The sequence below is a fragment of the Micromonospora sp. C51 genome, from assembly GCF_018070435.1.
Taxonomy (GTDB): Bacteria; Actinomycetota; Actinomycetes; order Mycobacteriales; family Micromonosporaceae; genus Micromonospora; species Micromonospora sediminimaris.
The window spans coordinates 1-230,686 of the sequence record NZ_JAGPXQ010000003.1; the positions used below are offsets into that span (position 1 = coordinate 1).

Annotated in this window: 207 protein-coding genes, 1 pseudogene and 1 riboswitch (1 of these 209 cut by a window edge); of the genes and pseudogenes, 107 read left to right on the top strand and 101 right to left on the bottom strand. The window is 71.6% G+C overall.

Annotated elements, in window-relative coordinates; all coding sequences use genetic code 11:
- Window positions 1-65 precede the first annotated feature (65 nt).
- Together KBX50_RS05330 and KBX50_RS05335 are read right to left on the bottom strand one after the other, a co-directional pair.
- On the bottom strand, window positions 66-362 hold the full coding sequence (locus KBX50_RS05330; protein ID WP_210935163.1) for a hypothetical protein: 297 nt from the start codon (window positions 360-362) through the stop codon (window positions 66-68).
- 7 nt (window positions 363-369) lie between these two features.
- Window positions 370-1,116, bottom strand: coding sequence for an NADPH-dependent FMN reductase (locus tag KBX50_RS05335; RefSeq protein ID WP_210935164.1), 747 nt, complete (start codon window positions 1,114-1,116; stop codon window positions 370-372).
- A gap of 103 nt (window positions 1,117-1,219) precedes the next feature.
- Between KBX50_RS05335 and KBX50_RS05340 the strand changes: the two genes are divergently transcribed.
- A complete protein-coding gene (locus KBX50_RS05340; RefSeq protein ID WP_247673212.1) occupies window positions 1,220-2,068 on the top strand; it encodes a helix-turn-helix transcriptional regulator in 849 nt (282 codons plus the stop codon).
- Between the two features lie 364 nt (window positions 2,069-2,432).
- On the opposite strand, the gene pdxT is transcribed toward KBX50_RS05340, so the two are convergent.
- From pdxT to pgsA, 6 genes are all read right to left on the bottom strand, one after another.
- Window positions 2,433-3,038: a pyridoxal 5'-phosphate synthase glutaminase subunit PdxT gene (gene pdxT, locus KBX50_RS05345; RefSeq protein ID WP_210935166.1), complete on the bottom strand. Its 606-nt coding sequence runs from the start codon at window positions 3,036-3,038 to the stop codon at window positions 2,433-2,435.
- A gap of 1 nt (window position 3,039) precedes the next feature.
- Complete coding sequence (pdxS, locus tag KBX50_RS05350) at window positions 3,040-3,954, bottom strand: pyridoxal 5'-phosphate synthase lyase subunit PdxS (RefSeq protein WP_210935167.1); 915 nt, start codon at window positions 3,952-3,954, stop codon at window positions 3,040-3,042.
- Between the two features lie 145 nt (window positions 3,955-4,099).
- Entirely contained in the window at window positions 4,100-4,597 is a 498-nt protein-coding gene (locus KBX50_RS05355; RefSeq protein ID WP_210935168.1) for a hypothetical protein, read from the bottom strand.
- 35 nt (window positions 4,598-4,632) lie between these two features.
- Window positions 4,633-5,793 (bottom strand): glycosyltransferase family 4 protein, encoded by a 1,161-nt coding sequence (locus KBX50_RS05360; RefSeq protein ID WP_210935169.1) that lies wholly within the window; start codon window positions 5,791-5,793, stop codon window positions 4,633-4,635.
- A 13-nt stretch (window positions 5,794-5,806) separates the two neighbouring features.
- Window positions 5,807-6,685, bottom strand: a complete 879-nt coding sequence (locus KBX50_RS05365; protein ID WP_210935170.1) for a phosphatidylinositol mannoside acyltransferase — start codon at window positions 6,683-6,685, stop codon at window positions 5,807-5,809.
- 25 nt (window positions 6,686-6,710) lie between these two features.
- Window positions 6,711-7,343, bottom strand: a complete 633-nt coding sequence (gene pgsA, locus KBX50_RS05370; RefSeq protein ID WP_210935171.1) for a phosphatidylinositol phosphate synthase — start codon at window positions 7,341-7,343, stop codon at window positions 6,711-6,713.
- A gap of 276 nt (window positions 7,344-7,619) precedes the next feature.
- Between pgsA and KBX50_RS05375 the strand changes: the two genes are divergently transcribed.
- The gene (locus tag KBX50_RS05375; RefSeq protein ID WP_210935173.1) at window positions 7,620-9,770 is read left to right on the top strand and encodes an elongation factor G-like protein EF-G2; all 2,151 of its coding nucleotides are present in this window, start codon (window positions 7,620-7,622) and stop codon (window positions 9,768-9,770) included.
- 33 nt (window positions 9,771-9,803) lie between these two features.
- Here KBX50_RS05375 and KBX50_RS05380 read toward each other — a convergent pair whose 3' ends face one another.
- From KBX50_RS05380 to thrS, 3 genes are all read right to left on the bottom strand, one after another.
- Window positions 9,804-10,859, bottom strand: coding sequence for an aldo/keto reductase (locus KBX50_RS05380; RefSeq protein WP_374224582.1), 1,056 nt, complete (start codon window positions 10,857-10,859; stop codon window positions 9,804-9,806).
- Between the two features lie 364 nt (window positions 10,860-11,223).
- A complete protein-coding gene (locus KBX50_RS05385; protein ID WP_210935572.1) occupies window positions 11,224-11,736 on the bottom strand; it encodes an HIT domain-containing protein in 513 nt (170 codons plus the stop codon).
- Window positions 11,737-11,798: 62 nt separating this feature from the next.
- Window positions 11,799-13,805 carry a threonine--tRNA ligase gene (gene thrS / locus KBX50_RS05390; RefSeq protein WP_210935178.1) on the bottom strand — a complete coding sequence of 669 codons (2,007 nt, stop codon included), beginning with the start codon at window positions 13,803-13,805 and terminating at the stop codon, window positions 11,799-11,801.
- A gap of 196 nt (window positions 13,806-14,001) precedes the next feature.
- Between thrS and KBX50_RS05395 the strand changes: the two genes are divergently transcribed.
- The 3 genes from KBX50_RS05395 to KBX50_RS05405 all read left to right on the top strand — a co-directional run bounded on the left by KBX50_RS05395 (window position 14,002) and on the right by KBX50_RS05405 (window position 17,095).
- Window positions 14,002-14,874, top strand: coding sequence for a DUF1775 domain-containing protein (locus tag KBX50_RS05395; protein WP_210935180.1), 873 nt, complete (start codon window positions 14,002-14,004; stop codon window positions 14,872-14,874).
- A 98-nt stretch (window positions 14,875-14,972) separates the two neighbouring features.
- The gene (locus KBX50_RS05400) at window positions 14,973-15,662 is read left to right on the top strand and encodes a response regulator transcription factor (protein WP_210935182.1); all 690 of its coding nucleotides are present in this window, start codon (window positions 14,973-14,975) and stop codon (window positions 15,660-15,662) included.
- A gap of 29 nt (window positions 15,663-15,691) precedes the next feature.
- On the top strand, window positions 15,692-17,095 hold the full coding sequence (locus KBX50_RS05405) for a HAMP domain-containing sensor histidine kinase (protein ID WP_210935184.1): 1,404 nt from the start codon (window positions 15,692-15,694) through the stop codon (window positions 17,093-17,095).
- Between the two features lie 250 nt (window positions 17,096-17,345).
- Here the strand turns inward: KBX50_RS05405 and KBX50_RS05410 are convergent, their stop codons facing one another.
- Together KBX50_RS05410 and KBX50_RS05415 are read right to left on the bottom strand one after the other, a co-directional pair.
- Window positions 17,346-18,371 (bottom strand): adenosine deaminase, encoded by a 1,026-nt coding sequence (locus KBX50_RS05410; RefSeq protein ID WP_210935186.1) that lies wholly within the window; start codon window positions 18,369-18,371, stop codon window positions 17,346-17,348.
- Complete coding sequence (locus KBX50_RS05415) at window positions 18,368-19,159, bottom strand: trans-aconitate 2-methyltransferase (protein ID WP_210935188.1); 792 nt, start codon at window positions 19,157-19,159, stop codon at window positions 18,368-18,370. Before KBX50_RS05415 ends, KBX50_RS05410 begins: the two co-directional genes overlap by 4 nt.
- A gap of 94 nt (window positions 19,160-19,253) precedes the next feature.
- Between KBX50_RS05415 and KBX50_RS05420 the strand changes: the two genes are divergently transcribed.
- On the top strand, window positions 19,254-20,237 hold the full coding sequence (locus tag KBX50_RS05420) for an aldo/keto reductase (protein ID WP_210935189.1): 984 nt from the start codon (window positions 19,254-19,256) through the stop codon (window positions 20,235-20,237).
- 92 nt (window positions 20,238-20,329) lie between these two features.
- Entirely contained in the window at window positions 20,330-20,524 is a 195-nt protein-coding gene (locus KBX50_RS05425; RefSeq protein ID WP_210935190.1) for a hypothetical protein, read from the top strand.
- 107 nt (window positions 20,525-20,631) lie between these two features.
- On the opposite strand, the gene KBX50_RS05430 is transcribed toward KBX50_RS05425, so the two are convergent.
- The 7 genes from KBX50_RS05430 to KBX50_RS05460 all read right to left on the bottom strand — a co-directional run bounded on the left by KBX50_RS05430 (window position 20,632) and on the right by KBX50_RS05460 (window position 24,919).
- The gene (locus tag KBX50_RS05430) at window positions 20,632-20,835 is read right to left on the bottom strand and encodes a cold-shock protein (RefSeq protein WP_011905669.1); all 204 of its coding nucleotides are present in this window, start codon (window positions 20,833-20,835) and stop codon (window positions 20,632-20,634) included.
- Window positions 20,836-21,123: 288 nt separating this feature from the next.
- Window positions 21,124-21,396, bottom strand: coding sequence for a DUF4235 domain-containing protein (locus tag KBX50_RS05435; protein WP_093404563.1), 273 nt, complete (start codon window positions 21,394-21,396; stop codon window positions 21,124-21,126).
- Window positions 21,393-21,707 (bottom strand): DUF3618 domain-containing protein, encoded by a 315-nt coding sequence (locus KBX50_RS05440; RefSeq protein ID WP_210935191.1) that lies wholly within the window; start codon window positions 21,705-21,707, stop codon window positions 21,393-21,395. The genes KBX50_RS05435 and KBX50_RS05440 overlap by 4 nt, the downstream gene beginning before the upstream one ends.
- On the bottom strand, window positions 21,704-22,156 hold the full coding sequence (locus KBX50_RS05445; protein ID WP_210935192.1) for a phage holin family protein: 453 nt from the start codon (window positions 22,154-22,156) through the stop codon (window positions 21,704-21,706). The genes KBX50_RS05440 and KBX50_RS05445 overlap by 4 nt, the downstream gene beginning before the upstream one ends.
- A 147-nt stretch (window positions 22,157-22,303) precedes the next feature.
- Window positions 22,304-23,518 (bottom strand): mechanosensitive ion channel family protein, encoded by a 1,215-nt coding sequence (locus KBX50_RS05450; protein ID WP_210935193.1) that lies wholly within the window; start codon window positions 23,516-23,518, stop codon window positions 22,304-22,306.
- Window positions 23,519-23,656: 138 nt separating this feature from the next.
- Window positions 23,657-24,478 (bottom strand): DUF1206 domain-containing protein, encoded by an 822-nt coding sequence (locus KBX50_RS05455; RefSeq protein ID WP_210935195.1) that lies wholly within the window; start codon window positions 24,476-24,478, stop codon window positions 23,657-23,659.
- A gap of 60 nt (window positions 24,479-24,538) precedes the next feature.
- Window positions 24,539-24,919 carry a hypothetical protein gene (locus tag KBX50_RS05460; RefSeq protein WP_093404575.1) on the bottom strand — a complete coding sequence of 127 codons (381 nt, stop codon included), beginning with the start codon at window positions 24,917-24,919 and terminating at the stop codon, window positions 24,539-24,541.
- A gap of 72 nt (window positions 24,920-24,991) precedes the next feature.
- Between KBX50_RS05460 and KBX50_RS05465 the strand changes: the two genes are divergently transcribed.
- Window positions 24,992-25,273, top strand: coding sequence for a GNAT family N-acetyltransferase (locus KBX50_RS05465; RefSeq protein ID WP_232511256.1), 282 nt, complete (start codon window positions 24,992-24,994; stop codon window positions 25,271-25,273).
- On the opposite strand, the gene KBX50_RS05470 is transcribed toward KBX50_RS05465, so the two are convergent.
- A complete protein-coding gene (locus KBX50_RS05470) occupies window positions 25,257-26,774 on the bottom strand; it encodes a glycoside hydrolase family 3 protein (RefSeq protein WP_210935197.1) in 1,518 nt (505 codons plus the stop codon). The genes KBX50_RS05465 and KBX50_RS05470 overlap by 17 nt on opposite strands.
- 133 nt (window positions 26,775-26,907) lie before the next feature.
- On the opposite strand from KBX50_RS05470, the gene KBX50_RS33230 reads away from it, so the two are divergent.
- The 4 genes from KBX50_RS33230 (at window position 26,908) to KBX50_RS05485 (ending at window position 30,365) form a co-directional block, all read left to right on the top strand.
- Entirely contained in the window at window positions 26,908-27,030 is a 123-nt protein-coding gene (locus tag KBX50_RS33230) for a hypothetical protein (RefSeq protein WP_275415498.1), read from the top strand.
- A gap of 76 nt (window positions 27,031-27,106) precedes the next feature.
- Complete coding sequence (locus tag KBX50_RS05475; protein ID WP_210935199.1) at window positions 27,107-28,057, top strand: TIGR03557 family F420-dependent LLM class oxidoreductase; 951 nt, start codon at window positions 27,107-27,109, stop codon at window positions 28,055-28,057.
- Window positions 28,058-28,104: 47 nt separating this feature from the next.
- A complete protein-coding gene (locus KBX50_RS05480; RefSeq protein ID WP_210935201.1) occupies window positions 28,105-29,736 on the top strand; it encodes a RecQ family ATP-dependent DNA helicase in 1,632 nt (543 codons plus the stop codon).
- Between the two features lie 125 nt (window positions 29,737-29,861).
- Window positions 29,862-30,365, top strand: a complete 504-nt coding sequence (locus tag KBX50_RS05485) for a hypothetical protein (RefSeq protein WP_210935573.1) — start codon at window positions 29,862-29,864, stop codon at window positions 30,363-30,365.
- Between the two features lie 123 nt (window positions 30,366-30,488).
- Here the strand turns inward: KBX50_RS05485 and KBX50_RS05490 are convergent, their stop codons facing one another.
- Both KBX50_RS05490 and KBX50_RS05495 read right to left on the bottom strand, forming a co-directional pair.
- The gene (locus tag KBX50_RS05490; RefSeq protein ID WP_307870853.1) at window positions 30,489-31,253 is read right to left on the bottom strand and encodes an ABC transporter permease; all 765 of its coding nucleotides are present in this window, start codon (window positions 31,251-31,253) and stop codon (window positions 30,489-30,491) included.
- Window positions 31,246-32,211 carry an ATP-binding cassette domain-containing protein gene (locus KBX50_RS05495; protein WP_210935202.1) on the bottom strand — a complete coding sequence of 322 codons (966 nt, stop codon included), beginning with the start codon at window positions 32,209-32,211 and terminating at the stop codon, window positions 31,246-31,248. The genes KBX50_RS05490 and KBX50_RS05495 overlap by 8 nt, the downstream gene beginning before the upstream one ends.
- Window positions 32,212-32,305: 94 nt before the next feature.
- On the opposite strand from KBX50_RS05495, the gene KBX50_RS05500 reads away from it, so the two are divergent.
- Entirely contained in the window at window positions 32,306-33,061 is a 756-nt protein-coding gene (locus KBX50_RS05500) for a TetR/AcrR family transcriptional regulator (protein ID WP_210935203.1), read from the top strand.
- Between the two features lie 6 nt (window positions 33,062-33,067).
- Here the strand turns inward: KBX50_RS05500 and KBX50_RS05505 are convergent, their stop codons facing one another.
- Genes KBX50_RS05505 through KBX50_RS05540 form a run of 8 tightly spaced genes read right to left on the bottom strand, consistent with a single transcriptional unit; the run spans window position 33,068 to window position 41,533 of the window.
- Complete coding sequence (locus KBX50_RS05505; protein ID WP_210935204.1) at window positions 33,068-34,051, bottom strand: DNA topoisomerase IB; 984 nt, start codon at window positions 34,049-34,051, stop codon at window positions 33,068-33,070.
- Window positions 34,035-34,988, bottom strand: a complete 954-nt coding sequence (locus KBX50_RS05510; RefSeq protein ID WP_210935205.1) for a glycosyltransferase family 9 protein — start codon at window positions 34,986-34,988, stop codon at window positions 34,035-34,037. The genes KBX50_RS05505 and KBX50_RS05510 overlap by 17 nt, the downstream gene beginning before the upstream one ends.
- Entirely contained in the window at window positions 34,985-35,680 is a 696-nt protein-coding gene (locus tag KBX50_RS05515; RefSeq protein ID WP_210935206.1) for an SDR family oxidoreductase, read from the bottom strand. Before KBX50_RS05515 ends, KBX50_RS05510 begins: the two co-directional genes overlap by 4 nt.
- Window positions 35,677-37,107 carry a PfkB family carbohydrate kinase gene (locus tag KBX50_RS05520; protein WP_210935208.1) on the bottom strand — a complete coding sequence of 477 codons (1,431 nt, stop codon included), beginning with the start codon at window positions 37,105-37,107 and terminating at the stop codon, window positions 35,677-35,679. The genes KBX50_RS05515 and KBX50_RS05520 overlap by 4 nt, the downstream gene beginning before the upstream one ends.
- 10 nt (window positions 37,108-37,117) lie before the next feature.
- Window positions 37,118-37,714, bottom strand: coding sequence for an SIS domain-containing protein (locus tag KBX50_RS05525; RefSeq protein WP_374224578.1), 597 nt, complete (start codon window positions 37,712-37,714; stop codon window positions 37,118-37,120).
- A complete protein-coding gene (locus tag KBX50_RS05530) occupies window positions 37,633-38,850 on the bottom strand; it encodes a glycosyltransferase (protein ID WP_210935210.1) in 1,218 nt (405 codons plus the stop codon). Before KBX50_RS05530 ends, KBX50_RS05525 begins: the two co-directional genes overlap by 82 nt.
- The gene (locus KBX50_RS05535) at window positions 38,841-39,812 is read right to left on the bottom strand and encodes a glycosyltransferase (protein WP_210935212.1); all 972 of its coding nucleotides are present in this window, start codon (window positions 39,810-39,812) and stop codon (window positions 38,841-38,843) included. The genes KBX50_RS05530 and KBX50_RS05535 overlap by 10 nt, the downstream gene beginning before the upstream one ends.
- On the bottom strand, window positions 39,809-41,533 hold the full coding sequence (locus tag KBX50_RS05540) for an HAD-IIIA family hydrolase (RefSeq protein ID WP_247673226.1): 1,725 nt from the start codon (window positions 41,531-41,533) through the stop codon (window positions 39,809-39,811). Before KBX50_RS05540 ends, KBX50_RS05535 begins: the two co-directional genes overlap by 4 nt.
- 356 nt (window positions 41,534-41,889) lie before the next feature.
- Here KBX50_RS05540 and KBX50_RS05545 point away from each other — a divergent pair, with 356 nt between their 5' ends.
- The gene (locus tag KBX50_RS05545) at window positions 41,890-42,657 is read left to right on the top strand and encodes a polyprenol monophosphomannose synthase (RefSeq protein ID WP_210935216.1); all 768 of its coding nucleotides are present in this window, start codon (window positions 41,890-41,892) and stop codon (window positions 42,655-42,657) included.
- A gap of 17 nt (window positions 42,658-42,674) precedes the next feature.
- Here the strand turns inward: KBX50_RS05545 and KBX50_RS05550 are convergent, their stop codons facing one another.
- Complete coding sequence (locus KBX50_RS05550; RefSeq protein WP_374224579.1) at window positions 42,675-44,288, bottom strand: phytoene desaturase family protein; 1,614 nt, start codon at window positions 44,286-44,288, stop codon at window positions 42,675-42,677.
- Between the two features lie 69 nt (window positions 44,289-44,357).
- Between KBX50_RS05550 and KBX50_RS05555 the strand changes: the two genes are divergently transcribed.
- A complete protein-coding gene (locus tag KBX50_RS05555; protein WP_210935218.1) occupies window positions 44,358-45,791 on the top strand; it encodes an aldehyde dehydrogenase in 1,434 nt (477 codons plus the stop codon).
- 118 nt (window positions 45,792-45,909) lie between these two features.
- On the opposite strand, the gene KBX50_RS05560 is transcribed toward KBX50_RS05555, so the two are convergent.
- A complete protein-coding gene (locus tag KBX50_RS05560; protein WP_210935220.1) occupies window positions 45,910-46,311 on the bottom strand; it encodes a ChaB family protein in 402 nt (133 codons plus the stop codon).
- 165 nt (window positions 46,312-46,476) lie between these two features.
- Between KBX50_RS05560 and KBX50_RS05565 the strand changes: the two genes are divergently transcribed.
- The 5 genes from KBX50_RS05565 to KBX50_RS05585 all read left to right on the top strand — a co-directional run bounded on the left by KBX50_RS05565 (window position 46,477) and on the right by KBX50_RS05585 (window position 49,206).
- A complete protein-coding gene (locus tag KBX50_RS05565) occupies window positions 46,477-47,454 on the top strand; it encodes a YihY/virulence factor BrkB family protein (protein WP_210935221.1) in 978 nt (325 codons plus the stop codon).
- Between the two features lie 45 nt (window positions 47,455-47,499).
- Complete coding sequence (locus KBX50_RS05570; protein ID WP_093404622.1) at window positions 47,500-47,916, top strand: DUF2795 domain-containing protein; 417 nt, start codon at window positions 47,500-47,502, stop codon at window positions 47,914-47,916.
- 48 nt (window positions 47,917-47,964) lie between these two features.
- Entirely contained in the window at window positions 47,965-48,426 is a 462-nt protein-coding gene (locus KBX50_RS05575) for an SRPBCC family protein (protein WP_210935222.1), read from the top strand.
- 139 nt (window positions 48,427-48,565) lie between these two features.
- A complete protein-coding gene (locus tag KBX50_RS05580; RefSeq protein WP_210935223.1) occupies window positions 48,566-48,823 on the top strand; it encodes a hypothetical protein in 258 nt (85 codons plus the stop codon).
- 95 nt (window positions 48,824-48,918) lie between these two features.
- Window positions 48,919-49,206 (top strand): hypothetical protein, encoded by a 288-nt coding sequence (locus KBX50_RS05585; RefSeq protein ID WP_247673185.1) that lies wholly within the window; start codon window positions 48,919-48,921, stop codon window positions 49,204-49,206.
- 52 nt (window positions 49,207-49,258) lie between these two features.
- Here the strand turns inward: KBX50_RS05585 and KBX50_RS05590 are convergent, their stop codons facing one another.
- The gene (locus tag KBX50_RS05590) at window positions 49,259-49,705 is read right to left on the bottom strand and encodes a hypothetical protein (RefSeq protein WP_210935224.1); all 447 of its coding nucleotides are present in this window, start codon (window positions 49,703-49,705) and stop codon (window positions 49,259-49,261) included.
- Between the two features lie 159 nt (window positions 49,706-49,864).
- Between KBX50_RS05590 and KBX50_RS05595 the strand changes: the two genes are divergently transcribed.
- Window positions 49,865-50,239 carry a DUF6401 family natural product biosynthesis protein gene (locus tag KBX50_RS05595; protein WP_210935225.1) on the top strand — a complete coding sequence of 125 codons (375 nt, stop codon included), beginning with the start codon at window positions 49,865-49,867 and terminating at the stop codon, window positions 50,237-50,239.
- Between the two features lie 69 nt (window positions 50,240-50,308).
- Here the strand turns inward: KBX50_RS05595 and KBX50_RS05600 are convergent, their stop codons facing one another.
- Entirely contained in the window at window positions 50,309-51,169 is an 861-nt protein-coding gene (locus KBX50_RS05600) for a hypothetical protein (RefSeq protein ID WP_210935227.1), read from the bottom strand.
- Between the two features lie 188 nt (window positions 51,170-51,357).
- Between KBX50_RS05600 and KBX50_RS05605 the strand changes: the two genes are divergently transcribed.
- Window positions 51,358-53,487 carry a SpoIIE family protein phosphatase gene (locus tag KBX50_RS05605; protein WP_210935229.1) on the top strand — a complete coding sequence of 710 codons (2,130 nt, stop codon included), beginning with the start codon at window positions 51,358-51,360 and terminating at the stop codon, window positions 53,485-53,487.
- 129 nt (window positions 53,488-53,616) lie between these two features.
- Entirely contained in the window at window positions 53,617-54,897 is a 1,281-nt protein-coding gene (locus tag KBX50_RS05610; protein ID WP_210935231.1) for a sodium:proton antiporter, read from the top strand.
- 35 nt (window positions 54,898-54,932) lie between these two features.
- Here the strand turns inward: KBX50_RS05610 and KBX50_RS05615 are convergent, their stop codons facing one another.
- Window positions 54,933-55,874: an NAD(P)/FAD-dependent oxidoreductase gene (locus KBX50_RS05615; RefSeq protein ID WP_210935576.1), complete on the bottom strand. Its 942-nt coding sequence runs from the start codon at window positions 55,872-55,874 to the stop codon at window positions 54,933-54,935.
- A 183-nt stretch (window positions 55,875-56,057) separates the two neighbouring features.
- Here KBX50_RS05615 and KBX50_RS05620 point away from each other — a divergent pair, with 183 nt between their 5' ends.
- Together KBX50_RS05620 and KBX50_RS05625 are read left to right on the top strand one after the other, a co-directional pair.
- Complete coding sequence (locus KBX50_RS05620) at window positions 56,058-57,455, top strand: glycoside hydrolase family 6 protein (protein WP_210935233.1); 1,398 nt, start codon at window positions 56,058-56,060, stop codon at window positions 57,453-57,455.
- Between the two features lie 184 nt (window positions 57,456-57,639).
- Window positions 57,640-58,227, top strand: coding sequence for a general stress protein (locus KBX50_RS05625; protein ID WP_210935235.1), 588 nt, complete (start codon window positions 57,640-57,642; stop codon window positions 58,225-58,227).
- Between the two features lie 52 nt (window positions 58,228-58,279).
- Here KBX50_RS05625 and KBX50_RS05630 read toward each other — a convergent pair whose 3' ends face one another.
- A complete protein-coding gene (locus tag KBX50_RS05630) occupies window positions 58,280-58,801 on the bottom strand; it encodes a GNAT family N-acetyltransferase (RefSeq protein ID WP_210935237.1) in 522 nt (173 codons plus the stop codon).
- Between the two features lie 173 nt (window positions 58,802-58,974).
- Here KBX50_RS05630 and KBX50_RS05635 point away from each other — a divergent pair, with 173 nt between their 5' ends.
- Both KBX50_RS05635 and KBX50_RS05640 read left to right on the top strand, forming a co-directional pair.
- Entirely contained in the window at window positions 58,975-59,469 is a 495-nt protein-coding gene (locus tag KBX50_RS05635) for a MarR family winged helix-turn-helix transcriptional regulator (protein ID WP_210935245.1), read from the top strand.
- A 10-nt stretch (window positions 59,470-59,479) separates the two neighbouring features.
- Window positions 59,480-60,466 carry a pirin family protein gene (locus KBX50_RS05640; protein ID WP_210935246.1) on the top strand — a complete coding sequence of 329 codons (987 nt, stop codon included), beginning with the start codon at window positions 59,480-59,482 and terminating at the stop codon, window positions 60,464-60,466.
- A gap of 50 nt (window positions 60,467-60,516) precedes the next feature.
- Here KBX50_RS05640 and KBX50_RS33235 read toward each other — a convergent pair whose 3' ends face one another.
- Window positions 60,517-60,645, bottom strand: a complete 129-nt coding sequence (locus KBX50_RS33235) for a hypothetical protein (RefSeq protein WP_275415497.1) — start codon at window positions 60,643-60,645, stop codon at window positions 60,517-60,519.
- 122 nt (window positions 60,646-60,767) lie between these two features.
- Here KBX50_RS33235 and KBX50_RS05645 point away from each other — a divergent pair, with 122 nt between their 5' ends.
- Window positions 60,768-62,357 carry a phospholipase D-like domain-containing protein gene (locus tag KBX50_RS05645; protein ID WP_210935578.1) on the top strand — a complete coding sequence of 530 codons (1,590 nt, stop codon included), beginning with the start codon at window positions 60,768-60,770 and terminating at the stop codon, window positions 62,355-62,357.
- Here KBX50_RS05645 and KBX50_RS05650 read toward each other — a convergent pair.
- Complete coding sequence (locus KBX50_RS05650) at window positions 62,306-63,040, bottom strand: acetoacetate decarboxylase family protein (RefSeq protein ID WP_210935247.1); 735 nt, start codon at window positions 63,038-63,040, stop codon at window positions 62,306-62,308. The genes KBX50_RS05645 and KBX50_RS05650 overlap by 52 nt on opposite strands.
- Before the next feature lie 392 nt (window positions 63,041-63,432).
- Here KBX50_RS05650 and KBX50_RS05655 point away from each other — a divergent pair, with 392 nt between their 5' ends.
- On the top strand, window positions 63,433-64,275 hold the full coding sequence (locus tag KBX50_RS05655; RefSeq protein ID WP_210935249.1) for a SigB/SigF/SigG family RNA polymerase sigma factor: 843 nt from the start codon (window positions 63,433-63,435) through the stop codon (window positions 64,273-64,275).
- Window positions 64,276-64,332: 57 nt separating this feature from the next.
- Here KBX50_RS05655 and KBX50_RS05660 read toward each other — a convergent pair whose 3' ends face one another.
- The 3 genes from KBX50_RS05660 to KBX50_RS05670 are packed head-to-tail and all read right to left on the bottom strand — an operon-like array spanning window position 64,333 to window position 67,109.
- Window positions 64,333-64,926: a GNAT family N-acetyltransferase gene (locus KBX50_RS05660; protein ID WP_307870854.1), complete on the bottom strand. Its 594-nt coding sequence runs from the start codon at window positions 64,924-64,926 to the stop codon at window positions 64,333-64,335.
- A complete protein-coding gene (locus KBX50_RS05665) occupies window positions 64,923-66,446 on the bottom strand; it encodes an APC family permease (RefSeq protein ID WP_210935251.1) in 1,524 nt (507 codons plus the stop codon). Before KBX50_RS05665 ends, KBX50_RS05660 begins: the two co-directional genes overlap by 4 nt.
- 36 nt (window positions 66,447-66,482) lie before the next feature.
- Window positions 66,483-67,109, bottom strand: coding sequence for a GPP34 family phosphoprotein (locus KBX50_RS05670; protein WP_210935252.1), 627 nt, complete (start codon window positions 67,107-67,109; stop codon window positions 66,483-66,485).
- Between the two features lie 141 nt (window positions 67,110-67,250).
- On the opposite strand from KBX50_RS05670, the gene KBX50_RS05675 reads away from it, so the two are divergent.
- From KBX50_RS05675 to hrpB, 3 genes are all read left to right on the top strand, one after another.
- Complete coding sequence (locus tag KBX50_RS05675) at window positions 67,251-68,093, top strand: helix-turn-helix transcriptional regulator (RefSeq protein WP_210935254.1); 843 nt, start codon at window positions 67,251-67,253, stop codon at window positions 68,091-68,093.
- Window positions 68,094-68,136: 43 nt separating this feature from the next.
- On the top strand, window positions 68,137-68,328 hold the full coding sequence (locus KBX50_RS05680; protein WP_210935257.1) for a DUF397 domain-containing protein: 192 nt from the start codon (window positions 68,137-68,139) through the stop codon (window positions 68,326-68,328).
- A gap of 1,051 nt (window positions 68,329-69,379) precedes the next feature.
- Complete coding sequence (hrpB, locus tag KBX50_RS05685) at window positions 69,380-71,887, top strand: ATP-dependent helicase HrpB (protein WP_247673233.1); 2,508 nt, start codon at window positions 69,380-69,382, stop codon at window positions 71,885-71,887.
- Window positions 71,888-71,891: 4 nt separating this feature from the next.
- On the opposite strand, the gene KBX50_RS05690 is transcribed toward hrpB, so the two are convergent.
- Complete coding sequence (locus tag KBX50_RS05690; RefSeq protein ID WP_210935259.1) at window positions 71,892-72,620, bottom strand: PP2C family serine/threonine-protein phosphatase; 729 nt, start codon at window positions 72,618-72,620, stop codon at window positions 71,892-71,894.
- Window positions 72,621-72,840: 220 nt separating this feature from the next.
- Between KBX50_RS05690 and KBX50_RS05695 the strand changes: the two genes are divergently transcribed.
- Window positions 72,841-75,450, top strand: a complete 2,610-nt coding sequence (locus KBX50_RS05695) for a glycoside hydrolase family 9 protein (RefSeq protein WP_210935261.1) — start codon at window positions 72,841-72,843, stop codon at window positions 75,448-75,450.
- A gap of 147 nt (window positions 75,451-75,597) precedes the next feature.
- Here the strand turns inward: KBX50_RS05695 and KBX50_RS05700 are convergent, their stop codons facing one another.
- From KBX50_RS05700 to KBX50_RS05715, 4 genes are all read right to left on the bottom strand, one after another.
- The gene (locus KBX50_RS05700; protein WP_210935263.1) at window positions 75,598-76,557 is read right to left on the bottom strand and encodes a TIGR03885 family FMN-dependent LLM class oxidoreductase; all 960 of its coding nucleotides are present in this window, start codon (window positions 76,555-76,557) and stop codon (window positions 75,598-75,600) included.
- A gap of 42 nt (window positions 76,558-76,599) precedes the next feature.
- Window positions 76,600-78,012: an NADP-dependent succinic semialdehyde dehydrogenase gene (locus KBX50_RS05705; protein ID WP_210935264.1), complete on the bottom strand. Its 1,413-nt coding sequence runs from the start codon at window positions 78,010-78,012 to the stop codon at window positions 76,600-76,602.
- Window positions 78,013-78,026: 14 nt separating this feature from the next.
- Window positions 78,027-78,290 (bottom strand): DUF6343 family protein, encoded by a 264-nt coding sequence (locus KBX50_RS05710; protein WP_210935265.1) that lies wholly within the window; start codon window positions 78,288-78,290, stop codon window positions 78,027-78,029.
- Between the two features lie 130 nt (window positions 78,291-78,420).
- Window positions 78,421-79,242 carry an NAD(P)H-binding protein gene (locus KBX50_RS05715; protein WP_247673188.1) on the bottom strand — a complete coding sequence of 274 codons (822 nt, stop codon included), beginning with the start codon at window positions 79,240-79,242 and terminating at the stop codon, window positions 78,421-78,423.
- Between the two features lie 162 nt (window positions 79,243-79,404).
- Between KBX50_RS05715 and KBX50_RS05720 the strand changes: the two genes are divergently transcribed.
- Both KBX50_RS05720 and KBX50_RS05725 read left to right on the top strand, forming a co-directional pair.
- Window positions 79,405-80,022, top strand: coding sequence for an antibiotic biosynthesis monooxygenase (locus KBX50_RS05720; RefSeq protein ID WP_210935266.1), 618 nt, complete (start codon window positions 79,405-79,407; stop codon window positions 80,020-80,022).
- A 135-nt stretch (window positions 80,023-80,157) separates the two neighbouring features.
- On the top strand, window positions 80,158-81,009 hold the full coding sequence (locus KBX50_RS05725) for a GDSL-type esterase/lipase family protein (RefSeq protein ID WP_210935267.1): 852 nt from the start codon (window positions 80,158-80,160) through the stop codon (window positions 81,007-81,009).
- Here the strand turns inward: KBX50_RS05725 and KBX50_RS05730 are convergent.
- Entirely contained in the window at window positions 80,997-81,761 is a 765-nt protein-coding gene (locus KBX50_RS05730; protein WP_210935268.1) for an EcsC family protein, read from the bottom strand. The genes KBX50_RS05725 and KBX50_RS05730 overlap by 13 nt on opposite strands.
- A gap of 193 nt (window positions 81,762-81,954) precedes the next feature.
- Between KBX50_RS05730 and KBX50_RS05735 the strand changes: the two genes are divergently transcribed.
- The 3 genes from KBX50_RS05735 to KBX50_RS05745 all read left to right on the top strand — a co-directional run bounded on the left by KBX50_RS05735 (window position 81,955) and on the right by KBX50_RS05745 (window position 84,257).
- A complete protein-coding gene (locus KBX50_RS05735) occupies window positions 81,955-82,878 on the top strand; it encodes a proteasome assembly chaperone family protein (RefSeq protein ID WP_093404686.1) in 924 nt (307 codons plus the stop codon).
- Window positions 82,879-82,980: 102 nt separating this feature from the next.
- Window positions 82,981-83,778, top strand: coding sequence for an exodeoxyribonuclease III (locus tag KBX50_RS05740; protein WP_210935270.1), 798 nt, complete (start codon window positions 82,981-82,983; stop codon window positions 83,776-83,778).
- Window positions 83,779-83,945: 167 nt separating this feature from the next.
- On the top strand, window positions 83,946-84,257 hold the full coding sequence (locus KBX50_RS05745; RefSeq protein ID WP_204012123.1) for an antibiotic biosynthesis monooxygenase: 312 nt from the start codon (window positions 83,946-83,948) through the stop codon (window positions 84,255-84,257).
- 46 nt (window positions 84,258-84,303) lie between these two features.
- On the opposite strand, the gene KBX50_RS05750 is transcribed toward KBX50_RS05745, so the two are convergent.
- Window positions 84,304-85,059, bottom strand: a complete 756-nt coding sequence (locus tag KBX50_RS05750; protein ID WP_210935272.1) for a class F sortase — start codon at window positions 85,057-85,059, stop codon at window positions 84,304-84,306.
- A 243-nt stretch (window positions 85,060-85,302) separates the two neighbouring features.
- Window positions 85,303-85,926 carry a hypothetical protein gene (locus tag KBX50_RS05755; RefSeq protein WP_210935274.1) on the bottom strand — a complete coding sequence of 208 codons (624 nt, stop codon included), beginning with the start codon at window positions 85,924-85,926 and terminating at the stop codon, window positions 85,303-85,305.
- 222 nt (window positions 85,927-86,148) lie between these two features.
- On the opposite strand from KBX50_RS05755, the gene trmB reads away from it, so the two are divergent.
- The 4 genes from trmB (at window position 86,149) to KBX50_RS05775 (ending at window position 91,361) form a co-directional block, all read left to right on the top strand.
- Window positions 86,149-86,772 (top strand): tRNA (guanosine(46)-N7)-methyltransferase TrmB, encoded by a 624-nt coding sequence (gene trmB, locus KBX50_RS05760; protein WP_247673237.1) that lies wholly within the window; start codon window positions 86,149-86,151, stop codon window positions 86,770-86,772.
- A 124-nt stretch (window positions 86,773-86,896) separates the two neighbouring features.
- On the top strand, window positions 86,897-89,401 hold the full coding sequence (locus tag KBX50_RS05765) for an RNA helicase (RefSeq protein ID WP_210935275.1): 2,505 nt from the start codon (window positions 86,897-86,899) through the stop codon (window positions 89,399-89,401).
- Between the two features lie 113 nt (window positions 89,402-89,514).
- Entirely contained in the window at window positions 89,515-90,165 is a 651-nt protein-coding gene (locus KBX50_RS05770) for a hypothetical protein (protein WP_210935276.1), read from the top strand.
- Between the two features lie 302 nt (window positions 90,166-90,467).
- Window positions 90,468-91,361, top strand: a complete 894-nt coding sequence (locus KBX50_RS05775; RefSeq protein ID WP_210935277.1) for a hypothetical protein — start codon at window positions 90,468-90,470, stop codon at window positions 91,359-91,361.
- A gap of 115 nt (window positions 91,362-91,476) precedes the next feature.
- Here the strand turns inward: KBX50_RS05775 and KBX50_RS05780 are convergent, their stop codons facing one another.
- Window positions 91,477-91,857, bottom strand: coding sequence for a cytidine deaminase (locus KBX50_RS05780; protein ID WP_210935278.1), 381 nt, complete (start codon window positions 91,855-91,857; stop codon window positions 91,477-91,479).
- Between the two features lie 400 nt (window positions 91,858-92,257).
- Here KBX50_RS05780 and hrpA point away from each other — a divergent pair, with 400 nt between their 5' ends.
- Window positions 92,258-96,319 carry an ATP-dependent RNA helicase HrpA gene (hrpA, locus tag KBX50_RS05785; RefSeq protein ID WP_210935279.1) on the top strand — a complete coding sequence of 1,354 codons (4,062 nt, stop codon included), beginning with the start codon at window positions 92,258-92,260 and terminating at the stop codon, window positions 96,317-96,319.
- Window positions 96,320-96,418: 99 nt separating this feature from the next.
- Complete coding sequence (locus tag KBX50_RS05790; protein WP_210935281.1) at window positions 96,419-96,766, top strand: hypothetical protein; 348 nt, start codon at window positions 96,419-96,421, stop codon at window positions 96,764-96,766.
- Between the two features lie 39 nt (window positions 96,767-96,805).
- On the opposite strand, the gene KBX50_RS05795 is transcribed toward KBX50_RS05790, so the two are convergent.
- A complete protein-coding gene (locus KBX50_RS05795) occupies window positions 96,806-97,738 on the bottom strand; it encodes a LysR family transcriptional regulator (RefSeq protein ID WP_210935283.1) in 933 nt (310 codons plus the stop codon).
- Window positions 97,739-97,815: 77 nt separating this feature from the next.
- On the opposite strand from KBX50_RS05795, the gene KBX50_RS05800 reads away from it, so the two are divergent.
- The 6 genes from KBX50_RS05800 to KBX50_RS05825 all read left to right on the top strand — a co-directional run bounded on the left by KBX50_RS05800 (window position 97,816) and on the right by KBX50_RS05825 (window position 104,886).
- On the top strand, window positions 97,816-98,508 hold the full coding sequence (locus tag KBX50_RS05800; RefSeq protein WP_281561933.1) for a succinate dehydrogenase cytochrome b subunit: 693 nt from the start codon (window positions 97,816-97,818) through the stop codon (window positions 98,506-98,508).
- A 2-nt stretch (window positions 98,509-98,510) separates the two neighbouring features.
- Window positions 98,511-100,448 carry a fumarate reductase/succinate dehydrogenase flavoprotein subunit gene (locus KBX50_RS05805; RefSeq protein ID WP_210935285.1) on the top strand — a complete coding sequence of 646 codons (1,938 nt, stop codon included), beginning with the start codon at window positions 98,511-98,513 and terminating at the stop codon, window positions 100,446-100,448.
- Window positions 100,445-101,206 (top strand): succinate dehydrogenase/fumarate reductase iron-sulfur subunit, encoded by a 762-nt coding sequence (locus tag KBX50_RS05810; RefSeq protein WP_210935287.1) that lies wholly within the window; start codon window positions 100,445-100,447, stop codon window positions 101,204-101,206. The genes KBX50_RS05805 and KBX50_RS05810 overlap by 4 nt, the downstream gene beginning before the upstream one ends.
- A 191-nt stretch (window positions 101,207-101,397) precedes the next feature.
- Window positions 101,398-102,579 (top strand): zinc-dependent alcohol dehydrogenase, encoded by a 1,182-nt coding sequence (locus KBX50_RS05815; protein WP_210935289.1) that lies wholly within the window; start codon window positions 101,398-101,400, stop codon window positions 102,577-102,579.
- 81 nt (window positions 102,580-102,660) lie between these two features.
- Window positions 102,661-103,683, top strand: coding sequence for a serine hydrolase (locus KBX50_RS05820; protein WP_307870855.1), 1,023 nt, complete (start codon window positions 102,661-102,663; stop codon window positions 103,681-103,683).
- A 51-nt stretch (window positions 103,684-103,734) separates the two neighbouring features.
- Complete coding sequence (locus KBX50_RS05825; protein WP_210935291.1) at window positions 103,735-104,886, top strand: MBL fold metallo-hydrolase; 1,152 nt, start codon at window positions 103,735-103,737, stop codon at window positions 104,884-104,886.
- 38 nt (window positions 104,887-104,924) lie between these two features.
- Here the strand turns inward: KBX50_RS05825 and KBX50_RS05830 are convergent, their stop codons facing one another.
- Window positions 104,925-106,436, bottom strand: coding sequence for a deoxyguanosinetriphosphate triphosphohydrolase family protein (locus tag KBX50_RS05830; RefSeq protein ID WP_210935293.1), 1,512 nt, complete (start codon window positions 106,434-106,436; stop codon window positions 104,925-104,927).
- Between the two features lie 62 nt (window positions 106,437-106,498).
- On the opposite strand from KBX50_RS05830, the pseudogene KBX50_RS05835 reads away from it, so the two are divergent.
- The 6 genes and pseudogenes from KBX50_RS05835 (at window position 106,499) to KBX50_RS05860 (ending at window position 114,235) form a co-directional block, all read left to right on the top strand.
- Window positions 106,499-108,870: pseudogene (locus KBX50_RS05835) on the top strand (Tex family protein).
- A 265-nt stretch (window positions 108,871-109,135) separates the two neighbouring features.
- A complete protein-coding gene (locus KBX50_RS05840) occupies window positions 109,136-109,570 on the top strand; it encodes a hypothetical protein (RefSeq protein ID WP_210935295.1) in 435 nt (144 codons plus the stop codon).
- 182 nt (window positions 109,571-109,752) lie between these two features.
- Window positions 109,753-110,406 carry a sugar transferase gene (locus KBX50_RS05845; protein ID WP_275415495.1) on the top strand — a complete coding sequence of 218 codons (654 nt, stop codon included), beginning with the start codon at window positions 109,753-109,755 and terminating at the stop codon, window positions 110,404-110,406.
- A complete protein-coding gene (locus tag KBX50_RS05850; RefSeq protein ID WP_210935297.1) occupies window positions 110,403-111,551 on the top strand; it encodes a DegT/DnrJ/EryC1/StrS aminotransferase family protein in 1,149 nt (382 codons plus the stop codon). Before KBX50_RS05845 ends, KBX50_RS05850 begins: the two co-directional genes overlap by 4 nt.
- Window positions 111,548-112,192, top strand: a complete 645-nt coding sequence (locus KBX50_RS05855; RefSeq protein WP_210935299.1) for an acetyltransferase — start codon at window positions 111,548-111,550, stop codon at window positions 112,190-112,192. The genes KBX50_RS05850 and KBX50_RS05855 overlap by 4 nt, the downstream gene beginning before the upstream one ends.
- Before the next feature lie 171 nt (window positions 112,193-112,363).
- Window positions 112,364-114,235: a nucleoside-diphosphate sugar epimerase/dehydratase gene (locus tag KBX50_RS05860; protein WP_210935301.1), complete on the top strand. Its 1,872-nt coding sequence runs from the start codon at window positions 112,364-112,366 to the stop codon at window positions 114,233-114,235.
- Between the two features lie 59 nt (window positions 114,236-114,294).
- On the opposite strand, the gene wecB is transcribed toward KBX50_RS05860, so the two are convergent.
- The gene (wecB, locus tag KBX50_RS05865; protein WP_210935303.1) at window positions 114,295-115,419 is read right to left on the bottom strand and encodes a non-hydrolyzing UDP-N-acetylglucosamine 2-epimerase; all 1,125 of its coding nucleotides are present in this window, start codon (window positions 115,417-115,419) and stop codon (window positions 114,295-114,297) included.
- A 228-nt stretch (window positions 115,420-115,647) separates the two neighbouring features.
- On the opposite strand from wecB, the gene KBX50_RS05870 reads away from it, so the two are divergent.
- The 5 genes from KBX50_RS05870 to KBX50_RS05890 all read left to right on the top strand — a co-directional run bounded on the left by KBX50_RS05870 (window position 115,648) and on the right by KBX50_RS05890 (window position 121,649).
- Window positions 115,648-116,697, top strand: a complete 1,050-nt coding sequence (locus KBX50_RS05870) for a polysaccharide biosynthesis protein (RefSeq protein WP_210935305.1) — start codon at window positions 115,648-115,650, stop codon at window positions 116,695-116,697.
- Window positions 116,694-117,995 (top strand): glycosyltransferase family 4 protein, encoded by a 1,302-nt coding sequence (locus tag KBX50_RS05875; protein WP_210935307.1) that lies wholly within the window; start codon window positions 116,694-116,696, stop codon window positions 117,993-117,995. Before KBX50_RS05870 ends, KBX50_RS05875 begins: the two co-directional genes overlap by 4 nt.
- Window positions 117,992-118,855: an SDR family oxidoreductase gene (locus KBX50_RS05880; RefSeq protein ID WP_210935309.1), complete on the top strand. Its 864-nt coding sequence runs from the start codon at window positions 117,992-117,994 to the stop codon at window positions 118,853-118,855. The genes KBX50_RS05875 and KBX50_RS05880 overlap by 4 nt, the downstream gene beginning before the upstream one ends.
- Window positions 118,849-120,255 (top strand): oligosaccharide repeat unit polymerase, encoded by a 1,407-nt coding sequence (locus tag KBX50_RS05885; RefSeq protein WP_210935311.1) that lies wholly within the window; start codon window positions 118,849-118,851, stop codon window positions 120,253-120,255. The genes KBX50_RS05880 and KBX50_RS05885 overlap by 7 nt, the downstream gene beginning before the upstream one ends.
- A 107-nt stretch (window positions 120,256-120,362) precedes the next feature.
- Window positions 120,363-121,649 carry a lipopolysaccharide biosynthesis protein gene (locus tag KBX50_RS05890; protein WP_210935313.1) on the top strand — a complete coding sequence of 429 codons (1,287 nt, stop codon included), beginning with the start codon at window positions 120,363-120,365 and terminating at the stop codon, window positions 121,647-121,649.
- A gap of 105 nt (window positions 121,650-121,754) precedes the next feature.
- Here the strand turns inward: KBX50_RS05890 and KBX50_RS05895 are convergent, their stop codons facing one another.
- Window positions 121,755-122,636, bottom strand: a complete 882-nt coding sequence (locus KBX50_RS05895) for a glycosyltransferase family A protein (RefSeq protein ID WP_307870871.1) — start codon at window positions 122,634-122,636, stop codon at window positions 121,755-121,757.
- Between the two features lie 184 nt (window positions 122,637-122,820).
- Complete coding sequence (locus tag KBX50_RS05900) at window positions 122,821-124,083, bottom strand: O-antigen ligase (RefSeq protein ID WP_210935317.1); 1,263 nt, start codon at window positions 124,081-124,083, stop codon at window positions 122,821-122,823.
- A gap of 305 nt (window positions 124,084-124,388) precedes the next feature.
- On the opposite strand from KBX50_RS05900, the gene KBX50_RS05905 reads away from it, so the two are divergent.
- The 3 genes from KBX50_RS05905 (at window position 124,389) to KBX50_RS05915 (ending at window position 129,177) form a co-directional block, all read left to right on the top strand.
- The gene (locus KBX50_RS05905; RefSeq protein WP_210935320.1) at window positions 124,389-127,502 is read left to right on the top strand and encodes a M14 family metallopeptidase; all 3,114 of its coding nucleotides are present in this window, start codon (window positions 124,389-124,391) and stop codon (window positions 127,500-127,502) included.
- Between the two features lie 94 nt (window positions 127,503-127,596).
- A complete protein-coding gene (locus KBX50_RS05910) occupies window positions 127,597-128,526 on the top strand; it encodes an NAD(+)/NADH kinase (protein WP_210935322.1) in 930 nt (309 codons plus the stop codon).
- Window positions 128,527-128,676: 150 nt separating this feature from the next.
- The gene (locus KBX50_RS05915; protein ID WP_210935324.1) at window positions 128,677-129,177 is read left to right on the top strand and encodes a hypothetical protein; all 501 of its coding nucleotides are present in this window, start codon (window positions 128,677-128,679) and stop codon (window positions 129,175-129,177) included.
- A gap of 87 nt (window positions 129,178-129,264) precedes the next feature.
- On the opposite strand, the gene pgm is transcribed toward KBX50_RS05915, so the two are convergent.
- Together pgm and glgC are read right to left on the bottom strand one after the other, a co-directional pair.
- Complete coding sequence (pgm, locus tag KBX50_RS05920; protein WP_210935326.1) at window positions 129,265-130,911, bottom strand: phosphoglucomutase (alpha-D-glucose-1,6-bisphosphate-dependent); 1,647 nt, start codon at window positions 130,909-130,911, stop codon at window positions 129,265-129,267.
- A 58-nt stretch (window positions 130,912-130,969) separates the two neighbouring features.
- Entirely contained in the window at window positions 130,970-132,202 is a 1,233-nt protein-coding gene (gene glgC / locus KBX50_RS05925) for a glucose-1-phosphate adenylyltransferase (RefSeq protein ID WP_210935329.1), read from the bottom strand.
- Window positions 132,203-132,297: 95 nt separating this feature from the next.
- Here glgC and glgA point away from each other — a divergent pair, with 95 nt between their 5' ends.
- From glgA to KBX50_RS05945, 4 genes are all read left to right on the top strand, one after another.
- A complete protein-coding gene (gene glgA, locus KBX50_RS05930; protein ID WP_247673189.1) occupies window positions 132,298-133,497 on the top strand; it encodes a glycogen synthase in 1,200 nt (399 codons plus the stop codon).
- 244 nt (window positions 133,498-133,741) lie between these two features.
- Complete coding sequence (locus tag KBX50_RS05935; RefSeq protein ID WP_210935330.1) at window positions 133,742-135,889, top strand: alpha-1,4-glucan--maltose-1-phosphate maltosyltransferase; 2,148 nt, start codon at window positions 133,742-133,744, stop codon at window positions 135,887-135,889.
- Window positions 135,877-137,979 (top strand): 1,4-alpha-glucan branching protein GlgB, encoded by a 2,103-nt coding sequence (glgB, locus tag KBX50_RS05940; protein ID WP_210935331.1) that lies wholly within the window; start codon window positions 135,877-135,879, stop codon window positions 137,977-137,979. The genes KBX50_RS05935 and glgB overlap by 13 nt, the downstream gene beginning before the upstream one ends.
- Window positions 137,980-138,441: 462 nt before the next feature.
- The gene (locus KBX50_RS05945) at window positions 138,442-138,978 is read left to right on the top strand and encodes a hypothetical protein (protein WP_210935332.1); all 537 of its coding nucleotides are present in this window, start codon (window positions 138,442-138,444) and stop codon (window positions 138,976-138,978) included.
- A 109-nt stretch (window positions 138,979-139,087) separates the two neighbouring features.
- Here KBX50_RS05945 and KBX50_RS05950 read toward each other — a convergent pair whose 3' ends face one another.
- Entirely contained in the window at window positions 139,088-140,128 is a 1,041-nt protein-coding gene (locus KBX50_RS05950; protein ID WP_210935333.1) for an App1 family protein, read from the bottom strand.
- A 75-nt stretch (window positions 140,129-140,203) separates the two neighbouring features.
- Between KBX50_RS05950 and KBX50_RS05955 the strand changes: the two genes are divergently transcribed.
- The 4 genes from KBX50_RS05955 to KBX50_RS05970 all read left to right on the top strand — a co-directional run bounded on the left by KBX50_RS05955 (window position 140,204) and on the right by KBX50_RS05970 (window position 144,535).
- Window positions 140,204-141,868 carry an ArnT family glycosyltransferase gene (locus tag KBX50_RS05955; RefSeq protein WP_374224580.1) on the top strand — a complete coding sequence of 555 codons (1,665 nt, stop codon included), beginning with the start codon at window positions 140,204-140,206 and terminating at the stop codon, window positions 141,866-141,868.
- A gap of 8 nt (window positions 141,869-141,876) precedes the next feature.
- Window positions 141,877-142,671 carry a peroxide stress protein YaaA gene (gene yaaA / locus KBX50_RS05960; protein WP_210935334.1) on the top strand — a complete coding sequence of 265 codons (795 nt, stop codon included), beginning with the start codon at window positions 141,877-141,879 and terminating at the stop codon, window positions 142,669-142,671.
- 98 nt (window positions 142,672-142,769) lie between these two features.
- The gene (locus KBX50_RS05965; protein ID WP_307870856.1) at window positions 142,770-143,489 is read left to right on the top strand and encodes a hypothetical protein; all 720 of its coding nucleotides are present in this window, start codon (window positions 142,770-142,772) and stop codon (window positions 143,487-143,489) included.
- A 74-nt stretch (window positions 143,490-143,563) separates the two neighbouring features.
- Window positions 143,564-144,535 (top strand): TAXI family TRAP transporter solute-binding subunit, encoded by a 972-nt coding sequence (locus tag KBX50_RS05970; protein WP_210935335.1) that lies wholly within the window; start codon window positions 143,564-143,566, stop codon window positions 144,533-144,535.
- A 34-nt stretch (window positions 144,536-144,569) separates the two neighbouring features.
- On the opposite strand, the gene KBX50_RS05975 is transcribed toward KBX50_RS05970, so the two are convergent.
- The 8 genes from KBX50_RS05975 to KBX50_RS06010 all read right to left on the bottom strand — a co-directional run bounded on the left by KBX50_RS05975 (window position 144,570) and on the right by KBX50_RS06010 (window position 153,584).
- Window positions 144,570-144,821, bottom strand: coding sequence for a helix-turn-helix transcriptional regulator (locus KBX50_RS05975; protein WP_210935337.1), 252 nt, complete (start codon window positions 144,819-144,821; stop codon window positions 144,570-144,572).
- 15 nt (window positions 144,822-144,836) lie between these two features.
- Window positions 144,837-145,688: an ABC transporter permease gene (locus KBX50_RS05980; RefSeq protein WP_210935339.1), complete on the bottom strand. Its 852-nt coding sequence runs from the start codon at window positions 145,686-145,688 to the stop codon at window positions 144,837-144,839.
- Window positions 145,685-146,656: an ABC transporter ATP-binding protein gene (locus KBX50_RS05985; RefSeq protein ID WP_374224581.1), complete on the bottom strand. Its 972-nt coding sequence runs from the start codon at window positions 146,654-146,656 to the stop codon at window positions 145,685-145,687. The genes KBX50_RS05980 and KBX50_RS05985 overlap by 4 nt, the downstream gene beginning before the upstream one ends.
- 93 nt (window positions 146,657-146,749) lie before the next feature.
- Window positions 146,750-148,204: a HAMP domain-containing sensor histidine kinase gene (locus KBX50_RS05990; protein WP_210935341.1), complete on the bottom strand. Its 1,455-nt coding sequence runs from the start codon at window positions 148,202-148,204 to the stop codon at window positions 146,750-146,752.
- A 10-nt stretch (window positions 148,205-148,214) separates the two neighbouring features.
- Window positions 148,215-148,871: a response regulator transcription factor gene (locus tag KBX50_RS05995; protein WP_093403157.1), complete on the bottom strand. Its 657-nt coding sequence runs from the start codon at window positions 148,869-148,871 to the stop codon at window positions 148,215-148,217.
- Window positions 148,872-148,975: 104 nt separating this feature from the next.
- Entirely contained in the window at window positions 148,976-149,287 is a 312-nt protein-coding gene (locus tag KBX50_RS06000) for a hypothetical protein (RefSeq protein ID WP_210935343.1), read from the bottom strand.
- Between the two features lie 115 nt (window positions 149,288-149,402).
- Window positions 149,403-151,157 carry a CDP-glycerol glycerophosphotransferase family protein gene (locus tag KBX50_RS06005; RefSeq protein WP_210935345.1) on the bottom strand — a complete coding sequence of 585 codons (1,755 nt, stop codon included), beginning with the start codon at window positions 151,155-151,157 and terminating at the stop codon, window positions 149,403-149,405.
- 186 nt (window positions 151,158-151,343) lie between these two features.
- Window positions 151,344-153,584, bottom strand: coding sequence for a DUF6077 domain-containing protein (locus tag KBX50_RS06010; protein ID WP_247673252.1), 2,241 nt, complete (start codon window positions 153,582-153,584; stop codon window positions 151,344-151,346).
- A gap of 188 nt (window positions 153,585-153,772) precedes the next feature.
- On the opposite strand from KBX50_RS06010, the gene KBX50_RS06015 reads away from it, so the two are divergent.
- Window positions 153,773-154,312, top strand: a complete 540-nt coding sequence (locus KBX50_RS06015; RefSeq protein WP_210935347.1) for an acyltransferase — start codon at window positions 153,773-153,775, stop codon at window positions 154,310-154,312.
- Between the two features lie 55 nt (window positions 154,313-154,367).
- Here the strand turns inward: KBX50_RS06015 and KBX50_RS06020 are convergent, their stop codons facing one another.
- Complete coding sequence (locus tag KBX50_RS06020; RefSeq protein WP_210935348.1) at window positions 154,368-155,651, bottom strand: nucleotide sugar dehydrogenase; 1,284 nt, start codon at window positions 155,649-155,651, stop codon at window positions 154,368-154,370.
- Between the two features lie 4 nt (window positions 155,652-155,655).
- Window positions 155,656-157,218, bottom strand: a complete 1,563-nt coding sequence (locus tag KBX50_RS06025; RefSeq protein ID WP_210935600.1) for a glycosyltransferase — start codon at window positions 157,216-157,218, stop codon at window positions 155,656-155,658.
- 385 nt (window positions 157,219-157,603) lie between these two features.
- Here KBX50_RS06025 and KBX50_RS06030 point away from each other — a divergent pair, with 385 nt between their 5' ends.
- Window positions 157,604-158,764: a hypothetical protein gene (locus KBX50_RS06030; protein ID WP_247673191.1), complete on the top strand. Its 1,161-nt coding sequence runs from the start codon at window positions 157,604-157,606 to the stop codon at window positions 158,762-158,764.
- Between the two features lie 22 nt (window positions 158,765-158,786).
- On the opposite strand, the gene KBX50_RS06035 is transcribed toward KBX50_RS06030, so the two are convergent.
- Window positions 158,787-160,631, bottom strand: a complete 1,845-nt coding sequence (locus KBX50_RS06035) for a hypothetical protein (protein ID WP_210935349.1) — start codon at window positions 160,629-160,631, stop codon at window positions 158,787-158,789.
- Window positions 160,632-161,012: 381 nt separating this feature from the next.
- Here KBX50_RS06035 and KBX50_RS06040 point away from each other — a divergent pair, with 381 nt between their 5' ends.
- Entirely contained in the window at window positions 161,013-162,383 is a 1,371-nt protein-coding gene (locus KBX50_RS06040; protein WP_247673192.1) for a glycosyltransferase, read from the top strand.
- Complete coding sequence (locus tag KBX50_RS06045; RefSeq protein ID WP_210935352.1) at window positions 162,380-164,530, top strand: glycosyltransferase; 2,151 nt, start codon at window positions 162,380-162,382, stop codon at window positions 164,528-164,530. Before KBX50_RS06040 ends, KBX50_RS06045 begins: the two co-directional genes overlap by 4 nt.
- A gap of 70 nt (window positions 164,531-164,600) precedes the next feature.
- Here KBX50_RS06045 and KBX50_RS06050 read toward each other — a convergent pair whose 3' ends face one another.
- The 3 genes from KBX50_RS06050 to KBX50_RS06060 form a co-directional block, all read right to left on the bottom strand.
- Entirely contained in the window at window positions 164,601-165,635 is a 1,035-nt protein-coding gene (locus KBX50_RS06050) for a Gfo/Idh/MocA family protein (protein WP_210935354.1), read from the bottom strand.
- Window positions 165,632-166,741 carry a DegT/DnrJ/EryC1/StrS aminotransferase family protein gene (locus tag KBX50_RS06055; protein WP_210935356.1) on the bottom strand — a complete coding sequence of 370 codons (1,110 nt, stop codon included), beginning with the start codon at window positions 166,739-166,741 and terminating at the stop codon, window positions 165,632-165,634. Before KBX50_RS06055 ends, KBX50_RS06050 begins: the two co-directional genes overlap by 4 nt.
- Window positions 166,742-166,877: 136 nt before the next feature.
- Complete coding sequence (locus tag KBX50_RS06060; protein WP_210935357.1) at window positions 166,878-167,504, bottom strand: TetR/AcrR family transcriptional regulator; 627 nt, start codon at window positions 167,502-167,504, stop codon at window positions 166,878-166,880.
- 180 nt (window positions 167,505-167,684) lie between these two features.
- On the opposite strand from KBX50_RS06060, the gene KBX50_RS06065 reads away from it, so the two are divergent.
- The 4 genes from KBX50_RS06065 (at window position 167,685) to KBX50_RS06080 (ending at window position 172,800) form a co-directional block, all read left to right on the top strand.
- Window positions 167,685-168,581, top strand: a complete 897-nt coding sequence (locus KBX50_RS06065) for an ABC transporter permease (RefSeq protein WP_210935358.1) — start codon at window positions 167,685-167,687, stop codon at window positions 168,579-168,581.
- A gap of 7 nt (window positions 168,582-168,588) precedes the next feature.
- On the top strand, window positions 168,589-169,389 hold the full coding sequence (locus tag KBX50_RS06070) for an ABC transporter ATP-binding protein (protein WP_210935359.1): 801 nt from the start codon (window positions 168,589-168,591) through the stop codon (window positions 169,387-169,389).
- 171 nt (window positions 169,390-169,560) lie between these two features.
- The gene (locus KBX50_RS06075; protein WP_210935360.1) at window positions 169,561-171,066 is read left to right on the top strand and encodes a bifunctional cytidylyltransferase/SDR family oxidoreductase; all 1,506 of its coding nucleotides are present in this window, start codon (window positions 169,561-169,563) and stop codon (window positions 171,064-171,066) included.
- 36 nt (window positions 171,067-171,102) lie between these two features.
- Window positions 171,103-172,800: a CDP-glycerol glycerophosphotransferase family protein gene (locus KBX50_RS06080; protein ID WP_210935361.1), complete on the top strand. Its 1,698-nt coding sequence runs from the start codon at window positions 171,103-171,105 to the stop codon at window positions 172,798-172,800.
- Between the two features lie 193 nt (window positions 172,801-172,993).
- Here the strand turns inward: KBX50_RS06080 and KBX50_RS06085 are convergent, their stop codons facing one another.
- A complete protein-coding gene (locus KBX50_RS06085; protein ID WP_210935363.1) occupies window positions 172,994-173,641 on the bottom strand; it encodes a DUF4360 domain-containing protein in 648 nt (215 codons plus the stop codon).
- 462 nt (window positions 173,642-174,103) lie between these two features.
- Here KBX50_RS06085 and KBX50_RS06090 point away from each other — a divergent pair, with 462 nt between their 5' ends.
- Window positions 174,104-174,754 (top strand): DUF4360 domain-containing protein, encoded by a 651-nt coding sequence (locus tag KBX50_RS06090; RefSeq protein ID WP_247673193.1) that lies wholly within the window; start codon window positions 174,104-174,106, stop codon window positions 174,752-174,754.
- An 80-nt stretch (window positions 174,755-174,834) separates the two neighbouring features.
- Here KBX50_RS06090 and KBX50_RS06095 read toward each other — a convergent pair whose 3' ends face one another.
- Window positions 174,835-175,170, bottom strand: a complete 336-nt coding sequence (locus KBX50_RS06095; protein ID WP_210935365.1) for a DUF952 domain-containing protein — start codon at window positions 175,168-175,170, stop codon at window positions 174,835-174,837.
- A 40-nt stretch (window positions 175,171-175,210) separates the two neighbouring features.
- Complete coding sequence (locus KBX50_RS06100; RefSeq protein WP_210935367.1) at window positions 175,211-176,020, bottom strand: class I SAM-dependent methyltransferase; 810 nt, start codon at window positions 176,018-176,020, stop codon at window positions 175,211-175,213.
- Window positions 176,021-176,295: 275 nt separating this feature from the next.
- Between KBX50_RS06100 and KBX50_RS06105 the strand changes: the two genes are divergently transcribed.
- A complete protein-coding gene (locus KBX50_RS06105; protein WP_307870872.1) occupies window positions 176,296-176,460 on the top strand; it encodes a DUF397 domain-containing protein in 165 nt (54 codons plus the stop codon).
- Between the two features lie 141 nt (window positions 176,461-176,601).
- Here the strand turns inward: KBX50_RS06105 and KBX50_RS06110 are convergent, their stop codons facing one another.
- The 4 genes from KBX50_RS06110 to KBX50_RS06125 all read right to left on the bottom strand — a co-directional run bounded on the left by KBX50_RS06110 (window position 176,602) and on the right by KBX50_RS06125 (window position 181,065).
- Window positions 176,602-177,465 carry a C39 family peptidase gene (locus KBX50_RS06110; RefSeq protein ID WP_210935369.1) on the bottom strand — a complete coding sequence of 288 codons (864 nt, stop codon included), beginning with the start codon at window positions 177,463-177,465 and terminating at the stop codon, window positions 176,602-176,604.
- Window positions 177,466-177,702: 237 nt separating this feature from the next.
- Window positions 177,703-177,843: riboswitch (cyclic di-AMP (ydaO/yuaA leader) on the bottom strand.
- A 278-nt stretch (window positions 177,844-178,121) separates the two neighbouring features.
- Entirely contained in the window at window positions 178,122-178,880 is a 759-nt protein-coding gene (locus KBX50_RS06115; RefSeq protein WP_210935371.1) for a hypothetical protein, read from the bottom strand.
- A 227-nt stretch (window positions 178,881-179,107) separates the two neighbouring features.
- Window positions 179,108-179,656 (bottom strand): hypothetical protein, encoded by a 549-nt coding sequence (locus KBX50_RS06120; protein WP_210935373.1) that lies wholly within the window; start codon window positions 179,654-179,656, stop codon window positions 179,108-179,110.
- 110 nt (window positions 179,657-179,766) lie between these two features.
- On the bottom strand, window positions 179,767-181,065 hold the full coding sequence (locus KBX50_RS06125; protein ID WP_247673194.1) for an acyltransferase: 1,299 nt from the start codon (window positions 181,063-181,065) through the stop codon (window positions 179,767-179,769).
- Between the two features lie 281 nt (window positions 181,066-181,346).
- Here KBX50_RS06125 and KBX50_RS06130 point away from each other — a divergent pair, with 281 nt between their 5' ends.
- Both KBX50_RS06130 and pseI read left to right on the top strand, forming a co-directional pair.
- Complete coding sequence (locus tag KBX50_RS06130) at window positions 181,347-182,471, top strand: glycosyltransferase (RefSeq protein ID WP_210935375.1); 1,125 nt, start codon at window positions 181,347-181,349, stop codon at window positions 182,469-182,471.
- On the top strand, window positions 182,462-183,514 hold the full coding sequence (gene pseI / locus KBX50_RS06135; RefSeq protein WP_210935605.1) for a pseudaminic acid synthase: 1,053 nt from the start codon (window positions 182,462-182,464) through the stop codon (window positions 183,512-183,514). The genes KBX50_RS06130 and pseI overlap by 10 nt, the downstream gene beginning before the upstream one ends.
- 13 nt (window positions 183,515-183,527) lie before the next feature.
- Here the strand turns inward: pseI and KBX50_RS06140 are convergent, their stop codons facing one another.
- Window positions 183,528-184,538: a Fic family protein gene (locus KBX50_RS06140; protein ID WP_210935377.1), complete on the bottom strand. Its 1,011-nt coding sequence runs from the start codon at window positions 184,536-184,538 to the stop codon at window positions 183,528-183,530.
- Between the two features lie 185 nt (window positions 184,539-184,723).
- Here KBX50_RS06140 and KBX50_RS06145 point away from each other — a divergent pair, with 185 nt between their 5' ends.
- Together KBX50_RS06145 and KBX50_RS06150 are read left to right on the top strand one after the other, a co-directional pair.
- Entirely contained in the window at window positions 184,724-185,830 is a 1,107-nt protein-coding gene (locus KBX50_RS06145) for a potassium channel family protein (protein ID WP_210935379.1), read from the top strand.
- Window positions 185,831-186,022: 192 nt separating this feature from the next.
- Window positions 186,023-186,970 carry a TerC family protein gene (locus tag KBX50_RS06150; protein ID WP_210935381.1) on the top strand — a complete coding sequence of 316 codons (948 nt, stop codon included), beginning with the start codon at window positions 186,023-186,025 and terminating at the stop codon, window positions 186,968-186,970.
- A 10-nt stretch (window positions 186,971-186,980) separates the two neighbouring features.
- On the opposite strand, the gene KBX50_RS06155 is transcribed toward KBX50_RS06150, so the two are convergent.
- Genes KBX50_RS06155 through KBX50_RS06170 form a run of 4 tightly spaced genes read right to left on the bottom strand, consistent with a single transcriptional unit; the run spans window position 186,981 to window position 189,795 of the window.
- On the bottom strand, window positions 186,981-187,541 hold the full coding sequence (locus KBX50_RS06155; RefSeq protein WP_210935382.1) for a hypothetical protein: 561 nt from the start codon (window positions 187,539-187,541) through the stop codon (window positions 186,981-186,983).
- Window positions 187,525-188,283 carry an SDR family NAD(P)-dependent oxidoreductase gene (locus KBX50_RS06160; RefSeq protein WP_210935383.1) on the bottom strand — a complete coding sequence of 253 codons (759 nt, stop codon included), beginning with the start codon at window positions 188,281-188,283 and terminating at the stop codon, window positions 187,525-187,527. Before KBX50_RS06160 ends, KBX50_RS06155 begins: the two co-directional genes overlap by 17 nt.
- Window positions 188,276-189,547: an AMP-binding protein gene (locus KBX50_RS06165; protein ID WP_210935384.1), complete on the bottom strand. Its 1,272-nt coding sequence runs from the start codon at window positions 189,545-189,547 to the stop codon at window positions 188,276-188,278. The genes KBX50_RS06160 and KBX50_RS06165 overlap by 8 nt, the downstream gene beginning before the upstream one ends.
- Entirely contained in the window at window positions 189,544-189,795 is a 252-nt protein-coding gene (locus tag KBX50_RS06170) for an acyl carrier protein (RefSeq protein ID WP_093403117.1), read from the bottom strand. The genes KBX50_RS06165 and KBX50_RS06170 overlap by 4 nt, the downstream gene beginning before the upstream one ends.
- Before the next feature lie 27 nt (window positions 189,796-189,822).
- On the opposite strand from KBX50_RS06170, the gene KBX50_RS06175 reads away from it, so the two are divergent.
- The gene (locus KBX50_RS06175) at window positions 189,823-190,383 is read left to right on the top strand and encodes a GNAT family N-acetyltransferase (RefSeq protein ID WP_307870858.1); all 561 of its coding nucleotides are present in this window, start codon (window positions 189,823-189,825) and stop codon (window positions 190,381-190,383) included.
- 66 nt (window positions 190,384-190,449) lie between these two features.
- On the opposite strand, the gene KBX50_RS06180 is transcribed toward KBX50_RS06175, so the two are convergent.
- Window positions 190,450-192,210: a glycosyltransferase family 39 protein gene (locus tag KBX50_RS06180; RefSeq protein ID WP_210935385.1), complete on the bottom strand. Its 1,761-nt coding sequence runs from the start codon at window positions 192,208-192,210 to the stop codon at window positions 190,450-190,452.
- A gap of 267 nt (window positions 192,211-192,477) precedes the next feature.
- Between KBX50_RS06180 and pseB the strand changes: the two genes are divergently transcribed.
- From pseB to KBX50_RS06210, 6 genes are read left to right on the top strand one after another with little or no spacing between them, the layout of a single operon-like run.
- Window positions 192,478-193,461, top strand: coding sequence for a UDP-N-acetylglucosamine 4,6-dehydratase (inverting) (pseB, locus tag KBX50_RS06185; protein WP_210935386.1), 984 nt, complete (start codon window positions 192,478-192,480; stop codon window positions 193,459-193,461).
- Window positions 193,458-194,618 carry a DegT/DnrJ/EryC1/StrS aminotransferase family protein gene (locus KBX50_RS06190; protein ID WP_210935388.1) on the top strand — a complete coding sequence of 387 codons (1,161 nt, stop codon included), beginning with the start codon at window positions 193,458-193,460 and terminating at the stop codon, window positions 194,616-194,618. Before pseB ends, KBX50_RS06190 begins: the two co-directional genes overlap by 4 nt.
- Window positions 194,619-194,629: 11 nt before the next feature.
- Entirely contained in the window at window positions 194,630-195,466 is an 837-nt protein-coding gene (locus KBX50_RS06195) for a hypothetical protein (protein WP_210935389.1), read from the top strand.
- On the top strand, window positions 195,463-197,265 hold the full coding sequence (locus KBX50_RS06200) for a class I SAM-dependent methyltransferase (protein ID WP_210935390.1): 1,803 nt from the start codon (window positions 195,463-195,465) through the stop codon (window positions 197,263-197,265). The genes KBX50_RS06195 and KBX50_RS06200 overlap by 4 nt, the downstream gene beginning before the upstream one ends.
- On the top strand, window positions 197,262-197,996 hold the full coding sequence (locus KBX50_RS06205; RefSeq protein ID WP_210935391.1) for a cytidylyltransferase domain-containing protein: 735 nt from the start codon (window positions 197,262-197,264) through the stop codon (window positions 197,994-197,996). The genes KBX50_RS06200 and KBX50_RS06205 overlap by 4 nt, the downstream gene beginning before the upstream one ends.
- Window positions 197,993-199,048, top strand: a complete 1,056-nt coding sequence (locus tag KBX50_RS06210; protein WP_210935607.1) for a PseG/SpsG family protein — start codon at window positions 197,993-197,995, stop codon at window positions 199,046-199,048. Before KBX50_RS06205 ends, KBX50_RS06210 begins: the two co-directional genes overlap by 4 nt.
- Here the strand turns inward: KBX50_RS06210 and KBX50_RS06215 are convergent.
- The 4 genes from KBX50_RS06215 to KBX50_RS06230 all read right to left on the bottom strand — a co-directional run bounded on the left by KBX50_RS06215 (window position 199,013) and on the right by KBX50_RS06230 (window position 202,507).
- Entirely contained in the window at window positions 199,013-199,780 is a 768-nt protein-coding gene (locus KBX50_RS06215; protein ID WP_210935392.1) for a GntR family transcriptional regulator, read from the bottom strand. The two genes, KBX50_RS06210 and KBX50_RS06215, sit on opposite strands and share 36 nt — an antisense overlap.
- The gene (trpA, locus tag KBX50_RS06220; protein ID WP_210935393.1) at window positions 199,665-200,603 is read right to left on the bottom strand and encodes a tryptophan synthase subunit alpha; all 939 of its coding nucleotides are present in this window, start codon (window positions 200,601-200,603) and stop codon (window positions 199,665-199,667) included. The genes KBX50_RS06215 and trpA overlap by 116 nt, the downstream gene beginning before the upstream one ends.
- Window positions 200,600-201,799, bottom strand: coding sequence for a tryptophan synthase subunit beta (gene trpB / locus KBX50_RS06225; RefSeq protein WP_210935394.1), 1,200 nt, complete (start codon window positions 201,797-201,799; stop codon window positions 200,600-200,602). Before trpB ends, trpA begins: the two co-directional genes overlap by 4 nt.
- A gap of 111 nt (window positions 201,800-201,910) precedes the next feature.
- Window positions 201,911-202,507, bottom strand: a complete 597-nt coding sequence (locus tag KBX50_RS06230) for a TetR/AcrR family transcriptional regulator (RefSeq protein ID WP_210935395.1) — start codon at window positions 202,505-202,507, stop codon at window positions 201,911-201,913.
- A gap of 69 nt (window positions 202,508-202,576) precedes the next feature.
- Here KBX50_RS06230 and KBX50_RS06235 point away from each other — a divergent pair, with 69 nt between their 5' ends.
- Window positions 202,577-202,975, top strand: a complete 399-nt coding sequence (locus KBX50_RS06235) for a nuclear transport factor 2 family protein (protein WP_210935396.1) — start codon at window positions 202,577-202,579, stop codon at window positions 202,973-202,975.
- Window positions 202,976-203,009: 34 nt separating this feature from the next.
- Entirely contained in the window at window positions 203,010-203,645 is a 636-nt protein-coding gene (locus KBX50_RS06240; protein ID WP_210935397.1) for an alpha-ketoglutarate-dependent dioxygenase AlkB, read from the top strand.
- 93 nt (window positions 203,646-203,738) lie between these two features.
- On the opposite strand, the gene KBX50_RS06245 is transcribed toward KBX50_RS06240, so the two are convergent.
- The 3 genes from KBX50_RS06245 to KBX50_RS06255 form a co-directional block, all read right to left on the bottom strand.
- A complete protein-coding gene (locus KBX50_RS06245; protein WP_210935398.1) occupies window positions 203,739-205,121 on the bottom strand; it encodes an RICIN domain-containing protein in 1,383 nt (460 codons plus the stop codon).
- A 214-nt stretch (window positions 205,122-205,335) separates the two neighbouring features.
- Window positions 205,336-207,819 carry a DNA topoisomerase (ATP-hydrolyzing) subunit A gene (locus tag KBX50_RS06250; RefSeq protein ID WP_210935399.1) on the bottom strand — a complete coding sequence of 828 codons (2,484 nt, stop codon included), beginning with the start codon at window positions 207,817-207,819 and terminating at the stop codon, window positions 205,336-205,338.
- A gap of 31 nt (window positions 207,820-207,850) precedes the next feature.
- Window positions 207,851-209,908 (bottom strand): type IIA DNA topoisomerase subunit B, encoded by a 2,058-nt coding sequence (locus KBX50_RS06255; RefSeq protein WP_247673196.1) that lies wholly within the window; start codon window positions 209,906-209,908, stop codon window positions 207,851-207,853.
- Between the two features lie 340 nt (window positions 209,909-210,248).
- Between KBX50_RS06255 and KBX50_RS06260 the strand changes: the two genes are divergently transcribed.
- Complete coding sequence (locus tag KBX50_RS06260) at window positions 210,249-211,505, top strand: hypothetical protein (protein WP_210935611.1); 1,257 nt, start codon at window positions 210,249-210,251, stop codon at window positions 211,503-211,505.
- Between the two features lie 122 nt (window positions 211,506-211,627).
- Window positions 211,628-212,482 (top strand): alpha/beta fold hydrolase, encoded by an 855-nt coding sequence (locus KBX50_RS06265; RefSeq protein ID WP_210935400.1) that lies wholly within the window; start codon window positions 211,628-211,630, stop codon window positions 212,480-212,482.
- Between the two features lie 34 nt (window positions 212,483-212,516).
- On the opposite strand, the gene KBX50_RS06270 is transcribed toward KBX50_RS06265, so the two are convergent.
- Window positions 212,517-213,050: a hypothetical protein gene (locus KBX50_RS06270; RefSeq protein WP_210935401.1), complete on the bottom strand. Its 534-nt coding sequence runs from the start codon at window positions 213,048-213,050 to the stop codon at window positions 212,517-212,519.
- A 12-nt stretch (window positions 213,051-213,062) separates the two neighbouring features.
- On the opposite strand from KBX50_RS06270, the gene KBX50_RS06275 reads away from it, so the two are divergent.
- The 3 genes from KBX50_RS06275 to KBX50_RS06285 all read left to right on the top strand — a co-directional run bounded on the left by KBX50_RS06275 (window position 213,063) and on the right by KBX50_RS06285 (window position 214,580).
- Window positions 213,063-213,266, top strand: a complete 204-nt coding sequence (locus KBX50_RS06275; RefSeq protein ID WP_210935402.1) for a hypothetical protein — start codon at window positions 213,063-213,065, stop codon at window positions 213,264-213,266.
- A 199-nt stretch (window positions 213,267-213,465) separates the two neighbouring features.
- Window positions 213,466-214,104: a hypothetical protein gene (locus tag KBX50_RS06280; RefSeq protein ID WP_210935403.1), complete on the top strand. Its 639-nt coding sequence runs from the start codon at window positions 213,466-213,468 to the stop codon at window positions 214,102-214,104.
- An 89-nt stretch (window positions 214,105-214,193) separates the two neighbouring features.
- Window positions 214,194-214,580 (top strand): hypothetical protein, encoded by a 387-nt coding sequence (locus tag KBX50_RS06285; RefSeq protein ID WP_210935404.1) that lies wholly within the window; start codon window positions 214,194-214,196, stop codon window positions 214,578-214,580.
- A gap of 19 nt (window positions 214,581-214,599) precedes the next feature.
- On the opposite strand, the gene KBX50_RS06290 is transcribed toward KBX50_RS06285, so the two are convergent.
- The gene (locus KBX50_RS06290) at window positions 214,600-215,493 is read right to left on the bottom strand and encodes a DUF72 domain-containing protein (protein WP_210935405.1); all 894 of its coding nucleotides are present in this window, start codon (window positions 215,491-215,493) and stop codon (window positions 214,600-214,602) included.
- Between the two features lie 246 nt (window positions 215,494-215,739).
- Between KBX50_RS06290 and KBX50_RS06295 the strand changes: the two genes are divergently transcribed.
- Together KBX50_RS06295 and KBX50_RS06300 are read left to right on the top strand one after the other, a co-directional pair.
- Entirely contained in the window at window positions 215,740-216,786 is a 1,047-nt protein-coding gene (locus tag KBX50_RS06295; protein ID WP_210935406.1) for an NAD(P)-dependent alcohol dehydrogenase, read from the top strand.
- Between the two features lie 46 nt (window positions 216,787-216,832).
- Window positions 216,833-217,348: a 2'-5' RNA ligase family protein gene (locus tag KBX50_RS06300; protein WP_210935407.1), complete on the top strand. Its 516-nt coding sequence runs from the start codon at window positions 216,833-216,835 to the stop codon at window positions 217,346-217,348.
- 86 nt (window positions 217,349-217,434) lie between these two features.
- On the opposite strand, the gene KBX50_RS06305 is transcribed toward KBX50_RS06300, so the two are convergent.
- The 4 genes from KBX50_RS06305 to KBX50_RS06320 are packed head-to-tail and all read right to left on the bottom strand — an operon-like array spanning window position 217,435 to window position 222,333.
- On the bottom strand, window positions 217,435-218,346 hold the full coding sequence (locus KBX50_RS06305) for a siderophore-interacting protein (RefSeq protein ID WP_210935408.1): 912 nt from the start codon (window positions 218,344-218,346) through the stop codon (window positions 217,435-217,437).
- Between the two features lie 28 nt (window positions 218,347-218,374).
- Window positions 218,375-220,471 (bottom strand): iron ABC transporter permease, encoded by a 2,097-nt coding sequence (locus tag KBX50_RS06310; RefSeq protein WP_210935613.1) that lies wholly within the window; start codon window positions 220,469-220,471, stop codon window positions 218,375-218,377.
- 5 nt (window positions 220,472-220,476) lie between these two features.
- Window positions 220,477-221,460, bottom strand: a complete 984-nt coding sequence (locus KBX50_RS06315; RefSeq protein ID WP_210935410.1) for an ABC transporter substrate-binding protein — start codon at window positions 221,458-221,460, stop codon at window positions 220,477-220,479.
- A gap of 39 nt (window positions 221,461-221,499) precedes the next feature.
- Window positions 221,500-222,333, bottom strand: a complete 834-nt coding sequence (locus KBX50_RS06320; RefSeq protein WP_210935411.1) for an ABC transporter ATP-binding protein — start codon at window positions 222,331-222,333, stop codon at window positions 221,500-221,502.
- A gap of 315 nt (window positions 222,334-222,648) precedes the next feature.
- Here KBX50_RS06320 and KBX50_RS06325 point away from each other — a divergent pair, with 315 nt between their 5' ends.
- Window positions 222,649-224,376, top strand: a complete 1,728-nt coding sequence (locus KBX50_RS06325) for a hypothetical protein (RefSeq protein WP_210935412.1) — start codon at window positions 222,649-222,651, stop codon at window positions 224,374-224,376.
- A 105-nt stretch (window positions 224,377-224,481) separates the two neighbouring features.
- Here the strand turns inward: KBX50_RS06325 and KBX50_RS32660 are convergent, their stop codons facing one another.
- Complete coding sequence (locus KBX50_RS32660) at window positions 224,482-225,138, bottom strand: hypothetical protein (protein ID WP_247673197.1); 657 nt, start codon at window positions 225,136-225,138, stop codon at window positions 224,482-224,484.
- Window positions 225,139-225,467: 329 nt separating this feature from the next.
- On the opposite strand from KBX50_RS32660, the gene KBX50_RS06335 reads away from it, so the two are divergent.
- From KBX50_RS06335 to KBX50_RS06350, 4 genes are all read left to right on the top strand, one after another.
- Window positions 225,468-226,436 carry a helix-turn-helix transcriptional regulator gene (locus KBX50_RS06335; RefSeq protein WP_210935413.1) on the top strand — a complete coding sequence of 323 codons (969 nt, stop codon included), beginning with the start codon at window positions 225,468-225,470 and terminating at the stop codon, window positions 226,434-226,436.
- 80 nt (window positions 226,437-226,516) lie between these two features.
- Window positions 226,517-229,318: an AAA family ATPase gene (locus KBX50_RS33240; protein WP_210935414.1), complete on the top strand. Its 2,802-nt coding sequence runs from the start codon at window positions 226,517-226,519 to the stop codon at window positions 229,316-229,318.
- Between the two features lie 193 nt (window positions 229,319-229,511).
- A complete protein-coding gene (locus tag KBX50_RS06345) occupies window positions 229,512-230,030 on the top strand; it encodes a hypothetical protein (RefSeq protein WP_307870860.1) in 519 nt (172 codons plus the stop codon).
- A gap of 24 nt (window positions 230,031-230,054) precedes the next feature.
- Window positions 230,055-230,582, top strand: coding sequence for a hypothetical protein (locus KBX50_RS06350; protein WP_210935417.1), 528 nt, complete (start codon window positions 230,055-230,057; stop codon window positions 230,580-230,582).
- Window positions 230,583-230,598: 16 nt separating this feature from the next.
- On the opposite strand, the gene KBX50_RS06355 is transcribed toward KBX50_RS06350, so the two are convergent.
- Window positions 230,599-230,686: the 3' end of an aromatic acid exporter family protein gene (locus KBX50_RS06355; protein ID WP_210935419.1), read on the bottom strand. The gene runs 1,136 nt beyond the window's last position; the window shows 88 of its 1,224 coding nt (coding positions 1,137-1,224); the start codon falls outside the window, past its right edge; the stop codon is at window positions 230,599-230,601.

Here is a 230,686-nt window from a genome sequence, read left to right on the forward strand (position 1 = left end):
GATCGTCACCCGCCGCACGTCAGCCGTCGGCCCACTCTCCCCCGGTCGGCACAAAGCGGACGAAGCTACTCACCCATGCCGTACGACCCCAGGACGGTGAACTCGGTCGTGCTGCGCTGCTCGCACCGCTCCTCCAGCCCGGCCCGGAAACGACCGAACGACTCCAACGACGGCAGTGGTCCGGGCAGATCCGGGCCCATGACGACGTCGACGAAGCTGAGCCCGTCGTCGAGCCGCAGGGTCAGGTAGCGGAATCCGGGCGCATCCAGCCGGGCCAGGTCGCGGTGCACCGCGTCGAGCAGGGTCAGATGCTCGTCGAGGCGGTCCGGTCGGACGCGGTACGTGATGAGAAGCGTCTCCATGGTCAGCTCACCGGCCACCAGCCGGGACCGCGTCCCGACCCGCTGTCTCGGCACCGGTCGCCGGGGCCACCGCCTCGCCGGCACCCGCCGGCAGGTCCGCCGCCTCGCCGGCCGGGGCAACCGCCTCCGCCGGATGACCGTCGCGGCGTCTCCGGACCGCAGCGAGGAGTTCGGTGAGCATCGCCGTGATCAGTTCCGCTCGGCCTTCGCCGGGCGCGATCCGACCGTCGGCGGTCGGGTCCGACCGATCCGCACCGGTCCAGTCGAAGTCCGTGAACAACCCCAGCTCGACATGGCTCGGTAGGACCTCCATGCCCACCTCGGCGAGAATCGGCCGCAGCTGCTCGGCCGCCCGCCCGCCCCCGCGTACGCCGTAGGTGAGCGCACCGGCCGGCTTGCCGCGCCACTCGGCGTCCAGATAGTCGATGGCGTTCTTGAGGACCGCCGGGACCGAGCTGTTGTACTCCGGGGTGACGAAGACGAACGCGTCGTACGCCGCCACCACCGTCGACCAGCGACGGGTGTGCTCGTGACGGTAGTCGCCGAACCTCGCCGGCACGGGTTCGTCGAGCATCGGCAGCCGCTGCTCGGCGAGATCGACCAGTTCGACGGTCACCTCACCCGCTCGCGCCGCCGGATGCCCGGCCGTCGTCTCGGCCACCCATCCCGCCACCGCCGGGCCGCGTCGCCCCGGGCGACTGCTGCCGACGACCAGGCCCACCTTGATCGGTACATGCTGTCGTGTGCTGTTCATGAGCCGATTTCACCGCCGTCGGGAGCACTCGGGGAGACCGGCGGGAGGGTAGCCCTGGCGGGGACATGCTCCCGGGCCACGGGCGCGGCAGACTGGACGGGTGATGGACGGCGAGTTGGGCGCGTTCCTCCGCAGCCGCCGGGAGGCGCTGCGGCCCGAGCAGGTGGGGCTACCCACCAACGGCCGGCGGCGTACGCCGGGCCTGCGGCGTGCGGAGTTGGCCACGTTGGCCCAGGTCAGCGTGGAATACCTGACCCGGCTCGAACAGGGTCGGGACACCCGTCCGTCGCCGGGCATCCTTGCCGCGCTGGCCGAGGCGCTGCGGCTCGACGACGCCGACCGGCGGCACCTTCAGCAACTCGCGTCGGTCGACCACCGCCGGCAACTGTGCGCGGGTGGGCGGCCGACCGTGTCGCGTACCGTCCGCCCACAGGTCCGGACGCTACTGGCGGCGCTACGGGACCGGCCGGCGTACCTGATCAACCGGATCGGCGACGTGCTGGCCTGGAACGGGCCGTTCGACAGGTTGGCCCGGCCGCTGGGCCTGCTCGATGACGAGCGGCCCAACCTCGTATGGTTCGTTCTCGCCGACGAACGCGCCCCGGAGCACTTTCCCGACTGGGCCGACCTCGCCGACCAGCAGGTCGCCGACCTGCACCGGTTGCGCGGGGGCGACCCCGCCGCCAACGCGTTCGCTGAACGGCTCGCCCGTACCGTCGGGGAACCCTTCCGGTCCCGGTGGCAGCGCCGGCCGGTCGCCGTGCAGCCGAGCGGGGTGCGCTGGCTGCGGCATCCGGAGGTGGGGCCACTGCGGCTGTCGTACGAGACCCTGGAACTCGCCGACGACCAGCAGCGGCTGGTGGTGCAGCAGCCCACCGACGCGGACAGCGCCGCGGCGCTGGACCGCCTCCTCGGCCGCCGCCCCGGCAGCCTCCGCTCCGTCGCCAGCTGAGGTGCTGAGGGCTGAGGGCTGAGACGCAACCACCCGCCCAACCGCCGCCCACCGCCGTCGCCCTCACCGCCACCGCCGTCGCCGTCGCCGCCGTCGCCGTCGCCGCCGTCGCCGTCGCCGTCGCCGTCGCCGAAGATCCGAGCAGTTTCGGGGATGCTGCTGCCTCGAAGCGAGTCGAGCCAGCAACATCCCCGATGTTGCTGCCTCGCGTGCCCGGCGGGCGGCGCGGGTCAGGTGGGCGGCGCGCAGTGTCAGGTGGGCGGCGCGCAGGGTCGGACGGCGCGGGTCAGGTAGGCGGCGCGCGTGGTCGGGCGGGCGGCGCGGGGCAGGTGGGCGACGCGCGTGGTCAGGTGGCGGCGCGGGGTCAGCGGGCGGCGCGGGTCAGGTCTACGAAGTAGGCGTGCAGGCGGGAATCGCCGGTGAGTTCCGGGTGGAACGAGGTGGCCAGCAGGTTGTGCTGGCGTACGGCGACGATCCTGCCGGCGGCCGGGCCGGCGGTAACCGTGCCGAGTACCTCCACGCCCTCGCCGACCCGCTCGACCCAGGGCGCGCGGATGAAGACCGCGTGCAGCGGCCCACCCGGTACGCCGGTGATCTCCACCGGTGCCTCGAAGGAGTCGACCTGCCGGCCGAACGCGTTGCGGCGGACGGTCATCGCGATGCCGTCGAAGCCGCGCTGATCCGGCCGGCCGTCGAGAACCTCGGTGGCCAACATGATCATCCCGGCGCAGGAGCCGTAGACCGGCATGCCGGCGGCGATCCGCTTGTCGATCGGGTCACGCAGCTCGAAGATGTCGACCAGCTTGCTGATCGTGGTGGACTCCCCGCCCGGAATGACCAGTCCGTCGACCGCGTCCAGTTCCGCCGGTCGGCGTACCGGACGGGCCTGCGCGCCCGCCGCGGTCAGGGCCGTGACGTGTTCGCGGACGTCGCCCTGGAGGGCGAGCACACCGATCACGGGTGCCGTCACGTCACCAGCCGCGTTCGGCGAGGCGGTGCGGCTGCGGGATGTCGTCGACGTTGATGCCGACCATCGCCTCGCCGAGGCCACGGGACACCTTGGCCAGCACGTCCGGGTCGTCGTGGAAGGTGGTCGCCTTGACGATCGCGGCGGCCCGCTGGGCCGGGTTGCCGGACTTGAAGATGCCGGAGCCGACGAAGACCCCTTCGGCGCCGAGCTGCATCATCATCGCCGCGTCGGCCGGGGTGGCGATGCCACCGGCGGTGAAGAGCACCACCGGCAGCTTGCCGGTCTCGGCGATCTCCTTGACCAGCTCGTACGGTGCCTGCAACTCCTTCGCCGCGACGAACAGCTCGTCGGCCGGCAGGGTGGTCAGGCGCCGGATCTCCTGGCGGATCTTCCGCATGTGGGTGGTGGCGTTGGAGACGTCGCCGGTGCCGGCCTCGCCCTTGGAGCGGATCATCGCGGCGCCCTCGGTGATCCGACGCAGCGCCTCGCCCAGGTTGGTCGCGCCGCAGACGAACGGCACGGTGAACGCCCACTTGTCGATGTGGTTGGCGTAGTCGGCCGGGGTGAGCACCTCGGACTCGTCGACGTAGTCCACCCCGAGGGACTGGAGGATCTGCGCCTCGACGAAGTGACCGATGCGGGCCTTGGCCATCACCGGGATGGAGACCGCGTTGATGATGCCGTCGATCATGTCGGGGTCGCTCATCCGGGACACCCCGCCCTGGGCACGGATGTCCGCGGGTACCCGCTCCAGCGCCATCACCGCGACCGCGCCAGCGTCCTCGGCGATCTTGGCCTGCTCGGGGGTGACCACATCCATGATCACACCACCCTTGAGCATCTCGGCCATGCCGCGCTTCACGCGCGCGGTGCCGACGACCGGGGTGGCGGTGTTCGGGGAAGTCGTCTCGGACACGTCGTCGCTCCTCAGGCGTCCTCGGGAGGTGGCAGCGCAGATGCTACGCCCGGGCCAACGCCACTCCGACAGCCAATCAGCCCCGTGGTGGCCTGCTGTGTGTCCGCCGTCACCCCGGGGCACCCGGCCGGCTGGGCGGAGCGGTTCAGCGGCTGGGCACGTCGGCGGCGGGGAGGGTCAGGGTCGGATCGTCGATGTCGAAGTAGCGCGGCCAGGTGTGCCGGCGTCCCATCCGTAACAGCCGCACCAGCGGCCGGCCGCGTGCCGACCGGGCGTCACGGACCAGGTCGGTGTGCACCTGGCGGGCCAGGGCGAGCCGCCGGCTGGCGGCGATCACCGCCTCACAGTCGGCGTCGGTGGGGTCGAGTTGCACCGACCGCAGCTGCCGGGTCAGGTCGTTCTCGGCCGCCTCCCGCTCCTCCGGCTGGGCGTCGAGGGCGATCCGCGCCGCCGCGTACAACTCGACGCCGTAGCGGCGCTCGGCCAGCACCGCCGCGGCGGCGGCCCGGCGCAGCAGGTGGGCGTCGAGGGCGCGGGCGGCGAGCTGGGCGCGGTCCTGGAGCCGCTCGACCCGGCCGGCGGTCCAGATCAGGTACACCGCGACCAGGGCGACGACCACCGTCGCGCCCACCACCCACCACATGCCCGGCATCGTAGTGCTGCTCCCGTTCCTCCCGATCAGGTCAACCCCACCCACTCCTGGTCGATCACCCGGCCGTCGGTGGCCTCGATCGCCGCTGCGTATACCTCCAGAACCCGACGGGCAACCACGGGCCAGTCGAAATTCGCCACCACCTGGTCACCGCAGGCGGTCAGCTCCGCCCGCTGAGCCGGGTCGTCGAGCAGCTGCGACAGCGTCGCACGCAGGGTCGCCGCGTCGCCGGTCGGGAACAGCCGGCCGGCCCGGCCGCCGTCGAGCACCCGGCGGAAGGCGTCCAGGTCGCTGGCCACGACTGTGGTGCCGGCCGCGAGCGCCTCGGTGAGGATCATGCCGAACGACTCGCCGCCGGTGTTCGGCGCGACGTAGAGGTGCGCACTGCGCAGCATCCGCGCCTTCTCCTCCTCGGAGACCAGGCCGAGGAAGGTGACCCGGTCCCGCAGGTCAGCCGGAAACCGGGCGAACAGGTCGTCCGGGTCGCCGGGGCCGGCGACCAGCAGGCGCAGGCCGGGACGCTGCCGGGCCAGCTCGACGAAGGCGTCGCGCAGGATCGGGAACCCCTTGCGCGACTCGGTGAAGCGGCCCAGGAAGCCGAGCGTGCCGCCGGTGCCCGGCCCGCACTCCCCCGGCCAGCCGGGCAGCGGCTCGACCCCGGCGAACTTGGCCACCGCCACCCCGTTGGGGATCTCCACCGCCCCGCCGTCCAGGTGCTCGACCTGCACCTTGCGTGCCAGGGCGCTCACCGCGATCCGCGCGGTGATCCGCTCCAGCACGATCTGGAGCACTCCCTGGGCGGCGGCGAGCATCCGGGAGCGGGTCATCGCGGTGTGGAAGGTGGCCACCACCGGCCCCCGGGCGGAGAGCACGGCGAGCATGGACAGGCTCAGCGCGAGCGGCTCGTGCACGTGCAGCACGTCGAAGTCGCCCCGGGTGATCCAGCGGCGTACCCGGGCGGTCGAGACCGGGCCGAACGCGATCCGGGCCACCGAGCCGTTGTACGGCAGCGGTACCGACCTGCCGGCCGACACCACGTACGGCGGCAGCGCCGAATCCTCGTCCGCCGGGGCGAGGACGCTCACCTCGTGCCCGAGCCCGAGCAACGCCTCCGCCAGGTCCATGACATGGTTCTGCACCCCGCCGGGTACGTCGAAGGAGTACGGGCAGACGATGCCGATCCGCATTGCGCCCGTCCCCTCAGTCCAGCCACATCCGTTGCAGCATGTGCCAGTCTTCCGGATGCCGGGCGATACCCGCCGCGAGACCGTCGGCGATCAGCTGGGTCAGCGACCGGACCCGCACGTCGAGGGTGCCCGCCTCGGGCCCCGGCACCGGCAGCGGGCCCACCAGCGAGGCGCACGCTGCATCCGGTTCGTACCACATCGACGCCACATACAGCGGGGCGCCGGTGCGCAGCGCGAGCAACGCCGGACCGGCCGGCATCCGGGTCCGGCCGCCGAAGAAGTCCACCTCCACGCCACGGGTGGAGAGATCCCGGTCGGCCAGCAGGGGTACCACCGTCCCGGCGGCCAGCCGGTCGGTGAGCACGTCGATCGCCGGCCGCGCACCGCCGTTGGTGGGCAGGATCTCCATGCCCAGCCCCTGCCGGAAAGCGACGAAGCGTTCGAAGATGCCCTCCGGCTTGAGCCGCTCGGCGACGGTGGACAGCGGCCAGCCGTTGGCGGCGACCCAGGCGCCGGCCGTGTCCCAGTTGCCGGCGTGCGGCAGCGCCACCACCGCGCCGCGCCCGGCGGCCACGTCCGCGGCGAGCACGTCGGCGCGGTCCAGCCGGAACCCGGCGAGGAGCTGCTCGCGGCTCAGCGCGGGCAGCCGGAACGCCTCCATCCAGTAGCGGGCGTACGAGCGCAGCCCCCGGCGGACCAGGTCGTCGAGTTCAGCCTCGGGCAGTTCCGGACCGACCACGCGGCGGAGGTTGGCCCGTAGCCGGGTGGCGCCCGGGCCCCGGCGGCGGTGGGCGCTGTCGGCCACGGCGTCGAACGCGGCGGCGGCGACGGGCCGGGGCAGCACGCGGACCAGCCGCCAGGCGGCGGCGAACCCCAACTCGGTGAGGTTCACCGGATGCTCCGCCCGGCTGTGCCGCTCACCCGTGGCCGCCCGGCACGTCGACCTGCTGGGCCTGCCGGTACACGTGTCGCATCCGCTGGCCGACGGTGAACAGGGAGACCGCCGCGAGCAGCCAGAGCGCGATCGGCAGCGCCACCGCCAGGCCGAGCCCGGCGAGCAGGCCGCCGACACCGACGATCAGCAGTCGCTCGGTACGCTCGGCGATGCCCACGTTGCAGGTCATCCCGAGCCCTTCGGCGCGGGCCTTGACGTACGACACGAGCCCGCCCGCGGCCAGGCAGATCAGCGCGGCGGCCACGCCCGCGTGGTTGCCCTCGGTGGCCAGGTAGAAGGCGACCGCGCCGAACACCGCGCTGTCGGCGACCCGGTCCATGCTGGAGTCGAGGAAGGCTCCGAACCGGGTCGACCCGCCGCTCATCCGGGCCATCGTCCCGTCGAGCAGGTCGGTGAGCGCGAAGACCGTCACGATCAGCGCACCGGCGACCAGATGGCCGCGGGCACCGAGGCCGAGCGCGCCGACGAGCACGCCCAGGGTGCCCGCGACGGTGACCGCGTTGGGAGTTACGCCCGCGCGCAGCAGGCTGCGGGCGATCGGCTCGACGACGCGGGTCATCCCCGCGCGGGCCGACACTTGGAAGATCTTCGCCATGGCGGTCCCACGATAACGGTCGGCCCTCGACCGGCGACACCGCCCGTCTGACCAGCCACGCTCAGCCGGCGCGGCGGCCCGCCCGGAGAGGGTTGTGTCGGCCCCTCATCGGGTGTGAGATCGAGCCAGAAGGGTGACCCGGCTCACCCCGCCGCCTGTTGACTGCCCGGTTCCCAGCGAATCACCGGAGGATATCGCCGCAGCACCCCGCCCGGGCCATCCCCGTCGCGTGCGGCGGTCGCCACCCACCACCACCGGATGAGGGAGGTGCGCCCGATGGCGCAGAGGAGTCAGGACAAGGGGGCCGTCGGCGTACCGGCGGTGACCGACCCCGCCAGGATCCGCAACGTGGTGCTCGTCGGGCATTCCGGGGCGGGCAAGACGACGCTCGTCGAGGCGCTGCTCGCGGCTTCCGGAACGATCGCCCGGGCCGGCTCGGTCACCGACGGCACCACCGTCTGCGATCACGATCCGGCGGCCGTACGCCAGCAGCGTTCGGTCGCCCTGGCCTGCGCGCCGCTGGTGCACGACGGGATCAAGGTCAACCTGCTGGACACGCCGGGCTATGCCGACTTCGTCGGTGAGCTGCGCGCCGGGCTGCGGGCCGCCGACGCCGCGCTTTTCGTGGTCTCCGCCGTCGACGGGATGGACGCGGCCACCGCGGCGCTCTGGGAGGAGTGCGCGGCGGTGGACATGCCCCGGGCGGTCGCGGTGGCCCGACTGGACCATCCGCGCGCCGACTTCGACGAGGCGGTGGCGCTGTGCCAGCGGGTCTTCGGCGACAACGTGCTCCCGCTCTACCTGCCGATGCTCGGTGACGACGGCGAATCCACAGTCGGCTTGCTGGGGCTGATCACGCGGCGGGTCTTCGACTACACGGGCGGGCTGCCGTCACAGGTACGCGAACCCGACCCGGAGCACCTGCCGGCCATCGTCGAGTCCCGCAACGAGCTGATCGAGGGGATCATCGCCGAGAGCGAGGACGAGACCCTGATGGACCGGTACCTCGAAGGTGAGGAGATCGACGCCGGCATCCTGGTGGAGGACCTGGAGAAGGCGGTCGCCCGCGGTCACTTCTATCCGGTGGTACCGGTCTGCGCGGCGACCGGGGTCGGCCTGGACGCGTTGCTGGAGGTGCTCACCGCCGGTTTTCCCGCCCCGCCGGAGCACGCGCTGCCCGCGGTCACCGGGGTGGACGGCGCCCCACGGCCGCCGCTGACCTGCAACCCGGACGGCCCGCTGGTGGCCGAGGTGGTCCGGACCACCATCGACCGGCATGTCGGGCGGGTCTGCGTGGTCCGGGTCTTCTCCGGCACGCTGCGTCCCGAGCAGACCGTGCACGTGTCGGGGCACGGCCTGGCCGAACGCGGGCACCCCGACCACGACGCCGATGAGCGGATCGCCCATCTCTACAGCCCGCTCGGCGCCACCCTCCGGGAGGTCGGCGTGGCGGTGGCCGGTGACATCTGCGCGATCACCAAGTCCGGCAGCGCGGAGACCGGCGACACCATCTCCGCCAAGGACAATCCGCTGCTGATCGCGCCGTGGGAGATGCCGGAGCCGTTGCTGCCGGTGGCGATCGTGGCGAAGTCCCGATCCGACGAGGACGCCCTGGCCCGCAACCTCGGCCGGCTGGTGGCCGGCGACCCGACGATGCGGCTGGAGCGCAACCCGGAGACCCACCAACTGGTGCTGTGGTGCATGGGCGAGGCGCACGCCGACGTGGTCCTCGACCGGCTGCGCGCGGGCGGGGTGGAGTTGGACACCGAGCCGGTGCGGGTGGCGCTGCGGGAGACGCTTACCGTGCCGGCCCGGGGGCACGGCCGGCACGTCAAGCAGTCCGGAGGCCATGGTCAGTACGCCGTCTGCGACATTGAGGTGGAACCGCTGCCGCGCGGTGGCGGCTTCGAGTTCGTCGACCGGGTGGTCGGCGGCGCGGTGCCGCACAACTACATCCCCTCGGTGGAGAAGGGGGTACGCGCCCAGATGGAACGCGGCCTGGTCGCCGGCCACCCGGTGATGGACCTGCGGGTCACCCTGGTCGACGGCAAGGCGCACAGCGTGGACTCCTCCGACGCGGCGTTCCAGACCGCCGGGGCGCTTGCCCTGCGCGACGCCGCCGACCGGGGGCAGCCGGCGCTGCTGGAGCCGGTCGACGAGGTGACGGTACGGGTACCCGACGTCAACGTGGGCGCGGTGATGGGCGACCTGTCCGGGCGACGCGGCCGGGTGCTCGGCACCGAACCGGACCCGGCCGCGGAGGGCCGCACCCTGGTACGCGCCGAGGTGCCCGCCACGGAGTTGCTGCGTTACGCCGTGGAGCTGCGGGCGATGACCTCGGGCGCCGGCACCTTCCGGCGCCACTTCGTCCGGTATGACCCGATGCCCGCGCATCTGGCCGACCAGATGCGCAAGGAGCACACCTGACCCGGTGTCCGGTCGAGCCAGCAGCGATTCTGGTCAGGGACGGGCGGTGGGAAGCATGGGGCTGGGCCAGTAGGGGCGGTCGGCCTCCCGCAGCGCGGCAGTCCGCACGGCGGCGAGCTGCCGTTCCACCTCGGCGAAGTGGTCGGGGGCGAGCGGGCCGAGAGCGAGCGCGGCGGCGTTCTCCTCGACCTGGGCGACGGTGCGGCAGCCCGGGATCGGGATGGCCCGCTCGCTGCGCGCCCAGATCCAGCCCAGCGCGCCCTGGGCCAGGGTGCGTCCGTCGGCGGTCAACGTGGCCCGGACCGCGTGCACCCGGCGCAGCCACTCCGGCGCCGGCCGCCCGCCCCGGAACCACTCCAGCCAACCCGAGGTCATCCCCCGCACGTCGTCGCGGGGCAGCACCGACTCGGGGCGGTACTTGCCGGTGAGCAGCCCCATGCCGAGCGGACCACGGTTGATGCTGGCCAGGTCGTACTTCTCGCAGACGGCGAGCAGGCCGGGTGCGTCCCGCAGCACCGACAGGCTGTGCTGCACGGCGGCGGCGTGCGGGCCATCGTGCCCGAAGGTCGCCGCCCGGTCGACCCGGTCGGTGCTCCAGCCGTACGCGCGGACCAGACCGTCGGTCACCAGGTCCTCCAACGCGCCGATCAGCTCGTGCGCCTGTGGCACGGGCAGGTCGGCCAGGTGCAGCTGGTAGAGGTCGATCCGGTCGGTCCCGAGGCGGCGCAGCGAGGCGCACACGGCCCGCCGCAGGTACGCCGGTGAGGCGTCGGGCCCGATGGCCTGCCGGGTCCGCTCGTCGAACGTGTATCCCCACTTGGTGGCGATCACCGCCGCGTCACGGCGGCCGGCCAGGGCCCGCCCGAGGACCCGTTCGCCGTGTCCCGCGCCGTAGCTGTCGGCGGTGTCGAAGAGGGTCACCCCGAGGTCGAGCGCGCGCCGGATCGCCCGCACCGACTCCTCGTCGTCAACGGCACCCCAGCCCAGTGGCATGCGCCCCTCGGCCCACGGGCCGGCGATCGCCCAGCAGCCCATGCCCAGGGCGCTGACCTCGATGCCGCTGCGGCCCAACGTCCGCGTCGACTCCACCACCGGCGCATCGTGCCATCTTTCGGACAGACGTTGACGAAGATCCAGCACGATCATCCGTACGGGGCCCGGTGTGCGTACGGATCACCCGACCGGCGGCGGATCCGGCGCGGTTCCGTCCGCTCCCGCGCCGTGCCCCGATCGACCTGCGAGCGGCCCGGGGAAGCCACCATTCGACGCGTCCCCCTTGCTCTGCTTACCGATACGCATCGACTGCACTGCGTAACCGCCGCGTGGGTTGAAGCAGAGCAAAGGGCGCGTACCAAGGGGGCAGCCGCCGACCGGTGACGCGAAGCGAAGCGCGGGCGGGGATGCGCCGCGGGAGAGGACGCGGAGGCGACGCGGCGTGGGAGGCGGCCCGAGGTCAGGAGGGCCAGGCGCGGGCGAGCAGGTCGCGGGTGTCGCCCAGCAGTTGTGGCAGGACCTTGGTACGCCCGATCACCGGCATGAAGTTGGCGTCACCACCCCATCGGGGCACCACGTGCTGGTGCAGGTGGGCGGCGATGCCGGCGCCGGCCACCCCACCCTGGTTCATGCCCAGGTTGAAACCGTGGGCACTGCTGACCTTGCGGACGACCCGCATGGCGGTCTGGGTGAACGACGCCAACTCGGCGGTCTCCGGCCCGTCCAGGTCGGTGTAGTCGGCCACGTGCCGGTACGGGCAGACCAGCAGATGCCCCGGGTTGTACGGGTACAGGTTGAGCACCACGAAGACGTGCCCGCCACGCGCCACCACGAGGCTCTCCTCCGGAGGCCGGGCCGGGGCCAGGCAGAACGGGCACCCCGAGGGTCGCTCGTAGCCACCCTCGGGCCGGTCCTCGCCGGAGATGTACGTCATCCGGTGGGGCGTCCAGAGCCGGTCCAGCCCGTCGGCCATGTCCCTGTCGGTGTGCTCCTCCGCCCCAGTCACACCGGCGATCCTACGGCCCCGCCCGGCCGTCACATCTCGGCGGAGGGGCCGGTGTTGGTGCGGGAGGTGACCACGTCGAGGACGTGGCTGACCGCCTCGGCCAGCGGCACCCCGTTGCGTTGGGAGCCGTCCCGGTAGCGGAAGGAGACGGTGCCGGCAGCCACGTCGTCGTCGCCGGCGATCACCATGAAGGGGATCTTCTGCTGCTGCGCGGTACGGATCTTCTTCTGCATCCGCTCGTCACCGGCGTCGACCTGGGCCCGGATGCCCTCGGCGCGCAACGCGGCGACGAAGCCGTGCAGATAGTCGGCGTGGTCGTCGCGGATCGGGATGCCGACCACCTGCACCGGGGCCAGCCAGGCCGGGAACGCCCCCGCGTAGTGCTCGGTGAGCACGCCGAAGAACCGCTCGATCGAACCGAAGAGGGCTCGGTGGATCATGACGGGCCGCTGCCGGGTGCCGTCGGCGGCCTGGTACTCCAGGCCGAACCGCTCCGGCTGGTTGAAGTCGACCTGGATGGTGGACATCTGCCAGGTCCGGCCGATGGCGTCCTTGGCCTGCACGGAGATCTTCGGGCCGTAGAAGGCCGCGCCACCCGGATCCGGCACCAGTTCCAGGCCGGAGGTCTCGGCGGCGGTGCGCAACGCCTCGGTGGCCTCGGCCCAGTCCGCGTCGGAGCCGATGAACTTCGGCGAGTCGTCGCGGGTGGACAGCTCCAGGTAGAAGTCGTCCAGGCCGTAGTCACGCAGCAGGTCCAGCACGAACGACAGCAGGGTGGTCAGCTCGCCGGGCATCTGCTCCCGGGTGCAGTAGATGTGCGAGTCGTCCTGGGTCAGACCGCGTACCCGGGTGAGGCCGTGCACCACACCCGACTTCTCGTAGCGGTAGACGGTGCCGAACTCGAACAGCCGCAGCGGCAGTTCGCGGTAGGACCGTCCGCGCGACCGGAAGATCAGGTTGTGCATCGGGCAGTTCATCGCCTTGAGGTAGTACTCCGCCCCCTCCAACTGCATGGGCGGGAACATCGTGTCCGCGTAGTACGGCAGGTGGCCCGAGGTCTGGAAGAGCTGCGCCTTGGTGATGTGCGGGCTGTTGACGAACTCGTATCCCGCCTCTTCGTGCCGGCGACGCGAGTAGTCCTCCAGCTCCCGGCGGATGATGCCGCCCTTGGGGTGGAAGACCGCGAGGCCCGAGCCGATCTCGTCGGGGAAGCTGAACAGGTCCAGGTCCGCGCCGAGCTTGCGGTGGTCGCGCCGGGCGGCCTCCTCCAGCAGCTTCAGGTACGCCTTCAACCCGTCGCGGGTCGGCCACGCGGTGCCGTACACCCGCTGCAACTGCGGGTTCTTCTCCGAGCCACGCCAGTACGCGGCGGCCGAGCGCATCAGCTTGAACGCGCCGATCAGCCGGGTGTTGGGCAGGTGCGGCCCCCGGCACAGATCCGACCAGCAGACCTTGTCCTCGTCGGCGGCGAGGTTGTCGTAGATGGTCAGCTCGCCGCCGCCGACCTCCATCACCTCGGAGGAATCCAGCCCTTCGCCCTTGACGTCGATCAGCTCCAGCTTGAACGGCTCGGCCGCCAGCTCGGTCTTCGCCTCGTCCAGGCTGTCGAAGCGGCGACGCCGGAACCGCTGCCCCGACTTGATGATCTCCTGCATCCGCTTTTCCAGCTTGGCCAGGTCGTCGGGCTGGAACGGCTTGTCCACCGCGAAGTCGTAGTAGAAGCCGTTGTCGATCGGCGGGCCGATACCGAGCTTCGCCTCGGGGAAGATGTCCTGCACCGCCTGGGCGAGCACGTGGGCCGTGGAGTGGCGCAGCACGTTCAGCCCGTCCGGGGAGTCCAGCGCGACCGGCTCGACCGTCGTCTCCTCGGCCGGTCGCCAGTCCAGGTCGCGCAGCACGCCGTGCGGGTCGCGGACCACCACGATCGCCCGGGGGCCGTTGGTGGGCAGCCCGGCCGCGGCCACCGCGTCGGCCGCCGTGGTCCCGGCGCCGACGACGACGGGGTCGGCCACGGCGGGGGTACGGGGTGCGGACACGGATGACTCCTCGCAGCAGACGTGACGGATGGTGCCGATGCCGGCGCACTGATGCTATCGGGCGCCCCGGGCGTCGCCGTCGTCGACACCGACAGCAGACGATTGCCGCCACCGTTGAACCTTTCCGGCCCGGGATCCGAACTACCAGGTGTGGCCGGAGCCGGTTCCGGCCGCGTGGACACGGATGGGAACCCAGATGGCGATGACGCACGGCCACAGCCGTCGACGCCGGGGCGTGCTGGTGGCCGCCCTGGCCACGGCCGTGGTGCTGCTCTGGCCCGCCACGGCGTGGGCCGACGGGGTGACGTTCACCCCGGCCGAGGCTCAGCAGGGCAACGCGGTGAAACTCGAATTCGTGGTGCCCGACGAACGGCCCGGTGTCCGGACCGAACGCATCGAGATCAAGATCCCGGAGAACCCGCCGATCGCCGAGGTGTACCCGCTGTCCGTCGAGGGCTGGGCACCGACGATCACCACCCGGAAGCTGGACCGGCCGGTGTCCGGCATGCACGGCCCGGCCACCGACGTGGTGACCGCCTCGCTGATCTGGTCGCGCGCGAAGGACCAGGCGGGCGAGGGGCCGGCCCGGCTGGTGTTCTCGATGGCCCCGCTGCCGCAGACCGAACGGCTGACCTTCGAGCTGGTGCAGACGTACGCCGACGGCCTCCAGGTGCGTTGGGGCGGCGGCCCCGGCCAACGGCCGTTGCCGGCGCTGACGCTGCTGCCGGGCGACCCGGCCTACCCGGGTGCGCACGGTGGGCACGGCGCGGCCCCCGGCGGCGCAGCGCCCGCCGAGGCTCCGCCCACCACGGCCGCCTCCGACGGTGGTCCGAACGCCAACAGCCTGCTCGCCGCCGGGCTGGTCGCCGGCCTCGGCGGCGGCGCGGTGGTGGGTTGGCTGATCAGCCGCCGACGGCGCGCGACGACCGAGGAGATCGACCGTTCGGTGCTCGACGAGGAGCGGCCCGGCGAGCAGCCGGCAGCCAGCGCCGAGGCGGACGACTCCGGTGCGGCCGGGACGCCCACGGGTGCCGGTTCCGAGACGGCCGAGGCGGGCGCCCGGCGGTGAACGGCGGGCGCGGGTGAACGTCATGGTCGCACCAGCTTGGCGGGTACCCGGGTGGGCCGCGATGACGCCACACTTGCCGCCCCGAGTACCGTGCTTGGGTGGCCACCGTCCTCCTGGTCGAAGACGATCACGTCGTACGCGGCGCGATGCTTCGTTCCCTCACCGACCGGGGTCACGCCGTACACGCGGTGGGCACCGCCCTGGACGCGCTGCGCCGGGTTGCCGCCGAGACACCGGACCTGGTGGTGCTCGACCTCGGCCTGCCGGATCTGGACGGCTCGGACGCGTTGCGGATGCTCCGGGGCATCACCGACGTGCCGATCATCATCGCCACCGCCCGCGACGACGAGCAGTCCGTGGTCAAGCTGCTCCGGGCCGGCGCGGACGACTACATGATCAAGCCGTTCACCGGCGCGCACCTGGACGCCCGAATCACCACCGTGCTGCGCCGCGCGGGCCGGGCCAGCCGCTCGGCCCAGCCGGCCGTGCACAGCGTCGGCGGGCTGAAGGTGGACGTCGGCGAGCGCAGCGCCCACCTCGACGGTACGGCGCTGGCGCTGACCCGCAAGGAATTCGACCTGCTGGCGTATCTCGCCGCCCGCCCTGGCCGGGTAGTGTCCCGGCGGGAGCTCTTGGAGGAGGTATGGCGGCAGCCATCGGTCGGCGAGGATCAGACCATCGACGTTCACCTGTACTGGCTACGGCGCAAAATGGGCGAGTCCGCGGCGAAGCCGCGCTACCTGCGCACCGTGCGGGGGGTGGGCTTCCGGCTGGTGGCGCCGGACTGAGAAGGGCGCTGGCCCTCTGGACGGCCGGCGTGGGCACGTTGCTGGCGCTTGCCTTCCTCGTGCCGCTCGGGCTGACCCTCGGCGGGCAGGCACGCGAGGAAGCGATCGCCGACGCGGCCCGGCGCAGCGCGCTGGTGACCGGGGCCCTGGCGATCAGCACCGACGCGGAGGTGGTCACCCGGGCGATCGAGGCCAGCGGCGGCGACCCGGCCACCCGGCCCGTCGTGCACGGGCTAGACGTGGACTCCTCCGCCGGACGGGCCGACGCGGCGCACCTGGCGCAGGCCCGGGAGCAGGGCCGTTCGTTGGTCGTCGATGTCGACGGCGGAGTGCTGCGGCTGGATCCGGTGGTGCTGGGCGAGCGGACCGCCGTGGTGGAGGTCTTCGTCCCGGATGCCGCGCTCGACGCCGGTGGCGGCCGGTGGCTGCTGCTCGCCGGGGTGGCCGTCGCGCTGGTGGGCGCCGCGATGCTGGTGGTGGACCGGCTCGCCGCCCGGGCGGCCGACGCGAGCCGGGCCCTGGTCAAGGCGTCGCTCGCCATCGGCGATGGCGACCTGGGCGTACGCGTCGAGCCGCACGGCCCGCGCGAGCTGGTCCAGGCCGGCCACGCGTTCAACCGGATGGCGGAACGGTTGGTGGCGGCGCGCACCGAGGAGCGGGAACTGGTGGCGGACCTGTCCCACCGGCTGCGTACCCCGTTGACCGTGCTGCGGCTGGACGCCGAGGCGCTGGAGTCCGACGACACGAGTGTCGGCGCGTTCAGTCAGGCCGAGCTGGACTACCGGCGCGGCATCCGACGCATCCGGCAGGCGATCGTGACCCTTGAGGGTGAGATCGACGTACTGATCAAGACCACCCGTAAGGCCGTGGCGACCGAGGCCGCGCCCCCGGCGATGTGCGACGTGAGCGAGGTCGTCCGGGACCGGATGGTGTTCTGGGCCGCCCTCGCCGGTGACCAGAACCGTCCGCACCGGGTCTCCGGCGCCCAGTTGCGGATACCCGCACCGGTTCCCCGCGCCGAGCTGGCTGCCGCCCTGGACGCCGTGATCGGCAACGTGTTCCGCTACACGCCGCAGGGCACCGCGTTCGAGGTGGCGGTGTCGCGCCGCGACGGATACGTGGCCATCCGGATCGACGATGCCGGTCCCGGTATCGCCAACCCGGACCGGGCGTTGCGACGCGGCGCCAGCGACCAGGGCTCCACCGGGTTGGGGCTGGACATCGCCAAGCGGGTGGCGTTGCAGGCCAACGGCTCGGTCAGCATCGACCGGGCGCACCTGGGCGGGGCGAGTGTGGTGATGCTGCTGGCCGACCCGGAGGCGACGCCGCGCCAGGTCAGCCGGTTCGGCCTGGTGGGGCGAATGGCTCGGGAGGGCCGGGATCAGAAGGCCCGTGGACGCCGCTGGCCCCGGCAGCGCCCGACGGACGGCTGACGGTCAGGCGCTCCGGACAGCGGGCCGATCGCCTCGGGCTGTGCGTCGGCACAAGTCTTTCTTAGATCCGAATTAACCAGGTTCCACCCGACCGGTCCGGCTGACAGGATCGCTGCGAACCGAGCAGTTCCACCGGCCTATCGCTCCCAGCGCATTCGGCCGGTGGAGCCGTGCGCGCGGCGGGAGACACGGTCCCCCCACACCTCCTCCCGCCGCGCGCCACCTGGCCGGTCAGCCCGGGGCGGCGGCGTCAGCCGCGCTGGTCGGCGAGGTAGGTGTCGATCTCGGCGAGGATCCGCTGCTTGCCGGTCCCGTCGAGGAAGGACGCGGTCACCGCGCTACGGGCCAGCGCGGCCACCCCGTCCGGGCCGATGTCGAGCAGCCGGGCCGCGACCGCGTACTCGTCGTCCAGGGTGGTGCCGAACATCGGCGGGTCGTCGGAGTTGATGGTCACCAGCACTCCCGCGTCGACCAGCCGGCGCAGCGGGTGCTCGTCGAGGTCGGCGACGGCCCGGGTACGCACGTTCGACGTCGGGCAGACCTCCAGCGCGATCTGCTGCTCGGCCAGGTACGCGAGCAGTCGCGGATCCTGCGCGGCGGAGATGCCGTGGCCGATGCGTTCGGCGCCCAGCTCGTGCAGCGCGTCCCAGATCGTCTGCGGGCCGGTGGTCTCCCCGGCGTGCGGCACCGACCGCAGCCCGGCCGCACGGGCCTGGTCGAAGTAGGGCTTGAACTGCGGCCTCGGCACACCGATCTCCGGGCCGCCGAGGCCGAAGCTGATCAACCCGTCGGGGCGCTCGTCGAGCGCGATCCGCAGGGTCTCCTCGGCGGCCGGCAGGCCCGCTTCGCCGGGAATGTCGAAGCACCAACGCAGCTCGATGCCGAAGTCGGCGGCGGCCCGCTTGCGGGCGTCCTCGATCGCCTCGCAGAACGCCGGCGCCGCGATGCCGCGCCGCACGTGGGAGTAGGGCGTCACGGTCAACTCGGCGTAGCGGACCTGCTGGCGGGCCAGTTCCCGGGCGACCTCGTGGGTGAGGATCCAGACGTCGTCCGGGTCGCGGATCAGGTCGACCACGCTGAGGTACAACTCGATGAAGTGGGCGAAGTCGCGGAAGACGAAGTATTCGGCCAGCAGTTGCGGGTCCGCCGGGACGGGGCTGCGTCCCTCGTGCCGGGCGGCCAGCTCGGCCACGATACGGGGCGAGGCGGAGCCGACGTGGTGCACGTGCAGCTCCACCTTGGGCAGTCCGGCGATGAAGGAACGCAGGTCGGTCACGAGTTCTCCTGGGCGGAACCGGTACGGGCGACGAGAAAGATCCGTCGGAACGGGAAGTACACCTGGCCGTGCCGCACCGGGTACGCCTCGCTCAGGCGTACCGCCAGCGCGGCCCGGAAGGCGGACCAGCCGGCCGGGTCCAGCGCCGCCCGGACCGGGCGCAGGGCGGTGCCCTCCAGCCAGGTCAGCACGGGATGGTCCGGGTCGGGACCGGCCGCCAGCAGGTGCACGTAGGTAGTCTCCCAGGCGTCGACGGTGCAGCCGGCGGCGACCAGCGACGCGGTGTAGTCGACCGGGTCGGCGACCGGCGTCTCGCGCAGCAGCGGGGTCAACGCCGCCCGCCACGGCGGGTGGCCGGCGACCTCCCGCAGCGCCCGGTGCGAGGGCGCGTCGAAATTTCCCGGCACCTGCACCGCCAGCCAGGCGCCGGCCGGCAGCGCGGTGGCCCAGCGGACGAGCAGGTCCCGATGGCCGGGGACCCACTGGAGCACCGCGTTGCTGAGCACCACGTCGGTGTCCGGGTCGGGACGCCAGTCGCGGACGTCAGCCACCTGGAAGCTGACCGGGACGTCAAGCGCAGTGGCCCGCGCGATCATCTCCGGCGAGGAGTCCAGGCCGACGACCCGGCTGTCCGGCCAGCGGGCGGCGAGCACGGCGGTGAGGGTGCCGGGACCGCAGCCGAGGTCGACCACCCGCCGGGGGTGGTCGGCGTCCACCCGGGCCAGCAGGTCGTGGAAGGGCCGGGACCGTTCGTCGCCGTAGCGCAGGTATGCCGTCGGATCCCACATGACCGCCCCACCCCCATCGCAAACCGTACGTCCGTCTTGTTTACCGTACGGCCCGGCCCGTGCCGGAGGCAAGCCGGGTCACTAGGCTCACCTCATGGAGCAACGCACGTTCCCCCGAATGGATCGCCAGGTCGGTGTGGTCGGGCTCGGCGCCTGGCAGCTCGGCGCCGACTGGGGCACGGTGACCGAGGACGACGCGATCGCGGTGCTGACCGCCGCCGTCGAGGCCGGGGTCACCTTCCTGGACACCGCCGACGTCTACGGCGACGGACGCAGCGAACAGCTGATCGGACGCTTCCTGGCGGCGCGCCCCGACGCCGGGCTGACGGTGGCGACCAAGATGGGCCGACGGGTGGCGCAGACGCCCGAGGCGTACACCCTGGACAACTTCCGCCGATGGACCGACCGGTCCCGGACCAATCTCGGCATGGACACGTTGGACCTGGTGCAGCTGCACTGCCCGCCGACGGCCGTCTTCGCCACCGACGAGGTCTTCGACGCCCTCGACACCCTGGTGGCCGAGAAGCGGATCGCCGCGTACGGCGTCAGCGTGGAGACCTGCGACGAGGCGCTCACCGCGATCGCCCGGCCCGGGGTGGCCAGCGTGCAGATCATTCTCAACGCATTGCGCCACAAGCCGCTCGAACGCGTACTGCCGGCCGCCTCGGCCGCCGGGGTCGGCATCATCGCCCGCGTCCCGCTGGCCAGTGGCCTGCTCTCCGGCCGGTACGACGAGCACACCACCTTCGCCGCCGACGACCACCGCAACTACAACCGGCACGGCGAGGCGTTCGACGTCGGCGAGACGTTCTCCGGGGTGGACTTCACCACCGGCCTGGCCGCCGTGCGACGGATCGCCCCGCTGGTGGGCGACGACCGCACGATGGCCCAGTTCGCCCTGCGCTGGGTGCTCGACCAACCGGGCGTCACCGTGGTCATTCCCGGCGCCCGCGACGCCACTCAGGCCCGCAGCAACGCCGTCGTGGCCGGCCAGCCGGCACTGTCCACCGAGGAACTGGCCGAGGTGGCGGCGGTCTACGACGACCTGATCCGACCCCAGGTGCACCACCGATGGTGAGCGGCGCGCCCGGCGGCGGCCCGTCCGGCGGCCCCACCGGTGCGCCCGGCGGCGCGCAGCCCGGTGGCGGGCCACAGCAGAGGGAGACCGCGATGAACGGTTGGCTCCGACTCACACTCGGTCTGCTGGCCGTGGTCGTGGGTGCGGTGTGGACGGTGCAGGGCCTCGGTTACGTCGAGGGCAGCGTGATGACCGGCCAACGGATCTGGGCGGTACTCGGTCCGTTGCTGATACTTGTCGGGTTGGCCCTGCTCTGGCTCGGCGTACGCGCCCGCGATCGCCGCTGAGACCAGCGCACCAATCATGCGGAAAGCCCCGCGTCCGGTCGGGACGCGGGGCTTCGCACTGATTCGGGGACTGCCTCGCCACTGGCCGGCGGTCGCCGACCGGTGCCTCAGAGGGGGCGGACCTGCTCGGCCTGCGGACCCTTCTGGCCCTGGGCGATTTCGAACTCCACCCGCTGGTTCTCCTCCAGCGTGCGGTAGCCGCTGGTCTGGATGGCCGAGAAGTGGACGAACACGTCAGCACCCCCGCCGTCGACGGTGATGAAGCCGAAGCCCTTGTCAGCGTTGAACCACTTCACGGTTCCCTGCGCCATGTGTATCTCCTTCTAAAACTGGCGGCCGAGCACACCGTGCGGCCGGTTGGCCGTTTCGAGCAGCGGTGCCTGAGGCGGCCCCCAATGAAGGAGACTTCTCTCAACCCACGCCATCTCTCAACAGCGTGGAACAGCTTAACCACGTACGCAAAAACTCTGCACAGCCTAACCGGCGAAATTCTCCGACATGTGACCTGACGGATGCGTGAGATCCGTCGGGCAGAGGCGGTGGGATAAGGCGAAAGGCCCCCTCACCGGCAACTGGTGAGAGGGCCTTGACGTGGACGTTCAGTCCGGCCAGCTACCGGTGATCCGGCGGACGCCGACCGCACCGCCCCGGTCGACGGCGGCCCGGACGACCGAGAAAATGGCCCCCTGCAAGGCAGCCGCCGCGAGGATCTCCCCCCAGCGGCGGTCCTCGTCGGTCGGGTTGGGCGCCTCACCGTCGCCAGCGGTCATCTTCCACACCTGGCGGAAGACCGCGCCCGCGATCGCACCGGCGGCGAAGCCCATCAGCACGCCGACCGGCTTGTAGGCGGCCCTGCCGATTCCCTTGCTCACGCACGCCTCCCTCGAATGATCATCAACACCACCGCGGCGGCGACGGCACCGGCCGCGAGCGCGATGAACGGAGCGGGCCCCTGCCGACCCGGTCCCTGCTGGTGGTGGAGACCGGCCTGGGCGCGTACCCGGGCGACGGTCACCGCAGCCTGCTCACGTACCCGCTCGCGTGCCTGGTCCGCCGAGGACTTCAGCCGCTTCTTCACGTCGGCCTTGGCGGCCAGCGCCTCCATCGTCTCGCCCAACTCGACGCGGGTGCGCCGGATCTCCTCCCGCAGGGCCTCCGTGTCACCCGTACCGTTGCCTGTCATGCCCGTCCCCTGTCCTTCACCGCGGCGCTGACCACGTCGACGTCGGCTCGCAGGCTGCGCACGGTCGCCTCGGGCACCGGCGGGACCGCGCGACTGACCCGGCGCTTGCCGATCAGCGCGAGCACTCCGGCGACCAGGAACAGGGCCACCGCCACGATCAGGGCGGCTGCCCACGCCGGCAGCACCAGGGCCAGCAGGAGGATCGCGGCGGTCACCAGTGCCCCCAGACCGAAGAAGGCGAGGGCGCCGCCACCGGCGAACAGCCCGGCACCGATGCCGGCCTGCTTACCCTTCTCGGTCAGCTCGGCGCGGGCCAGTGCGAGTTCGTCCCGAACCAGGCGCGAGACCTGCTCGGTCGCCCGCTGAACCAGTTCGGCGGTGGACGGCTCTGTCCCGTTGTGAGACATACGTCCGTTGTGGGACGTACGGGCATTCGCCACGTCAGCCATGCTGTCCCCCTCTCGTCATCACCGCGCTGTATGCCCGGAGTCGGCGCTCGCCAATCCTGTTCCCGAAAAAGGGGGCAGAAGCGTCGGGCAGCACGTCCCCGCGGAACGCTGCGCCAAACCTCCACATCCGAGTGGATAACGAGATGGTCAGCGGCGAGGTTCGGCGGGCTCCCGAGGTTCGGTGGGCTCGTCCGGGCCGACGAAGGCCTCGTTGCGGGCGTGGCCGTCATCGCTGCCACCGAAGAGCCGGGCGTCGTCGGGCATCTCGGCCTCGGCCCGACGCCGCGTCGCGTGGCGCGGCTGGATCCACTGCCACGCCAGGTCGCTTCCGCCGTCACCGACCTCCGTACGCAGTCGGGGCATCGCGGTGGGACGGTGATCGCGTACCCACGCCACCAGCTGTTCCCGCACGAGGCAGCGCAGGTCCCACAGCGCGCCCGCGTTGGCGGCACTCACCAGCGCGCGAACCTTGATCGTCCCGCCGGTCGCATCGGTGACCTGGAGGACACAGACCCGGCCGTCCCACAGCTCGGTGCTCTCGACCAGCCGGCGTAGCTCCTCCCGCATGGCCTGTACCGGGATCGACCAGTCGACCTCGAACTCGGCGGTGCCCAGGACCTTCGCCTCGGTACGGGTCCAGTTCTGGAACGGCTTGCTGGTGAAGTAGGAGGTGGGCAGGATCAACCGCCGGTCGTCCCAGATCTGCACCACCACGTAGCTGAGGGTCAACTCCTCGATCCGACCCCACTCCCCCTCGATCACCACCACGTCGTCGAGGCGTACCGCGTCGCTGAAGGCGAGTTGCAGGCCGGCGAAGACGTTGCCCAGCAGGCTCTGCGCGGCCAGGGCGGCGACGACACCGACCACACCGGCGCTGGTCAGTACGCCGGCACCGATCCCCCGCACGGCGGGGAAGGTCATCAGCATCACGCCGAGGGTGATGACGACGATCACCACGATGGTCACCCGACGCAGCATCACCACCTGGGTGCGTACCCGCCGGGCGTGCCGGTTGTCCGGCACGTCCACCCGGAACTGGGCGAGCGCGGTGTCCTCCACCACCACGAGCAGCGAGGCGACCAGCCAGGCCGCGGTGGCGATGACGGCGAGCACCAGCAGGTGCAGCAGTGCCTGACGCCAGCCGGTGCCGATCGCGTACCCGGTGCTGAACCGGACGGCGAACTGCACGGCGAGCACCGTGGCGGCGACCTGGAACGAGCGGTGCGCGTGCTGGGTCAACTCGGTCAGCAGCAGTGACTTGCGGCCCCAGCGACGGGTGAGGCGGTGCACCACCTCGACCACGGCAAGAGCGATCGCCGCCGCGGCGAGCGCGGCGACGACCGTCACGAGGTAGCTGTGCACGTGTTGCTTCTCCTTCCGGCCCGACGACGATCCCCGGTGGTGGTGTCCGGCGTGCGGGCAATCAAGATCCGGCAAAGGGGCAATGGTGCCTTGGATTGCCGGCCCCGGCCACCGCGGGGGCGGCCGGGGAGGAGAAGGTCATACCTTGCGGTAGCGGGACTGGAGGAAGCAGTAGACGCCGAAGGCGGCGATACCCAGCGCGATCAGGATGAGCAGGATGGTGCCGAACGACTGGTCACGCAGGGTCCGAAGCGCGGCGTCCAGACCACGGGCCTTCTCCGGGTCGTAGTTCACCGCCGCCAGTATGACCAGCAGGCCGGTGACGGCGAAGGCGACACCCCGGGAGGCGTAGCCGGCCATGCCGAGCCGCCGGGCGAGCTGCCGGGTCTTGGCGTTCATCTCGCCGGTCTTCAGCCGCTTCATGAACTTCTTCTTGAGGCCGTAGATCGTCATGCCGACACCGATGCCCGCGAGCACCAGGCCGGCGAGGCCGACCAGCCACCGGCCCCCGGTGGACTCCATCAGCCGGGCCGACAGGTCCTCCTGCTGGGAGGCGCTGTCGGAGTTGGCGTCGGAGAAGACCTTCCAGGCGGTCCAGGCCAGCCAGAGGTAGATCAGGGTGCGGGCGGCGGAGATGATCCGTTCCTTGAGCCGGTCGTTGCCCCGCTCGGTGTGGTGCCCGACGGCCGCCTCCAGGGCCTGCCAGATCGCCATGGCGAGCATGCCCACGGCGATGGCGATGACCAGGAACTGGCCCATGGGCTGCGCGGCGAGGGTACGCAACGCGCCGGACTGGTCGCCGTCGTCGGACGAGTTGCCGAACGCGATCTGCAGCGCCAGCCAGCCGAACAGCAGGTGCACGATCCCGTAGCCGATGAAACCGGCCCGGGCGAGGAGTTCCAGCCACCGGCTGTCGGCCGTACGGGCGGCGGTGGCTTCGGCATTCCGGGTAAGAGGCATGGCGCCTCAATCTCCGAACGCGAAGATTTCCAAACGTGCTGGCCGCCGCCCGGATCGCGGTCAGCCGCCGTTACGCGCGATGCGGACCTTCACCTCGCTGTCGGTGACGCTGTCCAGGGTGACCGCGAGACCACCGACGTCGGCCGCCTGCTGGCCGACCGTGAGGGAGAGCTGCTCGCCGCCCACCTCGATGGTGACCACGTCGTCCTGCGCCTCGACGAGACGGGCCTCGACGCCGAGGATGTTGGCTCGGGCGTCCACGCCCCGGTCGAAGGTCACCGTGCAGGCGTCCAGCCCGCAGTCGGTGCTGGCGCCCTCGGAGCTGCAACCGGCCAGCAGGGCCGCGCCGAGCGCGAGACCGGCCAGCAAGCCGGCGAGTCGGGTGGGGGTGCCACGGCGGGGGGTGAGCGGGGGCTTGCCGGCGGGGGATCGGTTCGTCACGCCGTCAAGCGTACGAGACGCCGGCGAACCGACCAGCCGGGCCGACCGGCGATGGACAATGCAGGGGTGAGCATGCTGGTCGAGGACAATCCCGCCAAACACCGCTACGAGATCCTGGTCGACGACGCGCTCGCCGGCTTCACCGCGTACCTGCCCCGCGAACAGGTGCTGATCTTCACGCACACCGAGGTCGACTCGGCCTTCCAGAACATGGGCGTCGGTTCGGCGTTGATGCGGGGCACCCTGGACCAGGTACGCGCGCAGCGGCAGCGGGTGGTGCCGCGGTGCCCGTTCATGGCCGCCTTCATCGAACGCCACCCGGAGTACGCCGACCTGGTCACCAGCCCGGACTGACGGCGCCGCCGGCGAGCAGCTCGGCCGCGGCCCGACCGGCGGCCCGGGTGGCGCCGTGGGTGGCGACGTGCACCGCGCCGGTGACCAGCGCGGGCACCCCGAGTTCGACGACCACCGCGTCGGGGCGGACGGCCAGCGCCCGGTCGACCGCGTCCCGCATCCAGGCGTGCCGGTGCAGGTCACGCACCACCAGCACCAGCGGCCGGCCGGTGGCGTCGGCGGCCAAGTCGGCCGGCACCGAGTTCTCGACGTACCGGACGCTCGTGGTGCCCGGCACGAGAGCGGCCAGCGGCGCCGCCACCCCCCAGGGGGTCTCCGACCCGATCGCGATGTTGTGCGGTGGCTGGAACTCGACCACGTGCGACGGGCCGGTCAGCGGCAACGAGGTGGCCGTGGCCCCGCACCTGGTGATCCGGACGGCCAGCCGGGCCGCCGCCAGCCCGACCGTCGAACCGGCCGTGGCGACCGGCGTCGCGGAACGGGCGGCACGCGCCGCCACCGTCCAGGCAGCGAGTTGGCCGACCCGCTTGGCCGCCTCGGCCAGCCGCTCCTCGGGCAGCTCACCGGCGACCACCGCGTCGACGATCGCGTCGCGCAGGTGCCGGGCCGTCTCCTCGTCGGCGTGCTCGCCGCCCACACAGATCGCGTCCGCCCCGGCGGCCAGGGCACGCACCGCCGCACCGGCGAAACCGTAGCGGTCGGCCACCGCGCCCATCTCCACCGCGTCGGTCACCACGACTCCGTCGAAGCCCATCTCCTCGCGCAGCAGGCCACCCAGGATGCGGTCGCTCAGCGTTGCCGGCAGGTCGGGATCCAGCGCGGGCACCAACAGGTGCCCGGTCATCACCGCCTGGACGCCCGCCGCCACGGCAGCCCGGAACGGGGCCAGTTCCACGGCGTGCAGCCGGGCCCGGTCGGCGTCGATGCGAGGCAGGTCGTGATGGGAGTCGACGCGGGTGTCACCGTGGCCGGGAAAGTGCTTCGCGCAGGCGGCGACGCCACCGGACTGCAGGCCGCGTACCCAGGCGGTGGTGTGCCGGGCGACAAGCGACGGCTCCGCACCGAACGAGCGGACACCGATCACCGGGTTGTCCGGGTTGGAGTTGACGTCGACGTCCGGCGCGTAGTTGAGGGTGATCCCGGCGGCGGCGAGTTCCACGCCGAGGTCGCGGGCCACCTGCTCGGTCAACGCCGGGTCGTCCACCGCGCCGAGCGCCAGGTTGCCCGGGCGGGAGCTGCCCCGGCCGGACTCGATCCGGGTGACGTCACCCGCTTCCTCGTCGATGGCGACGATCACGTCCGGCCGTTCCGCGCGCAGCGCCGCGGTCAGCTCGGCGACCTGCCTGGGATCGACGACATTACGGCTGAACAGCACCACCGAGCCGAGCCCGTCGCCGAGCCAGCGGCAGATCCAGGCAGGTGGGACGGTGCCGACGAAACCGGGTTGCAGGACCGCGGCCGCCAGAGCCGCCAGGTTTGCGTTGCGCTGCCGCTCGCTCATTCGGCGCTGTACCCCCGCGTGTTCCGCCGTGGACTCCCGCCGGCCGGCGGTGCAGACATGGTCACACCGCGCCACTCAATAGTCAATAAACCTTACAGTTGCCTTGGGAGCGCTGCACCGCGACAGTGCGGGTATGGACCCCGTGCTACTGGCCGACGCGACGAGCCCGGCCGACGTCCCCGGCGTACGCCTGCTCGGCCTGGTGGTCGGCGGCCTGCTGCTGCTCCTCGCCATCCGCGCGATGTTCCGCCGCTGACCGCCCGTCAGGTGTGACCGGCGCCCGCCGGGGTACCGCCTGCCCCACAGGCATCAGCAGGGCCGAAGGGACGACGATGAAGATCGGATACTTCCTGTCCACCGAGGAGTACGCGCCGGCCGAGCTGCTCGACCAGGCCCGGGCCGCCGAGCGGGCCGGCTTCGAGGCGCTGTGGATTTCCGATCACTACCATCCCTGGACGGACGCCCAGGGGCAGAGCCCCTCCGTCTGGTCGATGCTCGGCGCGCTGAGCCAGGTCTGCCGGCTGCCGGTCACCACCGCCGTCACCTGCCCGACCGTACGCATCCACCCGGCGGTGCTCGCCCAGGCCGCGGCGACAAGCGCGGTGCTGCACTCCGGCCGGTTCGTCCTCGGGGTGGGCTCCGGGGAGGCACTCAACGAGCACATCCTCGGCGGCCCGTGGCCGCAGGCCGGCGTCCGGCTGGAGATGCTGGAGGAGGCGGTCGAGGTGATGCGCAAGCTGTGGCACGGCGGCTTCGTCAACCATCACGGCCGGCACTACCAGGTGGAGCACGCCCGGATCTACACGCTGCCCGAGACTCCCCCGCCGATCTACGTCTCCGCGTTCGGTCCGAAGGCGGTGGACCTGGCCGCGCGGATCGGCGACGGGTTCGTCAACACCATGCCCGACGCCGACCTGGTGCGCCGGTTCCGGGACAACGGCGGGGGCGACAAGCCCTGCCAGGCCGGTTTCAAGGCCGCGTACGCGCCGACGGTCGAGGAGGGCATGCGACTGGCGTACGAGCGCTGGCCGACCGAGGCGATCCCCGGTGAGCTGCTCCAGGTCCTGCCCTCGCCCCGGCACTTCGAGCAGGCCGCCACGCTTGTGGATCCGGAGGCGATGCGTGCGGCGTTCGTCTGCGGCAACGACGCCGACGCCCACCTGGCGAAGATCGACGCGTACGCGAACGCGGGTTTCGACGAGGTCTACGTCGCCAACACCGGACCGAACTGGCCGGGGCTGCTCGACCTGTACCAGCGCGAGGTGCTTCCCCGGGTGCGCTGATCAACTCGGGTTTCGGCGCGGAAGCTCCCGGGTACCTGCGGCCTTCGATGAAGCTGACCACGCACTCGATGTCGTTGCGCCGCGCCGCGCGCAGCCTGTTCGGTTGGACCGCCCTGCGGCCCAACCAGTTGGCCGCGATGCGGGCCGTGATGCGCCGCCGCGACGCCCTGGTGGTGCTACCCACCGGCGCCGGCAAGTCGGCGATCTACCAGATCCCGGCCAGCCTGATCCCCGGCCCGACCGTGGTGATCTCACCACTGCTGGCGCTCCAGCAGGACCAGATCGCCGCGCTCAACGAGCGGCAGCGACCGGAACTGCGAGCGGTCCGGATCAGCTCGGACGAGACCGCGGCTCAGCAGGCCGAGGCGATCGCCGAGATCCGCGACGGGCGGGCCGAGTTTCTCTTCATCACTCCGGAACAGTTGGCCAACCCCGATCGGCTGGCCGAGGTCCGGGACCTCAAGCCGGCGCTGGTGGCGATCGACGAGGCGCACTGCATCTCCGCCTGGGGCCACGACTTCCGCCCGGACTACCTGGCCCTCGGGCAGCTCATCGACGGCATCGGCCGGCCACCGGTGGTCGCGCTGACCGCCACCGCCTCCCCACCGGTACGCGACGACATCGTCGACCGGCTGCGGCTGCGCAAGCCCGAAATCGTGGTGTCCGGCCTGGACCGGCCCAACCTCTTCTTCGAGGTGGCGCACTGCCCCACCGAGGACTACCGGTGGCGGCGGCTGATCGCCCTGCTGCGCGACGACAAGCGGCCCGGCATCATCTACGTGCCCACCCGTCGCGCCGCCGAGGAACTGTCCGCCCGGCTGACCGACGCGGGCTATCCCGCGCAGTACTACCACGGCGGGATGCCGGCCAACGCTCGTGCCCGGCTGCACGAGGCGTTCCTCGCCGACCAGGTGCCGATCATGGTGGCGACCTCGGCGTTCGGCATGGGCATCGACAAGCCCAACATCGCCTGGGTGGTGCACATGGCACTACCCGACTCGCCGGACAGCTACTTCCAGGAGATCGGCCGGGCCGGTCGCGACGGCGAGCCGGCCCGGGTCCTGTTGCTCTGGCAGGCCGAGGACGTCGGGCTGCAACGTTTCTTCAGCGGTGGCCTGCCCGACGCCACCGAGCTGCGCGATCTGGCCGCGTTGCTCCGCAAGGAGCCGACCACCCGCAAGGAACTACGCGAGGTGACCGGGCTCGGCCCGCGCAAGCTCGGGCAGTACCTCGCCCTGCTGGAACAGGTAGGTGCCGCCCAGCAGGCGGCGGGACAGCGCGTCGGCGCACCCCGTTACGCCCCCACTCCGGTCGACGCGGCGGCGGCCGCGGTGGCCGAGGCGGAACGGCAGCAGAGCCTGACCCGTTCGCGTACGGACATGATGCGCGCCTTCGCCGAGACCAGCGCCTGCCGGGGACAGACGTTGCTTGCCTACTTCGGCGAGCAGATGACCGAGATCTGCGGGCACTGCGACAACTGCCACGCCGGCACCAGCGTGGCCGACGACGGCTCGGTGGGACCGTTTCCGGTACACAGCCAGGTGCGGCACGCCGAGTGGGGTTCCGGCCTGGTGCTCAGCTACGAGGAGGATCGGATGACGGTCCTGTTCGACGAGGTCGGGTACAAGACGTTGTCGGTCAGCGTGGTGTCCGAACAGGGTCTGCTCACCCTGGACTAACCTGAGCCGGCCGCTGCCGGTGGCCGGAGCTGTCGGGCCCGGCCGGGTCGGGCGGAACGACCAGACCGGCCGCCACCGGCGGTACGGCTGACGAGGACGTGAACGACGAGCGGGAGGGGCGGGTCGTGATCGAAGAGCCGGCGTACACCGGTTTCGGTTTTTCCGACGAGGAGTGGGGGCTGCTGGTCGGCCTGCCACAGTCGGTGCTCACTGCGGCGAGCGCCGCCGAGTCCGACGGCACCAAGGCGACGATGGCCGAGGGGGCCGCCGGTCTGGAGACCATTTCCGGCGGGCGGGAATCAGCCAGTCCGCTGGTGGCCGCCGTGGCCGGCGAGATCGTCACCCGGGTCGGCGACCCCGAGGCCGGCGAGGAGCTGCCGGTCATCGAACCCGCGGACCCGCGCGGCTACGCCGAGGACGTGCTGGGCCGGGCCAAGGAGGCGTCGGCGCTGCTGGCGGCCAAGGTGGACGAGGGCGAGGCGGGCGCGTACCGGCACTGGCTGGTGGAGATCGCCGAGCAGGTCGTCGGCGCGGCCAGCACCGGCGGCGTACTCGGCCTGGGCGGCACCGAGGTCAGTCCCTCCGAGCGCCGCTTCCGCGACCGCCTGGCCCAGGTCCTCAACGACTGACCCCCTCCCCCGGACCTCACCCCCTCAGCCTCGTTGATCATGAGGTTAGCGGCGGTCTTGATCTCCGCCGGTGCCGCTAACCTCATGATCAACTGGGTGGGGGTGGGGAGAGGGGTGGGTGGGTTAGGCGATTCGGCGGGGGAAGAGGAGGGCGGAGAGGAGCATCGCGAGGGCCAGTAGGCCGAGGCACCAGGCGGCCGCCTGGGTCGGTGCCGTACCGACCGGGGTGTCCAGCAGGAGGCCGCGCAGCGACTCGATGACCGGGGTGACCGGTTGGTGCTCGGCGAAGCCACGCAGCCAGCTGGGCATGGTCTCGACCGGCACGAAGGCACTGCTGGGATATGGCAGGAACATCACCAGGAAGGTGTAGCCGTTGGCCGCCTCCGGGGTCCGCGCCAACAGGCCGAACGCCGCCGAGAGCCACGACACCGCCAGCAGGAACAGCAGCAGCACCCCGGCGGCGGCCAGCCAGCGCAGCGGCGCGACGGCCGGCCGGAACCCGATGGCCACGGCCACCCCCAGCACCAGCACCGTGGAGACCGTGTTGCGGGCCACGCTCGCCACCACGTGCCCGGCGAGGATCGAGGTGGCGCCCACATCCATCGTGCGGAGCCGTTCGATCATGCCGTTGGTCAGGTCGGTGGTGACGCTGACCGCCGTGCCGGCCGCCCCGAAGCCGGCACAGAGCAGCAGCACCCCGGGCACCACGTAGGTCACGTACGCCGAGCCGGTCTCGATCGCCCCGCCGAAGAGGTAGACGAAGAGCAGCATCAGGATCACCGGCAGCAGCAGCGAGGTGAGCAGCGCGTCGATGTTGCGCCGGGACAGCCGGACACAGCGGCCGACCATCACCACGGCGTGCATCGGCCGGACGGTCAGCTCAGACACGGGCCACCTCCCGCTCGGGGCTCGCCGGACGGCCGGTGAGCGTGAAGAAGACGTCATCGAGGGTCGCCTCCCGGACGGTGAACCGGACCACCCCGTGCCGGTCCGGATCGACCTCGTCGAGCAGGGCACGTACCTGGGGTGCGGTGCCGTCGGTGGCCACGGACAACGCCAGCCGGGCCGGCTCGCGGTGGGTGACCCGGTCACCCAACCGCCGCGCCGCAGCGGCAAGACCGGCGGCGTCGCGCCAGGTCAGCTCCAACCGTTGGGCACCGAACCGGCGTTTGAGGTCGACCGCTGTCCCCTCCGCGACGAGCCCGCCGTCGTGCAGCACCATGATCCGGTCAGCGAGCCGGTCGGCCTCCTCCAGGTACTGCGTGGTGAGCAACACCGTCACCCCGGCACCGGCCAACTCCCCGATCACCTCCCACAGCCCTTGCCGGCTCCGCGGGTCGAGGCCGGTGGTGGGCTCGTCCAGGAAGATCACCGACGGGGCGCCGACCAGGCTGGCCGCCAGGTCGAGGCGGCGCCGCATCCCGCCGGAGTACGTCACCACCCGCCGCCCGGCGGCGTCGGCCAGGTCGAAGCGGTCCAGCAGCGCCGCGGCGCGGGCGCGGGCCGCCGGTGCCCGCAGCCCGGCGAGCCGGGCCAGCATGATCAGGTTCTCCACGCCGGTCTGCCCGTCGTCGAGCGCCGCGTGCTGGCCGGCGAGGCTGATCGCCCGGCGCACCCGCCGCCGCTGACGCACCACGTCGTGGCCGGCCACCCGGGCGGTACCCGAATCCGGCCGGGTCAGCGTCGCCAGGATCCGCACCGTGGTGGTCTTGCCGGCCCCGTTCTGCCCCAGCAGGGCGTGCACTCCGCCGGTGGGCACCCGCAGGGTCAGCCCGTCCAGCACGACGTGATCTCCGAAGGACTTGCGCAGGTCGACCAGCTCGACCGCCGGCGGTCCATGCACCATGGTCACCCTCCCTAATCTGCGTACGGCATACGCGTTTCTGCGTAGACCATACGCAGAGGATATGCTGGCGGTCAACGCCGGCCTGGGAGGTGGAATGGGCGGAGACGTCGAGCTGCCCGAGAACGTCGCGCTCGCCTGGGGGCTGCGCGACCGCCCGAGCCGTGGTCCGAAGCGGAGCCTCAGCCTCGACCAGGTGGTTGCCGCCGGCATCCAGATCGCCCAGGCCGAAGGGCTGACGGCGGTGTCGATGAGCCGGGTGGCCGGCGAACTCGGCGTGGCGACGATGTCGCTGTACCGGTACGTGCCGACCAAGCACGATCTGCTCGACCTCATGGTGGACACCGCGTTCGGCCCGCCACCGCGCCCCCGTGGCGCCGATGAAGGCTGGCGGCCGGCCCTGGCCCGATGGGGTGAGGGCAACGTCGCCGCACTGCGCCGCCAGCCCTGGATGCGGCACGTGCCGATCAGTGGTCCACCGATCAATCCCAACCAGGTGCGCTGGCTGGAGTACGGGCTCGCCGCACTGCGCGGCACCGGGCTACGCGCCAGTGAGCGGATCTCCACGATCATGCTGGTCAGCGGGTACGCCCGCAGCTGGGCCACGCTCACCGCCGACATCGCCGAGGGCGCCGCCCGGACGGGGCAGACGCCGGAGCAGGTGGGCCTGCGCTACTGGCAGTACCTCGCCAGGGTCACCGCGCCCGGCCCGTACCCGGCGATCCACGAGTTGCTGGGCGAGGGCGACGAGTACGACGACGACACCGACCTCGAATGGCGGTTCGGGCTGGGCCGGATCCTCGACGGGGTGGCGGCGATGATCGAAACCCGTACCGCCGCCCCGTCGGAATGACAGCGGTCAGGACCGCGCCAGCAGGGTCAGCACCGCCCGCTCGGCCTGCTCCGCAGAGGCACCCTCGGTCACCGGAGCGACCACGCCGTCGTGGAACAGATCCACCACCCTCGGGTCCACGTACGAGGCGCGGGCCACCGTCGGTGTGTTGCCGAGCAGCTCCGCCACCTGTCGCATCACCGCTGCCACCGCCCGGCGTCGAGCGGTGACCGACCGGGCTGAGGTCACCGCGGCCAGTTCCGTCGCCGCCCGTACCGTCGCGTGCCAGGTGCGGAAATCCTTCGCGGTCATCTCGCCGCCGCTCGCCTCGCGGAGGTAGTCGTTGACCTCGTCGGCCCGTACGTCCCGCCACTGCCGGCCGTCCCAGTAACCGAACAACCGGTCGGCCGCCCGCCGCCGCCGGCGCAGATCTGTCAGCACCCGGCACAACTGCGGGTCGGAGATCAGCCGTACCTGCTCGATGCCGCCCTTGGCCGGGAACTCGAACAGCACACAACCCCGGCGCAGCCGGGCGTGTTCGGGGCGCAGGGTCGCCACCCCGAACGTCGGATCCTCGCCCGCCGCGTACTGGTCGCTGCCGACCCGGAAGGTGCCCATGTCGAGCAGCCGGGTCACCGTCGCCAGCACCCGCTCGCGGCGCAGCCCGCGTACCGCCAGGTCGTGGCCGACCCGCTCGCGCAGCAGCGGCAGCCGGCCGGCCACCTCCACCACGTGGTCGAACTTCGCCTCGTCCTGCCGCTGTCGCCACAGCGGGTGGTAGAGGTACTGCTTACGTCCGGCCGCGTCGACACCGATGGCCTGGATGTGCCCGTTCGGGTACGGCGAGATCCACACGTCCCGCCAGGCCGGTGGGATGACCAGGGCACGCAGCCGGGCCAACTCGTCGGGATCGCGTACCGGCTCGCCGCGCGGGTCCAGGAACGACCAGCCGCTGCCCCGTCGGCGTCGCCGGTACCCCGGCCGACCCGGATCGCTACGCCGCAACCGCACGATCCACCCGCACCGCCCGCTCCACCTCGTCGACGGCGGCCAGCACCTCGTCCACACCGAGGGCGACCATCGTGGGATGGTCGCCTACCCCGTCCCACGTCGGCCATGCCCGCGCGCCGACCCAGAGCGCCCGGTGCCGTCGGCGCTCCGGCGGCGGCCCCCAACGGGCCGGCGAAACCGGGCCGAACAGCACCACCGACGGGGTGCGGTAGCCGGTGGCCAGATGCGCCACCCCGGTGTCCCCGCTGACCACCAGGCGCGCCCCGGCGATCAGAGCGGCGAGCTGGGCCAGGTCCGTCCGGCCGGCCAGCACCGCAGCGGCAGACAACCCGGCCTGGTACGCGACGCGAGCCGCCACGGCCCGCTCCGAGGCGCTGCCGGTCAACACCACCCGGTGCCCCCGTCCGGTCAGCTCCCGGGCCAGGGTCGCGTACCGGCCGGGCGGCCAGCGCTTGGCCGGCTCCTTCGAACCGGGGTGCAGCACCGTGACACCGCCGGCCGCCCCGCTCGGCGCCGGGCGGCGCAGGTCCAGGTCGGTCGGGTCGGCCGCGATCCCGTACCCGCGCAGCAGCCGGCACCAGCGCGACACCTCGTGCTCGTCGTCGTCCCAGTCCGGTCCGTCGACGTGCGACGCCTCGGCGTTGGCGAAGGCGAGCAGCCGGCCAGGGCGGACGGCGGCCAGCAGCCGGTGCGACCGGGGGCCCCGGCCGTGCAGGTTGACCGCCACCTCCACCCGCCCGGCGGGCCGGTCCAGCCGGTCCAGGCCGGCGGTGGGCAGCACCCGGTCCACCCCGCCGACCAGCTCGACCAGCGGCCTCAGCCAGGCCGGCGCGGCGAGCACCAACTGCTGGTCCGGGTAGGCCACGCGCAACGCCCGCAACGCCGGGACCGCCGTGGCGAGATCACCGACGCCGAGGGCGCGCAGCGCCAGGATCACGGGTACGACGTCTCCTGGTCGGCGCAGACGACCATCTCGCGGATCGCGCAGCCGGCCGGCTGGGACAGGGCGAACATGATCGCGGCGGCGGTGTCGGCCGGATCGTTGAGGATCGCGTCCGCTCCCGGCCGGTACTGCGGGTCACGCTCGTCGAAGAAGGCCGTCCGCATCCCGCCCGGGATGAGCAGCGTGACACCGACCGTGCCGGCCAGTTCGGCGGCGAGCGCCCGGGTGAAGCCGACCACCCCGAACTTCGCCGCGCAGTACGCCGTCGCGTCGCTTACCGCCTTGATGCCGAGGGTGGAGGCGACCGTCACGACGGTGCCCCGGGACGCCGTCAGGAACGGCAGCGCGGCCCGGATCACCGCGACGGTCGCCAGCAGGTCGACGGCGACGATCCGGTCCCAGGTCTCACCGGGCACGTCGGCGAGCCGACCGGGCACGTCGATGCCGGCGGCGGTGACCACCGCGTCCAGCCCGCCCACGCGTTCGGCCAACTCGCGGGTGGCCGCCTCGGCGCTGCGGGTGTCGGCCAGGTCGCACTCCGCCCAGGGCACCCCGTCGGCCGGCGCCTGCCGGTCCAGCACCAGCGGACGACCACCGGCGGCAGCCACCGCCGCCACCACGGCCGCACCCAGTCCGCTGGAGCCGCCGGTGACCAGCACCGTCCGTCCGGTGGCCGGCGCGCTCACCGGACGACCTCCGTCCGGGTGACCGTCGCCGCGATCATCTCGGTGGTGGAGCGCCCGTCCAGGTAGGGCACCACCACCGTGTGACCGCCCCACCGGCGCAGGATCTCCGCCTCCGGCAGGCCGTCGCCGTCACCGCCGCCGGCGGCGTAGTCCCCACCCTTGACCCAGACGTCCGGGCGCAGCCAGGACAGCGCCGCTTCCGGTGTCGGCTCGTCGAAGATCATTACCGCGTCGACGCAGCTCAACGCGGCCAACAGGCGACTTCGGTCGTCCTGGCGCATCACCGGTCGGTCCGGCCCCTTGAGCCCGGCGACGCTGGCATCGGAGTTGAGGCACACGATCAGGCAGTCGCCGAGCTGCCGGGCGGCCTGCAACGTCGCCACGTGACCGGCGTGCAGCAGGTCGAAACAGCCACCGGTGGCGACGACCGTGCCTCCGGCGGCGCGGACCCGGGCGACCACTGCGGCGGATGCGGCCACCCCGACCCGGTCGCCGGCCACCGCGGCGTGCACCGCCTGCGGGGCGCGCCGCACCGGCGCCGGCAGCGCCGTAGCCACCCCGCCTTCCGCCACGTACGCCGATGCCTCCGCCACCGCCTCCTGCACCGCCTCGGAAACCAGCGCGCCACGGGCCAGGGCGAGGCCGGCGGCGACGGCGAACCGGTCGCCCGCGCCGCAGGTGTCCCCCTCGGCGGCGACCGGGGCGGGCACCATCAGCGGGGTCGACCCGGCGTGGCTGAGCAACGCGCCATCGGCACCGAGGGTCACCGCGACCGCTCCCGCCCGCCACCGCTGCCGCAGCCGCTGCGCTCCCTCGGCGGCGGTGGCCAGCCGGGTGCCGCCGACCGGCGCCTCCATCAGCTCCCGCACCTCCGCCTCGTTCGGGGTGACCAGGTTCGCCCCGGGTACCGCGGCGGGCCCACGCGGGTGCGGATCCCACACCAGCGGGGCGCGGATCGAGGCCAGGGCCGCGCGCAGCGCCGGCTGCCGCGCCACCGCCCGGCCGTAATCGCTCACCAGCACCACCGATGCCCGATCCAGAACGCGCAGCAGCGCCTCGCCCGGCTCGCCCAGCTCCCCCACCCCGCCGCCCCGGTCATGGCGCAGCAGCACCCGCCCCCCGGACCGCAACCGGATCTTCTCCGGGGTCGCGCCGGCCAGCCGCAGCGGATACACCTGCACCCCGGCGGCGGCGAGCAGCACGCTCAGCCGGGCACCACCGGCGTCGTCGGCCAACGCGGTCACCAGCACCACCTCGGCACCCTGTGCGGCGGCGAAGACGGCGGAGAGCCCGGCGCCACCGGGTCGGTCCACGTGCGCGATCTCGTCGAGCACGGGCACCGGCGAGTCCGGACAGAGCCGGTTGACCACACCCTCGACGTCCCGGTCGAGCAGGGTGTCGCCGACCACCACCACGGGTCCCGTCACGCTTGCCTCCTCAGGCCTGCACCGGCCGGACGGCACCGCCGTCCAGCACCACCTCGACACCGGCCCGCACCGCACCGGCCGCTGGCGCCGCCGGGGTCAGCTGATCCGCCATCGCCTGCTCGACGTACTCGCAGAGCAGGTGGCTGGAGACCAGATGCAGTTCCTGGACCACCTGGGTGTCCGGCGAGTCCACGGCGAGCACCTCATGACACGCCTCGGCGAGCGGGTTCGGTGCCGGCCCGGTGAACGCCCAGCAGCGCAGTCCCGCCTCCCGGCCGGTCCGGGCAGCGGCGAGCAGGTTGCCGCTGCCGCCGCTGGTGGAGAGCAACAGCAGCACGTCGTCGGGTCGGCCGTGCGCGCGGACCTGCCGGGCGAACACCTCCTCGTAGCCGTAGTCGTTGCCGATCGCGGTCAACGCCGACGTCTCCGCGTGCAGCGCGATGGCGGACAGCGGCTGACGGTCGTCGCGGAGCTTGCCGACCAGCTCGGCGGTCAGGTGTGCCAGGTGCGCGTCGAGCAGACTCATCAGGCCACCACCCGGGTCGGTCGGTGCACCGCGGCGACCTCGTCGTAGACCTCGGCGAGACGCTCCGCGGTGACCGCCCACGAGTAGTGTCGGCGAGCCCGGGCCCGGGCCGCGCCCGCGTACGCGAACCGGCGGATCCGGTCGTCGAGCAGTGACCGCAGCGCCTCCCCCAGCGCCCGTGGATCCCGCGCCGGCACCAGGTCCCCGGTGACGCCGTCGACCACCGTGTCCCGCAGGCCACCGACGGCGGTGGCCACCACCGGCACTCCGCACGCCATCGCCTCCAGCGGAGTCAGCCCGAACGGCTCGTACCAGGGCGCGGCGACCAGGATGTCCGCCGAGCGGTACCAGCGGCCCATCTCCTCCCGGGGCACCGCACCGACCAGCCGGACCCGGTCGGCGACGCCGCAACTGCCGGCGAGGGCCCGCAGCCGCCGGGCGTACGGGTCGGTCTCCAGCAGGCCGGCGGGTGGTCCGCCGACCACCACGCACTCGGCCTCGGGCACGTGCGCCATCGCCCGTACCACCGTCTGGAAGCCCTTGCGTTCCACCAACCGACCCACGGTGAGAATCCGGGCCCGCCCGGGCTCTCGCTCGGTGGCCGGGCCCAGCGGGGCGAAGGTGGCGAGGTTGACACCGGACGGGACGACGGTCATCGCCGACCGGGGCACCCCCATCCGGACCAGCTCACCGACCTCGTCGCGGCACTGGGCGATCACCCGGTCGACCGAACGGCCCAGCTGGCGCTCGTAGCCGATCCGCCGGGCCGGGCTGGTGTCCTGCACCCCCTGGTAGCGACGCTTCACCGTGCCCAGCGCGTGGTACGTCTGCACCACCGGCACCCCGGTCTGCCGGCCGGCCTCCAGCGCGGCGAGCCCACTCATCCAGAAGTGCGCGTGGATCACCTCGGGGGCCCAGTCCCCGCCCCGCCACCTGTCGATCAGCCAGGCGCCGAACGGGCGCATGTGCGGCAGCAGGGCGTCCTTCGCCACCGGCTCGGCCGGACCGGCCGGCACGTGCACCACGTCGTAGCCGTCCGGACTGCGTACGGTCACCGGTAGGTCCACCGCGTCGCGTCGGGTGTAGACCCGCACGTCGTGCCCGGCGGCGGCGAGCGCGGCGGAGAGTTCCGCGACGTGCGTGTTCTGGCCACCGGCGTCCTCGCCGCCCAGGATGGCGAGCGGGCTGGCGTGCTCCGAGATCATCGCTATCCGCATACTTCCTCCTCCAGCAGCCGGTCCCAGTCGGTGAGGAATCGGTCGAGGCCGTAACGTTCACGAGCGGCGGCGCGGGCCTCGGTGCCGGCCTGGCGCGCCCGCTGTGGTTCGGCGACGAAGCGGCCGGCGGCCGCCAGCAGGGTGTCGACCCTGGTGGAGAGGGCATTGGCGCCGGTTGGCACCGCCATCACCGCTTCGGTGGTGGCCAGCGCCACCACCGGCATGCCCATCGTCATCGCCTCGATCAGGCTCAGCCCCAGCGAGGTCCACCGGCACAGGTGCAGATACGCCCGGCGGCGCGCCAACTCGGCGTGCATCCGGTGCTGCGGCACATCGTCGTGGCTGGTCAACCGGTCGGCTGGCAGACCGAGGTGCTCGGCCAGCCCGGCGACCTTCATGCCGAAGACGTCCAGCGGGGCGATCTCGGCGAACCGGGGCAGCAGGTCGGTGCCGGTGACCCGCCAGCGGCGTACCGGCTCATTGATCACGACGGCCAGCCGGTCGAGTTCGCCGGTCCAGGCCGTCGTCGGCGGCACGATGCCGTGGTCGATGACCGTGGTGCGGGTGGTGCCGGTGTCCCAGAACAGCTCGTTGAAGGCGGTCACGTGGGCAACGAGCAGGTCGCCCCGGTCGGCCATCGGGTGGCGGCTGTTGGGGACCTGGCCGTCCTTCGGCGTGTTGTGCTCCACGTAGACGGCCGGCAGGTCCCGGCCGGGCCGTCGACCGAGCCACTGCTCGGCCAGGTCGATCTCCTCGGGGCGTTGCAGAATCACCACGTCGACGTCCGCGGTGCGCAGCTGCTCCGGGCTCACCTCCGCGGCGCTCTCCGGCCAGGTGTACGTCCGGGCGCGCCCCAGCCCGTACGGTCCCCGGTCCGGGGTGGCCGGGATCAGGTAGCGGTGCTTGCCGTGCACGAACGAGGTGGTCCAGGAACCGTGCACGTGCCAGAGCAGGATGTTCATCGGCCGCCCCCACCGCCGACGGTGGCCACCTCGGGTGCCGCCCGGGGCCCGGCCGGTCCGGCGGACACCCGGTCCGGTGCCACACCGAGCAGGCGCAGCGCGTCGAGCACGGCACCCGGCTCGATGTCGCTGAGGCAGGGATGCCCGGGTACCGGACATCGCGCGGCCCGGGTGTCGCGGCAGGCGGCGGTGGCGTCGCCGAGGCGTACCGTCGGCACCCGCCACGGTCCCCACTGTCCGAAGGAGACGGTGGGGGCGAAGAGGCTGACCACCGGCACGCCGTACGCGGCCGCCAGGTGCGCCGGCCCGGTGTTGCCGACCACCACCGCGCCGGCCGCGGCCACGATCCCGGCCAACTCGGCCAGGCCGGTGCGGCCACCGAGGTCCCGACCGTGCCGTCCGGCGACCCGCGCGGTGAGGTCCCGCTCCGGTGGACCGCCGGTCACCACCACCCGGTACCCGGCGGCGCTCAGCGCGTCGGCGATCCCTTCGGCCAGTTCCGGCGGGCAGCCGCGGGCCGGCGCCGCCGAGCCGGGATGCAGCACCACGTAACCCGGTTCGCCGGCCTCTGGTCGCGGTGGGACCGGCCGCAGTCGCAGGTGCGGTTCATCGCCCTCGCCGAGCAGGTAACCGGCAGCGGCGGCCAGGGAGAGGGCCCGCTCGGCCTCCGGCACGCCGACCGGCACCCGATGCCGCACGTCCAGCAGGCTGCCCGGATAGTCGTCGCTGATCGCCGAGATCCGGGCGACCCCGGCCATCCGCAGCAGCAGCGCCAAGGGCAACGGCGACTGGTGGAACGAGGTGAAGATGACCGCCTCGTCGGCGGCCACCGCCGCCAACCGGCTGACCAGGGTGGCCATCTCCTGCGGATCCACCGGCGCGGGAGCCGGGTCGATCCAGGGCAACCGGTGCTCGATCACCTCGTCGACGCCGGGCAGCAGGTCGGCGGCGGCCCGCCCCCGGGGCCCGCAGAGCAGCACCACCCGCTCGGCCCCGGCGGCGACCGCCCGGATGCCCGGTCCGGTCACCAGCACGTCCCCCGCCGAGTCCGACCGCACCACAAGCACCGTGCGACCGCCACCGGCGCGCCCCGCGCCGGCTCGCCGGACACCGGTGGCACCGGACCGGTGCTCCGCGCCCGACGTCGGCGCCGCCGGGCTCAGTGCCGCCTGCCGTCGAAGGATCTCGGTAACGGCCGTGGCCAGGTCGGCGGCCACCCACGGGGCCGCCGCCACCTCCTCGGGGCGGGTCACCGGCGTCGGAACCAGGACGCCGGCCGCACCGGCGGCCAGGGCCGCCGTCACGTCACGGCCGATGTCACCGATCAGGGCGCAGCGGGCAGGTACGGTGCCCAGCGCTCGGGCCGCGGCGTGCACCAGGCCCGGTCTCGGCTTGCGACACGCGCAGCCGTCCCCGTCGTCATGGGGACACACCTGCCAGGAGTCGAACGGGCCGAGCAGCGCCTCGATCCGGCGGTGCACCCGGCGCAACTCGCCCTCGGTGAACAGCCCCCGAGCCAACCCGGACTGGTTCGTCACCACGGCGAGCTTCAGTCCGGCCGCCCGCAGCCGGTCCAACGCCGCGCGGGCGCCCGGCATCGGGCGCACCTTGTCCGGATCCGAGTTGTACGGCACGTCCTCGACCAGGGTGCCGTCGCGGTCCAGCAGGACCGCGTCGAACAGGACCGGACGGGACACGGTCCGGCCGGCTTCGGCCAGCAACCCTGCTGACCTGCGCTGATCCGGCTCCCCATGGTCCTTTCGCACGGGCGGCGGGTTCCCTGCGCCCCGGTGAGTAAACGTCACCCGCGACGCGGCCGAGGACACCGCGCACCGGCGGCACCCGCACGGCCGCCCGCGGTTGGCCTTACCCGCGGTCCCCGAGAAGCTAACCCGGCCGCCTCGTTGGCCGAGGCCACGGGCGGGGTACCGGGGGGCCGGTGGCGGACAGGATGACCACCGCCGGCAGAGGGAACCGGACTGATCGCGGGGCACGGCGTCGGGGAGCCATTTCACCCCGGAAGGGACAAGTGGCTACGCTCACGGGTGACCCTGTCCGCAGACCGAGGATGTCCCCCATGATCGAACCCGTCCAGTTGCCCTCGCCGTGGCGGGACGTGCGCCTGACCGTCGTGGTCCCGACCTACAACGAGGCCGGCAACCTGCCCGTGCTGGTCGAGCGTCTCCTCGCGCTGCCACTGCCCGGCCTGAAGGTGCTGGTCGCCGACGACAACTCCCCCGACGGCACCGGTGAGGTCGCGGACAAGCTCGCCATAGAGCATCCGGAACGCGTGCAGGTCGTGCACCGACCGGGCAAGGAGGGTCTGGGCCGGGCGTACGTGGACGGGATCGGCCGGGCCCTCGACGGCGGCGCCGAATACGTGGCCCAGATGGACGCCGACCTGTCCCACCCGCCGGAGGCGTTGCCGGGCATGCTCGGCGCGCTGCTGTCCACTCAGGCCGGTGTGGTCATCGGGTCACGCTACGTGCCCGGCGGCGAGCTGGACGAGAACTGGCCGCTGTACCGGCGGGCACTCAGCGGCTGGGCGAACCTGTACGTGCACACGCTGCTGCGGGTACGGATCCGCGACCTCACCGCCGGTTTCAAGATCTGGCGGGCCGACGCGCTCCGCGACATCGGGCTGGAGCGGGTGCAGTCCAATGGCTACAGCTTCCAGGTCGAGATGCACTACCTGGCCACCAAGCTGGGGCACACCATCCTGGAGGTGCCGATCCGGTTCGAGGAGCGGCGCGACGGCGCCTCGAAGATGACCACCGCCACCAAGATCGAAAGTGCGCTGATGCCGTTCAAGCTCCGTACCCGGCACCGCAACATCGAGCCCTGACCGGTCGGCCCCGGCGGTCACTCGTAGACGGCCCGGTGCGCGGTGGCGATCGCCCGTTGGTACCACCCACCGGTGAGCGCCCGGTCGCGAGCCAGGGCGGCTCGGGCGGCGTTCGCGCCGGGTGCGCCGTGCACCCCGCCGCCCGGGTGTGCCGACGAGCTGGCCAGGAAGAGCCGGTCCACCGGAGTGTCGGCGCGGCCGAGTCCGGGTACCGGCCGCAGGAACAGCTGCTGGTAGGGGGCGGCGGTGCCGCCGCCCAGCGCGCCGCCGACCAGGCTCGGGTTGGCCTCCTCCAGCTCGGCCGGGCCGGCCACGTGCCGGCCCACCACCAGACTGCGGAACCCGGGGGCGGCGGCTTCCAGCACCGTCTCCATCCGCTCGACGTGCGCGACGATGTCGTCGGCCCGCCAGTGCCGACGAAACGGCAGGTGGGTGTACGACCAGAGCGACTCGGTGCCCGGCGGCGAGTGACTGGGATCCGCCACTGACATCTGCCCCACCAGCAGGAACGGATCCGGTGGCAGCTCGCCCCGGGCCAGGGTGGCGGCATAGCCGGTCAGCCCGTTGAGATCCGCACCCAGGTGCACGGTGCCGACGGTGGACAGGCGGCGGTTCGTCCAGGGCATCGGGGCGGACAGCGCCCAGTCCACCTTCAGCGTGGACCCGTCCCAGCGGAAGTGTTCCAGGTCGGCCACCAGTCGCGGGGGGAGCGCGGCGGGGCCGACGAGATCCAGGTACAGCGCGGGCGCGGGCACGTCGGCGAGCACCGCCCGACGGGCCCGCCAGTTGGTGCCGCCGACGGTGCGTACGCCCATCGCCCGGCCCCGGGCGACCAGGATCCGGTCCACCCGGGCGCCGTAGAGAATCCGGCCACCCCGCTCGGTCAACCGGGCCACCAGCGCGTCGGTGATCTTCTGCGCGCCGCCTGCCGGGACCGGCCAGCCGACCTGCTGGCCGAGCATGGCGAGCAGCCAGCCGTAGACGCCGGAGCCGGCCTCCTCGGTGGACAGGTCGGTGTGCAGGGCGCAACCGGCCAGCAATGCCGGCCCGCCGGCACCGGTGAAGAGTTCCGCACCGAGCCGGCTCGCCGGCAACACCAGCCGCCGGGCCAGCCGCAGCGAGCCGCCGATCCGCAGCCGACGCACCAGGTCGAGGCCGCCGCGTACCGGCGGGAACGGAGTGGTGATCAGCTCGATCATCGGCTCGGCGACCTGCTGCCACTGCGCGTACGCGGTCAGCCAACGCTCACCGTCGCCGGGAGCGAAGGACTCCAGTGACGCCGCCGTGACGGTCGGGTCGCGGTTGAGCACGGCGGCCCGGTCGTCGGGAAACAGGTGGGCCAGCACGTCAGGGGCGTGCCGCCAGCCGAGCCCGTACCGGGTCAGGTCGAGCCCGCGCAGCACCGGCGAGGCGTAACCGAGCGGGTAGAACGAGCTGAACAGGTCGCTGAGGTAGCCGGGCGCGGTCACCTCGGCCGAGCGGACCGCCCCGCCGGGCACCCCGGTGGCCTCCAGCACCAGCACGTCCCAACCCGCGTCGGCCAACAGGTTGGCGGCGACCAGGCCGTTGTGTCCGGCACCGACGACGACGGCGTCGGCCCGCTCGGCACCGAGGGAGCCTGGCGACATCATCCGAGGACGCTACCCCGAGTCGTTGCGGCGAAACGTTTGCCGGGGCCGGGCCCGGGCATGCAGCGCGCCATGTACACGGTCACGCAGCTCATCGGTGGGGTCTGGGGGGCCGGCGGGGAGGCCGGCGAGTTGACGGTGCACGATCCGGCTGACGGCCGGCCGGTGACCAGCGCCCCGGTCGCCACGACCGACGAAGTCGACAAGGCGGTGGCGGCGGCGCGCGGGATGGCGTCCGAGTGGGCGGCGACGGCCCCGGCGGAGCGGGCCGCGGCACTGCACCGGATCGCCGACGCGGTCGCCGACGTCGCCGACGATCTGGCGCAGGCGACCACTGCGGAGATGGGCAAGCCGCTCGCCGACGCCCGGGGCGGCGTCGATGTGGGCATCGCCACCCTGCGGCAGTACGCGGAACTCGCGCCGGCCCGGGGCGGCCGTACCCTGCACGGCGATCCCGCCGCGATCGATTTCATGACGCCGCAGCCGCGTGGCGTGGTGGCTGCCATCACGCCGTGGAACGACCCGGTCGCCGTGTCCTGCGGGCTGCTCGGTGCGGCCCTGGTCACTGGGAACGTGGTGCTGCACAAGCCCAGCGAGCGCACCCCGGCGACCGGGTGGCTGCTGGCCCGCGCCTTCGACACCGCCCTGCCGGCGGGGGTGCTGTCACTGCTCAGCGGCGGTCCGACGACCGGCGCGGCGTTGGCCGCCGCCGAGGTGGACATGGTGGCCCACGTGGGGTCCAGCGCCACCGGCCGGGCGATCGCCGAAGCCGCGGCCAGCACCGGGGCCAAGGTGCTGCTGGAGAACGGGGGCAGCGACCCGCTGATCGTCGACGCGGACGTCGACCCGAAGTGGGCCGCCGGTGAGGCCGCCCTGGGCGCCTTCGCCAACGCGGGCCAGATCTGCGTCGCGGTGGAGCGGATCTACGCCCACCGCGACATCGCCGAGGACTTCGTGGCCGCGCTGGTCGAGCGGGCCGCCGCACTGCGCGTCGGACCGGGGCGGGATCCGGACACCCAGCTCGGTCCGCTGGTCGACCGGCGCCATCGCGATCAGGTCCACGGGCAGGTGATCGCCGCGGTGGCCGACGGCGCCCGGCTGCGCATCGGCGGCACCCTGCCGGAGGGGCCGGGTGCCTTCTACCCGGCCACCGTGGTCGACCGCTGCCGGCACGACCTGGCGTTGATCCGGGAGGAGACGTTCGGCCCGGTCGCCGCCGTGGTGGTGGTCGACTCGTTCTCCGAGGCGCTGCGGTGCGCGGCCGACTCACCGTACGGGCTGGCGGCTACCGTGCTGACCGGGTCGATGAGCCACGCCCAGCGGGCCTGGCGGGAGCTTCCGGTGGGCACCGTGAAGGTGAACGCGGTCTTCGGCGGCGCGCCGGCCGGCGCCGCGCACCCACGCCGGGGCAGTGGTCAGGGCTTCGGCTACGGGCCGGAACTGCTTGACGAGTTCACCGCCACCAAGGCGGTACACATCCAGGCGCCCGGCGGCGGCCACTGGTGAACCGGCGTGCCGGACCGGACGTGCCGCAGGGCCCGGTCCGACGCGTACGCCGGCCGGGCCCTGCCGACGAACGGCGGGCTCAGCCCGCCGCGGCCGTCGCGGGTCGGCGAACGTCGGTTCAGCCGCCGCGGGCCTTGCGGGTCTGACGGTCGTTGGCCTTTTGAATGGCCTTGACCAGTTCCGGCTTGGTCATGCTCGACCGTCCCGCCACGTCCAGTTCGCGGGCCACCCCCATGAGGTGTTCCTTGGAGGCGTTCGCGTCCACCCCACCGGCGGTCGGCGCCCGTCGGGTCGGGCCACCGCCGGCGGCCTGCTCGTCGCTGGGGCCTTTGCGGCCCTTCGGCTCCCAGTGGTCGCCGACCTTCTCGAACTCGTGCTTGACGGCGGCGAACGCGGTGCGGTGCGCCCGCTCGCCCTCGCCGTAGGTCTCGACCGCGGAATCGTGTGTCTTCTCCCAGGTGCGCTGGGCCTTCTCCGGGGAGCGCCGCAGCGTGCTGGGCAGTACCTCGCGCCCGGGCATCTCGAACCTCCTCCGTGTGCGAGCGATTCGGATTGGCGTACCCCCGCGACGTCGCGGCAAACGTCGGCGGCGTTTGCCGCCGGAGCGGGCCGGGTACCGGCCGGACCAGCCACGGTGCCCACAGTGCCCCCCAGCCACGGTGCCCACAGTGCCCAGGGAGCGGTCATGACGACGACGAACCCCGACGCCCCGTCGACCGATCCGCCGGTGCCACGGCTGCCGGGGATCCGCCAGCTGCGCTGGCAGACCTGGCGTGGCGTGCTGGTCCGGGCCGGGCGCAACTACCTGCGGGACAACTGCACGGACTGGGCCGCCGCGCTCACCTACTACGGGGTGCTGGCGCTGTTCCCCTCCACCGTCGTGGTGGTGGCCCTGGTCGGTCTGGTCTCCGACGGTGAACGCACCGTCGACACCGTGCTCGATCTGGCCCGCGACGTGGGTGCCGGCTCGGTGGTGGCGAACGAGAGCTTCGTCGGCGTGGTCCGCGAGGTGGTGGACCAGAACAGCTCCGCCGGGGTGTTGCTCAGCTTCGGTCTGCTCGGCGCGCTCTGGTCGGCCTCGAACTTCATCGCCTCGTTCACCCGGGCCTCGAACGCGATCTACGGCGTCGACGAGGGACGGCCGGTATGGAAGCTGCGCCCATTGCAGATCGGACTGGCTGCCCTGTCACTGGTGCTGCTCGCCATCGTGGCCGCAGGTCTGATCGTCAGCGGCCCGGTCGCCGACGCGATCGGTGACCTGGTGGGGGCCGGCGGCGCGGCCCGCACCGCGTGGGCGGTGGCCAAGTGGCCGGCGCTGGCGTTGATCGCGATGCTGTTGATGTCCCTGCTGTTCTGGGTCGCGCCGAACGTGCGGCAGCCACGTTTCCGCTGGCTCACCCTGGGCGGAACGGTGGCCCTGACCACCTGGGCGCTCGGCTCCTTCGGCTTCGGGTTGTACGTGGCGAACTTCAACTCGTACGACACGACGTACGGCAGCCTCGGGGCGGTGATCGCGTTCCTGGTCTGGCTCTACCTGTCCAATTCCGCGCTGATGCTCGGCGTACAGATCAACGCCGAGCTCCAGCGGGGACGGCGGCTGCAGTCCGGTCGGGAGGACGCGGACGAGTCGGCGCTGCCACCACGGTCACCGGCCGGCGCGTGACCGCTTACCGGTTTACCACCCGTCCCCTCGGGTAGCGCAGAAGACATGGATCGCGGCAGCAGCAAGCACTCACCGAGGGTCGACGAGCAGATGAGCCAGGAGGTCAGCGGCCTTGTGCAGGGGCCGGGGACCGGCGGCTCGCGGGTCGACGAGTTCCGCGTCCCGGAGCCCGCGGGAGAGGACCAGCCGGAGCCGACCACGGCGCCGGCCGGCGACCTGCGCAGCGGCGCTCCCCAGGGCATGACCTCCGAGGACGTCGAGGCCCGCAGCCGGTTGGGGCGGTTCATCACGATGACCGCTCTGCCCGGGGACCGGGCCGCACTGCTCGCCAACGCACGGGCGAACGAGGCCCCCGACGACGTACTGGCCGCGTTGGAGCGCCTGCCCGAGAGCACCCGGTACCAGACGGTGTCCGAGGTGTGGGCAGCGCTCGGCCACACCAACGAGACGACGCGCTGGTAGGTGGACCGACAAGTCCGCAAGCCTCACCAAGTGCAGGGAAGGATGCTGATGAGTGGCGTAACGGAGCATGTCGACGTGGCCGTCCCGGTTCGGACGGCGTACGACCAGTGGACCCAGTTCGAGGAGTTTCCGCAGTTCATGGAGGGCGTGCAGGAGATCCGCCAGGTCTCCGACACGATGACCCATTGGACCGTCGAGATCGCCGGGGTGAAGCGGGAGTTCGACGCTGAGATCACCGAGCAGCTGCCCGACGAGCGGGTGGCGTGGCGGTCGACCGGCGGCACCCAGCATGCCGGGGTGGTCACCTTCCACCGGTTGGACGAGAACAGCAGCCGGGTCAGCCTCCAGTTGGAGTTCGATCCGCACGGTGTCATCGAGCAGGCCGGCGACAAGCTCGGCGTGGTCGACCGCCGGGCCAAGGGTGACCTGCAACGGTTCAAGGCGTTCATCGAGCGGCGCGGTCAGGAGACCGGTGCGTGGCGCGGGCAGGTCGAGCGTCCGCAGCCCTGATTCCGTGATGTGACCGTCGACGGCCGCCGGGTACTTCCGGCGGCCGTCGACGCATGCACCGGATGCCTCCCGGCGGCCGCACGATCACGCCGGGTCGGACGCGCCGTTTGCGACGCCGGGGCGGGGGTACCGCGATGGCATGACCGACGACAGGGCATGGCGCGACGAGGAACGACTGCCGCTGGAGGAACTGGACCGGGCCGTCGCCCGGTCCACGCTCGACGGGCAGGCCGACGACGTGACCGGCAACGACGCCGGGGAGGAAGCCGCCTTCGGGCACGGCCCCGAGGCGGCCGACCGGGGCGGCGAGGTGCCCGGCACCGGTCGTGAGCCCACCGACCCGGATCGCGCCTACCGCCCCTCCACCACCGGACGTACCGGCCCGGACACCCTCTGACACCGAATCCGGGTGCCTTCCTGATCCGTGGCAACGATCCGCGACGTACCCGGAGCGCCGCGACCGGCAGCGGAGACGCCTCGGCCGAACGGACGGTGAATTCGGACAGCTCAGGCAGAATCGGCCGTTCGGCTGACGGCAATGGCCGCGTCGCGCGCAAGACTTTCGGAATGCATCAGGGCTCCGGCTTCCTCTCCACGCGTCAGCGCCGCCTGGCATGGCTCGGCTTTCTCCTCGCCGCAGTGCAGGCACCCGTCTCCGCCAGGCTGGTCGACGACAGCTCGTGGCTGTTCAGCCTCTGCGTCGCGCTGATGGTGGCGACCGTGATCATCGCCGACGATGCCGCGCGGCGCCGCCCGGCGGACGCGCCTTCCTCCGAGTAGGGCTCCCCGACGTCATCGGCCGGGCGGGCGCGCCTCGGCCGCGGCCAGGGGTTCATGGTTCGCCGGCCGGGCGCGCCTCGTGGCCCGGACGCCCGGGCGTCCGGCGGCGCTCCTTCATCTCCGCCTCGTAGAGGTGCCGTCGGCCACCGACCAGTTGGTCGCGGGCCGACCGGTCCAGGGCCCGGAACACCGCGTGGTAGCCGTCGTCGAAGTCCTCGACGATCTGGAACGTCCACCTACCGGCGATGACGTTGCGGCCCACCAGTTCGTCGGCGATCCGGTCGGCGATGCCGGGGTGCCCGGCGTCGCGGAACATCCGTACCGCGTCGTCGAGCATCAGATCGGCGTGCCCGATGAGCTGGTGCAGCGAGTAGAGATGACCCCGGGCGCGTTCCACGCACTCCAGCGCCTCGCTGAGCTTGCCGAGGGCAGCCACCGTGTCGTCGCTCACTCCGGCCGGACGCCGGTGTTGCTCGTCGGGCCCGTCGGTGGTGTCCATCCGTACCTCCTGGTGCCGGTCGTGCCGCGGGGTCCGCTTCCCCGCCGTCCGCCGCGCCCGACTCGATCCCCTCGGGCACCTGCCGGCCACCGCCGTGGGCAGCGGGACCGTCCGAGCGGCCGAGGTCACGGCGCTGCGGGTTGGCTACATTCGTTCCCCATGCGCGTGCCGTCGAACCGGGTCGTCTCCCCCACCGCCGTCGACTGGGCCCGGTCCAGCCTGGTCACGCTCGCCAACGCCGTGGGGCTGGACGGGCTCGCCGCCGCCTCCGCCCTGCCGGGACTGCTCGCCGCCGTCGACCAGCACGCCGCCGCGGTGCGTGACAGCCTGCGCGGGGACCGACGGCCGTTGACCGCCGCGGCCCTCGCCGGTTACGCCGACGGTGTGCGGGTCGCCGCCGAGGAGTACGGCTGGCAACCGGCCGACGCCCCGGTCGACTGGGCGGAAGCGGACTGGGTGATGCTGCGCCTGCTCGCGGTCTGCGCGCTGACTGCCGCGCTGGACACGCCGGCCCCGCAGCCGCCACCGCTGTGAGGTGAGCCGGGTGCCCGCCGTGCGGCGGACACCCGGCTCAGCGCGACCGGCAATGCGACCGAGCCACCGTCACGGACGGAACTGCTGGGTCTCGTCGCCAGCGTTGCCGGACTGGTAGGTACCCCGTCCCCCGGCCATCGAGGACTCCGATCCCCGGGCGGCCGGCTGGCCGGCGCCAGTCCGGTCGGCCATCTGCCGCTGCATGTCACCCCGACCGGCCTCGGCACCCTGCCGCTGCTCCCGGATCGCCCGCGACTCCTCGGCCGCTCGGGTGAGCCAGCCTTCCCAGCGGTTCTGCATCGGTCGCACCAGACCACCACCGACGCCGATGATCAGGATGCCGGCCACCGTGGCAAGCACCGCGATCAGCACGGGCTGGGTGACGGTGGTGGCGATGCCCACCTGGTTGAGCGCCGCGATGACACCCAGGGCGATAATGAAGATCGCCGTCACGTCGGCCAGGAAGCGGCCGTACGACAGCCCGCCGAGCGCCCCGGTGACGATGTCCCGCACCGCGTTGGCGATCGCGGCGGCCACCACCACGATGACGATCGCGACGAACGCCCGGGGCAGCCACGCCACCACGCCCGCGATCAGATCGCTGATCGCGTTCGGCCCCCAGACCCCGAAGGCGAACTGCAGGGTGAACAGCAGCACCGCGTAGTACGCGAGCCTCGCCAGGATGTCACTGGCGTCGTACCGCGTCCGTTCCAGCGCACGCTTGATACCGCCCCGTTCGACCCACCGGTCGAACCCCACCCGTTCCAGGGCCGCGTCCACGATCTTGAGCACGGCTCTGGCGATGAGCCATCCGACCACGAGAATCGCGATGAACGCGATGGCCCGGGGCACGAACAGCAGCACCGACCTCCACATGTCGGCCACGGCGTCACCGATGTCGACCTGCCTGGCCGCGAGGGTTTCCGGCATGATGTCCCTCCTGTCGCATGGATTGCCCGGCGCGCTTACCCCTTCCCCCGGCCAGCACGCCGCTGCGGTCACCCCCTTTTTCTGGACAGACCGCACCGGAACGGCTCTGACCTGCCCTGACGTTCCGGTCCGGCGCGCCCGACCGATGATCGGGAACGCGGGTCGAGCGGGCGGACTAGGCTGCGTTCATGCCAGGAACGGTCGGGCGAGTACCCACGCCATCAGGCCCGCTGCCGGGCACGGCGGTGCCGGGCACGGCGACCGTCGCCGGCCACCCCCGATGGGGTGCCACGGCGCTCGGCCCGTACGAGTCGTGGGATCCCGCCGTCCGGGCGACGGTCGAGGTGGTGCTCGCCTCTCCGGCCCCGATGGCCCTGCACCTCGGCGCGGAGTTGCTGCTGCTGTACAACGACGCGTACGCCGACCTGATCGGCGACCGGCACCCGGACGCCATGGGCCGTCCCCCCGCCGAGGTCTTCGCCGAGGTCTGGCAGCGCCCCGGCGTCGGTGACGTCGTCGAGCAGACCTACCGCACCGGTGTTCCCGTCCTGGACCGGGAGATCCCGCTCCCGCTGCACGCTGCCGCCGTCGCCCTCGACCAGCCCGTCTACACCCGCGCCTGCTCGCCGGTGCGGGACAGCCACGGCCGGGTCGTCGGCGTGCTGTCCGTGGTGGCCGAGACCAGCCCGGCCACCCGCCAGTTGCAGGGCCTCAGCGACTTCGCCGCGGCGCTCGCCGGCACGCTCACCCTCGACGACGTGGCCCGGGTCGCGTTGCGCTACGCGATCACCTCGTTCGATGCCGACCGGGTCTCCTTCGCGGTGGACGACGGGGGCGGCGGCACCGGGTGGCGGATGGTCCGGCGGGTCCGTGGCGAGTTGGTCGACGAGGCGGACGAACGCCTTCCCCCGCTGTGGCGGCGCGGCGCGGCCGGCTGGTCGGCACCGGCGGTGGTCAGTGCCCGCACCGGCCAGGCCAGCTTCATCGACGACGGCCAGCCGCTGCACGAGATCGCGGCGGACCGGCACGACCAGAAGATCCGGGCCCTGGCGGCGGTACCGCTGCGGGCGTCCGTGGTGCGGGGAGCGCTGACCGTCGGCTACCGCTCGGCGCATCCGTGGTCGGCGGCGGAACGGGCACTGCTGGCAGCCTCGGCCGAGCTGGTCGGGCAGGCCACCGAGCGGGCGCGCCGCTTCGAGACCCAGCACGGCACCGCCCAGCTGCTGCAACGCAGCATGCTGCCGGAGAACCTGCCGGTCCTGCCCCGGCTGCGGATCGCCGCGCGGTACGACCCGGGAGTCGACGGCAACGCTGCGGGCGGGGACTTTTACGACGCGTTCGTGCTGCCCACCGGCGACCTGGGTGTGGTCCTCGGCGACGTGGCCGGCCACGACGTGCAGGCCGCCGCCCGAATGGGCCAGGTACGCGCCGCGCTCCGTGCGCTGGCGCTCAACGACCCCCGCCCGGATCAGGTGCTCGCCGGGCTCGATCGGCTGGTGGGCAGCCTCGGCACCGAGGCCGGCACGTACGAGTTGTTCGTCACCGTGGCGTTCGGCGTCATCGACGTCGGCCGGGAGGAACTGACCCTGGCCAGCGCCGGTCATCCGGCGCCGCTGGTGCGTCGCTGTGGGCCGACGGGTGAGCCGAGGGCCGAGTACGTCGACGTGCCCTCCGGTGCCCCGTTGGGGATCGGCTACCGGGCGGCGACACGTACCGTCGCGTTCTCGCCCGGCGACACGCTGCTGCTGTTCAGCGACGGCGTGGTGGAGCGACGCCGGCACGGGCTGTCGGACGGCCTGGAGCGCCTGGCGGAGTCGGTGGCCGGGGCCCCCAGCGGTGACCCGAGGTCGTTGTGCGCGGTGGCCTCCGCGGCCGTGCCCGGCACGACCGAGGACGACGTGGCGGTGCTCGCCGTCGAGTACGCGGTGCGGCCGAGCCGGTCGGCGCGGATGGAGGTACCCGCCGAGCCGACCGCGCCGAGCCGGGTACGGCACTGGATGACCGCTCAGCTCACCGAGTGGGAGGTCGCGGAGTCGGTGATCGGCGCGGCGGTGCTGTGCACCAGCGAGCTGACCACCAACGCGTTGCTGCACGCGGGGACGGCGGCCCGGGTGGAGGTCGATCTCAGCCCGGAGCGCCTGCTCGTGTCGGTGGCCGACTCGGGCTCCCGGGGCACGGTGACCCGGGCCCGCACGGAGACGCTGAGCAGCCGAGGACGCGGGTTGGGTCTGATCGAGGAGTTGAGCGACGCCTGGGGCACCGACCCCACCGTGCGCGGCTCGACGGTCTGGTTCGAGATCCTGCTCCCACCCGCCTGAGCACTCGGCCGACGATCCAGGGTACGGCTGGCACCGGTACCGGAAATTCTCCCGGATTACCGCGACCTCGGCCGGGGCACGTAGTGCGCCACCTGTCCGCCTGCTGCGGACGTGGCGAGAGGCGGTCCGGTGGAGACGGTAGACGTTGCGTTCGCGGTGCTCGGTGTGGCGGCCCTGCTCGCCGGCATCCTGCCTCGGCTGGTGGAGCGGCGACCGCTGTCGATGCCGCTGGCCTTCCTCGGTCTCGGGATGCTGGTCTACTCGCTGCCCACCGGCCTACCCGTGCCGGATCCGCTCACCCATCGGGATCTGGCCACCCACCTGACCGAGATCTGCGTGATCGTCGCCTTGATGGGTGCCGGCCTGAAGATCGATCGACCGTTGAGTTGGGCGCGCTGGTCGTCGACGTGGCGGCTGCTGGCCGTGGCCATGCCGTTGTGCATCGCCGCCGTCGCCCTGCTCGGGTGGTGGTGGGCGGGCCTGGTGCCGGCCAGCGCGCTGCTGCTTGCCGCGTCGCTCGCGCCGACCGACCCGGTCCTCGCCTCCGACGTCCAGGTCGGTGAGCCCACCGACGAGTCGGACTCCGAGGACGAGGTTCGTTTCGCGCTCACCTCGGAGGCGGGGCTGAACGATGGTCTGGCGTTCCCGTTCGTCTACGCGGCGGTCGCGATCGCGGGCGCCGGCCTCGCGCCCGGTGACTGGCTGGCCCGATGGATCACCGTCGACCTGCTCTACAAGGTCGGCGCCGGCCTGGTCGGTGGACTACTGATCGGTTGGCTGCTCGGCAAGCTCTTCTTCCGGGCGCCCAGCGAGCTGCGGTTGGCCCGGCACGCGGAGGGATTCCTGGCGCTGGCCGCCACCTTCCTGACGTACGGCCTGGTCGAGGTGGCCGGCGGCTACGGCTTCCTGGCGGTCTTCGTGGCCGCCCGCGCGATCCGGGCGGCGGAGCGCACCCATCAGTACCACGCGGTGCTGCACGACTTCGCCGAGCAGGTGGAACGGCTGCTCACCGTGCTGATGTTGCTGCTGCTGGGTGGGGCGGTGATCAGCGGGCTGCTGGCCGCGTTGACCTGGCCCGCCGCGCTGGTCGGCCTGGCCCTGGTGTTCGTGGTCCGGCCGCTGGCCGGTTGGCTGGCGCTGCGCGGCGCCCCCGGACGGCCGGCGGAGCACTGGGTGATCGCGGCCTTCGGCATCCGGGGCATCGGCTCGTTCTACTACCTGGCCTACGCCACCACGAAGGCCGACTTTCCGCAGGCGGAGCTCGTCTGGGCCACCGTCGCCCTGGTGGTGATCGTCTCCGTGGTGGTACATGGCGTCGCGGCGACACCGGTCATGCGGTTGCTGGACGCATCCGGTCGGCGCACCCGGACGGAGACCTCAGCGGCACCCGCCGCACCCGTCGCCGCCTGAGCACCCATCGGCCGGCGCGTTGGCCGCTGGCCGGGTCAGGCCAGCCGGCGGGCCAGGGCCCGGCCGAGATCGCGGCCGGAGCGCCAGGCGGTCTGTACCCGGGGTTTGCCGAACGCGTCCCCGGCCAGCCCGATGCCGTCGTCGTCGAGGTGGAAGCCGGTGTCCGGGTCGCCCCCGTCGGCCGGCTTGGCGTACGTCCACCGGTGCACGTGCACGTGTTCCGCTCGGTCGGGCAGGGCGAGCAGGTCGCGTACGGCCGCCTCGATCTCCGGCGCGGCTGCGGTCGGTTGGGCCAGGTGCCCGGCCGCGAACCCCTCGGTGGTGTGCGCGACCAGGACCGCCGCGCCGTCGCCGCGCCGGTCGCCGTCGTCGCAGACCAGGTTGAGCAGTGGATGATCGTTGACGAACGCGCCCCGGAAGTCGGTCCACCGCCGGGTGGGAAACCGCAGCATCGCCGCCAGGGTCGGCGACCAACGCTGCCGTGCCACAGCGTCGGTGGCCGCGGCGAGTCCCGGGTCGAGCAGCCACGCGGCCTGTGGCCCGGGCATCGCCAGCACCACCGCCGCGCACTCCTCGCCGTCCACCGTCGGTCCCGGCCCGACACCGAGCACCAGCCGGTTCACCACCAGGGGCAGGTCCCGGGCGAACTCCTCCACAAGCGAGCGCAGCCCGCGCGGTGCCGCCCAGCGCATCGGCCCGCGCACCTCACGGCGGCCGTCGCCGTCGTACGCGACGAAGGTGTCGGTCCACTCCCGGGCCAGCCCGGCCGCCTGCCAGCCGTGCACCACCTCGGCGAACTCGGGATCACTCACCGTGAAGTAGGCCGCGCCGAGATCGGCGGGGCGGCCGTCGAAGCGCCGGCTGGCCATCCGGCCGCCGGCCACCCGGCCCCGCTCCCGGATCTGGACCGGCACGCCCGCGTCGCGCAGTTCCCGGGCGCAGGCCACACCGGCGATCCCGGCACCGATCACCACCACGCCCGATCGCTCACCGTCCATTCCATGATCGTAGGGCGGCCGGCCGCTACGGCCCGACGCCACGGGTCGATGGTCGGCCGAATTGTTCCGGAAACTCTTCACAAGCCTGCAATCGGCCCGTACCTTGACGGACATGTGGGAGCGCTTCCACGCACTTTCTTCGATGGGTACGAGGAGCAGACCATGAGAACCCGAAGCACATTCGCTCTGGTCGGCGTCGTGGCGACGGCACTGACCGTGGCCGGCAGCGTCGGCGTGGGCGCGCTGCGCCCCGCGCCCGCCGCGGCCGCCGACTCCGCCTTCTACGTCGACCCGCAGACCAGCGCCGCCCGGTGGGTGGCGGCCAACCCGAACGACTCGAAGGCCGCCGTGATCCGGGACCGGATCGCCAGCGTCCCGCAACCCCGCTGGTACACCACCACCAACACCTCGACCGTACGCGGCGAGGTGGACTCCTTCGTCGGCGCCGCAGCCGCCGCCGGCAAGATCCCGATCCTGGTGGTCTACAACATCCCCAACCGTGACTGCAGCAACCACAGCGCGGGCGGCGCACCGAACCACAGCGCCTATCGGCAGTGGGTGGACCAGGTCGCCGCGGGTCTCGGTGGGCGTCCGGCCACCATCATCCTGGAGCCCGACGTACTCCCGATCATGACGAGCTGCATGAACGAGAGCCAGCAGGCCGAGGTCCGCGCCTCGATGGCGTACGCCGGCAAGGCGCTGAAGCGGGGTTCCTCGGCGGCGAAGGTCTACTTCGACATCGGCCACGGTGGCTGGCTCGCCGCCGGTGAGGCCGCCGCCCGGCTGAACGCCGCCGACATCGCCAACAGCGCCGACGGCATCTCGGTGAACGTGTCGAACTACCGCCGTACCGCCGACGAGGTCTCGTACGCCAAGCAGATCATCGCGGCCACCGGCAACTCCCGGTTGAAGGCGGTCATCGACACCAGCCGCAACGGCAACGGTCCGGCCGGCTCCGAGTGGTGCGACCCGCCGGGACGGGCGATCGGCACCCCGAGCACCACCAACACCGGTGACTCCGCCATCGACGCGTTCCTGTGGGTGAAGCTGCCGGGCGAGGCGGACGGCTGCATCGCGGCGGCGGGTCAGTTCGTGCCGCAGCGGGCGTACGACCTGGCTATCGCGGCCGGCCCGGTGCCGACCACGGCCCCGCCGACCACCGCGCCCCCGACCACCGCACCGCCCACCACGGCGCCGCCGACCACGGCCCCGCCGACCACCGCCCCGCCGACCACCAACCCGCCCGGCGGCGGCTGCTCGGTGACGTTCACCCCGAACACGTGGACCGGTGGCTTCACCGCCGAGATCCGGGTGACCAACCGCGGCGCGGCGCTGAACGGCTGGAACCTCACCTTCAACGTCGCCTCCGGGGTGCGGTTGAGCAACGGCTGGAACGGTGACTGGAGCCAGTCCGGCAACCAGATCACCGTCCGCAACGCCGCCTGGAACGGCAACCTGCCCAGCGGCGGCACGCTCAGCGTCGGCTTCCAGGGCACCTACACCGGCAGCAGCCTGTCCACGCCGAGCGGTTACAGCCTGAACGGCACCGCCTGCGCCTGATCCCCTGACCCGTCCCGGGGCCCCCGGCCACCGCCCTACCGGTGGCGGCCGGGGGCCCACCCCTTCTTCGGAGCTCGCACCACCGATGCTGCCCGCGTCGGCGCAGGCCGACGAGCCGGAGGCCGCCCGGGTGTTACCGCCGCGCCGACGCGGGAAGGCGACCCGTTGACGAAGGAGGAGACCCATGACCACACAGTCGAACCCCTCGGCCTGGCAGCCGGGTGTGACCGGCGGCGGCACCCTCCCGTCGGGCCCCGGCGGTCGTCCCGCCGCTCCCAGTGGCGACGGCCACGGACCACCAGCCGGGCCGCCGACCGTGACGATCGGCGCGTTCCCGGACTATCCGGCCGCCCAGCGGGTGGTGGACCACCTCGCCGACAACCGGTTCCCGGTGGAACGCACCGCCATCGTCGGCACCGACCTGACCCTGGTGGAGACCGTGCTGGGCAGGATGACCACCGCCCGTGCGGCGCTGGTCGGAGCCGGTACGGGGGCCTGGTTCGGTCTGTTCATCGGCCTGCTGTTCGGCATCTTCACCGTCGGGAACTGGGTGGCGGTGATCCTCGCCGGCCTCGTCATCGGTGCGATCTGGGGTGCCGTCTTCGGCGCCGTGGCACATGCGATGACGGGCGGGCAGCGTGACTTCACCTCCGCCAGTTCCCTGCGGGCCAACCAGTACGCGGTCACCGTGGAGGCCGACGTGGCCGACCAGGCCCGTCAGCTGCTCGGCCGGCTGAACCTGGGTGGACGCGCGGCGCAGCCGGCGGGCTGACCTCGTCCGAAACCGCCGGACCGGGCGGCCCCGCGTGGGTGGGGCCGCCCGGTCAGTCGGTGGACAGGCGGGCGTGCAGGTGCTCGTCGTAGCGACGGCCGTCGCCGTAGCGGTGCGACTGCCGCAGCGTCCCCTCGGCCAGAAAACCGGCCCGTTCGGCGACCCGACAGGACGCGGCATTGGCCACCGCGTGACACAGCTCGATCCGCTCCAGCCCGAGGTCGGCGAAGGCCCACCCGCTGAGCCGCACGACCGCCGCCGTGGCGACCCCGCGACCGCGAGCGGCAGCGACCGTCCAATAACCGATCGAGGCGTCGCCGGCGTGAATGCGGTGCAGCGACACCGACCCGAGCAGCATCTCCGGGTCGATTGGGTCGGCCACCGCCAACGAAACGTGGCCACCGCCGGACCAGTCGGCCCGCCACCGTAGCCAGCGCAACGCGGCATCGAGGTCGAGCGGATCGCCCTGCGGGTTCCACTGCGCGATCGCCGGATCACGCCAGGCATCCAGAACGGCGGGTGCGTCCGCATCCCGCCAGGGACGCAGCAGCAGGCCGGGAGCGGTCAGTTCCACGGCCGCAGAGTCTCACACCACCCGTGCCGGGTGCGCACCGGATATCCCTCGGCGGCCCGCCGGCCACATTCCTTCAAAGCTTCACCACCACCGGCGAGCAACGCCGCTCATGCCCGCAACCACCACCACGACCAACTCTTGTTCAAATTTTGAGTAAGTGCTACCTTGGCAACGTGACCGAGAGCCTGGACCGCGATCGCCTGGCCGCCTGGCGGACCTACATCGAGGCCAGCCAGCGGTTGTTCACCCGGCTGGAGGACGATCTGCGCGCCGCCAGCGGGCTCAGCTTCGCCGACTACCACGTGCTGGTGCTGCTCTCCGAGGTGCCCGGGCAACGACTGCGGATGGGCGAGCTGGCCGACCGCCTGGTCTTCTCACCCAGCCGGCTGACCTATCAGGTTTCCTCCATGCAACGGCGGGGCCTGGTCGCCCGACAGCCCTGCCCGCAGGACGGGCGGGGCAGCGAGGCGGTGCTGACCGCCGCCGGGCTGCTGGCGCTGCGGGAGGCCGCACCGCACCACCTGCAGTCCGTGCGTACCCATTTGATGGACGACCTCGACGACGCCGAGGTCGCCGCCCTGACCAGGATTTTCAGCCGGCTCGGCCGGCGGCTGAGAGGGGCCGACGACAGTGACGCCACCCTCGCCGCCACCCCCGGCGACAACTGAAGGAGCCCCGATGCCCGCCATCACCGTCGACAACGTCCTCGTCCTGCCCCGGCTGCCCCGGCTCGACGAATCCACCGCGTTCCGGCCGGTCCGCCGGCTCACCACCGCGCCCAGCGGCTTCGAGGGCGAGGGGTTCCCGGTGCGCAAGGCGTTCGCCGGGGTGCCGATGAGCGAGCTGGACCCGTTCATCATGCTCGACCAGATGGGCGAGGTGGACTACGCCCCGGGCGAGCCGAAGGGCACCTCCTGGCACCCGCACCGGGGCTTCGAGACCGTCACCTACATCATCGACGGGATCTTCGACCACCAGGACAGCCACGGCGGCGGCGGCACGATCACCAACGGCGACACCCAGTGGATGACCGCCGGCAGCGGCCTGCTGCACATCGAGGCCCCACCGGAGCACCTGGTGGTCAGCGGTGGGCTGTTCCACGGCACCCAGCTGTGGGTCAACCTGCCCAGTGCGGCCAAGATGAGCCCACCGAAGTACCAGGACATCCGGGGCAACCAGGCCGCCCTGCTCACCACCCCCGACGGCGGGGCGCTGATCCGGGTGATCGCCGGTGAGATCGCCGGCCACCGGGGGCCCGGCTCGACGTACACCCCGATCACCGTCACCCATGTGACGGTCGAGCCGGGGGCGCAGGTGGACCTGCCCTGGCGGCCGGACTTCAACGCGCTGGTGTACGTGCTCGGCGGGCGTGGCACGGTGGGCGCCAACGGCCGCGGCGTACGCACCGGACAGCTGGCCGTGCACGGGCCGGGCGACGCGTTGCGGTTCAAGGCGAACGCCCGCCAGGACAGCCGCAACCAGACCCTGGACCTCTACATCATGGGCGGTCAGCCCATCCGGGAGCCGGTGGCGCACTACGGGCCGTTCGTGATGAACACCCGCGACGAGCTGATCCAGGCGTTCGAGGACTTCCAGGCCGGGCGGCTCGGAGTGGTCCCGGCGGAGCGGCTGCCGCACACCGAGGGGCAGGGCGAGCGTCCCTGATCGACCGCTGGACGGCGGGCGGCTCCGGTCACCGGGGCCGCCCGCCCGGCTCAGGAGACGGCGAAGATGCCGGCCACACCGAGCAGGACCATCACCAGTACGGTCAACAGCGCCCCCCGCTCGCTCTCCACCGCCTGCTCGCGGTGCTCGGTCGCGGAGTTCGTCGGCTCGCCGGACATGCTTCGGCTCCTCGCTGCTCGGGGTGCGGGTCGGTCGCCAACCGCCAGCAGCCCACCAGCGTGCGAGCCCGACCACGGGTTCGTATGGTGAGGACGTGAACGACCTCTCTGAGGGCGGGAGCGTGCCGCTACAGGACTGGTTCCTCACCGCACCGGAACGCGCCAACCCGGTCTCTGAGTTACCCGTCTGGACCAGTGGAAACCTCGCCGAGCCGCTGATTCATGGCGCCGAGTACTTCGACCGGCTGGTCACCGAGGTCGAGGGGCTGGGCGCCGGCGACCACCTCTTCTTCGCCGACTGGCGGGGCGACCCGGACGAGCGCCTCCGTCCGGACGGGCCGACCATCTCACAGCTGTTCGCCCGAGCGGCCCAGCGCGGCGTGGTGGTGAAGGGTCTGATCTGGCGCTCGCACCTCGACGTGCTGTCCTACAGCCACCAGGAGAACCGAAACCTCAGCGAGGCGATCTCGGCCGCCGGCGGGGAGGTGCTGCTCGACCAGCGGGTCCGGCGGGGTGGATCGCACCATCAGAAGCTGGTGGTGCTGCGCCGTCCAGCCGCCCCCGACCAGGACATCGCCTTCGTCGGCGGGATCGACCTGTGCCACAGCCGCCGCGACGACGACGCCCATCACGGCGACCCTCAGGCGGTGCAGATGGCCGCCGCCTACGGTGAGCATCCGCCCTGGCACGATGTGCAGCTCGCGCTGCGCGGGCCGGTGGTGGGCGCGCTGGACACCACGTTCCGCGAGCGCTGGACCGACCCGATGCCGCTGGACTCGGAGAACCCCCTGGCCTATCTGCGCGACCGGCTCCGTGGGGCGGATCTCACCCCCGGGACGCTGCCGGAGCAACCGGCCGACCCACCGACCTGCGGGCCGCACCACGTCCAGGTGTTGCGCACCTACCCCGCGGTCCGACCCCGGTACGCGTTCGCCCCGGACGGCGAACGCACGGTGGCCCGGGGCTACACCAAGGCGGTACGCCGCGCCCGTCGGCTGATCTACCTGGAGGACCAGTACCTCTGGTCCACCGAGGTCGCCGAACTCTTCGCCGGAGCGCTGCGCGACCATCCGGAGCTGCATCTGGTCGCCGTGGTGCCCCGCCATCCCGACGTGGACGGGCGGCTGGCCCTGCCGCCGAACACGGTCGGTCGCGAGCAGGCGCTGGCCCTGTGCGAGCAGGCCGCGGCGGGGCGGGTGCACGTCTTCGACGTGGAGAACCACGCCGGCACCCCGGTCTACGTGCACGCCAAGGTGTGCGTGGTCGACGACGTGTGGGCCTGCGTCGGCAGCGACAACTTCAACCGGCGGTCCTGGACCCACGACAGCGAACTCTCCTGCGCGGTGCTGGACGACACCGCGGACGAACGCCACCCGCACGATCCGGCCGGGCAGGGTGACGGAGCCCGGCGTTTCGCCCGGGAACTGCGGCTACGCCTGCTCCGCGAGCATCTGGACCGCGATCCGGCCGGCGGCGACGACACGGACCTGATCGACCCGGACGACGCGGTCACCGCGATCACCGCCGCCGCCGAGGCGTTGCAACGCTGGTACGACAACGGCCAGGTGGGCCCACGCCCACCCGGCCGGCTGCGACCGCACCGTGCCCGACGCCTGCCCTGGTGGACCCGGGCCTGGGCGCTGCCCGCGTACCGCCTGGTCTACGACCCCGACGGCAGACCGCTGCGGGCCCGCCGGTCCGGCACCTGGTAGCTCGGCTCCAGCTCGCCGAGCACCGTCAGCCCACCGGGGTACGCGAACGAGGAGCGCGGTGAGTAGTAGCCCCAGGCGATGGTGAGCGGGTTCTCCGGGCGCAACGCGTAGACGGGGTGGTCCGGATCGAGGAACTCGACCGACTCGATCTCGAACGCGGTGGACGGTTCGGCGACCACCGGATAGATGCTGCTGACCAGTTGACCGTGCAACTCGGTCAGGTAGCGGTGGTGTCCGTTGTGCATGGCGTGGCCGGTGTCGCCGACGCGTACCTCGGCCCGGATCACCGGCACGCCCTCGATGTCCGTCCCGGTGACGATCGTGCCGCCCCGCTCGGTGATGGTGGTGCGGCCGGGTACGGCCGGGGCACCCCGGGCCAGGGCGTAGCCGCGTACCCGCTCGCTGGAGGTGACGTAGTGGGTCCACCAGCCGCCCGGGGTCACCCCGTCCGGGGCGTCCATCCCGACGAGCGTGACGCCGAGGTAGGTCAGGGAGTAGGGACCGAAGCCGGAGGTCTGGCTCTCGTCGTCCACCACGTACTGGTTCATGAAGACCTCGCGGTCCGGGTGGGGCCGCAGCCCCTCGGGGACCAGCGCCGCCACCGCGTCCGGGTCTGCCGGCAACCAGCTGAAGTACAGCGTCCGGCTGTTCACGACGAGGTGGGGAACGGCAGGATCGAGCACGGCGCCTCCGGATCAGGGATGTACCCCGCGACGCTAAGCCCGGTCCCGTTCACGGGACAACGACGGATTGGTGACACTCCGCTTGCCAGCTGCGGCGACCATCCTCCGTTCGACGTCCCGGCGACCCCATCCGACTTGGCGGTGGTGGACGGACGGGCATCCACTATTGGCCCGATCGGCCGTCCGCACGGGGTCATCGCGACGATCCGACCACGTCCGGCAGGTTGACCTTGACCCTTTTGCGCCTTTCATGCCTGGAAATAACCTAAGTACATCGTCCTTTCGGCTAGATTTCCAGGAGACGATCGGGCTAAGGTGACTCCCGAACGTACTAACAGAACTAACCAAAGCGTCACGTCTATATCCGCGGACGAGGTGCAGGGAGGACCACCATGACCGCGTCAACGATCACCGAATCGGCGACCACCCCGGCAACCCCGACCACCCCGGCAACCCCGACCCCCAAGCTCGACCCGCGGGCGCTCACCGACAGCGCCGCCGAGCTGCTGAACGCCATGGCGGCGCTGCCGGCCGGGCATCCCTCCCGGGCCGCGCTGCGCGACCGGGCGATCGAGGCGTGGCTGCCGCTCGCCAACCACCTCGCCCACCGCTACAGCGGTCGCGGCGAGCCCACCGACGACCTGGCGCAGACCGCCGCCGTCGGCCTCATCAAGGCCATCGACAAGTTCGACCCGTCCCGCGGGGTCGACTTCGCCGGGTACGCGATCCCCACCATCATCGGCGAGCTGAAGCGGCACTTCCGCGACCGGACGTGGGACATCCGCGTACCTCGCCGCCTGCAGGAGCTGCGGCTGGCCATCTCCGACGCCAACAGCTCCCTGCTGCAGTCCCTGGGCCGCTCCCCGACCGTGGCCGACATCGCCACACACCTCAAGCTCACCGAGGAAGAGGTGTTGGAGGGCCTGGAGGGCGCCCGCGCGTACAACGCGGTGTCGCTGTCCACGCCGACCGGTGACGGCGACCGCGCGACCGAGCTGGGCGACATGCTCGGCGGCGAGGACAGCGAGTTCGAGCTGGCCGAGCTGCGGGTGGCGCTGGGCCCGGCGCTGGCCACGCTGGACGAGCGCGAGCAGAAGATCCTGACGCTGCGGTTCTACGGCAACCTGACGCAGTCGCAGATCGCGGAGCAGATCGGCGTGTCGCAGATGCACGTGTCCCGGCTGCTGGCCCGGGCGCTGACGAAGCTGCGGGGTCAGCTCGACGGCACGTACTAGGAGGGGGTGGCGATGGTGGCCGGGTCCGACGGACCCGGCCACCATCGTCTTCGCACCTCAGCCGGCGACCGGCTCCCGCCACATCGGCCAGAACGGCGTGCCGTCGGGCAGCCGGAACGGCTCGGCGACCCGGTAGCCGTGCCGCGCGTACAGGTCGCGGCTGGTCTCGCTGCTCGCCTCCAGGTACGCCGGCATGCCGTTGGCGTCCAGCCAGGCGTGATGGTGGCGCAGCAGCGCGGTGCCGACGCCCTGGCCCTGGCGGTCCGGACGCACGGCCAGCAGCGCCAGGTGGTGATGATCGTCGTGCGGATGGTTGGCGGCGAACAATTCGTCCAGGTGCACGAAGTTCGGGGTCCACTCCCCGCACGCCGAGGCCAGCCGGGCGTCGTAGTCCTCCGGCGGCGGCAGCGGTTCACCGACCGACGGCAGCCAGACCGCCACCCCGGCCCGGTCATCGGTGCCGAACACCAGCCCGTGCCGAGTGGCGTGCTCGACGATGATCTCGAAGTTCCCGGCCAGCACCGACTCCCGCTTGGCCTCGTCCGGCACCAGCCAGCGAGGCTGGGGAAGCACCATGAATGCCTCGGCGATCCGCGCGGCGACCCAACGAGCGTCGTCCTCGCCGAGTCGTCCGATCTCCGGCCGGGTCACCGCCGCACCTCCGCCGCGGGCGACGGCTCGGCCACCGGCGCGGAGGCCACGACGGCCGCCGCGCTCTCCGCGCCCAGGCCGATCCGGGCGTACGTGTCGGGACGCCGCCGCCGTAGCGACAGGCCCCACAGTCCGCCCAGCAGCGCCGCCACCGGGTAGGCCAGCGGGATCGCCCAGCGCAGCGGCGAATCCGGCTCGACCCCGAGCAGGTTGGCGAAGTTCTGCACCGCCAGCACGATGATCGCGATCAGCGCGATCACGGCGATGCCCGGCGCGACCAACCGCCGCCACAGCGTCTCCTGCACCTCGCTGCGGGCAAAGTACGCGATGATCGCGACCGCGGTGGTGGCGATCAACAGCAGCACGCCGAATCCGCCGCTGGTGCCCAGCCAGAAGAACAGTTGCAGGACCGGGTCCCAGCCGTTGACCGCGTACAGAATGATCACCAGCAGGCCGAGCGCGCTCTGCGCGAGCGAGGCGGCGCGGGGTGCGCCGGTGGTCGGTGAGGTACGGCCGAACACCGCGGGCAGCACCCGCTCCCGGCCCAGCGCGAAGGTGTAGCGGGCGGTGGTGTTGTGGAACGAAATCATGGCGGCCAGCACCGAGGTCAGGAAGAGCGCCTGCCCGATGGTCAGGACCGTGTCACCCAGGTGCGCACCGGCCAGGTTGAAGATCAGCTCGACGCTCTGGGTGCCCGCCTCCTCGACGATCCGGTCCGGCCCGACCGCCACCGTCATGCTCCACGAGGAGAGCGCGTAGACCACCGCGATGATCGCCACGGACAGGTAGGTGGCCATCGGTACCGTACGCTTCGGGTCCTTGCTCTCCTCGCTGAAGACCACCGCTGCCTCGAAGCCGACGAACCCGAGGATCGCCAGTACCAGCACCGCGCCGAGCCCCGGCACGAAGAAGTTCTCCGGCGAGAACGCGGCGAAGCTCACGTCGCCGCCAGCCGGATTGCCCAGCTGGCCGAGATCGAACACCACGATGATGGCGATCTCGGCGCAGAGCAGCGCCGCCAGCACCATGCCGTTGATGTCCACTCGGAGCAGGCCGAGCATTCCCACCAGTGCCCACGCCACCAGCGCCACGATCCACCACTGCGGGGTGATCCCGAACAGCCGGTCCAGCACCGGTGCCGCCGCCGCGCCGATGGTCCCGTAGAGCCCGACCTGGAGGGCGTTGTAGGCGATCAGCGCCACCCAGGCCGTACCCACCCCGGCCGGGCGTCCCAGCCCACGCGCCACGTACGCGTAGAAGGCCCCGGCGTTTGCCATCCGACGGGCCATCGCCACGTAGCCGACGGAGAACACGGCGAGCACCACGGCCACCGCCAGGAAGGCCAGCGGAATGCCGAGCACGCCGATCACGCCGTAGCCGGTGGTGACCACGCCGGCGACCACGGTCAGCGGCGCCGCCGCGGAGAGGACGAAGAAAATCACTGAGGGGACGCCGAGCCGGCCACGGGCCAGCGCCTCGGAGACGTTGCTCGGTCGTTCGGTTGTCGCTGTCGAGGACATGAACTGCTCCGGTCTGGGGGAAGGGGGTGTACCGGGTCAGGGGGCGCCGCGCAGCACCGCCGCGCCAACGGCGGCTTCGGTGTGCGCCACGAGTTCCTTCAGCGGGTCGGGCAGGGCCGGGATGATCAGGTTGAGTCGGTGGTGTGCGCGCGGACCGGCGCTCCACAGCACCTCCCGGGTCAGCCCCGCGGCGGCGACCAACCCGAGCAGCGTCGCGTCGGGCACACTGGGCGGCTCGGCACGTTCCAGCAGCGCACGCAGCCGGGTCGCTGGCCAGGCCACCACGTTGAGGTCGATCGGCTGGTAGGTGACGATGGTCCGCAACAGCCGCCGGCTCTCCTGCCGGCGCAGTACGCCGGCCCGGGAGAGCCGCTCGCCCACCGAGGTCACCGACGTCTGCGCGAGAAAGCTGAGCCAGGTACGCACCGACTGGTGCTGGGCCTCGCCGATCAACTGGTCCAGCACGGTGTGCGCCAACGCGTCGGCTGGCGGCCGGCGGTCGATCACGCTGAGCTGACCAGCGCCGACCGTGATGTGTCCATAGAGGATCAGCTCACCGAGAAGCCCCCCGGCCAGCCCGAGGCTGGTCGCCGCCGGGTGCAGCTTCGCCTTGCCCCGGGTGTCGTTGTGCGCGATCAGAAAGAACTCGTCGGCGGTGAGCACACGTCCTCCCGAGCCGGCCGTCCACAGTGATCGCTAACCGGAAAAGGATGCACCGAGCGCAACTGCAACGCAACTCCCGTTTTTGCCAGTTGCACTCCGTGGTTAAGCGACCTGCGCCTTTTCCCGTGACAGACTCGGAGGGTGACCGCGAGCCCCACCGTTCGACGACGCCGTATCGCCCGGGAACTGCGCCAGTTGCGCGAACGCGCCGGAATGACCCTGGATGTCGCCGCCCGACAGTTGGACATGTCCAAGAGCAACCTGTCCCGCATCGAGAACGCGCAGATCGGCATCAAGCCGCGCGACGTCCGGGCCGCGCTCGCCCTGTACCAGGTCACCGGCAACGACGCCGAGGCGCTCATCGAGATCGCCCGGGGCGCACAGCAACGCGGCTGGTGGCAGCACTACAGCGACGTCCTCCCGGAATGGTTCGAGTTCTACGTGGGACTGGAGGCTGAGGCCGCCACCCTGCGCACGTACGAGGCCGAGGCGGTGCCCGGCCTGTTGCAGACCGAGGCGTACGCCCGCGAGGTGTACCGGCTGACCGCCGGTGAGGACGATCTGGACCGCAAGGTGGCCGCCCGGCTCCGCCGGCAGGACGTGCTGCGCGGCGACGCACCGGTGGAATTGTCGGTGGTGCTGAACGAGGCAGTACTGCTACGCCCTGTCAGCGATCGCGCCGTCATGGCGGGCCAGATGAGCCACCTGGAAACCCTCGCTCAACTACCTAACGTAATCATCCAGGTACTTCCGTTCGAGGCCGGTGGACATCCGGCCATGAACTCGCCGTACGTGATCCTCACGTTCGCCGACGCGGCCGACGCGGCCGTTGTCTACCTGGAAAATCTCTCCACGGGCCTGGCACTGGAGGAGGGCGCGCAGGTGCGCTCGTATAGCCTTGTGCACGAGAGGCTGTGCACTCTGGCACTCGATCCAGCGGCGTCCCTGATCCGCCTGAAGGAAGCTTCTCGTTACTTTACGTGACCGCTGCATCGCGGTCACCCTCGGTATCGACGAAGGGATCGCGATGACCGCGCTCGACCTGTCCCGGGCGGAGTGGCGCACCAGCACGCGCAGTGTGGGCAACGGCAACTGCGTCGAGGTGGCCACCATCGACGGTGGGGTCGCGGTTCGGGACAGCAAGGACCGTCACGGCCCCGTGCTGACCTTCCCACCGTCGGCGTGGAACGCCTTCGTCGCCAGCGTCCACACTCGCTGACCCCACAATTCCCCCGCCGGGCGCTACACCCACCCCACCGCGCGGCGCACCGCGCTGCCACCTCACGGCGCACCGCGCCGCTCGGCCCCGTTGCCACCGTTCGGACCGCTCGTCCGGCCACCTCCCACGGCGATCACCACTGTCCCAACCCGACGGTTGTGAGGCCGATCCCGATTGCTTGTTGGCCGCGCCATGCCGCCGCGAGTGAGTGTCTGTGTCTGTGGCCCAAGCGAAGCGGCGGCCAGAGCAGCCAAACCGTCACCATCTGTCACCAAGGCGCGACACTGTCGCAGATTACCCTCCGCGACCGCGCCACCTTCCCACCACATCTCGCCCTCCGCCCTTTGCTCTGCTTCAACCCACGCACCCCCCGTCCGAGCTGCCCTAACGTTCGACCTGGCTCATCGCCCAACGGGCTGACCGTTCGCGGAAAGTAACCGTTGCGTGGGTTGAAGCAGAGCAAAGGGGCCGAAGACCCCTATGCGGGGCCAGGGGAAGCGGCTACGAAGTGTGACGGTCACGCCTAGGTCGACGGGCACCGACGCGGGTGTCCTCGACGAGTCACGGCCTCGACGCGGACAGCAGCAGGCAGCCCGGGGAACTCGGGCGCTGCACTGACACGGATGCCGCGCGGTGCGGGTGCAACGACGCCGGCACCTGCCGACGCGGCGCACCGAGGCGGGCGCGGTCCGGCACCCCCACACGGGCGCGCGGTCCCGGTGACCGGTGCGGAAGCGGTCCCGATGACCCGATGCGGACGCGGTCGCGGTGCCCAATGCGAGCGCGGCCGGGTGCCCACTGCGAGCGCGGCCGGGTGCCCGAACACGGACGCGGCCCGGGCACCCACGCCGCCGGGTCGACCGGCTACAGGTCGTTTCGAACGGAGCGACGCGAGGTTGGGTCGGGCAATGGCGGGGGCAGGGGCCGAAGCGAGGGCCGAAGGCGAGGGGCAGGGGCGGTGCGCAAGGCAGGGGCCGAGGGGTCGGGGGTGAGAGGTCGGGGGCGAGGGGTCGGGGCGGTGCGAGACTGGGCCGTGCTCTCCGACGTGCGTATGGACCTGCCGGTGCGGGCGGTGCTGCCGGCGCTGGTGGCGGCGCTGGGCTCGGCCGGCAGCGCGGTCCTGGTCGCCCCGCCGGGCACGGGTAAGACCAGCCTCGCCCCGCTCGCCGTGGCCGACGCGGTGGGCGGGCGGGTGCTCGTCGCCCAGCCGCGCCGGGTGGCCGCCCGTGCTGCGGCCCGCCGGATGGCGGCGCTGCTCGGGGAGCCGGTCGGCGGTCGGGTCGGTTATGCGGTTCGGGGTGAACGACGGGCCGGACCGCGTACCCGGATCGAGGTGGTCACCACCGGCCTGCTGGTCCGCCGGATGCATCACGACCCGGAGTTGGCCGGCGTCGACGCGGTGCTGCTCGACGAGATCCACGAACGTCAGCTCGACGCCGACCTGGCGCTCGCCTTCAGCGTCGAGTCCCGGGCAACCCTGCGGCCGGAGCTGTGGCTGCTGGGCATGTCGGCGACCCCGGAGGCGGACCGCTTCGCTGCCCTGCTCGGCGGCACGGTGCCGGCACCGGTGGTTCGGGCCTCGTCGGCGCTGCATCCGGTGACCCGCGTCTGGGCGCCACCGCCCCGACCTCTGGCGCCGCCCGGTGCGGGCCCGGTGGACCGGGCACTGCTCGACCACGTCGCGGCCACCGTCCGCCGGGCTCTCGTCGAGCAGGAGGGCGACCTGCTGGTCTTCCTGCCCGGCGTGGGCGAGATCGCCGCCGTCGCCGGCCGGTTGGTCCAAGTGCAGGACAGCGTCGATGTGCTACGCCTGCACGGCCGCCAGAGCGGTGCCGAGCAGGACGCCGCACTGCGGCCGGGAGACCGGCGGCGAGTGGTGCTGGCCACGGCGGTGGCGGAGAGCAGTTTGACCGTGCCGGGCGTACGGACGGTGGTGGACGCGGGCCTGTCCCGGGTGGCCCGGCTGGACCTGGCCCGAGGGCTGGGTGCGCTGGTCACCGTGCCGGTGTCTCGGGCGGCGGCGACCCAGCGGGCCGGCCGGGCCGGGCGGGAAGCACCCGGCCAGGTGTACCGCTGCTGGTCGGCGGGGGTGCACGAGCGGTTGCCCGCGCAGCCGGAGCCGGAGATCGCCACCGCCGACCTGACCGGGTTCGCCCTCGAACTGGCCGCCTGGGGCGCCCCCGGCGGGACCGGGCTAGCGCTGCCCGACCCGCCTCCATCGGCGGCGATGACGGTGGCGTCCGAGACGCTTACCGCCCTCGGTGCGATCGACGCGAACGGGCGGATCACCGAGCGGGGCCGGGCCGTGGCCGCCGTCGGAGCGCATCCCCGGCTGGCTCGGGCGCTGCTCGACGGGGCCGACCGGGTCGGCGCCGACCGTGCCGCGCAGGTGGTGGCGCTGCTCGCCGAGTCGACCGTGGCCGGTTCCGGCGACGATCTCGGTGCCGTCTGGCGTCGGTTGCGCGCCGGCACCGACCCGGCCGCCACCGCCCGCTGGCGCGCGGAGGTACGTCGGCTGCGCGCCGCCCTGCCACCGGGCGCGTCCGGGCCGCAACAGCGGCCAGACCAGTCGAGGTGGCTGCCCGACGAGCTTGCCGCCGGGCTGCTGGTCGGGTTGGCGTACCCGGAACGGTTGGCCCGGGTACGGCGGCCGGGCGGTTCGGCGTACCTGATGAGTGGCGGAACCGCGGCGGAGTTGGCCCCGGGGTCGGGGCTGGTGGGCGTCGACTGGTTGGCCGCCGCGGTGGCCGACCGCGCTCCCGGCGCGCCGGCCGCCCGGATCCGGCTCGCCGCCGTCCTCGATGAGGTGACCGCCCGCGAGGCGGCCGGCTCGCTGCTGCGGACCGAGCGGGAGATCGGTTGGTCGGGTGGCGACGTGGTGGCCAGGGAGGTGCTCCGACTGGGTGCCATCGAGCTGGTCGACCGTCCGCTGGCCCGACCGGACCGGGAGGCGGTGGCCGTCGCGCTGCTGACCGGCCTGCGCGAGACCGGGCTCGACGTGTTGAGTTGGACGCCGGCGGCCAACGCCCTGCGTCAGCGGCTGGCGTTCTGCCGGTACGCGCTCGGCGACGACTGGCCCGACGTCTCCGACGAGGCGTTGCTGGCCGGCGCACCGCACTGGCTCGGGCCGGAGCTCGCTGGTGCCCGACGCCGGGCCGATCTGGCTCGGGTCGACGTGACCGGTGCGCTACGCCGGCTGCTGCCCTGGCCGCTGGCCGGGCGGCTGGACGAGTTGGCACCGGAGCGGATCGCGGTGCCGAGCGGTTCGCGGATCCGGGTCGACTACGCCGATCCGGCCGCGCCGGTTCTCGCGGTCCGGCTTCAGGAGACGTTCGGTTGGCCCGAGGCGCCCAGAGTCGGTGACGGTCGGGTGCCGGTGCTGCTGCACCTGCTCTCCCCCGCCGGCCGACCGGTGGCGGTCACCGCCGACCTCGCCTCGTTCTGGCGCTCCGGCTACCGCCAGGTCCGCGCCGAACTGCGCGGACGCTATCCGCGCCACCCCTGGCCGGAGGATCCGACCACGGCCGTGCCGACCCGACGGGCCGGGCGGCGTTCCTGACGGCTCACGGCTCGTCGACCACGTCGGCGATGACGACTGTGATGTTGTCCGGGCCACCGGCCTGCAACGCCAGGTCGATGAGGTGGCGTGCGCAGGCGTCCCGGTCCGGCTGGCCGGCCAGCACCTCGGCCAGGGTGTCGGCGCGTACGACGTTTGACAGTCCGTCGCTGCACAGCAGCCAGCGGTCACCGGCGCGGGGCACCATTGTCGCGTACGTCGGAGAGACCTCGTCGCCCTGCAACGCCTGGGTCACCACGGCCCGGCGGGGATGGCTGACGGCCTGGTCCGGCGTGATGAGCCCCTGGTCGACGAGCATCTGCACGAAGGTGTCATCCCGGGTGATCTGCTTGAGGACACCGTCGCGGAACAGGTAGGCCCGGGAGTCACCCACGTGGGCCAGCGCCAGGCAGCTGCCGGTACGCGCGAACAGCAGCGCGGTCAGCGTGGTGCCCATGCCCTGCCGCTGGGGATCCTCGGCGACCGCCTGACGGATCCGTTCGGTGGCCAGCTGGATGCCGTTCTGCAACGCGGCGACCAGCACGTCCTCCGGCGTCTCCACGTCGAGTGGTGCCACGGCTCCGATGGCGATGGCGCTGGCCAGGTCACCGGCGGCCATGCCGCCCATGCCGTCGGCGACGGCGACCAGCCAGGTGCCGGAGTGCAACGCGTCCTGGTTTCCGCTGCGGATCAGCCCACGGTCGCTCGTCCCGGCGGAACGCAGCTTCAGGGTCATGGCACGCAGCCTGCCAGGAGTAGGGCTCGGTTGTCTCTAGGAGATCAGGACCGCCCGGCGTGGCGCGGTGAATCTCACTGAGGGTGAACATGAATTCTCATCGGATGCGATCGATTGACATGTCCTGCGCGCCCTGGAAACATGCCCGATACCTGGGAGCGCTCCCAGGTTCGACCTCCACCTCGCCTATTCCGTCCCGCTCGTCGGAAGGACTTCCCCCGTGACGCCATCCCGACGTCGTCTCGCGGTGCTCGCCGCGGCGACAGCCGTGGCGCTGGTCGGCGTTAGCGCCGGCACCGCGTTCGCAGATCCACCCGCCGACGCACCCGAACAGATCCGCAACGGTGACTTCAGCGACGGCTCGTCGCCCTGGTTCTCATATGGCACCAACACGCTCGGCGTAGTCGATGGCCAGCTCTGTGCCACCGTGGCCGGTGGCCTGGCCAACCCCTGGGACGCCGGCATCGGCCACGACGCGCTTCCGTTGATCGCCGGCGCCGAGTACACCCTCGGCTTCGACGTCACCGCCACCCCTGGCGGTTCGGTCGCCGCCGTGCTGCAACTCGGCAGCGAGCCCTACACCGGCTACTACTCGGTCACCGCCGCCGCGACGCCGACCCAGCAGCGCGTCGAGCGCACCTTCGTCGCTCCGAACGACGACGATCGCGCCCAGCTGATCTTCCAGGTCGGCGGCAGCGCCGAGGCGCAGACCATCTGCCTGGACAACGTCTCGCTGCGCGGCGGCAACCCGCCCGAGCCGTACGTGCCGGACACCGGCCCCCGGGTGCGGGTGAACCAGGTCGGTTACCTGCCCGGCGGGCCGAAGAACGCCACGGTGGTCACCGAGGCCACCGAGGCGCTGCCCTGGGAGCTGCGTTCCGCCTCCGGCGCCGTGCTGGCCAACGGCACCACCACTCCCCGCGGGGTCGACGAGGCGTCGGCACAGAACGTGCACTCGCTGGACTTCTCGTCGTACCGCACCCCGGGACAGGGGCTGACGCTGGCCGTGGACGGCGAGGTCAGCCACCCGTTCGACATCTCCGGCACGCTCTACGACCAGTTGCGGTCGGACGCCCTGCAGTTCTTCTACATCCAGCGCAGCGGCATCGAAATCGACGGTGACCTGGTCGGCGAGGAGTACGCCCGCCCCGCCGGTCACCTCGACGTCGCGCCGAACCAGGGCGACACCGACGTGCCCTGTGTCGCCAACTCCTGCGACTACCGGCTCGACGTACGCGGCGGCTGGTACGACGCGGGCGACCACGGCAAGTACGTGGTCAACGGCGGCATCGCCACCTACCAGCTGCTGAGCGCCTTCGAGCGGACCAAGAACGCCGCCACTGCCGGCTTCGGCGCCGACCTCGGCGACGGGACGCTGCGGCTGCCCGAGCGGGACAACGGGGTGCCGGACATCCTCGACGAGGCCCGCTGGGAGCTGGAGTTCCTGCTGCGGATGCAGGTTCCGGCCGGCAAGCCGCTGGCCGGGATGGCCCACCACAAGATCCACGACCGGAACTGGACCGGCCTGCCGATGCAGCCCGAGGACGACCCGGAGCCGCGCGAGCTGCACCCGCCGTCCACCGCCGCCACCCTGAACCTGGCCGCCACGGCCGCCCAGTGCGCCCGACTGTTCGCCCCGTACGACAAGGAGTTCGCGCAGCGCTGTGGCAGTGCGGCGAAGACCGCGTACGCGGCGGCCAAGGCCAACCCGGCCCGGTACGCCCCCTCCACCGGCAACGGCGGTGGCCCGTACGACGACACCAACGTCACCGACGAGTTCTACTGGGCGGCCGCCGAGCTGTACCTGACCACCGGCGAGAGCGCCTACCTGACCGATCTGACCGCCTCGCCGCACCACACCGGGGATGTCTTCGACCCCCGGGGCTTTGGCTGGCAGAGCGTGGCCGCGCTGGGTCGCCTCGACCTGGCCACCGTGCCGAACGGGCTGCCGGCCGCCGAGCAGACCCGGATCCGCGAGTCGGTCATCGACGCCGCTGACGGCTACCTCGCCGAGATCCGCCGGCAGGCGTACGGGTTGCCCATGCCCGGCGACCCGAACAGCTACTTCTGGGGCGGTAACGGCGCCATCATCAACAACGCGGTCGTGCTGGCCACCGCGTTCGACCTGACCGGGGCGGCGAAGTACCGCGACGGCGCGGTGCAGACGATGGACTACATCCTCGGCCGCAACGCGCTGAACATCTCGTACGTGACCGGGTGGGGCGAGCACGCGGCGGAGAACCAGCACAGCCGGATCTTCGGCTTCCAGCTCGACCCGAGCATGCCGAAGCCGCCGGCCGGTTCGATCGCCGGTGGTCCGAACGCCGCGCTCCAGGACCCGTTCGTGGAGCAGCTGCTCGAAGGCTGCGCACCGATGTTCTGCTACGTCGACGACATCGCCTCGTACTCCACAAACGAAGTGGCGATCAACTGGAACTCGGCGCTGGCCTGGATCTCCTCGTTCCTGGCGGACCAGGGCGATTCCGCTGCGGTGCCGGCGCCCACCTGCACGGTGTCGTACACCAACTACGGCTCGTGGCAGGGCGGCACCGGCTTCACCGCCCAGGTGAACGTCCGTAACACCGGCACCGCCGCGGTGAACGGCTGGACCGCCCGGTTCGCCTTCACCGGTGACGCCAAGGTGCGCGAGGCGTGGATGGCCAAGGTGACGCAGTCCGGGGCCACGGTGACCGCGAAGAGCGAGTCGTACAACTCGCGGATCAACCCGGGTGCCTCGGTGATGTTCGGTTTCAACGCCACCACCGGCGGCGGCGCGAACCCGGCGCCCAACCTGGTCACGGTCAACGGCGCGCCCTGCACCGTGTCCTGATCCCCGGGTGGGGTGCCGTCGGCGACCGGCACCCCACCCGGCCCCCACCCGCTGACCCACCACCCAGTCCGCGTTGATCATGAGGTTAGCGGCACTTTGAAGATCGACAAGTGCCGCTAACCTCATGATCAACGCGGACTGACGGGGTCAGGCGCGGAGTTTGGGGAGGACCTGGTCGGCGAAGGTGTCGAGGAAGGGGCGTTGGTCCTGGCCTACGTGGTGGAGGGCGATCTGGTCGAAGCCGAGGTCGGCGTACTCCTCCAGCCAGGCCACGTGCCGGCCTAGGTCGGCGGAGATGTTTACCACCTCGGCGAGCCGGGCCATCGGCACGTCGGCGGAGACCACGTCGAAGTGTTCCGGTGTGGTCAGATCCCAGCAGACCGGCGGCGCGAACACGTTGCTGCGCCACTGGTCGTAGGCGATCGCCTCGGCCTCGGCCTGGGCGGGCGCCCAGCTCAGGTGCACCTGGAGGTGCACCGGTCCACGACCTCCGGCCTCCCGGTAGGCGTCGATCATGCGGCGCAGGTGGTCGGTCGGCGCGTTCACCGTGATCAGGCCGTCCGCCCACTCGGCACACCAGCGGGCGGTGGCGACACTGACGGCGGCCCCGACCAACGCCGGTGGCTGCTCCGGGCGGCTCCACAGCTTCGCCCGGTCCACCCGGACCAGGCCGTCGTGACTGACCTCCTCGCCGGCCAGCAGGGCGCGGATGACGTCCACGCACTCGCGCAGCCGTGCGTTGCGTACGTCCTTGCGCGGCCACGCGTCGCCGGTGATGTGCTCGTTGGCGGCCTCCCCGGAGCCCAGGGCCGCCCAGAACCGGCCCGGGTACATGGCGGCGAGCGTGCCGATCGCCTGCGCGATGATCGCCGGGTGATAGCGCTGCCCGGGCGCGTTGACCACCCCGAAGGACAGGCCGGTGGCCTGCAACGCCGACCCGAGCCAGGACCAGGCGAATCCGGAGTGGCCCTGGCGTTCGCTCCAGGGGGCGAAGTGGTCGGAGCACATGGCGGCGTCGAAGCCGACCTGCTCGGCGTGGATCACCGCCGCCAGCAGCTCGCGCGGGTGGATCTGCTCGTGGGAAGCGTGAAACGCGATCGCCGTCATGCCGCGCTTCACTACCCACCCGGGGGCAGGCGTAAGCAGCGGCTACTCGGAGTGGCTGCCGGCGCCGGCAGTGGCGGTGCCCTCCCCCACCCAGACCGTCTTGACGTTGCAGAACTCGTGCATGCCCTGAGCGGAGAGTTCCCGGCCGTAGCCGGAGTTCTTCACCCCGCCGAAGGGCAGCTCCGGGTAGGACGTCGTCATCCCGTTGATGAAGACGGCCCCGGCCTCCAGGTCGGTGGCGAACCGCTGCTGCTCCTGCGGGTCGCGGGTCCAGGCGTTCGAGCCGAGCCCGAAGCTGGTGCCGTTGGCCAACTCGATCGCCTCGTCGTACGACGAGGCCCGGTACAACCCGGCGACCGGCCCGAACACCTCCTCCGCCCACATCCGCATACCCGGGTTCAGATCCGTCACCACCGTCGGCGGGTAGAACCAGCCCTCCCCGCTCGGCTTCTCCCCGCCACAGAGCACCGTGGCTCCCTTGTCGACCGCGTCCCGCACCTGCGCGTCGACCTCGTCGCGCCCCCGCTCGGACGCCAGCGGGCCGACGTCGGTGTCGCCGTCCATCGGGTCGCCCACGCGCAGCGCCGACATGCGGTGCGCGAACGCCTCGGCGAAGGCGTCGTAGACGTCGGTGTGCACGATGAAACGCTTGGCCGCGATGCAGGACTGGCCGTTGTTCTGGCAGCGGGCGGTGGTGGCCACCTGCGCGGCCAGTTCCACGTCGGCGGTGGGCATCACCACGAACGGGTCGCTGCCACCCAACTCCAGCACCGTCTTCTTCAGCTCCCGGCCGGCGATCTGCGCGATCGACCGGCCGGCGACCTCGCTGCCGGTCAGCGTGGCGGCGCGTACCCGGGGGTCGCTCAGAATCCGGTCCACCGCCTCGGAGCCGACCAGCAGGGTGGTGAACGCGCCCTCGGGGAAACCGGCCCGGCGGAACAGGTCCTCCAGCAGCAGCGCGGTCTGCGGCACGTTTGAGGCGTGCTTGAGCAGGCCGGTGTTGCCGGCCATCAGGGCCGGCGCGGCGAAACGCATCACCTGCCAGAGCGGGAAGTTCCACGGCATCACCGCCAGCACCGGACCGATCGGCTGGTAACGGATGAACGCCCGGGTCGCCGAGACCGCCTCGGCGTCGGCCGGCTCGTCGGCGAGGAACTCGGCCGCCCGGGTGGCGTAGAAGCGGCAGGCGGTGGCGCACTTGGTGACCTCGGCCTTGGCGGCGGCGAGCGTCTTGCCCATCTCGGTGGTCATCAGCCGGGCGATCTCGTTCCGCTCCGCCTCCAGCAGATCGGCCGCCGCGGTCAGCCACCGCCCGCGCTGCTCGATCGTGGTGCCGCGCAACTGCCGGTACGCCAGGTCGGTCCGTTCGATCGCGCCGTCGATCTGCTCGTCGGACATCGCCTCGTACGTCTTGAGCACCTGGCCGTTGACCGGATTGGTGGTGGCGATGGTCATCAGTGCTTCTCCCGTCACTCGAAGAGCGAGTGCCGCGCGCCGGGCTCCTCCCGGCGGCGGGCGGCGCGACGACGTTGAATGATGATCAGATCAACCACGGCAACCACCGCGAAGACGGCGCAGACGACACCCAACCAGGCCACGTCGGCACGGAACGCCAACACCGCGAAAACGGTCATGGTGACGAGCCCGAAGCTGGCCAACGCCAGTCGCAGGTTCAGTGCGCTGTACGCGTGACCGACCGTGCCACGGGCACGCCGAGGCTGTGATCTCGTCATCACCTCCACCTACCCCGCGCCGCCGGAGCTAACCGTCGTCCGCCCCTTTCCACCCGCCGCTGTGGCCCGGGCGACGGAGGCCGGCGACGGCGACCCGGCCATCCGGCCCGCGGCGGGCTGCCGCGGCCAGTCAGGAATCCCAGGCGCCACGGGCCGCCGCCTCGGCGGTGTACGCGGCGAAGCTCTTCGGATCATGGCCGGTCACCTGCCGGACCGTGCCGGTCGGCTGGCCGTCGCCCAGGTCGCGCAGGGCCCCGAACGCGGCGATCTCGCCCGCCACCTGCTCGGCCGGGACACCGAGCGCGAGCATCACCGTCCGGTAGTCGTCGGCCGTACCGAGATGACGAACCGGGCGGCCGACCTTCTCGGTGAGGATCTCTGCGGCCTCGCCGAAGGAGAGCGCATCCGGGCCGGTGATCTCGTACGTGCGGCCGGCGTGTCCGGCACCGGTAAGGGCGGCGACCGCGACGCCTGCGATGTCGTCGGCGTCGACGAAGCACTGCCGGGCGTCGCCAACCGGCACGGCGATCTCCCCGGCGAGCACGGCCTCCCGGAAGAAGCCCTCGTCGAAGTTCTGGTCGAACCAGTCGGGGCGCAGGATCGTCCACTGCGCGCCGCAGGCACGTACCGTCTCCTCCGCGGCCATCAGTCGCTCGTCACCCATCGCCTCGATCGCCCGGCTGGAGAGCAGCACCACGCGGCCCACCCCGTGCTCCACCGCCAGCCGGACGAAATCGGATTCGACCGGCCGGTCGTGCGGAGCCATCAGATACATCGCGGTGACCCCGGCGAGGGATGCCCGCCAGGAATTCGGATCGGTCCAGTCAAAGCGCGCCTCTCCCGAACGGGACGCGGATCGGACCGGGTGCCCGGCGTCCCGCAACCGGCGGACGACGCGCCGACCGGTCGTACCGGTGCCGCCGAGCACGAGAATCATGTCCTGGTTCGTCATGCGCCCAGTCGAGCAGCCGCCTGTGACAAGGCCGGCTGGCCACCAAGATCGCCGGACACCACGGATCGCGGGACGGCCGGGCGCTGCGGGACGGCCGTGCGTTGCGTTACACCGGCCCCGCATGACCCGGCCGATCCGGGCATCGGCGGGGAACATGGACCCATGACCGTGAGCCATGCCGAGCCGGTGACCGTCGCCGTCGCCCGACGCGCCGACCCCGCCCGTACCGACGAGATGGTGGCGTGGATGCGGGCCGGTACGGCGCTGGCCGAGGCGTTCCCGGGGTTCCTGGGGGCGGGCTGGGTACGCCGCGCCCCCGGATCCGGCGACTGGCACATGCTGTACCGGTTCGCCGACCCGGACACTCTGCGCCGTTGGGAGGAATCGCCGCAGCGACACTGGTGGCTGACGTCGGCGCAGGGAATCGTCGAGCACACCCACGTCGAGCGACGGACCGGCATCGAAGGCTGGTTCGACCCGCCGCGCGCGGCGGCCATCGAGCCGCTCGACGCGGAACCGACCGTGCCGCCGTCGCCGCCGCGTTGGAAGCAGGCGGTGACCATCTGGCTGGCGTTCTTTCCGCTCAGCCTGACCGCCACGCTGCTCACCGGCCAACTTCTGCCAGGACTGCCGACGGCGGCGCGGGTACTGGTCATGACGCTCACCCTGACCCCGCTGATGACCTATCTGGTGCTGCCCCGGATCACCCGGGCGCTGCACTGGTGGCTGCACGGCCAGCGGGCACCCTGGCGCGACCGACGGGCGCCCCGGCGCCGGTAGCGGCCAGCCGCTATAGCACGCCGGCCCGGGGTACGACAGGGCACTGCCGCATCCCCGACAGCAACGCGCGGTCAACCCGACTCACGCGCGTAGAGTCACCGTGCTGTCGCTCTGTGCTGTGAGGCTGGGGAAGTCATGCCTGGACGCTGGACCACCGCCGCCGTCTGCCTGCTCGCGCTCGTCGCGTTGGCCTGCGAGGCGGGTGGGGACGCGGCGCCGCGACCGTCGGGCGGCACGGCCCAGCCCGGCTCCCCCCGGGTCGTCGCCGCCCTCGGTGACTCGATCACCACCGGCTTCGGGTCCTGTCTGGTCCTCACCTCGTGCGAGCGCAACTCTTGGTCGACGGGGGACGGACTGCGGGTCGACAGCCACTACCGCCGGCTGCTCGACCGGAACCCGGGCCTGCGCGGCAAGGCCCACAACCGCGCACGGGCGGGAGCCCGTGCCGCGGCGCTGGCCGGCCAGGCCGAGGCGGCGGTACGCGACCGCGCCGACTACGTCACCGTGCTGGTCGGCGCCAACGACGCCTGCCGCGGCACGATCGACGCGATGACCCCGGTGGCCGATTTCCGGGACCAGGTCGACCGAGGGCTGCGGGTGCTGCGCGAGGGGCGGCCGAAGGCCCGCGTCCTGGTCGTCAGCATCCCGAACCTGTACCGGCTCTGGGAGGTCGGCCACGATGAACCGCGGGCGGTACGTGCCTGGCGGCGGGGCATATGTCCAGCGCTGCTGGCCGAGGCGACGTCGACCGCACCGGCGGATCGGAGCCGCCGCGCGGCGTTCCGGGAACGGGTCAGTGCGTACAACGGTCAACTGAAGGCGGCCTGCCGGGCGTACGGCTCACGATGCCGCTATGACGGCGGCGCCGCGCACCGGATCCGCTTCGACCTGGACCTGGTGAACGCGCTTGACTACTTCCACCCCAACGCCGCCGGTCAGTCCCGCCTCGCCGAGGTGACCTGGCGTTCCTCCGGCTACGCCGATTGATCGCCAGTTTCCTCGGAATGACGGGGCAGCGGGATCCGAGCTTCGCCGTGCTGACGGTAGAGCGCGCGGGAACGCTCGGCCAGCTTCTTGGTGGCCGACGAGTTCGCCCAGGTGCCGAGAATGATCGCCGCTCCGGGGACCACCTTGGCGAAGAGCCGTTTCGCCGCGCGTACCCCGGCCATCTGGGCGAGGCGGACCCCGAGGTGCAGCATCACCCGGCCGAGCGGTGCCTGCCCGCCACCGCCGAACAGCGCGCCCGCCCGTTCCCGCCCGGCCGCCACGCCCAGCGCCACGCGGGCGCTCGCGGCGACCTTGTGCACCTTCTGGAGCACCAGCAGGTCGGTAGCGCGGTCGGGATGCGTCGGGTCGGCACCGTACGCGGCGGCGACGTGCAGGACCATGCGGGACTGGGTCCAGGCCAGCACGCCGACGTCGACCACTGCACCGGGCAGTCCGGCCGCGCCGGAGACGGCCCCGGAGAGCCGGGCCTGGTTGACGAACCGGCGTACCGCCTGCTCCGCCAGGGTCTCGGCGCTGATCCCGGGCTGCGCGGCGCGGATCCGCTGCGCCCACTGCGCGGCCTCCGGGCCGAGCCGGCGCACCGCCTCGAGCGCGAGGTGCTCGGGAGCGTACTGCGGATCCTGGCGCATCCGGTCCCACAGTGTGGCCGGTGGCGCCTCGACGACCCGGCTGCCGGGCGTCGGCGGAGCCGGGGTGACGGGTTGGCCCTCGGCGGACACGGGATCGCTCATCACCTCTCCTTTCGGTGGCGCCCATCCATGTGTACCCCGACGGGGCAACGGCGTACCGTCGGCCGATCGCACGGTGACGCCGGGCCGGGCGGACCGGCCCGACAGGAATGCACGAGGATGGCAGGTACGTTCTGGCGATCGGGGCACCGCGAATCCGGTGGCCCCGTTACGCACATGCAGGGAGGCCGCACCGGTGCTCGACCCACACGAGCTCTACGAACTAACCGACGATCTGCCCGACCTCGGTCAGCCGGTTCTGATCCAGGCGCTCACCGGTTTCGTCGACGCCGGTAACGCGAGCCGGCTCGCCCGCGAGCAGCTGCTCACATCACTGGAGTCCCGCCCGATCGCCCGGTTCGACCTGGATCAACTCTTCGACTACCGCTCCCGCCGACCGGTGATGACCTTCGTCGAGGATCACTGGGAGAGCTACGACGACCCGGAGTTGGAGCTGCACCTGCTCCACGACGACGACGAGACCCCCTTCCTGCTGCTCACCGGCCCGGAGCCTGACCTTCAGTGGGAACGGTTCACCGCCGCCGTCGCCGGGCTCGCCGCCCGACTGGACGTCCGGCTCACCGTCGGGCTCAACGCGATCCCGATGGCGGTGCCGCACACCCGACCGACCGGCGTGACCGCGCACGCCACCCGGCGCGACCTGATCTCCGGCTACGAACCGTGGCTGCAACGGGTGCAGGTTCCCGGCAGCGTCGGTCACCTGCTGGAGTTCCGCCTCGGCGAGGCGGGCCGCGACGCGCTGGGCTTCGCCGCGCACGTGCCGCACTACGTGGCGCAGGCCGAGTACCCGGCCGCCGCCGAGGTGCTGCTGGCGTCGGTGTCCCGCAGCACCGGGCTGCTGCTGCCCCGGGACGGGCTGCGCTCGGCAGCCGAGGTGGTGCGGGTGGAGATCGACCGGCAGGTCGCGCAGAGCGACGAGGCCACCAGCCTGGTCCAGGCGCTTGAGGAGCAGTACGACGCGTACGCCCGGGGCCGGGGTGAGAAGAACCTGCTCGCCACGGAGAACGGTCCGCTGCCCACGGCCGAGGAACTCGGCGCTGAGTTGGAGCGTTTCCTCGCCGAGCAGACCCGCCCGAACAACGACACCCCGGGGAGTTGAGCGGGGGCCTTCGGGCTGACGCGGGCGGCACGCCGACGACCTCGGCGCGTGTCGGCCGGCGGTGGCCGCGCGGGCCCAGCGGGAATGGGGCAGGCTGGCATCATGCGCCTGGCGACGTGGAACGTGAACTCGGTGAAGGCCCGGCTGCCCCGGCTGCTCGACTGGCTGGCCGGCACCGGTCCGGACGTGGTCTGCCTTCAGGAGACCAAGTGCCCGGACGGCGCCTTCCCGGCGACCGAGGTGGGCGAGCTGGGGTACACGGTGGCCAGCCACAGCGACGGCCGGTGGAACGGGGTCGCCATTCTGTCCCGGGTCGGTCTTGCCGACGTCACCGTCGGGTTCCCCGGCGAGCCCGGCTTCCCCGAGCCGGAGGCCCGCGCGATCTCGGCCACCTGCGGCGGGCTGCGGGTCTGGTCGGTGTACGTGCCGAACGGTCGCACGCCCGACGACCCGCACTACGCGTACAAGCTGGCCTGGTTGGCGGCGCTGCGGGACGCGCTGGACACCGAACTGACGAACCGCGCGCCGCTTGCCGTCTGCGGTGACTTCAACGTGGCACCCACCGACGACGACGTGTGGGACCCGGCGCTGTTCGTCAACTCCACCCACGTCACACCGCCCGAGCGGGCCGCCCTGGCGGCGCTGCGCGATCTCGGCCTCACCGACGTGGTGCCCACCCCGATGAAGGGCCCACACCCGTTCACCTACTGGGACTACCGGGCCGGCATGTTCCACCAGAACAAGGGCATGCGCATCGACCTGGTGTACGCCTCGGCCCCGCTGGCCCGCGCCGTCCGGTCGGCGTACGTGGACAGGGAGGCCCGCAAGGGCAAGGGCCCCTCGGACCACGCCCCCATCGTCGTCGACGCCGACCTCATCCCCACCGTCGAGTCCTTCTGAGCACCGCGCCGCGCCTGACCACGCCTCACCCCGCCCCAAGATCCGTGCAACTTCAGCGATGTTGCGGCCTCACCGCCTCGCGAGGCAGCGCTATCAGGGAAGTTGTAGGGATCATGAACACCTACCGGGACAGTGTTGGTTCGTGTGCGCCCGGCTAGGGTGAGGTCATGGCAGTTGTGAAGATCAACGCGATCGACGTTCCGCCCGGTGGCGGCGAGGAGTTGGAGAAGCGGTTCGCTGCCCGGGCCCGCGCGGTGGAGAACTCCCCCGGTTTCCTCGGTTTCGAACTGCTGCGCCCGGTGGCCGGCGAGAACCGCTACTTCGTCTACACCCGGTGGGAGACCGAGCAGGCGTACCAGGACTGGGCCGCCGGCCCCGCCCGAGCCGCCCACGCCACCCCGCCCGGCGCCGAGCGGCGGCCACCCGTCGCCTCCGGCGCCACCCTCCTCGAATTCGAGGTCGTGCAGCAGGTCCCCTGACCGACCGCCCACCACTGCTGGCTCGGAGCGGTTAGCGACAGGCAGGTCAGGAGGGGCGGGTGGTGGTGAGGGTGGCGAAGGCGATGACGTTGTCGGCGTAGCCGGTGCCACCGCCGAGCCAATCGCCGCCGCAGGTGATCAGCCGCAGGCCGGGCGGGCCCTCGTGGCCGTAGACCCGGTCGGCGGGCAGCCGGTCCTTCGGGAAGTGTTCCACCGAGTTCACGGTGAACACGGCCACCGAGTCGTCCTCCCGGGCCACCTCGACGGTGTCCCCCACCTTGAGCTTGCCCAGGTCGTAGAAGACCGACGGGCCGCTCTTGGTGTCCACGTGCCCGACGATGACCGCCGGCCCCGGATCCCCCGGCACCGGCCCACGGTCGTACCACCCGGTTTCCTCGTGCCGGCTCAGCGGCGGCACGGCGATCGAGCCGTCCGGTGCGTCGCCGACCGGCTTCACCGGCGCCGAGACGTCGATCGACGGGATCGACAGGCTCACCGGCCGCGCGGCGGTACGCCCGGCGGGTACCGCCGATGCCCCGCCGGAGCCGCGTTCACCGCCGGTGGCGGTCCAGTCGAGCGGACCGCCGACGGTGTGCCCGAGCCCGGCGCCGGTGGCGAACACGCCGGCCAGCACGAGCACCACCGCGAGCGGCAGCGACCACGGGCTGCGCCCGGAGCGTGCCGCGCGGCCGGATCCGCCGGCGCTGCGCGGTGCCCGACGCCGGTCGGTGAACGGTGCTGCGGCGCGAGCGCGCCGGGAGCCGATGTCCGGCACCGCCGCCCAGCCGTGCGGGCGCGGCATGGAACCGGAGCCCGTCACAAGGTCGCGAGGCACAGATCCGGAGCCCGCCGATCGGTCGCCGTAGGGCGGCGCGGAGCCGGGGCCCGCAGCCCGATCACCGTGACCCGGCGGGCGGCCAGGGTCCGCAGCCCGGTCGCGGTGGCGCGGTGGCGGGCTCGCCGAGGGTACGAACAGGTCGGGTCGATAGCTGGGGCGGGGTGGACTACCGGCGGGACGGGGGGTGCGGGCGGCGGTCATGGCGGCTCACCGTCGGCTACCGCGACGGCGGGTCGCGGTGACCCAGAGGACCATCCCGGTGACGGTCAGCGCCAGACCGCCGGGGAGCAGCAGATTGGCGGTGATGTTGCCGGCACCACCGCCGAAGCCGGTCGCCGGGCCTCGACTGGGCTTCATCTGGCGTACGACCTGGATCATGGTGGACGCGGTCTCGCCGCCCCGGCACTCCAGCTTGACCCGGTAGTTGCCGGGGAGCACCCGCTCCTTGACCATCGCGGTGCCGGTCAGCAGCCCGCGCTGCGGCTGCACGGCGACCCGGCCGAACGCGTCCGAGACGACGATGGCGCCCACCGAGTTGTCGTGGCAGCTGGCCCGCAGCCCGACCAGATGGCCCGGTTCCACCATGCTCGGCGAGACCTCCACGAACACGGTCGGGCCCGGCTGCGGTGCGCCCGCAGGCGCGCCGGGTTGCCCACCGCCGGGTTGCCCGGCGGCGACCGGCGCGACGGCGGCCCGCGCGGGTGACGCCACGGCCGGCGCCGCCGCGAGCAGCGGAGTGGCCAGGGTGAGCGCGAGCAACGAAGCGAAGGCTGCGACGGTACGCGGCGAAGCAGCGGAGAGCGCCGGACGAGTATGCGTGGCTGCTGACACGATGCCCCCTCCCGGTGCGCCGGTTGCGGTCGCCGGGCACTGCCGGACACCCGGTCCTGCCTTCCACCGATGATGGTCTCACCACCGGGCGTACATCACATCCGGTCTTGCGTGGTGCTCGCGTAGGCTCGGTTGGTGGTGACCTCCACCGACCCGACTCCCGCCGTCGCCGCGCCGCACCTGGCGCGGGCGATCCGTACCTACCACCCCCGGCGCGGCCGGATGAGCGGCCGGCAGGTGACGGCGTTGGACCAGCTCTGGCCGAGGTACGGGCTGCGCGTCGCCGACGCCGCCCCGTTCGACCCCGTCGGCCTGTTCGGCCGCCGGGCCCCACTGGTGGTCGAGATCGGATCCGGCATGGGCGATGCGACCGCCGAAATGGCCGCCGCCGACCCGGATCGAGATTATCTGGCGGTCGAGGTGCACACCCCGGGAATCGCGAACCTGCTGGACCTGATCCACCTTCGTGACCTGGGCAATGTCCGGATCGTCGAGGGCGACGTGATGGAGTTGCTCGATCTGCTGCCAGCCGCCTCGCTGGACGCGGTACACGTCTTCTTTCCGGACCCGTGGCCGAAGTCCCGCCACCACAAGCGGCGGCTGATCCAGCCGACGCATGTGGCGCGGTTGCGTTCCCGGTTGGCGGTCGGCGGCACGCTGCACTGCGCCACCGACTGGGCGGAGTACGCCGAGGCGATGCGGGCGACGCTGGACGCCGACCCTGGCCTGGTCAACGCCTACGACGGGTACGCTCCCCGGCCCGCGTACCGGCCGGTGACCCGGTTCGAGCGGCGGGCGCTGCGCGCCGGCCGCCCGGTCGCCGATCTGATCTACCGCCGCCGCTGAGGTGGCGCGCCGCCGGCCGGCCCGCGCGCCGGCTGCCCGGCTCTGCCCGGCTGGCCTCGATGACCGGTGCCCGGCCCGCCCCGGTTGGCGTCGCGGCGCGTGATCCAGGCACCATGGACCGGCCATGACACTCACCGCCGCGCTGCCGAAGACCGCCGACCCCGACACCCTCTACGACGCGTTCGCCAGTTGGGCGTCCGAGCGCGGCCTGGACCTCTACCCCCACCAGGAGGAGGCGGTCATCGAGATCGTCTCCGGGGCGAACGTGATCATGAATACCCCGACCGGCTCGGGCAAGAGCCTGGTCGCCATCGCCGCGCACTTCGCCGCCCTGGCCGACGACCGGACGACCTTCTACACCGCGCCGATCAAGGCGCTGGTGTCGGAGAAGTTCTTCGCGTTGTGTGAGGTCTTCGGTGCCGAGAACGTCGGGATGCTCACCGGCGACGCCAGCGTCAACGCCGACGCCCCGATCATCTGCTGCACCGCGGAGATCCTGGCCAACCTGGCGCTGCGCGAGGGCAGCCGGGCCGACGTCGGCCAGGTGGTCATGGACGAGTTCCACTTCTACGCCGAACCGGACCGGGGCTGGGCCTGGCAGGTGCCGCTGATCGAGCTGCCGCAGGCCCAGTTCGTGCTGATGTCGGCCACGCTTGGCGACACCACCCGGTTCGTCGACGACCTGACCCGGCGTACCGGCCGGGCGACCGCCGTCGTCCGCTCGGCCGAGCGGCCGGTCCCGCTGCTCTTCTCGTACGCGATGACGCCGCTGCACGAGACCCTCGAAGAGTTGCTGGAGACCAAGCAGGCCCCGGTGTACGTGGTGCACTTCACCCAGGCCGCCGCCCTGGAACGCGCCCAGGCGCTGATGAGCGTCAACGTCTGCACCCGGGCCGAGAAGGACCTGATCGCGGCGGCGATCGGCGGGTTCCGGTTCACCTCCGGCTTCGGCAAGACCCTGTCCCGGCTGGTCCGGCATGGCATCGGCGTGCACCACGCCGGGATGCTGCCCAAGTACCGCCGGCTGGTGGAGACCCTGGCCCAGGCCGGGCTGCTCAAGGTCATCTGCGGTACGGACACCCTCGGCGTCGGGATCAACGTGCCGATTCGCACGGTGCTGTTCACCGGCCTGTCCAAGTACGACGGGGTACGCACCCGGCTGCTCAAGGCCCGCGAGTTCCACCAGATCGCCGGCCGGGCCGGCCGGGCCGGATTCGACACCATCGGCCGGGTCGTCGTGCAGGCGCCCGAACACGTCATCGAGAACGAGAAGGCCCTCGCCAAGGCGGGCGACGACCCGAAGAAGCGGCGCAAGGTGGTCCGCAAGAAGCCGCCGGAGGGCTCCATCGGCTGGGGCAAGCCGACCTTCGACCGCCTGGTGGAGGCCGAACCGGAACCGCTCACCTCCAGCTTCCAGGTCAGCCACTCGATGCTGCTCAACGTCATCGGCCGCCCCGGTGACGCGTTCGTGGCCATGCGGCACCTGCTCACCGACAACCACGAGGACGCGGCGGCACAGCGCCGGCACATCCGCCGGGCCATCGCCATCTACCGGGCGTTGCGGGCCGGCGGCGTGGTCGAGGAGCTGCCCGAGCCGGACGAGACCGGTCGGCGGGTCCGGCTCACCGTCGACCTGCAACTCGACTTCGCGCTCAACCAGCCGCTGTCGCCCCTCGCGCTGGCCACCATCGAGCTGCTGGACAGCGAGTCGCCGTCGTACGCCCTGGATGTGCTGTCGGTGATCGAGTCGATCCTCGACGACCCGCGCCAGGTGCTCTCCGCGCAGCAGTTCAAGGCTCGCGGCGAGGCGGTCGCCGCGATGAAGGCGGAGGGCATCGAGTACGAGGCTCGGCTCGAACTGCTCGACGAGGTGACCTGGCCCAAGCCGCTCGCCGAGCTGCTGGAGAACGCCTACGAGATGTACCGGCGGGGGCACCCGTGGGTGGCCGACCACCAGCTCTCCCCCAAGTCCGTCGTGCGGGACATGTACGAGCGGGCGATGACCTTCACCGAGTACGTGCAGTTCTACGGGCTGTCCCGCTCGGAGGGGCTGGTGCTGCGCTACCTGGCCGACGCGTACAAGACGCTGCGGCAGACGGTGCCCGAGGAGGCCAAGACCGAGGAACTTGTCGACCTGATCGAGTGGCTGGGTGAGCTGGTCCGCCAGGTCGACTCCAGCCTCATCGACGAGTGGGAGCGGCTACGCAACCCGACCGACCTGCCCGAGGTGGCCGCCGCCCTGGACGACCGGCCGGCGGCGGTGACCCGCAACCCGCGGGCGTTCCGGGTGCTGGTGCGCAACGCCCTGTTCCGGCGAGTGGAGCTGGCCGCGCTGCGGCAGTGGGACGCGCTGGGCGAGCTGGACGCCGACTCCGGTTGGCCCGCCGACGCCTGGGCCGACGCGCTGGAGCCCTACTTCGAGTCGTACGACGGCATTGGAACCGGCCCGGACGCCCGCGGCCCGGCGCTGCTGATGATCGAACAGGGTCGGGAGCGCTGGACGGTGCGGCAGATTCTGGACGACCCGGAGGGCGACCACGACTGGGGCATCAGCGCCGAAGTCGACCTGGCCGCCTCCGACGAGGCGGGTGCCGCCGTCGTGCGGATCACCGACGTCGGCCAGCTCTGAAAATTTTCCTACGGGGGCCGTCCGGGATGCCCGGGCGGCCCCTTTCGTGCCCTGGGCGATGTCAGGGTCGTCGATTAGAATGTATGTACTAATTGAGTTCCTGACCTGGGAGGATGCTCGTGACCGCGACCGTCTCCGCCCCCCTCACGCCGTACGCCACCCTCCTCGGTTTCACCCGGTACGTCGACCGCACCGGCCCGACCAAGGCCAGCTTTGTCGGCGGCCTACGCCGACAGCGGGCGAGCCGTTCCGGGTTCAACCCGCACGGCCAGTTCGTCAAGGCACTCAAGGCCGACATCGCCTTCCACACCGGCGGCACCCACCTGACGCAGGTGGTCGACGTGGTCAAGCCCCGCTGGCGCCCGCTCTACCAGTCGCTCGTGCCCGGCGCGACGGCCTGGCTGCACTCGCTCGGCGAGCCCGCCGAGGTCGACCTGGCCCAGACCCGCGACGCGCTGGCCATGCTCGGCGACCTTCCAATCAAGATCAACCCCCACTTCGGCATCCGGTACGCCGACGGTCGCGCCGAGGCGGTACGCCTGCACTTCGACGAGGCCCCGCCCAGCGAGGAGGCGACCCTGGCGGCACTGCACCTGACCGCCCGTCACATGGACGCCGTGCTCCCGCACGCCGAGCCGGTCCTGGTAGACGTACGCCGGGGCATCACCCACCGGATGCCCGACAACGCCAGGCCCCACGAGATCGAAAGCTGGCTCGCCGGCGAGGCAGCCGCCTTCCGCGCCATCTGGTCCGCCGCCGCCTGACCCCAACCCGCCCCGCTCTGCCCCGCCCGTGCCATGCCATGCCGCCCGTGCCGTGCCATGCCTTGCCATGCCGCCCGTGCCGTGCCGTGCCGTGCCGTGCCGTGCCGCAGAAATATGAGCAACTTCGGGCAAAGTGTCGCCTCGACGCACCCAGAGGCAGCACTTTCCCCGAAGTTGCTTAAGCAGTCGCGCCCCGTCGGGGCGGGGCGGCGGGGTGGCGGGGTTATCCACAGGGGCGGCGGGGCGGCGGAGTTATCCACAGGGGCGGCGGGCAGTGCTTGCGGTCGTCCATCGTGGACGGCATGGCCAAATCCGCTCGGCGTCCACCGCAACTGCGCGGGCGCGTCTTCCGTGGTTCCCGTGCTGTGGCCCGAGGGCTACTGACCCGGGGCGAACTACGCAGCAGGGCGTGGCGACCAGTCTTCCGGGACGTGTACGCCGACGCACAGCTCACGATCTCGCACCGCACCCGATGCCTGGCCGCGGCGCGGTGGGTGCTCCCACCCGGGGCGGTGATCGCCGGTCGGAGCGCCGCCGCGCTGTTCGGTGTCGGGTTCATCGGGGACGCCGATCCGCTCGACATCCTCGTGCCCGCCGGTCTCCGCTTCGGGCCGGTCGCCGGTCTGGTGGTGCACACCGGCGAGGTCGCCGAGGCCGATGTGCTGTCGCACGCCGGCATGCCGGTCACCACGCCCTTACGGACTTGCTGGGATCTGGCTCAATGGCTCGGCGTCGAGGAGGCCGTGGTCCTGGTGGACCGGCTGCTCGGCCAACGACTGGTACGCGCCGAACAGTTGCGGGAGATGGCGGACCGGCGGCGCGGTGCCCGGGGCTGGAAACGCATGCTTCGGGTGACACAGCTGGCCGACCCGGGCGCGGAGTCGGCTCAGGAGTCGCGGCTGCGGGTGCGGATCGTGCTGGCCGGTGTTCGTCGGCCTGTCACCCAGTTCGTGGTAGAACGTGACGGCAGGTTCATCGCCCGGGTCGACCTCGCCTGGCCAGAGTTGAAGATCGCGGTTGAGTACGACGGGCTCTGGCACGACGATCCGCAGCAACTCCATCGCGACCGGCGACGCCTCAACCGCCTGCTCGGCGATGACTGGATCGTGTTGCACGTGACCGCCCAGCGGCTCCGCGAGGACTTCGACGGCTTCCTCGCCGAACTCCGCCAGGCAATACGCACCCGCACCCGCTGATCCCGCCACCCCACGCACAAGGGCAGACGGGCACAAGCGCAAACGGGCACAAGCGCAGACGGGCACAAGCGCAGACGGCAACACCGCCCGTGATCAGAGGTGCGAGCAGGGCACCCTAGTGGGGGGTGGGTGGGGTCAGGTCGGTGACGGGCACGACCTTCGGATCCTCGGGGTTGCCGACTATGACGCGTAAGGCCGGATAGCGGTCGGCCAGGAGCTGGCGGCAGGGGTCGCAGGGGGTGACGAGGGACCGGCCGCGGTCGCCGACGGTGACGATTGTCTCCAGCTCTGCCACGCCCTGCGTGGCGGCGGTGCCGAGCGCGACCGTCTCGGGGCAGGCCCCTCCCGTGGCGTGCACCACGTTGACTGCGGAGATCACCCGACCGTCGGCGGTACGCGCCGCCGTGGCGAGGGTGTGGGTGGCGCTGCGGCAACGCAGCTTCGCCACCGCGCTGGCGGCCTGCACCAGCGCCCGATCGGTGTCACGCATCGTCATCGGCGTCCCCGTGTCCCGCTCCCAGCCCGGCGCCCAACGATAGACCTCCCCCTCGACGGTGGCACGCCACCGCCCCCCTGGTACGCGCTGCGCGACATCGTCGGAAAGGGTCTACGTCGCCTGCCCGCTCTGCTTCAACCCACGCATCAGTTACCGGCCGCAGCCGTTGCGCCCGGTGAAGCAGAGCAAGGCCCGGTGGAGCAAGGCCCGGTGAAGCAGAGCGAGGCCCGGTAGAGCAAGGCCCGGTAGAGCCATGCCCCGGATAGAGCCAGGCCGGTGGAGCAAGGGCGGGTGGAGCAGAGCACGGGAGGTGCCTCGGCCAGCCGATCCGAGCATGCGGGGCACGGCGCGGGTAACCAGGAGGCGGACCGGCAATCGGCTGCCTATCCTTGGCCACGACATGCAGAATCCAGCCTCACCCGCCGCGACCGATCCCGTTCGGGAGTTGCAGCGTCGCCTCTCCCCGCTGATGTTCCGCGACCAGCGTCAGCTGCGCCGTCGACTCGACGGGCTGCGGAAGCTACGCGACCCGCAGCGACGCGAGTCGGTGCTGGCGGAGATCGTCGCCGAGACGGCTGCGGCGGAGGGTCGGCTGGAGCGGCGGAAAGCCGCGGTACCGAAGATCGTCTACCCGGCAAGTCTGCCGGTCAGCGACCGCAAGGATGACATCGCCGCGGCGATCCGCGATCACCAGGTGGTGATCGTGGCGGGCGAGACCGGTTCGGGCAAGACCACCCAGTTGCCGAAGATCTGCCTGGAGCTGGGGCGTGGCATCGGCGGCCTGATCGGGCACACCCAGCCCCGGCGGTTGGCGGCGCGTACGGTGGCCGACCGGATCGCCGAGGAGTTGGGGACCGAACTCGGTGACGTGGTCGGCTACAAGGTGCGCTTCACCGATCAGGTGGGCGAGAACAGCCTGGTCAAGCTGATGACCGACGGCATCCTGCTGGCTGAGTTGCAGACCGACCGGATGCTGCGCCAGTACGACACGTTGATCATCGACGAGGCGCACGAGCGCAGCCTCAACATCGACTTCATTCTCGGGTACCTTCGGCAGCTCCTGCCGCGCCGCCCCGACCTCAAGGTGATCATCACCTCGGCGACCATCGAGACCGACAGGTTCGCGCGGCATTTCGCCGGGCCACCGACCGCCGAGCATCCCGACGGCGAGCCGGCGCCGGTGGTGGAGGTCTCCGGCCGGACCTACCCGGTCGAGGTGCGCTACCGGCCACTGGTCGAGGTCGCCGACGGCGACGAGGAGGACACCGACGAGGAGAACGTCCGCGACCAGATCCAGGCGATCGGTGACGCGGTCGAGGAGCTGGCCGCCGAGGGGCCGGGCGACATCCTGGTCTTCCTCAGCGGTGAGCGGGAGATCCGGGACACCGCCGAGGCGCTGGGCAAGCTGGTGCAGCACCGGCGGCCCCTGCACAACACCGAGATCCTGCCGCTGTACGCCCGACTCAGCGTCGCCGAACAGCACCGGGTCTTCGCCCCGCACGGCGGGCGGCGGGTGGTGCTGGCCACGAACGTCGCGGAGACCTCGCTGACTGTGCCGGGCATCAAGTACGTGGTGGATCCCGGCACCGCCCGGATCTCCCGCTACTCGCAGCGGCTGAAGGTGCAGCGGCTGCCGATCGAGCCGATCTCCCAGGCCAGCGCCAACCAGCGCAAGGGCCGCTGCGGGCGTACCTCGGACGGCATCTGCATCCGGCTCTACGACGAGCAGGACTTCGCCTCCCGCCCCGAGTTCACCGATCCGGAGATCCTGCGGACCAACCTGGCCTCGGTCATCCTCCAGATGACCGCCATCGGGCTGGGCGACATCGCCGCGTTCCCGTTCATCGACCCGCCGGACCGCCGCAACATCACCGACGGCGTGAACCTGTTGCACGAGCTGGGCGCGATCGACCCGACCGAGACCGAGCCGAGCCGACGGCTCACGTCCCTCGGCCGGCGGCTGGCCCAGTTGCCGGTCGACCCCCGGCTGGCCCGGATGGTCCTGGAGGGCGAACGCAACGGCTGTGCCACCGAGGTGATGGTGATCGCCGCGGCCCTGTCGATCCAGGATCCACGCGAGCGGCCGGCGGAGAAGCAGGCCCAGGCCGACCAGGCGCACGCCCGGTTCGCCGACGCCGAATCCGACTTCGTCGCGTACCTCAACCTGTGGCGGTACCTGCGGGAGCAGCAGCGGGCACTTTCCTCAAGCGCGTTCCGGCGGATGTGTCGGGCCGAGTACCTCAACTACCTGCGGGTCCGGGAGTGGCAGGACATCGTCAGTCAGTTGCGCCAGGTGCTGCGTACCCCTGACGACCGGAACCGGGGACGGGGCCGGCGGGGCGGCGCGGACGCCGCGCCCGACGGCGGCGGCGGGCGACGTCAGGCCGGCGCGGACCTGCCGGAGGAGATCGACACACCGAAGGTGCACCAGTCGCTGCTGCCCGGCCTGCTGTCGCACGTCGGCCTCAAGGACGCGCAGAAGCACGAGTACCTGGGCGCGCGCGGGGCGAAGTTCGCCCTGTTCCCGGGCTCGGCGCTGTTCCGCAAGCCGCCCCGCTGGGTGATGGCCGCCGAGCTGGTGGAGACCTCCCGGCTCTGGGGGCGGGTGAACGGGCGAATCGAACCCGAGTGGGTCGAGCCGCTCGCCCAGCACCTGGTCAAACGCAGCTACAGCGAGCCGCACTGGGAGAAGAAGCAGGCGGCGGTGATGGCGTACGAGAAGGTCACCCTCTTCGGCGTCCCGCTGGTCACCTCCCGCAAGGTCAACTTCGGTCGGATCGACCCGACGCTGAGCCGGGAGTTGTTCATCCGGCACGCGCTGGTCGAGGGCGACTGGTCCACCCACCACCAGTTCTGGCGGGACAACCAGCGGCTGCTGACCGAGATCGAGGAGTTGGAGAACCGGGCCCGGCGCCGCGACATCCTGGTCGACGACGAGACGATCTTCCAGTTCTACGACGAACGCATCCCGGCCGACGTGGTCTCCGGTCGGCACTTCGACAGCTGGTGGAAGAAGACCCGTCGGGAGCGACCCGAGCTGCTCACCTTCACCCGGGAGCTGCTGGTCAACGCGGGCCGGGGCGGGCTGGACGAGGCCGACTACCCCGACGAGTGGCGGACCGAGGGGGTGGCGTTGCCGCTGACGTACACGTTCGACCCGGGTACGGCGACCGACGGCGTGACGGTGGACATTCCGCTGCCGTTGCTCAACCAGGTGCCCGCCGAGAGCTTCGACTGGCAGGTGCCGGGGCTGCGCGAGGAACTGGTCGTGGCGCTGATCCGGTCGCTGCCGAAGCCGGTACGGCGCAACTTCGTGCCGGTGCCCGACTACGCCCGCGCCGCGCTGGCCGCGATCACTCCCGGCGAGGAGCCGCTGCTGGACGCGCTGACCCGACAGCTGCGGCGGATGACCGGGGTGACCGTGCCGAGGGACGCCTGGGATCTGGGCAGGCTGCCGCCGCACCTGCGGGTCACTTTCCGGGTGCTCGGCGACGACGACAAACCGGTCGCCGAGGGCAAGGATCTGCCGGCCCTGCAACGTCAGCTCAAGGCGGAGGTACGCCAGGTGGTGGCCGCCGCCGCGCCGGAGGTGGCCCGATCGGGGCTGACCGGCTGGGAGATCGGTACGCTGCCGCGCACCATCGAGCAGGTACGGGCCGGGTACGCGGTGACCGCCTACCCGGCGCTTGTGGACGAGGGCGCCACGGTCGGCGTGAAGGTGTTCGACTCCCCGGCCGAGCAGGAGGCCGCCCACTGGGCCGGCACCCGTCGGCTGCTGCGGCTGACCGTGCCGTCCCCGGCGAAGTTCCTCCAGGGCCGGTTGACCAACGAGGCGAAGCTGGCGTTGTCCCGCAACCCGCACGGCGGGGTGCAGGCGTTGATCGAGGATGCGGCCGGCGCGGCGATCGACAAGCTGATCGCCGACGCGGGCGGGCCGGCCTGGGACGAGGCGGGTTTCGCCGCGCTGCGCGAGAAGGTCCGGGCCGAGTTGGTGGACACGGTGGTGGCGGTGATGGACCGGGTCCGGGCGGTGCTCGCCACCGCGTACGCGGTGCAGCAGCGCCTCGGCGCGACGCGGAACCTGGCCGTGGTGGCCGCCCTGGCCGACGTCCGCAACCAGCTCACCGGCCTCGTGCACGCCGGCTTCATCACCGAGGCCGGGTACGCCCGGCTGCCCGACCTGCTGCGCTACCTGACCGCGATCGAGCGTCGGCTGGACCGGCTGCCGGGCAACCCGGCGCGGGACAAGCAGCAGCAGGACCGCGTCGCGGTGGTGCAACGCGAGTACGACGACCTACTGGCCGCCCTACCCCCGGCGCGACGCTCGTCGCAGGCGGTGCGCCAGATCCGCTGGATGATCGAGGAGTTACGGGTCAGCATCTTCGCCCAGGCCCTCGGCACCCCCTACCCCGTCTCCGAACAACGCATCTACCGCGCCATGGACGACGCCGAAGGGCGCTGACCGATAACTGCAGGTCGTCGTGGCGATCCGGGATCGGTCGCGATCCGCTATGGTTTGCGATGCTGGTCGGCTGGCGACTGGCGAATGCCTGGAGGCCACGTGTTCCTGACGATAATCATGATTTGTTATGTCGTCGGTCTCGTGATGAGTGCCGTGGTGCTGTTCGCGGTCGCCGTGACGTCATTCGCCACCACCAGTGTGGTCGATCGGGTGCTCGCTGGCGTCTTCTCTGTCGGCACGGCCGCGTACGTCTGGCTCCTGGTCCGCGACGACGGCGCCGCAGGTGTGTTCTCCGTCTTCTTTGTGGCCGCGCTGTTTGTTCCCTGCTACGCGGGCTACAAGCTGTACAAAGGATTTCGGCACCGGGAGCGGCTCCGGATGGAGCGAGAATCGGGCAAGCGAGCGGTGGCAGCAGCCGAGGACTGGCGTGCCGTGCGTCGCTGGTAGCCCGACGCGGATCGCCACAACGCTCGCCGTCGCGAACGCCTAGGGCAGGGGTTCGACGCCGGGCGGGAGCTGGGCGGTGGCGGTGGCGGTGTGCACGTAGTCGAGCAGGATGCGGCGTAGTTCTCGGCCGGCGTGGGTGGGCACCGCGTCGCGGCGGCGGGCCACGGCGATGGTGCGGCGTACGCCCGGAGGAGCGAGCCGGGTGACGCGGATGCCGGTCCGGCGGGCCACCACCATGCCGGGGACCACGGCGATGCCCAGCCCGGCCTCGACGAAACTGAGCACCGCGTCCATCTCCCCGCCGTCCACCGACAGGATCGGTTCGAAGCCGGCGGCCCGGCACGCCTGGAGGGTGGCGTCGCGCAGGTCGTAGCCCTCGCGGAACATCACCAGGGGCTGGTCGCGCAGGTCGGTGATGCGCAGGTCGGCACCGGGCGTGGCGGTGGGCACCGGGTCGACCGAGGCGACCACCAGGCTCTCGGTGAGGATCGGGTCGGCCCGCAGGCCGGGATCGGTGCCCTGGGCAGGCATGATGATCAGCGCGAGGTCGAGGTCGCCCCGGAGCAGGTCACGGACGAGATCCTGCGAGCCGCCCTCCTCCATTCGCAGGTCGACGGTCGGGTGGGCGTCGCGGAACCGGCGGAGCACCGGCGGGGCGAGGGAGGTGGCGAGGCTGGGGGTGGCCCCGAGGCGTACCCGGCCACGTCGCAGGCCGACCAGTTCCTGCACCTCCCGGGTGGCGGTCTCGACGTCGGCCAGGATCCGCTTGGCCAACGGCAGCAGCACCTCCCCCGCTGCGGTAAGCGTTATGTTGCCCCTTACCCGCTCGAACAGTGGCGCGCCGAGGGTGTCCTCCAACGCGTGAATTTGCTTACTCAATGAGGGCTGGGTGATGCCCACGACGTCGGCCGCCTGGGTGAAATGTCGTACTTCAGCCACTGCGACGAAGTACTTCAGCTGATGGAGCTGCATCTACATAGCTTATGGCTATCAAGACTGCGGTGTCGATGCATTGGACGACTGATCGAAGTGCTCCTAGCGTCGGTCGAGTGGTAGTCACGACGAGAACCCGGTCGCCCATCCGATCCAATGTCGGCCTCAAGGCCGTCATGGCGGTGACGGGCATCCTGCTGGTGCTGTTCCTCATCGCCCACATGCTGGGCAACCTGAAGATCTTCTCGGGCGCGTCCTCGTTCGACCACTACGCGCACTGGTTGCGCGAGATCGGCGTTCCGCTGCTGCCCAGCGCCGGGTTCCTGTGGATCCAACGGGTCGGCCTGCTGGCGGCGGTGCTGCTGCACATCTGGGCCGCCACGGTACTGGCGCTGCGCGCCCGCGCCGCCCGCCCGGTGCGCTACGCCCACCGCAAGAAGGTCCGGGGCAGCTACGCCGCCCGGACCATGCGGTGGGGCGGCGTGATCATCCTGCTCTTCGTGATCTACCACATCCTCGACCTGACCACCGGCACGCTGAACCCGGTCGGCGACCCGTCCCGGCCGTACGCGAACGTGGTCGCCGACTTCGCCCCGGAACGCTGGTACGTCACGGCCTTCTACACGCTGGCGATCGTCGCGCTCGGCTTCCACCTTCGGCACGGCGTGTTCAGCGCACTGCGCAGCCTGGGCCAGCAGACCCCGCGCGGCGAGCAGCGGGCCCGGGCGGTGGCGCTGGTCTTCGCGGTCGCGCTCTGCGCCGGCTACCTCGTGGTCCCGTTCGCCGTACTCACCGGATTGGTGTCCTGACCATGGATCTGTTCACCGAGGGCGACCCGATCGCCGACACCAGGGCTCCCGACGGGCCGATCGAGACCCGCTGGGAACGTCGCCGCTTCGAGGCGAAGCTGGTCAACCCGGCCAACCGCCGCAAGATGACCGTGATCGTGGTCGGCACCGGCCTGGCCGGTGGCTCCGCCGCGGCCACGCTCGCCGAGCAGGGCTACCGGGTCAAGTCGTACTGCTACCAGGACAGCCCCCGCCGGGCGCACTCGATCGCCGCGCAGGGCGGCATCAACGCCGCCAAGAACTACCGCAACGACGGCGACTCGGTGCACCGGCTCTTCTACGACACCGTCAAGGGCGGTGACTTCCGCTCCCGCGAGTCGAACGTGCACCGGCTGGCCGAGGTCTCGGTCAACATCATCGACCAGTGCGTCGCCCAGGGCGTGCCCTTCGCCCGCGAGTACGGCGGTCTGCTCGACACCCGTTCGTTCGGTGGCGCGCAGGTGCAGCGCACCTTCTACGCCCGGGGCCAGACGGGCCAGCAGTTGCTGCTCGGCGCGTACCAGGCGTTGGAGCGGCAGATCGGCCTGGGCAACGTGGAGATGAACGCCCGGCACGAGATGCTGGAGCTGATCGTCGTCGACGGCAAGGCCCGGGGCATCGTGGTCCGGGACATGGTCACCGGCGAGATCACCACGGAGTTCGCCGACGCGGTGGTGCTCGCCTCCGGCGGCTACGGCAACGTCTTCTACCTCTCCACCAACGCCAAGGGCTGCAACGTCACGGCCACCTGGCGGGCGCACCGCAAGGGCGCGTACTTCGCCAACCCCTGCTACACCCAGATCCACCCGACCTGCATCCCGGTCTCCGGCGACCACCAGTCGAAGCTGACCCTGATGAGCGAGTCGCTGCGCAACGACGGCCGGGTCTGGGTGCCGAAGGCCAAGGACGACGACCGGGCCCCCCGCGACATCCCCGAGGACGAGCGCGACTACTACCTGGAGCGCATCTACCCGTCCTTCGGCAACCTGGTGCCCCGCGACATCGCCTCCCGCGCCGCGAAGAACGTCTGCGACGAGGGCCGGGGCGTTGGCCCGACGAAGCTCGGGGTCTACCTCGACTTCGCCGACGCCATCGACCGGCTCGGCCGCAAGGCCATCGAGGCCAAGTACGGCAACCTCTTCGAGATGTACGAGCGGATCACCGGCGAGGACCCGTACGAGGTGCCGATGCGGATATACCCCGCGGTGCACTACACGATGGGCGGCCTGTGGGTGGACTACGACCTCCAGTCGACCATCCCCGGCCTGTTCGTCATCGGTGAGGCGAACTTCTCCGACCACGGCGCGAACCGGCTCGGCGCCTCAGCCCTGATGCAGGGCCTGGCCGACGGGTACTTCGTGCTGCCCAACACGGTCGCCAACTATCTCGCCGCCGGCCCGTTCGAGAAGGTCGACGCGACCCACCCGGCGGCCGTCGAGGCCCGTCGCGACGTGGAGGACCGCATCCAGCGGCTCCTCGCGATCGACGGTGACCGGACGGTGGACTCGTTCCACCGCGAGCTGGGCCAGATCATGTGGGAGCACTGCGGCATGGAGCGCTCCGAGGCCGGGCTGCGCAAGGCGATCGACGAGATCCGCGCCCTGCGGGACCAGTTCTGGCAGCGGGTCCGGGTGCCGGGCAACGGCGAGGGGCTCAACCAGTCGCTGGAGAAGGCCGGCCGGGTCGCCGACTTCTTCGAGCTGGCCGAGCTGATGTGCATCGACGCCCTGCATCGCGAGGAGTCCTGCGGCGGCCACTTCCGCGCCGAGCACCAGACGCCCGAGGGCGAGGCCCAGCGCGACGACGACCGGTTCGCGTACGTGGCGGCCTGGGAGTTCACCGCCACGGGTGAGCCCTCGGTGCTGCACAAGGAAGACCTGAACTTCGAATACGTCCACCCCACGCAGCGGAGCTACAAGTGAACCTGACCCTGCGCATCTGGCGCCAGTCCGGCCCCCAGGACAAGGGTCGGATGGTGAAGTACCAGGTCGACGACGTCTCCCCGGACATGTCGTTCCTGGAGATGCTCGACGTGCTCAACGAGCGGCTCATCCTCGCCGGTGAGGAGCCGGTCGCCTTCGACCACGACTGCCGTGAGGGCATCTGCGGCATGTGCGGCCTCATGATCAACGGCGACGCGCACGGTCCGCAGCGCGGCACCACCGCCTGCCAGCTGCACATGCGGCAGTTCAAAGACGGCGACACCATCGACATCGAGCCGTGGCGGGCCCGGGCCTTCCCGGTCATCAAGGACCTGGTGGTCAACCGCAACGCCTTCGACACGATCATCGCCGCTGGCGGGTACGTCACCGCGCCCACCGGCAGCGCGCCGGAGGCGCACTCCGTACCGGTGGCCAAGGCCGACGCCGACGCCGCCTTCGAGTCCGCCGCCTGCATCGGCTGCGGCGCCTGCGTGGCCGCCTGCCCGAACGGCTCCGGCATGCTGTTCACCGCGGCCAAGGTCACCCAGCTCTCGCTACTCCCCCAGGGCCAGCCGGAGCGCCACACCCGGGTGATCGGCATGGTCGACGCGCACGACGAGGCCGGTTTCGGCGGCTGCACCAACGCCGGCGAGTGCACGGTGGTCTGCCCGAAGGGCATCCCGCTGACCACCATCGGCCGCCTCAACCGCGACTACCTGGCCGCCACCACCCGCCACGCCGACACCCCCGGCACCTGACCACCCCACCCCCACCCCCACCCACCTGCTCCGTTGATCATGAGGTTGGCGGCAGTTTGAAGATCAACGACTGCCGCCAACCTCATGATCAACCTTGCGAGTGGGGGCGGGGGTGGGGGTGGTCGGTTAGGGGGCGTTGGTGGGGGTAGTGGGTGAGCTAGGGGGACGGCGGCGAGGTAGGAGGGGGCGGCATGCGGGCACTGACGTGGCAGGGCAAGCGGGACGTACGGGTCGAGGACGTGCCCGACCCGAGGATCGAGGAGCCGACCGACGCGATCGTACGGATCACCTCCACCGCCATCTGCGGCTCCGACCTGCACCTGTACGAAGTCCTCGGGCCCTACCTCAAGCCGGGTGACATCCTCGGCCACGAACCGATGGGCATCGTCGAGGAGGTCGGGCCCGGGGTGACCCGGCTCAAGCCCGGCGACCGGGTGGTGGTGCCGTTCAACATCTCCTGCGGATCCTGCTGGATGTGCCAGCGGCAGCTCTACGCCCAGTGCGAGACCACCCAGGTCACCGCCGAAGGCAAGGGTGCCGCGCTGTTCGGCTACACCTCCCTCTACGGGGCGGTGCCCGGCGGGCAGGCCCAGTTCCTCCGCGTCCCGTACGCCGAGTTCGGCCCGATCACGGTGCCGGCCGAGGGTCCGGACGAGCGCTGGCTCTACCTCTCCGACATCCTGCCGACCGCCTGGCAGGCCGTGAAGTACGCCGACACCCCGCGCGGCGGCACCCTGGCGGTCTTCGGCCTGGGGCCGGTCGGCCAGTTCTGCGCCCGCATCGGCCGCCACCTCGGCGCGGACCGGGTGATCGGCCTCGACCTGGTGCCGGAGCGGCTGGAGATGGCCCGCCGGCACGGTGTGGAGGTGCTCGACATCTCCCAGCTCGATGACGTGCCCGGCACGTTGATCGACCTGGTGGACGGCCGCGGGCCGGACGCCGTGATCGACGCGGTCGGGATGGAGTCGCACGGCGCGCCGCTGGGCAAGCTCGGCCAGGCCGCCGCCGGGCTGCTGCCGGACAAGCTCGCCCAGCCGATGATCGACAAGGTCGGGATCGACCGGCTGGTCGCGCTCAAGGCGGCGCTCAAGGCCGTCCGGCGCGGCGGCACCGTCTCCATCTCCGGGGTGTACGGCGGCGAGGTCGACCCGTTGCCGCTGATGGAGATGTTCGACCGGGGCATCCAGGTGCGGATGGGTCAGTGCCACGTGCGGCGCTGGACCGACGAGATCATCCCGCTGCTCACCGACGAGGACCCGCTCGGCGTGACCGACCTGCGTACCCACCGGCTGCCGCTGGAGCAGGCGCCGCAGGCGTACGAGATGTTCCAGAAGAAGCAGGACGGCTGCGTGAAGGTCGTTCTCGCCCCGTGAGCCCATCGACGGGATCACCTACGTCGATCCTTCGGCCTAGGGTGTGTCGTGGACACACCAGGGGACCGATGGGAGAGACGAGTGACCATCCGGATGGACCGCAGGACCGCGCTCGGCCTGGGCACCGTGGCGACGGCCGGCGCCGTGTTCGGCACCGCGATGCCCGCCGCCGCTGACCCCACCGAGCAGGCGGGCACGGGTGGCGGGTCGGGCAGTGATCGCCAGCGGCTCGCCGCCCGGATCGCCGCCGCCTTTGAACGGGTGAGCAGCCGGGCCGGCGGGAACTGGCAGGCGTACGTCAGCCTGGCCAGCCCGGACGGGCCGTTGGTCGCGGTGGACGAGTCGGCGGACCTGCGGATCGAGGCGTACAGCGTCAACAAGATCGCCGTGGCGGTCGCGGTGCTGGACAAGGTCGACCGGGGCCTGCTCACCCTCGACCACCAGGTGGAGGTGACCGAGGCGATCGTGGTGACCGGCGGGGACGGCATCTTCAGCCTGGACGGCGCCTACCCCAGCCTGGTCACCGTCGGCCACGTCCTGGCGAACCTGCTGACCGTCTCCGACGACACCGCGGTACGGCTCTGCGGGCTGGTCTGCCCGGCCGCCGAGGTCAACCAGATCCTGGTCGCCAAGGGCTTCCCGAACACCCAGGTGCAGCCGGTGGCCAACCCGAACCGCTTCTTCCTGGGCACCAGCACCCCACGGGAGACGCACGACCTGCTGCGGGCGCTGGTCGCCGGCACCCTGCTCTCCCCCGCCTCGACCGATCGAGTGCTGCGGCTGCTGCGCTCGCCGGTGGCCTTCACCGACGGGGTACGCCGCGAGATGTCCTCCGCCGAACGGGCCCGCGTCGCCACCAAGGCCGGCTGGTTCGTCGACGCCCGGCACGAAGCGGGAGTGATCTTCGACACTGCGGGTGCGCCACTTGTGACGTACGCACTCTTCGCCGACGGGCAGGCCGGCGCGGACGACTTCGGCGCCACCCACCCCGCCGTGCAGGCACGGGCCCGGTGGGGCCGGCGGGTCATGGACCTGACCGCCGGTTTCGGTGGCACCGGCACCACCCACCGCGAGCACACGTACCGCCCCAGCAACGGCGGCTGAACCCGGCCGGTGACGGCTACCGTGGACCTCGGGATCAACCGAGGGGGGACCATGCGGGCGCCGAACAAGCCGAGCGGACGTACGACCGGTCGGCGGATCACCGGGTCGGTGGCGGGCCTGGCCGCGTTGGCCGGGCTCGCCGGAGCGGCCTGGGCCGCGCGGAACGTGCCGGCCGCGATCGGCGGCCGGCTGGCCGGCGCCCGCGCCGAACGGGCGGCCCGGTCACCGCAGTTCCGGGACGGCGTCTTCCACAACCGGACGGACACCCGCACGATGGTGCCCGTCAGCGACCGCAACCTGTTCCGGGAACTGCTCTTCGGCAAGCAGAAGCGTCGGCCGGGCGCACCCGTGCCGCTGCTGCGACCGGCCGCCCAGACCGGGATCGACCCGGCGCGCGAGCTGAACATCGTCTGGTACGGCCACGCCTCCGCCCTGATCGAGATCGAGGGCAAGCGGGTGCTGCTGGACCCGGTGTGGAGCGACAGGTGCTCCCCGTCGACGGCGGTCGGCCCGCGCCGACTGCACGAGCCCCCGGTACGCCTCGACGAACTGCCCCGAATCGACGCGATCCTGATCTCGCACGACCACTACGACCATCTCGACATGGGCACGGTGCGGGAGCTGACCGCCCGGCAGTCGGCGCCGTTCCTGGTGCCGCTCGGGGTCGGTGCCCACCTGGACCGCTGGGGGGTACCGGCGGAGCGAATCATCGAGTTGGACTGGTCGCAGACCCACCGGGTGGCCGGGCTGGAGATCACCTGCACCGCCGCCCAGCACTTCTCCGGCCGGGGCCTGCGCCGCAACGGCACGCTGTGGAGTTCCTGGGTGGTGGCCGGCCAGCAGCGCCGCGTCTACTACACCGGAGACTCCGGCTACTTCGGCGGGTACGCCGAGATCGGCACCGCGCACGGGCCGTTCGACGTGACGCTGATGCAGATCGGCGCGTACGACCGGGCCTGGCCGGGCATCCACATGTTCCCGGAGGAGGCGGTCGCCGCCCACCTGGACCTGCGCGGTGGGCTGTTCATTCCGGTGCACTGGGCCACGTTCAACCTCGCCCTGCACGACTGGTCCGAGCCGGTGGACCGGCTCTGGGCCGAGGCGAAGGCCCGCGACGTGCGACTGGCCGTGCCGCGCCCCGGCGAGCGGGTGGTGGTCGACGACCCACCGCCGGTCGACGGCTGGTGGCAGGCCATCGCCTGAGCCGCCGACGGCCTGGGGTTACCGAGCCCCGGCCCGACTCAGAGGACAAAGGCGTCGGTCCAGAGGGCGCCGGAGCGGCCGGAGAGCGCGTCCAGCATCGCCACCGCCTGACCGTCGGTGAGCTGGGCGACGAAGTCCACGATGGCCCGGCCGCGCGCCTTGCCGAGCCGGTCCGGGGTACGCGGATGCAGTTCCGCCTCGGCCAACTCCACCAGGTCGTGCAGCCGCCGCGGCAGCCGGGACTCCTCCTCCGGATCCAGCAGCCACTCGCGCAGCGCGTCGACCAGGGTGTCGAGCAGCCGGGCCTGCCCCCGCTGGTGCAACGCCAGGTCGGGACGGGCCAGCACGAATCGGTGGTGGACGAACTTGAGCACCTGCACCTCGTGCCACTGGGCCGGGGCCAGCAGCACGTGCCCGGAGCGTACGGCGGGCTGCTCGACCACGGTGATCGCGTCCACGAAACGGGTGGTCCACCGGGCGGAGAAGCGGGCCACGTACTGCTCCGCCTCGATCGAACCGTCGAACGGCAGCGCGAGCAGCCCCTCGACCAGTTCCTCCCGGACGTGCTCGACGGCGGCGGCGAACGCCTCGTCGTCGGCGATCCAGGCGTCCTTGTGGTGCAGTTGACGGCGCAGCCGCTCGATCGACGAGCCCGGCCGGCGGGCCGAGGTGGCCAGCGCGGAGTCGGTGATCGCCCGCAGATGACCGCCCTCGCGCTGCCAGGCCATCAGCTCGGCGGCGACCGCGCCCTGCTGAAGCACCCCGACCCGGTAGAAGTCCTCCACGTCGTGGATGGCGTACGCGATGTCGTCGGCGGTGTCCATCACCGACGCCTCGACGGTCTGCTGCCAGTCGGCGATCCGGCCGGCGAACGGTGCCCGCGCCTGCCGCAGGTCGTCCAGTTCCGTGCGGTACGCCCCGAACTTCAGCGAGCCGCTGTCCGGGTCGTCGGGCGGCGGGGTCGCGCCGCGCGGCGGCGGATCCATCGTCCGGGGGTGCGGGTCGGGGTGGTCCAGCCGGGTCCACGGGTACTTCAGCATCGCCGCCCGCACCGCGGCGGTCAGGTCCAGGCCGGTGGTCGCCGCGCCCCGGATCTCGGTCGAGGTGACGATCCGGTACGACTGGGCGTTGCCCTCGAACCCGTCGGTCAGGCCGAGCCGGTGCCGGGCCAGCCGGTCCAGCACCCGCTCCCCCAGGTGCCCGAAGGGCGGGTGCCCGAGGTCGTGGGCGAGCGCGGCGGCCTCCACCACGTCCGGGTCGCAGCCGCCGAGCTTCTCCACCAGGTCGCGTTGGTGGTCGTCGGCGGTGAGCCGCTCGGCGATCGCCCGGGCCACCTGGGCGACCTTCAGGCTGTGGGTCAGCCGGTTGTGCACCAGCAGCCCGGACCCGCCCGGGCTGACCACCTGGGTGACGCCGCCGAGCCGGGTGAAGAACGGCGAGCCGACGATGCGGTCCCGGTCGGCCCGGAACGGGCTGGTCGCCAGGTCGCCGAGGGCCCGCGCGCTGCCGCCGAAGAGTCGGCGCGCCCGGGGGTCCACAGGTGGTTCCATGATCGCCACGGTAGCCCGGCAGAATGCACCACGGAACCCACACCCGAAGCCGGAGCGACATCGTGACCCTCTCTGTTCATCAGCGGATCGCCGAGGAACTCGGCGTCGCCGAGCGCCAGGTACGCGCGGCCGTGGAGCTGCTCGACGGTGGTGCCACCGTGCCGTTCATCGCGCGGTACCGGAAGGAGGCCACCGGCCTGCTCGACGACACCCAACTGCGCACGCTTGAGGAGCGCCTGCGGTACCTGCGCGAGCTGGACGAGCGGCGCGCGGCGGTGCTGGAGTCCATCCGTTCCCAGGGCAAGCTCGACGAGGCCCTGGAAGCACAGATCATGGCGGCCGACTCGAAGTCCCGCCTGGAGGACATCTACCTGCCGTACAAGCCGAAGCGACGGACCCGGGCACAGATCGCCCGCGAGGCCGGCCTGGAACCCCTGGCCGACACGCTGCTCGGTGACCCGTCGGTGGAGCCGCGCTGGACGGGGCGCGGGCCATCCTGATCGAGCGGTTCGCCGAGGACGCCGACCTGATCGGCACGCTGCGCGAGCAGATGTGGTCGCGGGGCCGGCTGGTGTCCCGGGTACGCGAGGGACAGGAGAGCGCCGGCGCGAAGTTCGCCGACTACTTCGACTTCGCCGAGCCGTACCCGAAGCTGCCCTCGCACCGCATCCTGGCCATGTTCCGGGGCGAGAAGGAGGGCGTACTCGACCTGACCATGGACCCGGAGGCCGAGGGCGACGCCGACGCGGTGGTGACCGGGCCGACCCGCTATGAGGCCGCCATCGCCGGCCGGTTCGGGGTGAGTGACCAGGGGCGGCCCGCCGACCGGTGGCTGGCCGACACGGTGCGCTGGGCCTGGCGAACCCGGATCCTCATCCACCTCGGCGCGGACCTGCGGATGCGACTCTGGCAGGCGGCCGAGGAGGAGGCCGTCCGGGTCTTCGCCACCAACCTGCGGGACCTGCTGCTGGCCGCGCCGGCCGGTGCCCGGCCCACCATGGGGTTGGACCCGGGCCTGCGGACCGGGGTGAAGGTGGCAGTGGTGGACGCGACCGGCAAGGTGGTCGCCACCGACACGATCTACCCGCACGAGCCGCGCCGGCAGTGGGACGCCTCGCTGCACACCCTCGCCACGCTGGCCGCCGCGCACGGGGTCGAGCTGGTCGCCATCGGCAACGGCACCGCCAGCCGGGAGACCGACAAGCTGGCCGGTGACCTGATCAAGCGGCACCCGGAGCTGAAGCTGACAAAGGTGGTGGTCTCCGAGGCCGGCGCGTCGGTCTACTCCGCCTCCGCGTACGCCGCCCAGGAACTGCCCGGGCTGGACGTCTCGCTGCGCGGCGCGGTCTCCATCGCCCGCCGCCTGCAGGACCCGCTCGCCGAGCTGGTGAAGATCGACCCGCGCTCCATCGGCGTCGGGCAGTACCAGCACGACCTGTCCGAGGTGAAGCTCTCCCGGTCGTTGGACGCGGTGGTGGAGGACTGTGTCAACGGCGTCGGCGTGGACGTCAACACCGCCTCAGCGCCGCTGCTGACCCGGGTCTCCGGCATCGGTGCCGGGCTGGCCGAGAACATCGTGCTGCACCGGGACGCCAACGGCCCGTTCCGCACCCGGGCCGAGCTGAAGAAGGTCGCCCGGCTCGGCCCGAAGGCGTTCGAGCAGTGCGCCGGCTTCCTGCGCATCCCCGACGGCGACGACCCGCTGGACTCGTCAAGCGTGCACCCCGAGGCGTACCCGGTGGTCCGCCGGATCCTGGCCAGCACCGGCCAGGACCTGCGCTCGGTCATCGGCAAGTCTTCGATCCTGCGTGGCCTGCGCGCGACCGACTTCGTCGACGACACGTTCGGCCTGCCCACCGTCACCGACATCCTCGCCGAGTTGGAGAAGCCGGGCCGCGACCCACGACCCGAGTTCAAGACGGCGACCTTCGTCGAGGGTGTGGAGAAGATCAGTGATCTCGTGCCCGGGATGGTGCTGGAGGGTGTCGTCACAAACGTGGCGGCGTTCGGCGCGTTCGTGGACGTCGGCGTGCACCAGGACGGCCTGGTGCACGTGTCGGCGATGTCCCGCACCTTCGTGAAGGACCCCCGCGACGTGGTGAAGTCCGGCGACGTGGTGAAGGTCAAGGTGCTGGACGTCGACGTGCCGCGCAAGCGCATCTCGCTGACCCTGCGCCTGGACGACGAGTCCGAGCCCGGTGCCGGACGTGGTGGCGGCCGGGACGGCGCGCGCCAGCAGGGCCCTGGCGGGCCGGCCGGGCAGGGCCGTGACGGGCGTACCGGACAGGGCCGCGACGGGCAGGGCCGGGGTGGCCAGGGTCGTGGCGGGAAGGGCGGCCAGGGACGGGGCGGACAGGTGCGCCAGGGCGGCGGCTCGGCCGCGCCCGCCGACGGTGCGATGGCCGACGCGCTGCGCCGCGCGGGCCTGCTCTAGAGCGAACCTCCCTCGCCAACGGCCGTGTCCGGCGGGACGCGTACCCAGTCGCGCCGGCCACGGCCGTCGGCACCAGCCGAGGCACACACCACCTCGCGCCCTTTGCTCTGCTTCAACGGACGCAACGATTTTGGCGCACCGCTGATGCGTGGGTTGAAGCAGAGCAAAGGGTCTCGACCCGCACACCCGGGAGCCCGCCGAAGCCCCGGTGGCAACAGAGTGGGGAGCCCCGAAGGGCGGGTGGCGGGTGGCGTACCGTCGGGTCGTGGGGAGCGACGGCGGCGCGGAGTGGCGGGAGACGCGGCAGCAGGCGGTGCTGGCGCACGCGGCGGCCGCGCAGCGACGCCGGGAAGCCGAGCAGGCGGAGGCGGCGGCGCTGGTCAGCGCGTTCGTCGCCGAGGCGCGGCGGCGCGGCCTGGCCACCACTCGACTTGTCGCCCGGTCGCATGACGGCCGGGCCCACTACCGGACGGGTCTGCACGGCTGGTACATCGACCGGGCGCACAGCCGGGCGGTCGACGTGGAGGGGCGCTTCCACCTGCTGACCGTGCCGCGCTCGCTGCGCGCCCGGCTCCTCGGTGCCGACCCGCAGCCCGACCCGGCCCCGCTGATCGTCGGCGAGGGTGCCCGGGACGGCGAGTCGCTACCACTGCGGATCATGTTGCAGCGTCGGCTCGACGCGGGCGACGCAGACCTCTGACCAGCGGCTACGCGACACACCCGAGCTGACGCGGCACGCCGGGACGCGTGTCCTTTGCGTGTCCCCGCCGGTTGACGTGTCGGGATCCGTGTCGACTGTCGCTATTTTCCGATGTCACGAGCCGTCAGTCTGATACAACCCGTTTGTCTACTATGACCGGTTGACGTACGGAGGTCAGAACGGTGCCCGTATCCTCGGTGACCGCGCCGACGCGCCCGCCCCGGCCCGCGCGGCCGGACGACCCGGTCAAACGGCTGTTCGACGTGGTCGTCGCGACCGCGCTGCTGCTGTTGACCGCGCCGCTGATGGCGGCAGTCGCGGCGGCCGTCGCGGTGCGGCTGGGCCGACCGGTGCTGTTCCGGCAGTGCCGCATCGGGCGGGACGACCGACCGTTCGAGTTGATCAAATTTCGCACCATGCGGGCACCCGATTCGGCCCGGGGGCTGCTGACCGACGCCGACCGGCTCACCCCGCTCGGCCGCTGGCTGCGGGCCACCAGCCTGGACGAACTGCCGACGCTCTGGTGCGTGCTACGCGGTGACATGAGCATCGTCGGTCCCCGACCGCTGCTACCGGAGTATCTGAGCAGGTACTCCCCCACCCAGGCGCGACGGCACGAGGTCCGCCCGGGTATCACCGGGCTGGCCCAGGTACGCGGGCGCAACAGCCTCGACTGGGACGCCAAGTTCTCGCTCGACGTGGAGTACGTGACCAGCCGCAGCCTCCGCCTCGACCTGTCGATCCTGGCCGCCACCGTCGGCACGGTGCTGCGCCGGGACGGCATCTCGGCCGACGGCAACGCCACCATGCCCGAGTTCCTCGGGAGCCGACGATGACCGACACCATTCTCCTGTCCTCGCCGGACATCGGGCCGTTGGAGGAGTCGTACCTGATCGCGGCGCTGCGCTCCGGCTGGGTGGCGCCGGTAGGTCCGGATCTCGACGCCTTCGAGCGGGAGGTCGCCGCCCGGGTGGGCACCCGGGGTGCGGTGGCGGTCAGTTCCGGCACCGCTGCGCTGCACCTGGCGCTGCTGGGGCTGGGCGTCGGCCCGGGCGACGTGGTGCTGGTACCCACACTGACCTTCGTCGCCACCGCCAACGCCGTCCGTTACACCAGGGCCCGGCCGGTCTTCGTCGACTGCGATCCGCGCACCGGCAACATCGACGTCGCGCTCGTCGCTGAACTGCTACATGATTTGCGCTCTCGTGGGGAGCGGATCGGCGCGGTGATCCCGGTCGACATGTTCGGCAGCTGCGCCGACTACACCGCGCTGCTGCCGATCTGCGCCGCCGCAGGCGTTCCGGTGATCGAGGATGCCGCGGAGGCGCTCGGCGCCACGCATCTCGGCCGGCCAGCCGGTTCCTTCGGCCGGGTGGGCGCCCTTTCCTTCAACGGAAACAAGATCATGACCACCTCCGGCGGTGGCATGCTCGTCGGCGACGACCTGACGCTGCTCGACCGGGCGCGGCACCTGTCCACCCAGGCACGCGAGCCGGTCCCCCACTATGAGCACCGGGAGACCGGTTACAACTACCGATTGAGCAACCTGCTCGCGGCGTTGGGCCGAGCCCAGCTGATTCGGCTGGACGGGATGATCGACCGCCGGCGGCGACTACGCGACCGGTACGCCAAACTTTTCGCCCCGGTGCCGGGGGCCGACCTGGTCGGCGCCGAGGACACCGGCTCGAACTGCTGGCTGACCAGCATCCGGGTGGACCCGCGCCGTTCCGGCTGGACCGTGGCGGACCTGGCCGCCCACCTGGCCGCCCGGCACATCGAGACCCGTCCGGTGTGGAAGCCGATGCATCTGCAACCGGCGTACGCCGACACGGAGAGCCAGCTCACCGGAGCCGCCGAGCGTCTCTACGCCGAGGGGTTGACCCTGCCCAGCGGCAGCGCTCTCACCGAACCGCAAGTCACTGCCGTGCTCTCGGCGATCGACGAGTTTCTGGTGGCACGGACCGGAGTCCCGGCGGCGTGACGGTACCCCTGGTCATCGTCGGCTGCGGCGGACACGGTCGGGAGGTCCTGACCGTCGCCCGCGCCGTGAACGCCGCTGCCCTCCTGCCCCGTTGGCAGGTGCTGGGCTTCGTCGACGACGGTCCGAACGAGGTGAACCTCAAGCGGGTGCAGCAGCTCGACGTGCCGTACCTCGGTGGCATGTCCTGGTTCGCCGAGGCACCCGCCGACACCCACCACGTCATCGGCGTCGGTGACCCACGGATCCGGCGTGCGGTAGCCGAACGGGTCGACAGGTACGGGATACCGGCGGCCAGTCTCGTGCACCCCGACGCCACGCTCGGCCCGGACCTGCGGCACGGCCCGGGTCTGGTCGTCTTTGCCGGGGCTCGGGTCACCACAAACGTCACTCTCGGGCGGCACGTGCATCTCAACCAGAACTGCACCGTCGGGCACGACTGCGAGCTGGCCGACCACGTGTCGGTGAATCCGCTGGCCGCGGTCTCCGGTGAGTGTCGGCTGGCGGAGGGCGTACTCGTCGGCACCACCGCCGCCGTGTTGCAGGGGTTGCGGGTGGGTCGGGACAGCACCGTCGGCGCGGGCGCCTGCGTGGTGCGTGACGTGCCCGACAGCGTCGTGGTCAAGGGCGTGCCGGCCCGCTGACCCGGTCCGGTCACCGGGACCGATGAGCCGGCTGGTCAGCAAGCCCGAAACGATACGTCATCAATCGCCGAAAAGCCTACAAAGCACTCATATGGCATGTAACAAGGACAGGAGCGCATTGCTCCTTCCGCTCGCCCCGGGCGGAAGTGGTCGACAGCACAGGAGCCGCAGATGCGGGACACACAGACCAGCCGGCACCCGGACCCGACGGCGCGCCGGAGCAGGATCCGATGGCGCACCCTGGCGTTTCTCGCCGTCGACGCCACGGCCTGGGTGGGTGGGTTCGTCGCTGCCGCCTGGACCCGCTACGAGTTCGCCCTGACCACCACCCAACTGACCCTTGCCGCCGGCAGTGGATTGATCGCCGCCGGGCTGCACGTGGCGGTGGCCGGGGCGCGCCGGGTGCGCTCGGGACGCCACCCGCTCGGCAGCCTCCAGGAGGTTCGCGGGCTGGCCGGAACCGTCCTCACCACCGTCGCGATCGTTCTGCTCGGCGTACTGCCGGCTCCGGAACGGCCGGTGCCGGCGAGCGCCCCGCTGGTCGGCAGCGCGCTCGCCCTGCTGTTCATGCTCGCCGTCCGGTTCGCCTACCGGCACCGGCGCGACCTGGCCCTGCGTCCGGACGTCCGCTCGTCGACCCCGGTGCTGCTGTTCGGGATGGGCGACGCCGGTCAGGGACTGCTTCGCGCGCTGCTCACCGACCCCCGCAGCCGCTACCGGCCCGTCGGAGCCCTCGACGACGACCCGGACAAGCGCAATCTCTGCGTCGACGGCATCCGGGTGCTGGGTGGGCGCGGTGACGTCGCCGAGGCGGTGCGCCGCACCGGCGCCACCACCCTGATCTTCTCGGTCGCCAACGCCGACGCCGCGCTCATCCGGCAGATCCGGGAGGCCACCCTGAACACCGGTGCGGCGTTCAAGGTGCTCCCGCCGGTACGCGACCTGGTGGACCACCGGATCACCGTCACCGACGTACGCGACGTCCGGATCAGCGACCTGCTCGGCCGCCGTCAGGTGGTCGCCGAGATGGGGGTACGGACCAACGGCCTCACCGGCCGGCGGATCCTGGTCACCGGCGCCGGCGGCTCCATCGGCTCCGAACTGTGCCGCCAGGTGATGAAGGCCGACCCGGGCGAGCTGATGATGCTCGACCGCGACGAGTCAGCGCTGCACGCCCTCCAGATGTCGCTCGACGGTCGCGCGATGCTGGATGGGCCCGAGCTGATCCTGGCCGACCTGCGCGACGACGAGGCGATCCGGCGGATAATCCGGGAACGCCGTCCGGAGATCATCTTCCACGCCGCGGCGCTCAAGCACCTCACCCTGCTCGAACGGCACCCGGGCGAGGCGGTGAAGACGAACGTGTGGGGCACCCTGTCCGTGCTGGACGCCTGTCAGGACGTGGCGAAGTTCGTGAACATCTCCACCGACAAGGCCGCCGACCCGATAAGTGTCCTGGGCTACTCCAAGCGGATCACCGAACGGCTGACCGCGCACGCCGCCTCACGCTTCCCCGGCACTTTCCTCAGTGTCCGCTTCGGCAACGTATTGAGCAGCCGTGGGTCGGTGGTGACCGCCTTCCAGCAGCAGATCGAGGCGGGCAACCCGCTCACCGTCACCCATCCAGAGGTGACCCGGTACCTGATGACCGTGCAGGAGGCGGTGCACCTGGTGCTCCAGGCCGCCGAGATCGGGCGCGACGGTGAGGCGTTGGTGCTCGACATGGGCGAACCGGTACGCATCGCCGACCTGGCCCGGCAGATGGCCGAGCAGGCCGGCAGCCACGTACCGATCGTCTACACCGGCCTGCGTCCGGGCGAGAAGCTGCACGAGGATCTGCTCGGCACCGGCGAGACCGACGCCCGCCCGCTGCACCCGCTGGTGTCGCACGTCGCGGTGCCCCCGCTCGATCCGCTGGAGGTCAGCGGCCTCGACCCGTTCGACGACCCGAACAAGGTCATCGCCGAACTTGCCCGCCTCTGTGTCCAACCGGCCAGTCGCCTCGGCGGCACCGTCCTGGGTGGCCTGCCGCTGCCTCGGTAACGGCCACCGAGCGGACAAGGGCTGGTGACCGGATCGGTCACCAGCCCTTGTGACACCCCTCAGCGGCGGATACCCGCCCAGTCGTGGTGCCGTCGCACGGTCGACAGGATGAAATTCACCACCAGTCGGGACGTCTCGGTGACCTGGTAATCGGCCGGACAGGGAACGCCAGCCACCGCCACCTGGTCGATCGCCACCCGGACGGCCTCGACGACCCCGTTGCGGTCGATCCCCGTCATGATGATGCCGCCGGCGTCGAGCGCCTCCGGACGCTCCATCGAGTCGCGCAGGGTCACCGCGGGAAAGCCGAGGATCGCGGCCTCCTCGCTGATCGTGCCGCTGTCGGAGAGGACACACCGAGCCTGGGTCTGGAGGCGTACGTAGTCGAAGAAACCGAACGGCTCGTGGAAGGCGATGCCGTCCAGGTCTGTCCCGTCGTCGGTCAGCGACTCCAGCCGTTTGCGGGTACGTGGATGGGTGGAGACCAGCACAGGCAGGCCCCACTCGGCGCGGGCGGCCCGCAGGCAGTCGAGCAACCGCCGCAGTCGGGCGGGATCGTCCACGTTCTCCTCCCGATGGGCACTGACCACGAAGTACCCCCCGGGCTCCAGCTCCAACTGGTGCAGAACTGGCGACGCCTCGATCTCGGGCCGGTAGTGGTCGAGCACCTCCCGCATCGGCGATCCGGTGTGCAGGATCCGTCGGGGGTGCAGTCCCTCGGCGAGCAGGTTGCGGCGAGCGTGCTCGCTGTAGACCAGATTGAAATCGGAGACGTGATCGACCAGGCGACGGTTGGTCTCCTCCGGCACGTTGAGGTCGAAACATCGGTTGCCCGCCTCCATGTGGTAGACCGGCACCCGCATCCGCCGCGCCATGACCGCCGCGATGGCGCTGTTGGTGTCGCCGAGTACGAGTAGCGCGTCCGGTCGCAGGTCACGAATCGCCTCTTCCACGCCGACAAGGACGCCGCCGAGCACCCGCCCGAGCGAGGACGTGTCCACTCGGAGGAAGCGGTCGGGTTCTCTGATCCTCATCTCCGCGAAGAAGACGTCGGACAACGAGCGGTCCCAGTTTTGTCCGGTATGGACGAGAACATGGTCGACCGTTCGGTCCAATCGCTCCGTGATCCGGGACAACCGGATGATCTCTGGTCGCGTTCCCACCACGGTCATGACCCGCGTCATCGCCTCACCCTTCGCACGGCCGGCTCCGACAATGGGCCGGCAACGGACCGAAGTTCAACGAATCTAACCAGCTACAGGTAACGTGAATTAAAGCGCGAGCGATCGTCATTTTATTGAAGTTCCGCTCAATTCATCAGTTGCGACCCACCGACAGTTGCGGGGCTGTATGGTCCGATTCGATGCGAATCACCCGCTGCCCCGAGGCAGCAGGTAAAGACGGGAGGAAATGTGGATTCCTCACTTTCGGGCCGCCATTTCTTGATCACTGGTGGCACCGGCTCCTTCGGGCAGACGATGGTCACCCGGTTGCTTGACGCCGGTGCCGCCGAAGTGCGCGTACTCAGCCGGGACGAGTCCAAGCAGGACGCCATGCGGCACCGGCTACGCGACGACCGGGTGCGCTACTACGTGGGGGACGTCCGAGACTTCGACAGCGTCCACAAGGCGGCCCGTGGCGTCGAGTTCGTCTTTCACGCCGCCGCACTGAAGCAGGTCCCGTCCTGCGAGTTCTTCCCGTTGGAGGCGGTCCGGACGAACGTGCTGGGCAGCGCCAACGTGGTCGACGCCTGCGAGCGCAACGGCATCGAGACGCTGGTGCTGCTGAGTACGGACAAGGCCGTCTACCCGGTCAACGCCATGGGGATGACCAAGGCCCTGATGGAGAAGGTCGCCCAGGCACACGCGCGGAACAACCCATCGGCACTGACGCGGGTCTGCTGCGTCCGCTACGGCAACGTGATGTACTCCCGGGGCTCGGTCATCCCGCTGTTCATCGAGCAGATTCGCAACGGTGTGGCGCCGACGGTGACCGAACCGAGCATGACCCGATTTCTCATGTCATTGGGCCAGTCCGTCGACCTGGTCGAGCACGCGTTCCGGCACGGCCAGCCCGGTGACATCTTCATCCGCAAGGCCGCCGCCTGCACCATTTCCGATCTAGCCACCGCGCTCTGCAATTTGTTCGGCGTCCCGGCGAAGTTCGAAGTGCTCGGCATCCGGCACGGCGAGAAGCTGTACGAGACGCTGGCCAGCCGCGAGGACCTGGCTCGGGCCGAGGACTTCGGCGACTTCCTGCGGGTGCCAATCGACAGCCGTGACCTCAACTACGCCCTGTACTTCGATGAGGGCGACACCCGCCAGGAGCATGTTGGCGACTACCACTCGCACAACGCTCGGCGGCTGGATGTACCCGAGGTCATGTCGCTGCTGCTGACCCTGCCGGAGGTCCGTGCGCAGTTGGACGAGGTCGGCCAGCCGACCGAATTCCGCAACACGTGACCGGGGCCGGGACGGTCGACCCGGCAGGCACCCGGGTCGCGTTGATCAGCCAGTTCTTCCCACCGGAGCCGGTGCCCATTCCCCTGGGTCTCACTCGCTGCCTACGCCGGCAGGGATTCGAGGTGGACGTGCTGACCGGGGTGCCCAACTATCCGACCGGCATCGTCCATGCGGGCTACCCTCACCGACGGCCCATGACCGATAACGTCGACGGCCTCCGGGTGCTGCGGACCCCGCTGCACCCGAGTCATGACCGGTCCACGGTCGGTCGTGCCGTGAACTACCTAAGCTGGGCGGCGTCCTCCACGCTGCTGGGCTCGTCGCTGCTGCGTACCGCCGATGTGGCGCTCGTCTACTCGTCGCCGGCCACGGCGGCGGCCGGTGCCCTGGCGGCCCGGCTGCGGTGGGGGATCCCGTACGTGCTGATGGTGATGGACCTCTGGCCCGACTCGGTATTCGCTACCGGTTTCCTCACCCGCGGTCTGGCTCGACGGGCCGCAGAGACGACGCTGAGCCGGTTCACAGAACTCACCTACCGCTGGGCCGAACACGTCACGGTCCCCTCCCCCGGGCTGCGGAACACCCTCGTCGCACGGGGTGTACCCAAGGAGAAGGTGTCGGTCGTCTACAACTGGGCCGACGAGAAGCTCATGCAACCGGCCGAGCCCGACCCGCACCTGCGCACCAGACTGGGCCTGTCCCCCGACGACTTCGTGGTGCTGTACGGCGGGAACCACGGGCCAGCACAGGACCTCGGCGTCGCGATCGCGGCCATGGGCCGGCTCCGCGACCTGCCCGACGTCCACCTGGTGCTGGTCGGCGACGGCGTCAGCAAACCAGTCCTGCGCACTGCGGCTGAGGAACTCGGCCTCCGTACGGTCCACTTCGTCGACCCGGTCCCCCCGGAGCGCATGGCCGCCGTGATGGCCGCCGCCGACATCCAGCTCGTCTGCCTCGCCGACGAGCCGCTGTTCCAGATCACCATGCCGAGCAAGGTGCAAACCATCCTCGCCTGCGGCCAGCCCGTCCTGTCCTGCGCGCCAGGTGAGGCCGCCCGGGCGGTACACGAGGCCGGCGCCGGATTCACCACCGCCCCGGGCGATCCGCAAGGGCTGGCCCAGACCGTCCGGCTGGCCCACGCCACCCCGCGCGCTCAGCTACGGGCGATGGGGCGGGCCGGTCTCGACCACTACCGGCTTCTGATGAGCGAGACGGCCAACGTCCAGATCCTCGCCGAGCTACTGGCTGCGGCGGCGAACGGCGGCGGCAGGCCCAACCGAAAGCGGGTGCGACGATGAACCGACGGGTACTCGTCCTGGGCGCCACCGGCATGCTCGGGCACACCCTGATGCGGGAGCTGCACGACATCCCCGGCGTCGAGGTGCACGGCACCGCGCGGAGCAGCGACGGCCTGCCGCCGACGGTCGCGGCACGAGTCAGCACGGGAATCGACGTACTCGCTCACGGGCGGGTGGGCCGGTTGCTCGACCAGATCGGCCCCGACGTGGTGGTCAACTGCGTGGGCGTGATCAAACAGCGGCCCGAGGTCCAGGACGCCGTGCACACCGTCACCGTCAACGCCCTGTTTCCGCACCAACTGGCCGAGGAGTGCGCGCGGCGCGGCATGCGTCTGGTGCACGTCAGCACCGACTGCGTCTTCTCCGGTGACCGGGGTGGCTACGTGGAGACCGACATCCCTGACCCGCCGGACCTGTACGGCCGGTCGAAGCTGCTCGGCGAGGTCGACCGTGCCCCGGCTCTGACGCTGCGTACGTCGATCATCGGGCACGAGCTGAGCGGTCACCGTTCCCTGGTCGACTGGTTCCTCTCCCAGCATGGCGTGGTGTCCGGGTACACCAAGGCGATCTACAGCGGCATCACCACCGTCGAGTTCGCCCGGCTGCTGCGGTCGGTGGTGCTACCGCAGGAGAACCTCACCGGTCTCTACCACGTGGCGGCGTCGCCGATCTCGAAGTACGAGCTACTCAGGCTGGTTGCGGACGCGTACGACTGGACCGGTGACATAGTCCCGCACGACGCGTTTGTCTGCGACCGCTCCATGAATGCCGATGCGCTGGCGCAGGCCACCGGGTACCGTGCGCCAGCCTGGCCCAACATGATCAGCGACCTGCGCCACGCACGGCAGCGGTGGTGCTGATATTGATCACCTTGTTCCTCCCGGTCCTGGCACTAGCCCTTGTTCATTACGCGGTGGCGGTCCGTCACTACGGGATTCTCAGTCCGGACGGGTTGTTCGTGGCATGTCAACTACTCATGTTGTACGGCACCATACGCCTCATTGACACCACCTCCACGGTGGATACGTTCTACGCTCAGCTGATGGCAGCGGCCACCGCCATCTACATCATTTCGAGCATGATCACGGGTCTACTCCTGCGCCGAGGCGGACGGCTCGCCCACATGACGCCCGGCCACTATTCGGTATCGTTGACGAGGCCGAATGCATGGATCATAGCCGTGGTGGTCATATCACTCATCGTGGCGTACGTCTACTTCGCCGCCATCGGCTACAGCGCCTTCTGGGAGGGTTTGAAGGGTCAACTGAGCGGCACGCCAGAGGATGTGACAACGCTCCGACTGCAGTCCTATGCGGGAGAGAAATATCTGTTCCCGGGATTCGTCAACCAGTTCAAGAATGCCATTCTTCCCGGGCTGACCCTGGTCTTGACGGTGTGGTCGTTCAAGAATGGCGGCCTCTTCGCCCGGGCCGCTTCGATCTGCCTCATGGCGCTCGCAGCCTTCGCACTCCTCGGCACCGGACAACGGGGCGCACTGGTCGTCTTCGTCACCACAACGATCGTCTACGCCTACCTGCACAATCGGCGACGCCTTCCGCTGACAGCGACAGTACCCCTAATTCTGGGTCTACCACTCGTCCTGCTGTCGACTGCCGTCCTCGCCAGAACCGACGACGCTCCCAGCCGTTTGAGCGGCGCATGGATCGATCTGAGAAACCGATTCTTCGAAGACAACCAGGTGTCCGGCATAGCCGCTTTCCGTTACACATCCTCACTTCCGGTGAGATACGGCGGCGAGTGGCTCGACGGACTGCTGAGCGTGCTACCAGGCCATCGAGGAAGCACCCTCAACTCCGACGTCTTCTACACGTTATATAGGTCAACGCGGGGCACCTCACCACCTTCGCTGTGGGGCTCAGTCCACTACAACTTCGACACCGTTGGTCTGATAGCTTTCGCAGCTCTCTTCGGTGTCGCACTACAATTTTTGACCCAACGGTCACTGCGCAGGAATAACTACAACTCACTCCAGTTGGTCGGGCTCGCCGGGATCACCGTCGTCCTTGGCACCTGGATCGCCGGTGGCATCGAGACACCCCTCAACGTCGGCCTCATGAGCTATGTCGTGCTCTGGTACTGGGGCAGCCGGGTGGGTGATCCGACGACCCGACGACTGGTCGTCCAGAGAAAGCGAGCACCCGGGTGGCGTCCGACCGCGGGTGATCGGGGCGGACGGACGGAAGGCCCGGTCGAGGTTTGTCCAGCGAGTCCACAACAACCTGCCAGGTCAGCCTCCTGACTGGCATGGGGCGACCTGCTGCTGGGACAGCGAAGAGGCGGACCACACCACACGTCACGGTGGGCCGGCATCGTCGCCGCCGGGCCGATTCAGGCTTGCGGGGCGTCATGAGCATTGCCGCCGGGAGTGCCGGCGGCCAGCTGATGCTTCTGCTCGCCGCGCCGGTCCTCGCACGGCTGTACGGCCCGACCGACTTCGGGCTTTTTACCGTGCTGACCACCCTGGCAGCGACAGTCAGTGCGGTGGCGGCCGGCCGTTTCGAACTCGCGGTGCCGCTGGCAGAGCAGGATCGTGAGGCCCAGGACCTGGCTCTCGTTGGTCTCGTCACAGCGCTGGCGACAGCCCTGCTCGCCACCGCTGTCGTGGCCGCCACCAGGGACGAAGTCGCCGCTCTGTTCGATCATTCCGCACTGCGGACGTGGTTGTGGCTGGCGCCGTGGACAGCCGCGGCGATGGCGGCAGTGCAGGTGCTCAACCAGATTGCGATCCGGCACCGGCGGTACGGCGCGATCGGTCGCCGCAATTTCCTACAGGCCCTCGCGACCCTTCTCACGCAACTCGGCGCAGGCGCGCTCGCCATCCGCTCCGGCGGGCTCGCATTGGGCCTTTGCGTAGGTCATGTCGTTGGTGCGGTCAGCTTGCTGAAGGGTACGAAGTTGCGCAGGATCGCGTCGGTACCTGCACCACAGCGCCGTAGTCTTTGGCGGGTCGCAGTGACGCACCGCAGGTTTCCGCTGCTCCTCGCGCCTGCTGGTCTGCTCAATGTGCTTGGTCTTCAGCTCCCCGTACTGTTGATCGCCTTCTACTACGGCACGGAGGTAGCCGGTTGGCTCGGCCTGGCCCAACGCATGCTTGCCCTACCGGTCGCATTGATCGGCATGGCGATCGCACAGGTGTATCTGGCCGAGATATCGAAGGCCGCGCGCACGGGCAGCGGGAATGCACGGGCGTTGTTCCTCCGGACGAGCCGCCAGCTTGGCGTGGTGGCTGGAGCCGGAGCGCTGCTCATCGGTCTCGGCGCGCCACGGGTCTTCGCCTTCGTCTTCGGACCGGAATGGACGACGAGCGGCGTCTACGCGCAGGCGCTCGCGGTGTTCGTGGGAGCACAGTTCGTCGGCTCGCCACTGTCCCAGACGCTCATCGTGTTCGGCAGGCAAGGACTTCAGCTTGCCTGGGACGTGGGGCGGACATTGCTGGTCGCCGCGGCCGTGACGGTGCCGGCACTAGTTGGTGCCTCAGCCCTGACCGCAGTGTGGGCATTCGGACTCACCGCCAGTCTCGCCTACGGGGCCTCCTGGCTGCTCTCGCTGCACACTGTCAACGCCACGCAGCGACCGAAGGAACCGTCAACGGGCGACAACGCGTCGCTGACGCTCGCACACATCGATCGTTGATGGTCACGAAAGAGCTTGTAGCCCGAGGGGCGTGCCCGATTGCCCTTCGGCGCCCTGGCACCCAGTTTTATCCGGCGACCTTGGAACTGCGGCGACGCGGGCGACTCACCTACCGCGACGGCCTGACAGCTGCCGGTAAAAGCGGGATCGGATGGAGTACAGCAGCGGGCTGGCAGCCGACGCCATGGCCAGTCGGTCGATCATCGATAGGCGAGTCCGGAACAGCACCTGGAACGGTTTGCCCGCGTACCGGAACTGCTCGGCCTCCCACAGCCGCTGCAGTTGCTCCCGCGTCGGCTTTGAGAGGTTCAGTTGACGGGCGTCGAGCAGCGCCTTGTACGACCGGTGCCGCACGTATGTCGCCTGCGTCATGTGATTGAAAGACAGAGCACGCGGGTTCGAGTTGCCGGTGTGGATTCGATAGTGAAGAACGATGTGGGGATCTTCGACAACTGTCGTCGCCAGATCCTCGGCCGCGTATCCCCACCAGATATCCTCGCAGGCCAGGCTCTCATCAACGGGAAACACCTTATCGGCAAGTGGGCGATTGATGGTGATGCTGCCACCGGACCGGCTCGACGCAGTCCCCCGAGGCAGGACCATGTTGTCGAACCGCGCGTTCTCGGAGAACGTCATCAGCTTGAAGAAGGCGACCGCCGGCTCCGCCGGGTCCAACCCGTGGAACACCGACACCCTCCGGGCGAACGAGTCAGGTGGAACGACGTCATCGCCACCGACATGCAGGATGACTTCCCCGGTCGACGCGCCGAACGCCCGATTGAAGGCAGCAACCTTCCCCAGCTTACGGCCGTACGCGACAAGCTTGATGCGTTTGTCGCTTCGCGCCGCCTCGGCGATGAGGGGACCGGTCGAGTCGGACGAGCCATCGTCCACGAACAGCAACTCCCAGTCCCGATAAGACTGCCTGCGTACGCTATCGATCATCTCGCCAATGTATTTTTCTTCGTTGTACACAGGCGAGAGCACAGAGATTTTCAAGAGACGTCCTTACACACGCATCAAATACTTGCTGACCAGGCGAGCGTCAGCAGTCACTGAGCCGACGCGACGAAAGGCACGCGCCGCCCGCGACTAACACCCGGCGGCGGGCCTGCTGACGGTGCCGGGGGCAGCATTTGGTGTCGCTGCCACTCACTGCCCCGCCATCACCTCAACGATCCGGCGGGCACTGGGTCACGGGGCGATAGGTCGAGGCTCGCCACGTCAAGCCAACCGGGGCGGGCACCAGCGGTATCGCATCGGGCCGGGTCAGCGGCTGGTCGTTTCGAACGAGCCGAGACCGACCAACGGTCGGCGTCCAGCCGCTGACCGCGTAGCCAAGAGTGAGTAGGAAGAAGAAGGTACGGGCGTTCAGATCACCGGTAGAGGTCACCGCGGTCGCCTCGAACGCGAGTAGCGCCAGAACGAGCCCCGCTGCCGGCTCGGTTCTGGCGGCCCACCAGAGCCGACAGAATACCCAGGCCACAGTCACGATGAAGAATCCACCGATCAGCCAACCGTTCTCCGCCAACATTTCCAACCAGAGGTTGTGCGGGTATCTGTGGGCAGGCTGCGGAACGTGGACGACCCAGTTGCCGAAGCCTACGCCCCACGGGTGTTCGGCGATCACGCCGAATGTCGCGCGAGCCAGCTCGCCCCGGCCTGATGCCTCCAGCTCCCCACGGAAATCGACCAGAATCGCGCCGATGCGGGACGTCGTCGAGATCACCTCGAGCATCACCGCCAGGTAGAGCCCAGCAGCGACGGCAAGCGTCACTGCGGCGGCGCGGGCGAGTCGTACCGTGGCCGCCGACATGGTGACCACCAGGAGCAGCCCGATCATCAGCGCCACCATCGGCCCCCGTGAGCCGGTCGCGTACATGCCGGCGAGCAGAAGCGCGCCGATGGCCAGGGCACTCTTTCCCACCGCTCGCCGGTATACCAGCCAGAGCAGCGCGACGAGCGGCGCCCCGATGGCCCGGGCCAACCAGATCGGATTGCTGTTGCTCCAGCCTGTCGCCCGGCCCGATGAATCCGCCTCGCCGACCAAGGCGAGCACCGCCAGCACACATCCGATCGCGACCCACACCTTCGCCAGCGTCACCAACGTGGCACGGTTGGTGATCAGGAGTGCTACGGCAGCTGTGGGCACGGTCAGCAGGAAGAACGTCTGTGCCTTCTGCGCTCCGTACTCGGTGCTCGGCGGCCCTAGGTAAACGGCCACCGCCACGGTCAGCGCCAGCACCGACGCCAGCACCGCTGCCTTCGGTACGGCGGGAAACCCGCGGACGACCACCCAGAGCACCATCGGCACCAGCAAGGCGCCGGCGATCGTCACCACCCGGATGTCCCGAGCGGGAAGTAACGACCCGATGAGCAGTAGAACCAGCAGCAACGCTTGTACCCGTTGCCTCGCACGGCTCGGTGAATCCATGACGCCAACCTCGATGCGGATCGACAGGACAGGACGGGACGGGCGGTCGCGCCAGCCGGCCAGGGCCGAGCAAGCCGCCAAACCGTATCTATTAGGACATTTCACCTCAACAAGCGGTGGCCGCTGCCGGCAATGCGCCTGCCCGCCATGCGGTCACCCGATCGGCTGACGCGATCCGGCTCTGCGATGACATGGTGCGCGCGCATCCTCCTTTCAGTGCAGCAATCGACACCAGCATTCATTGACATACATGCTCTTGGTTCGAAAGGCTCGCGCCGACAACCCTTTCACCATTAGGGGGCAGGATGAGGCGCACACCGCTGGCCATCGCCAGCGTGTTCACTCTGGTCGGTGCGCTGGTGCTGACCGCACCGGCGAGCGCACGGCCGCCGTCCGACCCGGGCGGCCGCGACGGCCGAGACGGCCTGGAGGTGTATGTCGGCACGGTCGATCCCGCGCAGTTGCACCAGTTGCGGGAGGCCGGTGTCGACATCGGGCACGGCGCGACGCCCGACCGGTCCGGCGAGACGGAGATCGAGACGGTGCTCAGCCGGGGGCAGGCTGACCGGCTGGCCCGCGAGGGTGTCGATCTCAAGGTCAAGAAGGTCCGCGGTAAGGATGCCTCGCAGGTGCTGCGGGAGCAGAGCGTGGCGGGCTGGCGGGCCTTTCGGTCGTACAGCGAGCCTGGCGGCATTCGCGACGAGATCACCGCGACCGCAGCCCGTTATCCGAAGCTGACCAAGGTGCAGAGCATCGGCCGGTCGGCGCAGGGCAAGCCGATCCTCGCGATCAAGGTGACAAAGGACGCGAAGAAGATCAAGGACGGCAAGCGGCCGGCGGTGCTCTACGGCGGCACCCAGCACGCCCGGGAGTGGATCACGCCGGAGATGACCCGCCGGTTGATGCACCACGTGCTCACCGGGTACGGCTCGGATCGGGAGATCACCCGGTTGGTGGACACCACCGAGCTGTGGTTCATCCCGGTGCTCAACCCGGACGGCTACGACCACACCTTCACGCCCGGCAACCGGCTGTGGCGCAAGAACCTGCGCGACAACAACGGCGACGGCCAGATCACCGGAGCCGACGGCGTCGACCTGAACCGTAACTTCAGCTACAAGTGGGGCTACGACAACGAGGGGTCGTCGCCGGATCCGGCCAGTGACACCTACCGGGGGCCGGGACCCAACTCGGAGCCGGAGACGAAGGCGCTGGACGCGTTGTTCAAGCGGCTCAGGTTCGAGTTCTTCGTCAACTACCACTCCGCCGCGCAGTTGCTGCTGTACGGCGTCGGCTGGCAGGTGGCCACGCCAACCCCCGACGACGTGATCTACGAGGCGATGGTCGGCGACGACGCGAACCCGGCGGTGCCCGGCTACGACCCGGACATCTCCGCCGAGCTTTACACCACCAACGGCGACACGGACAGCCACGCGACGGTGCGCTACGGCACGCTGGGCTTCACTCCGGAGATGTCCACCTGTCAGGCGGCGGCCGAGTCGGATCCGGACGACCAGTGGCTGCCGGAGGACTGCGTCAGCGTCTTCACCTTCCCCGACGACGAGGAGCTGATCGCCGCCGAGGTCGCCAAGAACATTCCGTTCGCCCTGTCGGTGGCGAAGTCGGCGCACCGGCCTGACGATCCGGTCTCGGTGGTCGGCCGCAGCACCCCGGACTTCGTGGTGGACGCTTTCGACGTGTCGTACGGCCGGAACCAGCAGGTCGCCGCGATCACCCGGCGCTCACTGAAGAACGTCAAGCTGAACTGGTCGATCAACGGGGGCCGGGCGAAGTCCACCCGGGTCCGCGAGTGGCGCGGCGGTGAACGCTACGGCGACACCCACGACGACTACTTCGCCGAACTGCGCGGCAAGGTCACCGGTGCCCGACCCGGCGACCGGGTGCGGGTCTGGTTCACCGCTACCAGACCGGGCCGGGGCAAGGTCAGCAGTGAGCGCTTCACCTACCGGGTGCACGACAACATCGGTGGGGACGTGCTGGTGCTGGCCGTGGAGGACGTCACAGGCGTCAGCCCCGCCCAGGACACCACCACCGCGAAGTACGCCGACGAGATCGCCGCCTCGTTGAAGGCCGCCGGGCGCAGCAGCGACGTGTACGACTTCGACGCGATGGGGCGTGCCGCCCCGCACCATCTGAGTGTGCTGTCGCACTACGACGCGGTGGTCTGGGAGACCGGCGACGACATCATCCTGCGCGAGCCGGGTCAGGTGCCGGGCACGGTGGCGAAGGCGGCGGTGGACATCGAGCTGTCCGTCCGGGACTACCTCAACGAGGGCGGCAAGCTGCTGGTCAGCGGCAAGTACGCGCTCTACGCCCAGGCGGCCAACGGTTCGTACGGCTACCTGCCGGACGCCCCGCCGGAGTGCACCGACGCCGCCGATCCGAGCTGCCTGCCGCTGCTTAACGACTTCCAGCAGTACTGGCTGGGGGCGTACAACTACGTAAGTGACGGCGGCACCTCGCCCGACGGGCAGCCGTACCCGGTCCGGGGTGACGACGGGGCGTTCTCCGGCTTCACCGGAACGCTCAACGCCGACGGCTCGGCCGGCAACCAGGACCACACCGCGTCGTTCCTGACCACGTCGAGTTTCCTGCCGCCGGCACAGTTCCCACAGTTCACCAGCTCCGCTCCGGTGGGCTGGGGGCGTCCGGGCGGCGCGCCGTTCGATCCGCGTACCGGCGAGTGGTACCTGTTCAGCGGGCAGTCCGACGAGTCGTACAAGCGGCTCACCCGGACGGTGGACCTGACCGGGGCGAGCAGCGGTGAGCTGCGCTTCTACACCTCGTTCGACATCGAGACGAACTGGGACTTCATGTTCGTCGAGGCGCGTGCGGTCGGCACCGACGACTGGACCACGCTGCCGGACGCCGGGGGGCTGACCACCCAGGAGACCGGCGACAGCTGCGCCTCCGGCTGGGTGGCTCAACTGCACCCGTTCCTCGCCCACTACCAGGGCGCGGACTGTTCGCCGACCGGCAGCACCGGTCAGTGGCACGCGGCGACCGGCACCTCCAACGGCTGGAAGGAGTTCGTGGCCGACCTGTCCGGGTACGCGGGCGGGCAGGTGGAGGTGTCCATCAGCTATGCCAGCGACTGGGCCACCCAGGGTCTCGGTCTGTTCATCGACGACACCCGGGTCGTGGTCGACGGGGCCACCGTCGCCGAGACGTCGTTCGAGACGGACCTCGGCGGCTGGACGGTGGCCGGTCCGCCGGAGGGGTCCGCCCCGGCCGCCATCGACTGGTCTCGCAGCCAGCAGGCGTTCGAGGAAGGTTCGACGGTGGTCACCCGGGACACGGTCTACCTGGGCTTCGGGCTGGAGGGGTTGGCGCCGGCGGCCCGCGACGAGTTGGTCGCCAGGTCGCTTACCCATCTGACGGGCCGACCGCGCCGGTAGCGGCGGTCCACGGCGCGCCGGCGGTCGGGACACCGCCGGCGCGCCTTGCCGCGTACCGGCATGAGGGGCGTCCGGACTGTGATGAGCTGGGGGTATGGACCGCATCCGGCTCGGGCTGGTACTGCACCCCACCCGGGACGTGTCCCCGGTGGTGGACACCATCGCCGCCTGGGCCGCGCGGCACCAGGTGGCCCTGACGGTACGCGAGCAGGACCGGCAGCGGGTGCCGGAGTCCGTCCGCCCGGTACCGGAGGACCACCTCCCCGTCGGAGCGGACGTGCTGGTCAGCATCGGCGGGGACGGCACGATGCTGGGGGCGCTGCGGGCGGCCGTACCCGATCCCAAGCCGGTGCTCGGCGTACACCTGGGCAAGTTGGGGTTTCTGGTGGAGGTGGAGCCGCCGGAGCTGCCGGCGGCGCTGGACCGGCTGCTGGCCGGTGCGTACACCGTCGAGTCGCACAGTTGCCTGGCCTGCGACGTGTGCGGCGACGACGTGGTGGCGTTCAACGACATCGCGCTGATCCGCCGCCCCGGGCAGGGTTTCGTCAGCGCGACCCTGGCGGTGAACGAGCAGCAGTACGGCTACTACCGCTGTGACGCGCTTGTGGTGAGCACCCCCAGCGGGTCGACCGCCTACAGTTACGCCGCCGGCGGGCCGCTGATCTCTCCCGCGACGCGTGCCGTGGTGGTCACCCCCAGCGCGCCGATGTCCGGCATCTCGCGATCGGTGGTGCTCTCCTCCGACGAACGGGTCCGGCTGGAACTGCGTCCCGGGTCCGCGCCGGTCGCGATCGAGGTGGACGGCCAGGTCATCCGGGACGGATCGACCTCCGGGGCGGTGGACATCGGCTACCGCACCGACGCGGGCCTGGTGGTCCGCCTCGACCCTGCCCGCTACCAGGAACGCAGCCAGCTCAAGCTGAGCCTGCTCGACCTGCCGCTGCTGCCGGAGCAGCTCCGCGAGCTGCTCCCCGAGAATCTGCGCCGCCAACTCGGCCGCCGCGAACTGCCCCCACCACGCTGACCCGGCGCCGCGGCGGCTGACTTTCCACCCTTACATCGATAGACTTCACTTAATCCGCAACCGGTGTCGGTGGCCGTCCCAATCGGGCCCCCCTGTCGCGACCTTCCCGCCCGACCCACCACCGCGCCGGATCAACCTGGAAGGAGGCACATGACCCGCGCGCTCCTGCGGGCGGCGACCGTCCTCGCCGCCGCGCTTCTCGCCACCACCGTCATGGCCGGCAGCGCAGCCGCCAGCCCGATCTCCCAGCGATTCTCCGTCCCCTCCGGAGACAACTGCACCTACGGCTACACCGAAGGGGTCCTGGAATGGCGCTCCACCGCGCCCACCAGTGCAGTGCGACTGACCGGAGTCGTCGTCGACCGGCCCAGCGCCAATGAGCCGATCGCCTGCCGCGACGACCGTCGTTACACAATTGCCACCTACCTCGCGTACGCGGGCGAACGTCCGATCGACCGGGCAGCTCAGCGGGTGGACAACGGAGTGCTGCGGTTCGACTTCGTGCTCGGCTCCGACGCCTCGGCGGTGGGCATCGACCGCGTGGTGATCCAGGTCTGTCGGATGTCGCTCGACAGGCCCAGCACAGTGCCGGACTACTGCGGTCGCGAACACACCTTCCGCCCCACGTCGATCGGCCCCAACGGGTTGTGACAGCGCTGGCCGGGTGTGGTCGCCCGCGGTAACCACACCCGGCACCGCGGCCGGAGCCTGTCGCCCGCCCACCGTTCCCCTACGGCGTCAGGCGCTGCCGAGCACCTCGGTGACGAGGGCCTGGGCCTCCTGTTGGAGGCGGGCCAGGTGGTCGGGGCCCTGGAAGGACTCCGCGTAGATCTTGTAGACGTCCTCGGTGCCGGACGGGCGGGCGGCGAACCAGCCCGACTCGGTGGTCACCTTCAGGCCGCCGATCGGGGCGCCGTTGCCGGGGGCGGTGGTCAGCGTGGCGGTGATCGGCTCACCGGCCAGCTCGGTCGCCTTCACCTGCTCCGGGGAGAGCTTGCCGAGCACGGCCTTCTGCTCCCGGGTGGCGGGCGCGTCGATGCGGGCGTACGCGGGTGCGCCGAAGCGGTCGGCCAGCTCGGCCCAGTGCTCGCTCGGGGTACGCCCGGTGCTGCCGATGATCTCGGCAGCGAGCAGGCAGAGCAGGATGCCGTCCTTGTCGGTGGTCCAGGTGCCGCCGTCGCGGCGCAGGAAGGACGCTCCGGCGCTCTCCTCGCCGCCGAAGCCGACCGCGCCGTCGAGCAGGCCGGGCACGAACCACTTGAAGCCGACCGGGACCTCCAGCAGGGGTCGGCCGAGGTCGGCGGCCACCCGGTCGATCATGGATGAGGAAACCAGGGTCTTGCCGACGGCCGCGTCCGGGCCCCAGTTGTCACGGGTACGGAACAGGTGCGCGATGGCGACGGCCAGGTAGTGGTTGGGGTTCATCAGCCCGGCGTCGGGAGTGACGATGCCGTGCCGGTCGGCGTCGGCGTCGTTTCCGGTGGCCACCTGATAGTCGGCGCGCCTGGCGATCAGCGAGGCCATCGCGCTCGGCGACGAGCAGTCCATCCGGATCTTGCCGTCCCCGTCCAGGGTCATGAACCGCCAGGTCGGGTCGACTGTCGGGTTGACCACGGTCAGGTCGAGCCGGTGCCGCTCGGCGATCTCACCCCAGTAGTCGACGCTGGCGCCGCCGAGCGGGTCGGCACCGATGCGGACCCCGGCGGCGCGGATCGCGTCCAGGTCGAGCACCGCCGGCAGGTCGTCGACGTACGCGCCCAGGAAGTCGTACGTGTCGGTGGTGTCGGCGGCGCGGGCCCGCGCGTACGGGATGCGGCGCACCTCCTTGAGCCCGGCGGCGAGGATCGCGTTCGCGCGGTCCTGGATCCACTTCGTGACGTCGGAGTCGGCCGGGCCGCCGTGGGTGGGGTTGTACTTGAAACCGCCGTCGTCGGGCGGGTTGTGCGACGGGGTGATCACGATGCCGTCGGCAAGAGCGGCGGTGCGGCCCCGGTTGTGGGTGAGGATGGCGTGCGACACCGCCGGGGTGGGGGTGTAGCCGTCGCGGCTGTCCAGCAGCACGGTGACGTCGTTGGCGGCGAGCACCTCCAGGGCGTCCACGGCCGCCGGGGTGGACAGCGCGTGGGTGTCGCGGCCGAGGAAGAGCGGGCCGTCGACGCCCTGTTCCCGGCGGTAGTCGCAGAGCGCCTGGGTGACGGCGAGGATGTGGTCGGAGTTGAAGGCGTTACGCAGGCTCGACCCGCGGTGCCCGGAGGTGCCGAAGGAGACCTGCTGCGCCGGGTCGGCCGGGTCGGGGTGCTCGGCGTAGTAGGCGGTCACCAGCCGTGGTACGTCGACCAGGTCGGCGGGCTCGGCGGGCTGGCCGGCACGGGGATGACTGCTCAAGGCTGTATTGACCTTTCGTTCGCGACTGCGGGGCTCCGCTGCGCTGCACTCCTCGCGCTCACGGTTCCACCTTCTGTCCTTTGCCGATGACCACGATGCCATTGTCGGAGACCGTGTAGCGCTGCCGGTCCCGTTCCAGGTCCACGCCGATCTCGGCACCCTCGGGCACGTAGACGTTCTTGTCGAGGATGGCCCGCCGGACCACCGCGTGCCGGCCGATCTCGACACCTTCCATGAGTACGCAGCCGTCCACGTGGGCCCAGGAGTGCACCTTCACCTTGGGCGAGACGATCGAGTTCTCCACCAGGGAACCGGAGATCACCGCGCCGGGCGAGACCATCGAGGCGACCGCCCGGCCGACCCGCTCCCCCCACTGGTGCACGAACTTAGCCGGCGGGAACGGCGGCTGCTCGGTGTAGATCGGCCAGTCGAAGTTGTAGAGGTTGAACACCGGGTGGACGTTGATCAGGTCCATGTGGGCGTCGTAGAACGAGTCGAGCGTTCCGACGTCGCGCCAGTAGCCGCGGTCCCGGTCGGTGCTGCCGGGCACCTCGTTGTCGCGGAAGTCGTAGACGTTTGCCTCGCCGCGCTCGACAAGCATCGGGATGATGCTGCCGCCCATGTCGTGCTTGCTGGTCTTGTCGTCGGCGTCGTGTTCGACCGCGTCGATGAGCGCCCGGGTGGTGAAGACGTAGTTGCCCATCGAGGCGTAGATCTCGTCGGGCGCGTCGGGCAGGCCGACGGCGTCGGTGGGCTTCTCCCGGAAGGCCCGGATCCGTCGGCCGTCCTCGCCTACCTCGATGACGCCGAACTGGTCGGCCGTCGACAGCGGCTGCCGGATGCCGGCGACGGTCACCCCGGCACCGGAGGCGATGTGGTCCTCCACCATCTGCCGGGGGTCCATCCGGTAGATGTGGTCGGCGCCGAAGACGATCACGTAGTCGGGCTGCTCGTCGTAGATCAGGTTGAAGCTCTGGTAGATCGCGTCGGCCGAGCCGGCGAACCACCAGGGGCCACGGCGCTGCTGCGCGGGCACCGGCGTGACGTAGTTGCCGAGCAGCGTCGACATCCGCCACGTCTTGGTGATGTGTCGGTCGAGGGAGTGGGATTTGTACTGGGTCAACACGACGATCTTCAGATAGCCGGCGTTGGCCAGGTTGGAGAGGACGAAGTCGACCATGCGGTACATCCCGCCGAACGGGACGGCCGGCTTGGCCCGGTCCGTGGTCAACGGCATCAGGCGCTTGCCCTCTCCGCCGGCCAGGACGATCGCGAGCACCTTGGCAGCCATGAACAGACGCTATCCATACCGGTGCCGGTTCACCACTCGTACGGGACAGTTCCGCGGCCGGGTGCGACGCCGGATTCTGCACTAGGGTGCCGGGCATGAGCGACTCCGCACGGCTGCGCGTGGACCTGCTGACCCGGGAGTACCCGCCCGAGGTCTACGGCGGTGCCGGGGTGCACGTCGAGTACCTGGCCCGGGAGCTGCGCCGGCTCACCGACGTGCGGGTGCACTGCTTCGGCGCACCGCGTACCGAGCCGGGGGTTCGCGCGTACGCCGAGCCGGCGGCCCTGACCGGCGCGAACGCCGCGCTGCGCACGATGGGCGTGGATCTGGAGATGGCCGCCGGGTGTGCCGGCACCGACGTGGTGCACAGCCACACCTGGTACGCGAACCTGGCCGGGCACACCGCGAAGCTGCTGTACGGGGTGCCGCACGTGGCGACCGCGCACAGCCTGGAGCCGCTGCGACCGTGGAAGGCCGAGCAGCTCGGCGGTGGCTATGCCCTCTCCTCGTGGTGTGAGCGCACCGCGTACGAGTCGGCCGACGCGATCGTGGCGGTCAGCGCGGGCATGCGTCGGGATGTGCTGGCCGCGTACCCGTCGGTCGATCCGGACCGGGTGCACGTGATCTACAACGGCATCGACACCGCGCAGTACGCCCCGGATCCGGGCACCGACGTGCTGGCGCGCCTCGGCATCGACCCGGCCCTGCCCAGCGTGGCCTACGTCGGGCGGATCACCCGGCAGAAGGGTCTGCCGCACCTGCTGCGGGCCGCCCGCGAGTTGCCGGCGGACACCCAACTGGTGCTGCTCGCCGGGGCGCCGGACACGCCCGAGATCGCCGCCGAGGTGGAAGGCCTGGTCGCCGAGCTGCGGGCCAGCCGTTCCGGGGTGGTCTGGGTGGCGGAGATGCTGCCCAAGTCCGAGGTGATCCAGGTGCTCACCCACGCCACGATTTTCGTCTGCCCGTCGGTGTACGAGCCGATGGGCATCGTCAACCTGGAGGCGATGGCCTGCGAGACGGCGGTGGTGGCCACCGCCACCGGCGGCATCCCCGAGGTGGTCGCCGATGGCGAAACCGGGCTGCTGGTCCCGATCGAGCAGGCCGGTCTCGACGGCACGCCTGTCGACCCGGCACGTTTCGAGGCTGACCTGGCCGCCCGGCTGAACGAACTGCTGGCCGCCCCCGAGCGCGCCGCCGCGCTCGGCCGGGCCGGCCGCCGCCGCGCCGTCGAACACTTCTCCTGGGACGCCGTGGCCGCCCGCACCCTCGACCTCTACCACTCCCTGCTGAAGTAGGACGAGCGCCCATCCCCTGAACCTGCGCAGTATCGGGGAAGATGTCGCCTCCAGCGCGGTTGAGGCAGCAGTTTCCCCGAAGTTGCACGGATCAACGCCGTGCGCCGCGCAACTTCGGGGATGATGCTGCGTCGATCGGCGCGGAGGCAGCAGCTTCCCCGAAAGTGCAGGGATCAGTGGATCAGTGGACGCGGGCGACGGCGGGAGCCGAGCGCGAAGCGATCTCGGGCAGTAGGTTGGGGCGGTGAGCGGACGGTTCCCGATCGAAGACGTCTCCCCCGTCGTCTCCTGCGGTCGCTACCCGGCCCGTGCGGTGGTCGGCGAGGTGGTGCCGGTGTCGGCGCGCGCCTACCGCGAGGGGCACGACGCGCTCGGCTGCAACGTGGTGTGGCTCGGCCCGGACGGGGTGGCCCGCCCGTTCACCCGGATGCGTCCGGGTGAGCCCGGCCAGGACCGGTGGCACGCCAGCATCGTGCCGGACGCGGTGGGCGAGTGGATGTTCACCGTCGAGGCGTTCAGCGACCCCTACCTGACCTGGCACAACGCGGTCACCAAGAAGATCGCCGCCGGCCAGGGGCCGGCCGAGCTGGCCAACGACCTGGCCGAGGGCGTGCGCGTGCTGAGCGCGGCCACGAAACTGGTGCCCAAGGCCGAGCGGGCCCGGCTCAAGAAGGCGGCGAAGTCCCTGGGTGACGCCGGCCTGCCGGTGCCGCAGCGGGTGAGTCCGGCGTTGGAGCTGGCCGACCTGCTCTGGGAGCACCCGGTGCGCGAGCTGGTCACCACCGGCGAGGAGTACCGCCTCTGGGTGGACCGCGAGCGGGCCCTCTTCTCCGCCTGGTACGAGTTCTTCCCCCGCTCCGAGGGGGCGGTCCCGGCGACCGTCGACGCGCCGGCCCGCTCCGGCACCTTCGCCACCGCCACCGAGCGGCTGCCGGGCGTCGCGGCCATGGGCTTCGACGTGCTCTACCTGCCGCCGATCCACCCGATCGGTCGGGTCAACCGCAAGGGCCCGAACAACAGCCTGCTCGCCGGCCCGGACGATGTGGGTTCGCCGTGGGCGATCGGCGCGGCCGAGGGCGGGCACGACGCCATCCACCCCGATCTGGGTACGCCGGAGGACTTCCGGGATTTCGTCGCCGCCGCCGCCGAGCACGGCCTGGAGGTGGCGATGGACCTGGCGTTGCAGTGCGCGCCGGATCACCCGTGGGTGACCGAGCACCCGGAGTGGTTCACCACCCGGGCCGACGGGAGCGTCGCGTACGCGGAGAACCCGCCGAAGAAGTACCAGGACATCTATCCGCTGAACTTCGACAACGACCCGGAGGGCATCCGCGCCGAGGTGTTGCGGGTGGTGCGGCACTGGGTCGGCGAGGGCGTGAAGATCTTCCGGGTGGACAACCCGCACACCAAGCCTGTCGACTTCTGGCACTGGCTGATCTGGGAGGTCAAGCGGGTCGACCCGGACGTGCTCTTCCTCGCCGAGGCGTTCACCCGGCCGGCGATGATGCACGGGCTGGCCAAGGTCGGCTTCACCCAGTCGTACACGTACTTCACCTGGCGGACCTCGGCCGCCGAGATGCGCGAGTACTGCGTGGAGCTGGTGGCGGCGGCCGACTACATGCGGCCGAACTTCTGGCCCAACACGCCTGACATCCTGCACGCCTCCTTGCAGCACGGTGGGCCGCCGATGTTCAAGATCCGTGCGGTGCTGGCCGCGCTGCTCTCCCCTTCCTGGGGCATGTACGCCGGCTACGAGCTGTTCGAGCACGTGGCGCGCCCGGGGGCGGAGGAGTACCTCGACAACGAGAAGTACGAGCTGCGGCCCCGGGACTGGGCCGGCGCCGAGGCGCGGGGCCGCTCGCTGGCACCGTTCATCGCCACCCTCAACCGGGTACGCCGGCAGAATCCGGCCCTGCGCCGGCTGCGCAACCTGGTCTTCCACGACATCGACAACCCGGCCCTGCTGTGCTGGTCCAAGCACGATCCGGAAACCGGTAACACGGTGCTGGTGATCTGCTCGTTCGACTCGCACACCGTGCAGTGGGGCAACACCACCCTGGACATGCCGGCGCTGGGTCTGGACTGGCACGACCGGTTCACGGTGCACGACGAGCTGACCGGTGCCCGCTACGACTGGGGGCAGCGCAACGCGGTCCGCCTCGACCCGTACCTGCAACCCGCGCACGTGCTCACCCTGCGCCGCCCGACCGACGCGTCGGCGACCGGGGCGGCGGCCGGCCCGGGCGCACCGGGGCCGGCGGAGGCCGGGTCGCCAACTCAGGGCGGCACCGAGCCGGTCACCCTGACCGTCCAGGACGTGCCCGCCGACCTGTCGGGTGGCACCGCAAGTACCGCTCCCGCCCAGAAGGACGACACCCGATGGACCAGCTGATTTCCGGGGAGATCCACGACCCGCACGCCGTGCTCGGCGCGCACCCGGCCGACGGGCGTACGGTGATCCGCGCCCTGCGCCGGGGCGCGGGCGACGTGAGCGTGCTCGTCGGCGAGGAGCGACACCCGATGAAGCGGGTGCACGACGTCGGGATCTTCGAGGCCACCGTCCCCGGTGAGGTGCTCGACTACCGGCTCGACGTCGACGGGGCGCGCCACGACGACCCGTACCGTTTCCCGCCGACCCTCGGCGAACTGGACCTGCACCTGATCGCTGAGGGCCGGCACGAACGGCTGTGGGAGGCGCTGGGCGCCCGGGTCCTTGACGGCGGGGTGGCGTTCGCGGTGTGGGCGCCGAACGCCCGGGGCGTACGGCTGGTCGGCGACGTCACCGGCTGGGCGCCGGACGACGGCTGGCCGATGCGGTCGCTCGGCTCGACAGGCGTGTGGGAGATCTTCGTGCCCGGGGCCACCGCCGGCACCCGGTACAAGTACCGCGTGCTGGGCGCGGACGGGTACTGGCGGGACAAGGCCGACCCCCTCGCGGCGTACGCGGAGGTGCCGCCGGCCACCGCGTCGGTGGTGCACCGGTCGGCGTTCGAGTGGTCCGACGCGGACTGGCTGGGCCGGCGGTCGCGGCGACAGCCGCACCAGGAGCCGATGAGCGTGTACGAGGTGCACCTGGGCTCGTGGCGGCCCGGCCTGGGTTACCGGGAACTGGCCGAGCAGTTGGCCGCGTACGTGGTGGATCTGGGCTTCACCCACGTGGAGTTCCTGCCGGTGATGGAGCACCCGTTCGGCGGCTCGTGGGGCTACCAGGTGACCGGCTACTTCGCGCCCACGGCCCGGTTCGGCGACCCCGACGACTTTCGGTATCTGGTGGACCGGCTGCACGCCGCCGGGATCGGGGTGATCCTGGACTGGGTGCCGGCGCACTTCCCGAAGGACGAGTGGGCCCTGGCCCGTTTCGACGGCACCCCGCTCTACGAGCATCCCGATCCGCGCCGGGGTGAGCATCCCGACTGGGGCACCTACGTCTTCGACTTCGGTCGCCGGGAGGTGCGCAACTTCCTGGTCGCCAACGCGCTGTACTGGCTGGACGAGTTCCACGTCGACGGGCTGCGGGTGGACGCGGTCGCCTCGATGCTCTACCTGGACTACTCGCGGCAGGACGGGCAGTGGGCGCCGAACGTGCACGGGGGCCGGGAGAACCTGGAAGCCATCGCGTTCATGCAGGAGGTCAACGCGACGGTCTACAAGCACCACGCCGGGGTCATGATGATCGCCGAGGAGTCCACCGCCTGGCCGGGGGTGACCCGGGCGACAAGCGACGGCGGGCTCGGCTTCGGGTTCAAGTGGAACATGGGCTGGATGCACGACACCCTGCTCTACACCTCGAAGGACCCGATCTACCGGCAGCACCACCACCATCAGCTCACCTTCTCCCTGGCGTACGCCTGGAGCGAGAACTACACGCTGCCGATCAGCCACGACGAGGTGGTGCACGGCAAGGGCTCGCTGGCGAGCAAGATGCCCGGCGACACCTGGCAGCGGCTGGCGAACGTCCGCGCGCTGCTGGCGTACATGTGGGCGCATCCCGGCAAGCAGTTGTTGTTCATGGGCTGCGAGCTGGCCGACGACCGGGAGTGGAGCGAGGAACGCGGCCTCGACTGGTACCTGCTGCACGACCCGGCGCGGGCCGGCGTGCAACGCCTGGTCGGCGACCTGAACCGGGTGTACCGGGACAACCCGGCGCTGTGGGCGCAGGACACCTCCCCCGCCGGTTTCCGCTGGCTCGCCGGTGACGACGTCGCCAACAACACCATCTCGTTCGTCCGGATCGCGCCGGACGGGGCGACAGTGGTCTGTGTGGCCAACTTCTCCGCGCTTCCGCTGGAGGACTACCGGATCGGATTGCCGGCCGCCGGTGCCTGGGCGGAGGTGCTCAACACCGACGCCCACCACTACGGCGGCTCCGGCGTCGGCAACCTGGGCACGGTGCACGCCGAGAACGTCCCCTGGCACGGCCAACCCGCCTCGGTGGCGCTCCGCGTGCCGCCGCTGGGCGCCCTCTGGCTGCGCCCCGCCTGACACGCCCACTGCTCGCCCAGTGCCACGAGCGCGCCGGGGGCGAACGGGCTCGCCGGCGCCTCGTCCCCTTATAGAAGCTTGTCAACGCTTCCGGCAACAGTAGCGCGGCGGCTGCGGCGACCACCAGCAAGAGGGCGACGGGGCGTAGACGGTGCTGACGTTCGCACCGGTCGCCTGGGCGGCCTTGGATGCGAGACCTTGGACAGTTTCCGTTCGGCGCGAACGGAAACTGTCCAAGATCTGGACCGGATACCGTAGCCCGCGCCGGGTTACCCGTTCAGGGCAGGCACGAGGCGTCCTCGAAGCCGTGGTGTCACCCGGCATGTTCATGTCTGAGTGACATCGCGCTTACTGGGCATAGAACAATCCGCCGGATCGGCACGTAGATCATCCGGACGGTGAACTTCGCCCGCCCCCGCGCCCGTACTCCCGGTTCCAGGTGGACGACGAGGCGGAGGATCGATGGCGAGCAGCAGGGGTACGGCCCGGGACCGGGGCGGCGAACCCTCGCCGGGGCAGCGGAGGGTCGCGGGGTTCGCGGCGGTCGGGGTGACCCTGGCGGTGGCCTTCGCGGTGGCCACCGGGACCAGTCAGGCCAGTGAGAACTGCGACGGACTGGACGCCGCCGTGGGCAACAATCTCGCGTTCATCGCCGACCAGTTGGTGTTCCCCGACGAGTTGACGGAGGCCCGGATCGCCAACCGGCAGGCGGTCATCGACCAGTTGGAGCAGCGGCGCGCGGCGGCGGGCTGTACCGGCGAGGTCGAGGTGCCCGACGCGGATCCGAACGCGGCGCTCAACGGTGGCGCGGCGGAGAACTGCGCCGGCCTCGACGGCGCGGTCCGCAACAATCTCGCCTTCATCGACGGCCAGCGCCGCAACCCGGACGCGCAGTCCGAGGCGCGGATCGCCAACCGGCAGGCGGTCATCGACCTGCTCGAAGACCGGAGGACTCTGGCCGGTTGCACCGGCGAGGTCACGCTCACACCCGGCGGCTGACACCGCCGGACGGTGGGTGGGCTGGGCCGGGTGACCGGCTCCGCCCGCCTGCCGACCCGCTCCCCCGCCGACCCGGTCGGCAGACCGTCCGGGCGACACAAGGTTCAGCTCAGACCAGGCCCGCGTCGCGCAGCAGGGTCCACAGGCCGGCGCCGTCGGGGGCGGAGAGCCACTTCTGCCCCACCGGTCCCTCGGTGGGGTGGTCGTGCGGGACGGGCAGGCTGCCGGCGAGGACCGCCTGGGCGGGCGACAACCGGCGGATCGCCACCCCGGCGACGTTGTCCGGGTGGGCGACGGCGAACTCGCGGTAGATCTCCTGGTCGTGCTGCCCGTCGTCGCCGACGAGCAACCAGCGCACGTCGGGGAACTCCTTGGCCAGCCGGGCCAGGGTGGCGCGCTTGTGCTCCCGGCCGCTGCGGAACCAGCGGTCGTGCGTCGGCCCCCAGTCGGTGAGCAGCAGCGCCCCGGCCGGGTAGAGGTGCCGGGACAGGAACCGGGTCAACGTCGGGGCGACGTTCCACGCGCCGGTGGACAGGTAGAACACCGGCGCGCCGGGGTGGGCGGTGACCAGCCGCTCGTAGAGCACCGCCATGCCGGGCACCGCGGCGCGGGCGTGCTCGTCCAGGACGAAGGTGTTCCACGCGGCCAGCAACGGCCGGGGCAGGGCGGTCACCATGACCGTGTCGTCGATGTCGGAGATGATGCCGAAGCGCACCTCCGGGTCGAGGATGCGCACCGGCGCCTCGACCGGCTCGGCGTCGGGCATGCTCAGCCGCACCGAACCCCAGCCGGGTGGCAGGCCCGCCTCGACCACCGTGTCGACGAAGCCGCTCCGGTCGGCCCGCGCCTCGTGCACCACCCCGCCGGTCTCGATGGTCACGGTGACGTGCTTGGCCGGCAGGGTGGTGAAGCTGCGCCAGCCCCGGACCTTCTCCAGCCGGCCGCGCTGGCGGGTGTCCGGCCGCCCCAGCAACACCCGGCACATCACCCGCACCCAGCCGGGCCCGCCGTAGCCGGTGTACGCGATGATGTTGGTCCGCCAGCCGGTTCGCCGCAGCCGGCGTTCCACCAGGGCATGCACGGCGTCCTCGATCCGCGCGGCCCGGTGCAGGTTGGGTATGGCCAGCTGGCCTGCGGGAGTCGGTGGCACGCCAGCAACCCTGCCACAGACCAGCCACCTCGGCCACGCGAGCTGAGCCGAACCGCCACGCCCGACGTCGCCGTCGTGACACACTCCGGTCGGGACGGCGACGGGGGCGAGGTCGTGCCACGAGCAGGGGCAGAACCAGGGCGACAGCGCGGGCGGTGGCGGCCACGGCTCGACCGGCCGGCGCTTGTCGCCCTGCTGCTCGGGACGCTCGGAGTCGGGTACCGGCTGGTCCTGGTGCTGACCACCGTGCCCGTCTCCAACAGCGACGAGGCGACCTTCGGGCTGGCCGCGCTGCACATCGCGCAGGGGCGTGAGCAGCCGATCTTCCTGTACGGCCAGCGGTACATGGGCACCCTGGAGTCGTACCTGGCCGCACCGCTGCTCGCGGTGACCGGGCCGAGCTGGCCGCTGCTGCGGCTGCCGGTGCTCGCGCTCTACGCGCTGTTCCTCTGGCTGATCCACCGGCTGACTCGGCGGATCAGCTCGCCGTGGTTCGCCACCGTTGTCGTCGGGCTGCTCGCCCTCGGCTCCGAGCGGGTCGTGCGGGACCAGGTGACCGCGGTCGGCGGGCGGCCGGAGGTCAAGGTGGCGGTGCTGGCGATGCTGCTGGTCGTGGTGGCGCTGGCCCGGGGCACGGTGCGGCGCCGGGCGCTGGCCGTGGGCGGCTTCGGGCTGCTCGCCGGGGTGGCGCTCTGGTCGGACTGGCTGATCGTGCCGTACCTGGCGGTGACCGGGCTGGCGTTGGCGTGGACCCTGCGCCGGGAACTGCTCGGCTGGTCGGGTCTGCTGCTGGTCGTCGGCTTCGCCGCCGGGCTCGCCCCGATGATCCGGGACAACCTGGTGGCCCCACCCGGGCAGGACTCCCTGTCGGTGCTGCGTGGGGTCAGCGGCGAGGACGGGCCGGTGCCGACCTGGTCCCAGCGGATCGGCGGGGGGCTGCTGGAGGGCGTACCGCTGGCCGCCGGGCTCTGCCCGGTCGACGGTTGCCCCCGGTGGCAGGCGTGGTTCGGCCTGCTCTACCCGCTACTGCTGGTGGTGGCGGCGACCCTCGCCGGGCTCGCGTACCGCCGAGGGAGCGCGCGCGGCGAGCGGGTCGGCCCGGTCGTGCACCTCGCGCTGCTCGCGGGCGCGGCGCTGACCCTGCTGGCGTACGTACGCAGCCCGTTGGCGGCGACGGATCCGCTGGGCAACGCCCGCTACCTGTCGGTGCTGCAACTGTCGCTGCCGGCGGTGCTCTGGCCGCTGTGGGTGGCGGCGGTCGCCGCCCGACGGGGCACCGCCGGTGTGGCGGGTCGGGTGGCGGGTGTGGCAGCCACCGCCGTGCTGGCTGCGCTGGCGGCCGGTTCGCTTGTGGTGACCGTGCTCTTCGCCACCACCGGCGCGGCTCCCGGACGCATTGAGGAACGACAGGCTCGGGAGTTGGCCGACACGGTCCGCGCGGCCGGGCTGCGTGAGGTGTACGGCGAGTACTGGACCTGCAACCGGCTGGTCTTCAACACCGACGAGGAGGTGGTCTGCGCAGTGGTCGACGGCAGTCTGCACCCCGGGCAGAACCGGTACCCGGCGTACTGGTGGCGGCTGGCGCGGGCACAGCGGCCCGGGTACGTGCTGGCGGCCGACGCCCCGGCGGACCGGCGGCTGCGGGAACTGCTCGGCGACCGGGCCGGCGCGGCGCTGCTCGCCGAGGTCGGTGGCTTCCGGGTGTACCACCCGCCGGAGCCGCTGCGACCGTGGCGTTAGAGTCACCCATGCTCATCCTGCTGCCGCCCTCGGAGGGCAAGGCCGAGGCCGGCTCGGGCCGCCGACTGGACCTGGACCGCCTCTCCCTGCCGGAGCTGAACCCACGGCGGGAGGAGGTGCTGTCGGCCCTGGTCGCCCTCAGCGCCGGGCCGCCGGAGACGGCGCTGGCCGCGCTCGGCCTCGGTGCCGGGCAGCACGGCGAGTTGCGGCGCAATGCCCGGCTGCGGCAGGCCGCCACCGCACCCGCCGGCCGGATCTACAGCGGCGTGCTCTACGAGGCCCTGGACTTGGCGAGCCTGCCGGCGACGGCGCAGCGGGCGGCCGGACGGCAGGTGCTGATCAGTTCCGGTCTGTGGGGCGCGGTACGGCTGACCGACCGGATCCCGCCGTACCGCTGCCCGATCGGTGCCCGGCTGCCCGGCGTCGGCGCGCTGCCGGCGCTGTGGCGGCAGGACCTGGGTGCCGCGCTGACTGCGGCGGCCGGTCGCGGCCCGGTGCTGGACCTGCGTTCCGGGGCGTACGCGGCGGCCTGGACGCCGCGCGGCGAGCTGGCCGAGCGCACCCTCACCGTGCGGGTGCTGCACGAACGGGAGGTCGACGGGGTGCCGGTGCGCTCGGTGGTCAGCCACTTCAACAAGGCCACCAAGGGACGGCTGGTCCGGGATCTGCTGCTCGCCGGGGCCCGACCGCGTTCGGTGGCAGCGCTGGTGACGACGCTGCGGGACCTGAAGTACACGGTGTGCGAGCAGGCCACCGGGCCCGGCCGGCCACGTCAGGTCGACGTGATCGTTTCGGAGCTGTAACCAGACGCAAGATTTCCTCAAGGCTGGACCGGATCGGTACCACCGGTCGGTGTCGCGGGTCACCGTAAGAGGACCCGACGCGACGAGGAGGCCCTCCGGTGGTTGTCGAACCGATCCTGCTCGACCGGTCCCGTCCGTCATCGGCCGTGCCGGTGTCCACCACGCCACCGTCGGCCCGGCCCCCGTCGGCACCGCCACCGCTGGACTGGACGACGCTGGCCGACGCCTTCGAGACGGCCTGTCTGCTGCGCTGCATGCCGCCGCCGGCGACCCCCGGGCACCGGCACGTCGGGCAGCAACCCGTCCGGCCGACGACTATCGAGTTCAACCGGGAGGAGGCGGCGCGGCGGACCCGGCAGCTGCTCGACCGCCTCGACATCCCGGTCCGGCACGAGGTGGCGGTCGGTGGGCTGCGCCGCCGGTACGAGTTGCACCGGCTGCACGTCGGACGGGAGCACCGGCCGACGTACGCGGCGATCGTGGAGAACGGCTGGCGGCGTGGCCGGCGGGAGCTGCTCGGCGGCCCGGTGCCGGGTGCCTCGACGGCGCGGCGGTTGTGGCGCACCCGGTTGGCCGCCGCCGCCTGGCGGGCCGCGCTGCTGGCCGGTGGCCGGCATGTCCGGCGGCACATCCTCGGGGTGCGGATCACCGACCGGGAACTCGGCGCGGTGCTGGTACGCGGCGCCGCCCTGATGGACGTGCCGGCGCTGCTGCGTCCGAGCACCGGCTGCTTCCTGGTCAGCGTGGCGCACGGTCGGGATCGGGACCGGATCCTGCGGTACGCGGCGGAGGAGGCGGTGCAGCGGCCGGTGGCCTGACCGGCGGCCGACCGACGGCCGCACCCTGCTCCGCCCGTCCCCGGGGTTGCGTCATCGGGGTCCGGCGGCGCACAGTGCTGCCCGTGACCCGTACCCGGTATCCCGCCCGAGCCTGGTGGCGCGGCGCCCACGTGGCGGTGGCGCTGACCGTGCTGCTGGCCCTGCCCGGCCTCGGCGGCTGCCGCGACGACCCGGGTGAGCCGGTGGTCATCCGGATCGCCACCGGCAGCCCCACCGCCGTCTACCACGCTTTCGGCTCGTCGCTGGCGGCCATCCTCAACCGGGAGTTGCCGCAGGTGCGGGCTGAGGTGTTGGTCACCGCGGCCTCCGCGGAGAACGTGCAACTGCTCAACGCCGGTGCGGCCGAACTCGGCTTCACCCAGGCCGACGTGTTGCAGGCCGACCCGGGTCCGGACCCACCGGTGGTGGCGGTCGCCCGGGTCTACGACGACCTGCTGCACCTGGTCACCACCGCCGACAGCCCGGTACGGACCCTGATCGACCTGCGCGGGCGGCGGGTCTCGGTGGGCGCGGCCGGCTCGGGGACCAAGATCACAGTGGATCGGCTGCTGACCGCCGCCGGCCTCGACGGCGCACAGGTGCGGCAGGAACGGCTCGGCCTGGACGATTCGGTGGCCGCGCTGCACGCCGGCCGGATCGACGCCTTCTTCTTCTCCGGCGGGCTGCCGGTACGCGCGGTCGCCGAGTTCGCCCAGGACACCCCCACCCGCATCGTCGACCTCGGCGAGTGGACCGCACGGCTGCGCCGGGGCAACCCCGAGGTGTACGTGCCGCGGGACATTCCCCGCTCGGTGTACGGCGTCGATCCGGTCACCACCGTGGCCAACCCGAACTACCTGGTGGTGCGGGCCAACCTGCCGGAGTCGTTGGTGCGCGAGGTGACCCGGCTGCTGATGGAGCGCCGCTCCGAACTGGCCGAGGCGCATCCGGCGGCCGGCCGGATGAGCCCCCGCTCGGCCATCGCCACCTCACCGTTGCCGCTGCACCCCGGCGCCGTCGACTACTACCGGGCCAGCAAACCCTGACCGGGCGGGTCAGGCGGACCGCGCGGCGGGCGGGTCAGGCGGACCGCGCGGCGGGCGGCGTGGGGTCGCCCAGGCGGGGGAACGGTTCGGTGGAGAAGACCACCTCCACCGGCACCTCGAAGTGCCGGGCGATGCGCAGCGCCAGGTGCAGGCTCGGGCTGAACTCGCCGCGTTCCAGGTAGCCGATGGTCTGGTAGTGGACGCCCAACGCCTCGGCCAGCTGACGGCGGGAGATGCCCCGCTCGGCCCGGAGCATCGCGATGCGGTTGTGGACGTGCTCACTCATCTCGACGGCCCATCCTCAGGTCACCCGCTGCATGGCCTTCTCGCGGCGGGCCGCCACGCTGGACCCGGACTCCCGGCGGGCCATCCGGCGCAGCACCACGGGTGCCAGCACCAACCCGGCGACCGCCCAGCCGCCGAGCACCAGCAGCGTCTCCAGGTGTCGCCACGACTCGCCGAGCTCGACGGCGGCCATGGCCTCGGGCAGCAATGCCGACCGCATGCCGAGACCGAGCCAGTAGATCGGGAAGACCTGCGCGACGGCCTGCAACCAGCCGGGCATCGCGGTGATCGGGTAGAAGATGCCCGATGTCGCGATGAGTCCCATCATCGGCAGCATGATCAGCCCCATGTTCCGGGGGTTGGACAGCAGCGAGCCGAACACCGCGCCGACCGGCATGGTCGCCACCATGCCGACCAGCATCACCCAGGCCAGGGTCAGCCAGGCGCCGACGCTGTCCAGCGCGAGGACGTCGAAGAGGAAAAGGCCCGGTACGAGCAGCAGGGCGACGCTGACAAGCGTCATCCCCGAGACCAGGGTGATCTTGCTGATGAGGTAGCCGAACATGCCGTTCGGGGTGGCCTTGGCCCGCAACAGGGTGCCGTCCTCACGTTCCACGGTGAGGATCGACGCCATGGTGACCAGCCCGCCGAACGCCACGGTCATGCCGAGCGTGCTGGGCAGCGTCTGCGCGCCGAGCGAGAACTCGGTGCCCGGCACCTTGGCGCCCCGCAGGAAGAACATCACCACCAGCAGGATGACCGTCGGAAAGAGGTATCCCCAGAGGGTCTCCGCGTTGGTGAAGCTCTGCCGCAGCTCGATCCGGCCCCGGGACAGACCGGCCCGGGCGGCCACGACCAGCGGGCTCATCGAGCCACCTCCTCGAACGCGCGGGTCGCGCCGTCGGCGCGGCCGGACTCGTGATCGCGTACCAACGTCATGTAGGTGTCCTCCAGGCTGGCCCGGCGCACCTCAAGGTCGGCGATGTCCTCGCCGTGCTGGGCGAACAGCTCCCGGACGAAGCCGGTCGCGTCGCCGGTGGAGTGCACGAACCGTGCCCCGCCCTGGCTCCAGCGCACCTCGGCGTCGGCGGAGATGCGGCGGGACAGCTCGTCGGCGGACCCGCTGGCGATGATGCGACCACCGGCCAGGATGAGGATCCGGTCGGCCAGCTTCTCCGCCTCGTCCAGATCGTGGGTGGTGAGCAGGATGGTGGTGTCGTCGATGTCGGTGAGCCGGTGCACCAGGTCGTGGAACTCGCGGCGGGCGGACGGGTCGAACCCGGCGGTCGGCTCGTCGAGGAAGAGCACCTCAGGCCGGCCGACGATGCCGATCGCCACGTCCACCCGGCGACGTTGGCCACCGGAGAGCTGGCCGACCTTCTTGTGCGCGTGCTCGGCCAGCCCGACCACCTGGATCAGCTCGTCGATGTCCCACGGCCGGCTGATCCGCCCGGTCGAGTAGGGCGCGTAGTAGGAGCCGAGGTGCGTCAGCAACTCCCGCACCCGCCATCGGCCGTGGTCGCGCCAGGACTGGAGCACCACGCCGAGTCGGGACCGCCACCGCTCGTCGCCGCGCGCCGGGTCGGTGCCCAGGACGGCGACCCGGCCGCCGGACCGCATCCGGAAGCCTTCCAGGATCTCGATGGTGGTCGTCTTGCCGGCGCCGTTCGGGCCCAGCAGGGCCAGCACCTCGCCGCGCCGCGCGCTGAACGACACACCGGTGAGCACGTCTGTCGAGCCGTACCGCATCCGCAGGTCGTGCACGTCCAGGGTGATGCCCCGGTCGGTCGACGACCCGGTGCTGGTCGGGGTTTCCGCCCCGGCGCTGACAACCATGGACCACCACCTCCGTATGATCTGTGCGCTGAAAGATAGCACTCATACTACATATTGGAGCAAACCTAGGCTGCCCCGCCCGACCGGCCCTGCTCAGGCCACTGCTGGTGCGGACGACGCCGGATCGGTGGGCGCCAGGGGGCCGGCCGCGGGATCCGGGCCGGCGGGTTCGGCCGGCTCCGCCGGCTGCGGGAACCACAGCGCGGCGACCAGGCCACGCGGCGAGTTCGGGTGCATGGTGAGCCGGCCGTCGGAGGCGTCCACCAGCACGGCGGCGATGGTCAGGCCCAACCCGGCGCCGTCGACGTTCTGCACCTCCGGTGCCCGCCAGAACCGTTCGGTGGCCCGGCCGAGTTGGCTGCGGGTCATCCCCGGGCCGGTGTCGCGTACCTCGAGGGTCGTCCCGCCGTCGCGGGCCGCGACGGTCACCGTCACCTCGCCGCCCGCACCGCTGAACTTCACCGCATTGTCGATAAGGGCATCGAGGGCCTGGTCGATGGCGGTCGGCACGGTACGGGCGTACACCGGGCCGGGATCGGCCGCCAGCCGCAGGGTGACCGACCGGTGGCGGGCCAGCGGCTCCCAGGCCGCGACCCGGGACTCGGCCGCCGCCGTCGCGTCGACGGTGACCCGCTGGTTCTCGCGGCGTTCCGCGCGGGCGAGGGTGAGCAACGCGTCCAGGAGCAGGGCGAGCCGGTCAGTCTCCTCCAACGCCAGCCGGTGTTCGGCGCGGCCCTGCTCGTCGGTGACGCTCGGCCCCAACTCCTCCACCCGCAGCCGCAGCGCGGTCAACGGATTACGGAGCTGGTGGCTGGCGTGCGCGACGAACGCACGCTGCCGATCCATCACGTCGGAGACGACGTCCGCCATGTGGTTGAAGCTCTTCGCCAGCCGGCGCAGCTCGGGCGGCCCCAGCCGGTGCTGCACGCGGGCGCCGCGGTCGCCCTCGGCGATCTCGTGGGTGACCGCGTCCAACTCGGTGACCGGACGCAGCACCCAGCCGGCCAGCCCGAACGCGGTGAGCACGCAGGCCAGCACGGCAAGCAGACCCAGCGCGGCGACAAGCGTCCACCAGGTGGCGACGGTACGCCGGACCCCGTCGGCCGGGGTGGCGGTGACCACCGCGCCGAGCACCTCGCCGCCGTCGTTGATCGGCACCGCCACCACGATCGGCCCGTCGACCCACGGCCAGACCGAGTCGGGCCCGCTCGCCTGCTGCCCGGACAGCGCGACGTCCAACGCCTCCCGGGTACCCGGGGCCGGTCGCCAGCTCGCCGAGGCCACCACCTCCCGCCGGTCCCGGTCCACCACCGCCGCACCGATGCCGTACAGCTCGTCGTAGCTGCCCAGCTCGTGGTCGAGTGGGCCGGGCGTGCCGTCGCGCAACGCCGGCCCGGCCAGCGACGCGAAGCGGGTGGCGTCGGCGAGCCGGTCGGCGCGTACCCGGTCGGTCTCCCGGGTGGTCAGCGTCACCGCCAGCGGCGTACCCAGCGCCACCACCACCAGCACCATCAGCAGCAGATAGCTGATCACCAGCCGCCGTCGCACCCTGGGCTCCTCACTCGCCCCGGAGCCGGTAACCGACGCCTCGGACGGTCTCCACCAGACGCGGGTCGCCGAGCTTGCCGCGCAGCGAACCGACGTGCACCTCGACGGTGTGCCGATCGGTGAAGGTGGTGCCCCAGGCGTCGAGCAGGATCCGGTCGCGGGGTACCGCGACGCCGGGTTGCCGGGCCAGGGAGAGCAGGACGTCGAACTCCTTGCGGGTCAGCGACACCGGCCGCCCGGCCACCGCGACGGTGCGGGCCGCCACGTCGATGTACACCGGCCCGACCTCGATCAGATTGCGTTCCGGTGCCGCGTGCGAGGCCCGCCGCAGCACCGCCTCGATGCGCGCCTGGAGTTCCACCATCGAGAAGGGCTTGACCACGTAGTCGTCCGCGCCGAGCCGAAGCCCGAGCACCCGGTCGCGCTCCTCACCGCGCGCGGTCACCGCGATGATGCCGAGCTGGTTGCTGCGCCGTCGCAACTGCCGGCACAGGTCGGTTCCGTCGCCGTCGGGCAGGGTGAGATCGAGCAGCACCAGGTCACAGGGGGCGGCGGAGAGCGCGGCGGCGACGGTGGCGGCGTGCTCCACCTCGTACCCGCGTCGGGTCAGCGCCGACAACAGGGCGGCGGCCACCCGTCGGTCGTCCTCGACCAGCAGGATGCGCACCCGGCCTCCCCGTTCGGTCTGCTAACCCGCACCAGTGCGGTGTCCAGGGTCGCAGACGAGCGGCCGGGTGGACAGGCCCGGGGGGCCTCGGGCGGCTCAGTCGGTCAGAGGCCGAAGGTCTCGTCGGAGGTGCCGTCTCGGACCCCGTCCACGAAGCCCTTGAATCCGGGGTCGTCGTGGCTGGCCGGGACGGTGGCGACGACCTCGCCGGTGGCCTCGGTGACCGCGTCGATCAACGGCGCGAAGTCGATCTCGGCGTCGGCGAGGGTGTCGTCGTCGGCCTCCGCCAGGTTGATCACGTGCTGCACGTCCTCCGATGGCGTGTCGGGATCGTCGGCCCAGTCGGCACCGGCGCGGTAGCACTCGTCGTAGAGCGCGCGCTGGCTGTCGGTCCAGTCCTCGTGATAGCTCTCCATGCCCATCCCCTCGCCCGGCGGCCTGCCCTTCGAGCATGCCCGCCGGGGCGGCGGACCGGGCCGGTACCGGACAAAACCCGGGCTCAACGGCGCGGGACCAGGGCACCTCGCGGCGTCAGCGGCAGAGCCGGCCGACCTCCTCGGCGAACCGGTCCATCGGGTCAGCGTCGGTCGGGCCGAGCAGGTAGGTCTTCAGCTCCCGGCGGGCCTCGGTCATCGGGTCGTCGCCCGCCCGGGTGACCGCCACGATCTTCCCCAGCTCACCGCAGTCGGCGGCCAGCAGGTACGCCGCCCGAGCGGTCGGGAAGGTGCGACGGAACTCGTCCTCGGGCAGCCCGGCGGGGTTGGTCACCACGTACGGCCGTTGGCTCTGCACGAAGTCGGACACCACGCTGGACACGTCGCCGACCAGCAGGTCGGTCTGGTCGAAGCAGTCGAACAGCGCGGGCACCCGCCCGGTGACGACCCGGTGGGCCGGTCCGTCCAGGGTGCTCGCGTCGACCTCGCCACCGGCGGCCCGGATGCGCTGCACGATCCGCTCGTGTGCTGCCCGGACCCGCCCCGACCGGCTCCCGGTCAGCGGGTGCGGCTTGTAGATCAGTCGGACCTCCGGCCGGAGTGCCAGCAGCCCGGCGACGATCCGCTCCCCCATCAGCAGCACCGAGGTGTGGAACGGGTCGTCGGCGAGCCAACCCTCCCAGGTGGGTGCGTAGAGCACGGTGAAGGGGCGTTCGGCCGACCCCCCACCGGCGGTACGCAGGCCGGCCAGTTGCGGCCGACCGATCTCCACCACGTTCCCGTCGCGTACGCCGGTGCCGGCCCGGGCGAGGCGTTCCCGGCCGGCCGGCCCGGCGACCCAGACCTCGTCGTAGACCTTGCAGAACGGGTTGACGCTGGCGGCCTTGTCGCTGTCGCCGTGCCCGACGAAGACGTGCTTCATCCCGGGCTCCCGCAGCATGTGGATGTTCTCCCCGGCGTTGGCGGGATACAGCGCCACCCGGACGCTGGTCTTGCCGAGATTCATGAAATCCGCACCGGGCGGGACGCAGACCACCGGCAGCCGGGTGTCGGCCAGCTCCGCCAGGGCCTCCCGGTTGCGCAGGAAGACCACCGCCGGCCGGTCCAGCGCCTCGACCGGGGCGAGCCACATGTTCGCCTGGTAGACGTCCTTACCGGGGCCGGCGAAGTAGAGCGCGACCTCCGGCCGGTGGCTGTCGAGCCACCGCTGCACCGCCGACAGCCGGGTGCCGTGCCCGGCGCCCCGGCCCCGCAGCCAGATCGACGCGACAGTCACGCCCACCACCGCGGCCAGCCCGACGGCGAGCACGCCGGCCAGGTGGACGGGCGTCACCGTGTCGGCCAGCGCCGCGGCCACCGCCGCCGGCACGAGCACCACGTTCACCCAGGGCAGCCGATCCCCGCTGAGGGCGGCGGCCCACCGGGGCAGCGGGGGCCCGCCGAGCCGGCCCAGGTCGATGTTGCGCACCATCGAACCGCCGGGGCTGCGCCGGTCGATGATGCGCTCGAACGCTCCGGCGAAGACGGCGATCACCCACACCAGGGCGGGCAGCAGGAGCAGCAGGGTCAATGCGCCGCCCGCCGGTGCCACCTGGGCGACGACCAGCAGCACGACCGACACGTCGCGGGCCAGCTGCCGATAGCCCAGGCCGAGGCCGGCCTTCTCCATCAGGATCGCGGTGGCCGGTGACCACCGCTGCACGGCGACCTCGCCGAGCACCGCCGCCAGGGCGGCCACCACGAACCCGGCGACCTGGCCGAACGCGCCGCCGACAAGCAGGAGCAGGTACGCCCCCACCAGCAGGGCGCCACGCGCCGCCACACCGACGCGCCCAGTCAACTTGCTCAACAAGGGATGGCTCTCCCTACCGCGATCGACGGCCGGCAGCCCGGCGGCACCGAACGCCACGTCCCGGCGTCAGCGCAGCTGCGACCTTAACGCGAGACATCGACGCCGTGACGCCCGGGTGTCGAGTGCGGTGCCCAGAAACCTTGGCGGTGTCGCGGCGAGGTCCAGGCAGCGATCCGGCAAGGCGCACTACCCACGACGCAGGCAGGTGACGGCGTTCGGGTGTACAGGAGGATCGGCCTTCCGCCTGGCGAACGTGGTGTAGCCGAAACCTTCACCGGTCTGCCGGGCGTACCGGTTCTGGCTGTAGACGCAGATCGTGCCCACGTCCAGCCGCTCCAACGCGGCGCCCACCTCCTCGGCGGAGGGCCGCTGGGCGGCCGGGCCGCCGTTGGCGAACCGGGTCAGCAACAACCGGTTCTGGGAGAACTGCGAGTTGATGTCGTACTCGATCAGGAAGAAGTCACGCGGCAGGACCACCCGCGCCTCGGTGGTCAGCAACGGGATGGTCCGCATGATGCTCTCTGGGGCCAGCACCAGGCCGTCCGGTCGGTCGAGGCCCACGATGAACCTCGCGATGGCCAGCTGTTTCGGGCGGATCTTCCAGGTCGGCTCGTCGTGCACCAGCACCCCGCTGCGCTCGTCCCACATCGGCACCGCGTAGACCGCGAACGAGCCCACCATCGCGCCGGCCAGCACCACACCGGCCAGCGCCCGCACGGCAGGCAGCCGGGTCGGCAGCCAGACCGTGCACAGCAGACCGATCAGCGCCGGCAGGGCGAACAGCCACGACACACGCCACAGCACCACGGAGATGCCGGTCAGCGCACTGAGCCACTCCAGCACCCCCGGCACCAGCAGCACGCTCAGGGTGACCGTGCCGCCGGCCGCCAGCAGCGCCGGGCTGCGGCGGCGGGCCAGCAGCGGGCCGCACCACAGCGCGAGTCCGCCGATCACGCCGACGATGCCGACCTCGAACGTCCGGCGGTAGGTGTGCGCGGCGTCGTAGAAGTTGACGTCCGCGGCGGCCTCGTTGGCCGACCCGAGGATCAGTTGGCTGATCACCACCGCCCCGATCGGATAGGTAAGCGCGACCGCACCGACGGCGAGCGCCGACTTCCAGCGGCCCACCAGCAGCATCATCAGCGCCGCCCCGCCCACCAGCAGCGGCAGGACGATCGCCGCCGTGGTGGTGAGCCCGGTCGCGGTGATCGACAGCGCGGCGATCAGCAGCAGCCCCAGCCGGGACCGGTCGTCGAACCAGCGAGTGAGATAGAGCCACATCAACGGCACCACCGCCGAGACGAACATGCCCTTGCCCTGGTAGAGCCGGGGCAGGTGGATGTTGCCCAGGGCGGCGTCCGGGCCGCAGACCAGGGCGAGGAAGGCGATGGCGACGGTGAAGGCGAGCACCGGACGCCGGGGCGCCCAGTGCTGCACCAGCCGCCAGAGCGCCAGCACGGCGAGCACCGCCAGGAGCGGCAGCAGCAGGTACCAGATGGCCGAGGCGGCGGAGATGCCGAGGAACCGGGCGAGCGCGCCGGCCAGCACCTCGATGCTGGCGATCGGAGGTTGGGACGCCATCGCCGGCAGGACGTTCTCGCTGAACAGGAAGTCGTTGAGCGGAACGTTGTCGCGTTCCGCGACCCAGACCGATCGACCCACGTAGTAGATGTCGTCCGGGGTGTTGCGGGCCAGGATGAGCGAGGCGGCAGCGGCGCCACCGGCGACCAGCAACGCGTACGCCGACTGCCAGGCGGTCGGTGCCGGCGGCCGGGTCGCCGGAGCGTCCCGCCAGGTCCGCCAGGTCCGCCGGGTCAGCAGCACCAGACCCGTGGCCGCCACGATCCCGGCCGAGGCCGGCACCCACCAGGACAGGTCTGCGCCGGCCGGCGTACCGGCCAGCCCGGCGGTGACCGCCGCGACGGTGCCGGAGACCAGGACCAGTGCCGTCAAGCTGCGCCGGACGACCGCTGCCCGGCCGGTGCGTCCCACCGCCGGGTCGGCGTCGGACGCCGGACCCGCGCCCGCCGCATCCGGCGCACCGCCCGCGCTGCCCGGCGCGACGCCCGCGCTGCCCGGCGCGACGCCCGCGCTGCCCGGCGCGACGCCCGCGCTGTCCGGCGTGCCGCCTGCGGTGTCCGGCGCGCCGCGCCGGTGGCGCCATCGGGTCAGCGCGATGAGCAGGACCAGCGCCAGGCTGGCCGCCAACCAGACCCGGAACGTCCACGACGGGGCGAGGCCGAGCGGGAGCGCGGCGTGGTAGAGCAGCGTCCAGAGCGCGAACACCAGGACAGCGCCGTCGGTCAGTGCTGTGGGCAGCCCGGCGATGACCGCCCCGACCCGACTTACGGCGAGCCACGACCGGCCGGGAGCGGGAGCGGTCGGTTCGTCGATCGCCGCCGAGGGTGCGGCAGCCTGGTCGGTCATCGACACGGGGCGTCCTTGTCGTCGTACGGGCGGGTCCGGCTCGGCACGTTCGCGGCGCATGCTCGGCCGATGCTGCGAGCGGATCGGCAAGCAGCGTAATCGGAGTCGGGCGCGGGCCCGGTCATCACACGGCCCGGTATGCTGCGCCGAGTTCCGCCAGACCGTGCACACCCGATGGGATCTGTAGGTTGACTGACAAGAGCTCCCCCTCCGTCTTCGTCCATCCCACCGCCGACGTCGAGCAGGGGGCCACGGTCGGCGACGGGACCAAGGTGTGGCATCTGGCCCACATCCGATCGTCGGCCCGGGTGGGCGCCGGCTGCGTCATCGGTCGTAACGTCTATGTCGACGCGGGCGTGACGATCGGCGATCTCGTGAAGATCCAGAACAATGTCTCCGTCTACCAGGGGGTGCTCCTGGAGGACGAGGTTTTCGTCGGCCCGTGCGCGGTCTTCACCAATGACTTCCGTCCCCGCGCCCAGAACCCGGACTGGAAGATCACTCCCACGGTGGTGCGCCGTGGCGCCTCGATCGGCGCGAACGCCACCCTGGTCTGCGGCATCGAGGTCGGCGAGTACGCGATGATCGCCGCCGGTTCGGTGGTCACCCGGGATGTGGCGCCCTACCAACTGGTCGCGGGCAACCCGGCCCGGCCCAAGGGCTGGGTCGACGAGCGGGGCGAGGTCGTCTCGCGGGACCTGGACAACCCGCCCCGACGGGATCACTGACCCGGTGACGACCGGGGCCCGAACGGTAACCGCCGGGCCCCGGGAGACGGCTCGTTCAGCCCCCGATGACCACCCGACGGATGCCCGTCCACCGGGCCGCTTCGGTGACCCGTCGTCCGTCGACAAGCACCGTCACACCGGGCAGATCGGCAGCGCTGAGGGTCCGGTACTCGACGTGGTCGGCCTGGATGACGGCGGCGCTGACCGGCTCACCGTGGTAACCCGGCAGGCCGTGCGCCACCAGTTCCTCGTTTGTGTACATCGGGTCGCTGACGTACGGCTTCGCGCCCCGCCGACGCAGCGCCTCCACCGTCGGGAAGACACCGGAGAAGGCGGTCTCCTTCACGCCGCCCCGATAGGCGGCACCGAGCACCAGCACACCGACGCCGGTCAGGTCGCCGTAGGCGGCGGCCAGCAGATCGACGGCGTACTCCGGCATGGCGACGTTGGCCTCCCGGGCCGAGCGCACCACGGTGGCCGCCGGGTCGTTCCAGAGGTACATCCGTGGATAGACCGGGATGCAGTGCCCGCCGACCGCGATGCCCGGCGAGTGGATGTGGCTGTACGGCTGGGTGTTGCACGCCTCGATCACCTTGATGACGTCGACGCCCACCGTGTCGGCGAACCGGGCGAACTGGTTCGCCAGGCCGATGTTGACGTCCCGGTACGTCGTCTCGGCCAGCTTGGCCAGCTCGGACGCCTCGGCCGAGCCCAGGTCCCAGACGCCGTTCGGGCGGTTCAGGTCGGGCCGCTCGTCGAAGTCCAGCACCGCTTCGTAGAAGCGCACCCCGTGCTCGCCGGACGCCTCGTCGATGCCGCCGACCAGCTTCGGGTACCGGCGCAGGTCGGCGAAGACCCGGCCGGTGAGCACCCGCTCCGGGCTGAAGACCAGGTGGAAATCCGTACCGGCGGTGAGCCCGGAACCCGCCTCCAGCATGGGCGCCCACCGGCCCCGGGTGGTGCCGACCGGCAGGGTGGTCTCGTAGCTGACGAGGGTGCCCGGCTTGAGACCGGCGGCGATCGCCCGGGTGGCGTCGTCCATCCAGCCGAAGTCCGGTACGCCGTCGGCGTCGACGAAGAGCGGCACGACCACCACGACCGCCTCGGAGGCGGCCACCGCGGCGGTGGTGTCGGTGGTCGCCGACAGCAGGCCGGCGGCCACCACCTCCTTGAGCTTGACGTCCAGGTCCGTCTCGCCCGGAAACGGTACGGCCCCGTCGTTGACCAGCTCGACGACCCGCTCGGAGACGTCGGCGCCGACCACCCGGTGTCCCTTCGAGGCGAACTGCACGGCCAGCGGCAGACCGATCTTCCCGAGGGCGACGACGCAGATGTTCATGGGACTACTTTCCTCTCGAGGGCCGCAGACGGGCCAGACGGGTGGCGGCGACCTGGCGGTACCGGACGCGCTTGAGCGTCAGGAGCACCTGATGTTTGCGGTCCGTGTTGGCGGTGACGCGGTGCAACCGGAGCCCGCGCCACATCGCCTGGCGCGGTGCGGTGAGCTGACCCTTCGCCCGCAGCGGCACCGTGCTGAGCCCGCCGAAGACGCTGAGCTTGGCGCCGGCCTTCCACCGTTGTGCGCCCGCCGCGAGCAGCTGCTTCACCGGGAATTCCGCACGTAGGAGAGTACCGCCACCGTCCGGGCGCAACGAGACGACAGCCGGCTGCTCACCGATGCTGACCCGCACCGCGTCGCCGCTGAGGTCGGCGAGCCGCGCCCAGGCGTTGTGCGCCGTGATCACGAGGGTCACCCCACCTGCCGCGTCGCGGCTCCAGGCGAGGTCGGTCACGGTGGTCTTGACCGCCGATTTGGCGGCCCGATCGGTGACGTCGTACCACTCGTCCGGGAAGTCCAGTTCCGGGTCGCGGAAGCCGACGTAGCCGGCGAAGCAGCGGTCGCCGTCGACAGTCAACGCGGGCAGCAGCTTCTCGCTCTGCTGACGGATCAACCCGCGTAGCTGCTCCAGGCTTCCGTGCCGGGCGACCACCAGGCGCAGGCGTACGTCGGGAGCGAGTTGGTCCCGGATGGCATCGGTCAGGAAGCTCTCGGCCAGCCAGCGGATCCGCTGGTGGCTACGCTCCTGAACCGACGGGTCGAGGTCGAGGAAGTCGGCCCGCAGCAGCTTGGCCACCTCCCAGCTGAAGTGCCGCACCAGGACGGCGTCGCGCCGGGGTCCGGGCTCGATCAGCCCGGCCACGAAATTGATCAGCTCCTCGGCGCAGCGCAGCCGCTCCTCGAACCGACTCGCGTAGGTGATGTTCTGCGCGTTGTCCCGTTTGACCGCGTAGTAGTAGACGTAGTCGGCGAGCACCGAGATGCGCCCGGCGCGTACGCAGGCCTCCAGGGTGAAGGGCTGGTCGCTGCCCATCCGCATGTCCTCGCGGAACCGCAGGCCGTACCGCTCGATCAGCTCCCGCCGGAACAGCTTGGTGTTCGACATCGACCAGGGCAGTGCGCTGTCGAACAGGTCGACCTGTTCCTCGGTGCTGGCGTAGATGGCCTGGTGCACGTAGCGGTTGTTGGTGCCGACCATCCGGCCGAGCACCACGTCCGAACCCCACCGGTCGGCGGCGTCCACCAGCCGTTCCAGCGCCTCCGGGCCGAGGTGGTCGTCCGAGCCGATGAAGAAGACGTACCGTCCCTGCGCGACGTCCAGGGCCCGGTTGCTCGGCCCCGCCGGGCCACCCGAGTTGGGCTGGTGCAGCACGGTGACGGTGCCGGGGTAGCGCTTGGCGAAGCGGTCCAGTTCCTCACCGCTGCCGTCGGTCGACCCGTCGTCCACCGCGACCACTTCCAGCCGCTCCAGACCGATGCTCTGCCCGACAAGCGATTCCAGGCAGGTGGTCACGTACGGCATGGTGTTGTAGACGGCGACGACGACCGTCACGTCCGGTGCGTTCACCAGGCCACTCCCACCGAGGTCGTCAGTTCCCATCGTTGCCCGTTTCCGTCGTCGCCGGTACCGCCCGCCCGTGGACCCGAGCGAGTGTACGGCAGTATCCCGGCCCCGAATCCCGTGGCGGTCGGCGGTCCGTGACCTCTCGCGCCGGTTGCTAACCTCCATGCTGTTCGACGACCGATGGCCGTTTCGCTTCGGTGTCGCGCCGCCCGGCCGCACTGCGAAGGATCTATCGGATCATCCCCTTTCGACGTGGACGGGATCATCCATTGCACTCATGCCCACACCACCCTGCGGCGCGGCTGAACCCTGCGGCCCGGCTGATCGCCGGATCGAACGCGGCGAGCGAGCGCCCCGCGGCCCGGATCGGACGGGTTGATCGGGGGTGGTGACGGCAGAGCGCCAGCAGCAACCGGCGGCCGTGGCCGCACCGGCGCGGCCCGGTCGGGCCCGACGACTACGGGACGCCGCCCGGTACGCCCTGCCCGGGCTCGCCGCCTACGCGCTGATCCGCCTGGTCGGCGTGGCGGTCCTCGCCGTCTGGGCCGATCGCGTCGGCGTCTCGCCGAGCGAGTCCCTGGCGAAGTCGGACGGAGTCTGGTACCTCGCGATCGCCCAGCACGGCTACGACGGGTACGAGAAGACGCAGTCCAACATGGCCTTCTTCCCGCTCTACCCCGGGCTGACCGCCGCGCTGGACCGGATCTCCCCGCTCAGCACCCGTGACGCGGGGCTGATCGTGGCCTGGCTGGCTGGCCTGGCCGCCGCCTGGGGGCTGTTCGCGATCGGCGCGTACCTGCACGACCGGCGCAGCGGCGTACTGCTCGCCGCACTCTGGGCGGCAGTGCCGCACGCCGTCGTCGAGTCGATGGCGTACAGCGAGACCCTGTTCACCGCCCTCGCCGCCTGGACGCTCTACGCGTTGCTGCGCGGCCACTGGATCACCGCCGGCCTGCTCTGCCTCTTCGCCGGCCTGACCCGCCCGTCCGCGTCCTCGTTGATACCGGTGGTGGGGCTGGCCGCGCTGATGGCGATCATCCGACGTCGGGACAGCTGGCGTCCCTGGGTCGCCGCGCTGCTCGCCCCCGCCGGCTGGCTCGGTTACCTGGCCTGGGTGGGTAGCGAGGTCGGGCGCCCGGACGGCTGGTTCCACATCCAGTCCGCCGGCTGGGGCAGCACCTTCGACTTCGGCTTCTACACCGTGAGCCGGGGCCGTGAGGCGCTGGCGCAGACGGCCCCGCCGCAACTGTTCGTGGTGAGCCTGGTGGCCCTGCTGGCACTGATGTTCCTCGTACTGAGCGTGCTCGACCGACAGCCGTGGCAACTGCTGATCTACAGCGGGCTGCTCGTGGCCACCACACTGGGCACGGCCGGCTACTACCAGTCCAAGGCTCGGTTCCTGCTGCCGGCCTTCCCGCTGCTGCTGCCGGCGGCCGTGGCGCTGGCCCTGGCCGGCTGGGCGCGGGCAACCACCGTGCTCGTGGCGGTGGTCGCCTTCTCCACCTACTTCGGCGGCTACCTGCTGCTGATCTGGCCGTGGTCGCCCTGACCCGGGGGCCGGGGCGCGGCGCTCATCGGGTGAACAGCCGCACGTCCCACAGCCAGACGTCGTCGATCCGCTGCCCCGGGCCGTACAGGGCGTCGAGCACTGTCTTCAGCGCATCGTGGCGGCGAGCGCCCCGGTCGGGCAGCACCACCGCGTCCGCCTTCCAGTAACGGACGTCGGCGCGCGCCTGGGTGATCTCGGCCGGGCCGACCGCGGTGTCCCGGTCGCCCTTCGACACGGCGGTGAGCAGGGCCGCGGTGGGCTGGGGTTCCACCCCCCAGCGGCCGGTGGTGTCCGTCGCGGAGACCGGTCCGAGAAAGTAACCTTCCGGGACGGCGAAGCCAGTCAGCGCGGCCGAACCCCAGTACACCGAGGTCATCCAGGTGACCGGCACCGGCACCAGCGTGCGGCCCGGCGCGACGTGATCACGCCACGCGCCGCTGGTGACGAAGTCCGGCACCGGCGGCCGGCCTCGGGCCGGCAGCGGCGTCGGCAGCATCGGCAGCAGCGCGACGGCCACCGCCACCGCACCAGCTCCGTGGGCGAGCCGGCCGAACGGCCGGCCCTGGCGGGCGGCGAGCCGGTCGGCGGCCACCGCCAGCAGTACGCCGAGCGCCACCGTGGTGATCAGTGCGAACCGGGCCACCACCACGGAGTCGAACGCCGGTAGGTGCTGCACGAGCGCGAACGGGGCCGGCATGTCGGTACGGCGGGTGCCGACGGTCCAGGTGGTGCCGATCGACAGCAGCGCCGACACCAGTCCGACCGCACCGAGCACCACCGCGACGGCCTCACGCCGCAGCCAGCACATCGCGCCGAGAGCGAGCAACAGCATCGGCCAGCCGTAGAAACTCGCCTGTTCCGTGGTGTTCGGCGCCCAGCCCACGGCACTGGTCGGGCCGCCGGCGACGGACTCGGTGGCGAACCGGGCGAACGAGCCGAGCTTCAGGGCGTACATGTCGGGGGTGCCGGGATGGCCGCTGCGGTGTTGCGGGCCGGCGAAGTACATCCAGAGCGGGTACGCGGCCACGGCCGCCACCAGCACGGCGGTGATCGCCAGGCCCGGCAGCAGCGCCCGCCCGCGGCGCACCGCGTCCCTCGGCCGGACGGCGAGGTACGCCAGGACCAGCATCAGACAGCCGAGCGCGGTGAGGAAGAGGATCTCCAGGCTGACGAAGAACTGCGCGGTCACCAGCGCGCCGAGCACCAGACCGTCGCGGACCACGTGCCCGCCCCGGGAGAGCGCGACCAGCCGCCAGACGATGAACGGCACCAGCCACTGCGCCGTGATGTGCGGATGGCCGTTGCTGTGTGAGACAAGCGCCGGGGCGAACGCGCAGAACAGGCCGCCCAGGAAGGCCGCCGCCCGGGAGTCGACGATGTGTCGGGAGAGGACGTGGTACCAGGCGTAGCCGGTACCGGCCAGGTTCAGGGTGATGAACAGCAGGTAGGCGACCGGCGCGCCGAAGAGCAGAGTGACCGGGCTGAGCAGCAGCCCGGGCAGTTGCAGCCCGACGTTGGCCACCAGGTTGACCCCGTTCGGGGCGTTCTGCAGCGTGGTGAAGAACGGGTTTTCCAGGTGGCTGACCGCGTGTGCCGCGTACGCCAGCATCCACTCGTTGAAGCCCTGGTCGTCGGGGCGGCTGCCGAGCAGCCGGCCGTCGGGGTCGATCCACCCTCGGCCGGTGACCCAGACTGCGCCGGCCAGGAACACCACGGCGGCCAGCACGTCGACCGGCCAACGCCGGGTGGTACCGCGGCGTCCAGCGACGGTCGCCGGCTCGGTGCGCGGCGTGCCGGCGGCGCTCTCCGCTGTTCGGGCGCTCCCGGTGCGGACGGGCTCGCGGTCGCGGGTGTCGGGAGTGGTCATGATCTGGCGCAACCTTCCACGGCGACCGGGTCGGCCACCGGACGGATCGGACGGCGGCCGAGACGACGGACGCTCGGGCCGGCGTTATTGTAGGGTCAGCACCCTGTCCGCGACGGCCCCGCCCGGCGTCGCGCACCAGAAGCCGCGTCCCGCCTACCGACGAGGTACGGCGTACCTCCGACGAAAGGTCCTCCCCGGCATGGTCCCGCTCCGCAGACGTCCTGCGGCTGCCGCCATCCGACCGGGTAGCGAGGAGGGTATCTACGGGTACCCGCGCGGAATCTTCCCACCTCCCCAGGAACGGAACAAATGAACAAGCGGCGACCTCTCTGGGACTCGTGGAAACGTTCCCGGACGCGCCGGCCCGGATCCCGGCCGCACATGATCTACCTCGCGATCGGTTTTCCGCCGGCGGCCAAGAGCTCCACCTACCGGATGCGGGCGACGGCCAATCAGTTCGCCGCCGCGGGCTGGGACGTCACCGTCGTCACCATCGCGGATGAGGCCTGGGAGCGCGATTACGGCCTCGACCACACGCTGGTCGCGGGGGTGGATCCCCGCGTCCGGGTGGTGAAGCTGCCGCTGTTCCGGGAGGACCTGGAGACGGACGTCCGGGCCTACACCGAGCGACGTGCCCTGGACCACAACGACTACCTGACCGAACTGCGCGAGCAACACCTGAAGGTCTTCCCCGAGCCGGTGTTTGGCGGCTGGCGGCCCGCGCTGGAGGAGGCGGTGCTCCAACTCCACCGCGAGCGGCCGGCGGAGCTGCTGGTGACCACCTGCGTCCCGTACGTGAACCTGGCCGCCACCTGGAAGCTGTGGGAGACCCACCGGGTCCCGTACGTGGTGGACTTCCGGGACGGCTGGTCGGTCGATGTGATCAACGGCGGGGAGGCGTTCCCCCGGGATTCGGTCTCCGGCCGGTGGGAGACCAAGCTGCTCACTGACGCCGTGACGATCTGGAACGTCAACGAGCCGATCTCCCGCTGGTACCGGGAGCGCTATCCGGACCTGGCCCACAAGATGCGGATCGTGCGCAACGGCTACGACGCGGCCAGCATCCCGGCCGAGTCGGTTCCCGCCCCCGCCGACCGGCCGCTGGCCTTCGGCTACCTCGGGGCGCTGAATCTGCCGGTGCCACTGCTCGAAGCGGTGCTACAGGGGTGGCGGAAGGCCCGCACGGCGGACCCGGCGCTTACCGACGCCACGTTCGAGGTGAGGGGTCACATCGGCTCCGGGTGGGCGCGGGGCGACAACCGCCACGCCGAGTTGCTCAAGGCGGCCGCCGCCGACGGGGTGGTGGTCGGCGGATCGGTGCCCAAGGCCGAGGTGGTGAATTTCTACTCCCGCTGGGACGTCGTCGTGCTGATGGTGACCGGCGGCAAGTACATGACCTCCGGCAAGGTCTACGAGTACATGGCAACCGGGCTTCCCGTGGTCTCGGCCCACGAGGCGGAGCACGACGCGTCCACCCTGCTGTCCACGTACCCGCTCTGGACCGGGGCGGTCGGGCTTGAACCGGACGCGCTGGCCGGCGCCTTCCGGCGGGCCGCCGACCTGGCCCGCAACGCCGACGTGGCCGAACGGGACAAGGCGCGGGTCGATGCGCGACAGTACGCCCGTGAGGAGCAGCTCATCCCTGCCGTCCGTGAGGTCACCGAGTTGGTGCTGGGCGTTGGCGGGCCGGCCGGCACCGCGCCCGATGCCACTGCCGGCGCTCCCGCTCTTGCCCGAGAAGGTGGGTCATGATCGAGGTCCTGGTAGTGCTGGGCGCCGTCCCCGCCCGGGTGGCGGTGCTCACCGATGCGCTGACGCAGTTCCAGACCCTGGGCGTCACCGTACGCATCGCCACCACCTTCGACCCGGTGGAGAAGATCCCGGCGGTGACCGAGCTGGCCGAGGTGCACCAACTACCCACGGCAGCGCAGCTGGGGCCGCGGTTCGGCCGGATGCTCAAGCGGGCCAACCCGGCCCGGCGTCCGTGGCTGCGTGCCCAGCGTGACCCGTGGATCCGTCGGCACGCCAAGCGGGCCGACGTGCTGGTCGCCCTGGACGTCAAGGCCCTGCACACGGTCTGGCAGCTGGCGCAGCGGCACCGGCGGGCCGATGCGGTCCACGGCATCGCTCCGGCGTTGCAGGCGGTGCAGAGGCGGTCGATCGACCCGGCGCGGTACCGCCGGCATCGGCTGAGCACCATCGGTCCCTCGCCCACGGTGCTGACCAGCACCACCCGCAGTCAGACCATCGACCTGGCGAAACGGGTTTTCGACCTGAGCACCGGCAAGAGGGCCATGCAGCTTGCCCCGGTGCGTTGGTTCTGGCATCAGGCGGTGACCGCTCCCGGTGTACCGGAACGCCTGCGGGGCGTGGCCGCCCGGCGGGTGAACCGCAGCATGCGCCGGGCCGGGCACCGGGACAGCGCGAACCGGCTGGCGCTCGCCGCTCAGCGCCGGATGCGCAGCGTCGCGGCGAAGGGTCAGGTGCTCAGCCCGATGGTCGAGGCGGAGCTCAAGCAGGGCCAGTTGCCCGAGCACCTGAAGACGGTGGTCAAGGGACAGCTCCAGATGGCCGAAGGCCACCTGAAGAAGCGCCGGACGGGCCAGGCCGCGGAGCACGTGGTACGCGCCTTCGACCTGATGTTCCACCGGAACCTGCACTTCGACGGGCTCGCCTCGCCGCTGGCCGCGGATCCGGCGGGCTTTCTCGCACCGCTGTTGAAGAGCGAGGTCGGCAAGGCCCTGGCCACTCCGCAGGGCCGCCGTACGCCGGCGGAGTTCCCGCCCGCCGACCGTCCACACCGGATGCTCTTCTTCACCGGGATCAACGACAACTTCATCGGGCCGATCCTCGATCGCTACGAGGCGACGCCCGGCGTGGAGGTCCGCCGGTTGAACCTGGTGGAGGAGTCGATCCGCCCGGTGCTCGGCAACGGGCGGATGCGTCTGACGCGACACCGGCTCGCCGGCAGCTCCGAGCACGCCCGGAGGGTCCAGGAGGCGTGGGGTGCCGACGTCGCCTGGGCGGACACCATCTTCGTCGACTGGTGCAACCTGGCCGCCGCGATGCTCACCATGATCGATCCGGGGTCGGCCCGGGTGATCATCCGGTTGCACAGCTTCGAGGCGTTCACCTGGTGGCCGCACCTGACCGACTGGTCCCGGGTGGACGACCTCGTCTTCGTCTCCGAACACCTGCGCGATCTGGCGCTGGCGGCGGTGCCCCGGCTACGCGCGCCGGAGGGTCCGCGGACCCATGTGATCGCCAACGCCATGGACCTGCACCGGCACGTGCTGCCGAAGTCGTCGGCGGAGGCCCGCTTCATGCTCGGCCTGGTCGGGCTCAGCGCGGTGGCCAAGGACCCACGCTGGGCTTTGGAGGTGCTCCGCGAGTTGCGCCGCCGCGACGACCGGTACCGGTTGAAGCTGATCGGTGACGAGTTGCGTACCTCGCTCGGCCCGGGGGTGGCGAGGTACGCGGCGGAGTTGGCCGCGGACCTCGCCGAACTGGAGCCCACCGGTGCCGTGGTACGCACCGGCCGGACGGAGGACGTGCCGGGGGCCCTGACCGACGTCGGGGTCATCCTCAGCACCTCGGTACGGGAGAGCTTCCACTGCGGACTGGTCGAGGGCGCCGCCAGTGGCGCCGTGCCGGTGGTGCGGGACTGGCCGTTCTTCGCCGGCCGGGCACACGGTGCCCGCACCCTCTTCCCCAGCGACTGGGTGGTCTCCACTCCGGCGGAGGCGGCGCAGCGGATCCTGGACGTCACCGCGTCCGAGGAGACCTGGCGCGAGGCGGGCCGGGCGGCGGCCTCGCACGTGCTCGGCGAGTGGGACTGGTCCGTCACGCACAAGGACTTCGACCGGCTGGTGTTGGAGCCACCGGCGGCCACGCACTGACATACCGGGCAACCGTTTCCGGGGCCGTTCCGCGTCAGCGGAACGGCCCCGGTGTCGTCGGTCGGACCGGCTAGTGGGCGGCGGCGGTCTCCTCGTGGTGGTCCGGCGCCACCGCGACCACCGTGCCGTCGGTGGCCGACGCCAACAGCCCCGCGGCGACCCGCACCGTGCGCAGCCCTTGCCGGAGGGTGACGATGTCGCTCTCCTTGCCCTCGACCGCGTCCCGGAAGCGCTCGTGTTCGACAAGCAGCGGCTCGCGCTTCGGAATGGCGTAGCGGACCATGTCGCCCTCGGCCACGCCGCGGAAGGCCCGCAGCGCCTCCCACTCGGTGCCGATCGCGCCGTTGGCGTAGAAGGTCAGGTCGGCGGTGAGCGTGTCGGCGACGAAGCATCCCCGGTCACCGGTGATGACTGTGGACCGCTCCTTGAGCGGGCTGAGCCAGTTGACCAGGTGGTTGACCATCGTGCCGTCGGAGAGCTGGCCGACGACCGCGACCATGTCCTCGTGCAGCCGGCCGCTGCGGGAGACCGTCCGGGCCGACACCGAGACGTACTCCTGGCCGGTCACCCAGCTGGTCAGGTCGATGTCGTGGGTGGCCAGGTCCATCACCACGCCGACATCGGCGATCCGGTGCGGGAACGGGCCCTGCCGTCGGGTCACCACCTGGTAGACCTCGCCCAGCTCGCCCGCTTCCAGGCGGATGCGCAGGTTTTGCAGGGCCGGGTTGTACCGCTCGATGTGGCCGACCCCAGCCACCAGCCCACGGCTCTCGAACGCCTCGACGAGGCGGGTCGCCGCCTCGACGGACTGCGCGATCGGCTTCTCGATCAGCGCGGGCACCCCGTGCGCGGCGAGTTCGAGCCCGACCTGCTCGTGCAGCGCGGTCGGGCAGGCGATCACCGCGTAGTCGATGCCCAGCGCCAGCAGCTCGCTGAGATCGGGCAGGACCGGTGCCCGGAGCAGGCCGCTCTGGTCACCGGCCGGGTCGACGATCCCGACCAGCTCGACCCCGTCCAGACCGGACAGTACGCGGGCGTGGTTGCGCCCCATCGCGCCGAGGCCGATCAGGCCGGCGCGCAGCTTGCCGCCCTGCCGCGCGCTCATCGGGCACCACCGGCGAGGTTGGCGGCTTCGACGATCCGCTCAAGGTCGTCGGGGCTCAGCGAGGGGTGCACCGGCAGCGAGATCACCTCGGCGGCGGCCCGCTCGGTCTCCGGCAGTTCCCAGGGGCCGGGCTGGCCGTCCTTGTCCAGGTACGGCTTGAGCCGGTGGATCGGGGTCGGGTAGTAGACGGCGTTGCCGATGCCCAACTCGTGCAGGCGCGCCTGGGCGGCGTCCCGGTCGCCCCGGGCCCGGACGGTGTACTGGTGGTACACGTGCCGGGCGGCGTCCGCCACCGGCGGGGTCACCATGCCGGTGATGTTCGAGTCGAGGTACTTGGCGTTGGCCCGGCGCTGCTCGGTCCACTCGCCGAGCTGGGTCAACTGCACCCGGCCGATGGCCGCGGCCACGTCGGTCATCCGCATGTTGGCCCCGACGATCTCGTTCGCGTACCGCTGCTCCATGCCCTGGTTGCGCAGCAGCCGCAAGGTACGGGCGAGCCCGGCGTCCGCAGTGCTGATCATGCCTCCCTCCAGGGAGTGCATGTTCTTGGTGGGATAGAAGCTGAAGCAACCGGCGGTGCCGAACGCCCCGACCGGGGTGCCGTGCAGGCTGGCACCGTGGGCCTGGGCGGCGTCCTCGACGACGGCCAGGCTGTGCCGCTGCGCGACCGCCATGATCCGGTCCATCGCGGCGGGGTGGCCGTACAGGTGGACGGGCATGATGGCGACGGTCCGCGTGGTGACCGCGGCGGCGACCGCCTCCGGGTCGAGACAGAAGCTACCCGGCTCGATGTCCACGAAGATCGGCTCGGCGCCGACCAGCCGCACCGCGTTGGCGCTGGCCGCGAAGGAGAACGACGGCACGATGACCTCGTCGCCCGGGCCGACGCCGAGCGCCAGCAGGGTCAACTGGAGGGCCGAGGTGCCGGAGTTGACGGCGACGCAGTGTCGGCCGGCGACGAGTTCGCCGAACTCCTGCTCGAACGCGGCTACCTCGGGTCCCTGTACCACCTTGCCGCTGCGCAACACCCTGACAGCCGCCTCGATCTCGGCTTCGCCGATGATCGGGCGGGCTGGCGGTATGAAGGCCGGGCGCTGCCCAGTCATGAAAAGATCCCCTCCCGTTGCCGGACTGTTCGCAAGCTCGGGGTGCGATACTAGTCCGTTGGACACGGAAGATGAGAAAGCCGTTCACGGGGCGTCCAGCCGGCGTTCACGATTCGGTGGGCGAACGCCGCGCAGCTCAGGCCAGATCGGCCTCCGGCACGGCGCAGGCCACCCGCAGGGCAGCCACGGCAGCCCGCGCCATCCGGTCCAGTTCGGCTGGGTCCATCGGCAACCGGGCGATGGCCATCCGCCAGTAGATCGGCCCGACGATCAGGTCGGCCGCGGTCCGCGGGTCGGCACCGCTGGGCAGCTCACCACGCTCCACCGCCCGCCCGATAACGATCTTGCCAATCCGGTCCTGGTAGTCCTTCAGCGCGCTCTGCAGGGTCCCGGCGATCTGCGGGTTGCGCGCCGCCTCGGCGAGCAGGTCGGGGATGATCTGCGACGCCACCGGGTGGCCCAGCGCCCCACTGACGACCAGCAGCAGCAGCCGGACGTCACCGTCGAGGGTTCCGGTGTCCAGCATCGGCAGCTTCCGGCTCGCGACGGCCGAGACCACGTCCAGCACCAGGTCGAGCTTCGAGTTCCAGCGGCGGTAGATCGCGGTCTTGCTGACCCCGGCCCGGCGGGCCACCGCCTCGATGGAGAGCCGGCCGTATCCGACCGCGGCGAGTTCCTGCATGAGGGCCCGACGGATGGCCGAGGTGATCTCACCCCGGAGCACCGCCGCACCGGCCGGCGCGCGCCGCTTCTCGGCCGTCACCTGGGACTCTTCTCGACTGTCACAAGCACAGCGTAGCGCAACGACGCTACGGTTGCGTCCCGACGTATTTCGGACTACTGTCCAGCCAGCGACCGGGGGCGGCGCTCCCGCACTGACCCACGCTAGATTCACTCATCGCGAGACATAACGCCGGCACGACAGATCGGAGCGCCCATCCCCATGGCCAACCTGCTGGCCGACCCCGACTCCGGCCTCACCCCAGCTCAGCTGGCCGCCCGACACGGGCTACGGGTGGCCGGCGAACGGCCTACGATCGGCGCCTACAGCGGCCAACTGTGGCGCTACCGGCACTTCATCTCCGCGTACGCCCACGCGAAGCTGACCGCCTCGTTCAGCAACGCCCGACTCGGGCAGCTGTGGCAGGTGCTCACCCCGCTGAGCAACGCCGCGGTCTACTTCCTGATCTTCGGTGTGGTGCTCGAACAGAGCCGGGGCATGGACAACTTCATCGCCTACCTGACCACCGGGGTGTTCATCTTCAACTTCACCCAGGTCAGCCTGCAGCTGGGCACCCAGGCGATCAGCGGCAACCTCGGCCTGATCCGCGCTCTGCACTTCCCCCGGGCCTGCCTGCCGCTGGCCATCACCGCCACCCAGTTCCAGCAACTGCTCGGCTCGATCGTGGTGCTGTTGATCATCGTGGTCGCCACCGGTGAGCCGATCACCCTGATGTGGCTGATGCTGGTGCCGGCGGTGCTGCTCCAGACGGTCTTCAACGCCGGGTTGACCATGGCGATGGCCCGGCTGGGCGCCAAGGCCACCGACCTGAAGCAGGTCATGCCGTTCATCCTGCGGGCCTGGATGTACGGCTCCGGCGTGCTCTACAGCGTCACCCTGTTCGCCGATAACCTGCCCGGCTGGGCCACGGGCATCGTGCAGTTCAACCCGATGCTTGTCTACATCGAGCTGGCCCGCATCTCCCTGCTGGAGAACACCCACCTGCTCAACGACTCGCTGCCGCTGACCTGGCTGATCGCGCTCGGTTGGGCGGTCGTCGCGGGGCTCGGCGGCTACCTCTACTTCTGGCGCGGCGAACAGGAGTACGGCCGTGGTTAACCTTGAAATGTCCAATGATGTGACGGTGACCCTCCCCCGAATCCAGGAGCGGATCCCCACCGTGGTGGTGGACGACGCGCACGTCGTCTACCGGGTGTACCGGGGTTCCGCCGGCAACACCAGCCCGGTGGCCGCCTTCAAGCGGTTGGTCACCCGCACCAACACACCGAACGTCCGGGAGGTGCACGCGGTACGCGGGGTCTCGTTCACCGCGTACCGGGGCGAGGCCATCGGGCTGATCGGCACCAACGGCTCCGGCAAGTCGACCCTGCTGCGGGCCATCGCCGGACTGCTGCCGGTGGAGCGGGGGGCCGTCTACACCCAGGGGCAGCCTTCACTGCTGGGCGTGAACGCCGCCCTGCTCAACGACCTGCCGGGCGAGCGCAACGTCACTATCGGCTGCCTGGCCATGGGCATGTCACCGGCCGAGGTGCGGCGCAAGCTCCCGGAGATCATCGAATTCTCCGGCATCAACCAGCGGGGTGACTTCGCCTCGCTGCCGATGCGCACCTACTCCTCCGGCATGTCGGCCCGGCTGCGCTTCTCCATCGCCGCCGCGAAGCAGCACGATGTGCTGCTGATCGACGAGGCCCTCGCCACCGGCGACAAGGCGTTCCGCAAGCGCAGCGAGCAGCGGGTGCGGGAGCTGCGGGAGAGCGCCGGCACAGTCTTCCTGGTCAGCCACCAGCTCTCCTCCGTACGGGACACCTGCGAACGGACCATTTGGCTGGAATCCGGCGAGATCCGGATGGACGGCCCGACTCGCGAGGTGCTGGCGGCTTACGAGGCATTTACGAACGGCAAGTAGAGTCTGGGTGAACGAGCGGCGACGTCGCCGAGCGTGCCCAAGATCTTGGGCCGCGTTGTCCCGTTGGGACGACGCGGCCCGCGCGTTATGGTTCACTCCGTCGCCGCGTCGGCGGAACCTTCCGTTCACCTACTCCCCACAGTCATGCACCCCCGAGAGCGAGGACCGGCAATGACGCAGGACCAGACCACCGATCCGGGTACCACGTCGGAGGACCGGACGCCGTGGCGACCCTCACGGACGGTGGCGGTGGTGCTGGCCGGCGGCACCGGCACCCGGCTGGGTCTGGGCATTCCCAAACAGCTGCTCAAGATCGCCGGCAAGCCGATCATCGAGCACACGCTGGCCGTCTTCGAGGCCGCGCCCGAGATCGACGAGATCATCGTCCTGATGGCCACCGGGCACGTCGCCGAGGCGCAGAAGATCGTCGACAAGGCCGGCTTCCGCAAGGTCACCAAGGTCATCGAGGGCGGCGACACCCGCAACGACACCACCCGCGTCGCGCTGGACGCGGTCGGTGAGGGCGACTGCAACATCCTCTTCCACGACGCGGTGCGCCCGCTGCTCAGCGGCCGGATCGTCCGGGAGTGCGTGAACGCGCTGTGGACCTACTCGGCCGTGGACGTGGCCATCCCGTCGGCCGACACGATCATCCAGGTCGACGAGAACGAGTGCATCACCGACATCCCCGTACGCGCCACGCTGCGCCGGGGGCAGACCCCGCAGGCGTTCCGCTCCGGCACCATCCGGGAGGCGTACCGTCGGGCCGAGGGTGACCCCAACTTCGCCGCCACCGACGACTGCGGAGTGGTGCTGCGTTACCTTCCGGAGACCCCGATCAAGGTGATCGACGGCTCCGACGAGAACATCAAGGTCACCCACCCGGTCGACGTGCACCTGGCCGACAAGCTGTTCCAGCTGGCCGCCGCCAAGGTGCCGCGGCTGACCGACCACCGCGCGTACAGCGAGGAGGTCTCCGGCCGCACCATCGTCGTCTTCGGCGGCAGCTACGGCATCGGTCACGACCTGACCGAGCTGGCCCGTCGCTACGGTGCCCAGGTCTTCCCGTTCAGCCGCTCCAGCACCGGCACCCACGTGGAGCGCCCCGAGGACGTCGAGGCCGCGCTGCGGACCGCCTTCGAGGCCACCGGCCGGATCGACCACGTCGTGGTCACCGCCGGAATCCTGGAGAAGGGCGCGCTGGCCGAGATGGACCAGGAGACCATCGACCGGGTGCTCCAGGTCAACTTCGTCGGCCCGGTCACCGTCGCCCGGCAGGCCCTGCCCTACCTCCAGCAGACCAAGGGCCAGCTGCTGCTCTACACCTCCAGCTCGTACACCCGGGGGCGGGCCGACTACGCGCTCTACTCGGCCACCAAGGCCGCCCTGGTCAACCTGACCCAGGCGCTCGCGGACGAGTGGGCGGAGTTCGGCGTACGGGTCAACGTCATCAACCCGGAGCGGACCGCCACCCCGATGCGGACGAAGGCCTTCGGCGCGGAACCGGAGCACACGCTGCTCGCCGCCGAGACCGTCGCCCAGTCGTCGCTGGACGTGCTGATCTCGGATCTCACCGGTCAGGTGATCGACGTCCGCCGGCCGCCGGGTGAGGCACCGGTCGCCGTCGCCGTGCCCGCCCAGACCGACCGGGCGGCCAGCGCCGCTGCCGTCGGCTGACCCGTCCGACCACACGACCGCGAAAGCGACACCGAGATGCGTGGTGAGCTGGTCCGGAAGTTGACCGCACGGGGCGTGGCCACCGGTGGCGCGGTCCTGGCGTTCCTGGTGGTCGCGCTCACCGGCGCGACCGCCTGGGGGCTCTGCCTGGCCGTGGCGGCGCTCGTCGCCACGGTCTGGGAGCGTCGGGTGCGGCCCGGTGCCGACAACGTCGCGGAGACCGCGCTGATCGCGGCCGGGATGCTGATCGGCTACGCCCGCCAACTCGACGCCGGTTTCGACCCGGCCCTGGCCGCGACCGCCCTGGTCCTGCTGGGTCTGGTCCTGCTCACCGGTCCGCTGCGCCAGGCCGGGAACCTGGAGATCCGCGCCGCCAACCTTCCGGTACGCGCCTGGGTGCCGCAGGTCGCGGGGGTGCTCGGCGACGCCGTGGCCGTACTGCTCGGTCTGCTGGCCCTGGCCGCGCTGGCGGGGCTGCCCGCGGCCGTGGCCCTGGCGGCGACGCTGCTGGTGGGGGGTGCCGCCGCGGCCGTCGCCCTCGACCTGGCCCGGCGTCGGTTCCGGCCGTCCCCAACCGGGTCGGCGGTGGCCCGGGCGCTGCGCCGGCACCAGCCCGAGTTCGTCCTGCACTTCTCCGCCCCGCCCGGCTCCGAGTACCAGGTCACCATGTGGCTGCCGTACCTGGAACGGATCGGCCGGCCCTTCGTGGTGATGGTGCGGGAGCCGGAGTTCCTGGCCACCGTCGCGGCGGCCACCACCGCCCCGGTGGTCTACTGCCCCACCACCCGGAGCATGGACGAGGTGCTGGTGCCGAGCCTGCGGGTGGCGTTCTACGTCAACCACGGCGCGAAGAACAGTCACTGCATCAGGTTCACCCAGCTCACCCACGTGCAGCTGCATCACGGTGACAGCGACAAGGCGCCCAGCGCCAACCCGGTCTCGGCGATCTTCGACCGGATCTTCGTCGCCGGTGAGGCGGCCATCGACCGGTACGCACGGGCCGGCATCGACATCCCCGCCGAGAAGTTCGTGGTGGTCGGCCGTCCCCAGGTCGAGGCGATCGAGGTGCGTTCCCGGCCGACGCCGGGCCTGGCGAACCCGACGGTGCTCTACACCCCCACCTGGACCGGGCACAACGCCGACGCCGACTACTGCTCGCTGCCGGTGGCGGAGCCCCTGCTACGGCGCCTGTTGGACCGGGGGGCCACGGTCATCCTGCGGGCCCACCCCTACACCGCGCAGAACCCGGCCTCGTCCCGCCAACTGGCGCGGCTGCACGACCTGCTCGCCGCCGACCGGGCCCGCACCGGCCGGGCGCACCTCTACGGCGCCGCGGCGAGCAGACTCACCCTGACCGACTGCGTCAACCGCGCGGACGTGCTGGTCTCCGACGTCTCCGGGGTGCTCTCCGACTGGCTCTACTCGGGCAAGCCGTACGCCGTCACCGACATGGGCACCGACGGCGACCGGTTCGTCGAACGCTTCCCGCTGGCCACCGCCGGCTACGTGCTGCGCCGGGACATGGCCGACCTGGACGACGTGCTGACCCGGCTGCTCGACACCGATCCGCTCGCCGAGGCGCGCTGGGCCACCCGCACCCGCTACCTGGGCGACTTCCCCGCCGACTCGTATGCCGAGGTCTTCCTGGCCGCCGCCCGACGCGAACTGGACCCGGCCTGGACCGCACCGGCGCAACGCACCGCGGTCGCCGCCCCCTCCACCTCCGCCACCTGAGATCACCGGTGCGGCACGGCCCGCCAGCCGGTGCGGCGCGGCCCGTCGGATCACCCGGTGCGGGGCGGCGCGCCAGCCGGTGCGGCGCGGTCGCGCCGGATCATCCGGTGCGGTGCGGTCCGCCACGCCCCGGGCACCCGGTGAGGGTGGCCGGCGACGCCGACCACCCTCCTGAGGCGTAGGCCGCGTCAGGTCACGGGCAGGGCTGCCAGGCGAGGTGGTACATCGTCTGGATGCTGCCGTCGGTCGAGTCCATCGTGAGGAAGTTCGTGTCCGTGGACCTGCCCCGGCTCAGCCGCAGCTCGGTGTTGATGTTCAGGTTGCGCAGCTCGCCGCAGGGGTGCCAGACCACGGAGGCGATCGGCACCTCGTCGGTCACCATCCAGTTGTCGTCGAGCGGGGCGGAGATCGGGTGGTTGCTGAAGGTGCTCTGCGTCATGCCCTGGAAGTAGTAGTTCGCCCGCGCCGAGGCGATGGCGCCCGGGTTGAGCAGCCCGTACCCGCGGTAGTCCACCTTGACGATCGCGAAGGTGTAGCCGGCCGGGGCGTGGACCAGCACGTTGAGCTGGCAGTTCCTGCGCCCGTCGGTGACCGGGATGCCCGGGCCCGCCTGGACCAGGTAGTCGCTGTAGATGGTGGTGAAGGCGGTGTTGTCCGGGGAGACCGCGACATCGGCAGTGCCCGGCCGGCATCCGGAGCCCGCCATCGCGACAAGGTCGATCACGACCTTGTCGGTGGGCGGATCATCCATGACTCCCTTAGCGGACGCCGGCGCCCCCACGGTCAACGATGAAGCGAGTAGCGCAAGCACCACGCCGCCCCGCGTCAGCAGTTTACGCATGAATCCTCCTCCGGTACAGGAAACGACGCCACATGCGGAACAAGCTACGTACAGACATAGATGACTGTCAACGTAATTTCAATTTGTCGACAACGGATGTCGAGCCGAATCTTATTCGGCTTAGTCCGGCGGGTTTGCCGCGTCCCACAGGGTGGAGATCGCCCGAAACCTGGGCCCAGACCGCCCGTCGATCAGGCGCATAGCCCTTATGCAGCAACAGTTATAGAGGTGGATCTCCGTGCCTGGCAATTCCGATCAAGCATCAGGCGGCATTGGATCATATAGACGGAGACTGATGCTTGCGGCGGTCGTCACCCGTCGCTAGCATCCTCTCGCAGAACGCCAACCGAGTGCTACTCACCGCCTCCCACAACGGGCCGGCACGCGAAGCGCCTCATGGCCGTTCGGCGAAGAAACACGCGTTGAATTCGGTGAACATCAACTGCATCCGAGAGGAACGGAATGACAAAGAACCTCGTCGGCGCGAGAAACGGAATCTTCGCCGTACTCGGCACGGTTCTCGCGTTGTCCCTGTCCGCACCGGCCCACGCCGCTCCATCCGCTGCCACCGCTGTACCGGACAGCGAGATCACCGTCGAGGTGGTGGCTGCCAACGGCTCCGGTTGCTCCCCCGGCACCGCCCGGGTGGTGGCCCATCCCGACAACACCGGCTTCCGGATCCGGTACTACGACTTCGTCGCCACCGCGGGCCGGGGCGTCGACGTCACCGACAGCCGGAAGAACTGCCAGCTAGGTGTGCTCGTCAACGTGCCGGCCGGCTGGACCATCGCCGTCGCCGCCGCCGACTACCGGGGCCGGGCCCGCATCCCCACCGGCGCGACCGGTCGCCAGCGCACGACCTACTACTGGCAGGGCTCGTCCGAGACCAGCCGCACCGACGCGACCTTCACCGGTCCCTACAACGGCTTCTGGGGCACCTCGGACGTCGCCCCCGTGCTGGTCTACACGCCCTGCGGACAACAGCGGGTGCTCAACGTCAACACCGAGTTGAGAGTGGACCCAGGCACCGCCGGATCGAACGTCAGCATGTCCATGACGACGACCGAGGGCGACGTCGACACCCTGTTCAACCTGAAATGGGAACGGTGCTGATCCCCTGACCGGCTTCGCCACGAGGCCGAACAAGCCGGCGGCGGACGCGGGTGCACGACCCGCCCCGCGCCCGCCGTCGGCTACGCCAGGGGAACCGCCTCGTCCACCCGGACCGCACCCGCGACCTCGTGGACCCCGCGAATCGCTGCCGCCGGCAGGGCCGCGTAGACGTGTGGGAACGGCCCGCCGTTCGGGGCGTCCTCCCACCGCAGCGCGCCACCGAGCAGGGACGCGTCGAGCGCGACGACGACAAGCTGCGGCTGATCGCCGAAGACCCGTGCCGCCGTCGCGGCCAGTTGGGATCGCGACGAGCAGTGGATGTAGCCGCTGTCCCGGTCGAACGGTGAGCCCTCGAACCGGCCCGCAGCCTGGAACTCGGCCCATTCGCCCGGCAGCAGGATCTTGTAGATCAGCACGTCGCCATGCTGCCAGACCGGCACGCAGCGGGGTGCGCCGTCAGTCGAGGCGTACGGCGATCTGGAGGGTGTTCAGGTAGTGCTTGCGTACCGTCCCGGCCGGGCGCGCGGCGATCATCTCCCGGATCCCGTCGAAGAGGGTCCGCCGCTGCCAGGGCGCGGCGGCGATATGACCGGAGTACGTGGCGAGCAGGGTCAGGTACTCCTCGGCGGTGTAGTCGCGGCTCCAGACGTAGCGGTGCACGGTCGGGCGGGCGAAGAAGCCGCTGCCCGCCATCGCCGCCACGTCAGGGGCCGCGATCGCCTCCGGTAATTTAGGGCCGCCCTGCCCGTCACCCATGCCGACCTCGTCGTAGATCCGCTCGACCTGCCGGAAGAAGTCGTCGCCGCCGGGTGGTGACACGTGCTCGGTGGCCACGATCGCCAGGTGACCCCCGGGGTGCAGCAGTTCGGCGGCGCGGCGGTAGGCGACCTCCGGAACCAGCCAGTGCCACGACGTGGCAGCGAAGACGAGGTCGAACGGCGCGAGGTCGCCGGCTTCCCACCGCTCGAAGGGCGACACCACGACGCGTACGTCCCCGCGACCGGCGAGCACGCGGCGCGCCACCGAGGCCAGTTCCCGTCCCGGTTCCAGGGTGACCACCTGCCAGCCGCGCGCCAGCAGACCGAGGGTGGCCTGGCCGGTGCCCGTGCCGATCTCCAGCACCCTGGCCGGCCCGGTCACCAGGCCCGTCGTCGCGGCCAGGTCGACGAACAATGGCTCCGGATAGCCCGGTCGGGCCCGCTCGTACAGCTCGGCGGCCGTGTCGAACGTCGTGGCCAGCCCCGCGTACGGCTCCTGCTCCCCCATGACTCCCCCGCACATGTGTAAACGTCGAGGCCGACGTCACCCCTGATCGTCGCATCGCCCCACCCGCCCCGCGTCCTCCCCCGCCCGCCGCCCCCGCCGGGGTCGATTCACCGAGATCTTGGACAAAATCCGTTAGCGAAAAACGGAAAATGTCCAAGATCTCGTGGTGTGGCGATCGGGGCGGTGGCGGCGGGGTCGTTAGGCGGGTCGGCAGCGGGTCCAGGCTATGAAGCGGGTGAAGAGGGTGGCGGGGTGGGGGCGTCGTGGGGTTTGAGGTGGTAGAGGTCGGGCAGGTGCACCACCTCATGGCGCTGGCCACCCGGCCCGGCATCGTGTTGGTCCGCGACACCAAGAACCGCGACACCGCCACGCTGGCCTTCACCCCGGCGGCCTGGGCGAGCTTCGTCGGCCTGGCGAAGCAGCACCGCACGCACGCCTGACGACGCAACACCGCCCGCACGCCTGATGCAACCCGAGCGCCGTCGGCCTGACGACACAGCATGACCCGCCGCTTGACGTACCCGAAACGGAAGCCCTCGGCCAGCGGGCCGAGGGCTTCCGGGTGCAGCGGGACGATGCGATCAGGCCGAGTAGCCGCGGGTGGCGGCCCAGTTGGCCAGATCGATGGTGCTGAGCCAGTACGACGGGTACGAGGCGTCGGCCGAGTCGGCGATCCTCACCAGCCGGCCGGAGTCCTTGTAGCCGACCACGGCGATGTAGTGGCCCCCCGGGAACGAGTGCCAGCGGCCGTCGGTGTCGGTGACGGAACCGGCGACGTTCACCACGACGCCCCGCCCGTCGGTGACGGCGGCGACGACGTCCGCCTGGAGCTGGTCCATCTGGGCCGGGGTGGCCGCACCGCCACGGATCATCGTGGTCTCGTACGGGTCGCCCTTGACGACGGCATTGAGGACGCGGGTGGTGTCCTCGGCCGAGTTGGTGCCGGCGAACGTGGTGCCGAGCTGGCTGGCCAGGGCGTCCTGGCTACGCGCGACACCGGCGGCGCTCAGCGCGTTACGCACCGCGGCGGGACCGCAGTAGTAGCCGTTGATCTGGGCCTCGTGGTCGTAGTCCAGAACCTTCGAGGCCGGCGGCTTCGGTGCCGCCTTCTTGCTGGCCAGGTCCGGGTCCGCGGTGGCCTTCGGTGACGGCGAGGCGGCGGCGCTGGCCGGCGCGGCACTGGCCGGCGCGGCGCTGCTGGGTGCCGCGCTGCTGGGTGCGGCGGTCGTCGGCGCGGCCTCCGCCTGACTCGGCGCGACCACCGTGTCGCTGCGCAGTTCGGCGGCGGCGGTGGTGGCCTGCGTGGGTGCCGGGGTGTTCCCGGTGCCGGCGAGGACAGCTCCGGTACCAGTGGCCAGTACGAGGGCCACGGCGGATCCGGCAACGAGTTGGTAAGGGCGTTCGCTGACCAGCCGGCGGAGCCGGCGGGAAAGGGTGTGCTTCACGGTTCCTCCACGGACTGAGGGGAGAACGGCACACCGGCACCGGCGGTCGGGTCGGCAGCAGGGCGCCGACGACCGCCCGGGTGAGCGGGACAGGCCGTTCAAGGGGTACGCCCGGACAGGCCCGGGCGGTGACGATGACCGGGGTCAGCTCGCGGCGGTCGGGCCAGCGAGCACGGGCACCGCGGTGCCGTGGAGGCGGGGGAACAGGGGGATCACATCGGACTGCACGAGGGTTGGTACTCCTTCCGTCACCGCCTACCGGGTTAGCTGACGGATTCGGGCGGGAAGACGCCCTACCGCGAGCCGAGGCTCGCGGATTCACCCCAGTGGTGCAGTGGGTCCCCGGTTCGTGAGATCACGATTGAGCGGGTCGGCACGGCGTCGCTTCCTGCGATCGGTTACCGCACCGGACGCGCTGACACTACTGGCCGGTCACCTCGAAGCCAACCCACCCTGACCTGCTTAAACATGATCCGATGCGGCAATTTTCGGGTACCGGAGAACTGGCGTCGCTCAATGGGACCGACGGCATTCCGGGCATCTTCGGGTAACAACCGGACGGGTGGTGGACAATCTCAACGGAGATTGCTGCGGTAATCGCCTCACCTACGAACAGTGACCGAATTTCCGGCTAATGTGACCCAGCTCACGGAATTTCAGCCGAGCCGAGCCGGACGCCAGCGCGGGACAAGGTCGCGCCGCCCGACGGTGGCCCGACCGGAGACGGGCAACCGGTTCGGTCGGAGCCGCTCGGCAGCCGCGTACGCCTCGGCGGAGAGGGCGCGGGCCGCCTCGGAGGCCAGCTCCGCCGCCCGCCACAGGTCCCGCTCCCGCTCGGCGGCCGATCGATAGGCCGCCAGGCGCTTGTCACGCACCACCCGGGCGAGGACCACCTCCTGCTCGGCCGGATGACGCCGGGCATCCCAGCCGGACCGGCCCGCAAGCACATCGCTGAGTTGGCGGGCGGTCAGGTCGCCCCGCCAGTGGGCGGCCATCGCGGCCCGGCGCAGCCAGCGCTCGCGGGCCGCGTACTCGGCCGGGGTTCGGGGGGTGCGCGGGGTCGGCAGTCCGGCGACGCCGGCCAGCCGGCGGGCGGCGGCCTCCGCCCGGTCGTACGCGGCCCAGGCGCGGTCCAGATCCGTCTGCGCCACCCGCCATGCCGTACGCCGTCGCTCGGCGTTCTGCCCGGCGCCGGCTGCCGCGACCGCCACCTCGCCCGCGTATCGGCGCAGGTCGGCCTCCTCCATCGCGGCACGGGCCGCGTCCTCGTCGGCGGGTCTCTCCACCGGCCCGGCCGGCTCCGGGCGGGCGACAAGCACGGTGAGTACGCCCAACGCGAGCACGAGCAGGACCGACCAGATGGCGGCGGCGCGTGGCACCTCGATCAGGAACTGGTAGAGAACTGTCTTCTCCATGTCGGCACCTCGGGAAATCGGTACGGCGACGGTGGCCGTACCGGCAGCGGATCGCGGATGGCGTCGCGGCGCGGTCGCGGTTCGTGCGGGCGGTGCCCCTCGTGCTGGGGAGCACCGACGGCGCGGCTGGCGGCAACGGGTTGGCAGGGGCTCGGCGCGAGTGCGGCCCCGAGCGGTGCGGACGCGACGGAAGGTCGCCGGGGATCAAGCGGGCGGTGTCGCCGGGGTCAGGCGTGCGGTGGGGCGCGGGCGGCCCGGACGCCCCCGACCGGGGCCACCGGCAACCGTGTGACGCTCGCAGCGACGCTGCCGAGCACCGTCAACCCGGGCCGACCACAGGTCGGCGGCTGCGTCGCGGACGCCCCCGCCGGGTCGGCGGGATCGTCGGCACCCCACCTGGTCGGCGACGCGCATGCTCCGGCCGGGCCTGCTGCGTCACCGACCCACCGTGCAGCAGGCGTCGCCAGGCCAACCAGGTCGAGGGATGCGGCCAGATCGAGGGGCGCGGCCAGATCAAGAGCGGCGACCAGATCGAGAGTGGCGGCCGGGTCGAGGGGTGCGGCCAGCCCCAGGGGCACGGCCGGGCCCGTGGATGCCGGTGCCACGGCGGTCTCGGCCAGCGGCGCCGGGGTGGCGGGCCAATCGGTGGGAGCCGGATGGCCGGGCAGGGCCCAGGCGCCGAGGGTGAAGGCGGCGGCGACCGCGAGCCCGGTCAGCAGCCGCGCGGCCCAGCGCGCCAACCACCACAAAGGACGGGCGGGCGCGGCGGCGATCACCTCGTCACGCTACCGCCACGACCGCTCCGGACGCACCAGCCACCGGGCGTGTCGAACCGCCCGGCGCGTCGCCGGACGCGTCGATACGCGCAGGTCAGGCTACTGACTACTTACTGTCCGTGATGGACGGTCCGGCCATGCTCGACGTCTCCGGCAGGGTCCGCACCGCCCCGGGACGCCCGTTGTCGGGGCAGCCCGGCCGCCGACGGGCCGGCCGACGCCTCGGAACGCTCCGCGCCCGGCGACTCGGATCGCGCCACGCCACCGAGTGACCCGGATCGCGCCGCAGCGCCAGGCGGGCCGGGTCGCGGCGGTCGGGACGGGGCCAGGCGACGCATCATCGGCTGTTCCACGTACCGATGCAACAGAGCGGCCAACCCCAGGGTGAGCAGCAGGAATCCGATCACCGCGAGCGGACCCCACCAGCCTGGCAGGCCGGTGCCCCAGTCGCCGGTCGACCGCAGGATCGTCATGATCACGAAGACGTGCACCAGGTAGAACGCGAAAGAGACCTCGCCGAGCCAGACCATCGTCCGGGAGCGCAACGGCGAGCGCCGTCCGTGCACGTCCGCGTCGGCCGCCGCGGCGATCACCAGGACGTACGCCGCCGCCAGCAGCGCCGCCCAGAACTCGGCCGGGATCCACTGGGAGGCCGCCACCCAGGTCAGGACGAAGATCAGGCTGGCCACGGGGAGCCCGGGCCCCCGCCAGCGGCCCCGCAGCATGAGTTCGGCCGCGGCCACGCCCATCCAGAACTCCAGCGAACGGACCAGCGGGAAGACCTGGGCGAACCACCAGCGATCCGACTCCGGCACCAGTGCCTGTCCGGGCCAGAGCGCCAGGATCAGCAGCGGCACCGCGATCACCACGGCCCACAGCAGCCACGGTCGGGCCCGCCGCACCGCCGGCAGCACCAGCGGCAGGCACAGGTAGAAGAACAGCTCGCAGGAAAGCGACCAACTGACGTTGTTAACGCTGTAGAAGTGGCCGGGCCGGGGATCCCAGGCCTGCACCAGCAGGAGGTTCTCCAGCGCCGCCACCGGGTTTATCGGATCGGCGAACCAGAGCATCGCCAGCATGGCCAGCGCCCACAGCACCAGATGGTTCGGATAGATCTTGGCGAACCGGCGTCGCCAGAACCGGCGGCGGGAGGCACCGGGCCGCGCGGACCAGACCAGCACGAAACCGCTGAGGATGAAGAAGAACTGCACCCCGGACAGACCCAGGGTGAAGATCTCGCCCACCAGCGCCTGCGGGCCGGGATCGGCGATGATGCGCATGGTGCCGGCGTGGAAGCCGAAGACCAGCAGCGCGGCGATCCACCGCAGTCCGGTCAGCGACGGCAGGCGGTCGGCGTCCGTACGCCCGCGCGGGGTGGTCTCGGACGCCGCGAGGGTAGTGCTCGTCATGCCCACCTCCCGGTTCTCGACCACGTCACCCGCACGTCCATCTCGGCGCGGCCCGCCGGGCACCCTACCTCGGGTGGCTGGCAGACAACTGCCTGGCTCGGCCGCCCTGCCGCAAGCGGGGCACCGCCACCGCGGCATTTGTCCAGATCGATCACCGGCGACCCTACAGACGAACAAGTGCCCCGCCGTTAACCTGGCACTCATCGGCTGTTCAAAAACTCCACCGCGCCCGGCCACGTCAGGTTCCAGGTTCGTCAACCCGGGTGGCCGAAGGTTTCCGGGTGGTCACACCGCCGACGCCAACGCCGCTGCTGAGCATCGTCGTGCCGGTTTACGGCGTCGAGGCGTACCTGCGCCAGTGCCTGGACTCCATCCACGCCGACATCCCGGGTGACGAGGCGGCGCAGGTCGAGGTGATCGCCGTCGACGACGCCTCACCGGATCGCTGCGGTGAACTGCTGCGCGAGTACGCCGCCGAGCATCCCGGGGTGCGCGTCCTGCACCTGGACCGCAACGTCGGCCTCGGGCCGGCCCGCAACGCGGGCCTGGACGTGGCCACCGGCCGGTACGTCTGGTTCGTCGACAGCGACGACTGGCTGCCAGCCGGGACGATCCCGGCCGTGTTGGACCGGCTGCGGGCGGACCGCCCCGACGTGATGATGGTCGACCACCTGCGGGTGCACGAGTGCGGGCGCGAGGAGGTGGACGCCAGCAGCCGGCTGCTGCGCGCGACCCCCGGCGTGGTGCGGCTGGCCGACCGACCGCACCTGCTGCGCGTGCAGCACACCGCCTGGAACAAGGTGGTACGCCGGGAGTTCATGGCCGAGTTGGGCCTGCGCTTCCACCCCGGCTGGTACGAGGACATCCCGTTCAGCCACCCGTTGCTGATCGGCGCGGATCGGATCAGCGTGCTGGACCGGGTCTGTTATCTGTACCGTCAGGGTCGCCAGGGCGCGATCACCTCGACGCGCAGCGGCCGGCACTTCGACTCCTTCGAGCAGTACGACCGGCTCTTCGCCTGGCTGCGTCAACGGCATCCCGACGGGCGCTGGCACGCGGAACTGTTCGACCTGATGGTGAACCACTTCCTGGTGGTGGTGGGCAACGACGACCGGTTGCATCCGCACCTGCGCCGGGACTTCTTCCGCCGGGTCGCCGCGCACTACCGCACGTACCTGCCCCGCGGCGGCTACCCCCGACCAGGCGGAGTGTCGGGGCTCAAGCACCGACTGGTCGGCCGCGACAGCTACCTGGCGTACGCGGCGCTGCGGCGGGCCCATCGGCTCGCCGGCCGGCTACGCGGCAGCAACGGCGGGGACCCCTCGACGGACGGGGCCGACCCGGCACCGGGCAACCCGGCCCAGGACCGCACCTTGGTAAGCACGCACGGAAACGGATCGGAATGACGTTCAAGATCGGGTCGCATCTGGTCGGCACCGGAGAGCGACCCTTCGTGGTGGCTGAGATGTCCGGCAACCACAACGGAGACCTGGACCGCGCACTGTCCATCGTGGATGCCGTGGCGGCCAGCGGCGCGCACGCGCTGAAGCTCCAGACGTACCGGCCGGACACCATCACCATCGACGTGGACACACCGGACTTCCGCATCTCCGGCGGGCACGAGCTGTGGGGCGGGCAGAACCTCTACCGGCTCTACGAGAAGGCGCACACGCCGTACGAGTGGCACCGGCCGATCTTCGAGCGGGCCCGCTCCCACGGGCTGACCGTCTTCTCCTCCCCGTTCGACTCCACCGCGGTGGAGTTGCTTGAGGAACTGGACGCTCCGGCGTACAAGATCGCTTCGTCGGAGCTGGTCGACCTGCCGCTGATCCGGCTGGTCGCGGCCACCGGCAAGCCGATGGTCATCTCGACCGGGATGGCCACCCTGGCCGAGATCGACGCCGCCGTACGCACCGCCCGCGACGGTGGCGCAGGCGGGATCATCCTGCTGGCCTGCACCGCCTCCTACCCGGCACCGCCGGCCGACAGCAATCTGCGCCGCATCCCGGTGCTGGCCGACGCGTTCGGCGTACCGGTGGGTCTGTCCGACCACACCCCGGGCATCGGGGTGCCGGTCGCCTCGGTGGCGCTCGGCGCCTGCTTCATCGAGAAGCACGTCACGCTGGACCGCGCCGACGGCGGGGTGGACTCCGACTTCTCCCTCAACCCCACCGAGCTGGCCGCCCTGGTGGTCGAGTCGGAGCGGGCGTACGCGGCACTGGGCGGCACGGCGGTCGGGCCGACGCCGGCCGAGCAGGAGGGCCTGCGCTTCCGGCGCTCGCTGTACGTGGTGGCGGACGTACGCGCCGGCGACGAGGTGACCGTGCAGAACGTCCGCTCGATCCGACCGGCCGGTGGACTCCCCCCGGTGGAGATCGACCGGGTGCTGGGCCGCCGCTTCAGCGCAGACGTGGCGCGCGGCACCGCGCTGAGCTGGGACCTGATCTGACCTGCCGACCGCTCTACCGCCGGCGTCCCTTGGTGTTCTTATAGTGCTTGACCGCGTGTCGCGAGCTTCTCCACACACCGTCGGGCCCCTGCATCGCATCCAGCCGTCCGCGCTGTGCGGCCTGCCTGAGGGCAGCGAGACTGAATTCCTCGTTGGCCAGCGCGGTCAGCGGCACGAGCCGAGCCGGTCCCGCCACATTGGGCACGATGAACCGGTTGAGGTTGTCGTACATCGCCCGCGCCAGAATCTCTCCCAGCGCACCGCAGTCCCCGTCGTCGGCACGCTGTAGTGCGTTGAGGTAGCTCGACCGCTGTCGCTTGAGGACGATGACCGGCGGGTAGCCGAGGCGGACGAGAATGAGGTTCAGCAGCAGCCGACCAGCCCGCCCGTTGCCGTCGATGAACGGATGCACCTTCTCGAACTCGTTGTGCACCTCAGCCAGCCGCTCAGGCCACGGCACTGGTGCCTCGCGACTGCCCAACTCGTCAGCGTGATCGTTCACAAAGTCGACCCACTCACTTACGGCGGCCGGTACCAGGGGCCACGGCGGCGGTGTCATCCCACCGTCGAATGGTCGGATGTCGTGCTCGCGGAACTGACCGGGCCCTTCGGCAGGGGTCGCGTCCGGGTGAGGAGCTACCTCCCAGACCGGCGACATTGCTCGCTGGTGCACCTGGCGAACCTCGTACAGGCTGATGAGTGCACCGTCGTGCCAGTCCCCCGGTTCGAGCGCCTGCCCGTAGACCCATCGGGCGGCGGCACCGTAGCCCTGAACCTCCATGTACTCCTTCAAGGGCTTGGCACCCACGGCGCGGCCACGCTCCAGGAGCGCTTCCACCTCGCGGAGTACGAGGGTGTTGCCCTCCAACGCGGTGGAGTGGTGAGCCTCCAGATGCCAGATCTCCGCCCAGATGAACTCCGCCTCCTTGGGCGAAGGCAACCCACCGAGGCGCTTGTTCAGCTCTTCTATCGCCCCCTCAAGGCGTCCATAGACGGTCGCACGCGATGGACGTCCTCGCGCCATGAGCCCACCCTCACTTGATACACCTGACGGGGAACGAATTTATCTTATCAACTCGATTAGTTGATACATCTCTGGAAGGGTTAATAGAACTTATCAACCATGGGTAGCCGTGGCCTGCGGCACCGCGCCGGGCTGAGACCTCATCTGAGGGTGCCGGTTTCCGTCGGAGGGGTATACCTCTGCGTATGACCTTGGTGGCGGTGGCGGCGGGCCTGGCGTTGATCGCCGTGGTGGTGGTCGACGTCTGGCTCACCGTGTTGCATCCGGACGCGGAGGGACCGGTCGCCCGTACGGTCCGGCGGCTGGTCTGGCGGGCCTCGTCGCTGACCGCCGGCCGACGTCGGACGCCTCGCCGCACGCCGCTGGTCTGGGCGGGACCGATCCTGGTCACCGGCACGTTCCTCGCCTGGCTCGGGCCGCTGGTGCTCGGGGTCGCGCTCGTCGTCTGGCCGAGCCTGGACGGCTACCACCGGGTCGCCGGTTACGGGCCGGCCGGCTTCGTCGACGCCCTCTACTACGCGACCGGGCTGCTGACCGTACTCGGCTTCGGCGACCTCACTCCGGACACCGGGGCGCAGAAGCTGTTCGCCGTGACCGCCGCCGCCCTCGGCTTCGGCTTCTTCGCCGCGTTGGCCACCTATCTCATCGAGCTGATCACCGGGCTGGCGGTCCGCAACCGGTTCGCGCTGACCATCTACGACCAGGTGCGCGGCACCGACGGGGTGGGCCTGCTCGCCCGGAGCCTGACCGACGAGGGGGTCGACGCGGCCCGGGAGCGGTGCACGACCTGGGCGGCGAGTCTGCGGGAGGTCGACGACACCGTTCGTCGGTATCCGCTGGTCGCCCTCACCTACCGCCCCCGCCGCCGGGACTACGACATCGAGCCCGCCCTGGAGCAGATGGCCGCCGTCACCGTCGCGGCGCTGCTGGCCGCCAGGTGTGATCCGTGGCGCGGCCTCCGACCGCGGGCGGAGGAACTGGCGTACGCCCTGCTGCGGCTCCAGGACACCATCACCAGTCGTTACCTGGGCCGTCATCTGCTTCCGGCGAGCAGCGAGCCGGCAGCGGACGACGCGGATCCCGATGAGGTCCTACGGCGGCTGCACGCCCGGCTGGTCGACAAGCTGGGGGCGCAGTTCGATCAACCAGCGGCTGGCGACGAGTTGGTCCACGAGTTGCTCTCCCAGTCGCTGCCATTCCTGGCGGCGCTGCGCGGCTGGTCGGTGCTCGGCGCCACCCGCGACGGCCAGCCGATCAAGGTCGACCGCCCGGACGAGGGGGCGCGACCTTGACGCACGAAGCATGCTTCGTGAATACTTGTACGTAGTTCGAGGGGGAGTACCCGACGCGCTGCGCGTCACCGTCAGTACGGGCCCGGCCCATCCGGGCCCCGGTGACGCGGCCACCACACCGGTGGCCGGGGAGACCTTCGTCCGACAACGCCGGGCCCGGCGACGGGTCCGGCCGGACGAGAGGTCTCTCCGGTGTCTGTCTCCTGGTGGGTCTGGGCCCTGCTGATGTTGGCGATCGCCGCGATGCTGGCCATCGACCTGTTCCTGCACCGTGACAACCACGTCATCGGCTTCCGCGAGGCCGCGACCTGGTCCGGAATCTGGATCGCCGCCGGCCTGCTGTTCGGGGTGATCCTGTGGGCATGGCAGGGCGGCGACGTGGCCGGCACGTACTTCGCCGGCTATCTCATCGAGAAGGCGCTCTCCATCGACAACGTGTTCGTCTTCGCGATGATCTTCGCCTACTTCGGAGTTCCCGCCGCGTACCAGCACAAGGTCCTGTTCTGGGGAGTCATCGGCGCGCTGGTGTTCCGGTTCGTGTTCATCTTCGTCGGCGCGGAGCTGCTGGAGACGTTCTTCTGGACCGCGTACCTGTTCGGTGCGTTCCTCATCGTGACCGCCTACAAGATGGCGTTCCGGCACGACGAGCAGACCCCGCCGGACCGTAACCCTGTCGTCAGGCTGGTCCGCCGGCTCGTGCCGACCGATCCGGCCTACCACGGCGACCGGTTCTTCACCCGGGTCAACGGCCGGCGGGTCGCGACCCTGCTGTTCGTGGTCCTGATCGCGGTCGAGACCACCGACCTGATCTTCGCGATCGACTCGGTCGCGGCGATCCTGGCCATCACCACCAGCACGTTCATCGTGTGGACGGCGAACGCGTTCGCGATCCTCGGGCTGCGCAGCCTGTACTTCTGTCTCGCCGGCCTGCTGCGCCGCTTCGTGCACCTGCACTACGGCCTGGCGGTGCTGCTGGCCTTCGCCGGGGTCAAGCTCATCCTGTCCGAGACCCCGGTCGGCAAGCTCCCCATCCCGGTCACCCTGGGCGTCATCGTGGCGACGATCGCGGTGTCCATCGCCTGGAGCCTGCGCAGCACCAGCTCTCGCTCGGAAGCGCCGGAGCCCGCACAACTTCCCTGATGGTGCGGTCTCAACCGGCGCCGGACACCGCAACATCGGGGAAAGTGCGCGGATATCGGCCGGCGAGGTCGGCGAGGTCGGCGAGGTCGGCGAGGGCGGCGGGGTCGGTGCGGGCGGTGCGGGCGGCGGGGGCGGCCGGGGTGAAGGCGACGGTGACGACCAGGTCGGCCAGCGGCAGGGTGCGCCACAGCCACACGGTGCCGGGCGGCACCTCCAGACCGTGCCGATGCCACCAGGTGGCCACCGGTACGTCGGCGAGTTTGGCCAGACACTCGACGCGGGTCCACCGACCCCAGAAGTCGGTGGACCCGAACCGACGGGCCAGCGCGGCGGGTGGCGCGGCGGCGGCCCGCTCGGCGTCGATCGCTACCCGCCAGCCGGGCACCGGCGGGGCGTACCAGCCGACACAACGTCCGTCGCCGAGATGGCTGCGGGTGACGGCGTCACCCGAGGCGGCCACCGCCGCCACCCGCAGGTGCCGTGGTGCGGCGGCGAGCAGGGCGGAGACCCGTTGTCCCGCACCGTCGTGGGTGCGGGACAACGGGTGCGGCGGATCAGATCGAGGCGGCACCGTCGACCACGATGACCTGGCCGTTGATGTTCGTCTGGTCGCGTAGCAGCAGCCGCACCACCGGCACCACCTCTGCCGGCTCGGTCAGGTGACCGGTCGGCGTACGGCGCACGATCTGATCGAGCTGGGTCTGGCCGAGCACCGCCGACATCTCCGAGGCGAAGAAGCCCGGCGCGACCGCGTTGACCAGCACCCGCCCGCCCAGCTCCCGGGCCAGCGAGCGGGTCGCCGCGTCCATCCCGCCCTTGGTGGCGGAGTACGCCACCAGGCCGGGGAAGCCGCGCTGCGCGCAGATCGAGGTGATGTTGACGATCCGCCCGCGTCGGCCCTGGGCCAGCATCCGCCGCACGGCCAGCCGGGTGAGCTGCAACGGCGCGGTCAGGTTGGTCTCGATGATCCGGGCGATGTCGGCATTGGCGGTGTGCACGTGCAGCGAGTCCTGCCCGACGGCCGCGTTGTTCACCACGCCGTCGATCGGGCCGAGTCGCTCCTCGGCCGCCCGGACGAACGCCTGGGCTGCGGCGAGGTCGGTCACGTCGACCGACCCGACGTGCGCCCGCTCCGGATGGGCGTCGGCGAGCTTGGCCAGCTCGGGGGTGACGGTACGGGCGAAGGCGGCCACCTTCAGGCCCGATTCGAGCAGGTCGGTGACGATGGCGAGGCCGAGGCCGCGGGATCCGCCGGAGACCAGCACCACGGAGCTGGGCGGTACGGGCTGGGCGGGGGTGGTGGGGTCAGACATCGCTCTTCAGGGTCTCCTTGACGGGAATCTCGGTCAGCACACGGATCCGGCGCGGGACCGCGTACTCGGGCAGCTGGTCGGCGCACCAGCGCACCAGCGTCGCCTCGTCCAGCCCGGCCTCGGCCGGCGCGGTGGCGCTGCCGACCGGCACCACCTCGGCGACGACCATGTGGCCGAGCAGCGGGGCGCGTCGGCCGGTGACCCGGGCCCAGGCCACCTGCGGATGCGCGGTCAGTACGTCGCGGACCACACCGGCGGAAACCTTGCTGCCACCGACGTTGATCTCGTCCGCGTCGAGCCGACCGGTGATCAGCACCCGGTCACCGCTCACCTGCGCCCGGTCGCCGGTGCGGACCGGACCGTCCAGCCCGGCACCGTGGTACGGCGAGGTGATCACCAGTTCTCCGTCGTGCACCCCGATGGTGGGCCGGTCCGGCGCTGCCCGGTCCAACCACTCCACCGGGAACCCGGCCCGCCCGTCGTGCACCACGATGGCCGCGCCGACCTCGGAGGAGGCGTAGATCCAGGAGATCCGGGCGGCTGGGAACACCTCCCGCAACCGGTCCAGGATGGTCTGGTCGACCGGTTCACCGCCGAGGGTCAGCTGACGCAGCGGCACCCGGGCCAGCCCGGCCGGATCGCGGTGCAGGGCTCGCCGCCAGAAGGTGGGGGTGCCGGAGGCGGCGTCCACACCGTGCTCGGCCGCCAGCGCCGGCCAGTCGTCGAGCTGATCGGGTTCCACCACCACCAGGTGCTGACCCGGCTGGGTCAGCGACAGCGTGACCACCTGCCACCAGGCGTACGTGCCGGGGGCGTACGGGCAGAGCCAGGTCCGTGCGGGCTGCTGCCCCCGGACGGTGGTGAGCGATTCGAGGGTGTGCCCCACCCGCTTGGGACGACCGGTGGAGCCGGAGGTCAGCAGCCACAGCCGGCCGGTCTCGGCGGCTCGCGAGGCGGGCGAGGTCGTGTCCCCCGCCGTGTGGTCACCGCCCAGTTTGATCACCGCGAACCCGGCGTCGCGCAGTTCGGCGCGCATCGCCGCGTCGACCCGGCTGGCCGTGCTGAGCAGCAGCTCGGTGCCGTGCACGGCGTGGTGCCGGGCGGCCGCGAGCGCGTGCCGGGCCGAGTGGGCCAGCGCGGCAGCAGGCCCCGGAAGGGTCAGCTCCGGCAGGTCACGCCAGGTGAGGGTGGCACCGTCGACGACGATCCGGTTGTCCAGCCCCGCCGGATGGGCGGGGGCCTGCGGGGCGGTCTCGACGCTCACTGCCGCTGCAACTCGACGAGGAAGTCCAGCACGTCGCCGACGGTGGCGATCCGGCGCAGCCCGGGCGCGTCGAAGTTCAGCTCCTCCCCCGTGGCGTCCTCGACGCGCAGCGCCAACTCGGAGAAGTCCAGCGACCGGAAGCCAACCTCGCGCAGATCGGCGGCGTCGTCGGCGGGCAACGCTTTGCCCTGGTTCTTGAGAACCTCGCCCATGAGGTCGCGAATCTGCGCCCGACTCAATTCCTTCATGCGGCGGAGTGTACAGCCAGGTGAATCGTGATTAGGGTGCCCGGTGACCAGGTAAACGGAACGGAAAGCGAGCGGTACGTGTTGCGTGACGCCACCGAGGACGACGTTAACCTGATGTTGTCCTGGCGTAATCAGGAAATCAACCGTCAGGTCAGCAAGACCAGTCACGTCATCACCGCCGAGGAGCACCGACGGTGGTGGTCGGCGGTTCGTCAGGACCCCTCCCGCCGGGTACTGACCTACCTGCGTGACGGCGTGCCCAGCGGCGCGGTCACCTACTTCGACCTGCGGTTGTCCGGCCCGCGTACCGGCGGGTGGGGTTTCTACCTGGACGCCGAGGGGCTGGCCGAACGGGGTGAGACGCTGCCCGCCTGGCTGGAGGTGATGCGGGAGGCGGTCGACCACGCCTTCGACGTGCTGGCGCTGGACCGGCTCGACGGTGAGGTGCTCGCCCACAACACGGTGGTACGCCAGATGAACCGGCGGCTCCGTTTTGTCGAGGGGCCCGGCCGCCAGGAGACCCACGACGGCCGGGAAATCACTGTCATACCCATTTCTCTGGAGCGCGCCAACCGTCGCGTTCGCTGATAATTGGCTTTCCGTCCACGCATTGTTCACGTGGCCGACGAGTTACCTGGGCCACCAGTGCGGGAATCACCGGCGTCGCCACCCGGCCCATTTCCGCTGCGGGTCGCCGCCCAGCCGGACAAAGCCGTACCGGGTGCCGTCCCAGTCGTCGGGTTCGCCGGGTGCCCAGCGGGCGAAGACCACCTCCGCGCCGGCCGGCGGCCGGTCGCGGAACCACGGCACCTCGGTCCAGGTGACCTGGTGACTGAGGTTGAACCGGAGCTGGTAGGGCACGCCGGTGGACGCGGCGACCCGCTCCGGGGGCCGGACCCCCAGGTCGGTCACGCTGGGCACGGGGGTGCCGGCCGCCGCCAGTGGGCGGATCAGTCGCTGCGTGATCACCTGCATGGTCGCCACGTTGACCACGAGCAGCGTCGTGAGCACCACCGCCCGCAGGCGGGTACGCGCGGCCCGGTGGCGGGTCGCCAGCACGAGCACGAGCAGCAGGCAACCGGCAATCCCGATCGCGGAGCCGACCAGCGGGCGCAGCTGTCGCCACCCGCCGGTCAGGGCCATCAGGTCCGGCGCACTGAACCCACCCCAGCGCAGCGGCGCACCCTGGGCCGCGGCGTGGGCCAGGCGGAGGTGGATCAGTGCGCCGCCCGCCGCCAGCAGCAGCACGGCGGCCCCGACCCGGCGCAGCAGCGGACGGTACGCGGCACCGAACAGCAACCCGATGCCGACCAGCAACCAGAACGGGGCGAACATCTGCACGTACCGGGCGTAGATGGCGTCCGGCACCCGGTCCGGAATGCCGGCCAGCACCACCTCCGCGCCGACGGCGACGCCGACGGTGGTCAACAGGGCCACCCCGAACGTCCATCGGGTGGCGTCACCGCCCCGGCGACACAGCCGGGTCACCGCCTCGGCACCGGCCAGCCCGGCCAGTCCAAAGGTGACGACCGTCAGGTACCACACCTGCGTACCGACGGATGCCAGCACCTGCGACAGTCCTCGGACCGAGGTGACCGCCCGCACGACGTTGCCACTGGGCGGGTTGCCGAGCAGCTGCACCGTCTCGCCGAGCAGTCGTACCCCCGCCTCATTGGCCAGCACGGCGGCCACCACCGGCAGCACCGCCGCCAGCAGTGCGGCCGGGTCCAGCCGACGGCGGACGACCAGCGCCAGAGCCAGCAGCGCGAACCCGGCGACGACCACCACCCCGCGCGAGTGCACCAGGTGTGCCGCCCCCACCAGGGCGCCGCACCCTGCCGCGGCGACCGGTCCGGGCCGCTCGACCAGCCGGTGCACGGCGAGCAGCCAGGCCAGCAGCAGCGGCCCGAGCACCGCGTCGGTCATCGCGACCGTGGCGTGGAAGGCCACCGCCGGCAACGTCGCCGCGCCGGCCGCCGCCGCCAGGGCCGGACCGGGTCGCAGTCCCAGCAGCCGGCGACCGAGCAGGTACGCCAGCGGCAGGACCGTCGCGTTCAGCGCCGCGTTGATCACCCGTACCAGGAGGTAGGTGTCGACGAAGTCCCGGTCGAGAAGAAAGACCGGCGCGATCAGCAACGGGTAGCCGATCCGGCGCAGGGTCTCGTTCTCGCTGCTGAACCCGCCGGGCCCGCCGGCCAGTGCGCGTGCGGTGTTGAGGTAGCTGTCCTCGTCGGTGTGCGCGAACGGCATGCTGGCGTGACGGGCCAACCAGATCCGCCAGGCGGTGCCGAGCAGCCAGCCGCCGACCAGCAGCAGGGGCACCAGCCAGCGTCGACGGTGTGGGCGCGCCGGCCCAGGCCGGTCCACCGACCCGCCCGTGTCCCCGGCCCGGGTCGCCTCGGCCTCGACGGTCATCGTTCCCTCCCACGACGCGGCCGGGCAGGCAGCCGTCGTCCAGACGCGCCGCGGTTCCCGGTCGGGTCGAGACGCTAACGGGCCGGTCGACGCAGGTCGGCGGGCACGCCGCGAGGACAGCAGGTGTTCGCCAACTGGGTGCTCGCCATTCATCGCCGCACGGCACGTGGTTAACCGCAGGGCTCGGGCCCGTTAACCCACCGCGTCTAGCGTTCCCACCCGGCCGGCCGAGGCCGACCGCGAATCCGACACACACGGGAGCACCAGTTGAGCGAGCTGAACGGATCGTCCATCCTCGTCACCGGGGGAACGGGTTCCTTCGGCAGGACCTTCCTGCGGCACCTACTCGCCGAGACCGATCCGGCCCGGGTGGTGGTCTTCTCCCGTGACGAACTCAAGCAGTACGAGCTGCGCCAGCAGCTCGGCGACGACCCCCGGCTGCGCTGGTTCATCGGCGACATCCGGGACCGGCACCGGCTGACCCGGGCCATGCACGGCGTCGACCACGTCGTACACGCCGCCGCCCTCAAGCAGGTCGACACCGCGGAGTACAACCCGTCGGAGTTCATCGCCACCAACATCACCGGTTCGCAGCACGTCGTCGACGCCGCGATCGAAGCCGGTGTGAAGAAGGTGGTGGCCCTCTCCACCGACAAGGCGTCCAGCCCGATCAACCTGTACGGCGCGACGAAGCTGGTCGGCGACAAGCTGTTCATCTCCGCCAACCACTACGCGGCACAGCACCCGACCCGTTTCGCGGTGGTGCGCTACGGCAACGTGGTCGGCAGCCGGGGCTCGGTGGTTCCGCTGTTCCGCCGGCTCGCCGCCGAGGGCAAGAGCCTGCCGATCACGGACAAGCGGATGACCCGCTTCTGGATCACCCTGGACCAGGCCGTGCAGTTCGTCATCGACTCGTTCGACCAGATGCAGGGCGGCGAGCTGTTCGTGCCCCGCATCCCCAGCATGCGCATCCTCGATCTGGTCGAGGCGGTCGCCCCGGAGGCCACCACCCACGAGATCGGCATCCGGCCCGGCGAGAAGCTGCACGAGGAGATGATCGCCCCGGACGACAGCCGGCGGACGCTTGTCGCCAAGGACCGGTTCATCGTGCAGCCGACCATCGCCACCTGGGGTTACCAGCCGCCCGTCGGCTGCGAGCCGGTGGCGGACGGGTTCGCGTACCAGTCGGACACCAACGACGAGTGGCTCACCGTGCCCCAGCTGCGTGAGATGCTCGGCATCGCGGCATGACCTCGTCCTTTCTTCCGTACGGACGCCAGTCGGTGACCGACGACGACGTGGCCGCCGTGGTCGCCGCGCTGCGCAGCGACTGGCTCACCACCGGCCCGGAGGTCGCCGCCTTCGAAGCGGACATCTCCGCGTGGGCCGGTGGTGCCGGGGTGGCCACGGTCTCCAACGGCACCGCCGCACTGCACGTGGCGTACGCGGCGGCCGGCGTCGGCCCCGGCGACGAGGTGATCGTGCCGCCGATGACGTTCGTGGCCACCGCCAGCAGCGCGGTCGCCCTCGGCGCGCGGGTCGTCTTCGCCGACGTGGAGGAGGAGACGTTCACCCTCGATCCGGCAGCGGTGGCCGCGGCGACCACCGAACGGACGAAGGTCGTCGCCGCGGTCGACTACGCCGGCCATCCGGCCGACTACGACGTGCTGCGCACCGCGCTCGACGGCAGCGACGCGCTGCTGCTCGCCGACGCGGCCCACTCGATCGGCGCCACCTACCGGGGCCGGCCGGTGGGATCACTTGCCGACCTGACCACGTTCTCGTTCTTCCCCACCAAGAACCTCACCACCGCCGAGGGCGGCGCGGTCGCCACCACCGATCCGCGGTTACTGAAGCGGGCCCGCCGGTTCCGCAACATCGGGCTGGTCCGGGAAGCCGACGAGCTGCGGTGGCCCGACGAGGGCGGCTGGCACCAGGAGGTGCACGAGTTCGGCCTGAACTACCGGCTGCCGGACGTGCTGTGCGCGCTCGGCCGCAGCCAGTTGCGCCGGCTCGGCGACTTCCTCGCCCGCCGCGCCGAGCTGGTGGCCCGCTACGACGCGGCCCTCGCCGAGCTGCCCGGCGTACTCGTCCCGGGCCGGCGGGAGTGGGCGGCTCCGGCCTGGCACCTGTACCCGATCCGGGTGCTCGACGGTCGCCGCCGCGAGATCTACGAACGGATGCGCGCCGCCGGCATCGGTGTCCAGGTCAACTACATCCCCGCGCACTGGCACCCGGCCTTCGCCGATCTCGGCTACCGGCGCGGCAGTTGCCCCGTGTCGGAGGCCTTCTACGCCCAGCAGTTGTCGCTGCCGCTCTACCCTGGACTGCGCGACGCCGACCAGGACCGCGTCATCGACGCGTTGGCCGCGGCCCTGCGCGGTGCCTCGCTCCGGCCCGCCGCCTGAGGGAACGCCCGATGCACCACGCGAACCACTTCTACGGTCACGCCCACGTGCTGGCCCGCTACGCGGGGCTGGGTGACGGCCACCCACCCCGGATCAACGGGTACGTCCAGCACGGCTGGAACATCGGCGACGGCCTCGCACCCGGCCACCCGTACGCCGAGCGCACGCCGAGTCTGCTCTGGTCGGAGCAGACCCGGCGGCGGGCCTGGTCGGTCGGGCGGCGCAACGTCACGGTGATCGGGGCACCCTTCGTCTACCTGCTGGCCATGCGACCGGAGGAGAAATCGCCGCCACCCCGGGAGGGCACCATCTGGTACCCGTTCCACGGCTGGGAGGGCCAGCACGTCAAGGGTGACCACAAGGAACTGATCGCCCGCATCCGGGACACCGAACCCGGCCCGGTCACGGTCTGCCTGTACTGGCACGAGCACCGGATGCGGCGGGTGCGCCGGCTCTACGAGAACGCCGGCTTCCGGGTCATCTGCCACGGCTACCGCGGGCACTGGTGGAAAGACACCGACCCGCTGTTCCTGGACCGCCAGCTCGCCGAGCTGCGCCGGCACCGCCGGGTCGCGTCCAACCGGTTGACCAGCGCCATCTTCTACGGCATCGCGGCCGGCTGCGAGCCGGCCGTATACGGCGACCCGATGGTGCTCGCCGACGAAGACCCGACCTTCGGCGGCACCGCCCGCATCCGCCGACAGTGGCCGCAGTTGCACGGCGAACAGGTGCACCTGCCGACCGCCGTCGCGATCGCCCACGCCGAGCTGGGCACCGACCACCGCCACCCGCCCGCCGCGCTGCGGGAGCTGCTGGGGTGGGCGTACCCGCAGGAGGAGACGACGTGACAACCGAGACGGCGTCAGCGGTGACGCTGCCCGGCGGCGAGATGCTCGCCTGGTCCGACCGGACGGACGAGACCGGCGACGGTGCTCTCGCGGCGCTGGCCGCCCGCCTGGTGCCGACCGGGGCCCGGGTGCTGCTGGCCGGGCCGCATGGTCCGGCGCTGCTCGACGCGCTGGCCCACGCCCGGATCACCTGCCTGCTGCGCGGCTACCCGGACGCGGCGGTGCTCGCCGACCGGGTGGACCGGGTGCTGGTGGCCGGCCCTCACGGCCTGCCCGCCGGCGAGGAGTACGACGTGGTGATCGCCGGTGCCGGGCTGGACGCGGTCGAGTCGGTCGAGGGTGAGCGGCTCGGCTGGGACGGGCTGCTGGCCCGCCTGGTGGCGGCGGTTCGCCCCGGTGGTGACCTGCTGCTGCGGCTGGACAACCCGCTCGGTGTGCACCGGCTGGTCGCCGCCCAGAGCTGGTACGCCGGCCGGGACGATGCCGAGTGGACCGTCGGTGGGGTGCTCGACGCCGCCCGTCCCGCCAATCTGGAGCAGGCACGCGAACGGTTGGCCGCCGCCGGGATGCGCACCGGCACCTGCTACGCCGGGTATCCGCGTCCCGACCTGACCACCGCGCTGCTGGCCGTCGACGAGTTGGCTCGGCGCACCACCAGTGGGTTGTTCGACGCGGTGCTGCACGCCGCCTGCACCGACGGGTACACCGGCCGGTTCGTCCTCGCCGATCCGGCCCGGCTGGCCGCCGACGCCCTGCACGCCGGGCGCGCCGCCGACCTGGCCCCGTCCTGGCTGGTCCTGGCCCGCCGACCGGCCGCCGAGCCGACCGACCCCGACGAGGAGCCGGTCGACACCGGCGACGCGGCTCACCGGCTGCCGCGCGTCGACCGGTCGGAGCACCCCTCACCCAAGGTCGGCGGATCCGACCGGCTGCCGGTGGCGTTGCTCGCCGACGCGACAGCGGGCGGCACCGTCGTCGAGGTGCGGGACGGGCCGCAGGGCTGGCACTGGCACCGCACCGGCATCGCCGTGCCCCACGCCGGGCCGGATGTGGTCCACCGCGACCCGGATGGCCCCGACGGGCCGGTGCCCGACGGGCGTCTGCTGCGCAGCCTGCTGCTCGACGGCTGCCTGCGCCGCGACACGGCGCTGCTGCGCCGGCTGCTGCGTGGGTACGCCGACTGGCTTGACGGCCAGGCCGAGCGGGGGCAGCTCGCCGGGGCGGTGGCCCGGGCCGGGGTGGACAACGTGGTCGTCGACGGTGACCGCTGGGCGGTGCTCGACCGGGGCTGGCGGGCCGAGGCACCGTCACCTGTCGACGTGGTGCTGGCCCGGACGTTGTGGCGCTTCGCCACCGACCTGCTGACCGGCGGGTACGCCCACCCGTGGACCTCCACGTTGGACGTTGCGGGACTGACCGTGGTGCTCGGTGGGGTCGCCGGACGCGACTTCGACCGGGCCGTCGTCGAGGCCGCGACGCAACCGACGGCGGCCACGGCCGAACCGACCGACCCGCCGCCGGGCCCGCGCAGCTACCAGCAACTCCGCGAGGCCTGGCTACGCCAGCGGGAGGAGAACACCCGGCTGACGGCGCTGCTCAAGTGGACCGAGGACCTGCTCACCTCGCGGGAACGTGCGCTGCGCCGCGCCGAGGCGAAGATCAATCTGTTGAGCGGTTCGCTGAGCTACAAGGTCGGGCGGTTGGCCATCACTCCGGCCCGGATGGCCAGGCGCGGCGCCCGCGCCGCCAAACGCCGGGCCCGCGCCGCCATCTCCGCCAAGCAGGGAGGACAGCAGTGACGGACCGAATCGTCGGCATCGTGCAGGCGCGGATGGGCTCGTCCCGGCTGCCCGGCAAGGTGCTACGCCCGCTGGCCGGGCGCAGCGTACTCGGCCGGGTGGTCCGGGCCGCCCAGGACAGCGGCGTGCTGGCCGACCTGGTGGTGGCGACCAGCAGCGACAGCAGTGACGACGCGGTCGTCGCCGAGTGTGAGCGGCTCGGCGTCGCCTGGCACCGAGGCCCCGTCGATGACGTGCTGACCCGCTTCGTCGGTGCCCTGGACGCCCATCCCGCCGACGCGGTCATGCGGTTCACGGCCGACTGTCCGCTGCTGGACCCGGAGATCGTCAGCCTGGTCGCCTCGGTGTACCGCGCCGTGCCGGGGCTGGACTACGCCAGCACGTCGATCGCCCGCACCCTCCCCCGAGGTCTGGACGTCGAGATCATCCGGGCAGACGCGCTGCGTACCGTCGACCGGCTCGCCACCGACCATCACCGGGTGCACGTGACCTCGTACGCGTACGCGCATCCGGAGGTGTTCCGGGTGCTCGGCGTGACCCTCACCCCGGACCGTTCGCAGCTGCGCCTCACCCTCGACACCGCCCACGACTGGGATCTGGTCCGCGCGGTCGTCGAGCACTTCGGTGACGTCAGCGTGCCGCTGGCCAAGCTCGCCGACTGGCTCGACGGGCAACCGGCGCTGCGCGCGCTCAACGCCGACGTCCGGCAGAAGCGGTTGGAGGAGCGCTGAGCACGTTACGTGTCGGACTGCGCTGCGACGCCGGGCCGCTGCGCGGTGTCGGGCACCTGGTCCGTTGTCTCGCTCTCGGTGAGGAGTTCCAGGCCCGCGGCGCCACCGTCGAGGTCTTCGGCACCGTCGACGGCGTCGGTTGGGCGGCCGGCCAGCTCACCGCCCGGGGTATCGCGTTGCGCCCCGGCCCGGACACCCCGGACGACCTGGTCGCCACGGCCCGCCGACACAACCTGGACGTGCTGGTCCTCGACTCCTACGAGCTGGATCCCGCCGGTGCGGGCGCGCTGCGGGCCGCCGGGGTGCTGACCCTGGCCATCGTCGACGGGGACACCCGGGGCCAGGACGCCGACCTCTATCTCGACCAGAACTTCGCCACCGACCTGGCGGTGCCGGCGGGCAGGCTGCTCGCCGGCAGCGGGTACGCCCTGCTGCGGGAGGGTGTCCTGGCCGCCCGGCCGGCGGCCCCGCGCCCGGCGGTGACGGTGGATCCCCCCTCCGTGCTGGCCTTCTTCGGCGGGACCGACGCGGCCGGCGCGGCGCCGGTGCTGACCGAGGCGCTGCTGTCGACCGGCCGGCCGATGGAACTCACAGTCGTCGTCGGCCGGCCCGAACTGGCGGCGCGGATGGCCCGGCTGACGCCGGGGCCCGGGCAGTCGCTGCTGCCGGTGCCCCCCACCGGTACGCTGCCCGCCCTGATCGCTGCGGCGGATCTGGTGGTCAGCGCGGCCGGCACCTCCACCTGGGAACTGTGCTGTCTCGGGGCCCCGTCGGCGCTGGTCTGCGTGGTGGACAACCAGCGCGAGTCGTACCACCGGGTGGTGGCGGCGGGCCTGGCCGCCGGCCTCGGTGAGCTGCCCGCGCTGGCCGGCGGCGGTCCCGCGACCCGCGCCGCCACGCGCACCCTGGCGGGGCTGCTCGACGACGGGGTCCGCCGGGCGGAGTTGTCCGCCCGCGCCTGGGCCGCTGTGGACGGGCGCGGACGGGAACGGGTGGTGGACGCGGTGCTGGAGGCGCTACGACGCGTCGCGGCTGGCTCCCCAGTGCAGTGACAGGCTCCGCGCGGCCCGGTCGGTGTTGATCTCCATCATGCTGCCGAGGATCGTCGCCCGGTCGGCGACGATGGCGATGCCGTCCGACGTGTAGGTGGTCCGATCGCTGATCAGTACGGCAGCGCCGGGTGCGTCGTCCAGGTGTGCCGCCAGCGCCCCGTCGAGGATGCCGGGCCGGATCGTCTCGGTGGCCCGGGCAACCGAGACACCCCGGGTGGCGAGCGCCTCGTACAGGGAGGTAGCGGTGAAGTCCACCTCGCGCAGACCGTCCGCGTGCGATGCGCGTACCCAGGAGACCTGGTGTACGGCGCGGCGGCCGGCGAACGCGCGGACCCGCTCCAGCCGCAGCCCGGAGTCGGTCGCGCTGGCCCGCAGCGCGCCCGCGATCCGCGCGGGCAGCCGACGCACCGCGCGGCCGACGACGGCGGTACGCACCTCGTGGCCCTGATCCCGCAGGTCGTCGGCGAAGCTGCGCAGCGAGCCGAGCCGGTACGCCAGGTGTGGCGGGGTGACGAAGGTGCCCCGGCCGGGTTGCTGCTCGATCAGCCCTTCCTCGCTGAGCTGCCGTAACGCCTGTCGGAGCGTCATCAGCGTGACGCCGTAGGCGGCGCTGAGGTCACGCTGGGAGGGCAGCGCCCCGCCGGGTGGATAGTCGCCGGATCGGATCTTGGCGGCGAGGTCCGCGGCGATGGTGCGGTACCGCGCCGCAGGCGCGTCCTGCCCGGTAGCCATGCCGCCGCCCCGCCTCCTCTCCTCCGGCGTCCGCCGCCGTCCGTGCCGGCGCGCCGTCCAGCGCCGCGCGCAGCGACCCGACGAATCCGGCGCTCGACGCCGGGTCCGCGCCGTCGAGCAGGCGTCGCATCAGCGCCGCGCCGACGATCACGCCGTCGGCCTCCCGCGCCGCGACAGCCGCCTGCGCCGGTGTCGAGATGCCGAATCCCAAGAATACGGGCCGGTCCGTGACGCCCCGCAGGCGCCGCGCCAGTCCGGCGGCCGAGGCGGCGAGCTGGTTGCGTTCGCCGGTGGTTCCCATCAGGGAGACGGCGTAGACGAAGCCGCGACTGCGTTCGGCGATGTCCCGCAGCCGCCGTGCCGGGGTGGCGGGCGAGGCCAGCAACGCGAGGTCGACGTTCGCGGCCCGCGCGGCCGCACCCGTCGATCCGGCCTCCTCCAGCGGCAGGTCCGGCACGATCAGGCCTTGGACGCCCGCATCGGCGAGGGCCCGGCAGAACCGGTCCGCGCCGCGACGCAGGGCGAGGTTGGCGTACGTGCTGACGACGACCGGCACGTCGATCCGACTCCTGGACAGGTCGGCGAGGATGCCGGCGGTGGTGGCACCCCGGCGAAGCGCGACGTCGGAAGCCTCCTGGATGGTGACGCCGTCGAGAGTGGGGTCGGAGAAGGGAATGCCGACCTCGATCGCGTCGGCCCCGGCGTCGGCGAGGGCGCGCAGGTGGTCGGTCCAGTCCGGGGTTACTCCCCCGGTGAGGTAGGGCATGAGCAGCTTGCGCCCACGGCCCCGCCGCACCCGCAGCCGGGTCTCCAGACTGGTCATTCCGCCTCCCCGTCACCCAGATACGTCATCAGCGTCGCGATGTCCTTGTCGCCGCGCCCGGAGAGCGTGACGAGCACACTGCTGCCGGTGGGGAGTTCGGTGGTGCCGGCGGCCCGGATGACCCAGGCGAGCGCGTGCGCCGACTCGATCGCCGGGACGATGCCCTCGGCGCGGGCCAGCCGGACCGCCGCCGCCAGCGCCTCCTCGTCGGTGGCGGTGACGTACTCGGCCCGACCGAGATCGCGCAGGTGGGCGTGCTCCGGCCCGACTCCGGGATAGTCCAGGCCCGCCGCCACGGACCGCGCCTCGCGGATCTGACCCTGTTCGTCCTGGAGGAACAGCGACTGGAATCCGTGCAGCACGCCTACCTCACCCCGCGCCGCGCCGGCACCGCCCGCCGCCTCGACCCCCACCAGACGTGCCGATGTGTCGACGAACCCGGCGAAGGTGCCGGCCGCGTTGGAGCCGCCACCAACGCAGGCGACGACCTGCTCCGGTGTGCCGGCCGGCAACTGCTCGGCGCACTGCTGTCGTGCCTCCTGGCCGATGACCGCCTGTAGCTGGCGAACCATCCACGGGTACGGGTGCGGCCCGATCACCGAGCCGACGCAGTAGTAGGCCTCCTCGGTGACGCTCACCCAGTGGCGCATCGCCTCGCTGGTGGCGTCCTTGAGGGTCCGGCCGCCCGACCGCACCGGTACGACCTGCGCGCCGAGCAGCCGCATCCGGAAGACGTTGTGCGCCTGCCGCTCGACGTCGCGCTCGCCCATGAAGACCGTCACCGGCAGGCCCAGCAGGGCGCCCGCGGTGGCGGTGGCGACGCCGTGCATTCCCGCGCCGGTCTCGGCGAGCAGCCGCCGCTTGCCCATCCGGCGCGCCAGCAACGCCTGCCCCAACACGTTATTGATCTTGTGCGAGCCGGTGTGCGCCAGATCCTCCCGCTTGAGCAGCACCGTCACGCCGAGCTCGGCCGACAGCCGCAGGGCCGGGGTCAGCGGCGTCGGTCGGCCCGCGTACCTCGACAGCAGCCAGGCCAGATCGGCCCGGAAGCCCGGATCCGCCCACGCCTCGGCGAAGGCCACCTCGACCTCTTCGCAGGCGGGTATCAGCGGCTCGGGTACGAACCGGCCACCGTGGCGCCCGAACCGGCCGGCCACCGGCGCGGCGGTCGGGTCGCGCAGTGTCAGAGCCTCCATGACAAACTCCCAACTGTTCTATAACTCTTGTCTAGAGTTATAGAACAGTTCGCGAGCACCCGCAAGACCTCCACCGCCGACGCCTCCGCGGCCTGGGCGCGCCGTCGCCGGTCAGGGCTCGCGGGCGCCGTAGAGACGCAGGATGCTGCGGCGCAGCACCGTCGCCGCCCGCGCGGTGGTCATCCGGCCGGCGGCGACCTCGCCGCCGGCCGCATGACCGAGCGCGATGGTCGCGGAAACCAGCCAGGCCGGGTCGAGGGCGCCGTCGAACTCGCCGTCGGCTTGACCTTGGCCGATCAGCCGGGCCAGACGCTCGGCGACCACGGCGTGCTGACGGTCGGAGTCCCCCTGGTCGATCGTGGTCACCGAGGGATGCAGCAGCAGCGGGTACCGATCGAGCAGCCGCCAGGTGACGTCCAGCCAGCGCAACAGCGCCTCGGTGGCGGTGCCGCTGTCGACGTCGGCGGCGTCGAGCGCGGCGACGGCTTCGGCGGTGATGCGGTCGACGACGGCGGCCACCAGCAACTGTCGGGACGGGTAATGGGCGTACACCGTCTGGCGGGTGACGCCGGCTGCGGCGGCAACCTGCTCCACCTTCGCGTCCGGATGCCGACCGAGCACCCGCACGGCGGCATCCAGCACAGCGGCGGCGCTGCGCTCGGCGTCCGAACGCCTCCGTCGGCGCCTACCGGCGTCTACCTCTGACATGTTGTCCAAGTTACCGTCCGACGTTAAGGTGGACACGCTGTCAAAGTTAAACCCGCCAGGGAGAACCCGATGACACCTCGTAGCGATCTGACCAGCTATCTGATCCACTATCCGCAGGAGGCGGGGCTGAGCGACGAGGATCCGGCGACCGTGCTCGACCGCTACCACACGACGGACTACGAGCTGGTGAACGACGGCGTGCTGCTGGACCGCAAGCGACTGCTGGAGCACATCCGTCCGGCCCGCAGACGGGCAGCCGGTCTCCGGGTCGAGGTGCAGCAGGCGTTGGTGGACGGCGACCAGGTGGCCGCCCGGTACCGGCTCGTCGCAGAGCTGAGCAAGGGCGGGACCATCACCACGGAGATCTACATGTTCGGCGAGTTGGCCGCCGACGGCCGGCTGCGCCGCGCCGTCCAAGCCACCCGGACTCTCCCGTCGGCATCACTCCACAACCCGCCAGCCGGGTAGCACTGGTGTACTAAATCCCTGCTAGGCTGCGGGCATGTCGCAGACCGCGTACCAGCCGTCGATGCTGGAGGTCACCGACGCCGCGCCCGCCCTCGGACCGCTGACCGGGCGACCGCGCCGGCACCCGCTGAGCCGGGGTGCCTGGGTCGACCACCTGCCCGGCTGGGTGCACGGCTCCGACCAGGTGCTCGACGTGCTGCTGCGCGAGGTGCCGTGGCGGGCCGAACGACGCACCATGTACGACACCGAGGTCGACGTGCCCCGGCTGCTCTGCTGGTACGGTGCCGGCCGGCCGCTGCCGCACCCGGTGCTGACCGCCGCCCGCGCGGCGCTGACCCGCCACTACGCCGACGAGTTGGGCGAGCCGTTCGTCACCGCCGGCATGTGCCTCTACCGCGACGGCCGGGACAGCGTCGCCTGGCACGGCGACACCCAGGGCCGCTCCGCCCACACCGACACCATGGTCGCCATCGTCTCCTTCGGCTCGCCGCGTCAGCTGCTGCTGCGCCCCCGCGGCGGCGGCACCAGCCTGCGTTTTCCGCTCGGCCACGGCGACCTGGTGGTGATGGGCGGCTCCTGCCAGCGCACCTGGGAACACGCGATACCGAAGACCGCCCGCCCGGTCGGCCCGAGGGTCAGCGTCCAGTTCCGGCCGGCCGGCGTCGCCTGAGCAACATCCACCGCACCCTCAGCATCCGAACGATGGCGAGCCCGCCCCCGCCGGATCGACGGGAGCGGGCTCGCCTTCACCCACGGCTGCGGCTTAGAACTGCGCGAAGAACCGCCACACCTCGCCCTTGGTCCAGGTCCTGGCGCCGCTGTCGCCGCCGCCGTCGACCGGGCCGGGGGTGTGACCGCCGTCGAACGCACCCCACTGCACGGGATAGCCGGCGCGGCATCCCGAGTAGACGGTGGTGATGTGCGTCCGGCTGCCCGCCGCCGGCTCCGGCGGGTTCTGCGGCGTGCAGCCGTTGTTGCGGACGAACCTGTCCCGCAACGACCGTCCGCTGGCGATGTTGTCGGAGATGCCGTGGATGCCGAAGTACGCGATCGGCTGGGTGCCACCGCTGCACCCGCTCAGCTCCCGGGGAGCGCCGTAGACCGCGACGGCCCGGAAGACGTTCGCGCGGGCACAGGCGAGGGCGTAGCTCATCGCCCCGCCGTAGCTGAACCCGAGGGCGAAGCGCTGCGTCGTGTTGACGCAGAGGTCGCTCTCGATCCGGCGGATCATGTCGTCGACGAAGGTGACGTCCTCGCCACCGGAGTTGGCCCAGCCGTTGCCGATGCCCTGCGGCGCGACCAGGATCGCGGTGTTGTTCGACTGCTCCTGCTGCCCGTAGTAGGCCCAGGCGGCCCCGTCGGCTCCACCGTAGGCGACGTCGCCGGCGGTGCCGCCCCACCAGTGGAACGCGAACATCAACCGGTAGCGGGTGTTGCTGTTGTAGTTGGCGGGGATTCGGAGGATGAAGCTGCGACTCTGGCCGCCGCTCTGGATGGTGTGCGTACCGTTGCCCAGCGTCGGCGTCCGGCCGCACCCCGCGCCCGGCTCACCGGTCGGTGGTGGCGACGTGGGGCCACCCCCGTCGACCCGAGCCAGCTGCCACTGCTGGTTGCCGCCGTTCCAGTCGGCGTACTGCACAACGTTCGCGCCATCCGCAGTGGAGGCACCCTGCACCTCGACAACCTTACCGCTGTGCCGACTCACCAACCGAACATGACCACCGTCCGAGTCAGCCAACCGAAACTGCTGATTCGCACCATTGTGGTCCGACCACTGCACGATCGCCGCACCATCGGCGGTCGACGCGTTCGACACGTCCAGAACCTTGCCCGAATGCCGCGACTTCAACCGATAGAAGCCACCACCGGAATCCACGAACTGCCACTGCTGATTCGCGCCGTCATTACGCGTCCACTGACTGATCCGCGCACCGTCATTGGTCGCCAGACCGTACACATCCAACGCCTTACCACTGTTGCGATTGACCAGCACATACCAGGCATTGGGGTCCACGGTCGCCGCCGCCGCGGGTGCCGCATTGATGGCGACGAGGCTGCCGGCCGCCAGGACAGCCGCACCGACCGCCGCCACGACCGACTGTCGTCGACGCCTGGGAGGAGAGGCGGGACGAACCTCACCAATCATTGATCCACTCCTTCGACTAGGACCACGCGCGGTCGAAAAAGACGCGCGTTGTCGCAGGCACCGACGTTGTGGATGGTGGTGTCGACACGTCGGGCCACCAGCGAGCAAGGCTCAACGTATCGTCGTCATACGTCATACGTCAATGACGGATGTCGATGAACTACGGCGTGCCGGACGAGTTGTGCCCGGCACGCCGCAGTCGAGGAGCAGGCAGCTACTCGCGGTCGATCTGGTGACCCACCACGGCTGGGCCGAGCATGACGGCGAAGCCGGAACCGTCGCGGCGCGGGTCGGCCGCCGGCAGCTCCACCGCCTCACCGTTGGCCGTCGAGCCCACCGGCCGGGGACCGACCCAACCGACCACCACGTCGGTCTCACCCTTGAGGAACCGATGGGCACGCACCCCGCCGGTCGCCCGCCCCTTCGTCGGGTACGCCGACAGTGGCGTCACCTTGACCGTCGCACCGGTCGAGGTGACCACCATCGGCTCACCGTGCTCCGGATCGTCGGTGCGGATCGCGCCGAAGAACACCACCCGCGCCCCGGACGGCAGGGCGATCCCGGCCATCCCGCCGCCCTTGAGCCCCTGCGGGCGGATGGTCCCGGCGGGGAACCGCAGCAGCGAGGCCGCACTGGTCAGGAAGGCGAGCGTCTCGGCGCCGTCGACCAGCCAGGTCGCCCCGACCACCTCGTCGCCGTCCCGCAGCCCGATCACCTCGAACTCGTCGGATCGCACCGGCCAGTCCGGGGCACAGACCTTCACCACACCCTGCCGGGTACCGAGTGCCAGCCCCGGCGAACCCTCCGCGGAAACGCCGAGCGGCGCCAGGCCGACCACGGTCTCCCCCGGCTCCAGCGGCACCAACTCGGCGGCCGACATCCCGCCCCGCAACGACACCGTGCCGGCCTGCTCCGGCAACACCGGCAGCGGCAGCACGTCCACTTTGAACGCCCGGCCGGCACTGGTCACCAGCAACACCCGCCCCCGGGCGGTGGAGTGCACCACGGCGCGTACCGCGTCGTGCTTCACCCGGCCGTGCCGGCGACGTCCCTCGGCGGATTCCTCCGACTCGGCCGCGGTGCGGGCCACCAACCCGGTCGCCGACAGGATCACCTGGCACGGGTCGTCGGCCACCTCCAGCGGCCCCGCCGGCGCGGACGCGGCCAGCACTTCCTTGAGGTCACCGTCGACGAGCGTCGTCCGCCGGGGCGCGGCGAACTGCTTGACCACGGCGGCCAACTCGTCGGAGACGACCTTCTTCAGCACGTTCTCGTCGTCGAGGATGGTGGACAGCTCGGCGATCTCGGCACGCAGCTTCTGCTGCTCGGCCTCCAGCTCCAGCCGGTCGTACTTCGTCAACCGGCGCAGCGGAGTGTCCAGGATGTAGTTGGCCTGGATCTCGGAGAGCTTGAACTGGCGCATCAGGCCGCTCCGGGCCGCCTGGGCGTCCTCGCTGCCCCGGATCAGCTTCACCACCTTGTCGATGTCGAGCAGCGCGATCAGCAGGCCGTCGACCAGGTGCAGCCGCTCCTCCCGCTTGCGCTTGCGGTACGCGCTGCGCCGGGTCACCACCTCGTAGCGATGGGCCAGGAACACCTCCAGCAGCTCCTTGAGCCCCAGGGTGCGCGGCTGCCCGTCGACCAGCACCAGGTTGTTGACGCCGAAGGACTGCTCCAGCGGGGTCAACCGGTAGAGGTCGGCGAGCAGCGCCTGCGGGTTGACACCGACCTTGCACTCGATGACCAACCGGGTGCCGCTCTCCCGGTCGGTGAGGTCCTTGACGTCGGCGATCCCGGTGAGCCGCTTGGTCTTGGTCACCTCGTTGGTGATGGCGGCGATGACCTTCTCCGCGCCGACGCCGTACGGCAACTCGACCACGGTGATGGCCTGCCGGCCACGGCTGCCCTCCAGTGGCCCGATCTCCACCTTGCCGCGCATCCGCACCACGCCACGGCCGGTCTCGTACGCCCGGCGCACCTCGTCCAGGCCGAGCAGCATGCCGCCGGTGGGCAGGTCGGGACCGGGGACGAACTCCATCAGCTTGTCGAGGGTGGCGTTCGGGTGCCGGATCAGCCAGCGGGCCGCCGCGACGACCTCGCCCAGATTGTGCGGGATCATGTTCGTCGCCATCCCGACCGCGATCCCGGCAGCGCCGTTGACCAGCAGGTTCGGAAAGGCGGCCGGCAGCACGGTGGGCTGGGTCAGGGAGCCGTCGTAGTTGGGCTCGACGTCGACGGTGTCCTCGCCCAGCTCACCGACGAGCAGCATCGCCTCCCGCGACATCCGGGCCTCGGTGTATCTCGCCGCCGCCGGTCCATCGTCTGGGCTGCCAAAATTTCCATGCCCGTCGATGAGTGGCGCGTTGAGTGAGAAGTCCTGCGCCAGCCGGACCATCGCGTCGTAGATCGCGGTGTCGCCGTGCGGATGGTACTTACCCATTGCGTCGCCGACGATCCGGGCGGACTTGACGTGCGCCCGGTCCGGGCGGTGGCCCTGCTCGTACATCGACCAGAGGATGCGCCGGTGTACCGGCTTGAGGCCGTCCCGCGCGTCGGGCAGCGCCCGGGAGTGGATGACCGAGAAGGCGTACTCCAGGTAGGAGTCGGACACCTCGGTGGTCAGCGGGTTGTCGATGATCCGCGCGCCGGCCCGGTCGAACGCGGAATGGTCGACCTTCGTCTCCTTGCGGCGTGCCATGGCTCAGCTTTCCTTCCGAGAGACGCGGTGGTCAGGCGTCGATGGCGTCACGGTCGACCCGGTCGGCGGAGTCGATCAGCCAGTTGCGGCGCGGCTCGACCTTCTCCCCCATCAGCAGTTCGAGGATCCGCTCGGCGGCCTCGACATCGTCCAGGGTGATCCGGCGTACCGCGCGGGTGGCCGGATTCATCGTGGTCTCCCACAGCTCGTCGGCGTCCATCTCGCCGAGGCCCTTGAACCGGGGCACCGGGGTGACGATCTGCTTGCCGGCCTTCTCGAACCGGCGCACCGTCGACTCCATCTCCGCCTGGGTGTAGGTGTAGACGGTCTCCGGGTTACGCCCCTTAGTCGTGATCTTGTGCAGGGGCGGCATGGCGGCGTAGAGCCGGCCCGCCTCGATCAACGGTCGCATGTACCGGGCGAAGAGGGTGATCAGCAGAGTCCGGATGTGCGCGCCGTCGACGTCGGCGTCGGCCATGATGAGCACCCGGCCGTAGCGCAGCGCGGAGAGGTCGAAGGTGCGCCCCGAGCCGGCGCCGAGCACCTGCACGATCGCCGCGCACTCGGCGTTGTCGAGCACCTGCTGAAGGTTGGCCTTCTGCACGTTGAGGATCTTGCCCCGGATCGGGAGAAGCGCCTGGTATTCGGCAGAACGGGCCAGCCGCCCTGTGCCCAGGGCGCTGTCCCCTTCCACGATGAACAGCTCACTTCGCTCGATGCCCGAGGCGCGGCAGTCGACGAGCTTGGCGGGCATGGCCGCGCCCTCGAGGGCGGTCTTGCGGCGGGCCGCGTCCTTCTGCTGCTTCTGGGTGAGGCGTACCCGGGACGCGTCGACGATCTTCTGGAGGACCGTACGCGCCTCGGTGCGCGTCTTGCGGTCGTCCAGCCAGGACTTGACGTGCTGCTCCACCAGGCCCTGCACGACCTTGGTGATGCCGGCGGTGGAGAGCTCGTCCTTGGTCTGCGAGGTGAACTGCGGCTCGGGCACCCGGACGTGCACCACCGCCGTCATGCCCTCCAGGACGTCGTCCAGCGTCGGCGCGTCCTCCTTGGCCTTGAGCAGGCCCCGGGTGTTGCGGACGGCGTCGGCGAGCGTACGCGCCAGCGCCCGCTCGAAGCCCTTGCGGTGGGTGCCGCCGTGGGCGTTGCGGATCGTGTTGGTGAAGCACTCGACCGTGCGTTCGTAGCCGGTGCCCCAGCGGAAGGCGATCTCGACCTCGGCCCGGCGCTGCACATTGGACTGCATGACGCCGTTGGCGTCGGCGGCGTTCTCCCGGTACGTCCCCTCACCGGTGACCAGCAGCGTGCCGGAGACCGGCCGGTCGCCGGCCGGGGCGAGGAACTCCACCATGTCGATGAGGCCGTTGGGGTAGTGGAAGCGCTCCTCGGTGGGCTCCTCCGCGGTGCGGTCACGCAGCGTGTAGCCGACGCCGGGGACCAGGAAGGCGGTGTGGCGCAGCTTGGCCCGCACCGCGTCGTGGTCGAGCGTGGCACCGGTCTCGAAGTAGCGGGGGTCGTGCCAGTAGCGGATCGAGGTGCCGGTGCGGTGGCCGCGCTTCATCGCGCCGACGACCTGGAGCCCGGGGCCGGGGGTGAACGGCGCGTCGGGGCCGTCGCCGTCGAAGATGCCGGGCACGCCGTGCCGGAACGACATGGTGTGCACCTTGCCGCCCCGGCGGACGGTGACGTCGAAGCGGCGGGACAGGGCGTTGACCGCCGACGCACCCACGCCGTGCAGGCCGCCGGAGGTCTTGTAGCCGGAGCCGCCGAACTTGCCGCCGGCGTGCAGGCGGGTGAGCACCAGCTCGACACCGGAGATGCCGGAGCGGGCATGCACGTCGGTGGGGATGCCCCGGCCGTTGTCGTCGACCTGGACCGAGCCGTCGGCGTGCAGGACGACCTCGACGGCGGTGGCGTGGCCGGCGACGCCCTCGTCGGTCGAGTTGTCCAGGATCTCGTTGACGAGGTGACCCACGCCACGGCTGTCGGTGGAGCCGATGTACATGCCGGGCCGCTTGCGGACGGCGTCCAGCCCCTCAAGGTGTGTGAGGTCGTCGGCCCCATACAGGGTGTCAGGCTCTGCGGTCAACTGGTCGTACTCCCCGGTCTCGGCGATGTGTTCCCCCGCGCCGTCGGCGGTCGGCCCGGCGCGGGCACGCCGCAGCGAGCGTAGCCGTACGCCCCGACAACCTGTGCGGACACCCGCCCGGCACGCCGAGGGCCGCTGCTGGCGGACCTGCTGCGGTCAACGTCCCCGCTGCCGGCCTTATGCCCGCCGGCGATGCTCGACGCCAGCCACGGGAGCCTCCACGACCCCGCTGGACCCGCTTGTCACAGATGTTTCCCGCTGTTGACGTTCGTCACACCTGCGTGATCTCATCACCGCACCAGAGGATCTTTCACATTTCTATGAACGGATGGGGATGCCGATGTCCGCGTTGCGTCGTACCGCCGCCGCGATGGCCCTGGCCGTCACCGCGGCGACCCTCACCACCGCCGTCGCGGCCCCCGCCGCCTCGGCCGCACCACCCACCGCGGCGGTGGCTCTCGGCGACAGCTTCATCAGCGGCGAAGGCGCCGGCTCCTACCAGCCGGTGGTCGACGCGACCGGCGTGGCGCGGAGTTTCCCCGGGTGGACAGCACCCAACAGCGACGCCTTCTTCTGCCACCGATCGGCCAACGCCTCACTGCACAAGGCGACGCTGCCCGGCATCCAGAACCGGTTCAATCTCGCCTGCTCCGGCGGCCAGCCGCACGACATCGCCGCCGCCTCGTCGGCCCGGACGAACGGCCGACAGGTCGCCGCGCAACTCGACCAGCTCCGCGCGGTCGCCCAGACCCACGACATCGACCTGGTGCTGATCGGACTCGGCTCGAACAACAGCTCGTTCACCTTCGGCGGGGTCGCCGAGAAGTGCGCCAACCGGTTCATCGCCGACGCCTGGACCGGCTGGTGGGAGTTCTGGGCGTACCTGAACGGGCCGGTGGAGCAGAAGCCGTGCACGGACGCCGACCTCGCCACCGCCGCTCAGATCACCGCCGCGACGGCGGAGACCACCGCGGCCGTACGCCAGATCCTGACCACTCTGCGCGAGGTGGACGCCGACGGCCAGCACCGGGTGGTGTTGCAGGACTACACCAACCCGCTGCCGCTGGACCTGGCCCCCACGTACCACTCCGAGGACAACCGGGACGACACCCGGGACAAGTTCCGCGCGCTGGGCGCCGAGCGGTACGCGGCCGGTTGCCCGATCCACCGGGCCAGCCTCGCTCCCGGCCACCGGTTCTCGCAGGGTCTCGGCACCATCGTGCGCTCCGCCCGGGACACCCTGGCCGCCGAGTTCGCCGGTGCCGACCTGGTCTACCTCAACGTGCAGCGGGCCTTCGACGGCGCCCGGCTCTGCGAGAACACCAACAGCCCGACCGGCACCCTGGCCACCCCGATCCGGCTGATGGACAACCCGCCCAACGGCACCTTCGTGACCAGCCTCTCCGGCAAGGACAAGATCGCCATCCAGCGGATCGCCAACACCTGTGTGAGCTACTTCCAGACCTGCCAGGAGTCGTGGCACCCGAACGCCGCCGGGCACCAGGTACTGGGCCAGTGCCTCTCCGGCGCGGCCACCACCGCCGCCCGCTCGGTCGCCTGCGTACGCGGCTCCAACGGCACGATAAGCGTTTCCTGACCGCACGAGACGGGCCACGTGTGCCCCGGAACCCAGCTGGGTTCCGGGGCACACGTCGTTGTGGCGCAGCCCCAGGCGGGGGCGACCCCCAGCCACTACTTACCCGCCGGTAACCTGTGGTCGTGAACGCGGTGGAGTACCAGCAGGAGTTCGTCCAGGTCGACGGTGCCCGGCTCGGCATCCAGATCTACCCGGAGCCCGTCGGCGTGGTCGACGCTCCGGTGGTGCTGATCGCGCCAGCGATGGGGGTCCGGGCCCGGTACTACCGACCGTTCGCCGCCGCGCTGCGCGCCGCCGGGCTCGCCGTGGTCGTGGCGGACCTGCGCGGCACCGGCGAGAGCACGCCGCGGCCGAGCCGCACCTGCCGGTACGGCTACACCGAACTGGCCGCCGACATCGGGGCGGTACGGGCGGCGCTCAAGCCCCGGCTGGACGGCCGGCGGACCCTGCTGCTGGGGCACTCCCTCGGCGGTCAGGCCGCCGTGCTGCACCTGGCCCTGCACGGCGAGCACGAGGTGGACGGGCTGGCCCTGATCGCGGTCGGCATCCCCTACTGGCGCGACTTCACCGGTCCCCGGCGATACGGGATACTGCCGTACACCCAGGGCATCGCGGCCACCGCCCGGTTGCTCGGCGTCTGGCCGGGGTGGGGCTTCGGTGGTCGGCAGGCACGCGGGGTGATCCGCGACTGGGCACACACGGCCCGCACCGGACGCTTTCCCGCGCTGGAGGGGGTGGACACCGAGGCGGCGGTACGCCGGATCCGCACCCCGGTGCTGGCGATCAGCGTCGACGGCGACCAGTACACCCCGCATCCCACACTGGACCGGCTCTGCGCCAAGCTCACCGCGGCTCCGGTCGAGCGGGAACGCTACGGCGCGCCCGGCACCGACCTGGACCACTTCACCTGGGTACGTGCCGCCGGGCCGCTGGCCGCGCGGGTGGCCGACTTCATCACCACGCTGCCCGCCCGCTGATCCACCCAGCGGCGGCCGGACGCCCGACGGACAGTCACGCAGACGGGCTGGCCGAACCGCGTCGGCGAAGCCGGAACAGCAACCGGGCAACGGCCATCGGCAGCAGGTGCAGCACCACCACCAGCGTGGCCGTCAGCGTCGCGTACTGGCCCACGGAGAGCCCGGCCAGGGCCAGCACCAGCCCGGCGCAGGCCACGGTGACCAGCGCGTGGCCGGCGATCCGTAGCGCGATCCGTCCGGGCGACGGGTCCACCTCGGGCTCGGCGGATCGTCGCAGCGCCGCGCCGACCGCCGCCGCGACCGCGGTCAGACCGGCGAACTGCAAGGCCCAGAGGGCGACCCGCCCGACACCGGCCTCGTCGGTCACCGACGGCGCGACGAGGGTGGCCAGCGCGAACACGACGAAGGTCGGTGGCCAGGTGAGGACGAACGCGCCCGGCGCCGCCAGCGCGATCCGGCGGGGCCGGCTCGGCTCCGGGCGTACCTCCTGCTCGATGCGGGTCATCACCTCACCGGGGGCCCAGACGAGGTGGTGTTCCGAGCCCGCTTCGGGTGCCGGAGTTGCCATGCGGCGAGCCTAGTGGGACCGGTCAATGCGATCGGGTGGGGCGATCCGCGAGGCGACCGCCGCGCCGGCAACCCCAGCCGGCCCGATGTGGCCTGCGTCATCCGACAGCACAGCGGCGGTCTCCGCAAGGTGCCGGGCCGGCTGACCGCGGTCGCCACCTCGCTCAACGGCAGCCCCGCCCTCGTCGTACACCTGGACGGTGAGCTCGACGCGTGATGGCGGTCCGGGTCGGGAAGACGGGCATCGGCGGCCTGTACTACGTGCGCAACCCGGAGAAGCTGACCCGGGTCGGGGCCGAGACCCGACTCGCCCGACGCTGAACGCCGACCGTCGCGGGGCGTCACCCGAAGTCGCAGCGATTAGCCCCACCGAAGGTGGGTAAGCCGCTGCGCCCGATACGGTGGAAGGGGACCAGATGTCTGACAGCCACACCGCCCTGCGTTCGATGCACGACCTGGGCCTGGCGGCCTGGTTCGGCGGCTCCCTGATGGGTGCCTTCGGCGTCAACGGTGCCGCGGCCCGGATGGGCGACTCGACTCAACGACTCTCGATGGCGTCGACCGGTTGGAGCCGGTGGACGCCGGTCAACGCGGCGGCCATCGGCGCCCACCTCGCCGGGGCGGTCGGCGAGCTGGTGACCGAGAGCCCACGCATGGCCGCCCAGGCCGGTGTCGGCCGAGCCAGCACCGTGAAGACCGCGCTGACCGTCAGCGCCCTGGCGGTGACCGGGTACAGCCGACTGCTCGGCATGCGGCTGGCCAAGGCCGGACAGCCGTCGGTCGAGGGGGTCACCGAGCCGAACCAGCAGACCCCGGCGAACGTGGCGTCCTGCCAGCGCCAGTTGAAGATGCTGCAATGGGCGATTCCGGCACTGACCGGCGCCCTGATCGTGGTCACCGCCTACATGGGCGAGCAGCAGAAGCCGGGCCAGGTCCTACGCGGCATGCTCGGCCGGGTGGGTGGCATGGGGCACGCGTCGAAGACGATGGGCAAAGGTGCCGGCGGGATGGCGGCAGCCAAGGCGATCCGACAGATGACGATGTCCGGCCGCTGACGGCTGAACCACCCGAACGCCAGCGCAGCCATGTGCCGGGTGCCGGTGTCACCTAGACCGGCGGCCGGGCACCGATCAGCGAGGTGGCCATGACGGACAGGGACAGGCACGACCGGGCACCCGAGGGTGTCGCACCCTGGGGGACCACCGACGGCTTCGACGCGGATCCGCCGTGGGCTGCCGGTGAGGACTCCCCGATGGACGAGGGCAGCGAGGAGACCGCCGTGCCCGAGGGACGACGCGGTGAACGACGCGCGGCCGGCCCCCTCGCCGGTGATACGACGGAACGGCCCGCCGGGCGGCACGGGTTCGGCTCGGTGGAGCCGACCCGTACGCCGGCGGCCGGGCCCGGGGCGCCGCCGGACCCCGCGCCGTCGCGACGCAGCTTTCCGGACGACACCGCCGACGGGGACCTGCCGGACAACGCGCTGGAGGAGGCGACCGGGATGCACCCGGAGGGAACCTGGCGCGGGTGAGCGCCGCCGCGCTGTCCGGTCAGGACCGTACGGCCCGCCGGTCGGCCCCGTCGAGCAGGCCGGCGAGCCGTTCCGCGTCGCGTTGGGCCTGACCGGCGCAGCAGTTGTTGAACAGCACGTGCAGCTCGTCGGCCTGCCCGGCGAGGTCGACCAGCAGCTCGGACCAGCGGCGCAGTTCCTCGTCGCCGTACGCGTACCGGAACCGGTCCTCCTTGTCGCCGCTGGTCCAGGCGCTGCTGTGGCCGTGGAACCGGATCATCGCCAGATCGGCGGTGGCGACCGGGATCGGCGGCACCGAGTCCGGATGCCCCTGCGGCATGTCCACACAGCAGAAGGTCAGCTCCTGCGCACGCAGGAAGGCCAGCGTCTCCAGCGCCGCCGTCCCGTCGAACCAGGAGGCGTGCCGCAACTCGACGGCCACCCGCCACGGCCGGCAGCGTGACGCCAGCTCCGTGATCCGTCGCCGGGCCGCCTCGCCACGAGCCAGCCACGGCGGAAACTGCAACAGCACCGCACCGAGCCGGCCGGCCGCCGCGATCGGCGTCAGCGCCGCCCGGAACCGGCTCCACAGCTCGTCGTACGCGGCCGTCGGCAGGTCACGCCGGCGGATCCGGGTCGGCCCGCCGGTCGGGCGCAGATCGGCGGGCAGGGTGGCGACCGGCGTCGGGTGACCGGTGAAGAGGCTGAACGCCTTGACGTTGAAGGTGAACCCCTCGGGTGTGGCGTCGACCCAGCCCTGCGCGGTCTCCGGCGCGGGCACCGCGTAGTACGACGTGTCCACCTCGACCAGCCCGAACCGCTCGGCGTAGTGGCCCAGCCGACCGGCCGGGGTGTTCACCTGGCGCGGGTACCAGCCGGAACGCACCAGCGTCCGGTCCGCCCACGAGGACGTGCCCACCTTGATGACACCCATGTAGTTCAGTGGACCGCCGAACGGGCCGATCGGCAACCGCTGGGCGGTGGCCGCCGGGCCGAGATGCGGCTCCGGCCGGCGTCCCTGCCCGCCGACGCGGACCCGGTGTCGACCCCGCGGGCCCGCCGGGTCGGCACCACACGATGCTGCTGCCCACCCCAGGAGAGGGCGCGCGGTCGCCGAGGTGGTTTGAGTCGGCGTCCGTCGGGGAGCCCGGGGCGGGCGTCACGACGACGGGAGACAGGGATGCGTGCTCTGCGGCTGCCCGCCTGGAAGACGGAGCCGGAACTGGTCGAGGTCGCCGAACCGACACCCGGCCCGGGCCAGGTGGTGGTGCGGATCGGGGCTGCCGGTGCCTGCCACTCCGACCTGCACCTGATGCACGACTTCGAGGCCGGCGGCCTGCCCTGGAATCCGCCGTTCACGCTCGGCCACGAGAACGCGGGCTGGGTGCACCGGCTCGGCTCCGGGGTGACCGGGCTGGAGGTGGGCCAGCCGGTCGCGGTCTACGGGCCGTGGGGCTGCGGTCGCTGTGCCCGTTGCCGGGTCGGTGTCGACAACTACTGCGAGAACCCGGCCGCCGCGCCGGTGCCGGGCGGAGGTGGTGGCCTCGGTCTGGACGGCGGCATGGCCGAGTACGAGTTGGTGCCGGATGCCCGGCACGTGCTGCCGCTCCCCGAGGGGCTCGACCCGGTCGACGCCGCACCACTGACCGACGCGGGGCTCACCCCGTACCACGCGATTCGCCGGTCCTGGCCGAAGCTGCCCCCGGGCAGCACCGCGCTGGTGATCGGCGTCGGTGGGCTGGGGCACGTCGGCGTGCAGGTCCTCAAGGCGACCACCGCCGCCCGGGTCGTCGCGGTGGACACCCGGGAGGAGGCGCTGCGGCTCGCCGAGGAGTGCGGTGCCGACGTGACGATGCGATCGGCCGAAGGCACCGCCGAGGAGATCCGCAGGGTCACCGGCGGCCGGGGTGCCGATGTGGTGCTCGATTTCGTCGGCGCCGATGCCACGCTGAAGCTGGGCATCGCCGCCGCTCGGACCGTGGGTGACCTGAGCATCGTGGGGCTCGGCGGCGGCTCGCTGTCGGTCGGCTTCTTCTCCGTGCCGTACGAGGTCAGCATCCAGACCACCTACTGGGGCAGCCGCCCGGAGCTGCTGGAGGTGCTCGATCTGGGTGCGCGCGGGCTGGTGCGACCGAAGACCACCACGTTCAGCCTGGACGAGGCGATGAGCGCGTACCGGATGATGCAGGACGGCACGCTGGGAGGTCGGGCCGTCATCGTGCCGTGAGCCGCCCGGACGGCGCGTTCCTCGGCCGCCACCCTAGAGTGATCATGTGGTCGCCGCGTTGGAGCTGTACCTGGACACCGTCGCCACCCGGCGGATCCGGGTGCTGTGGGACGCCCTGGAGGCCGAGGGGGTGCAGAGCATGCGCTCCCTGCTGGAGCAGCGGCACCGGCCCCACGTCTCGCTCGCGGTCGCGCCGCGCTTCGATCCGGAGCAGGTCACCGCGGCGCTGGCCGGCACCATGGTGGCGGCACCACTGCGGTTGTCGTTCCAGCACGCCGGTCAGTTCGTCGGCCGGGTGCTGTGGTTGGGCCCGGTACCCACCCCGGAACTGCTGGCGCACCACCAGCGGGTGCATGACCTGCTCGTCGCGGGCGGGGTGTCGTTGCTGGACCACTACCAGCCCGGCCGGTGGGTGCCGCACTGCACGCTGTCCATGCGGGTGCCCAACGCGCTGATGGCCACCGCCGTGCGCCGCTGCCTGGAGGTTCTACCGCTGGAGGCGACGGTCGTCGCCGCCGCCCTCACCGACCACGCCCGCAACATCTCCCACCCCCTCCCCTGACCCCTGCAGCGTTGATCATGAGGTTGGCGGCAGTGTCGATCTTCGAAACCGCCGCCAACCTCATGATCAACAGGGTGAAAGGGGGGTCAGGAGGGGTCGGGGCGGCCGTGGCGCCAGTAGCCCATGAAGGCCACCGCGCGGCGGTCCAGGCCGCGTTCAGTGACCAGGTGCCGGCGGAGGGTACGGATGACCCCGGCCTCGCCCGCCAACCAGGCGTAGAGCGGGGCCGTCGGGGGCACGTCGGGCACCTCCCAGAGGATCTCGTGGTCCACGTCCACCTCGTCGACCAGCTGCGGCGAGGCTCCGTTGGGCGGGGTGCTGGCGAGCAGGTCGCCGGCGGCCGCGGCGACGGCGGCGACGAGGCGGCTGCCGTATTCACCGGAGCCCCGGGGCAGCCAGGTCACGTCGACACCGGGCGGCGTGATCAGCGGCAGTACGTCACCGGCCCCGGGGACCTCCAGCAGCACCCGGCCGCGCGCGTCCAGCGGCAGCCGTTCGCAGATGCCGCTGATCGCCGGCACCGCCGTCTCGTCCCCGGCCAGCAACAGGCACCCGGTCGACGGTGGCCGGAACTCGACCCCGCCGTGGTCGCCGCCGTACGCCGAGTCGGGGCCCATGATGGCGATCGAGTCGCCGGGGCGGACCCGGCGGGCCCACCGGGTGGCCGGTCCACCATCGCCGTGCAGCACCAGGTCGACGTCGACCTCGCTCAGGTACGGCCGGACCGCCCGCACCGTGTACGTCCGGATCGGGTTGCGCTCGTGATCCGGCAGAGCCCGCCACCGCGCGTACCAGTCCGGCCCCTGTGGAAGGTGGACGCCGGCCTGGCCGGGCAGCGGCAACGCCAGCTTGATCCGCTGGTCGTACCCGTTGTCGGCGAAGCGGTCCAGGTCGGGACCGGTGAAGGTGACCCGGACGAAGGACGGGCTGAGCCGACGTACCGCGCGGACCTCGACGGCGAACAGCCGCCAGGGTGCGATGGGCAGGGTGTGGGTCATGGTGCCTCTCCGGGTCGGGTCGGTGCGCTTACCGGGGTGGGGCGGCGGCGCGTGAACGCCACAGCAGCCAGACGAAGTAGGGGGTGCCGATCATGGCGGTGACCAGCCCGGCGGGAATCTGGGCCGGAGCGATCACGGTGCGGCCGAGGGTGTCGGCGAGACTGACCAGGGCCGCGCCGAGGAGGGCGGCGACCGGGAGCACCCGGGTGTGCCGGCCGCCGACGAGAGCCCGGGCCGCGTGCGGTGCGACCAGGCCGACGAAGCCGATCACGCCGACGGCGGAGACCGCCGTCGAGGTGAGCAGGGCCGCCGCGCCGAGCGCGACCAGTCGGGTGCGTTCCAGCCGGACGCCGAGCACCCGTGGGGTGTCGTCGTCGAGCGTCATCAGGTCCAGCTCGCGGCGGGCGGCCACCACGGCCGGGGTGAGCACCAGCAGGGCTATCGCCACCGGCAGCACCTGGGTCGCGGTACGGCCGTAGGTGGAGCCGGAGAGCCAGGTGAGGGCCTTGCCGGTGTTCCACGGGTCGAAAGCCACGATCATGAAGGTGATCATGGCCATGCCACCCTGCCAGGCACCGAAGCCGATCAGGACCAGCCGGTCGGAGCTGAGTCCGCCCCGCCAGGCCGCGCCGTACACCAGGGCGAAGGCCAGCATGGCGCCGAGCCCGGCGACCCCGGAGACGGCCCAGACGCCGGCCAGCGGCACGAAGGTGAGCAGCGAGACCGCGCCCAGTCCGGCACCGGCGGTGATGCCGAGGATGCCGGGCTCGGCCAGCGGATTGCGGCAGACCGCCTGCACGGTGGTGCCGGCGACCGCCAGAGCCGCGCCGGCCAGCATCGCGGCGGCGACGCGCGGCCACCGCTGGTCCAGCACGAAGGTGTACGCCGGCCCGGTGCTGCCGTTGACCCAGTTGACGATGTCGCCGAGCAGCAGCCAGGTGTCCCCGGCGAGCATGCCGAGCAGCACCGCCCCAGCGGTGACCGTGGCGGCGACCGCCACCACGGTGCGGTGGAAGGCCGCGGAGCGGATGGCGGCGTGACCGCCGGCTGGGCGGCGGGTGGGGCCGGCGTCGCGGTGCCGGCGGGCCAGCCAGATCAGGATTCCCGCGCCGAACAGGGTGGTCACCACGCCGGTGGGGATGTCGACGCCGGCCTGGCCACCCATCAGGGCCCGCAGCAGCACGTCGGAGCCGAGGACGATGATGATGCCGGCCATGCCGGACAACGGCAGCAGGATCCGGTGCCGGTGGACTCCCGGCACCAGCGGGCCGAGCAGCCGGACGATCACCGGCGCGCAGAGGCCGACGAAGCCGACCGGGCCGGTGAGGGTGACCGCCGCGGCGGACAGCAGCACGGCCAGCACGGTGACGATCAGCCGGGTCCGGCGTACGTCGATGCCGAGCACGGTGGCGGTGTCGTCGCCGAGGGCGAGGATGTCGAGGCGGTGGCCGAACAGCATCAACGCCGCGACGGCGGCCACGATCACGGGGGCGAGTTGGGTGAGCGTGTCGAGGTCGCTCTGCACCAGGGAGCCGTTGCCCCAGGCGAACAGGCCGATGGTGGCCTGCTCGAACAGCAGGAGCAGCAGCATGGTCACCGAGCTGAGCGCCAGCGCGGTGGCCGAGCCGGCGAGGATCAGCCGGGTGGTGCCGGCCTGACCGCCCGACGACATCGCCATCACCAGGCCGGCGGCGGCGAGGCCACCGCAGAAGGCCAGGCCACCGGCGGGCAGTGCGGGCAGTGCGATGCCGAACGCGGCGACCGAGACGATGGCCAGGTGTGCGCCGGCGTTGACGGCGAGGGTGTCCGGGGACGCGAGCGGGTTGCGGGCGATCGACTGAAGTGCCGCACCGGCGAAGCCGAGGGCGACGCCGATGGTCAGCCCGGCAAGCAGCCGGGGCACCCGGGACGCGACGAGTACCCGGGCGGTCTCGTCGTCCCCGCCGGTCAGCAGGCGGAGCAGGTCGAGCGCACCCACGGCGGAGGTGCCCTGGGTCAGGTGCACCGCCACGACCACCAGCAGCAGCGCGGTGGCGGCGACGAAGATCCCGACGACGCGGGGAGTGGAGGGGCGCTCGGCCGGAGCCGGCTGGACAGCCGGCTCCGGACGCGGGGGCGCGGACAGCGTGGTCACACCGCGTAGGTGCTGACGAGCTGGTCGATGTACTGCTTGCCGGAGAGCGGCCCGCCGAAGGTCCAGATGCCGTCGGGCATCCGGTGCAGGTTGCCCTGCTTGACGAAGGGCAGCGACTTCCAGATGGCGTTGCTGTTCAGCCCGTCGGCGAAGACGTCGACGCCGTCCGAGGCGTTGTAGAAGAAGTGCAGGTCCGGGCTCTTGAGCACGGTCAGGCCCTCGACGTCGGTCTGGCCCAGGCCCCAGGCCGGGTCGGTCTCGCCGGTCCAGGCGTTGGTCAGGCCGAGCTGGATGCCGATCTGGGAGACCAGGGCACCCTCGCCGAACATCCGGATGCTGACCGTGCTGCCTTCCTTCCAGCCGTCGGCGATGGCGAACGGCTTGCCGGCCGCACCGGCGTCGGCGATCTTCTTCTTGCCGTCGGCGATGGCGGCGTCGAAGTCGGCGAGCAGCTTCTCCGCCTCGGCGGTCTTGCCGACCGCGGTGGCGATCATGTTCAGGTCGGCCCGCATCCGGCCGAGGTTGTCCGAGGCGTCGCTGCCCTTGGTCACGATGACCGGGACGTACTTCTCCAGCTGCGTGATCACGTTGGCGCCGCGGTCGTCCTCCATGACCACGAGGTCGGGTTGCAGCGCCACGATGGAGTCGATGCTCGGCTCACCGCGCGTGCCCACGTCCTTGACGCCCGCGTCGAGCTTGGCGGCGCTGACCCAGGTCGCGTACCCCTTGGGGTCGGCGACGCCGACCGGCATGACGCCGAGGCTGACCAGCATCTCGACCTCGCCCCATTCGAGCCCGACCACCTTGGTCGCGGGGGCGTCGAGCTTGACCTCCTTGCCCCGGCTGTCGGTGACGGTGACCGGGCCCCTGGCGGCGGAAGTGGTGGCGGCGGGCTCGGTGGTGTTCTCGGTGGTGCCGCAGGCGGCCAGCAGCACCGCGGTGGCGGCAGCCACCAGGGCGGTTACACGGGTACGGGACATGATGTTCTTTCTCGGGTGGGTGTCGTGAACGGTCTGTGCTCAGACCGGGATTCGGGCCAGGTGTCGGCCCACGGGACGGGTCGTCACCAGCCCGCTGAGCGGGTCGGTGCTAACCTCGATCCGGATGCCGTAGGTCTCGGTCAGGTCGTGTTCGGTGAAGACCTCGGCCGGGGTGCCGGTGGCGCGGACCCGGCCACCGTGCAGCAGGACCACCTCGTCGGCCACCGCGGCGGCCTGGTTGAGGTCGTGCAGCACGACGCCGACCGCGACGCCGTGATCGTCGGCGAGGTCACGCATCAGATCGAGAATCCCGACCTGGTAGCGCAGGTCGAGGAAGGTGGTGGGCTCGTCGAGCAGCAGCACCGGGGTGTCCTGGGCCAGGCAGGTGGCCAGCCAGACCCGCTGGAGTTCGCCACCGGAGAGTTCGTCCACCGGCCGGCCGGCCATCGCGTTGACGCCGGTGACCTCCATCGCGCGGGCGATGGCGGCGGGGCCGTCCGGGTCGTCCGCGCGCCACCGACCCCGGTAGGGGTGGCGGCCGTAGCCGACGACGTCGCGGACGGTGACGCCGTTGGGGATCGGCCGGCTCTGGGCGAGCAGGGTGACCCGGCGGGCGTACTCCTTGGCGGGCAGACCCGCGGCGGCGACGCCGTCGGCGAAGAGCACCGTGCCGCTGTCGAGCGGATGCAGCCGGGCCAATGCCCGCAGCAGGGTGGACTTGCCGCTGCCGTTGGGGCCGACGAGCGCGGTCACGGCGCCGGGACGCAGGGTGATCGCGGCACCGTGCACCACCGTGGTCCCGTGGTAGCCCAGGCGCAGGTCGACACCGCGTAGGCTCTGCTCGGCGTCGTTCGTCATCAGTCCGCTCGACATGCGGTTAGGCTAACCTAACCTAAGTAGGTGTCAAGACGCGGGTCTGGTTCACTTTTATCGCCCCACCAGCCCCCCTTTCGACGCCGGTGAGCAGGGTCGATACGTCACGCCGCGTCGCCGGCCGGTCCCCTGGCGTGCAACCGGGACAAGCAGCCATGTGCGATCGGCGGGACGCCGATGCCGGACCACCCGTCAGGCGGCGCGAAATCCGTACCGGGGTGGGAGGGACAGAGCAGTCGGAGCAGCGGTAACGTTGCGCGTCATCCGCCGCCGGCCCGCCGGCGTGGCGCTCTTCAATCCTATGGAGGATGGGGCATGTCCATCGGCGAGGAGCCGTTCGCAGTCCGCGACGACCTGGCCTCGCGGCCGAATTTCGAGGTCACCCTGCGCGGGTACGAGAAACGGCAGGTGGAACGCTACGTCGAGCAGATGGACGGTCGGCTCGCCGCCATCTCGGCGGAACGGGATCGGGCCACCGCACACGTACGGGAGCTGAGCGGAAAGCTCCAGGCGGTGCAGAGCGAGATGGCCGAGCTGCGGCAGCGACCGGCGCAAGTGGACAAGGCCACCTTCCAGGACGTGGGCCCGATGGTCGGCCAGATCCTGGACCTGGCCGAGAAGCAGGCCGCGGCGATCATCGACACGCACACCCAGCGGGCCACCAAGCTCCAGGCGGAGGCGGAGAAGACGCTCGCCAACGCCCGGGAACGCACCGTCAAGGCATTGGCCGACCTTGAGGAGGAGCTGGCCGCCCGGCGGGCCGAGCACGAGAAGACGTACGAGGAGTTGCGGGCGGCGGCCGACGCGGAACTGGCCGAGACCCGCGAGCGGGCCGACAAGCTTCGCGCCGACGGGGAGGCCGCACACGAGCGCGCCCAGCAGGAGGCGCAGCGGATCGGCGAGCAGTGCCGACAGCAGGTCGAGCAGGCCCGCTCGGCGGCAGAGGCGCTGACCACCTCGGCGCGTACCCAGATCCACCAGGAGATCCAGGCAGCCCGGTCGAAGAGCCAGCAGGAGCTGGCGCAGTGGCGGGCCACGGTCGAGGAGGAGCTGGCCGAGCGACGGGCCACGGCCGAGGAGGACCTGACCGAGCAGCGGGCCGCTGTCGAGCGTGAGCTGGCCGCGCAACGCACCGCCGCCGAGCAGCGGGTCAGCTCGATGATCGCCGACGCCCAGCAGTACTCGGCGGAGATCCGCAAGCGCGCCGACGAGCAGGCGGCCGAGGTACGCAAGCTCAGCGACGAGCAGGCCGCGGCAGCCGAGGAGCAGTTGCACGCCGTCCAGCTTGAGGTCGGGGAGCAGCGTCAGGCACTGGCCCAGTTGCACGAGCAGTTGGACGACGCCGAGCAGCAGCTCGACGAGGCTCGCCGCGCCAAGGACGCCACCGAGGCCGAGCTGAACCGGCTGCGGCAGCTGCTGGAGGAGACCAGCCACGAGCTCGTGGCGGAGCGTCAGCGCCTGGACGAGGTGCGCCGGGCGGCCGAGGCCGCCGAGCGGCACGCCAAGGAGACCCGGGCCCGGGTGCAGCGGGAGGCCAAGCGGGTCGCCGATCTGGCGGCTGCGGCGGTGATGGCGGCTGCGGCCGGTGGCGGCGAGACCGCCGAGTACCCGATGGTGGCCGCCCGACTGGGGGTTTCCCGGACCGGTGGCGACGCGGCGACGGCGGGCGGTGGCGAGGTGACCCCGGCGGCCGACGTTCAGGCCGAGGAGGCGACCGCCGCTGCCGAGGGGGATGCCGAGCGGGCCGGGTCGGACCCGGAGCGGACGGCGCCCGACGCGGCAGGCCAGGACCACAACGGAGCCGCGACCGGCCGGCCGGGCAACCCGCAGTCAGGCTCGGGCAAGGTCGGCGGCGGGCCTGAGCACGGCGCCCGCCCGGTGGTGGATCCGGTGGCCCGCGCGGCGGCGGCGGTGGCGGCAGGCGGGCCGGGCGGCATCGACTGGTTCGCCGGCCAGACGGCGAACCAGCAGTCCGACCAGGCCGAGCCGGCGGCACCCACCGCGAACGACACCGACCGGGCGCCCGAGCCGGCGGCGAACTGATCGGGCCACCCGAGCGGCGCCGCGTGCCGACCGGCCGGTCCGGGCAAGCCTGCCGGAGGCGACCTGAGCCCGTCCGCCGGTCGACGACCGGCGGACGGTTGCTCATCACGGCCGGCGGGGCAGCCAGCCGAGGAACCGGTTACGCGCCCTGGCCAGCGGTAGCCCGGGTAGATCCCGGGCGGCGGCGAGCAGACAGGAGCCCAGGTAGACCGCGAGCGCGGCGCGGGCCCCGCCGAACTCCGCGAGCAGTTGGCTCTGCTTGACCGCGCACGGCCACTCCTGCCCGCAACCGGTGCAGGTCCAGTTCGGCGGCGACGGCAGATGCTCCGGCGGCTTGGCCGAGCGGTAGCGAACAGTGGCGCTGTTTCCTCGGCCGACCCGGCTGGCGGGCCGGGGCGGATCACCAGGCACGGAATGTCGCTGGGTGAACAGTTCCCGTCGCGCCAGCCCGAGCGCTCCGCCCACCCGGACCAGCGCGTCCGGCCCCGGACGGTAGCCGACCAGGGCACCCAGCAGGTGGTGACCCAGCAGGTCGAAGGCGTCCGGCCCGAGGGCGAGGTCACGGCAGAGTGCGATCAGCCGCGTCGGCGCCACCACCCGCTGCGCCACCAGGGCGCAGCGCAACACGTCCCGCAGGGCACCGCCCAGGTCTGACGTGCGGGATCCCACGATGCCGGTCAGGTCTGTCTCGCCGGCGATCCGCCGGCGTGCCTCAGCTGTCGCCAGTCGGACGATGTCAGTCGGATCCTTGGTCTCCAACACCCCACCCCTTCACCCGTTGGTCGATCAGCTACCCCTCGTTCGACACCCTTCGCATGATCATGGCCACGGAGGGTCGTCGGCTAGCCCGGCGCGCGCACGCCGGACCGTACCGATTAGCCCAAAAACGAAAACTCCCCTGACATCGACAACGAGCGAGATCCACCGGCGCGACGGATGCGCCGCGAAAACTTCATGGGAGTCCTTCCTTTGTGGATACCATCAATGGGAATCCTGGCTCTGCATGTCCTATCGCTCTCCGGATCCACCACGTCTCGCCGGGCGCCGTCCGGCGTGCCGAAGCGCACTCCGTCCAGGTCGATGGAGACGTATTGAAGACGAAGGTTCCGATCGCCCACGGGTTCGACAGCAGCGACCCGGGGACGATCAACGACTTCCTGGCGTACGCCTATCGCGCCAAGGTCGCCTTCCGTGCGACCCCCGGCGTCCGCTACCGGTTCCGCCACCACCGGGTCGACGCGGGTTCGTTCTGGTTGGAATCGTTGGACCAGTCCACCCAGCTCGATATCGATGTCGAACCGCCCGCCGCACTGGTGATCTGCGAGGTCACCAACGGACGCGTCGACCGCTCAACCGCCGGCGCGTACGGCCGGTACCGCCCGGGCGACGTCTTCCTGGCCACCCTCCCCGATCTTCCCTGCTCGCTGCGCTGGCTGCCGGGCCGGGTCAGCGTCTGTCTGCTCGGCCTCACCGTGCTGGACCGAGTGACCGGCACCGCGTCCGCCGGCCGGGCGGGCGCGGTCCAGTTCGGCGGTCTGACCCCCGCCTCCCCGGCCCTGGCCGGACTGTGGCGGCACACCACGAGCTACCTGAACCACGTCGTCCTGGGCAACCCGTACGCGTACCGCGAGCCCCTGGTCCTCGCCAACGCGGCCCGGATGCTGGCCGCCGCGGCCCTGGCGGTCTTCCCCAACTCCACCGCGGGCTGGCCACAGGCCATCGACCGACGGGCCGCAACCACCGCCACGCTGCGCCGCGCCACGGCCTTCATCGAGGAGTACGCCGACCGCGACATCGGCGCGGCCGACATCGCCGCCGCAGCCCAGGTCTCGCTGCGGACCCTGCAACTGGCGTTCCGCCGGCACCTCGACACCACACCGATGGCGCACCTGCGCCGCGTCCGGCTCGACCGCGCCCACCGTGACCTGGTGCAGGCCGACCCCCGCCAGGAGACCGTCTCCGCGATCGCCTCCCGGTGGGGGTTCCTCAGCCACAGCCGGTTCACCGCGCGTTACCGCGCCACCTACGGATTTCCGCCCAGCCGCACCCTGCACGCCTGACGCCCACCCTGACCGACCGCCCGCGGCGGGCCACCGTCCGCACGATGGCCACTCCACCTCATCGGTGCCAGAATCGCACCATGCGGGGTACGCTCGTCGGCCGCGACGGGGTGTTCGACCAGGCCTGGCGCGCACTACGCGAGCCGGGGTCGGTGCTGTTGGAGGGCCCGGCTGGTATCGGCAAGACGACGTTGCTCCGGGAACTGGTCACCGAGGCGACGCGGGCCGGCTGGTCGGTGCTGACCTGCGCGCCGACCGAGTGCGAGACCGAGCTGCCCTTCGCCGCCCTCGCCGACCTGCTCCGTCCGCTGACGGACCTGGTGGTGGAGTTGCCGCGCCCGCAGCGTGTCGCGGCCGAGATGGTGCTGCTCACCCGGGACAGCGACGAGACCGTCGACGAGCGGGTGGTCGGTGCCGCCACCCGCTCGCTGCTGGAGGGCGTGCTCGCCGCCGGCCGGCCGGTGCTGGTCGCCGTGGACGACTCGCCGTGGCTGGACAGGCCGAGCGAACGAGCGCTGCGGTTCGCGCTGCGCCGGGTCGCGCCCGGGCTGTCCACCCTGGTCAGTTGCCGCACCGACAACACGTCGACGCTGCGGATCGCGCCGCTCGGGCTCGACGCCGGTCCCGGCCGGCTGACCCGGCTGCCACTGGCTCCGCTGGGAGTGGGGGCCCTGCACCACGTCCTGCGCGAGCGGGTCGGCGCCACCCTGAGTCGTTCGCTGCTCGCCCGGATCGCCAGGGAGGCTGCCGGCAACCCACTGGTCGCCATCGAGGTGACCCGCGCGGTGCAGCGCCTGCCACAGCCACCGGAGCCGGCACAGGATCTACCGGTGGCCTCGTCCATGCATCAACTCCTCGGTGAGGTGCTCGCCCGGCTTCCGGCCCGCTGCCGGGACGCCGTACGGCTGGCCGCCCTGCTCGGCGTACCCCTGCTCCGGGACCTGGCCGCGGCGGGGATCTCCCCCGCCGCGTTCGATGCCGCGGAGGAGGCCGGTCTGCTGGTGGTCGGGGCGGTGCGGGTGGAGTTCACCCATCCGGTCTACGCTGCCGCGGTCCGCGCCGGCATCCCACCCGGCGTCCGGCGCGGCCTGCACCGCCGGCTCGCCGAGGTGGTGACCGATCCGGACGAACGGGTCCGGCACCTGGCCCTGTGCACCACCACGCCGGACCCGGTGGTCGCCGACGCCCTCGGCGCGGCTGCCGCCCGGCAACACGCGCGGGGCGCGCCGGAGGCCGCCGCGAACCTGTACGAGTCCGCGGCGCGGCTCACGCCGGCCGACGATGAGGCCAGCCGAGGCCAGCGGCTGCTGGCGGCAGCCCGTTGCCGCTTCGGGTGCGGCGACCACCCCGGCGCACGGGTCGCCGCCGAGGCGGTGGCCGCCGAGTTCGGCGGCGACGTCCGCGCGGAGGCGCTGCTGCTGCGCGCGGTGGTCGCCTGGAGCGCGGACGAGTCCGGCGGAACGGCGGTCGAGGCAGCCGGCCGGGCACTGGCGGCAACCCGTCCGGATTCCCCGCTGGCCGGCCGGATCCACGCCCACCTGGCGCTCTTCGTCGACCTGCCGGATCCGGCGCGGGCCCATGCCGAGGCAGCCATCGCCCTGCTCAGCGGTCCCGGTGGAGACCGCACGCTGCTCGCCGCGGCGCTGCTGCACCTGTTCTTCAACGAGGTACGGGCCGGCGAACCACCCCGCATCGAACTGCTCGACCGGGCGCTGGAGATGGAGGGACCGGAGCCGTCATGGCTCGCCGGCACGATCCCGGCGATCTGGTGGAAGTCGATCGACGATCCGGCCCAGGCCCGACGACGGCTGGGCAGCCTGCTGGACCTGGCGGCCGCTCGGGGAGATGAACCCTCACAGTACGACCTACTCAAACACCTCGGCGAGACCGAGCTGCTCGCGGGGCGGTGGTCGACTGCCGAACGGCACATCGCGGCGGCCCGCGAGCTCGGCGAGCTGCTGGGCACCGAGGCGACCGCGGAAATCTGGCTGGCTGGGCTGCTCGACGCGCTCCGCGGCCGCCTCGACGTGGCGCAGCGGGTGGCCGAGGCGGGGCTCCGACTGGCCGAGCAGCTCGACGACGACTGGTGCCGGCGGATCCACCTGCAGCTGGGTGCGTTCGTGGCGCTCTGCGCCGGCCGGACGGCCGACGCCGCGGCCGGGTACGGCCGACTCGCCGCGACGGTCGACCGGATGGGTCTGGCCGAGCCGCTCGCACAGCGCTTCGAGACCGACTGGATCGAGGCCTGCGTGGGTGCCGGCGACCTGATCACGGCGCGTGGTGCCCTGGCCAGGCTGGCGGAACGTCACCGGCGGTTGCCCCGCCCCTGGACGCTGCTAGGGCTGGCGCGCAGCCGCGCCCTGCTGGACAGCGCCAGTGGCGTCGACCCCTCGGCCGCCCTGGACGACCTCGCCGCCGCGCGAGCCGCCGTGCCGCCGGAGGTCCTACCGCTGGATCGGGCCAGGTGTCTGCTGGTCGAGGGCATGGTGCACCGCCGGTCCCGCCGGAAGCGGCCGGCCCGGGAGGCACTGGCCGCCGCGGCGGTCGAGTTCGACGCCCTGGGCGCGACGGTGTTCGCCGAGCGAGCCCGGGCCGAGGCCGCTCGGCTCGGTGGGCGTCCGCCCGCGCCGTCGGACCTCACCGCCACAGAGGAGCGGGTCGCCCGGCTCGCCGCACAGGGACGGACCAGCCGGGCCATCGCCGACGAGCTGTTCGTCAGCCCGAAGACCGTCGAGACGAACCTGTCCCGGGTCTACCGCAAGCTGGGCATCTCCCGGCGGGCGGAACTGGGTGCCGCGCTGGCGCGGGTAGGTGGATCCGACGAACGGCTACGCCGGCCGGCGGCCGCGGTCGGCGCGCCGACCGGCACGGCCAAAGGCTAGGGAAACGCCGGATTCCTCGACGACCGTCTGGTCGTAGCGTCGAGACGTCACTAACGGCGGACCGGCTTCGGGTGGACCGGTGCCGGCTGCCGGTACCGGTCCAGCCGTGCCGTGCGAGCGGCCGTCGTCCGTTTCGGGGGTGGTCGAACAGCCCGGCCCGATGGCGGCCGGGTGTCAGAAGGGAACCGAACCTGTGCGTCGACTGATCCTGCCCGCAGTGCTCGCGGCCGCGCTCGCGCTGACCGGCTGCGACAGCGCCGAACCTACGCCGCCAGCGGCTGGCCCCGGCGCGGATGTGGAGACCGACCTGGACGTGCCCGCCGACGGCGCGGGCACCGAGGCCCCGCCCTGCCCGTTCACCGCAGCCCAGATCTCCGAGTTGATCGGCCAGTCCATGGTCGACGACGGCAACTGCAGCTTCGGCGACGGCAACGGGGTGGCCGCGTTGTCCGTGACGACCGCCTCCCAGTTGGCCGGTGAGACGACCTACGACTATCAGCGCCAGCAGGCCGAGCAGACCTACCAGACGGTGACGGATCTCGACGGGGACGGCAAGGGCTACCTGGCGGTCAAGGACATCGGCGCCGAGGCGGTGCTCGTCGGCGGCGCTGGCAGCTTCACCGTGACGTTGAGCAGCTTCGAGCGCCTCGGCGCGCAGCCCGACGGCTACGAGCAGGCGCTGCGCCGGCTGCTCGACGCCCTCCCCCGGTGACACCACACCCCCGAGGAGACGACCGTGAGGTACCTCAAGCTCGCCGCGACGGCCGTCGCCGTCGCCGCACTCACCGCCTGCGGCGGCAACGCCGAACCCGCCGCCGCGCCACCGCCACCGACCGAGGCGGCGGAGCCGGCTCCGCCCACCGAGGCGACCGAGGCAGCGGAGCCGACGGCCGAGGCGCCGCCTGTCGACGCCTGCGCCCTGGTCCCCAAGGAGGACGCCGAAAAACTGGCGGGCACCCGCCTGGAGGATCCGGTGCCGGTTCGGGAGACCTGCACGTACAGCGGGCCGGTCTCGGGTCCGTTGGCGCAGGTGGAGGTCTACGTGGGCGACGGAGCCAAGAAGATCCTCGACATCGACCGCGATCTCGACCACGAGTTCGAGACGCTCTCCGGGATCGGGGACGAGGCGTACCTGGAGGACGGCGCGGTCTTCGTGCACGCCGCCGGGGTGTGGGTGGCCATCCGACTGGTCCGGCTGGACGACCCGGCCAAGTACCACAAGCCGCTTACCGAGTTGGCCCGGACGGTCGCCGGGCGGCTCTGAGCCCGGCCGGGGCCGGTCACGCCGCCTTCCGCTCGGCGGGCGGTACCTCCCCCTCGTGACGCCGCAGCTCGTGACTCTCTGCCTCGAAGCGTCGCCGGATCACG

Coding starts and splice junctions, on each gene's coding strand:
- KBX50_RS06250 (WP_210935399.1), bottom strand. CDS start 207,819: ATGGCACGCCGCAAGGAGACGAAGGTCGACCATTCCGCGTTCGACCGG.
- KBX50_RS06245 (WP_210935398.1), bottom strand. CDS start 205,121: ATGATTGGTGAGGTTCGTCCCGCCTCTCCTCCCAGGCGTCGACGACAG.
- KBX50_RS05745 (WP_204012123.1), top strand. CDS start 83,946: ATGGCAGTTGTGAAGATCAACGCGATCGACGTTCCGCCCGGTGGCGGC.
- KBX50_RS05860 (WP_210935301.1), top strand. CDS start 112,364: ATGCGGGACACACAGACCAGCCGGCACCCGGACCCGACGGCGCGCCGG.
- trpA (WP_210935393.1), bottom strand. CDS start 200,603: ATGACCAGTCTGGAGACCCGGCTGCGGGTGCGGCGGGGCCGTGGGCGC.
- KBX50_RS05705 (WP_210935264.1), bottom strand. CDS start 78,012: ATGACCATCGCCACCACCAATCCGGTCAACGGCCAGGTGCTCAAGACG.
- KBX50_RS05420 (WP_210935189.1), top strand. CDS start 19,254: ATGGAGCAACGCACGTTCCCCCGAATGGATCGCCAGGTCGGTGTGGTC.
- KBX50_RS05445 (WP_210935192.1), bottom strand. CDS start 22,156: ATGGCTGACGTGGCGAATGCCCGTACGTCCCACAACGGACGTATGTCT.
- KBX50_RS06260 (WP_210935611.1), top strand. CDS start 210,249: ATGTCCGCGTTGCGTCGTACCGCCGCCGCGATGGCCCTGGCCGTCACC.
- KBX50_RS06325 (WP_210935412.1), top strand. CDS start 222,649: ATGTCCATCGGCGAGGAGCCGTTCGCAGTCCGCGACGACCTGGCCTCG.
- KBX50_RS06100 (WP_210935367.1), bottom strand. CDS start 176,020: ATGGGGGAGCAGGAGCCGTACGCGGGGCTGGCCACGACGTTCGACACG.
- KBX50_RS05985 (WP_374224581.1), bottom strand. CDS start 146,656: ATGGTTGTCAGCGCCGGGGCGGAAACCCCGACCAGCACCGGGTCGTCG.
- KBX50_RS06315 (WP_210935410.1), bottom strand. CDS start 221,460: ATGTCCCGTACCCGTGTAACCGCCCTGGTGGCTGCCGCCACCGCGGTG.
- KBX50_RS06270 (WP_210935401.1), bottom strand. CDS start 213,050: ATGGCAACTCCGGCACCCGAAGCGGGCTCGGAACACCACCTCGTCTGG.
- KBX50_RS05850 (WP_210935297.1), top strand. CDS start 110,403: ATGACCGACACCATTCTCCTGTCCTCGCCGGACATCGGGCCGTTGGAG.
- KBX50_RS05425 (WP_210935190.1), top strand. CDS start 20,330: ATGAACGGTTGGCTCCGACTCACACTCGGTCTGCTGGCCGTGGTCGTG.
- KBX50_RS05625 (WP_210935235.1), top strand. CDS start 57,640: ATGACCACACAGTCGAACCCCTCGGCCTGGCAGCCGGGTGTGACCGGC.
- hrpA (WP_210935279.1), top strand. CDS start 92,258: ATGCAGAATCCAGCCTCACCCGCCGCGACCGATCCCGTTCGGGAGTTG.
- KBX50_RS05430 (WP_011905669.1), bottom strand. CDS start 20,835: ATGGCGCAGGGAACCGTGAAGTGGTTCAACGCTGACAAGGGCTTCGGC.
- KBX50_RS05775 (WP_210935277.1), top strand. CDS start 90,468: ATGGCCAAATCCGCTCGGCGTCCACCGCAACTGCGCGGGCGCGTCTTC.
- KBX50_RS06320 (WP_210935411.1), bottom strand. CDS start 222,333: ATGTCGAGCGGACTGATGACGAACGACGCCGAGCAGAGCCTACGCGGT.
- KBX50_RS05640 (WP_210935246.1), top strand. CDS start 59,480: ATGCCCGCCATCACCGTCGACAACGTCCTCGTCCTGCCCCGGCTGCCC.
- KBX50_RS05330 (WP_210935163.1), bottom strand. CDS start 362: ATGGAGACGCTTCTCATCACGTACCGCGTCCGACCGGACCGCCTCGAC.
- KBX50_RS05590 (WP_210935224.1), bottom strand. CDS start 49,705: ATGGACACCACCGACGGGCCCGACGAGCAACACCGGCGTCCGGCCGGA.
- KBX50_RS05770 (WP_210935276.1), top strand. CDS start 89,515: ATGCTCGTGACCGCGACCGTCTCCGCCCCCCTCACGCCGTACGCCACC.
- KBX50_RS06170 (WP_093403117.1), bottom strand. CDS start 189,795: ATGAAGGAATTGAGTCGGGCGCAGATTCGCGACCTCATGGGCGAGGTT.
- KBX50_RS33235 (WP_275415497.1), bottom strand. CDS start 60,645: ATGTCCGGCGAGCCGACGAACTCCGCGACCGAGCACCGCGAGCAGGCG.
- KBX50_RS05825 (WP_210935291.1), top strand. CDS start 103,735: ATGCGGGCGCCGAACAAGCCGAGCGGACGTACGACCGGTCGGCGGATC.
- KBX50_RS05620 (WP_210935233.1), top strand. CDS start 56,058: ATGAGAACCCGAAGCACATTCGCTCTGGTCGGCGTCGTGGCGACGGCA.
- KBX50_RS05465 (WP_232511256.1), top strand. CDS start 24,992: ATGCTGGTCGAGGACAATCCCGCCAAACACCGCTACGAGATCCTGGTC.
- KBX50_RS33230 (WP_275415498.1), top strand. CDS start 26,908: ATGGACCCCGTGCTACTGGCCGACGCGACGAGCCCGGCCGACGTCCCC.
- KBX50_RS05720 (WP_210935266.1), top strand. CDS start 79,405: ATGACCGTGAGCCATGCCGAGCCGGTGACCGTCGCCGTCGCCCGACGC.
- KBX50_RS06055 (WP_210935356.1), bottom strand. CDS start 166,741: ATGACTGGGCAGCGCCCGGCCTTCATACCGCCAGCCCGCCCGATCATC.
- KBX50_RS05395 (WP_210935180.1), top strand. CDS start 14,002: ATGGCGATGACGCACGGCCACAGCCGTCGACGCCGGGGCGTGCTGGTG.
- KBX50_RS05980 (WP_210935339.1), bottom strand. CDS start 145,688: ATGAGCCCGCTGGTCGTGGCCGCCCGGGCCGGTCTGTCCCGGGGCCGG.
- KBX50_RS05740 (WP_210935270.1), top strand. CDS start 82,981: ATGCGCCTGGCGACGTGGAACGTGAACTCGGTGAAGGCCCGGCTGCCC.
- KBX50_RS06295 (WP_210935406.1), top strand. CDS start 215,740: ATGCGTGCTCTGCGGCTGCCCGCCTGGAAGACGGAGCCGGAACTGGTC.
- KBX50_RS05905 (WP_210935320.1), top strand. CDS start 124,389: ATGAGGCGCACACCGCTGGCCATCGCCAGCGTGTTCACTCTGGTCGGT.
- trpB (WP_210935394.1), bottom strand. CDS start 201,799: ATGGAGGCTCTGACACTGCGCGACCCGACCGCCGCGCCGGTGGCCGGC.
- KBX50_RS05795 (WP_210935283.1), bottom strand. CDS start 97,738: ATGCAGCTCCATCAGCTGAAGTACTTCGTCGCAGTGGCTGAAGTACGA.
- KBX50_RS05545 (WP_210935216.1), top strand. CDS start 41,890: ATGATCGAACCCGTCCAGTTGCCCTCGCCGTGGCGGGACGTGCGCCTG.
- KBX50_RS05455 (WP_210935195.1), bottom strand. CDS start 24,478: ATGCCTCTTACCCGGAATGCCGAAGCCACCGCCGCCCGTACGGCCGAC.
- KBX50_RS05830 (WP_210935293.1), bottom strand. CDS start 106,436: ATGGAACCACCTGTGGACCCCCGGGCGCGCCGACTCTTCGGCGGCAGC.
- KBX50_RS05360 (WP_210935169.1), bottom strand. CDS start 5,793: ATGCGGATCGGCATCGTCTGCCCGTACTCCTTCGACGTACCCGGCGGG.
- trmB (WP_247673237.1), top strand. CDS start 86,149: ATGAGCGGCCGGCAGGTGACGGCGTTGGACCAGCTCTGGCCGAGGTAC.
- KBX50_RS06305 (WP_210935408.1), bottom strand. CDS start 218,346: ATGACCCACACCCTGCCCATCGCACCCTGGCGGCTGTTCGCCGTCGAG.
- KBX50_RS06040 (WP_247673192.1), top strand. CDS start 161,013: ATGATCTACCTCGCGATCGGTTTTCCGCCGGCGGCCAAGAGCTCCACC.
- yaaA (WP_210935334.1), top strand. CDS start 141,877: ATGCTCATCCTGCTGCCGCCCTCGGAGGGCAAGGCCGAGGCCGGCTCG.
- glgA (WP_247673189.1), top strand. CDS start 132,298: ATGAGCGACTCCGCACGGCTGCGCGTGGACCTGCTGACCCGGGAGTAC.
- KBX50_RS05340 (WP_247673212.1), top strand. CDS start 1,220: ATGGACGGCGAGTTGGGCGCGTTCCTCCGCAGCCGCCGGGAGGCGCTG.
- KBX50_RS06145 (WP_210935379.1), top strand. CDS start 184,724: ATGACCTTGGTGGCGGTGGCGGCGGGCCTGGCGTTGATCGCCGTGGTG.
- KBX50_RS05555 (WP_210935218.1), top strand. CDS start 44,358: ATGTACACGGTCACGCAGCTCATCGGTGGGGTCTGGGGGGCCGGCGGG.
- KBX50_RS05440 (WP_210935191.1), bottom strand. CDS start 21,707: ATGACAGGCAACGGTACGGGTGACACGGAGGCCCTGCGGGAGGAGATC.
- KBX50_RS05580 (WP_210935223.1), top strand. CDS start 48,566: ATGACCGACGACAGGGCATGGCGCGACGAGGAACGACTGCCGCTGGAG.
- KBX50_RS05565 (WP_210935221.1), top strand. CDS start 46,477: ATGACGACGACGAACCCCGACGCCCCGTCGACCGATCCGCCGGTGCCA.
- KBX50_RS05815 (WP_210935289.1), top strand. CDS start 101,398: ATGCGGGCACTGACGTGGCAGGGCAAGCGGGACGTACGGGTCGAGGAC.
- KBX50_RS05680 (WP_210935257.1), top strand. CDS start 68,137: ATGACCGCGCTCGACCTGTCCCGGGCGGAGTGGCGCACCAGCACGCGC.
- KBX50_RS06020 (WP_210935348.1), bottom strand. CDS start 155,651: ATGAACATCTGCGTCGTCGCCCTCGGGAAGATCGGTCTGCCGCTGGCC.
- KBX50_RS05500 (WP_210935203.1), top strand. CDS start 32,306: ATGGGCGGAGACGTCGAGCTGCCCGAGAACGTCGCGCTCGCCTGGGGG.
- KBX50_RS06070 (WP_210935359.1), top strand. CDS start 168,589: ATGTCCAATGATGTGACGGTGACCCTCCCCCGAATCCAGGAGCGGATC.
- KBX50_RS05495 (WP_210935202.1), bottom strand. CDS start 32,211: ATGGTGCATGGACCGCCGGCGGTCGAGCTGGTCGACCTGCGCAAGTCC.
- KBX50_RS06240 (WP_210935397.1), top strand. CDS start 203,010: ATGTCGCAGACCGCGTACCAGCCGTCGATGCTGGAGGTCACCGACGCC.
- KBX50_RS05805 (WP_210935285.1), top strand. CDS start 98,511: ATGGATCTGTTCACCGAGGGCGACCCGATCGCCGACACCAGGGCTCCC.
- KBX50_RS06010 (WP_247673252.1), bottom strand. CDS start 153,584: ATGACCGACCAGGCTGCCGCACCCTCGGCGGCGATCGACGAACCGACC.
- KBX50_RS05480 (WP_210935201.1), top strand. CDS start 28,105: ATGAAGCTGACCACGCACTCGATGTCGTTGCGCCGCGCCGCGCGCAGC.
- KBX50_RS05890 (WP_210935313.1), top strand. CDS start 120,363: ATGAGCATTGCCGCCGGGAGTGCCGGCGGCCAGCTGATGCTTCTGCTC.
- KBX50_RS06195 (WP_210935389.1), top strand. CDS start 194,630: ATGCACCACGCGAACCACTTCTACGGTCACGCCCACGTGCTGGCCCGC.
- KBX50_RS06230 (WP_210935395.1), bottom strand. CDS start 202,507: ATGTCAGAGGTAGACGCCGGTAGGCGCCGACGGAGGCGTTCGGACGCC.
- KBX50_RS05900 (WP_210935317.1), bottom strand. CDS start 124,083: ATGGATTCACCGAGCCGTGCGAGGCAACGGGTACAAGCGTTGCTGCTG.
- KBX50_RS06190 (WP_210935388.1), top strand. CDS start 193,458: ATGACCTCGTCCTTTCTTCCGTACGGACGCCAGTCGGTGACCGACGAC.
- KBX50_RS06125 (WP_247673194.1), bottom strand. CDS start 181,065: ATGACGAGCACTACCCTCGCGGCGTCCGAGACCACCCCGCGCGGGCGT.
- hrpB (WP_247673233.1), top strand. CDS start 69,380: ATGGACCTGCCGGTGCGGGCGGTGCTGCCGGCGCTGGTGGCGGCGCTG.
- KBX50_RS06090 (WP_247673193.1), top strand. CDS start 174,104: ATGACAAAGAACCTCGTCGGCGCGAGAAACGGAATCTTCGCCGTACTC.
- KBX50_RS05655 (WP_210935249.1), top strand. CDS start 63,433: ATGACCGCGTCAACGATCACCGAATCGGCGACCACCCCGGCAACCCCG.
- KBX50_RS05535 (WP_210935212.1), bottom strand. CDS start 39,812: ATGAACATCCTGCTCTGGCACGTGCACGGTTCCTGGACCACCTCGTTC.
- KBX50_RS06160 (WP_210935383.1), bottom strand. CDS start 188,283: ATGTCTGACCCCACCACCCCCGCCCAGCCCGTACCGCCCAGCTCCGTG.
- KBX50_RS05975 (WP_210935337.1), bottom strand. CDS start 144,821: ATGAGTGAGCACGTCCACAACCGCATCGCGATGCTCCGGGCCGAGCGG.
- pgsA (WP_210935171.1), bottom strand. CDS start 7,343: ATGGCGAAGATCTTCCAAGTGTCGGCCCGCGCGGGGATGACCCGCGTC.
- KBX50_RS06280 (WP_210935403.1), top strand. CDS start 213,466: ATGTCTGACAGCCACACCGCCCTGCGTTCGATGCACGACCTGGGCCTG.
- KBX50_RS06285 (WP_210935404.1), top strand. CDS start 214,194: ATGACGGACAGGGACAGGCACGACCGGGCACCCGAGGGTGTCGCACCC.
- wecB (WP_210935303.1), bottom strand. CDS start 115,419: ATGACGCGGGTCATGACCGTGGTGGGAACGCGACCAGAGATCATCCGG.
- KBX50_RS05570 (WP_093404622.1), top strand. CDS start 47,500: ATGGATCGCGGCAGCAGCAAGCACTCACCGAGGGTCGACGAGCAGATG.
- glgB (WP_210935331.1), top strand. CDS start 135,877: ATGGACCAGCTGATTTCCGGGGAGATCCACGACCCGCACGCCGTGCTC.
- KBX50_RS06180 (WP_210935385.1), bottom strand. CDS start 192,210: ATGACCGTCGAGGCCGAGGCGACCCGGGCCGGGGACACGGGCGGGTCG.
- KBX50_RS05600 (WP_210935227.1), bottom strand. CDS start 51,169: ATGCCGGAAACCCTCGCGGCCAGGCAGGTCGACATCGGTGACGCCGTG.
- KBX50_RS06000 (WP_210935343.1), bottom strand. CDS start 149,287: ATGGAGAGCTATCACGAGGACTGGACCGACAGCCAGCGCGCGCTCTAC.
- KBX50_RS05945 (WP_210935332.1), top strand. CDS start 138,442: ATGGCGAGCAGCAGGGGTACGGCCCGGGACCGGGGCGGCGAACCCTCG.
- KBX50_RS05385 (WP_210935572.1), bottom strand. CDS start 11,736: ATGGCCGACGGGCTGGACCGGCTCTGGACGCCCCACCGGATGACGTAC.
- KBX50_RS06050 (WP_210935354.1), bottom strand. CDS start 165,635: ATGAGCGCGCGGCAGGGCGGCAAGCTGCGCGCCGGCCTGATCGGCCTC.
- KBX50_RS05750 (WP_210935272.1), bottom strand. CDS start 85,059: ATGCCGCGCCCGCACGGCTGGGCGGCGGTGCCGGACATCGGCTCCCGG.
- KBX50_RS06075 (WP_210935360.1), top strand. CDS start 169,561: ATGACGCAGGACCAGACCACCGATCCGGGTACCACGTCGGAGGACCGG.
- KBX50_RS05725 (WP_210935267.1), top strand. CDS start 80,158: ATGCCTGGACGCTGGACCACCGCCGCCGTCTGCCTGCTCGCGCTCGTC.
- KBX50_RS05355 (WP_210935168.1), bottom strand. CDS start 4,597: ATGTGGTGGGTGGTGGGCGCGACGGTGGTCGTCGCCCTGGTCGCGGTG.
- KBX50_RS06085 (WP_210935363.1), bottom strand. CDS start 173,641: ATGCGTAAACTGCTGACGCGGGGCGGCGTGGTGCTTGCGCTACTCGCT.
- KBX50_RS05595 (WP_210935225.1), top strand. CDS start 49,865: ATGCGCGTGCCGTCGAACCGGGTCGTCTCCCCCACCGCCGTCGACTGG.
- KBX50_RS06140 (WP_210935377.1), bottom strand. CDS start 184,538: ATGGCGCGAGGACGTCCATCGCGTGCGACCGTCTATGGACGCCTTGAG.
- KBX50_RS05915 (WP_210935324.1), top strand. CDS start 128,677: ATGACCCGCGCGCTCCTGCGGGCGGCGACCGTCCTCGCCGCCGCGCTT.
- KBX50_RS06080 (WP_210935361.1), top strand. CDS start 171,103: ATGCGTGGTGAGCTGGTCCGGAAGTTGACCGCACGGGGCGTGGCCACC.
- KBX50_RS05375 (WP_210935173.1), top strand. CDS start 7,620: ATGGCGCAGAGGAGTCAGGACAAGGGGGCCGTCGGCGTACCGGCGGTG.
- KBX50_RS06065 (WP_210935358.1), top strand. CDS start 167,685: ATGGCCAACCTGCTGGCCGACCCCGACTCCGGCCTCACCCCAGCTCAG.
- KBX50_RS05475 (WP_210935199.1), top strand. CDS start 27,107: ATGAAGATCGGATACTTCCTGTCCACCGAGGAGTACGCGCCGGCCGAG.
- KBX50_RS05665 (WP_210935251.1), bottom strand. CDS start 66,446: ATGTCCTCGACAGCGACAACCGAACGACCGAGCAACGTCTCCGAGGCG.
- KBX50_RS05575 (WP_210935222.1), top strand. CDS start 47,965: ATGAGTGGCGTAACGGAGCATGTCGACGTGGCCGTCCCGGTTCGGACG.
- KBX50_RS06115 (WP_210935371.1), bottom strand. CDS start 178,880: ATGGAGAAGACAGTTCTCTACCAGTTCCTGATCGAGGTGCCACGCGCC.
- KBX50_RS05470 (WP_210935197.1), bottom strand. CDS start 26,774: ATGAGCGAGCGGCAGCGCAACGCAAACCTGGCGGCTCTGGCGGCCGCG.
- KBX50_RS05780 (WP_210935278.1), bottom strand. CDS start 91,857: ATGACGATGCGTGACACCGATCGGGCGCTGGTGCAGGCCGCCAGCGCG.
- KBX50_RS05880 (WP_210935309.1), top strand. CDS start 117,992: ATGAACCGACGGGTACTCGTCCTGGGCGCCACCGGCATGCTCGGGCAC.
- KBX50_RS05605 (WP_210935229.1), top strand. CDS start 51,358: ATGCCAGGAACGGTCGGGCGAGTACCCACGCCATCAGGCCCGCTGCCG.
- KBX50_RS05550 (WP_374224579.1), bottom strand. CDS start 44,288: ATGATGTCGCCAGGCTCCCTCGGTGCCGAGCGGGCCGACGCCGTCGTC.
- KBX50_RS05710 (WP_210935265.1), bottom strand. CDS start 78,290: ATGACGAGATCACAGCCTCGGCGTGCCCGTGGCACGGTCGGTCACGCG.
- KBX50_RS05730 (WP_210935268.1), bottom strand. CDS start 81,761: ATGAGCGATCCCGTGTCCGCCGAGGGCCAACCCGTCACCCCGGCTCCG.
- KBX50_RS05715 (WP_247673188.1), bottom strand. CDS start 79,242: ATGACGAACCAGGACATGATTCTCGTGCTCGGCGGCACCGGTACGACC.
- KBX50_RS05765 (WP_210935275.1), top strand. CDS start 86,897: ATGACACTCACCGCCGCGCTGCCGAAGACCGCCGACCCCGACACCCTC.
- KBX50_RS06035 (WP_210935349.1), bottom strand. CDS start 160,631: ATGACCACTCCCGACACCCGCGACCGCGAGCCCGTCCGCACCGGGAGC.
- KBX50_RS33240 (WP_210935414.1), top strand. CDS start 226,517: ATGCGGGGTACGCTCGTCGGCCGCGACGGGGTGTTCGACCAGGCCTGG.
- KBX50_RS05690 (WP_210935259.1), bottom strand. CDS start 72,620: ATGACCCTGAAGCTGCGTTCCGCCGGGACGAGCGACCGTGGGCTGATC.
- KBX50_RS05335 (WP_210935164.1), bottom strand. CDS start 1,116: ATGAACAGCACACGACAGCATGTACCGATCAAGGTGGGCCTGGTCGTC.
- KBX50_RS05700 (WP_210935263.1), bottom strand. CDS start 76,557: ATGACGGCGATCGCGTTTCACGCTTCCCACGAGCAGATCCACCCGCGC.
- KBX50_RS05560 (WP_210935220.1), bottom strand. CDS start 46,311: ATGCCCGGGCGCGAGGTACTGCCCAGCACGCTGCGGCGCTCCCCGGAG.
- KBX50_RS06215 (WP_210935392.1), bottom strand. CDS start 199,780: ATGGCTACCGGGCAGGACGCGCCTGCGGCGCGGTACCGCACCATCGCC.
- KBX50_RS06290 (WP_210935405.1), bottom strand. CDS start 215,493: ATGGGTGTCATCAAGGTGGGCACGTCCTCGTGGGCGGACCGGACGCTG.
- KBX50_RS06235 (WP_210935396.1), top strand. CDS start 202,577: ATGACACCTCGTAGCGATCTGACCAGCTATCTGATCCACTATCCGCAG.
- glgC (WP_210935329.1), bottom strand. CDS start 132,202: ATGGCTGCCAAGGTGCTCGCGATCGTCCTGGCCGGCGGAGAGGGCAAG.
- KBX50_RS05530 (WP_210935210.1), bottom strand. CDS start 38,850: ATGCGGATAGCGATGATCTCGGAGCACGCCAGCCCGCTCGCCATCCTG.
- KBX50_RS05910 (WP_210935322.1), top strand. CDS start 127,597: ATGGACCGCATCCGGCTCGGGCTGGTACTGCACCCCACCCGGGACGTG.
- KBX50_RS06045 (WP_210935352.1), top strand. CDS start 162,380: ATGATCGAGGTCCTGGTAGTGCTGGGCGCCGTCCCCGCCCGGGTGGCG.
- KBX50_RS05415 (WP_210935188.1), bottom strand. CDS start 19,159: ATGTGGGATCCGACGGCATACCTGCGCTACGGCGACGAACGGTCCCGG.